The sequence below is a fragment of the Bacillus massiliigorillae genome (assembly GCF_000380245.2).
Taxonomy (GTDB): domain Bacteria; phylum Bacillota; class Bacilli; order Bacillales; family DSM-1321; genus Bacillus_AD; species Bacillus_AD massiliigorillae.
The window spans coordinates 2,946,787-3,144,041 of sequence record NZ_HG428741.1 but is presented as its reverse complement, the minus strand read 5'-3'; the positions used below and the strand labels follow the sequence as shown (position 1 = coordinate 3,144,041).

General features: G+C 35.1%; 176 protein-coding genes, 1 tRNA gene, 3 pseudogenes and 3 riboswitches. Of the genes and pseudogenes, 129 read left to right on the top strand and 51 right to left on the bottom strand.

Annotated features, from left to right (window positions below; all coding sequences use genetic code 11):
- The first annotated feature begins 78 nt into the window (after positions 1-78).
- Positions 79-720 (top strand): DUF3139 domain-containing protein, encoded by a 642-nt coding sequence (locus TX86_RS14555; protein ID WP_042349498.1) that lies wholly within the window; start codon positions 79-81, stop codon positions 718-720.
- A 58-nt stretch (positions 721-778) separates the two neighbouring features.
- Here TX86_RS14555 and trpS read toward each other — a convergent pair whose 3' ends face one another.
- Both trpS and TX86_RS14545 read right to left on the bottom strand, forming a co-directional pair.
- A complete protein-coding gene (gene trpS / locus TX86_RS14550) occupies positions 779-1,765 on the bottom strand; it encodes a tryptophan--tRNA ligase (RefSeq protein ID WP_042349497.1) in 987 nt (328 codons plus the stop codon).
- A gap of 71 nt (positions 1,766-1,836) precedes the next feature.
- Positions 1,837-2,208 carry a DUF3899 domain-containing protein gene (locus tag TX86_RS14545; RefSeq protein WP_042349495.1) on the bottom strand — a complete coding sequence of 124 codons (372 nt, stop codon included), beginning with the start codon at positions 2,206-2,208 and terminating at the stop codon, positions 1,837-1,839.
- A 392-nt stretch (positions 2,209-2,600) separates the two neighbouring features.
- On the opposite strand from TX86_RS14545, the gene TX86_RS14540 reads away from it, so the two are divergent.
- From TX86_RS14540 to TX86_RS14520, 5 genes are all read left to right on the top strand, one after another.
- Positions 2,601-4,295, top strand: coding sequence for a peptide ABC transporter substrate-binding protein (locus TX86_RS14540; RefSeq protein WP_042350519.1), 1,695 nt, complete (start codon positions 2,601-2,603; stop codon positions 4,293-4,295).
- A gap of 120 nt (positions 4,296-4,415) precedes the next feature.
- A complete protein-coding gene (gene opp3b / locus TX86_RS14535) occupies positions 4,416-5,345 on the top strand; it encodes an oligopeptide ABC transporter permease (protein ID WP_042349494.1) in 930 nt (309 codons plus the stop codon).
- Positions 5,345-6,379, top strand: a complete 1,035-nt coding sequence (opp3C, locus tag TX86_RS14530) for an oligopeptide ABC transporter permease (protein WP_042349492.1) — start codon at positions 5,345-5,347, stop codon at positions 6,377-6,379. The genes opp3b and opp3C overlap by 1 nt, the downstream gene beginning before the upstream one ends.
- A 15-nt stretch (positions 6,380-6,394) precedes the next feature.
- The gene (locus tag TX86_RS14525) at positions 6,395-7,438 is read left to right on the top strand and encodes an ABC transporter ATP-binding protein (protein ID WP_042349491.1); all 1,044 of its coding nucleotides are present in this window, start codon (positions 6,395-6,397) and stop codon (positions 7,436-7,438) included.
- A gap of 1 nt (position 7,439) precedes the next feature.
- Positions 7,440-8,381 (top strand): ABC transporter ATP-binding protein, encoded by a 942-nt coding sequence (locus TX86_RS14520; RefSeq protein ID WP_042349489.1) that lies wholly within the window; start codon positions 7,440-7,442, stop codon positions 8,379-8,381.
- A 247-nt stretch (positions 8,382-8,628) separates the two neighbouring features.
- Here the strand turns inward: TX86_RS14520 and TX86_RS14515 are convergent, their stop codons facing one another.
- Complete coding sequence (locus TX86_RS14515; RefSeq protein WP_042349488.1) at positions 8,629-8,808, bottom strand: hypothetical protein; 180 nt, start codon at positions 8,806-8,808, stop codon at positions 8,629-8,631.
- A gap of 567 nt (positions 8,809-9,375) precedes the next feature.
- On the opposite strand from TX86_RS14515, the gene spxA reads away from it, so the two are divergent.
- From spxA to pepF, 5 genes are all read left to right on the top strand, one after another.
- Complete coding sequence (spxA, locus tag TX86_RS14510) at positions 9,376-9,771, top strand: transcriptional regulator SpxA (protein ID WP_042349486.1); 396 nt, start codon at positions 9,376-9,378, stop codon at positions 9,769-9,771.
- 564 nt (positions 9,772-10,335) lie between these two features.
- Positions 10,336-11,013, top strand: a complete 678-nt coding sequence (mecA, locus tag TX86_RS14505) for an adaptor protein MecA (protein ID WP_042349485.1) — start codon at positions 10,336-10,338, stop codon at positions 11,011-11,013.
- A 604-nt stretch (positions 11,014-11,617) separates the two neighbouring features.
- Positions 11,618-13,129, top strand: a complete 1,512-nt coding sequence (gene cls, locus TX86_RS14500; RefSeq protein ID WP_042349483.1) for a cardiolipin synthase — start codon at positions 11,618-11,620, stop codon at positions 13,127-13,129.
- A 175-nt stretch (positions 13,130-13,304) separates the two neighbouring features.
- A complete protein-coding gene (locus tag TX86_RS14495; RefSeq protein WP_042349481.1) occupies positions 13,305-14,501 on the top strand; it encodes a competence protein CoiA in 1,197 nt (398 codons plus the stop codon).
- 100 nt (positions 14,502-14,601) lie between these two features.
- On the top strand, positions 14,602-16,413 hold the full coding sequence (pepF, locus tag TX86_RS14490; protein ID WP_042349480.1) for an oligoendopeptidase F: 1,812 nt from the start codon (positions 14,602-14,604) through the stop codon (positions 16,411-16,413).
- A 724-nt stretch (positions 16,414-17,137) separates the two neighbouring features.
- On the opposite strand, the gene TX86_RS14485 is transcribed toward pepF, so the two are convergent.
- The 4 genes from TX86_RS14485 to TX86_RS14470 all read right to left on the bottom strand — a co-directional run bounded on the left by TX86_RS14485 (position 17,138) and on the right by TX86_RS14470 (position 19,932).
- A complete protein-coding gene (locus TX86_RS14485; RefSeq protein ID WP_081707666.1) occupies positions 17,138-18,031 on the bottom strand; it encodes a ClpXP adapter SpxH family protein in 894 nt (297 codons plus the stop codon).
- A gap of 79 nt (positions 18,032-18,110) precedes the next feature.
- Positions 18,111-18,494 (bottom strand): globin domain-containing protein, encoded by a 384-nt coding sequence (locus TX86_RS14480; RefSeq protein WP_042349479.1) that lies wholly within the window; start codon positions 18,492-18,494, stop codon positions 18,111-18,113.
- Positions 18,495-18,647: 153 nt separating this feature from the next.
- Positions 18,648-19,331 carry a lytic transglycosylase domain-containing protein gene (locus TX86_RS14475; protein WP_042349478.1) on the bottom strand — a complete coding sequence of 228 codons (684 nt, stop codon included), beginning with the start codon at positions 19,329-19,331 and terminating at the stop codon, positions 18,648-18,650.
- Between the two features lie 19 nt (positions 19,332-19,350).
- Complete coding sequence (locus tag TX86_RS14470; RefSeq protein ID WP_042349476.1) at positions 19,351-19,932, bottom strand: CYTH domain-containing protein; 582 nt, start codon at positions 19,930-19,932, stop codon at positions 19,351-19,353.
- A 110-nt stretch (positions 19,933-20,042) separates the two neighbouring features.
- Here TX86_RS14470 and TX86_RS14465 point away from each other — a divergent pair, with 110 nt between their 5' ends.
- The 4 genes from TX86_RS14465 to TX86_RS14450 are packed head-to-tail and all read left to right on the top strand — an operon-like array spanning position 20,043 to position 22,825.
- Positions 20,043-20,408, top strand: coding sequence for a UPF0738 family protein (locus TX86_RS14465; protein WP_042349475.1), 366 nt, complete (start codon positions 20,043-20,045; stop codon positions 20,406-20,408).
- Between the two features lie 28 nt (positions 20,409-20,436).
- Positions 20,437-21,069 (top strand): GTP diphosphokinase, encoded by a 633-nt coding sequence (gene yjbM / locus TX86_RS14460; protein WP_042349474.1) that lies wholly within the window; start codon positions 20,437-20,439, stop codon positions 21,067-21,069.
- Positions 21,070-21,119: 50 nt separating this feature from the next.
- Positions 21,120-21,914, top strand: coding sequence for an NAD kinase (locus tag TX86_RS14455; RefSeq protein ID WP_042349473.1), 795 nt, complete (start codon positions 21,120-21,122; stop codon positions 21,912-21,914).
- Positions 21,915-21,940: 26 nt separating this feature from the next.
- Positions 21,941-22,825, top strand: a complete 885-nt coding sequence (locus tag TX86_RS14450; protein ID WP_154663116.1) for an RluA family pseudouridine synthase — start codon at positions 21,941-21,943, stop codon at positions 22,823-22,825.
- 117 nt (positions 22,826-22,942) lie between these two features.
- On the opposite strand, the gene prpE is transcribed toward TX86_RS14450, so the two are convergent.
- Positions 22,943-23,683, bottom strand: a complete 741-nt coding sequence (prpE, locus tag TX86_RS14445; RefSeq protein ID WP_042349471.1) for a bis(5'-nucleosyl)-tetraphosphatase PrpE — start codon at positions 23,681-23,683, stop codon at positions 22,943-22,945.
- Between the two features lie 247 nt (positions 23,684-23,930).
- Here prpE and mgtE point away from each other — a divergent pair, with 247 nt between their 5' ends.
- The 4 genes from mgtE to TX86_RS25825 all read left to right on the top strand — a co-directional run bounded on the left by mgtE (position 23,931) and on the right by TX86_RS25825 (position 30,056).
- Positions 23,931-25,304, top strand: a complete 1,374-nt coding sequence (gene mgtE, locus TX86_RS14440) for a magnesium transporter (protein WP_042349470.1) — start codon at positions 23,931-23,933, stop codon at positions 25,302-25,304.
- Positions 25,305-25,472: 168 nt separating this feature from the next.
- Positions 25,473-26,246, top strand: coding sequence for an enoyl-ACP reductase FabI (gene fabI / locus TX86_RS14435; protein WP_042349469.1), 774 nt, complete (start codon positions 25,473-25,475; stop codon positions 26,244-26,246).
- A 232-nt stretch (positions 26,247-26,478) separates the two neighbouring features.
- Complete coding sequence (locus TX86_RS27030; protein ID WP_052343684.1) at positions 26,479-27,003, top strand: cell envelope integrity TolA family protein; 525 nt, start codon at positions 26,479-26,481, stop codon at positions 27,001-27,003.
- The gene (locus TX86_RS25825; RefSeq protein WP_052343683.1) at positions 27,000-30,056 is read left to right on the top strand and encodes a CotO family spore coat protein; all 3,057 of its coding nucleotides are present in this window, start codon (positions 27,000-27,002) and stop codon (positions 30,054-30,056) included. Before TX86_RS27030 ends, TX86_RS25825 begins: the two co-directional genes overlap by 4 nt.
- A 57-nt stretch (positions 30,057-30,113) precedes the next feature.
- Here TX86_RS25825 and TX86_RS14425 read toward each other — a convergent pair whose 3' ends face one another.
- Positions 30,114-30,659 (bottom strand): CotY/CotZ family spore coat protein, encoded by a 546-nt coding sequence (locus tag TX86_RS14425; protein WP_042349468.1) that lies wholly within the window; start codon positions 30,657-30,659, stop codon positions 30,114-30,116.
- A gap of 128 nt (positions 30,660-30,787) precedes the next feature.
- Between TX86_RS14425 and TX86_RS14420 the strand changes: the two genes are divergently transcribed.
- From TX86_RS14420 to TX86_RS14395, 6 genes are all read left to right on the top strand, one after another.
- A complete protein-coding gene (locus tag TX86_RS14420) occupies positions 30,788-31,144 on the top strand; it encodes a DUF1360 domain-containing protein (RefSeq protein ID WP_042349467.1) in 357 nt (118 codons plus the stop codon).
- 341 nt (positions 31,145-31,485) lie between these two features.
- Positions 31,486-31,968: a YhcN/YlaJ family sporulation lipoprotein gene (locus TX86_RS14415; RefSeq protein ID WP_042349466.1), complete on the top strand. Its 483-nt coding sequence runs from the start codon at positions 31,486-31,488 to the stop codon at positions 31,966-31,968.
- Between the two features lie 13 nt (positions 31,969-31,981).
- Positions 31,982-32,449, top strand: coding sequence for a stage V sporulation protein AC (gene spoVAC, locus TX86_RS14410; RefSeq protein ID WP_042349465.1), 468 nt, complete (start codon positions 31,982-31,984; stop codon positions 32,447-32,449).
- A gap of 3 nt (positions 32,450-32,452) precedes the next feature.
- On the top strand, positions 32,453-33,478 hold the full coding sequence (gene spoVAD / locus TX86_RS14405) for a stage V sporulation protein AD (protein ID WP_042349464.1): 1,026 nt from the start codon (positions 32,453-32,455) through the stop codon (positions 33,476-33,478).
- A 26-nt stretch (positions 33,479-33,504) separates the two neighbouring features.
- Complete coding sequence (gene spoVAE, locus TX86_RS14400; protein WP_042349462.1) at positions 33,505-33,861, top strand: stage V sporulation protein AE; 357 nt, start codon at positions 33,505-33,507, stop codon at positions 33,859-33,861.
- A 275-nt stretch (positions 33,862-34,136) separates the two neighbouring features.
- Complete coding sequence (locus TX86_RS14395; RefSeq protein ID WP_042349461.1) at positions 34,137-34,295, top strand: YjcZ family sporulation protein; 159 nt, start codon at positions 34,137-34,139, stop codon at positions 34,293-34,295.
- A gap of 157 nt (positions 34,296-34,452) precedes the next feature.
- On the opposite strand, the gene TX86_RS14390 is transcribed toward TX86_RS14395, so the two are convergent.
- Positions 34,453-34,722 (bottom strand): hypothetical protein, encoded by a 270-nt coding sequence (locus TX86_RS14390; RefSeq protein ID WP_154663115.1) that lies wholly within the window; start codon positions 34,720-34,722, stop codon positions 34,453-34,455.
- A 7-nt stretch (positions 34,723-34,729) separates the two neighbouring features.
- On the opposite strand from TX86_RS14390, the gene TX86_RS26750 reads away from it, so the two are divergent.
- A complete protein-coding gene (locus tag TX86_RS26750) occupies positions 34,730-34,897 on the top strand; it encodes a hypothetical protein (RefSeq protein ID WP_154663114.1) in 168 nt (55 codons plus the stop codon).
- Between the two features lie 282 nt (positions 34,898-35,179).
- Entirely contained in the window at positions 35,180-35,434 is a 255-nt protein-coding gene (gene spoVIF, locus TX86_RS14380) for a sporulation-specific transcription regulator SpoVIF (RefSeq protein WP_042349458.1), read from the top strand.
- A gap of 91 nt (positions 35,435-35,525) precedes the next feature.
- Here the strand turns inward: spoVIF and TX86_RS14375 are convergent, their stop codons facing one another.
- A complete protein-coding gene (locus TX86_RS14375; RefSeq protein WP_042349457.1) occupies positions 35,526-37,799 on the bottom strand; it encodes a UvrD-helicase domain-containing protein in 2,274 nt (757 codons plus the stop codon).
- 205 nt (positions 37,800-38,004) lie between these two features.
- Between TX86_RS14375 and TX86_RS14370 the strand changes: the two genes are divergently transcribed.
- The 4 genes from TX86_RS14370 (at position 38,005) to TX86_RS14355 (ending at position 40,792) form a co-directional block, all read left to right on the top strand.
- Positions 38,005-38,271, top strand: a complete 267-nt coding sequence (locus TX86_RS14370) for a hypothetical protein (protein WP_042349456.1) — start codon at positions 38,005-38,007, stop codon at positions 38,269-38,271.
- A gap of 108 nt (positions 38,272-38,379) precedes the next feature.
- Positions 38,380-38,976: a YdcF family protein gene (locus TX86_RS14365; protein WP_042349455.1), complete on the top strand. Its 597-nt coding sequence runs from the start codon at positions 38,380-38,382 to the stop codon at positions 38,974-38,976.
- Between the two features lie 245 nt (positions 38,977-39,221).
- Positions 39,222-40,205: a DUF4003 family protein gene (locus tag TX86_RS14360; protein WP_042349454.1), complete on the top strand. Its 984-nt coding sequence runs from the start codon at positions 39,222-39,224 to the stop codon at positions 40,203-40,205.
- A gap of 50 nt (positions 40,206-40,255) precedes the next feature.
- Positions 40,256-40,792 carry an HD domain-containing protein gene (locus TX86_RS14355; RefSeq protein ID WP_042349453.1) on the top strand — a complete coding sequence of 179 codons (537 nt, stop codon included), beginning with the start codon at positions 40,256-40,258 and terminating at the stop codon, positions 40,790-40,792.
- A gap of 48 nt (positions 40,793-40,840) precedes the next feature.
- Here the strand turns inward: TX86_RS14355 and TX86_RS14350 are convergent, their stop codons facing one another.
- The 3 genes from TX86_RS14350 to TX86_RS14340 form a co-directional block, all read right to left on the bottom strand.
- Positions 40,841-41,263, bottom strand: coding sequence for a GNAT family N-acetyltransferase (locus TX86_RS14350; protein ID WP_042349452.1), 423 nt, complete (start codon positions 41,261-41,263; stop codon positions 40,841-40,843).
- A 6-nt stretch (positions 41,264-41,269) separates the two neighbouring features.
- Entirely contained in the window at positions 41,270-41,779 is a 510-nt protein-coding gene (locus TX86_RS14345) for a YjcG family protein (RefSeq protein ID WP_042349451.1), read from the bottom strand.
- Between the two features lie 223 nt (positions 41,780-42,002).
- Positions 42,003-42,740: an alpha/beta hydrolase gene (locus TX86_RS14340; protein WP_042349450.1), complete on the bottom strand. Its 738-nt coding sequence runs from the start codon at positions 42,738-42,740 to the stop codon at positions 42,003-42,005.
- Positions 42,741-42,970: 230 nt separating this feature from the next.
- On the opposite strand from TX86_RS14340, the gene TX86_RS14335 reads away from it, so the two are divergent.
- The 3 genes from TX86_RS14335 to TX86_RS14325 all read left to right on the top strand — a co-directional run bounded on the left by TX86_RS14335 (position 42,971) and on the right by TX86_RS14325 (position 46,540).
- The gene (locus TX86_RS14335) at positions 42,971-43,969 is read left to right on the top strand and encodes a TAXI family TRAP transporter solute-binding subunit (protein ID WP_042350515.1); all 999 of its coding nucleotides are present in this window, start codon (positions 42,971-42,973) and stop codon (positions 43,967-43,969) included.
- Between the two features lie 101 nt (positions 43,970-44,070).
- The gene (locus tag TX86_RS14330; RefSeq protein ID WP_042349449.1) at positions 44,071-44,574 is read left to right on the top strand and encodes a DUF1850 domain-containing protein; all 504 of its coding nucleotides are present in this window, start codon (positions 44,071-44,073) and stop codon (positions 44,572-44,574) included.
- A complete protein-coding gene (locus TX86_RS14325) occupies positions 44,567-46,540 on the top strand; it encodes a TRAP transporter permease (protein ID WP_042349448.1) in 1,974 nt (657 codons plus the stop codon). The genes TX86_RS14330 and TX86_RS14325 overlap by 8 nt, the downstream gene beginning before the upstream one ends.
- 195 nt (positions 46,541-46,735) lie before the next feature.
- Here TX86_RS14325 and TX86_RS14320 read toward each other — a convergent pair whose 3' ends face one another.
- Entirely contained in the window at positions 46,736-47,722 is a 987-nt protein-coding gene (locus TX86_RS14320) for a DMT family transporter (RefSeq protein ID WP_042350514.1), read from the bottom strand.
- A 110-nt stretch (positions 47,723-47,832) separates the two neighbouring features.
- On the opposite strand from TX86_RS14320, the gene TX86_RS14315 reads away from it, so the two are divergent.
- The 4 genes from TX86_RS14315 (at position 47,833) to TX86_RS14300 (ending at position 50,836) form a co-directional block, all read left to right on the top strand.
- On the top strand, positions 47,833-48,657 hold the full coding sequence (locus tag TX86_RS14315; protein ID WP_052343682.1) for an ATP-binding cassette domain-containing protein: 825 nt from the start codon (positions 47,833-47,835) through the stop codon (positions 48,655-48,657).
- Position 48,658: 1 nt separating this feature from the next.
- Positions 48,659-49,366, top strand: a complete 708-nt coding sequence (locus TX86_RS25820; protein WP_052343681.1) for a hypothetical protein — start codon at positions 48,659-48,661, stop codon at positions 49,364-49,366.
- A gap of 125 nt (positions 49,367-49,491) precedes the next feature.
- Entirely contained in the window at positions 49,492-50,676 is a 1,185-nt protein-coding gene (locus TX86_RS14305) for a CynX/NimT family MFS transporter (RefSeq protein ID WP_042349447.1), read from the top strand.
- Between the two features lie 88 nt (positions 50,677-50,764).
- Positions 50,765-50,836 (top strand) — tRNA-Val (locus tag TX86_RS14300).
- 183 nt (positions 50,837-51,019) lie between these two features.
- Here the strand turns inward: TX86_RS14300 and TX86_RS14290 are convergent.
- Positions 51,020-53,026, bottom strand: coding sequence for a molybdopterin-dependent oxidoreductase (locus TX86_RS14290; protein ID WP_042349445.1), 2,007 nt, complete (start codon positions 53,024-53,026; stop codon positions 51,020-51,022).
- 222 nt (positions 53,027-53,248) lie between these two features.
- Between TX86_RS14290 and TX86_RS14285 the strand changes: the two genes are divergently transcribed.
- The 15 genes from TX86_RS14285 (at position 53,249) to TX86_RS14220 (ending at position 70,462) form a co-directional block, all read left to right on the top strand.
- On the top strand, positions 53,249-53,806 hold the full coding sequence (locus TX86_RS14285; RefSeq protein ID WP_042349444.1) for a 4Fe-4S dicluster domain-containing protein: 558 nt from the start codon (positions 53,249-53,251) through the stop codon (positions 53,804-53,806).
- An 8-nt stretch (positions 53,807-53,814) separates the two neighbouring features.
- Positions 53,815-55,392, top strand: a complete 1,578-nt coding sequence (locus TX86_RS14280; protein ID WP_042349443.1) for a PucR family transcriptional regulator — start codon at positions 53,815-53,817, stop codon at positions 55,390-55,392.
- 337 nt (positions 55,393-55,729) lie between these two features.
- The gene (locus TX86_RS14275; protein WP_042349442.1) at positions 55,730-58,378 is read left to right on the top strand and encodes a molybdopterin-dependent oxidoreductase; all 2,649 of its coding nucleotides are present in this window, start codon (positions 55,730-55,732) and stop codon (positions 58,376-58,378) included.
- Between the two features lie 25 nt (positions 58,379-58,403).
- A complete protein-coding gene (locus TX86_RS14270; protein ID WP_042349441.1) occupies positions 58,404-58,979 on the top strand; it encodes a 4Fe-4S dicluster domain-containing protein in 576 nt (191 codons plus the stop codon).
- Positions 58,980-58,983: 4 nt separating this feature from the next.
- Entirely contained in the window at positions 58,984-59,811 is an 828-nt protein-coding gene (locus tag TX86_RS14265) for a dimethyl sulfoxide reductase anchor subunit family protein (RefSeq protein WP_042349440.1), read from the top strand.
- Complete coding sequence (locus tag TX86_RS14260) at positions 59,811-60,509, top strand: TorD/DmsD family molecular chaperone (RefSeq protein WP_042349439.1); 699 nt, start codon at positions 59,811-59,813, stop codon at positions 60,507-60,509. The genes TX86_RS14265 and TX86_RS14260 overlap by 1 nt, the downstream gene beginning before the upstream one ends.
- A 430-nt stretch (positions 60,510-60,939) precedes the next feature.
- Entirely contained in the window at positions 60,940-61,197 is a 258-nt protein-coding gene (locus tag TX86_RS14255; RefSeq protein WP_042349438.1) for a twin-arginine translocase TatA/TatE family subunit, read from the top strand.
- Positions 61,198-61,416: 219 nt separating this feature from the next.
- Complete coding sequence (locus TX86_RS14250) at positions 61,417-62,322, top strand: 4Fe-4S dicluster domain-containing protein (RefSeq protein ID WP_230203621.1); 906 nt, start codon at positions 61,417-61,419, stop codon at positions 62,320-62,322.
- Positions 62,323-62,331: 9 nt separating this feature from the next.
- Positions 62,332-62,493: a 4Fe-4S binding protein gene (locus tag TX86_RS27620; protein WP_081707664.1), complete on the top strand. Its 162-nt coding sequence runs from the start codon at positions 62,332-62,334 to the stop codon at positions 62,491-62,493.
- A gap of 210 nt (positions 62,494-62,703) precedes the next feature.
- Positions 62,704-62,904, top strand: coding sequence for a twin-arginine translocase TatA/TatE family subunit (locus tag TX86_RS14245; RefSeq protein WP_042349437.1), 201 nt, complete (start codon positions 62,704-62,706; stop codon positions 62,902-62,904).
- A gap of 333 nt (positions 62,905-63,237) precedes the next feature.
- The gene (locus TX86_RS14240) at positions 63,238-64,497 is read left to right on the top strand and encodes a molybdopterin molybdotransferase MoeA (RefSeq protein WP_042349436.1); all 1,260 of its coding nucleotides are present in this window, start codon (positions 63,238-63,240) and stop codon (positions 64,495-64,497) included.
- Positions 64,498-64,622: 125 nt separating this feature from the next.
- Positions 64,623-65,639 (top strand): GTP 3',8-cyclase MoaA, encoded by a 1,017-nt coding sequence (gene moaA, locus TX86_RS14235; protein WP_042349435.1) that lies wholly within the window; start codon positions 64,623-64,625, stop codon positions 65,637-65,639.
- Between the two features lie 60 nt (positions 65,640-65,699).
- The gene (tatC, locus tag TX86_RS14230; RefSeq protein ID WP_042349434.1) at positions 65,700-66,437 is read left to right on the top strand and encodes a twin-arginine translocase subunit TatC; all 738 of its coding nucleotides are present in this window, start codon (positions 65,700-65,702) and stop codon (positions 66,435-66,437) included.
- Positions 66,438-67,268: 831 nt separating this feature from the next.
- The gene (locus tag TX86_RS25815; protein ID WP_052343680.1) at positions 67,269-69,824 is read left to right on the top strand and encodes an S-layer homology domain-containing protein; all 2,556 of its coding nucleotides are present in this window, start codon (positions 67,269-67,271) and stop codon (positions 69,822-69,824) included.
- Positions 69,825-70,147: 323 nt separating this feature from the next.
- A complete protein-coding gene (locus TX86_RS14220; protein ID WP_042349433.1) occupies positions 70,148-70,462 on the top strand; it encodes a hypothetical protein in 315 nt (104 codons plus the stop codon).
- 65 nt (positions 70,463-70,527) lie between these two features.
- Here TX86_RS14220 and dltD read toward each other — a convergent pair whose 3' ends face one another.
- The 5 genes from dltD to TX86_RS26310 form a co-directional block, all read right to left on the bottom strand.
- A complete protein-coding gene (gene dltD / locus TX86_RS14215; protein ID WP_042349432.1) occupies positions 70,528-71,781 on the bottom strand; it encodes a D-alanyl-lipoteichoic acid biosynthesis protein DltD in 1,254 nt (417 codons plus the stop codon).
- Entirely contained in the window at positions 71,778-72,014 is a 237-nt protein-coding gene (dltC, locus tag TX86_RS14210; protein ID WP_042349431.1) for a D-alanine--poly(phosphoribitol) ligase subunit DltC, read from the bottom strand. Before dltC ends, dltD begins: the two co-directional genes overlap by 4 nt.
- 69 nt (positions 72,015-72,083) lie before the next feature.
- Positions 72,084-73,262 carry a D-alanyl-lipoteichoic acid biosynthesis protein DltB gene (gene dltB, locus TX86_RS14205; protein ID WP_042349430.1) on the bottom strand — a complete coding sequence of 393 codons (1,179 nt, stop codon included), beginning with the start codon at positions 73,260-73,262 and terminating at the stop codon, positions 72,084-72,086.
- A complete protein-coding gene (gene dltA, locus TX86_RS14200; protein WP_042349429.1) occupies positions 73,259-74,806 on the bottom strand; it encodes a D-alanine--poly(phosphoribitol) ligase subunit DltA in 1,548 nt (515 codons plus the stop codon). The genes dltB and dltA overlap by 4 nt, the downstream gene beginning before the upstream one ends.
- A 21-nt stretch (positions 74,807-74,827) precedes the next feature.
- Complete coding sequence (locus TX86_RS26310) at positions 74,828-74,974, bottom strand: teichoic acid D-Ala incorporation-associated protein DltX (protein ID WP_081707663.1); 147 nt, start codon at positions 74,972-74,974, stop codon at positions 74,828-74,830.
- Positions 74,975-75,247: 273 nt separating this feature from the next.
- On the opposite strand from TX86_RS26310, the gene TX86_RS14195 reads away from it, so the two are divergent.
- Positions 75,248-75,559: a CotD family spore coat protein gene (locus TX86_RS14195; protein WP_052343679.1), complete on the top strand. Its 312-nt coding sequence runs from the start codon at positions 75,248-75,250 to the stop codon at positions 75,557-75,559.
- A 267-nt stretch (positions 75,560-75,826) separates the two neighbouring features.
- Here TX86_RS14195 and TX86_RS14190 read toward each other — a convergent pair whose 3' ends face one another.
- Positions 75,827-76,744: a LysR family transcriptional regulator gene (locus TX86_RS14190; protein WP_042349428.1), complete on the bottom strand. Its 918-nt coding sequence runs from the start codon at positions 76,742-76,744 to the stop codon at positions 75,827-75,829.
- A gap of 141 nt (positions 76,745-76,885) precedes the next feature.
- Between TX86_RS14190 and TX86_RS14185 the strand changes: the two genes are divergently transcribed.
- The 9 genes and pseudogenes from TX86_RS14185 (at position 76,886) to TX86_RS14145 (ending at position 93,187) form a co-directional block, all read left to right on the top strand.
- Positions 76,886-78,196: an ArgE/DapE family deacylase gene (locus TX86_RS14185; RefSeq protein WP_042349427.1), complete on the top strand. Its 1,311-nt coding sequence runs from the start codon at positions 76,886-76,888 to the stop codon at positions 78,194-78,196.
- 41 nt (positions 78,197-78,237) lie between these two features.
- Entirely contained in the window at positions 78,238-79,581 is a 1,344-nt protein-coding gene (locus TX86_RS14180; protein ID WP_042349426.1) for a flavin monoamine oxidase family protein, read from the top strand.
- A gap of 226 nt (positions 79,582-79,807) precedes the next feature.
- Positions 79,808-80,476, top strand: a complete 669-nt coding sequence (locus TX86_RS14175) for a GNAT family N-acetyltransferase (RefSeq protein ID WP_052343678.1) — start codon at positions 79,808-79,810, stop codon at positions 80,474-80,476.
- A gap of 2 nt (positions 80,477-80,478) precedes the next feature.
- Positions 80,479-81,838: pseudogene (locus tag TX86_RS14170) on the top strand (APC family permease).
- Between the two features lie 360 nt (positions 81,839-82,198).
- Positions 82,199-85,567: an S-layer homology domain-containing protein gene (locus TX86_RS25810; RefSeq protein ID WP_052343677.1), complete on the top strand. Its 3,369-nt coding sequence runs from the start codon at positions 82,199-82,201 to the stop codon at positions 85,565-85,567.
- Between the two features lie 300 nt (positions 85,568-85,867).
- On the top strand, positions 85,868-87,064 hold the full coding sequence (locus TX86_RS14160; protein WP_042349425.1) for an AI-2E family transporter: 1,197 nt from the start codon (positions 85,868-85,870) through the stop codon (positions 87,062-87,064).
- Between the two features lie 270 nt (positions 87,065-87,334).
- A complete protein-coding gene (locus tag TX86_RS14155) occupies positions 87,335-88,120 on the top strand; it encodes an enoyl-CoA hydratase-related protein (RefSeq protein ID WP_042349424.1) in 786 nt (261 codons plus the stop codon).
- A 342-nt stretch (positions 88,121-88,462) separates the two neighbouring features.
- Positions 88,463-90,721 carry a bifunctional diguanylate cyclase/phosphodiesterase gene (locus TX86_RS14150; RefSeq protein ID WP_042349423.1) on the top strand — a complete coding sequence of 753 codons (2,259 nt, stop codon included), beginning with the start codon at positions 88,463-88,465 and terminating at the stop codon, positions 90,719-90,721.
- A 117-nt stretch (positions 90,722-90,838) separates the two neighbouring features.
- Entirely contained in the window at positions 90,839-93,187 is a 2,349-nt protein-coding gene (locus TX86_RS14145) for a sensor domain-containing diguanylate cyclase (protein ID WP_042349422.1), read from the top strand.
- Positions 93,188-93,273: 86 nt separating this feature from the next.
- Here the strand turns inward: TX86_RS14145 and TX86_RS14140 are convergent, their stop codons facing one another.
- On the bottom strand, positions 93,274-95,637 hold the full coding sequence (locus tag TX86_RS14140; protein WP_042349421.1) for a heavy metal translocating P-type ATPase: 2,364 nt from the start codon (positions 95,635-95,637) through the stop codon (positions 93,274-93,276).
- Positions 95,638-96,121: 484 nt separating this feature from the next.
- Here TX86_RS14140 and TX86_RS26305 point away from each other — a divergent pair, with 484 nt between their 5' ends.
- The gene (locus tag TX86_RS26305; protein ID WP_336469858.1) at positions 96,122-96,301 is read left to right on the top strand and encodes a GyrI-like domain-containing protein; all 180 of its coding nucleotides are present in this window, start codon (positions 96,122-96,124) and stop codon (positions 96,299-96,301) included.
- A 229-nt stretch (positions 96,302-96,530) separates the two neighbouring features.
- Here TX86_RS26305 and TX86_RS14130 read toward each other — a convergent pair whose 3' ends face one another.
- The 3 genes from TX86_RS14130 to TX86_RS25805 all read right to left on the bottom strand — a co-directional run bounded on the left by TX86_RS14130 (position 96,531) and on the right by TX86_RS25805 (position 99,684).
- Positions 96,531-97,892: a PFL family protein gene (locus TX86_RS14130; RefSeq protein WP_042349420.1), complete on the bottom strand. Its 1,362-nt coding sequence runs from the start codon at positions 97,890-97,892 to the stop codon at positions 96,531-96,533.
- Positions 97,893-97,909: 17 nt separating this feature from the next.
- Positions 97,910-98,185 carry an ACT domain-containing protein gene (locus TX86_RS14125; protein WP_042349419.1) on the bottom strand — a complete coding sequence of 92 codons (276 nt, stop codon included), beginning with the start codon at positions 98,183-98,185 and terminating at the stop codon, positions 97,910-97,912.
- Positions 98,186-98,284: 99 nt separating this feature from the next.
- Positions 98,285-98,363: riboswitch (glycine riboswitch) on the bottom strand.
- A 175-nt stretch (positions 98,364-98,538) separates the two neighbouring features.
- The gene (locus TX86_RS25805) at positions 98,539-99,684 is read right to left on the bottom strand and encodes a GGDEF domain-containing protein (protein WP_052343676.1); all 1,146 of its coding nucleotides are present in this window, start codon (positions 99,682-99,684) and stop codon (positions 98,539-98,541) included.
- Between the two features lie 160 nt (positions 99,685-99,844).
- Here TX86_RS25805 and TX86_RS14115 point away from each other — a divergent pair, with 160 nt between their 5' ends.
- Positions 99,845-101,014: a DHH family phosphoesterase gene (locus TX86_RS14115; RefSeq protein WP_042349418.1), complete on the top strand. Its 1,170-nt coding sequence runs from the start codon at positions 99,845-99,847 to the stop codon at positions 101,012-101,014.
- 225 nt (positions 101,015-101,239) lie between these two features.
- Here TX86_RS14115 and pdxT read toward each other — a convergent pair whose 3' ends face one another.
- Together pdxT and pdxS are read right to left on the bottom strand one after the other, a co-directional pair.
- On the bottom strand, positions 101,240-101,821 hold the full coding sequence (gene pdxT, locus TX86_RS14110) for a pyridoxal 5'-phosphate synthase glutaminase subunit PdxT (protein WP_042349417.1): 582 nt from the start codon (positions 101,819-101,821) through the stop codon (positions 101,240-101,242).
- A gap of 1 nt (position 101,822) precedes the next feature.
- A complete protein-coding gene (gene pdxS / locus TX86_RS14105; RefSeq protein WP_042349416.1) occupies positions 101,823-102,710 on the bottom strand; it encodes a pyridoxal 5'-phosphate synthase lyase subunit PdxS in 888 nt (295 codons plus the stop codon).
- Positions 102,711-102,833: 123 nt separating this feature from the next.
- Between pdxS and pdxR the strand changes: the two genes are divergently transcribed.
- A complete protein-coding gene (pdxR, locus tag TX86_RS14100; protein ID WP_042349415.1) occupies positions 102,834-104,231 on the top strand; it encodes a MocR-like pyridoxine biosynthesis transcription factor PdxR in 1,398 nt (465 codons plus the stop codon).
- 187 nt (positions 104,232-104,418) lie between these two features.
- Here pdxR and TX86_RS14095 read toward each other — a convergent pair whose 3' ends face one another.
- The 3 genes from TX86_RS14095 to dctP form a co-directional block, all read right to left on the bottom strand.
- A complete protein-coding gene (locus TX86_RS14095) occupies positions 104,419-105,684 on the bottom strand; it encodes a TRAP transporter large permease (protein WP_042349414.1) in 1,266 nt (421 codons plus the stop codon).
- Between the two features lie 13 nt (positions 105,685-105,697).
- Complete coding sequence (locus TX86_RS14090; RefSeq protein WP_042349413.1) at positions 105,698-106,174, bottom strand: TRAP transporter small permease; 477 nt, start codon at positions 106,172-106,174, stop codon at positions 105,698-105,700.
- Between the two features lie 90 nt (positions 106,175-106,264).
- Positions 106,265-107,299 carry a TRAP transporter substrate-binding protein DctP gene (gene dctP, locus TX86_RS14085; RefSeq protein WP_042349412.1) on the bottom strand — a complete coding sequence of 345 codons (1,035 nt, stop codon included), beginning with the start codon at positions 107,297-107,299 and terminating at the stop codon, positions 106,265-106,267.
- 263 nt (positions 107,300-107,562) lie between these two features.
- On the opposite strand from dctP, the gene TX86_RS14080 reads away from it, so the two are divergent.
- The 5 genes from TX86_RS14080 (at position 107,563) to gshAB (ending at position 113,567) form a co-directional block, all read left to right on the top strand.
- Complete coding sequence (locus tag TX86_RS14080; protein ID WP_042349411.1) at positions 107,563-108,600, top strand: PTS sugar transporter subunit IIC; 1,038 nt, start codon at positions 107,563-107,565, stop codon at positions 108,598-108,600.
- A gap of 205 nt (positions 108,601-108,805) precedes the next feature.
- On the top strand, positions 108,806-109,330 hold the full coding sequence (locus TX86_RS14075) for a DUF2179 domain-containing protein (RefSeq protein ID WP_042349410.1): 525 nt from the start codon (positions 108,806-108,808) through the stop codon (positions 109,328-109,330).
- 148 nt (positions 109,331-109,478) lie between these two features.
- Positions 109,479-109,778, top strand: coding sequence for a DUF5983 family protein (locus TX86_RS14070; protein ID WP_052343675.1), 300 nt, complete (start codon positions 109,479-109,481; stop codon positions 109,776-109,778).
- 182 nt (positions 109,779-109,960) lie between these two features.
- The gene (locus TX86_RS14065) at positions 109,961-111,283 is read left to right on the top strand and encodes an MATE family efflux transporter (protein WP_042349409.1); all 1,323 of its coding nucleotides are present in this window, start codon (positions 109,961-109,963) and stop codon (positions 111,281-111,283) included.
- On the top strand, positions 111,273-113,567 hold the full coding sequence (gshAB, locus tag TX86_RS14060) for a bifunctional glutamate--cysteine ligase GshA/glutathione synthetase GshB (protein ID WP_042349408.1): 2,295 nt from the start codon (positions 111,273-111,275) through the stop codon (positions 113,565-113,567). Before TX86_RS14065 ends, gshAB begins: the two co-directional genes overlap by 11 nt.
- Before the next feature lie 145 nt (positions 113,568-113,712).
- On the opposite strand, the gene TX86_RS14055 is transcribed toward gshAB, so the two are convergent.
- Positions 113,713-114,231 carry an acyl-CoA thioesterase gene (locus TX86_RS14055; protein WP_042349407.1) on the bottom strand — a complete coding sequence of 173 codons (519 nt, stop codon included), beginning with the start codon at positions 114,229-114,231 and terminating at the stop codon, positions 113,713-113,715.
- Positions 114,232-114,572: 341 nt separating this feature from the next.
- Between TX86_RS14055 and TX86_RS14050 the strand changes: the two genes are divergently transcribed.
- From TX86_RS14050 to TX86_RS14010, 8 genes are all read left to right on the top strand, one after another.
- Positions 114,573-115,856, top strand: a complete 1,284-nt coding sequence (locus TX86_RS14050; protein WP_230203620.1) for an aspartate aminotransferase family protein — start codon at positions 114,573-114,575, stop codon at positions 115,854-115,856.
- Between the two features lie 33 nt (positions 115,857-115,889).
- On the top strand, positions 115,890-117,320 hold the full coding sequence (locus TX86_RS14045; protein WP_081707660.1) for an NAD-dependent succinate-semialdehyde dehydrogenase: 1,431 nt from the start codon (positions 115,890-115,892) through the stop codon (positions 117,318-117,320).
- 155 nt (positions 117,321-117,475) lie between these two features.
- Positions 117,476-118,855, top strand: coding sequence for an amino acid permease (locus tag TX86_RS14040; protein WP_042349405.1), 1,380 nt, complete (start codon positions 117,476-117,478; stop codon positions 118,853-118,855).
- 155 nt (positions 118,856-119,010) lie between these two features.
- Entirely contained in the window at positions 119,011-119,721 is a 711-nt protein-coding gene (locus TX86_RS14035; RefSeq protein ID WP_042349404.1) for a FadR/GntR family transcriptional regulator, read from the top strand.
- A 434-nt stretch (positions 119,722-120,155) separates the two neighbouring features.
- Positions 120,156-120,719 carry an alkyl hydroperoxide reductase subunit C gene (ahpC, locus tag TX86_RS14030; RefSeq protein WP_042349403.1) on the top strand — a complete coding sequence of 188 codons (564 nt, stop codon included), beginning with the start codon at positions 120,156-120,158 and terminating at the stop codon, positions 120,717-120,719.
- 290 nt (positions 120,720-121,009) lie between these two features.
- Entirely contained in the window at positions 121,010-122,665 is a 1,656-nt protein-coding gene (locus TX86_RS14025; protein ID WP_042349402.1) for an FAD-dependent oxidoreductase, read from the top strand.
- A gap of 325 nt (positions 122,666-122,990) precedes the next feature.
- Positions 122,991-123,809: a methyl-accepting chemotaxis protein gene (locus TX86_RS14015; protein WP_042349400.1), complete on the top strand. Its 819-nt coding sequence runs from the start codon at positions 122,991-122,993 to the stop codon at positions 123,807-123,809.
- A 256-nt stretch (positions 123,810-124,065) separates the two neighbouring features.
- On the top strand, positions 124,066-124,956 hold the full coding sequence (locus TX86_RS14010) for a glycoside hydrolase family 73 protein (protein WP_042349399.1): 891 nt from the start codon (positions 124,066-124,068) through the stop codon (positions 124,954-124,956).
- Between the two features lie 99 nt (positions 124,957-125,055).
- On the opposite strand, the gene bioB is transcribed toward TX86_RS14010, so the two are convergent.
- Positions 125,056-126,057: a biotin synthase BioB gene (bioB, locus tag TX86_RS14005; RefSeq protein ID WP_042349398.1), complete on the bottom strand. Its 1,002-nt coding sequence runs from the start codon at positions 126,055-126,057 to the stop codon at positions 125,056-125,058.
- Between the two features lie 589 nt (positions 126,058-126,646).
- On the opposite strand from bioB, the gene TX86_RS14000 reads away from it, so the two are divergent.
- The 7 genes from TX86_RS14000 to aroD all read left to right on the top strand — a co-directional run bounded on the left by TX86_RS14000 (position 126,647) and on the right by aroD (position 133,470).
- The gene (locus tag TX86_RS14000) at positions 126,647-128,314 is read left to right on the top strand and encodes a PTS transporter subunit EIIC (RefSeq protein ID WP_042349397.1); all 1,668 of its coding nucleotides are present in this window, start codon (positions 126,647-126,649) and stop codon (positions 128,312-128,314) included.
- A 125-nt stretch (positions 128,315-128,439) separates the two neighbouring features.
- Positions 128,440-129,666, top strand: a complete 1,227-nt coding sequence (locus TX86_RS13995) for a LacI family DNA-binding transcriptional regulator (RefSeq protein WP_042349396.1) — start codon at positions 128,440-128,442, stop codon at positions 129,664-129,666.
- 98 nt (positions 129,667-129,764) lie between these two features.
- Positions 129,765-130,367: an FHA domain-containing protein gene (locus TX86_RS13990; protein WP_042349395.1), complete on the top strand. Its 603-nt coding sequence runs from the start codon at positions 129,765-129,767 to the stop codon at positions 130,365-130,367.
- 224 nt (positions 130,368-130,591) lie between these two features.
- A complete protein-coding gene (locus TX86_RS13985) occupies positions 130,592-130,954 on the top strand; it encodes a PadR family transcriptional regulator (RefSeq protein WP_042349394.1) in 363 nt (120 codons plus the stop codon).
- Positions 130,941-131,939 carry an HAAS signaling domain-containing protein gene (locus TX86_RS13980; protein ID WP_042349393.1) on the top strand — a complete coding sequence of 333 codons (999 nt, stop codon included), beginning with the start codon at positions 130,941-130,943 and terminating at the stop codon, positions 131,937-131,939. Before TX86_RS13985 ends, TX86_RS13980 begins: the two co-directional genes overlap by 14 nt.
- 135 nt (positions 131,940-132,074) lie before the next feature.
- Positions 132,075-132,623: a shikimate kinase gene (locus tag TX86_RS13975; protein WP_042349392.1), complete on the top strand. Its 549-nt coding sequence runs from the start codon at positions 132,075-132,077 to the stop codon at positions 132,621-132,623.
- Between the two features lie 85 nt (positions 132,624-132,708).
- Positions 132,709-133,470, top strand: coding sequence for a type I 3-dehydroquinate dehydratase (aroD, locus tag TX86_RS13970; RefSeq protein ID WP_042349391.1), 762 nt, complete (start codon positions 132,709-132,711; stop codon positions 133,468-133,470).
- 142 nt (positions 133,471-133,612) lie between these two features.
- Here aroD and TX86_RS13965 read toward each other — a convergent pair whose 3' ends face one another.
- Positions 133,613-134,404, bottom strand: a complete 792-nt coding sequence (locus TX86_RS13965) for a hypothetical protein (protein ID WP_042349390.1) — start codon at positions 134,402-134,404, stop codon at positions 133,613-133,615.
- A 276-nt stretch (positions 134,405-134,680) separates the two neighbouring features.
- On the opposite strand from TX86_RS13965, the pseudogene TX86_RS13960 reads away from it, so the two are divergent.
- The 3 genes and pseudogenes from TX86_RS13960 to TX86_RS13950 form a co-directional block, all read left to right on the top strand.
- Positions 134,681-135,412: pseudogene (locus TX86_RS13960) on the top strand (ABC transporter ATP-binding protein); the annotation flags it as partial.
- A 44-nt stretch (positions 135,413-135,456) separates the two neighbouring features.
- Positions 135,457-136,968 carry an osmoprotectant update ABC transporter permease/substrate-binding subunit OpuFB gene (gene opuFB / locus TX86_RS13955; RefSeq protein WP_042349389.1) on the top strand — a complete coding sequence of 504 codons (1,512 nt, stop codon included), beginning with the start codon at positions 135,457-135,459 and terminating at the stop codon, positions 136,966-136,968.
- A 71-nt stretch (positions 136,969-137,039) separates the two neighbouring features.
- Positions 137,040-138,035 carry an NADPH:quinone oxidoreductase family protein gene (locus tag TX86_RS13950; RefSeq protein ID WP_042349388.1) on the top strand — a complete coding sequence of 332 codons (996 nt, stop codon included), beginning with the start codon at positions 137,040-137,042 and terminating at the stop codon, positions 138,033-138,035.
- Positions 138,036-138,284: 249 nt separating this feature from the next.
- Here TX86_RS13950 and TX86_RS13945 read toward each other — a convergent pair whose 3' ends face one another.
- Complete coding sequence (locus TX86_RS13945) at positions 138,285-140,585, bottom strand: DUF8508 domain-containing protein (protein WP_052343674.1); 2,301 nt, start codon at positions 140,583-140,585, stop codon at positions 138,285-138,287.
- Between the two features lie 593 nt (positions 140,586-141,178).
- Here TX86_RS13945 and TX86_RS13940 point away from each other — a divergent pair.
- Positions 141,179-141,790 (top strand): S-layer homology domain-containing protein, encoded by a 612-nt coding sequence (locus tag TX86_RS13940; protein WP_052343673.1) that lies wholly within the window; start codon positions 141,179-141,181, stop codon positions 141,788-141,790.
- 835 nt (positions 141,791-142,625) lie between these two features.
- On the opposite strand, the gene TX86_RS13935 is transcribed toward TX86_RS13940, so the two are convergent.
- Both TX86_RS13935 and TX86_RS13930 read right to left on the bottom strand, forming a co-directional pair.
- On the bottom strand, positions 142,626-142,823 hold the full coding sequence (locus tag TX86_RS13935; RefSeq protein ID WP_042349387.1) for a YwbE family protein: 198 nt from the start codon (positions 142,821-142,823) through the stop codon (positions 142,626-142,628).
- An 85-nt stretch (positions 142,824-142,908) separates the two neighbouring features.
- A complete protein-coding gene (locus TX86_RS13930) occupies positions 142,909-143,454 on the bottom strand; it encodes a YdcF family protein (protein ID WP_042350492.1) in 546 nt (181 codons plus the stop codon).
- Between the two features lie 361 nt (positions 143,455-143,815).
- On the opposite strand from TX86_RS13930, the gene TX86_RS13925 reads away from it, so the two are divergent.
- From TX86_RS13925 to TX86_RS13865, 13 genes are all read left to right on the top strand, one after another.
- Positions 143,816-144,313: an ECF transporter S component gene (locus TX86_RS13925; RefSeq protein WP_042349386.1), complete on the top strand. Its 498-nt coding sequence runs from the start codon at positions 143,816-143,818 to the stop codon at positions 144,311-144,313.
- Positions 144,304-144,475: riboswitch (cobalamin riboswitch) on the top strand. (Overlaps the previous gene by 10 nt.)
- 162 nt (positions 144,476-144,637) lie before the next feature.
- Positions 144,638-145,168, top strand: coding sequence for a cob(I)yrinic acid a,c-diamide adenosyltransferase (locus tag TX86_RS13920; protein WP_042349385.1), 531 nt, complete (start codon positions 144,638-144,640; stop codon positions 145,166-145,168).
- Between the two features lie 20 nt (positions 145,169-145,188).
- Positions 145,189-146,700, top strand: coding sequence for a cobyric acid synthase (locus TX86_RS13915; protein WP_042349384.1), 1,512 nt, complete (start codon positions 145,189-145,191; stop codon positions 146,698-146,700).
- 6 nt (positions 146,701-146,706) lie between these two features.
- Complete coding sequence (gene cobT / locus TX86_RS13910) at positions 146,707-147,771, top strand: nicotinate-nucleotide--dimethylbenzimidazole phosphoribosyltransferase (protein WP_042349383.1); 1,065 nt, start codon at positions 146,707-146,709, stop codon at positions 147,769-147,771.
- A gap of 60 nt (positions 147,772-147,831) precedes the next feature.
- Entirely contained in the window at positions 147,832-148,929 is a 1,098-nt protein-coding gene (locus TX86_RS13905; RefSeq protein WP_042349382.1) for a pyridoxal phosphate-dependent aminotransferase, read from the top strand.
- On the top strand, positions 148,923-149,453 hold the full coding sequence (locus TX86_RS13900; RefSeq protein WP_042349381.1) for a bifunctional adenosylcobinamide kinase/adenosylcobinamide-phosphate guanylyltransferase: 531 nt from the start codon (positions 148,923-148,925) through the stop codon (positions 149,451-149,453). The genes TX86_RS13905 and TX86_RS13900 overlap by 7 nt, the downstream gene beginning before the upstream one ends.
- Complete coding sequence (gene cobS / locus TX86_RS13895; protein WP_042349380.1) at positions 149,453-150,220, top strand: adenosylcobinamide-GDP ribazoletransferase; 768 nt, start codon at positions 149,453-149,455, stop codon at positions 150,218-150,220. The genes TX86_RS13900 and cobS overlap by 1 nt, the downstream gene beginning before the upstream one ends.
- Positions 150,172-150,786 (top strand): histidine phosphatase family protein, encoded by a 615-nt coding sequence (locus TX86_RS13890; RefSeq protein WP_042349379.1) that lies wholly within the window; start codon positions 150,172-150,174, stop codon positions 150,784-150,786. The genes cobS and TX86_RS13890 overlap by 49 nt, the downstream gene beginning before the upstream one ends.
- Complete coding sequence (locus tag TX86_RS13885; RefSeq protein ID WP_042349377.1) at positions 150,738-151,130, top strand: bifunctional adenosylcobinamide kinase/adenosylcobinamide-phosphate guanylyltransferase; 393 nt, start codon at positions 150,738-150,740, stop codon at positions 151,128-151,130. The genes TX86_RS13890 and TX86_RS13885 overlap by 49 nt, the downstream gene beginning before the upstream one ends.
- A gap of 28 nt (positions 151,131-151,158) precedes the next feature.
- Positions 151,159-151,893, top strand: a complete 735-nt coding sequence (locus tag TX86_RS13880; protein WP_042349376.1) for an AIR synthase related protein — start codon at positions 151,159-151,161, stop codon at positions 151,891-151,893.
- Positions 151,894-152,055: 162 nt separating this feature from the next.
- The gene (locus TX86_RS13875; RefSeq protein ID WP_042350491.1) at positions 152,056-152,652 is read left to right on the top strand and encodes a class I SAM-dependent methyltransferase; all 597 of its coding nucleotides are present in this window, start codon (positions 152,056-152,058) and stop codon (positions 152,650-152,652) included.
- Between the two features lie 83 nt (positions 152,653-152,735).
- A complete protein-coding gene (locus TX86_RS13870) occupies positions 152,736-153,641 on the top strand; it encodes a MerR family transcriptional regulator (protein WP_042349375.1) in 906 nt (301 codons plus the stop codon).
- Positions 153,642-153,660: 19 nt separating this feature from the next.
- Positions 153,661-154,209, top strand: coding sequence for a pyridoxamine 5'-phosphate oxidase family protein (locus TX86_RS13865; RefSeq protein WP_042349374.1), 549 nt, complete (start codon positions 153,661-153,663; stop codon positions 154,207-154,209).
- 76 nt (positions 154,210-154,285) lie between these two features.
- Here the strand turns inward: TX86_RS13865 and TX86_RS13860 are convergent, their stop codons facing one another.
- Positions 154,286-155,053 carry a class I SAM-dependent methyltransferase gene (locus tag TX86_RS13860; protein ID WP_042349373.1) on the bottom strand — a complete coding sequence of 256 codons (768 nt, stop codon included), beginning with the start codon at positions 155,051-155,053 and terminating at the stop codon, positions 154,286-154,288.
- 299 nt (positions 155,054-155,352) lie between these two features.
- Complete coding sequence (locus TX86_RS13855; protein ID WP_042349372.1) at positions 155,353-156,051, bottom strand: hypothetical protein; 699 nt, start codon at positions 156,049-156,051, stop codon at positions 155,353-155,355.
- 169 nt (positions 156,052-156,220) lie between these two features.
- On the opposite strand from TX86_RS13855, the gene TX86_RS13850 reads away from it, so the two are divergent.
- The 21 genes and pseudogenes from TX86_RS13850 to TX86_RS13750 all read left to right on the top strand — a co-directional run bounded on the left by TX86_RS13850 (position 156,221) and on the right by TX86_RS13750 (position 173,469).
- Positions 156,221-157,111 (top strand): GHMP family kinase ATP-binding protein, encoded by an 891-nt coding sequence (locus TX86_RS13850; RefSeq protein ID WP_042350490.1) that lies wholly within the window; start codon positions 156,221-156,223, stop codon positions 157,109-157,111.
- A 152-nt stretch (positions 157,112-157,263) separates the two neighbouring features.
- Positions 157,264-157,469: riboswitch (cobalamin riboswitch) on the top strand.
- A 163-nt stretch (positions 157,470-157,632) separates the two neighbouring features.
- Entirely contained in the window at positions 157,633-158,997 is a 1,365-nt protein-coding gene (locus TX86_RS13845) for a cobyrinic acid a,c-diamide synthase CobB (RefSeq protein WP_042349371.1), read from the top strand.
- Positions 158,988-159,944, top strand: a complete 957-nt coding sequence (gene cbiB / locus TX86_RS13840; RefSeq protein WP_042349370.1) for an adenosylcobinamide-phosphate synthase CbiB — start codon at positions 158,988-158,990, stop codon at positions 159,942-159,944. The genes TX86_RS13845 and cbiB overlap by 10 nt, the downstream gene beginning before the upstream one ends.
- Positions 159,945-159,965: 21 nt before the next feature.
- Positions 159,966-160,598 (top strand): cobalt-precorrin-8 methylmutase, encoded by a 633-nt coding sequence (locus TX86_RS13835; RefSeq protein ID WP_042349368.1) that lies wholly within the window; start codon positions 159,966-159,968, stop codon positions 160,596-160,598.
- A 13-nt stretch (positions 160,599-160,611) separates the two neighbouring features.
- Positions 160,612-161,733, top strand: coding sequence for a cobalt-precorrin-5B (C(1))-methyltransferase CbiD (cbiD, locus tag TX86_RS13830; RefSeq protein WP_042349367.1), 1,122 nt, complete (start codon positions 160,612-160,614; stop codon positions 161,731-161,733).
- The gene (locus tag TX86_RS13825) at positions 161,730-162,335 is read left to right on the top strand and encodes a cobalt-precorrin-7 (C(5))-methyltransferase (protein ID WP_042349366.1); all 606 of its coding nucleotides are present in this window, start codon (positions 161,730-161,732) and stop codon (positions 162,333-162,335) included. The genes cbiD and TX86_RS13825 overlap by 4 nt, the downstream gene beginning before the upstream one ends.
- Positions 162,325-162,891, top strand: coding sequence for a decarboxylating cobalt-precorrin-6B (C(15))-methyltransferase (locus tag TX86_RS13820; protein ID WP_042349365.1), 567 nt, complete (start codon positions 162,325-162,327; stop codon positions 162,889-162,891). Before TX86_RS13825 ends, TX86_RS13820 begins: the two co-directional genes overlap by 11 nt.
- The gene (locus tag TX86_RS13815; protein WP_042349364.1) at positions 162,891-163,640 is read left to right on the top strand and encodes a cobalt-precorrin-4 methyltransferase; all 750 of its coding nucleotides are present in this window, start codon (positions 162,891-162,893) and stop codon (positions 163,638-163,640) included. The genes TX86_RS13820 and TX86_RS13815 overlap by 1 nt, the downstream gene beginning before the upstream one ends.
- Positions 163,627-164,676 carry a cobalt-precorrin 5A hydrolase gene (cbiG, locus tag TX86_RS13810; RefSeq protein ID WP_042349363.1) on the top strand — a complete coding sequence of 350 codons (1,050 nt, stop codon included), beginning with the start codon at positions 163,627-163,629 and terminating at the stop codon, positions 164,674-164,676. Before TX86_RS13815 ends, cbiG begins: the two co-directional genes overlap by 14 nt.
- A gap of 58 nt (positions 164,677-164,734) precedes the next feature.
- Complete coding sequence (gene cobJ / locus TX86_RS13805) at positions 164,735-165,460, top strand: precorrin-3B C(17)-methyltransferase (RefSeq protein WP_042349362.1); 726 nt, start codon at positions 164,735-164,737, stop codon at positions 165,458-165,460.
- A complete protein-coding gene (gene cobK / locus TX86_RS13800; protein WP_042349361.1) occupies positions 165,457-166,212 on the top strand; it encodes a precorrin-6A reductase in 756 nt (251 codons plus the stop codon). Before cobJ ends, cobK begins: the two co-directional genes overlap by 4 nt.
- A 20-nt stretch (positions 166,213-166,232) precedes the next feature.
- Positions 166,233-167,729: a uroporphyrinogen-III C-methyltransferase gene (gene cobA / locus TX86_RS13795; protein WP_042349360.1), complete on the top strand. Its 1,497-nt coding sequence runs from the start codon at positions 166,233-166,235 to the stop codon at positions 167,727-167,729.
- On the top strand, positions 167,726-168,514 hold the full coding sequence (locus tag TX86_RS13790) for a sirohydrochlorin cobaltochelatase (RefSeq protein WP_042349359.1): 789 nt from the start codon (positions 167,726-167,728) through the stop codon (positions 168,512-168,514). Before cobA ends, TX86_RS13790 begins: the two co-directional genes overlap by 4 nt.
- Entirely contained in the window at positions 168,507-169,211 is a 705-nt protein-coding gene (locus tag TX86_RS13785; RefSeq protein WP_042349358.1) for a cobalt-factor II C(20)-methyltransferase, read from the top strand. Before TX86_RS13790 ends, TX86_RS13785 begins: the two co-directional genes overlap by 8 nt.
- Positions 169,204-169,430, top strand: a pseudogene (locus TX86_RS13780) (ATP-binding cassette domain-containing protein); the annotation flags it as partial. The gene TX86_RS13785 and the pseudogene TX86_RS13780, both read left to right, overlap by 8 nt.
- 13 nt (positions 169,431-169,443) lie before the next feature.
- Entirely contained in the window at positions 169,444-169,878 is a 435-nt protein-coding gene (locus tag TX86_RS13775) for a precorrin-2 dehydrogenase/sirohydrochlorin ferrochelatase family protein (RefSeq protein WP_230203619.1), read from the top strand.
- A gap of 249 nt (positions 169,879-170,127) precedes the next feature.
- A complete protein-coding gene (locus tag TX86_RS13770) occupies positions 170,128-170,463 on the top strand; it encodes a nitrous oxide-stimulated promoter family protein (RefSeq protein WP_042349355.1) in 336 nt (111 codons plus the stop codon).
- Between the two features lie 222 nt (positions 170,464-170,685).
- Positions 170,686-171,150: a hypothetical protein gene (locus TX86_RS13765; RefSeq protein WP_042349354.1), complete on the top strand. Its 465-nt coding sequence runs from the start codon at positions 170,686-170,688 to the stop codon at positions 171,148-171,150.
- Positions 171,151-171,241: 91 nt separating this feature from the next.
- A complete protein-coding gene (locus TX86_RS13760) occupies positions 171,242-171,964 on the top strand; it encodes a 3-ketoacyl-ACP reductase (RefSeq protein ID WP_042349353.1) in 723 nt (240 codons plus the stop codon).
- A 390-nt stretch (positions 171,965-172,354) separates the two neighbouring features.
- Positions 172,355-173,029: a C39 family peptidase gene (locus TX86_RS13755; RefSeq protein WP_042349352.1), complete on the top strand. Its 675-nt coding sequence runs from the start codon at positions 172,355-172,357 to the stop codon at positions 173,027-173,029.
- A 113-nt stretch (positions 173,030-173,142) separates the two neighbouring features.
- Positions 173,143-173,469, top strand: a complete 327-nt coding sequence (locus tag TX86_RS13750; RefSeq protein WP_042349351.1) for a DUF2680 domain-containing protein — start codon at positions 173,143-173,145, stop codon at positions 173,467-173,469.
- Positions 173,470-173,585: 116 nt separating this feature from the next.
- Here TX86_RS13750 and yeiL read toward each other — a convergent pair whose 3' ends face one another.
- Positions 173,586-174,257, bottom strand: a complete 672-nt coding sequence (yeiL, locus tag TX86_RS13745) for a transcriptional regulator YeiL (RefSeq protein ID WP_042349350.1) — start codon at positions 174,255-174,257, stop codon at positions 173,586-173,588.
- Between the two features lie 89 nt (positions 174,258-174,346).
- Here yeiL and TX86_RS13740 point away from each other — a divergent pair, with 89 nt between their 5' ends.
- The gene (locus TX86_RS13740) at positions 174,347-175,489 is read left to right on the top strand and encodes an MFS transporter (protein ID WP_042349349.1); all 1,143 of its coding nucleotides are present in this window, start codon (positions 174,347-174,349) and stop codon (positions 175,487-175,489) included.
- A 464-nt stretch (positions 175,490-175,953) separates the two neighbouring features.
- The gene (locus TX86_RS13735; protein WP_042349348.1) at positions 175,954-177,576 is read left to right on the top strand and encodes an ABC1 kinase family protein; all 1,623 of its coding nucleotides are present in this window, start codon (positions 175,954-175,956) and stop codon (positions 177,574-177,576) included.
- Positions 177,577-177,694: 118 nt separating this feature from the next.
- On the opposite strand, the gene TX86_RS13730 is transcribed toward TX86_RS13735, so the two are convergent.
- The 8 genes from TX86_RS13730 to TX86_RS13695 all read right to left on the bottom strand — a co-directional run bounded on the left by TX86_RS13730 (position 177,695) and on the right by TX86_RS13695 (position 189,681).
- Positions 177,695-178,513, bottom strand: coding sequence for an MBL fold metallo-hydrolase (locus tag TX86_RS13730; RefSeq protein ID WP_042349347.1), 819 nt, complete (start codon positions 178,511-178,513; stop codon positions 177,695-177,697).
- A gap of 154 nt (positions 178,514-178,667) precedes the next feature.
- On the bottom strand, positions 178,668-180,845 hold the full coding sequence (gene ppk1, locus TX86_RS13725; RefSeq protein ID WP_042349346.1) for a polyphosphate kinase 1: 2,178 nt from the start codon (positions 180,843-180,845) through the stop codon (positions 178,668-178,670).
- Entirely contained in the window at positions 180,820-181,749 is a 930-nt protein-coding gene (locus TX86_RS13720) for a Ppx/GppA phosphatase family protein (RefSeq protein WP_052343671.1), read from the bottom strand. The genes ppk1 (TX86_RS13725) and TX86_RS13720 overlap by 26 nt, the downstream gene beginning before the upstream one ends.
- Before the next feature lie 188 nt (positions 181,750-181,937).
- Entirely contained in the window at positions 181,938-184,181 is a 2,244-nt protein-coding gene (gene ppk1 / locus TX86_RS13715) for a polyphosphate kinase 1 (protein ID WP_042349345.1), read from the bottom strand.
- On the bottom strand, positions 184,156-185,085 hold the full coding sequence (locus tag TX86_RS13710) for a Ppx/GppA phosphatase family protein (RefSeq protein WP_052343670.1): 930 nt from the start codon (positions 185,083-185,085) through the stop codon (positions 184,156-184,158). The genes ppk1 (TX86_RS13715) and TX86_RS13710 overlap by 26 nt, the downstream gene beginning before the upstream one ends.
- A 257-nt stretch (positions 185,086-185,342) precedes the next feature.
- Positions 185,343-186,050 (bottom strand): 23S rRNA pseudouridine(2604) synthase RluF, encoded by a 708-nt coding sequence (gene rluF, locus TX86_RS13705; protein WP_042350485.1) that lies wholly within the window; start codon positions 186,048-186,050, stop codon positions 185,343-185,345.
- 169 nt (positions 186,051-186,219) lie between these two features.
- Positions 186,220-187,980 (bottom strand): SulP family inorganic anion transporter, encoded by a 1,761-nt coding sequence (locus TX86_RS13700; RefSeq protein ID WP_042349344.1) that lies wholly within the window; start codon positions 187,978-187,980, stop codon positions 186,220-186,222.
- Positions 187,981-188,085: 105 nt separating this feature from the next.
- Positions 188,086-189,681: an amidohydrolase gene (locus tag TX86_RS13695; RefSeq protein ID WP_042349343.1), complete on the bottom strand. Its 1,596-nt coding sequence runs from the start codon at positions 189,679-189,681 to the stop codon at positions 188,086-188,088.
- A gap of 40 nt (positions 189,682-189,721) precedes the next feature.
- Here TX86_RS13695 and TX86_RS25800 point away from each other — a divergent pair, with 40 nt between their 5' ends.
- Both TX86_RS25800 and TX86_RS13685 read left to right on the top strand, forming a co-directional pair.
- Positions 189,722-189,973, top strand: a complete 252-nt coding sequence (locus TX86_RS25800; RefSeq protein WP_154663113.1) for a hypothetical protein — start codon at positions 189,722-189,724, stop codon at positions 189,971-189,973.
- A gap of 297 nt (positions 189,974-190,270) precedes the next feature.
- Positions 190,271-191,272, top strand: a complete 1,002-nt coding sequence (locus tag TX86_RS13685; protein ID WP_042349342.1) for a DUF1835 domain-containing protein — start codon at positions 190,271-190,273, stop codon at positions 191,270-191,272.
- Between the two features lie 323 nt (positions 191,273-191,595).
- Here TX86_RS13685 and TX86_RS13680 read toward each other — a convergent pair whose 3' ends face one another.
- From TX86_RS13680 to TX86_RS13670, 3 genes are all read right to left on the bottom strand, one after another.
- Positions 191,596-193,053: an N-acetylmuramoyl-L-alanine amidase gene (locus TX86_RS13680; protein ID WP_042349341.1), complete on the bottom strand. Its 1,458-nt coding sequence runs from the start codon at positions 193,051-193,053 to the stop codon at positions 191,596-191,598.
- Positions 193,054-193,224: 171 nt separating this feature from the next.
- The gene (locus TX86_RS13675) at positions 193,225-194,397 is read right to left on the bottom strand and encodes an MFS transporter (RefSeq protein ID WP_042349340.1); all 1,173 of its coding nucleotides are present in this window, start codon (positions 194,395-194,397) and stop codon (positions 193,225-193,227) included.
- A 149-nt stretch (positions 194,398-194,546) separates the two neighbouring features.
- Complete coding sequence (locus tag TX86_RS13670) at positions 194,547-195,305, bottom strand: TrmB family transcriptional regulator (RefSeq protein WP_042349339.1); 759 nt, start codon at positions 195,303-195,305, stop codon at positions 194,547-194,549.
- A 752-nt stretch (positions 195,306-196,057) separates the two neighbouring features.
- Here TX86_RS13670 and TX86_RS13665 point away from each other — a divergent pair.
- Positions 196,058-197,251, top strand: coding sequence for an MFS transporter (locus tag TX86_RS13665; protein ID WP_042349338.1), 1,194 nt, complete (start codon positions 196,058-196,060; stop codon positions 197,249-197,251).
- The last annotated feature ends 4 nt before the right edge of the window (positions 197,252-197,255 follow it).

Sequence of the window (197,255 nt, the reverse complement as noted above, 5' to 3'; positions counted from 1 at the left end):
GGTTTGTTCTAATTATACTTTTAATAAAGGTTTTTTATGGAAAGTGTAGAAAGCTTTAAAATGGGGGAGGAGATTGAAATGAAAGAGAAAGTACCAGTTCATCCGCTTGTGAAAGTTTTAGCTGTGTTTTTCAGTTTATTAGTTGTCATCATCCTTATTTTATCCGCAGGCTTTTGGATTAACTCATATCAACAAAAACAAGAGAAAAAAGAGATTGTGAGTCGAACGAGGGATTATTTACTGTTAACGTACAAGAAGGAAGATATAACGAGTGTTACATCTGTTTCGACTCCGGGAGGAAAGTTTTCGGAGGGACCACCTTACTTTGCAGATGTTATATTCCAAGATGAACCGAAAAGAACTTATAGATACCGAATGGTAAATGGTTTTATTAATCAAGTCAATTTAAAACAATATTTTGAGGGAGATATTCAGCCGTACAAGCATCTAGAATTTAATGGGTCAGATTTACAGTATATAATCAAGCAATTAGAAATGAAGACGCGAGAGCATTTGATGAAGAAATATAAGGATAATGAAATAATATCCTTACAGGTTCCTCTAGAAAAAGGAAATAGTGGCTATGCTTATAAATGTGCAGTTATCTTTGCAGATGAACCACATATTACGTATAACTATATTTACTTAGACGGAGAAATTCTGCAAGTAAGTACCACACCTAAAGTGATAGAACAAAAAAGTCTTAAACATATAGAGTAATGGATAAAAGAGGCGTCCTCAAAGTGATTGAAAATCTCTTTGAGGAACAGCCTCTTTTTTATCTTTTGCGGCCTAAGCCCATCGCATTATTCATTTTTCGAAGCATTTTATTAGCTGCTTTGTTAGCTTTCTCTGCTCCTGCATCAAGAATATCATCAAGCTCTTTCGAGTTAATTAATTCATTGTATTTATCTTGGATCGGTTTTAAAGCATTCACAACAACTTGAGCTAAATCACCTTTGAAGTCGCCGTAGCCTTTGCCTTCGTATTTTTGTTCGATTTCTTCAACAGAAATATTTCCAAGAATCGAATAAATAGACATTAAGTTTGAAATACCTGGCTTATTTTCTACATCATATTTCACAATGCCATCTGAATCTGTTACAGCACTTTTGATTTTTTTCTCAATCACTTTTGGCTCATCTAATAACGCGATAAAGCCTTTTGGATTTGGATCAGATTTACTCATCTTCTTCAATGGGTCTTGTAGACTCATGATACGAGCACCGATTTTTGGCGTACGAATTTCAGGAATCTTAAAGACTTCGCTATATTTCTTATTAAAACGCTCTGCTAAATCACGTGTTAATTCCATATGTTGCTTTTGATCATCGCCAACTGGAACGATATCTGTATCATATAGAAGAATATCTGCAGCCATCAATGGTGGATATGTAAGTAGTCCAGCTGATACTGCTTCTTTACCTGAAGATTTATCCTTGAATTGTGTCATTCTTTCTAATTCACCAATATATGATGTACATGTCATCATCCAACCAGCTTGTACATGTGCTGGTACTTCAGATTGAATGAAGATGGTTGCTTTGTTAGGGTCAATACCGGCAGCAATATATAAAGCAGCTAAGCTTTTAATATTTTTTCTTAATTGTAAGCGTTCTTGGGGAACAGTGATGGCATGTTGATCAACGATACAAAAGTAGCAATTGTATTCATGTTGAAGTTCGACAAACTGGCTCATTGCTCCAATGTAATTACCGAGCGTCATTAAACCAGATGGCTGAATGCCGGAGAAAATTGTTTTCATAAAGTGTCACTCCTTGTAATATAAAACCTCATTCTAACAATTATTTCACATAAAAGCATATTAATTCAAGATTATTGGTAATAAAAAAATAAACAAATAAGATTTATGATTAATAAAATAAGTCCACTGTATAGAAGAGGCGAGTGAGGGATCGGCATTAATTGTGACAAAGGTATAATTTCAGTGTTGTCATCAAAGCCGCGTTCACGACTATTTCTTCTAAACAATACTCGAAATCCATGAGTGAATCCATCGAAGAAACCATTTGAAACAATCATGAATAATAAGCCAAGAGTAATACATGCACTAGAGAAATAGAAGCTAATATTAATAAAGTGAAGTAATGCTACTTGTTCGTATATGAGCAAAGAAATTAATGCTGTTAATAACAATGTAGTAGATACAATCATAATAATTGGATGTTTTCTTAGTTGTGCAATCATAAAATTTCCTCTTTTTTAAGTTTTTTAAAAAATAGTATAGCAAAAATGTGTGCTAAAAGAGAAGCTTCTTTTAGTATAAAACAAATATTTTATTATTTTAATAAAATTCATAAAATTTTCAATTTATATATTTATATAATTTTTCACCCCTAATATACATATGTGTGTCTAATATGTGCAAAAAGTAGTTATTTGTATATAATTACTAATTTTACTAGGAGTGTTCGAAAAAACAAGGAGAAATATAGGTTTTATAAGCTTTTTTCGATTGCGAAAAAAACGACTTTATATTATTTTTAAAAAATTTGATAAAAATACAATTTACAAACAAACGAAAAATTGTATAATTAATTTTGTGAACATGTAAACAAACAGAGAAGGAGTGTATGAATTTGAAAAAGTCTAAATTTTCTCTGCTTTTAGTTTTAACTTTAGTACTAAGTATGTTTCTAGCGGCTTGTTCTGGAGATAAAGACAAAGCAGACGGTGACAAAGACAAGAAGAGTGGCGATAAATTAGCTGCTAAACAAGAGCTAAGAGTATTAGAAACTCAAGAAATGCCAACGATGAACAGTATTAAGGCAACAGACACTGTTTCTTTTACAACATTAAACAATACACAAGAAGGATTATATCGCCAAAATGAAAAGCGTGAAATCGTTAATGCTATAGCTGATGGAGAACCAACAGTAAATGCTGAAGGTACTGAATTCACTGTTAAATTAAAAAGTGATCTTAAGTGGGCAAATGGCGATGCTTTAACTGCTAAAGATTTCGTTTTTGCTTGGCAACAAGCGATTGAGCCAAAGAACTCTTCAACATATGGTCCATATATGATGGATGGCAAAATTGTAGGAGCTAAAGAAATTACTCAAGCTGGTGCAAGTAAGAAAGCATATGATTTAAATACTTTAGGTGTTAAAGCACCTGATGATACAACATTAGTTGTTCAACTGGAAAAGCCGATGACTGTTGAATTCTTCAAAGGTTTAATGGCATTCCCAACTTTCTATCCTATTAATCAAAAATTCTATGAAGCACAAGGTACTAAATATGGTACATCTGCAGAAACACACCTTTCTAACGGTCCATTCAAATTAGCAAAATGGAACGGTCCTACTGCAACTGAGTGGGTTTATGAAAAGAACGAAAATTATCGTGATGCAAAAAATGTAACTTTAACAAAAGCTACATTTAACGTTGCTAAAGATACTCAAGCTCCAGTTAACGCGTTTGAAGCTGGAGAAACAGATATTACACCTAAATTATCATCAGATATCGTTCCTCAGTATGAAGGAGACGAGCGTATGGTAACTTGGTTAGAGCCAAGTATTTTCTGGTTAAAATTAAACGAAAAAGATAATCCAGTATTATCAAACGTGAATATTCGTAAAGCAATTGGGCTTGCAATCAACAAAGAAGATCTAGCAAGTGATGTATTAAACAACGGTTCTATTGCTGCTTATTATGCAGTGCCGAAAGATTTTGTTAAAGATGAGAATGGTAAGGATTTCCGTGATGCTAACGGAGATATGATGAAACACGATAAGAAGAAAGCTAAAGAGTATTGGGAAAAAGGTCTGAAAGAGCTTAAAACTGATAAAGTTGAACTTCGTTACCTAGGAGATGACTCCGAGGGTGCGAAGAAGATTGGTCAGTATGTGAAGGATCAACTAGAGAAAAATCTTGAAGGTTTAACTATTAAGATTGAAGCTGTTCCTTTCGCAGTACGTTTAGATCGTGATACAAAGCAAAACTATGATATTCAAGCAGCTGGATGGAGCCCAGATTACATAGATCCGATTTCTTTCTCAGATCTTTGGGTAACAAATGGTCAAAATAACAAAATGAGTTTTTCTAATGCAGAATACGATAAATATATCGAAGATGCTAACAATACAGCTGATCAAGCTAAACGATGGGAACTTTTACAAAAGGCTGAAAAATTGGTCTTAGAAGATCAAGCAGCAGTGGCACCACTTTACCAACGTGCTTCTAATCTATTAGTTAACCCTAAAGTAAAAGGCTTTACTTATCATACAGTTGGACCAGAGTATAGCTATCAATATATTAAAATTTATGAATAATCTTTTACTGGTACATGCATTCTAATGTAATGTCAATAAAAGAGAGTATATTTCGATATACTCTCTTTTTACCTGTACCGTAAATATCTAATAATTCTAAAAATTTAGGAGGTGCAGGAAATGGTTAAGTATATAGCACAACGTATTTTTTATATGATATTAACGCTATTTATAATAGCTTCTTTTACATTTTTCCTCATGAAAATAATTCCTGGTGCACCTTATAAGAATGTTAATAAATTATCACCAGAACAAATAGAGATCATGGATGAAAAATACGGTTTAAATGATCCTATTCCGGTGCAATATGCTAAGTACATAGGTAACATTCTAAAAGGTGATTTAGGGACTTCTTTCCAATATAACGATACTCCGGTTACGGATATTATCGGTAATTTAATTGGACCTTCAGCACAGTTAGGCTTCCAAGCAATGCTCGTCGGAACGATTTTTGGTATTGCACTCGGATTGATAGGGGCGCTTAAACAGAATACTTGGATTGATTATAGTGCGACCTTTATAGCGGTATTAGGAAAGTCGATTCCAAGTTTCGTATTTGCAGGTTTGCTTCAGTATTTTATAGGAGTTAAGCTAGGGTGGTTTCCGGTTGCGTTCTGGAGAGGCTTTGAATATACCATCTTACCGACCATTGCATTAGCCATATTCCCAATTTCTATTGCTGCTCGTTTTATGAGAACAGAAATGATAGAAGTATTAGGTTCTGATTATATTACACTGGCAAAAGCAAAGGGCGCTAGTGGATTTGAAGTGGCTGTTAAGCACGCGTTAAGAAATGCTCTTATACCAGTTGTTACAGTTTTAGGACCTTTAACTGTTTCGTTAATGACAGGTTCTTTAGTTGTAGAGAAAATCTTCTCAGTTCCTGGTATTGGTGAGCAATTCGTTAAAGCGATACAAGTTAATGATTATCAAGTTATTATGGGAACAACATTATTATTCGCTGCATTATTTGTAGTCGTTATTTTAATTGTAGATATTCTTTATGGATTAATTGATCCACGAATTCGATTAGCAGGAGGACGGAAATAATGGCGAATATTGACCAAACGATTTCAAAAGATAAATTTCAGCCTGCCATTATGGATCACTCAAAGCATGAAGTAATTGTGAAGCCGAGCTTGAATTTCTGGCAGGATGCTTGGTTGCGAGTACGAAAAAATAAAGGTGCCATAGTCAGTTTGGTACTTATTGCATTGCTTATTATTATGGCTTTTGTAGGCCCGTTAATTAGCGGTAAAGATGCAGATGCTCAAAATGTAAAACATGCGAACTTACCTGCTAAGATACCAGTGTTAGAGAATGTTAGTTGGTTACCTTTTGATGGGACAATGAAGAATAAAGCTGGAACTGAAGTAGATATGTATAAAGTGAAAAAGGTAGATGAAGATACGTACTACTGGTTTGGTACAGATTCGTTAGGTCGAGATTTATTTACTCGTCTTTGGGAAGGTACACAAATCTCTTTATATATTGCTTTCTTAGCAGCTTTTATTGATATGGTCATCGGTGTTGCATATGGTGCCATTTCTGGATATTTTGGTGGTCGTGTTGATAATATCATGCAGCGTATAACAGAAATATTAATGGGTATACCGAACTTAGTTGTAGTTGTACTAATGATACTAGTGCTGGAGCCAGGTATTTTATCCATTACGATTGCTTTATCTGTTACAGGCTGGGTGAGTATGGCGAGGGTTGTACGTGCACAAACTATGAAACTGAAAGAACAAGAATTTGTTCTTGCTTCTAGAACATTAGGGAACTCAAATGCAAAAATTATTTTTAAACATCTTGTACCAAACTTGGCGGGTGTCATCATCATTAATACGATGTTTACCATACCAAGTGCCATTTTCTTTGAGGCATTTTTAAGCTTTATTGGACTTGGTTTACAAGCACCAGCTGCTTCTTTAGGTACATTAATAGATGACGGATATAAAGCATTATTAACATATCCACATATGTTAATTTTCCCAGCTATTGCTATTAGTTTAATTATGATCTGTTTCAATTTAATGGCAGATGGTTTAAGAGATGCGCTAGATCCGAAAATGCGTGATTAAGGTAGGTGAGATTGAATGGAAAAGATATTACAAGTAAAAGATTTAAATATTTCATTTCATACATTTAATGGAGAAGTACAAGCTATTCGTGGTGTTAACTTCGATTTATATAAAGGTGAAACATTAGCAATTGTAGGAGAATCAGGTTCAGGTAAGTCTGTTACAACTAAATCGATTATGCGACTTTTACCACCAGGTAACTCTGAAGTTAAGCAAGGAGAAATTCTATTTAACGACAAAGATATTACTAAATTAAGTGAGCGTGAAATGCAGAAGATTCGTGGAAAAGATATTTCGATGATTTTCCAAGATCCGATGACTTCGCTTAACCCAACAATGAAGGTCGGTAAACAAATTATGGAGCCGATAATAAAGCACCATAAAACGAGTAAAGCGGAAGCGAAAAAGAGGACGATAGAGTTACTAAAGCTAGTTGGTATACCGAAACCAGAAGAGCGCTTTGAACAATATCCACACCAATTTTCAGGTGGTATGAGACAGCGTGTTGTTATCGCTATTGCTCTTGCTTGTACGCCAAAAGTATTAATCGCAGACGAACCTACTACGGCACTTGATGTAACGATTCAAGCACAAATACTAGAATTAATGAAAAAAATTCAAGAGAAAGTAGATACATCAATTATTTTTATTACGCATGATTTAGGTGTTGTAGCGAATGTGGCAGATCGTGTTGCTGTTATGTATGCTGGGAAAATTGTTGAAATTGGAACGGTTGATGACATTTTCTATAATCCCCAGCATCCATATACTTGGGGATTGATTAGCTCAATGCCTGATTTAGATACAAGGGATCAAGAGCTATTCGCTATTCCAGGAACACCACCTGATTTATTGCATCCTCCTAAGGGAGATGCATTCGCATCGCGAAATCATTACGCTATGCAAATTGATTTAGAAGAAGAACCTCCGATGTTTAAAATATCTGATACACATTATGCTGCAACATGGTTACTACATCCAGATGCACCAAAAGTAGAACCACCTGAAGCAGTGTTAAAAAGAAAAGAGTATTTCCTTTCTCTTAACGGAGGTAAATAAAATGGAACAAAGAGAGATTTTATTAGAAGTAAACCATTTAAAGCAGTATTTTAACGCAGGGAAACATAATATAGTTAAAGCTGTTGACGATATTTCTTTCTTCATTTACAAAGGTGAAACACTTGGGCTTGTTGGAGAATCTGGCTGTGGTAAATCAACTACAGGAAGAACGATTATTCGTCTATATGAAGCGACAGATGGAGAAGTATTATTCCGTGGAAAGAATGTACATGGTAAGAAGTCTAAAGAAGAAATGAAGACTCTAAACCGTAAAATGCAAATGATTTTCCAAGATCCATACGCTTCTTTAAATCCGCGTATGAAAGTTAGTGATATCATTGCGGAAGGTATTGATATTCACGGGCTTGCTTCATCAAAAGAAGAGCGAATGAATCAAGTGTATGAGCTATTGGAAACGGTTGGTCTAAATCGTGAGCATGCGAATCGTTATCCACATGAGTTCTCAGGCGGCCAACGTCAACGTATCGGTATCGCGCGAGCTCTAGCGGTGCAACCGGATTTCATTATTGCAGATGAGCCGATTTCAGCTTTAGATGTTTCGATTCAAGCGCAAGTTGTTAACTTATTGAAACAGTTGCAGAAAGAAAAAGGGTTAACGTATTTATTTATCGCGCACGATTTATCAATGGTCAAATATATTAGCGATCGTATTGGTGTTATGTATTTTGGTAAATTAGTTGAGATTACTACAAGTGAAGAACTTTATAATAATCCTCTTCATCCTTATACTAAATCATTGCTATCAGCTATCCCGCAACCAGACCCAATTAGTGAGCGTAAAAGAAAGCGTACCCCTTACGACCCAGCAGTGCATCAATATAGTGAGGGTGAAGAAGTAAAAATGCGTGAAGTCAAGCCAGGACACTTCGTTTTATGTTCGGAGAAAGAGCTCAAGCAATATCAAGAGCAACTAAAGAAATAAAAGAAAAAGCTCCCGTGAATTGGGAGCTTTTCTAAAGGTAATAAAAGGACCGGTGCCGGTTTTTATTAAAAGATAAGAAAAGATATAAATTTGTGCGGTGTCTAGCTCCATCACCCAGCGACTAGTAGATTTCGCCCACCTCCCTACGATAAGTCAATACGAAAAAGGCTACTGCCTCTTCGTGTAGACTTTATCTCAGTCGAAGTGCTCCAATCTATACGTCGCAAAACGGGTGCTTGCGCTTTTTTTATTTACCACCAACTTGTTTCCAACCTGTTTGTGTTTGTACTGAAGCATCTACATGAATGTTTTTCTTTTTACCACCAAATAGTTTTTCTCCAATGGAGTTTCCGATTACGCCGTTTAATGCGGTGAAACCGATCACAAGAACGGCAACAATCAGTAAGTCAATGAAATATCCGACCATCAATTTGCCTCCTTTTGAAAAGCATTCTTTTCTTCTATTGTAAAAGAATATATGTATGAAAGGAAGAATATTTTGGAAATTTAAACGCTGTTAAGTTATAATGTTATAGGTGTTCGACAGCTATAGTCAAAATCTTTGAAATGAGAGGTATTTTTTTATTGTCGGTAAATTTAATATCTTTAAAAAATTAAATTTTTTATAAGTTTGCGAATGATAACAGAGGGTATATTAGTAATAGAAGGTTCCATTTATATTATATTAAAATATGAATAAACTGTGATAAATGAGAATTTAGTCTCTTTATTTTCAGTGGAGTTTAGGCTTGTTAATAAGGATGTTAATTGCTCTTCTTGGCGCAAACGGTTGAATAAACCTTGAAGTAACAGCTTTTTTTAATATTTTTTTATTTTTTAAAAAAGGTGTTCATTTTATGAAAATATCATGTATAATTGACTTTAGACATTCTTTATTTAAAGTTATTTCAATTTAGTGTGTCGTTCATGAACGGAAAAAGTTTTCCCAATCATAGATCAAAAGGGTTCTATAAAAAGGGGAGTGTGAATAGTTATGGTAACTTTATATACATCACCAAGCTGTACATCTTGTCGAAAAGCGAAAGCTTGGCTAGAAGAACATAACATACCTTATGTAGAAAGAAATATCTTTTCAGAATCTCTTTCTATTGAAGAAATTAAAGAAATTCTGCGTATGACAGAAGACGGAACTGATGAAATCATTTCCACAAGATCTAAGACTTTTCAGAAACTGAATGTGAACTTAGAAACATTGCCATTGCAAAGATTGTATCGTCTTATAAAAGAGAACCCTGGTCTATTAAGAAGACCTATTATTCTTGATGAGAAAAGATTGCAAGTTGGCTACAATGAGGACGAGATTCGTCGATTCCTTCCAAGAAAAGTACGTACGTTTCAGCTTCGTGAAGCTCAACGTATGGTTAACTAATTTCTATATCTCCCTTGACTATCCAAGTCGAGGGCTTTTTTTATTTTCTGACTAATATTACATATGTAACTAGGATAGAGGAGTTTTGCATTATATGTCGAATAAGTCAGCTTTAACATAAAAAATAACTTTCGATATTAAATGTAAATATTTGATTGTTCACATATAATATCATGATATTGAAAAAATTCAAACAATTATGCAACATATGTTGTTTTATAGACACTTTTCTAATTATGGTTGTTTGATTCATTTTTTGAAATGGGTATAGTGTGAATATAGGAAAAGGATGTTTCTAATGTGCGTTAACGAAACTTATAGAGGAGGATAATAGATAGCAAACCTTGATAAAAGCTAAAATATTATGTAAAATTAGAGCAATCTTTAGGCGAAAGTTTGTTTTTATAAATATACTGCATTTTGTTTTCCTTCTTAACATTTTTATCATAAAATAGCAGTATGATTATGATTTAAGAACTAGGGTAAAATGATTGTACGACTCGACTCACTTTTTGGGGGTAATTCCCTTCACACTATAATTATGATAGAAGGGAGAGGGGTTTTATGGAAATAGAACGAATTAATGAATATACAGTCAAATTTTATATTTCATATGTAGATATTGAGGAAAGAGGATTCGATCGTGATGAGATTTGGTATAATCGAGATCGGAGCGAAGAATTGTTCTGGGAAATGATGGATGAAATTCATCATGAAGAAGAATTTGCAATCGAAGGGCCGCTTTGGATTCAAGTGCAAGCATTGGATAAAGGTTTAGAAATAATGGTTACGAAAGCGCAATTTACAAAAGATGGCAATAACTTGGAAATTCCGATTTCTGATGATAAAGTCAAAGAGTTACCTGTGGATGAAAGAATTGAATCGCTCCTAGACCAGCATTTCCATGTGAAGCAAGAAAATGATACGGATGATGCTGTAGAATATGATCTTGATGTATTAGAATGTATGATTCGATTCGAAGATTTTGAAGATGTTATCTCTTTAAGCAAAAGAGATGGGTTAGAAGGATTTAAATCTTCCTTATACTCATTTGAAAATAAATACTACTTATACGTTGAATTTGAGGATGAAGAAACGGATGAAGGCTTTATTGATGACACGTTAAGTGTTCTGTTAGAGTACGGCATTGAATCATCTTTAACTATTCATCGTATACAAGAGTATGGTAAAGAAATTATCGCTGATGATGTATTTAACACCCTTCGAAAATATTTTTCTTAATTAAAATGTAGCTTTTAAGATGTGATATAGGCAATATTCTATTTAAAAGCGCCAAATTTAGAAATTTAACATAACAGACAAAGTTCACGTAACTGACTACGAATGTCTATAAAGCTTACAAAGGGCGTGCGAAAAGTGATGGAAATTACTTTTTGCATCGCCCCTTTTTTTGTACTTTAAGAAAGTTCAACTTCATTAAAGGAATAAAGTGTAAGTATGTATATAAATTTGTGTGGTGTCTAGTTCCAGCGCCCAGCGACGTATAGATTTCGCCCATCTCCCTACGATAAGTCAATACGAAAAAGGCTACCGCCTCTTCATGTTGTCTAGTTCTGAACGCATCGGCTCGAGGTCATAAGTCAATCAGTCCAGAAGGTCAAAAGCGACCTTCTAGCTAGCTTGCCTTATGCTTGTCACCGATAAACGGGCGTTCTCCACATTTCGGTTTTTCCTTTATCGAAAGAAGAGTGCTCCAATCTATACGTCGCAAAACGGGCGCTTGCGCTTTTCTTATAAAATAATGAACCATTTAGTTGTTTCGTACGTAGAAATAATAGTATAAAGAAATTAAATTCAACAGTGTAATAGATTGAAGGGAGATTTTATGAGAAATACAGTCAGGCTAGGGATTTTTATCTGTATGCTTGCTGGCCTATGGTTTATATTTAAAGATCGATTACATGACAATTTTTTTAGTTTTATAAGTATTATTTTAACCATTTCAGCCTTTGTAATAGGTGTAGTTATATTTATGGAGAATCGTCATCCAACGCAAACGTTAACGTGGCTAGTAGTCATTGCGGCTTTTCCTTTATTCGGTTTTATCTTTTACTTTTTGTTTGGACGGAATTATCGAAAAGAAAGAATTTATCGAAAGAAATATTTTTTGGACAAGCAAGCTTTTCTGAGAATCGAAGGCGAGTCAGATGTTAGTGAAGAGCGTCTGAAAGACATGGGGAATCATCAAAAAAAGGTTATATCACTTGCTCAAAAGATTGGTAATAGCCCAATTTCATTTGCTACAAGAACAAAAGTGTTAACGAATGGAGATGAAACATTTACTCATATTTTAAATGAGTTAAAGAAGGCAAGACACCATATTCACTTAGAGTATTATATTGTACGTGATGATTGTATAAGCAATGAAATTAAGTCTGTACTAATTGAGCGTGCTCAGCATGGAGTAAAAGTTCGTTTTTTATATGATGCGGTAGGGTCATGGACATTACCGAATGCATATATTAAAGAACTGCGCGATGGTGGTGTTGAAGTAGCGGCATTTGGTCCTGTGCGACTTCCGTTCTTAACGAATACAGCTAACTTTCGAAACCATAGAAAAATAATCGTAATTGATGGTCATGTTGGCTTCGTAGGTGGTTTAAATATCGGAGATGAATATTTAGGGAGAAATAAAAACTTTGGGTTTTGGCGTGATACACATCTTTTAGCAGAGGGAGAAGCGGTTCGGACACTGCAACTGATTTTTTTGCAAGACTGGTATTATAGTACAAATAAAAGTTTCTTAACAGACGAATATTTATCTACTAGGTTACCTATTAGCCATGAACATGGTGGTGTACAAATGATTGCTGGTGGTCCAGATAATGAATATAGCGTGATAAAGAATATTTTCTTCAGCATGATTACTTCAGCGAAAGAATCTGTTTGGCTTGCATCACCTTATTTCATTCCAGATGAGGATATCTTTCAAGCGATTAAAGTAGCTGCATTAAGTGGGGTTGATGTTCGTATCCTAGTGCCTAAAAATCCGGATAAAAGAATTGTATGGCATGCTTCTCGTTCTTATTTTTTGGACTTGCTTGAAGCAGGTGTGAAAATTTATGAATATAAACAAGGTTTCATGCATAGCAAAATTGTTATAGTAGATCGTGAATTAGCATCAATTGGGACAGCGAATATGGATATGAGGAGTTTTCATTTGAATTTCGAAGTAAATGCGTTCTTATATAGAACGGATAGTACGCATAAATTAGTAAATGATTTTCTTGGAGATATTGAAGAATCTCAGAGTTTGCATGGAGATACTTTTAAGAAGCGTCATATTGGGCATCGTATTATGGAATCAACTTGTCGATTACTATCGCCATTATTGTAAATATTAGTTGGGAAAGAAGGGTTGTTCGAAAGTGCTTTTAATCACTTTTCGAACAACCCTTTTACGCTTTTATAGCTATCTGAAGAAGCTTACATGTTTTATCATTTATTTTTTCGATAAAACAGGATTACATAGAAATTTGTCGAATGTTTTGGAATAGAAAGGAGGATAAAAAATGTTAGTAGCAAAGTCTCAAGATGGAACGATTCTATCATTATTGTCTTTAACAAGAAATGAAATACAACAATATCGAATGAATACGTATTATTGCCCATGTTGCAACAAGCGAGTAAATATGAAGGCAGGGAGGGTGAAAATTCCGCATTTTGCACATATGGCGAATGAAACATGTCATTATGCTTCAGAAGGTGAATCACTAGAGCATTTACAAGGAAAAAAACATCTGTATGAATGGCTAAATAATCAAGGGTATGCGGTAGAATTAGAGAAATATTTTTCGACCTTTCAGCAGAGGGCAGATTTGTATGTGATTTATGGAAATCAGGGATATGCAATCGAATTTCAATGTTCTTCTATTTCGTTAGACGAGATGATTAAACGAACGCAGACCTACTTACAGCATCGTATTATACCATTGTGGATTCTGTGTAGCACTTTTTTAAAGAGACGGAGGTATAATACTTATTTGATTTCATCCTTTCAGTGGTACGCTATCTCAGGAAGTTTATTGGCGCCACGTTTGTTCTTCTATTCTCCCTCATTACATCAAATGACTGTTTTATCGCAGCTTACTTCTTTTTCATCTCGTCTAACTATTTCGAAACCACAATTTATGCAATTGAAACAACTATCTTTTCCTCAATTATTGCAGACTCCCGTAAACGCTCCTATATATTATTCAGATTGGATAATAGCCAAACAAAAATGGCGTCTTAATGCTTCTCAATATGCCACCTTTTCTCCGGGTTTTTATCGTGCTCTTTATTTAGCTAGAATGTTTCCTGCAACGTTTCCTCATGAAATCGGTATTCCTGTTCCATATGGTCATTTTTATAAGACACATACAATCGAGTGGCAATTTTGGTTGCTTGAACGTGTTTTGAAAAATAAAATGCTAGGTGATTCAATCACTTCACAGGATTGGAAAAGAGCTCTTATATATTGTTTAAAAGAGAAAACGATTGTTCTCCGTCATTTTCCGTTTCTTTCACCTATTAAGCCATTACTTCCAGTGAAATATTATGTTTACATGCTCGAAAATTTAGGTGTGTTAAAACGAATCGAGAAGGGTAAGTATATATTAAATCGTTTAGTAGAAAACTTTAACCCAGAAGAACCTCAGCAAGAAAAGGTTTTTTACCAAAAGGTATCATTTATTTATAATGAACTCATGAGAAAGGCACTAAGTTAAAAGATAAGCAGGAATTTAATTTAGGATACAGAATTAATAGTATAATTATTCTGTATCCTAATGAAATGGATGTCACATTATTTGAAACGGAGGATTAGCTATGTCACAAAATAATAAACCAAAAGCTCTACCTGCTCGTTCAGAAATTAAGGTTGAAGATACATGGAGATTGGAAGATATATTTGCAACTGATGCTGATTGGGAGCAAGAATTTAAAGGTGTTAAAGAAGAGCTTAGTAAGGCGAGTTCATTTCAAGGTACTCTTGGAGAAAGTGCGGAACAATTATACAAAGCACTACAATTTCAAGATGAGGTATTTGAACGTCTAGGAAAATTATATACATACTCACATATGAGATACGATCAAGATACTACGAACTCACATTATCAAGGAATGGATGATCGTGCGAAGACATTGTACTCACAAAGTGCAAGTGCATTTTCTTTTATTCTACCAGAAATCTTAAGTATTGATGAATCGAAGTTAAATGCTTTCTTACAAGAAAGCGAAGATTTAAAGCTATATAAACATTCTATCGAAGAAATTAATTTACAAAGACCACATGTTTTATCAGCAAGTGAGGAAGAGCTTCTTGCTAAAGCTTCAGAAGTGTTAAATGCTTCTAGCAATACATTTGGTATGTTAAATAATGCAGACATTGAATTTCCATCTATTAAGGATGAGAACGGTGAGGAAGTACAAGTAACACATGGTCGCTATATTACGTTCTTAGAAAGCGCAGATCGTCGTGTTCGAAAAGATGCATTTGAGGCAGTTTACGAAACATATGGTAAATATTTAAATACATTTGCTAGTACATTAGCTGGTAATGTAAAGAAGCAACAGTTTAACGCTGAAGTGCGTCATTATGACTCTGCTCGTCAAGCAGCCCTTAGTGCTAATAATATACCAGAAACAGTGTATGATAATTTAGTTAAAACAGTTAATGATAATTTGCATTTATTGCACCGTTACATTGACTTACGTAAGAAAGTTTTAGGTGTTGATGAACTTCATATGTATGATTTATACACGCCATTGGTGAAAGAAGTAAAGATGGATGTATCATATGAGGAAGCGAAGAACTATGTTTTAGAAGGTTTAGCACCTCTTGGGGAAGATTATAATCGTGTCCTTAAAGAAGGTTTTGAGAATCGTTGGGTAGATGTACATGAGAATAAAGGAAAGCGAAGCGGTGCATACTCTTCAGGAGCATATGGTACAAATCCATATATTTTGATGAACTGGCAGGATAACGTGAATAACTTATTTACTTTAGTTCATGAATTCGGTCATTCTGTGCATAGTTATTATACGAGAAATACACAGCCGAATACGTATGGTGATTATTCAATATTCGTTGCAGAAGTAGCTTCTACATGTAATGAGAACCTGTTAAATGATTATTTGTTAAATACAATTAAGGATGAGAAACAGCGTTTATTCTTATTGAATCATTACTTAGAAGGTTTCCGTGGCACTGTTTTTCGTCAAACAATGTTTGCGGAATTTGAACAAAGCATTCACCAGAAAGTTCAAAATGGTGAGGCGTTAACGGCAGAATCTTTAACAGAAGAATATTATAATCTTAACAAAAAATATTTTGGTGATAATATTCATATTGATAAGGAAATTGGTAGAGAGTGGGCAAGAATACCACATTTCTATTACAACTTCTATGTTTATCAGTATGCAACAGGCTTTAGTGCTGCAACAGCGTTGAGTAAGGGTATTTTAGAGGAAGGTCAACCTGCTGTAGAGCGTTATATTAACTTCTTAAAGGCTGGGAGCTCAGATTATCCAATTGAAGTACTTAAGAAAGCTGGCGTAGATATGACGAAAGCTGATCCAATTCAAGAGGCTTTAAATGTTTTTGAAGAAAAATTAAATGAAATGGAAAGCTTGTTGTAAAATATAGTGAAACTTTAATCGGTGAGGAGTTTATACCTCGCCGATTATTAGCTTTATTTTTTGTATAGAGGGTATTATGAATAAAATCAATAGTCACTTTATCTGTTTTTGTGTTATTTACATTACTTTTAAAATAATATTATTTTAAAATAATATTATTGGTTAAAAGCCTTTAAACCGGTTTTGATCATTAAATGAGAGTAAAAATATAAAAACGGTAAAAAATAAAATAGGAATCGATAGAAGTAATGGAAAAGTTTCAATTAACGCAAGAATATGAAGGACTATAGAGACTAGTAGTAAGCATAAAAATAAAATGAACTTTTTTTTATTCATAGTAAACTCCTTTTAAAAATGACATTTATATAATGTATGTTAAATATGAAATATTATACTAAAAATTTGACGAAAATGTGAAAGATCTAACAAACACTTGAAATGATACTAGATTATCTGTTATATTATGAGTGTGAAGTTGATCACAAGCAAACATATACCCCTTTGTTTGACCGTGAAAAATTTCTCCCATCCCCTTTGTTCGTATGAATAGAAAAAGACCTTGCTTATCCCGGCAAGGTCTTTTTCATATATATTGGATAAAGGATAAAGTTTTATGAAAAAAGTAATTGTAGATATTATTCCAGAAATAGATTTCATGTAACTTGGTTGAAAATAGAAAAAGGCATCCTAAAAATGATCTGTAATCGCTTTTAGGATGCCTTTTTTATTTTATATATTTCCAAAACATGCCATGCTTTGCAGGAATTCGCTCTACCACTCTTTGTAGCTGAAGTTTTTTCATTATGTTTTCTACTGCTTGATCGGTCATGTCGTATGTAACGGAAATTTCTTTGGTCGCAACAACGTTATAAAAGCGAACAAAAGATTCTATATCTGGTAATGGATTAGGTTCTGGCATAGATGGCATCATTTCAGACAAAATGGACAAATACACATCATATGAATAACTGCCTGATACTTTTATACCTTCTTCTTCTATATTGCTGTTAAAGAACACGAGAGAAGGTATTTCTTGTACATCCATTTCGTTTGTGATTTTGACATCGCATTGAAAGGCCTTTGCTGCAGCTTTCGAATGAATATCATTTAGAAATTCATCTAAATCAAGTTTGACAGCTTTTGCGCACTCAATTAAGACTGACATTTCAGAGATATTTTTTTTCTTCAGGAAAAAGAACTCCTGGAATTTCCTTAAGAACTTAATTCCTTGTTTTTTTCCTTGAAGCTCGGCTGCTTTAATGGCAATAGAGGCATTATAGGGCATAGATAGTGGGAGAGAATTGTTTAACCATAGCTCTCCTTCACATGACATTCCAGTTCTACTCGCTGTTCTTTCCCAATGAGTAGCAATATTTTCAGACGAGTGAGTGCCGTATGAAGTATTTAAGGTAGCTAGTTTTCCGCTAAGAACGTGCTTAACACTGATAATATTTCCGTATTCCATTTGTAGCTTTTTTAAAATGGGTTCCATTCCCCAGCATTGTGGGCAAAGGGGATCTATAAATACATAAATTTCAATTGGTTTTTTCCCGGCAATAGCACAATGGTATTTATGAAGCCACTCAACAAAATTCAAGGTGTTTTTTTGAGTACTCAACTTTTTCTCCTTTCTTGACTATGAAGTCATCGTATAGGCATGTTTTTTGTAAAAATAGTTTCAGCTTATACAAGTATTTTTAGTCTTGAGAAGGGGTGTTAACCATATGTTGTGCAGTTAAAGTTAATCGGCTAAGGATAAATTCTCGCAATTCACTTTGAAGCTGAACTTCATCCATAGCTGCACTCATACAGTCTAACCAGGCTGCCGCTCTCTCAGGTGTAATCTCAAATTCAAGATGACGAGCACGTAACATAGGGTGTCCGTGTTCATCTGTGTACAGAGAAGGACCTCCCAAAAATTGCGTTAGGAATTGCTTTTGCTTTCGAATAGTTTCAGTTAAATCATCTGGAAAAATTGGCATTAATAATGGATGTTTATGCACCTTTATGTAAAAAGTTTCAATTAACTTGTGTAATTGTTGTTCTCCTATTGCATCATAGGGGGTCTGTGAATTTGACATAGTATTCTCCTCTTACAACTTATGTAAGGATATTGTAGCAACCGCGGTAGAATATCTCAAACATCTAGCTTGAAAAGGTTAAAATTTACAGCAAAAAAAGAGGTGCAAATTTAACAAATTTGTACCTCTTTTTTGTCTGGAAATCAGTTATATTTAAGCGTTAAATGTTCCTAAAACATTTCTTACATATTTTTGTGTCTCTTTAAAGGGTGGAATACCATTGTATTTGTCTACATTTCCTGGTCCTGCATTATAAGCTGCTAGCGCTAATGTTGTATTTTCGTTGTATTTGTCCAGCATTTGACGTAAATATTTTGCTCCACCCATTATGTTTTCCCTTGGGTTATAGACATCTTTTACTCCTAAATATTTTGCCGTTGTTGGCATCAGTTGCATTAAACCGGCAGCTCCTGCTTGACTTGTAACTGAGTTATCAAAGTCAGATTCGTGCTTAATAACAGAAGAAATAAGCTTCGCTGGAATGTTATAGCGCTGAGCCGCTTCTTCTATATATTGCTCGTATTGCTTGGAGGTGCCTGATAAGGGTGTAGAAGAATTGCTGTTAAAGCTAATGGCATTATATGAAGGTAGTGCTGCTGATAGACTTAAAGGTACGTCGTTATTTAACATTTCGCCCGTATAATCAGTGTCATTTGAAATGCTAGCAATGCTACCAAGTGTATTTGTGATTGAAGAGCTATCACTTTGGTTCATCAAAAAGCTCATTAACAATTCTTGAAACATCGTGGAATTCGATGCATTATTTATGGAAAAATTGTTAGTTAACCCTTGGATTCCTTGTATTTCAATTAAAGTTTTTAAATCTTGAACATTCATGTTTTCCACCTCGATTATTCTACTTCTTGAACTTTGCGTTATAAAATCTTTTAATCTTATTATCGGTTTGGCGGGTTGGAATGTTCAGCTCTTTCAGTAGGTTCATGAAATTTTCTTGTCCTATAGAATAATCGGTCACTTCATACTCTAATTCGTAGTCCTCCTTATTCAAATAGTTACTGTGGTCTAAAACAAGAGTTCCCTCCATATAATTTGTTTCAGCGCGACTCGTTGCTAATGTGCCAAAATGCTTTAAATCTTCGGCTGAAATGCCGAACTGTGTTAAAAGAATGTGCGAAATAGCACCTTTTTTTATTTGGTTTGTCTTGAGAATGTCTTGTGCTTCCTCGGAAGATAATGATTCATGCGTTTCAAGTAAGCCTTGTTCGGCTGGTTGTTTCAGTGTTAAAACATATTTTCCGTTTTTATGACGAATGCGTAAAGCAGCTCCATTTGCTTTCAAGGAGAAGTCTGCTGTATCAAAATAATGATTCTCTTGAGTGATGAATTCTGTATCTTTTATGGAGAAAAGGTTAGTCAATTTTATAAATTCTTCTTTTGTTAATAAGTTTTTAAATTCGATTTCGATTTCTTGATTCATATTAATCGTCCTCTCGATTAGATTATATATTGAATCTTACTTCAACCTTAGGCATACGTTAAGGGTTATGGTAAAATAAAATTGTAAGTTGCAGGAGGGAAAGCTATAAAATGAGAAAAGAGATTCAAGTAAAATCTACAATAAATGAATTAAACAAATTAATAATTAAATGTGATAGGCCAAGTTTAGCCGATATTAAGCCAAAGGGCCAGATGTTAGTAGATTCTGACCAATTTGCTTTTGTATACATAGTAGAATGTGAAAATGAATATATGTACCTTTCATTGCCTGAAAATACATGGCCTGAACTAAATGAAGTGTGTAAACACCAAAGCCCTGTTGTTTTAAGTAATGATGTTGAAGAGATTGAACTTCCTCAATTTGTGGAAGAGTTATTATATCTAATAGATAATATTAAAGATAATGCTAACTATGGTGAAGAGATGGGTTTGAAAGTAGAAAAAGTATTTTTGTAAGAAGTTCTGAGGCAGGTGCTGTTTGAAGATGAATTGGGATGATTTTTTAGCTCCTTATAAGCAAGCGGTAGAGGAGTTAAAAGTAAAATTAAAAGGAATGCGAACACAGTTTGAGCGTGAAGGTATTCACTCACCAATTGAATTTGTGACAGGTAGAGTGAAGCCAGTTGCAAGTATTCTTGATAAAGCAGAAAGCAAGGGAATTCCTATTGAGAAGTTAGGTGAAGAATTACAAGATATAGCCGGGCTTCGAATGATGTGTCAGTTTGTTGGGGATATCAAGACAGTTGTACAACTATTAAGGAACCGTAATGATCTTGAAATAGTAGAGGAAAGAGATTACATCTCTCATAATAAAGCAAGCGGTTATCGGTCGTATCATGTTGTTTTGAAGTATCCAGTTCAAACAATCCGTGGGGAGAAAAAAATACTAGTAGAAATTCAAATTCGTACACTAGCGATGAATTTTTGGGCAACGATTGAGCATTCACTAAATTATAAATACCGTGGTCAATTTCCGGATGATATTCGTGTAAGGTTGAAACGAGCAGCAGAAGCAGCCTATTTACTTGATGAAGAAATGTCAGAAATTGCTATAGAAATACAAGAAGCACAAAGAGTTTTTTCTAAAAAAAATGATGAAGCTCAAAAACTAACATAAAAGCCAGTATATGGTAGGAGAAAGTAGAGCTAGTCACGCGGGAGGATATTATGAAATTCGCCATAACCTCAAAGGGAGACGATAAATCAAATAAGTTAATGCAAAGAATGAAGATGTATCTTCAAGACTTTGAGTTAACATTAGATGAAGAACGTCCGGATATTGTTATTTCAGTAGGAGGAGATGGAACGCTGCTTTATGCGTTTCATCGGTTTAAATATCGACTAGATCAAACAGCTTTTGTTGGAGTACACACAGGTCATCTTGGTTTTTACGCAGATTGGACACCAGACGAAATAGAGAAGCTGGTGATAGCTATCGCTAAGACTCCCTATCAGGTAGTGGAATATCCTCTTTTAGAGGTTATTGTTCGTTATAAGCATGGTGGTGTACCATCAAAGTTCTTAGCTTTAAACGAATCAACGGTAAAAGGGGTAGAAGGAACACTTGTAATGGATATTGAGATTAAAGGACAACAGTTCGAAACATTTCGAGGTGATGGTTTGTGTGTGTCAACTCCATCAGGAAGTACAGCATATAATAAGGCACTGGGTGGAGCTATCATCCATCCATCCATTAATGCTATTCAAATTGCGGAAATGGCGTCTATTAATAATCGCGTATTTCGAACTGTGGGTTCGCCATTAATATTACCTGATCATCATACTTGCATGATGAAGCCTGTTAATCAAAATGATTTTATTATTACAATTGATCATTTACAGGTATTACAACGAGATGTGAAATCCATTCAATATCGTGTTTCAGATGAGAAAATTCGCTTTGCGCGTTTCCGCCCATTTCCATTTTGGAAACGCGTCCGCGACTCATTTATTGCTGATTAATAACTGTATAGAAATAGGGAAAGTGTGTGAATATGTTTCAATTAACTTGGCAAATAACAGAGCAGCAAGCAGGTACGGTGCTGCGAGAATTTCTTAAAGCACAACATATATCGAAAGCGGCTTTGGCGGATATTAAATTTAAGGGTGGCCGTATTCAAGTAAATGACCGTGAGGAAACTGTTCGTTATTTGCTACGAGTCAACGATTTGGTAAACGTTCAATTTCCGATTGAACATACCAGTGAAGGCTTGTTACCTGAAGATTTGCCATTACAGATTGTTTATGAAGATGATTACGTCTTAATTATCAATAAACCACCATTTACGAATACCATTCCATCTAGGGAACATCCTACAGGCAGTATTGCGAATCGTATCGCTGGTTATTATAAAAGAAAAAATATCGCATCAACGGTCCATGTAGTAACTAGATTGGATCGAGATACTTCTGGACTTATGCTGATTGCGAAGCATCGCCATGTTCATCATTTATTAAGTGAACAGCAGAAAAAAGGTAATGTAAGTCGTACTTATGAAGCTTTTGTGCATGGTCATTTACAGGATGAGGGAAAGGTAGAGGTTCCGATAGGACGAAAGGGAACGAGCATTATTGAAAGAGAAGTGCGAGAAGATGGACAATATGCTTGTACAATGTATCAATCATTAGCATTATTCGATGCTTTTTCACATATTCAATTACAATTACTTACTGGTCGTACCCATCAGATTCGAGTACATATGTCTTACTTAGGGCATCCGCTACTCGGTGATGATTTATATGGGGGTTCACTCAATCTCATAAGCAGACAAGCTTTACATTGTAAGCAAATTACTTTTTATCATCCTTTTAAAGAAGAAACTTTAACGTTTCAAGCTGAATTAATAGAGGATATGAAGAAGTTGATTCCATAATAAAGGGCGTCTGAAAAGTGATGAAAACTCACTTTTCGGACGCCCTTTTACGCTTTTATAATTAAATCTCATTTCTGATTAGTAGTCTAAAAAGACACTGATTTTTGTGGAGAAACATTATTGTTCTAATTCCCTAAATTTCTCAGCAACATAAGGCATAGAAGAAGGAACGCTTACGAATTCGAGCTCTGGATAGCGAAGCGCAGTTAATTTACCTCCAAAAATACAGCCTGTGTCAATATTGTAAGTACGATTTTGGATAATTGGATCTTTTACGGGTGTATGACCGTATACAATAATGGATTTACCTTTATGATGTTTTGCCCAATTTCTTCGAATAGGGTAGCCATCTTCATGGGTTTTTCCTGTTATATCGCCATAAAGGACGAATGTTTGTACTTTCTTATCATATCTACCTATAAAGTCCTCACGTATTCCAGCATGGGCAATAATTAATTTATCGCCATCTAACGTTTGATAAATTGGATTGTTTTCATATAATGAAATAAATTTCTTGCTGATTTTTTTTTGTTCGGAAAGTGGAAGTGCTTTATATTCTGCAACAGTCGTTTCTAAGCCATGCGTTATACTAACATTTCTACCTAGGAAAAATCGATATAGTTTATTGCAATGATTCCCAGGAACATAAATGCCTTTTTTGGTTTGAACAAGATTATATACGATTTCAATTATTCTTAAGGAATGTGGTCCACGATCGGTTAAATCGCCAACGAAAGCGAGAATGCGATTGGATGGATGGAGGGGGATTCCCGAATCCCAATTGTATCCAAGCTTTTCAGTTAAGCTTTTGAATTCGTCATAACAACCGTGAATATCACCAATTATATCTACGTTCATTAATATCATCTCCTTCCTTTATTTTATCCTATTTAGAAGTAAAATTATCGGCAGAAAGATTACTATGTAATATTAAGGTTTCATTTTTTTGAAATCGAGAATAATAAGGTTATATGGTTTGTTAAGAAATTGTGATGGACTGTAAATTTCTAACGACAACTTCCTATAGTATTTGCTAGTATAGTGAAGTAGGTTTTATGTATGTCTTATAGAAAGTAAGACATATTCCCCGAGAGGAGGTAATACTATGATTGAGCAAAATGATAAAGAAGTTGCGAATGTCGATGAAGCCCTTTTGTTAACAGCGTTAAAAGATGAAGAGTTAGATCAATTTAGGCAAGAGTTTATGGAGTTACACCCATATGATCAAGCTACATTTTTTGCAAAACTTGACACGGAAGAAAGAGCGAAGATTTATCATTTTCTTTCTCCAGAAGAAATGGCAGAGATGTTTGAAAACTTAGAGTCAGATGAAGAAGAATATAAGGAATTTCTTGCTGAGATGAATCCTTCCTATGCAGCTGATATGCTTGCTCATATGTATGCCGATGATGCGGTTGACGTATTAAATGAATTAGATAAAGAGCAGGTTGTTACATATTTAACAATAATGGATAATGATGCAGCTCAAGAAATTAGAGAGTTGTTACATTATGAAGAATATACAGCCGGAAGTATCATGACTACAGAGTTTATTTCAATTTCAGCAAATCAAACCGTTCGCTCTGCCATGTATATTTTGAAGAAAGAAGCTCCGCAGGCTGAGACGATATACTATGTGTTTGTTGTTGATGAAGATAAAAAACTAGTTGGTGTTATCTCTTTACGTGATTTAATTGTAAGTGATGATGATACGATGATTTCAGAAGTAATGAATGATCGTGTAGTAAGCGTGTCGGTTAGTGAAGACCAAGAAGAAGTTGCTAGAACAATGAAGGATTATAACTTTTTGGCTGTACCAGTTGTCGATTTTCAAAATCACCTATTAGGTATCATTACAGTCGATGATATTATGGATGTAATGGATGAAGAAGCATCAGATGACTATTCTAAGTTAGCTGGTATTTCTGATTTAGATAAAGTTGATCGAAATCCTTTTGGAGCAGCAAAAAAACGTCTGCCTTGGTTAGTTATTCTTTTATTTCTCGGGATGTTTACAGCGAGCTTGATTGGACGTTTTGAGGATACATTAAATCAAAAAGCAATATTAGCTGTTTTTATTCCTTTAATTGCGGGTATGGCAGGAAATTCTGGAACGCAGGCGCTTGCGGTTGCGGTTCGTGGTATTGCCACAGGTGATTTAGAGGAAGAAAGTAAATGGAAGCTTATTATTAGAGAAGCAGGAACAGGACTTATAACAGGTGCAACATGTGGAGTCTTAATTACGATTGTTATTTATTTGTGGCAAGGTGATTTAGTATTAGGTTTCTTAGTTGGTTTATCTATTTTAACAACACTAATTGTCGCAACATTAGCAGGCTCACTTGTACCGCTGCTTATGCATAAAATGAAAATTGATCCCGCAGTCGCATCAGGCCCTTTTATAACAACGATTAATGATATTATTAGTATTTTAATTTATTTTGGTATGGCGACAATGTTTATGAGTTATTTGAACTAAGCAAAAAGGTTGTTCGAAAAGTGAATGAAAGTCACTTTTTGAACAACCTTTTTACATTTTTTAGATAAAAATTAAACAAGTTACTTTCTTTTATAACGAGTATTCGTTATAATTGATATTAGTACTAGGTTCTAATATCTTGTTATATAAAAAATAGGAGGCACAAAAATGGCTCTTTCTTTAAATGGTAAAACAATTGTAGTAATGGGAGTTGCGAATAAACGCAGTATCGCATGGGGAATTGCGCGTTCATTACATGATGCAGGCGCTAACTTAATTTTTACATACGCAGGTGAAAGATTAGAGAAAAGTGTTAAGGATTTAGCACATTCTTTGAATGAATCGTATGCTGTATTGCCATGCGATGTTACAAATGATGAAGATGTAAAAAAATGCTTTACAACTATTAAAGAGCAAGTTGGAGTTATTCATGGAGTAGCCCACTGTATTGCATTCGCTAATAAGGAAGAATTAGTTGGCGACTATATGAATACAACTCGTGATGGTTTCTTACTAGCACATAATATTAGCTCATATTCTTTAACAGCTGTTGCAAAAGAAGCGCAAGAAGTAATGTCAGAAGGCGGTTCACTTGTTACGTTAACGTATCTAGGTGGAGAAAGAGTCGTTACGAATTATAATGTAATGGGTGTGGCGAAAGCATCACTTGATGCAAGCGTGAAGTACTTAGCTGCAGATTTAGGTAAGAAAAACATTCGAGTAAACTCAATTTCTGCAGGTCCAATCCGTACGTTATCTGCAAAAGGAATTAGTGATTTTAATACAATTCTAAAAGAAATTGAAGAAAGCTCTCCGCTTCGTCGTACAACAACTCCAGAAGAAGTTGGCGATACAGCATTATTCTTATTTAGTAATCTATCTAGAGGTATTACAGGTGAAAATATTCATGTAGACTCTGGATTCCATATCATTGCGAGATAATAAAAAGATTGTTACTTTTTTTATAATTAAGGAAAGCACATTACTTGTTAAGTAAATATAGACTTTTAAAAAAGCTATTCATCCTATTGGTGAATAGCTTTTTTGTCATACTTTTTTAGATTTAATAATGAAAAAAATTCCTATGTCCTTGCATAAAACAACGTGTGAAGAATATGTATCGTAAAGAATATTTATTTTACGTAGTCCAGTTTAATGGTTAGGGGGGATTATGATGACTAAGGATCAAAATAATAAATCTAAGCATCCCTTTATGTATATAGTACAGCCGGATATTTCAATACCACCATCTGATATGCAGGATCAATTACGTGTAGCTATTGATTCTGATGAGTCTAAACTTGAAGAGGTTAAGGTCAGTGAGGTTTCTGACGAAATTCGGATAATAAGTACAGAGAATATAAAAGGCGAAAAAAAAATTCTTGAAAAGGGAATAGATTCAAATGAAATAAAAGTGAAATCATTCAGCGTTAAGACTGAGGAAGAAGAGGCACGACTGAAGGCAGAGGAAGAAGCTCGATTGAAGGCAGAGGAAGAAGCTCGATTGAAGGCGGAGGAAGAAGCCCGATTGAAGGCAGAGGAAGAAGCCCGATTGAAGGCAGAGGAAGAAGCCCGATTGAAGGCGGAGGAAGAAGCTCGATTGAAGGCGGAGGAAGAAGCTCGATTGAAGGCGGAGGAAGAAGCTCGATTGAAGGCAGAGGAAGAAGCTCGATTGAAGGCGAGGAAGAAGCACAGTTGAAAGCAAAAGAAGAAATGTTAAAGGCAAAAGAAGAAATGTTAAAAGCTGTAGAAGAAGAGGTACGCTTGAAAGCGGAAGAAGAGGCCCGATTGAAGGCAGTGGAAAAAGCCCGATTAGAAGCAGAAAAAGTGCGTTTGGCAGAAGAAGAAGCAAGGTTAAAAGCAAAAGAAGTGCAGTTGAAAGTAGCAGAAGAAGAAAGGTTCAAGGTAGAGAAAGAAGCCCGGCTGAAAGCAGAGAAAGAAGCGAGATTAAAAGTGGAAGAAGAAGCCCGACTGAAAGCGAAGAAAGAAGCCCGATTGAAAGCAGAAGAAGAAGCCCGGTTAAAGGCGGAAGAAGCACGACTAAAAGCAAAAGAAGCCCAGTTGAAAGCAGAAGAAGAGGCACGTATGAAAGCAGAGAAAGAAGCTCGCATGAAAGCGAAGAAAGAAGCCCGATTGAAGGCAGAAGAAGAAGCCCGGCTAAAAGCGGAAGAAGAGCGACTGAAAGCAAAAGAAAAGCAGCTGAAAGAAAAAGAAGAGGCCCGTATGAAAGCAGAAGAAGAGGCCCGTATGAAAGCAGAAGAAGAGGCCTGTATGAAAGCGAAAAAAGAAGCCCGGCTAAAAGCGGAAGAAGAGCGACTGAAAGCAAAAGAAAAGCAGTTGAAAGTAGAAGAAGAGGCCCGTATGAAAGCAGAAGAAGAGACACGTGTGAAAGCAGAAGAAGAATCACGACTGAAAGCGAAGAAAGAAGCCCGACTAAAAGCGGAAGAAGAGCGACTGAAAGCAAAAGAAAAGCAGTTGAAAGTAGAAGAAGAGGCCCGTATGAAAGCAAAAGAAGAAGCTCGCATGAAAGCGAAGAAAGAAGCCCAATTGAAGGCAGAAGAAGAAGCCCGGCTAAAAGCGGAGGAAGCACGACTGAAAGCGAAAGAAGAGCAGCTGAAAGCAGAAGAAGAGTCTCGCATAAAAGCAGAGAAAGAAGCAAGGCTGAAAGCGAAGAAAGAAGCTCGCATGAAAGCAGAGGAAGAAGCTCGGTTAAAAGCGGAAGAAGCCCGACTGAAAGCAAAAGAAGAGCAGTTGAAAGCAGAAGAAGAGATTCGTATGAAAGCAGAGAAAGAAGCTCGTATGAAAGCAGAAGAAGCAAAACGGTTGAAAGCGAAGGAAGAAGCCCAATTGGAAGCAGAGAAAGCGAGGTTAAAAGATAGAGAGACGCAGTTGAAAGCAGAAAAAGAAGAAGTCAGATTAAAAATGAAAGAAGAAGTCCGCTTGCATGCGGAAAAAGAGGCTTGGTTGAAAGCAGAGGAAGCCTGGTTGAAAGCAGAAGAAGCGCGGTTAATAAAGAAACAGGCACAGCTGAAAGCAGAGGAAGAAGTTCGGTTTAGGGCAGAAGAAGCAAAACAGTTGAAAGCAGAAAAAGTTCGAATGGCAGAAGAAGAAGCTCTCCTAAAGGCAAGAGAAGAGCAGCTGAAAACAGAGGAAGAAGCCCGTATGAAAACAGAAGAAGAAGGGCGGTTAAGAGAAGAAGAAGCAAAACGGTTGAAGGCAGAAAAAGTTCGAATGGCAGAAGAAGAAGCTCGCTTAAAGGCACGAGAGGAGAAGTTGAAAACAGAGGAAGAAGCCAGGTTTAGAGCAGAGGCAGAGGAGGCCCGGTTGAAAGCGGAGAAAGAAGCAAGCTTGAAGGAAAAAGAAAAGCATTTAAAAGCAGAAGAGGAGCATCTTAAAGTAAAAGAAGAACGGTTAAAAGCAAAAGAAAAGGAGCTAAAAGCAGAGGAAAAAGTCAGGTTGCAAGCAGAAGAAGAAGCGAGGCTAAAAGCAGAAGAATTAGCCAAACTGCAAGCAGAAGAAGAGGCGAGGTTGAAAGCAAAAGAAAAGCAGCTGGAAGCAGAGGAAAAAGTCAGGTTGCAAGCAGAAGAAGAAGCGAGGCTAAAAGCAGAAGAATTAGCCAAACTGCAAGCAGAAGAAGAGGCGAGGTTGAAAGTAAAAGAAGAACAATTAAATGCAAAAGAAGAGCAGTTGGAAGCGGAGGAAAAAGCCAGGTTGAAAGCAGAAGAAGAAGTGAGGCTAAAAGCAGAGGATTTAGCTAAATTGCAAGCAGAAGAAGAGGTTAGGCTTAAAGTAAAAGAAGAACAGTTAAAAGCAAAAGAAGAGCAGATGAAAGCAGAGGAAAAAGCCAGGTTGATTGCAGAAGAAGAGGCTAGGCTTAAAGCAGAGGAATTAGCCAAATTGCAAGCAGAAGAAGAGGCTAGGCTTAAAGCAAAAGAAGAGCAGTTAAATGCAAAAGAAGCACAGCTGGAAGCAGAGGGAAAAGCCAGGTTGAAAGTAGAGGAGAAAACGCGGTTGTACGTAGAAGAATTGCAGATAAAACCAAGGGAAGATGTAAACATTGTAAAAAAGGCTAGGACATTAAGAAATAAGACCAATTTAATAAATGTTGTGAGTGAAGAAGAACTACGTATGGAAAGGAAAGAAACAAAGCAAGTGGCCGCTAGTCTGGATGAAATAGACACTATAGAAAATATGAAGTCAGAAGAAGTTCGTAAGGAAATAGAATTAGCTCAAGAAGAAGTGGTAGAGCAAATGGAAGCTGAAACTGTTCAAGAGGAAAATACAAAAATTATAGAAGTTGAAAAGGAATTTAAAAATGAAACTTCTATTCATAAACATAACTTAGGAAGGATGGAAGAAGAAGTAGTAGTTGCAATGGATACAAGTGTTAGTTTTGATGAAGTGATCAGCCAGAATAAAGAAGAAATAGATGCTGAGTCTTCGATGGTTGAAAGTATCACGGAGGCTAATCAAGTGAAGATGAAAATGGATCCGATAATGATCAGGAAAAATAGTAAGAAGAAGAAATTTTCGTCAATGACGAAAGAAGAACTTGTTAAATTCTTAGCAAGAATGCCTCAAGCAGTTCCTAAGCCTACATGTAAGATGAGCATTAATGGTAAAGAAATGCAGGGGCAAGTTCAAAGAAAAAAAGGTGATATATATTACATCAAAGTTATATCAGGAAAGAGAAATGAGTTGCTTAGAGTAAGGTTGGAAGAAATCGATTTTATTCAGGTTGAATATTTATAATGTTCTTATAAAAAGTAAAAATAAGGCTACTGAAATCAGTAGCCTTCACCCGAGTAATTAGAAAGTTTGGTTTGTGTGTATTGGTGGTAAGCAAGTAGCCGCTGTCATAGCTTTTAAATCTACTGTAACACAAATACCTGTACGAACAATTTTTTTAGCGCAATTAAGCGCTTCTAAAAACTCGTCGTAAGCAGTTTCGCAGCAATCTGAATTATCATGATGGCTACTGCTGTCATTATGACTCATTTCATGGCTTTCGTCATGATGACGGTGGAACTTTACTGGCTTTAACAATTCAAGTGTAGCACAGCAAGTATCTTCATCCACAAAATTTACACGGAATAAGAAACTTCTAACTACATTGAACATTTTTTCACCACAGTGGCTCCTTACAGCTCCTGCAGCTGAAAATGGGTTACAATTGCACGACAATAGAACAGGAATTGTATCAAAGTTTCTCATTTTTAAACGACCTTTTAGCTCGTCAATTGATTGCATACAACCGGTTCTGCAGTCTTCTTCAATTCTTTCTTGAGCTTCAGCTACCGATATTAAAGTAGAACATACACAGTCGTTTGAGAATTCATTATGTCCACAACTCATCCGTATTCCTCCTAGAAAATTATTTGACTCCTATCACTTACAGAGTATGAAGGACCGTCTTAAAATGAATGAGTTACCCGCCTATTTTTATCTTAAATGCCTGTTAGCAAAAAAATTGGAGGAAGATAATGATCGATTCGATGTTGGATTTTATATTATTATCACTAGCTAGCTTTCGATTAACACGATTAATCGTCTATGATAAAATCACAGCTTTTTTAAGAAAACCCTTTTTTGAAGAAGAGGATGAGAAGAACGAAAAAGGTGAAATTGAAACATATATTGTTCCGAAGAAGAAGGGTATTAAGGGATTTATAGGACAGCTTTTAAGTTGTTATTGGTGTACAGGCGTTTGGATTGCAATTTTTATAGTTTGTTTGTCTTATTTTTTTTCATATTGGTCAGGTTTTTTAATTGTGATATTGGCTGTAGCAGGGCTTGCCTCCATATTAGAAACCTTGGTACAACACTATATTGACGATTAATTTTGTGAATTTTAGGCATTTGAATGAAACATGCTTGTTCGTTATTCATATGTTACTGTATACCATTACAATCGAAATGTTTTTTGGGAGGTGTGCATCATGAAGCAAAATAAGCTATCAAATGAGCAAGCACAAAATGCCCAGCAACAAAAAAAGGATTCGAGTTATAAAAAAAAGAAAGATGATTGTGGCTGTGGTAAAAAGAAGAAAACATACTAATTAGATAATATATGTATGCGCTAGAGAATGCTTAGAGGCATTCTTTTTTTTGTCCTTTTTCTTATATTTTTTGGTTGTTTGTAAATCATAAAAAAGTAGGAAGAGTTGTAAGGAGTGAAATAATGAAAGATTTATTACGGTATTTATTAATTGTATCAGCAATTTGTGCTGTGTTTTTCACGATGGGATGTGAGGGAGCGAAAAAGAAAGGAGAAGCTAAAATGGCATTATTTAAGACAACTAATCCACATCCGGCCGTGCTATACGAAACACCAGAGGAATTTAAATTTGCAGAGGAGCTACAAAAATATGTTCTTTCTTTTCCTGATATATATGATGTTGCCATTATTACAGGGAAAAAACGTGTGTTAGTGGCTTATAAAGTAAAGCATATGAAGCGGTTCAAAATGAAAAAAATTGAAAAAGAGTTAAACAAAAAGCTAGAAGATAAATATAAGGATCATAATTTCACTGTATCAAGTGATTATAAGATTTTTTTAGAAGCAGTTGAATTAAATGAGGATTTAAAGGATGAAAAATATTCACGCGATAAAGCAAGGAAAGAGTTTAAGAAAATCATTAAGCTACAAGAAGAAATGACGTGAGGAGGTAGGGTAGATGAGTAAACAAGATTTAACACCACAGCAAGAGAAATATAAAGAACTACAGAAAAAAGATGAAATTAAGCGACCATTAATGAAAAATTGTATAAAAGCTTTTCTTGTTGGAGGCACTATTTGTTTCATTGGACAAGGTATTACATACTTTTATATTTATTTTTTTAATTTTACTGAGCAAACAGCAGGTAATCCAACGGTAGCAACAATGGTATTTATCTCAATGTTATTAACGGGATTTGGAATATATAAGAAAATTGGGCAGCTTGGTGGGGCCGGAAGCGCTGTACCAGTAACTGGTTTTGGTAATGCTGTTATTTCTGCTGCTATTGAACATCGGGCAGAAGGATTAGTACTTGGTGTAGGAGGAAATATTTTCAAGTTGGCAGGTTCAGTTATTGTTTTTGGCGTTGTCTCCGCTTTCTTTGTGGCACTCATTAAGACACTAGTGACAGGGATAGGGGGCTAAATTATGTTAGCAGGTAAACAATCATGGATTTTTAAACATGCGCCTGCAATATTAGCAACTGGTGTAACAGGTGGAAAGCTGGAAGGACAAGGACGATTAGCGAATGATTTTGACCTTCTTTACGATGACAATTATTTAAATGAAACGACATTAGAAAAAGCACATCGAAAATTGCTTGAAGATGCGATAGCTATTGCCTTACAAAAAGGAAATATGTCAAAGGAAGAAGTGGAATTTTTTTTTGCAGGCGATTTAATTAATCAAATTACACCAACGAGTTTTGCAGCTCGTACAAATGGTATTCCATATGTTGGGTTGTTTGGAGCTTGTGCGACGTCTATGGAAGGGCTGGCTTTATCTTCCTTTATCGTAAATTATGGAGGAGCTAATCATATTATTACTGGAGCATCGAGTCATAAAGCGGCTGTAGAGAAACAATTTCGCTATCCGAATGATTATGGAGGGCAGAAACCTCCAAGCGCACAATCGACTGTTACGGGTGCTGGTGTAGCTTTAGTAGGAAGCAGTATGCATATTAAACAGCCTACTCATAAAGTGATAGCGGCGACATTAGGTAAGGTTGTAGATATGGGATTAACGGATCCATTTAATATGGGTGGAGCGATGGCTCCTTCGGCAGTAGATACGATTATGGCTCACCATAAAGATTTAGGATTAGGTCCAAATTATTACGATGCTGTTATTACTGGTGACCTTGGATGTATTGGGCATAATGTGGCGTTTGATCTTATGCAAGAAAAAGGATTTGCCATTGATAGAGATCGTTTTTTAGATTGTGGCATGCTCATTTATAGTGATGATCAGAAACAAGAAGTATTTGCTGGAGGAAGTGGTGCTGCTTGCTCGGCTACGGTTTTGTATGGTCATTTATTGAATGAAATGAAAAAGGGTACTTACAAGCGTATTTTATTGGTGAGTACAGGTGCATTACTATCACCGTTATCTTTTCAGCAAGGTGAAACAATCCCTTGTATTGCTCACGCAGCTGCAATTGAATGGCAAGCATGAATGAAGTAGAAAGGTAGTGAAACTAGATGTTACCAATGTTTTTTTGGGCATTTGTTGTAGGTGGATTAATATGTGTAGTAGGTCAATTATTATTTGATGTAGCGAAATTGACGCCAGCACATACCTTGAGCTCACTTGTTGTAGCTGGTGCTATATTAGATGGATTTGGTTGGTATGAGCCATTAGCGGATTTTGCTGGTGCTGGAGCAACAATTCCTATTACGAATTTTGGAAATACTCTTGTGCATGGTGCTATGCAGGAGGCGGAAGCTCATGGACTTATTGGTGTCATAACAGGTATGTTTGAAATAGCTAGCTCGGGTATTTCCTCTGCAATTATTTTTGGGTTTATTGCTGCATTAATCTTTAAGCCAAAGAGTTAAAAAGACCGTTGCTGGATTTTTTCTGTCTAACCTTACACCTGACATGCTCGGTCATAAGCCGTTCTGTTTTGAAAATCAAAAGCAGGTTTTCAAGAACAGCTCGTCTTATGCCTGCCGCATGTCTCCTTTTGGATTAGAAGCTAAATCAAGAAGTAAATTCTAAATCCAAAAGGACCGGTGCCGGTTTTTCTTTTAGCCTCTGGGGAAAAGCCCAAACATATTCCCTTCTTTTGACATATGTTAGAAAAGAACTAAGCGAAAGCGAGGTGAAGGGAATGTACGGTGGCTACGGTGGATACGGCGGATACGGCGGTGCTTGTGGTGGATATGGTTATGGCGGCGGTACTGGTTGTGGCGGATTTGGCTCAACATTTGTATTAATCGTTGTATTGTTTATTTTGTTAATTATTGTAGGAGCATCTTTCTGCTTCTAAACTTTAAAACGGAACAGGAAGCTGTTCCGTTTTACTTTAGAATAAATATGAAAAAGATTTTCTATTTTACGCTCTTACATACAGGTAATTTATTAAGCATTTAGAGTTATGATCTACGTGCTTTTTATTATGCGTATCAACTTATATAAATTATTTTTCACTCATCATAATGCGTAGAATGGTGTACAAGAAAAAATCCCAAAAGAATTTCTTTTGGGATTTTATTTTTTTGTGATGAATTAGTATTTAATTGTAAAGACTCTAACTTCAATGCAACTGCAGCTATCGCACCAACAATTTTCAAGCCAGTGACCATTGTTGTTATTGTGATGTTTACGATTACCTTTTCCAGAATGGTGGTTAGAGCTTTCGCGATGATTAGATTCGTTGTCGCGACAGTTGCTGCTGTCCCAATGACTGGATTCATCTTGGTAATGACAGCTACTTTCATCATTGTTATTCATTTGTCTACAGCGCCAGCAATTGTTATTCCCCCACAACCAGTGATTGTTATTTCGACGTCTATTATTACATCTATTATTTCGGCGATTATTTTTATGGCGACAGTCATGATCGTTATTGTGATTGTTTTGGCTGGATGATTCGTGCTTATTATTTTTGTGATTGTTTTGGCTGGATGATTCGTGCTTATTATTTTTGCGATTGTTTTGGCTGGACGATTCGTGTTTATCATTCCTTGGCATAGATTTAACCTCCTTGTAAATGTCTCACCCTATCATATGTATTTGTGGTGAATTTGTTATGGACGAGAAAGTGTCATTTGCCAAATGTTAAATGAAAAATGAAATGTTTTTTGGCTGTTTAACAGGAACACTTTAGAAAGAAGTTCATACAATAACCATACAGAAAAGGAGGGCTCAAATATGGATTCTCATTTTTTTAAAAACATGGAAAAGAAAACGGGCGTTAATATGAAGGATGTTATGGATTTAGCGAATTCTTTGCAAGGTGCAAATTTTAAAGATGAAAATACGGTGCGCGGTGTGATTCAACGAGTATCTCAAATGGCTGGTAAGCCTGTTAATCAAGAGCTAGAAGATAAAATTGTACAATCAATTGTTAATGATGGAAAACAGCTTGATTTTGGTACAATATCTAAGATGATTAATAAGAAATAATGCATTAAGTACTTAATAAAAAAAAGAGGCAGTCCTAAAAGTAATGAAAAATCACTTTTGAGACGCCTCTTACGTTTTTTTAAGCTCTTTGTTAAATATATAAAAATCTTGATGGATAAGCCGTTTTTCCACCTCTGTTTTGAAGTACAGAGAAGTAAAGCTGATTTTGAGCTCTTGTTGCGGCTACATACATTAGGCGACGTTCTTCCTCAAGAGCATGTTTATTCCCTTTACGGAAGTCATCCATCGCATAATCATGTGGCAGACCTCCATCCACCGCACTTAGTATATACACGTTGCTATATTCTAAACCCTTCGAACGGTGAATGGTTGTTAGTGTCACTGCTTTAGGGAAATGCTTAGATAGTTTCTTCACTTCCTTGTTCATCGCACTCATATGATTGGCATGTTGAATGAATGAATCACAATCTGTAAAACGTTTGGCTGCGACTTTTAAATTCCGAACATCGTCAGAGCCACGCTCCATTTTATTTCCCTCATTACCACGTTTTTTTACATAATCAGAGAAGCCTAAATCTTTCTCGATACGCTCTAAAGCTGCAAGTGGTGAAAGGGATTGTAAGCTACGAATTTGTCCAGGTAGCTTGGCTAGTTTTCGTTCTTGAAATGTATGACCTGTTTTGATTTTCGAAAGAGCAGTTAAAGCATTACAATCTTGTAAAATCATCTGTGCTTTTATTTCTTGAATTAAGCCATGCTTCAAGAATAAGGCTGGTAAAAGGTCAGCACATGCATCAATATCATCTTCATTTAAGCTCAAGCGAATAAAAGCTAGCATATTCTTTACTGTTCGTCGTTGATAAAAGGCTTCTGCATCTTGATCAATGACAAAAGGTAAATTGGATTCTGCTAACCGTTCAAAAATAGCCCGAGACATTGTATGTGTACGATAAAGAATTGCGAAGTCGTTAGGGTCTGCACCTTGTTCGATTTTTTCAGCAATATCTGTCACAATCATAGTTGCTTCTTGTTCTTCATCGTGAGGATAAAAGAGTACAGGAGCTGTTCCTTCATCATGTTGAGCCAGCATTGTTTTTGCTTTTCTTTTCTCATTTTTAGCAATGATGCGATTGGCAGTTGCTACGATTTCATGAGATGAGCGATAGTTTTGTGCTAGTTTAATGACTTTAGTTTTCGGAAAATCACGCTCAAAATGTAAGATAAATGATGGATCACTTCCACGGAATGAATAGATGGATTGATCATCATCACCAACCACACAAATATTATTAGATATCTTTGCTAACATTTTCATGAGTTCATATTGTACTTTGTTTATATCTTGAAACTCATCAATTAGTATATAGTGAAAACGATGTTGATATTTTTCTAGAATATCAGGATTATTAATTAATAGTTTATAGCAACCAATTAGCATATCGTCAAAATCAAATTTGCCAGCAGAATTTTTAAGGCTTTCGTATTTTTTATATAAGTATAAGCAGTCTTCTTCCCATTTATCTTGTGGACGAATGTCATTAGGAAAGAGTAGGGAGTTTTTCCATAAACCAATTTGTTGAAGTGCACCATCATAGGCAAACTCTTTATCGTCCAATCCTCTTTCGCGTCCAGCAACTTTTAGCATATTTTCTTTTTCCCAATCGTACTTAATGAGTGCTGTGCTCTGCCAGCGCTCGCGTTCATGAAACAATAGGATTTTGTAAAAAATACTATGGAAAGTTCCAGATACTAAAGCATTTACATCTGCTGGAGTGATGTTTGGATAACCAAGCATACGCTCTTTCATTTCCTTCGCCGCTTTCGCAGTAAATGTAACGAGTAGGATGTTGGAAGCCGCTACATTGGCTGCCTGTAATAAAAAGGCTGTTCGAGCAGTAAGTACACGTGTTTTTCCACTACCTGCTCCTGAAAGAACAAGTAAAGGTCCATCAATTGTTGTCACAGCTTCTAGTTGATCATCATCTAAAACGACTCCTTGATTTTGCAAAGCGATGATAAAAGGATGTACCTGCTCACTTTTTTTAGGAATTGTTGGTAAAAAAGCAGGATTTCCACCAATGTTTTTTGAATGTTTATAAGCAAATGGCTCGATTTCCTTTGTAATACTACGTGAAGTAGGTAATCGAAAACCGTTTTTTTCGATATATGCATCTTGCTTTAATTGTTGACTGGCGCTTACAGGCGTACAATCACAAGGAGGTTTTGATTTATCAATGTGATAGAAATGTGGTTCCTTACTTATTCCAAGGTAAAGACGCACTGTATCTCCGCAAACGGGACAAGTTAATAATCCTTTTTTACCTCGTTCAATGGTATGTTGAAGGAGCTCAGCTGATAAATTCGCTAGCTCAATCATTTCTTGATGAAATTTTGCAGTTTTCATGAATTTACCCTCAAATCTTCTTCTAAATAGTAAAAAGCAGTCAATCTTTATCATAACAAATCATAGAATGAACCAAAAGACTATATTCATAGTGTTTATTATTTTTTATTGAAGGGTATTATACTAAATGAATACATTGTGTTTGGAAACTGTAGAATGCTACCTTCATTGTACACTAGAAAATCTTATAAAAGAGGTGATTCATATGGGTTACATTTTACCAATTACTCCAGATCAATTCATTCAATATGCTAAACGAGCCCAGAAGAAAGAAAGATTTTATCCGGTGCAAGAAACAAATCCTACATTTCGCGTCATTTTACGAAAAAAATACAACGAAGAATTTCCTCAACCGAAAGATCACATGCCGAAAGGTTCATATTATAAAAATAATATCCCGCAGCCATTAGAATTATTTGTAAAAGCCCCAGAAATAACAGGAAAGGGGTTATTGGTAGATAAACAAATTTAAATAATAAAAACTTTAGATTAATGAGTTCAAATGTAGATTTTTATTAGACAAACAATGTATGATAGAAGAGGTGATTTTTTACAAAAATTTTAAAAGGTGAATGGTATTATGATTAAGTTGGTGAAGTGGCTAAAAGGGTTATTTATTGCAGTAGTAGGATTATTCGTTTATACAGGTTTAAGTGTATATACATTTAGCTTGCAGAATAATGAGGAGAAAAGCGATGCTGCTATTGTATTAGGCGCTGCAGCTTGGAATGGAAAACCTTCACCAGTATTGAAAGAAAGACTTAATCATGCAATTGATTTATATAAAGATGGCAAAGTGGATTATTTGATTTTTACAGGTGGTAAAGCACCTGGAGAAGTAAAGTCTGAAGCGAAGGCTTCTATGGATTACGCCATTGATCATGGTGTAGATATGGATCACATTATTATTGAAGAGAGATCTATGTTTACGAGAGAAAATCTAAAGTACGCTTTAGAAGAAGTAAATCGTGGGGAATATGATTTCGAAAAGTATATTTTAGTAAGTGATCCATTACATATGAAACGGTCTGTTTTATTAGCAAAAGAAATGAATTTATCGGTTGTTTCCTCGCCAACACAAACATCTGCTTTTCAAACAATGGAAACAAAGTTACCTTTTTTCTTTAAGGAATGGATGTATTATACAGGCTATATTGTTACAATACCTTTTCGTTAAATCGTGATATAAATATACAAATTGAAGGGCGTCTAAAAAGTGAGTATAGATTACTTTTTAGACGCCCATTTTGTTTTTTACAAGTTAAGTGAGGTATATCTATATAAAGAGAGTTCATTTTTGATGCAAAAAAATAAATTTAGCAAATTTGGCCTTTTGAGCAATCATTATCTGTTATATTCAAAGTAATAATATATAAATTTTGGAATATTGTAAGACGAATCTTGAAAGACGGAGGAGTAATTATGGTAGCTGAAACGATAAAATTATTTATTGATAATGATCGACAAATGAAACAGAGCTTTAAATGGGAAAACCATTTAATTAGAAAATTTGGTGCGTTTCAATTAGCACTTAATAATCAGACTGTCGATGTGAAGCAAGTGAAAGAAATGAAGGAATATATGAAGATGCAAACTTCTTCTTTTTCTTATTTTCGCAGTACGAATTTATTTCCGATTGCGACGGCACTGACAAGTAATGAAAAACCACAACAGTACTTTGATCAAACGGTTTATTATTATGAGGAACTTAAGAAAGAGGGATTTAAACGTTCTGTATATCTTCCGTATGCAGCTTATTTTTTAGCTACTCAATTACAACCGTCAGAAGTGCCAAAAACAATTGAAAAGGCACAGCAATGTTACCAAATGATGAAGGAGAATCATTATTGGTTAACGTCAGATGATGATTATATGCTAGCTATAATTTTGGCGTACAGTCATGATGATATAGCTGCAGCCGTTGAAGAGATGGAAGCTTGCTATAGTTATTTAAATGAGCGTGGAATCAGTAAAGGTAATGCTTTGCAAACGATGAGTCATTTACTTACTTTAAGCAGTGAACGTATCAGCCAGAAGTGTGATCGCTTGTTACACTATGCTAGTGAATTAAAGAAAAACAAAATAAAGCTCGATTCTTATTCACAGCCGATATTAGCTCTTCTAGCAATGATTGATAGTAACAGTGAGGAAGTAATTCGTGTAATTGTTGAAACAGATCAAGAGCTTGCTTCTCAAGATGGGTTCGGTAATTGGTCATTAGGAAGAGCAAGTCGTAATATGTTTAGTGTTGCACTTGTATCATATTGTAGTATTCAAAACAGTTCCCAATCAGCTATTAAGGCAGCTGTTCAGAACAGTATTCAAAGTGTTCTACTCGCACAACAAGTTGTGATGGTTTCTGCAATAGCAGCATCAACAGCTGCTTCTAACTCAAGTTCATCTTAAAATGATACAATAATAGAAGGTAGAGATTTTTTACGAAAAAGGTGATTAAGATGAACATAATAGAAGCAGCACAGGATTTCGCAACGCTGAAACATGGAGCACAAACAAGAAAAAATTCTAAAGAACCTTATGTAGAACATCCAAAAAGAGTAGCGCAAACATTGAAAGAAGCAGGATTTCGAGACGAAGTAATAGCAGCAGGATTGTTGCATGATGTTGTGGAAGATACGCCCGTTACAATTGAAGATATAAAAGAGAAATTTGGAGAAGATGTTGCTGAAATTGTTGCTTCTCATACAGAGGATAAATCTCTTTCATGGGAAGAGAGAAAGAAGCACACTATTTCAGTAGTCAAGACAGCTCCTCTAGAAGTGAAAGCATTGATAGTGGCTGATAAGTTAGATAATTTGCAATCATTAAAACAGCAATATGAAGAAATGGGTGAAGAGGTGTGGAAAGCCTTTAAGCGTGGAAAAGAGCAGCAAGCTTGGTATAATCGCTCTGTTGCTGAAGCAATCCATGACGAGTCAGATGTACCTGCTTTCTTTCACCAATATGAACAGCTTGTAGCCGATTTTTTTAAATAAATAAATATAGAAAAAACTAGCTTTGGATCAACCAAAGCTAGTTTTTTATTACAGACTTTTAACCATCGTTCGATGAGGAATACCCGCATCAAGAAATTCTTCTGAAACAATCTCATATCCTAAGATTTCATAAAAGCCAATCGCATGAGTTTGGGCATTTAGTTTGACTTTCGAAACCTGCTGACTTTGAGCGTATTTCTCAATTTCGTTCATAATCATTTTGCCGGCACCAGCTTTACGAACATTTGCTAATACACAAATTCGCTCTACTTTACCAGCTCCGTCTACGATTCGGAATCGTCCAGCACCAATGGGCTTGCTATCATCATAAAGCACAAAGTGGGTAGCGATTTGATCATGTTCGTCAATTTCTTCTTCAACATCGACTTGTTGTTCTTCAATGAAGACTTTTTGTCGAATAGCGTATGCATCTTCTAATTGTTGTTTGTCTTTTACAATTTTTACTATCACAAATGTTTATTCCCTTCCAAGCTGAAATGTTTCATAGACTGTCCATGAGCCGTTTTCTAGTTGATATAGTAAGTGAAAGCGATCAATATTTTCGGAATGACTAAAGTCAATCATACTTAATTGACCGAATACATCAGAATGTTCATCATTTGATAAGCCTTGAGCTAATGTTAAATGCGGAACGAATGCAAATTCATCTTCACTTTTTATTACATTATGCATTTGTTTATGTAGAGTTTCAAGCTCGTTGTTTACATCGACTTTTAAATAAATAACATTACTTACAGGTTGAAATGTACTCGCCTTTACAACATTTAGCTGGATAGGGGCAGTCTTAGCTGCAGTTTCCCATAGTTGCTTTGTAATGTCTTTCATTTCTTCTTCAGATGCTTCGAATGAATATTTTAATGTTATATGTGGAGGAATCAAAGAGTATTGTGGATCATATCGTTTTCGATAAGAATTTACTAGGTCTTGGAGTTTTTTTGATGGAAAAATTGCAATGCCATATTTCATAATTTCATGCCTCCCAAATGTAGTTTTGATTACATGTTAAAATGTAAGTCTATACCATTATAACAATTTTTTGAATATTGTGTAAAATATTATATCTTTTGTTTAAAATAGTAGTTTGAGAGAAGAAATTTAAATGGAGAGTGTGAAAATGACACGCGATATTGAAAAAATAAAAAAGCTACTAGGCTTCTCTTAAAGATATGTCTAGTAGCTTTTTGGGTAGTTATAAATCATCTGATTTTAGCATCATTTCTACAGCGCGTGGCAAGTCTTTTTGCCAATACTTCCATGTGTGCTCACCATCAAATTCTTCATAGAATAAAGGGAAATCTTTTTCCGTTAATAGAGAATGTAACTCTCTATTTGGTTTAATAAAATTACTTCGTTTTCCATCTGTTGTAGGCACATCCACTTCATTTTTTCCAATTACATGATAGATTTGTAGTAGGTGAGGCGTAGTAAAATCTTGTATAGCTTGCTTCACATGTTGATCTACATAAGGAGATTGCATCGCTACTTTTCCGAACATATTTGGATAACGTAATGCGGTCATAAGTGAAACAGTTCCAGCAAGTGAGTCTCCTATTAACATGCGTCCATTACCTACCCCATGTGTAGGAAATTCTTGATCTAAGAAAGGAACAAGCTCATGAGCTAAAAAGCGAATATATGATTCATTTTTCTCGCCTTCAGGATGATATTTCGAGCGACGATCATGCACATCATTATAAGGAATGCCGATAATAATGACATCTTCAATTTTATTAGTATGTAGTAAAGAATCAGCTACTCGTCCAATTCGTCCCATTTGAAAATAATCTTTACCGTCATTTGTAATGCATAAAGTATATTTATAAAACGGTGAATAATTAGGTGGTAAGTAGACTAACAGCTTTATATTTTCTTGTAATGCCTCACTATAAAACTCTAAATCTTGAATTCTTCCCATTGGAATACTCATCTTTTTCCCTCCAAGCACTTTCTATTTGAAAGTGTAGCACACTATATTACCTTTTTTCCGTTACGATGCTTTCAAGAGTAATCTGGTTGAATAGGATAGTTAAGATATGTGAGAAGAGGTTGTCTATGAAAAGAGACAATCTCTTCTTTTTTATATAGAAAATCATATTTTTCTAAGACAAACCATATGAATAGAGTGATGGAATATTGATGAGGGGGTCAAAAATGAAAATGAGGCGGAAAAATACGTATATTATGACGGCGTTGTTCTTAATTATGTCCTTATTATTAGCGGCTTGTAGCGGAGACAAGGACAAGTCATCGGATGAAAAAGGAACGAAAGAAGTAAAAGAAGAGAAAAAGCAGTTTCTTAACTTAGTAACGGGAGGAACTGGTGGAACATATTATCCATTAGGTGGATCATTTGCTGAAATCATTTCGTCTAATACGAAGGCTGAAACCACTGCACAATCTTCTGGAGCGTCTGCGGAAAATATGGAGGCTATCAAATCAGGAGATGCAGATTTGGCTTTTACACAAACTGATATTGCATCCTACGCAACGGAAGGTAAGTTAATGTTCAGTAAGCCGATTACTAACGTTAAAGCAATTGCATCGCTTTATCCAGAAACCATACAAATTGTTACAACGGCAAAATCAGGTATAAAATCCATTGCTGATTTAAAAGGTAAATCTGTTTCAGTAGGGGCTCCGGGTTCTGGCACATATGCGAATGCGGAACAAATCCTTGAAGTACACGGATTAACTATGAAAGATATTAAAGCACAGAATCTATCATTTGATGAATCAACAGGTGGTATTCAAGATGGAACAATTGATGCAGCTTTTATTACAGCTGGAACACCAACAGGTGCGGTAGAAAGCTTAGCAGCAACATCGGAAGTAGTGATCCTTCCTATCGCGGAGGATAAGATTAAAGCGTTGATTGAGAAATACCCTTATTATGCAGAAGAAGTTGTTCCTGCTAATACGTACAAGATTAAACAAGATGTCAATACAGTTGCTGTTCAAGCGATGCTCGTTGTTCGGGCTGATTTAGATGAGCAACTCGTTTATGACATTACAAAAGCAATCTATGAACATTTAGATAAAGTAACACATGCGAAAGGAAAATTAATTAAAGTAGAAAACGCTCTAAATGGTGTCGGTATTGATGTTCACCCTGGTGCACAAAAATATTTTGATGAAAAAGGCGTAAAAGCCAAGTAAGCCGCATATACTAGATTAGCTGACTCTAAAGAAAGGCATGAACCCAACTGGGATATGACCAAACTTTAAGTCAGCTTTCTTTGTAGAAAAGGAAGAATATTATGGTGAAAAAAATCCTCATTATTGTTACTCTCCTTATCATTATTCTTTGTTTTATACCATTTTCGCCAGCAGTTGTAGTCTATAAGGTGCACACGAATGACATGCTTGCATACGCAACTCTTTCATCCAATCAACAATTTCAAATTGAATATATACATTCTATTCATTTATCTCCTGTTGTTGAAACATATGAAAGAACAGCCAACAATGAAATTAAACAAATTGAATTAACATATGAGGATTTTGCTATTGGAATGCCATCACAGGCTGAAGGACAAGAGAAGTTCGTTGAAAAGGACGGGAAATATTTCATTAAAAATATGAATCGAATCTTTCCGACTATTACGTTACGAGTTGGACGAGTAGTTGCAAATCACACATTTATTATAGGAGACAAAAGCATTGCTATGTCTTCTTTTACAGAACCAGGAAGTGTCATACGTATTGAAGTGAAGAAGTTATCTCTTTGGCAGAGTTGGAAAGGGGTGAAGATGTTTGACTGAAACAACTTTAACGCATGAACAACAACAAGAATTAATTGAGAAATATGATCCCGAGCAAGCGATGAGAAAGTTGAAAGGTATGATGGGTTGGGTCACCTTCTTTGGTTTACTTGCTTTCTCTCTATTTCAATTATATACAGCTATTGATAAGCCACTTATGGCACAGTTACAGCGTTCCATTCATCTTGGATTTGCATTAGCGCTTGTGTTTCTTTTATTCCCCGCTCGAAAAAAGAATTTATCTACCGGTAAAATTGCTTGGTATGATTATATTTTCTCCTTGCTAGGTATAGTTGTAGGAACATATTGGCCACTTATGATGGAAGAATTAGTTATGCGTCCTGGAACCGTTACACAACTTGATTACTATGTTGGTATTTTAGCAATTTTGCTAGTGTTAGAGGCAACTCGTCGAACGGTTGGATTACCTATCACTATTATTGCCATATTGTTTATCGTATACGCCATTTATGGTCCGTATATGCCTGACTTTATTGCTCATCGTGGGTTATCTCTAGAAAGATTTGTTCAAACGATGTTCTTTACGACTGAAGGAATATTAGGGACCCCGCTTGGTGTATCGTCCACTTTTATATTTTTATTCCTTTTATTTGGTGCTTTTCTTGTAAAAACAGGAGTGGGAGATTATTTCAATGATTTAGCCGCTGTTATTGCTGGGAAAAGAATCGGAGGTCCAGCAAAGGTGGCAATCTTCTCTAGTGCATTGCAAGGAACAATCAGTGGTAGCTCAGTAGCCAATGTTGTGACTTCTGGTGCTTTTACAATACCAATGATGAAACGACTAGGATATGATCGGAATTTTGCCGGAGCGGTTGAGGCGGCATCTTCAACTGGCGGCCAGTTAATGCCTCCTATCATGGGAGCTGCAGCTTTCTTAATGGTAGAGTTTATTGGTAATGGCATCTCTTATTGGGATATCGCAAAAGCCGCTGCAATTCCTGCAGTATTGTATTTCACAGGCATCTGGATTATGACACATTTTGAAGCGAAACGATTGGGATTACAGGGGTTAAAGGCAGAAGATATTCCGACGAAAAAAGAAGTTTTATCGAAAATCTATTTATTATTCCCAATCGTTGCAATTATTGTATTGCTGATGAGTAATATGTCTGTAATGCGTGCCGCATTAATATCAATTGTTATTACCGTCTTGGTAAGTGCGGTTCGAAAGGAAACAAGGATGGGAATCCGAGGCATTATTGATGCACTAGTGGATGGTGCTCGTACAGCCTTAGCAGTAGCTGTAGCTACTGCCGCTGCTGGAATTATTGTAGGTGTTGTTACGAAAACAGGCCTAGGATTAAAAATGGCAAATAGCCTCGTTTCGATTGCAGATGCGCTTGTATCAAACGGAGATGCTAAACTATTGCTTACATTATTCTTTACCATGATTGCTAGTTTAATTTTAGGTATGGGATCGCCAACAACAGCTAACTATGTTATTACATCCACAATTGCAGCACCAGCTTTAATATTAATGAATGTACCTGATTTATCCGCACATTTATTCGTTTTCTATTTTGGTATTATCGCAGATATTACCCCGCCTGTAGCGCTGGCAGCTTTTGCTGCCGCAGGAGTATCGGGGGGAGAGCCAATCCGAACGGGGATTATATCATCCAAGCTTGCTATTGCAGCCTTCATCATTCCGTACGTATTCGTGCTCTCCCCAGAAATGCTTATGATTGACACAACCATTCCAGCAACACTTTGGGTTGTGTTTACAGCTTTTTGTGGCATGATAGCCATTGGTGCAGGTATGGTTGGCTTCTGGTATAGAAAAGTACTTTGGTATGAAAGAATTCTCGCTGTTATCTCAGGGTTACTATTAATTTATCCAGAAGGCTTTTCAGATACAGTTGGATTAATTATATTTGGTGTTTTATTAGTATTGCAGATTGTGAGAAAAGGTAATCGAGTAACAGGTGCCTTGGTGAAGGGATAATAATTGGAGTCGTCTGAGAGAATTTTCTCGGGCGGCTCTATTTTTATTGAAGAATATATAAGGGGGCGTGGATGAAAAATATGAGCGGTGAATGGAATTTATGAGTAGTGAATAGAATATCTGATTCGCAGAAAAATATACTAGTCTGAAATCTAGGTGCAAGCAAAGAAAAAAGACGTGAAACGAAATCACGCCTTAATCATTGAGTTGAGCTGATTGTTTAGCGGAGTAAGTTGATTTTGTAGTGCGATGACTCATATAACTGTGTAATGCCATTCCAACCATAACAAGTGCCATACCAATCCAAGAAACTAATGAAGGAATTGGGCTTGCGAGGAATAGTATTTCACCGGCAACAGCAAAGAGAACTTCTAAAGATTGTGTTGCTTCTACAGCCCCTAGCTTTTCCATATCGTTCTTGACTAAATTTGTTGCGGCAAAGAATAATACGGTAGCAGCTACTCCTGAAAAAAGGGCAACTAATCCAGATTGAACAACTTGACTCGAACTAGGTGCTCCAACTGTAAACATACCGATTATGGATAAAATAATCCATAACGGAAGACTGGCGATGGTCATACCTAATGTACGCTGATATGCATCTAGTCGATCGCCACATACATTCATCATTTTTCGGTTGCCAAGTGGATAAGCAAAGGATGCAATAATCATAGAAACACTACATAAAATAATGGCTTTAAGTGACATGACGGAAGCATGTTCGAATTGCATAACGATAACACCTAATAGAATTAGTGTGGAAAATCCTAATCCCCTCCAAGGAATGGAGCCTCTTTTCATAACGGTTTCTCCAGACTTAAGTTGAACTTTCTCCATAAATAGAGGAGCTAGTAATGAACCGGAAATAATGGTAATTTGCCATGTTCCTGCAATTAGCCATCCGGGAGCAAATGAAGAGGCATAGGTTAATGGTGCGTAGAATAGACCAAAGCCGACTGTACTCCATATTATCCAAGAAGTAGGCGCTTTTTTCATTTCATGAAATAAAATATGTAGGTTTTTTCTAGCTCCTACAATAATGAGAAGGAAGATTACCATGAAGAAATAGCGCAATGAAGCACTCCAAAGCCAACTTCCACCATTTAATTCCATTGCTCGATTAATGATAAATGTAAAAGCAAAGAAGAATGCTGAGCAAGCTCCAAGTATAATTGGGCGCAGAACCATCACCTCCAAGAAGATATAATAATATGAAGCTCTAATTATATCTTTCAGAATAAATAGGATATTGATAAAATAGTTTGTATATATTAAAAAGTTGAGGTTTTATCATGAAAGAGTATGCTGTACAAGCTAGTTATATTACGAAAAAGTTTGATAATGTTCCCATTTTACATGATTTAAGTTTTGAAATCCATCAAAATACAAAGTTGGCTATTCTTGGTCATAATGGATCAGGGAAAAGTAGTCTCTTAAAGCTAATTGCTAATATATATGTTCCTACATCAGGAGAAATCAATACACATGGAAAGAAAATTGGCTATGTCCCGGAGCATTTCCCGGACAATATTCGCTTTAAATTACGTGAGTATTTATTGCATATGGGAACAATGGAAGGTAAAGAAAAACATACTGTTCAGAAAAAAATCGATTATTACATAGACTTATTTCAATTAGAACCTTTTAAAAATACACTACTTAAGCATTGTTCAAAAGGAACAAAGCAAAAGGCTGGTTTAATTCAAGCAATCCTGACAGATTGTGATATTCTCTTGTTGGACGAGCCTTTAACTGGTCTTGATGATGAATCGAAAAAGATCTTTCTCGATATGATCCAAAACATCGACCGGGATTTTGCATTAATATTTACGGCGCATGAACAAGAAACCGTTGATTTGTTAGCAGAAGAAATATTGGTTTTAGAAAATGGGAAAATTATAAGACATGAAGCGATAACTGAAAGAACAAAAATGAAAAGTATTACAGTACGAATCTCGAAGCAATTAGACCGAGAAGAACTAAAAATGTATGGTGAAATTATTAGTAAAACAGAGAACACTGTAGAATTAGTCGTTACTTCTAGAGAAAGTGATGATTGTTTACTGTACTTACTAGAAAATGATTGTTCAATAATAGAAGTGAAAGAGAAGTTATAAGATGAAATCATTCGTTATATATCAATTGAAAAATTATATTCGCTCCCTTATTTTTATCCCACCTGTTGTTCTATATATTTGTTGGGTAGGCATTTTGTATGCGTATAGTACGTTGGACGTTTTAAATAGCTACGCAAACTCTGCCGTTGTATTATATGTTATATTGACTTGGATTTCGATGAATATTTTCCGCTTAGAAGAGGAAACGGAAAAACACATACTACTTGTACATTTACGGCAAAAGGAATACTTCCTTTATGGAAAATGGATTACTTGTATAGTAATGATGATTCCATTGGTACTGACTGCGCATTTTTATCCAATTCTAACTAATAGTTTTCAAGCTGAACTTATTTCGAGCGATCATATTTTATCTATCTATAGCCACGTTGGATTAGGAGTACTCGGTGTTATTACAGGTAGTTTCTTTGGTGGTACAAATATCACAAGAACAAGGTATGTTTGGTTATTGAGTGCATTGACTGTAACAGCATCATTTGCTCATTCGCAAATAGTGGAGTTACTTCCAAACGGCTTCTCATGGTTATTATGGGTTTTACCACCATTGCGTTTCTTTTATGAACCTTTACAAACTAGTGGCGGTGGATTACCATCGGGGTTTCTCGCAGCATTTAGCATGGCGATGTTTTACATTTTAATTGCTAGTGTTATTGTATTAAAAATGTTTATGAGGAAAGAAAAAGTGTAGGTTGTTAGATTTGTATTTTGTTGGTTATTCTCGTATACTATGTATAAATTAATAGAAATTTATGGATAGCAGTCAGTGCTTTGAAGGGTACTGGCTGCTTTTTGTTTTTTTAAGGAGTGATAATAATGAAGAAAAGTACATTATTTTTTCTTGGAATGGTGCTTGTAGCCTTTAATTTACGTCCTGCTTTAACTGGAGTGGGACCAATTACAAGCTTTATTCAAGGTGATCTTGGCATTTCTGCTAGTCTTATTGGATTTTTAACAATGCTACCTTTAATTGCTTTTGGCTTTATGTCATTAGGAGCTCCGGCATTAGGAGCAAAAGTGGGAAACAGTAAAGCGATTCTGATAGCACTAATTGTCTTAATCATTGGTATTAGTTTGCGTTCCATTGGTGGTATTGAATTATTATTTCTAGGAACGATATTAATTGGTATTGGAATTGCAACTGGAAATGTATTAGTTCCTAGCTTTGTTAAAGAAAGCTTCCCAAAGAAAGCATCGTTATTTGTTGGAGTTTATTCAGCCGTTCTTTCATTTGGTGCGGCAATTGGCTCTGGCATTACTGCACCAATTGCAACATCATCAAATTGGCGTATCGCTTTAGCGTGTAGTGGAATTCTAGTTATCCTAGCACTAATTGTTTGGATTCCGGTTACAATCAAAAATCGTCATAATCAATCTCATTCTCGTGGTAAGCGTCCAGCGTTTCCTTTAAGTCAATCACTTGCTTGGTTTGTAACGCTATTTATGGGTATTCAATCATTGTTATTCTATAGTTTAGTAAACTGGATGCCTACTATGTTAGAAGATCGTGGTGTATCCATTTCGATGGCAGGTACCATTGTAATGGTCATGCAATTAGCAAGTTTGCCAGCAATCTTAGTCATTCCATACTTAGCGGAGAAATACGATAATCAGAAAGTGCTTGCAACATCAATTGGGATTGTATACTTTATTGGTTTAGTGGGGGTATTCTATTTACCAGCTTCTCTATCATGGTTATTCATAAGTTCTATCATTACCGGCTTAGCGCAAGGAGCAAGTGTTTGCTTAGCTTTACTTTTTGTTAACTTACGTGCCAAAACACCAAGTCAAGTTATGGTACTATCTGGGATGGCTCAATCCTTTGGATATTTCATAGCTGCAATTGGACCCATCTCATTTGGCGTATTACATGACGTAGCACATTCATGGACGCCCGTTATCATTTGTTTATTAGTATTTACGCTCATCTTGTCGTTAGCAGGTTGGAGAGCGGGACGTAGAGGCTATATTGTGGAAAAGGATGAAGTGAATATTAATTAGTTAGAATATTGACAATAATTTACTGGTAATTTATAGTTAGTAATATATCGCTAGCTTTTCATTGTATGTTTGAAAAGCTAGCGAATAAGATCCGATAGTTCAGTGGGAGAATACTTGCTTGACAGGCAAGGGGTCGGGGGTTCGAACCCCTCTCGGGTCATCGCTTTTTAGTAGCCAGAAACCTTTATATATCAAGGGTTTCTGGCTTTTTGTTTGGAGCGGGCTTTCTTGGTCGAATTTCATTATGAGTGAAATGCTCACATTCTGCTCACATCCACCTCTTTTTTCTGCATCAAGGCATTGTGGAAGATATCAGCGACTTCATCTTGATCAATTTTATATATTATATTTTTGAAACATTTACAAAGGTATCATATAATTCAAAGCTGTTAGAACCAGATAATTTATTTACATTCACTTTTGAATTTTTATACCACCTTTGATAGATTAATAGTATATCTTTGGGAATTTTAGAAATATATTTCGCTTTAATTTCAAGATAATCATGATTATTGAAAACTTTTATTATTTCTCCGTCAAAAATTCCCAGCAAATTTGCAACTTTGGAGTTAATACCGACATATCCTTCTTCCTCATCAGTTAGATTTAAAAAATGAAATTGGGAATTTAGTGCATACGGATGATGAGGTGTGATTAACCAAAAGGGATAATCAATTGTTGGCGATTTTCCATCTATAAACAAAGGCATCGGGAGAACACCTTTTTTTTCTGCTTCCAGTGAGTAAAATTGGTACTTTCCTGTTTCGGTATAAAATTTTTTGTCCTCCCATGCAATTTTTGGAAGATTAGCGGTCATTGACTTTTTTCTTAAATCTGAGACCGATTTAATATAATAGCGCTTAAACACTGGATCATTAAATTGTGCATTAAGATATTCCTCTTCAGAAGAATGAATAGGAAATGAACATACCACCGAAGAAAACTTATTCAGCCTTATGGCTAACTCATTCATGATATTCCACTCACTTCTACTCTCGTAATAAGGAGGTATAGCTTTTTCATTTAAGGCAACCTCATTATGCCAACAACTCATAACTATATCCATTTCCTCAAAATGAGTTGTTGTTGGTAAAACCAGATTTGACATTTGCGCTGTTGGGGTCAAGAATTGATCAACAGTTACGACAAAAGGAATATCTCTTAAAAATTGAAAAAAACTGTTTGAGTTTGACTCTTGGGTTATAGGATTTGCACAAGAAATCCACAACATTTCAATAGGGAGTTTGACATTTGGAGCAAAACTATCCATATTTTGATCTAAATGAAATATCCGATTTCCGTTATTGCATTGCCTAAAATCTTGATTATTAAAAATTGATGAATTGTTTTTCCTTAGAAAAATACCGCCACCAACTTTTCCAATATCTCCATGGACAATTGCTAAAGCCCCAATTGAACGAATATTCTGTCTGGTATTCGAATGTTTTTGTAAGCCCGAGCCTATTATATGTGAAACGGTTCTTTTATCCTTTAACCATTCAACTAACATATTGAAAGCTTCATTAGTAACGTCGCATTTCTCTAAATATTCCGATGTATCTATCTTTCTAATTATCTCATGAAATTTATCAAATCCAAAAGTGTATTCTTTTAAAAATTCATTATCAAATGAGTTATTCTCTAATAGACTTTTGGTCAGAATGTTAGCTAATGCTCCATCTGTACCTGGACTTAGTTGTATATATAAATCGGCTAGCTCGGCTGTTTGTGTATAAAGTGGGTCAATTACAACGATTTTTGCACCTTTTATTTTTGCTTCTATTAAGATAGGAATAAGATGAATATTCGTGGCTGCGGGATTAGAACCCCAAATAATCACCAAAGATGCTTCTTTAATCGTTGAAGGATCAGACATTTCGAAATCACCTAAATCATATTGGAGGACTTCAAAATCAATTGATGGAAATGGGTAATTGACCAATCTCGTTGTTGGACCAAGGCTTGAAAAAAATTCTTCCGTAACAAAATGATGGACACCTATATTTCCAGAACCTTTATATAAAGCCAAAGGGAGAAAACTTTCATTCCTTTGATAAATGTTCATCATTTCACGAATGATAAGATCAAAAGCTTTTTCCCAAGTGATTTGTTTGAACTTTCCTGATCCTTTTACTTCTTGATAGTAAGGATACTTCAAGCGCTCCTGATGATAATTCTTTTCTAAATAAGAAAACCCCTTTGCACATAATTTACCTTTTGTGTATGGGTGAGCTAGATTTCCAGATATGTGAATCAATTGATTGTTTTCTATATGTGAAATCATCGTACATGAGCTAGGACAGTTTCTCGGACATACATGCTGAAATTTTTGCATTTCAAATTGATTCATTTCTCTTGTTCTCCATTCTAATAACGTGAAACTCAATCAGTGGGTGGCTTACTGCCCGTTAATACGGGCTAAATTAATTGTTTTATTTTCATCCGAAATTCACAAGATTGACATTCAAAGTGCTAAGTATTTCTTCAACTATATTACAAGTTATATTAAAATAACATAAAAATAAAGCAATATTAATTATTAAAATTTTGATTTAAAGGGAGGCATAATTATATGCCCTATCAGCTAACGTTTTCTGTTGATCTTAATCGTTGTATCAATTGTAAAACATGTGAAATGTCTTGTAATGAATATTATGGTTTAGAAAATAAGCATAGGAGACATGTAGTCACATTTGAAAATGAATCTGATACACCCGTTCACCTTTCGATGTCTTGTAATCATTGTTCTAATCCTGTTTGTGTGTCTGTTTGTCCAGAAAATAATTTTCAAAAGCGTAGAGATGGAATTGTAATTCATCAGGCAAATAATTGTCAAGCTTGTATGCGTTGTATAAGTGCGTGCCCTTTTCACGCTCCAAAATTAAATCCTAAAACAAATAGAGCCGATAAATGTAATCTTTGTGTAGAACGAATAGACCAAGGTTTAATGCCAGTTTGCGTAGAAAACTGTATTACAAGTGCTTTGAGCTTGATGGTCGTAAATACTAGTGAAACTAGTGAAATAAAACCATTTAATAATGAGTCTGACATCCTAATTGCAGGTTATACAAATCCTTCTATTTTTATTATAAAAAAAGAAAAAGGTCGGACTTTTCTAAGGGAAGGATGAAGAACTATATGAAAAAATGTTTACAAGAGTTATTATTACATGTTCCATTGCATCAACTAATATTTTTAACTACTTTGCCAAGAAAACCTGTCTATTATGAAAAGATAAACGAAAGTATACCTCATGGATGGCTGGAGAAGCCAACATTACTTTTGTTACAAAATGCTGAGGAATATATGAAACTAAATGATAGTAATATTGCTAGTCAATTAGTTCAAGATCCTAACCTTATCGGTATAGTCTTAAGTAATCAAACGTATTTATCTATTCATGAAGAAATTCTTCTTCTTTTTCAGCAATGCTCATTACCAGTTATTCAAGTAGAAGAGAGTTCATCATTACATATATTTCTACCGACAAACGTATCTCTTTATTCTTTTAGTCAAGTAAGTATGGAATTAGCTGGCTTTATGGAAAAAGGATTTACCGAATTGGCTTCAAGACTGGCAAAAACGTTAGAAACGCCTTTGTTGTATTTAGATGAAAATAATCAGATTCTATGGCAAGTAGGAAAAGAAGAAGAATTAAGAGAAGCAAGGCGATGGCTCAATACACAGCAGAAAGAACTGAACAATAGGCAGAATACTAATGTAACATTTAATAATATGTCTCTAGCTGATATGGAGTCAAAAAAATTGTTTGAATTTTATCCAATTAATATAGCTGGCTTAATCCGGCAAAACTTAATTGCTATATCAAATTTGTCAGAATGGCAAAAAAAGATGATTGATAAATTAGCTGGCTTGACTGCCCTATTATTACAAACAGATAAAATGTTTCAGGAGCAACAAGAAGAGATGAAAGAACATTTTATTTACGATCTTCTTTATCATAAATTTGAGTCTATCACGATTATGATTAGTCATGGGAAAAAATGGGGTTGGAACTTAGAAAAACCTCATCATTTACTCATCATTAATGTGGAATTACCTGATGGTTTAATGATGGATTTAGATTTGAAAGAAATCACTCTACATATAGAAATGGAAAAAGAGGACATTGATGAAACAATGATTGTATTTCCGTTTCAAGACCAAATAATCATTTTGCTAGAGGATGAAGAAAATAGAACATATAAAAGAAAAAATTTAGTTCTTAAAGTGGCTAATTTATTAGAGAAGAATTTGTCTAGCAAATTTCCGCAATATCAATACCAAATTGGAATAGGCAAATGGTGTCAAGATTTGACTAACTTAAATAAAAGCTATCAAGAAGCAAAACAAGCATTACAATTTGGATCAATATGGTTTGAAAACAAGAGGATATTTCATATTAATGATCTAGGAGTTCTTCGTCTTCTTATTTATATTCATCGAGAAATATTGTTTGATTTTAGTCAAGAATATTTGTCTTTGCTGATAGAAAGCGACTGTAATTATGGAACTGAATACATCGATACTTTAAAAATGTATATTCAGTATCAAGGAATCACGAATGAAGTATCTGAAGCCTTACATATACACCCAAATACATTGCGTAATCGATTGAAAAAAATTGAAGAAATCACAGGTGTTAATCTACAAAATACAGAAGAATTTATAAACATCATGATTGCTGTTAAGATCCAATCTTTTATAAAAATGTGACTTACTATAAAACATCTAGCTATAAAAAGAGCTAGATGTTTTTAAATGAGAGGAAATTTTTAGTGAGTGGTTGTAAATAGCCATTTAAGTAATAATATTTCTCAAAGTTCATGAGTTAGCCACTAATAAGGGGATTAATGGAAAAGGTTTGTTGTTTGAACACAACAATAGTTACAAAAGTATAGACAACTCCACACTCCTATGCACATATAGCTTCATTTAAAATAGATATCGAAGAACCTATCAAAAAAGAAATCAACTAATTTTCTTTTGTTAGTTTAAATGACACTGATTAAGTGGTAGGAAACTTTAATTTTTTACAAGGAGGTAACATTGAATGACTGGTATTTTTAGTAAAATTGAGAATTCACAATTTAACCGTAGAAGTTTTCTAAAAGGAAGTGCAGCAACTGTATCAGCTCTAGGATTAACAGCCTATGGATCATCTGAAAATAAGCTTGCAACTGTTGCAGAAGCTGCAAAAAAGGGGAGTAAAGAGGGAAAATGGGTTCCTGCAGCTTGTTGGTTCAACTGTGGTGGTAAATGTTACAACGCAGCATACGTAGTAGATAATGTTGTCGTTCGCCAAAAAACGGATGATACGCATCCTGACAGTCCGGATTTTCCACAACAGAGAGGCTGTCTACGTGGTCGTTCACAGCAACAGCAGATATTCGGTGCAGACCGACTAAAATATCCAATGAAACGAAAACATTGGAAACCACTTACAGGAGGAGATAAATCTCTTCGAGGTAAAGATGAGTGGGAACGCATTTCGTGGGATGAAGCTTTTGATTATATTGCCGCTGAATTGAAACAGGCGAAAGAAAAATATGGGAACAAATCAATTTTATTCCCCAATTGGCACCAGGAACGTTTTGGCGACGTAATTAATGCCTATGGGGGGCATACCAATATGGAGGACTCAGCATCTCTTGGTACTTATCATTACATTCATGATATTCTAGGAAATCCGCCATTTGGTGGTATAGATCATCCGGGATATATCAACGATCGTTTTGACTTATGTAAGAGTGAAACCATTGTGCTATATGGCTGCAATCCAGCCTGGGCTTCCCTTGGTTCTCCTAGTTACTATTATTTGAGAGCGAAGAAAGCTGGGGCAAAGTTTGTATTTGTTGGTCCAGACTATAATGAATCGGCTAATTTATTGGACGCAAAATGGATACGTGTCCGACCTGGTACGGATACCGTCTTCTTACTTGCGGTAGCTTATACCATGATTAAAGAAGATGATCCGGTTACTAATCCTATTATTGATTGGGATTTCTTAAACCGTTGTACAGTGGGATTTGACTCTGAACATATGCCTGCTGATGCTAAGCTTAATGAAAACTTTAAAGATTATGTGCTCGGAAAATATGATGGGCAACCGAAAACACCTGAATGGGCGACGGAAATATGCGGTACGCCTGTTGAAGATATTATTTGGTATGCCAGAGAGATGCGCAAAGACAAAAAAGTAGCTCTTTTGCATAGCTTTGCCCCAGCTCGTGGTAATAATGCCGAAGATTTCCCACAAATTTTTATGACCATAGGAGTAATGGGCGGTCATATGGGTAAATCAGGACATGCCTGTGGAGCTTCTTACGGTGTAGGCACAGCTAATTGTGGTCATCAATTAGTTAAACATGGTCCTCATGGTGCATTGACTATTCCAAACCCTCTTCAAGAAGAGTCAATTAGTGCTCCAGAGATGTGGGACGCCATTCTTACAGGGAAATATACTCGTACAGCTCTTGTGAATCAGGGAGACATGACTTCTGTTGAGGAAAGAGATATTGATATTCGTGTAATTATTCATACTGATAGAAATACTCTGCAAACGGTAGTAGGGGTTAAAAAAGGAATAGAAGCTCATCGAAAAGTAGACTTTGTATTATCTCTTGCTTATTCTCCAAATTTAAGTGCACAACATGCAGATATTGTATTGCCAGTTACCACTGAGTGGGAGCAGCTTTCAGCTCATATGTTTATGACACACACTAACAGAGAAATGGCACTATTCTACTCAAAAGTGGTAGATCCCCTTTATGATACAAAGAGTGGTCAAGAGATAGGAGAAGAGCTTGCTAAGCGCTTAGGATTAGATGTGAAAAAGATTTATCCAAAAACTACAGAACAATATTATTTCGATTGTGTTGTTGGCTCTGAGGTCATTAATAAGGAAGGAACCGGTTATGAACCGCTAGTAACTGTCACGGAAGCCGATCTCGCTGAATGGGGAGCTAAATATGGCGTTAAAGGGAAAACCCAACAAGGTAGAATTGGGATTAAAGAACTGTTAGAAAAAGGCGTTTACCAGGTGGAACGCTTTGAAGGGGATAATTACGGCTATATAGCTTATGAGGATTTTGTCAAGGATCCTGAAAAATTTCCGCGCCCTTCCAAAAGCGGTAAATTCGAGATTTACTGTCAAACCAAAGCAGATCGAGTCAATGCTATGGGACGTAGTACACTAAAGCCATATCCTTCTTATATAAAAGTATTAAATGGTTATGAAGATAGCTTTAAGGACTGGGATAAGAAAGAAAAAGGAAAATATCCTTACCAAATGTATACTCCTCACTATGCAAGAAGATCTCATACTGTTAATGATAACTTACCTTGGTTGAGAGAAGCATTTACTAATCCAGTCTTTATTAGTGCTAAAGATGCAGAAGAAAAAGGTATTAAAGATGGAGATACTGTACTTATTACTAGTCCAAATGGAAAAGCTTTACGTCATGCAAGTGTGACTGAACGTATGATGCCAGGCTGTATCGCTTTACCACATGGAACATGGTTAGATCTTGATGAAGAAACTGGCATTGACAGATCTGGTTCAGATAATTATCTGAGTGCCCCTATTGCAACTGGAGCTGGTACATCTGGATACAATACCAATTTAGTAAACATTGAAAAATATAAGGGTAAACCACTTGAGGCAGACTATTTGAAACCACAGAAAGTGATCAAGTTTTAATTTTCTAGGATAGGAGTGAATTCATATGGGTAAAAAAGGTTTTTACTTTGATATGACGGCTTGTATTGGTTGCCGAACTTGTCAGGTAGCCTGTAAAGATAAAAATGACTTAAAACCTGGTATTAATTTTCGTCAAGTGAGAACGTTTGAAACAGGCGTTTATCCTGATGCGAAAATTTTCCATTATTCAAGTACATGTAATCATTGCAAAGATCCAAAGTGTGTAAAAGGCTGTCCAACGGGAGCTATGCATATAGCTGCAGATGGTACAGTTCAGCATGATGCTGATAAGTGTATCGGTTGTCAATACTGTGTTTGGAACTGTCCTTATGGTGTCCCTCAGTATATGGAAGAAGAGGGTAAGGTTTCTAAATGTAATATGTGTAAAGATTTAACGGATAAAGGACAAAATCCTGCTTGTGTGGATGCATGTATCATGCGGGCACTTGAATGGGGAGATTTGGATGAGTTGAAGAAAAAACATCCAGATGCTGTTAGTGATCTACCAATTCTTGCATCATCAAAAATTACACATCCATCAGTATTGGTTGAGCCAAAGGCTTGTGCCTTAAACAAAGGCGCTGTACAGAAGGAGGTTTAAACAAATGGCAGAACTACCTTTATTTATATTCACGCTTTGTCTACAAACTGCCATTGGGATCATCATTTTTAGTATGATAGCAAAGCAGTTTCAAAAAGAACTAGAGTTCAAATTAGGAGCCATAATAGCAGCTTGTTTAAGTATAGTGGGGCTTCTGGCATCATTAATCCACTTAGGAACGCCTCTTCGTGCTTTAAATTCTTTGTTAAATCTAGGAAGCTCCTGGCTATCACGTGAAATCTTGTTTTCTGGTGGATTTGCTGGACTTGCAATCGTCTATGCATTCTTAGTGTATAAAATGCCAGAACAAAAGAAATTAGTTAATGCGGTCGGTTGGATTGCGAGTGTAGTAGGTTTAGTCGATGTTTTCATGATGGCAAAAATATACATGGCATCCAGTGTACACGTTTGGCAAAGTGGAAATACTATGTTTGAATTCTATGGAACGATGATTATTTTAGGGATTTCCGTTTTGTTTTTAACGAATTTCAAAAACATCGATGAAAAGTTAGTAAGATATTTCTCATTATGTGTATTTATCGTTGTAGCTGTTCTAGTGGCTTCCGTGATCCCTCATTATTTACATTTAGGTTTAATGGAAGGTGCTGGTGCTGCGAGCGCAGAAATTCTTAATGGAAAAATTGTTTTAATCATAGCACAATGGCTTTTATTAATTCTTGGTTCTACATTTCTTCTATTTTTTGGAAAAACAGAAGGGGGAAGTAAATTTTCTATAATGTATGTACCTATTGCAGCGATTATTATCGCGCTGATTATCGGTAGATATCTATTCTATGCGGCATTTGTAGCATCGAGAGTAGGTTTAACGTAATGAAAGCATATGAGACTATTCAAATCATACTTGCTGGAAATACTTATGCCTATAATCTATTTCAAAATATTTTTGGTAACGATCCTAGTATGGAACAATTTGAAATATTGACAAATGAAATGACAAAAGAAGCTTTGGACATTTTTAACATGCAGGACAAACAAGAATATAGTATTCGTATTAATGAACTTGAAGAGTTTGCAAGACGTTTTCATAAAGATAAACATGCCGTATTAGAACAGGTGAGAACTGAGTATACTAGATTGTTCATTGGTCCTGGAAAATTACCAGCACCTCCTTGGGAATCTGTATACAGAACTGATGCTAGGCTTTTATTTCAAGAAAGTACATTAGAAATACGCAGACGCTATTTGAAGTATCAGTTTTTACCGGCTGAATATCCACGTGTGGCTGATGATCATCTTGCTTTAGAATTAGATTTTATGGCTAACCTTAGTAGCATGGCAGAAAAAGCATGTGAAGATAACGATTTCAAAAAATTAAACCGATTACTCGAAGAGCAAAAAGATTTCATAACAAATCATTTGTTTAAGTGGATCCCGGAATTTTCAAAGAAAATGCAGGAATCAAGCACAAGTTATTTGTATCCGAGTATGGCTAATCTATTAAATGAATTTTTAGTAATACAAATGGAAGTATTAGATGAAATAAATGATAAAGTGTTAATAGCTATATAATTGTTCAATTCTTCACATATATATTGACAAAGTACTAATAAATGGTTATGTAAGTATCCTGTTACAAAGAGAAAGTATTCCCATTATGGGATTAATACTTTCTCTTTGTAAACATAGAAACGTTATTGATGAGCCAGAGTGAATATGATGGGGGTAATTAGCGAATGAACGGAAAGCTTGGGTTATGAGTATGTGATATTGTCTTCTTGTACTCGTAATATATGATAAAAAAGTGATTTTGTTCTTGGGTGGAAAGACAATTTTCGTTGAAGAATAGATTTTCAAAAAGATGGTACCATGCTTCTTATTTAAAGAAGGAATTGTAGTGTCTGTCATAAGTCTTTTAGCATGTTGAGAGCTCAAAATGAAAAATTTGTCCCGGGTAAAATGTGTGAATTTTTCGACTACAAACAGAAGAGGAGAATGAATAATGCTGTCAAATATTGGTGTGCCAGGATTAATACTTATTTTAGTTCTTGCACTAATCATTTTTGGACCTAAGAAACTACCTGAAATGGGACGTGCTTTAGGCCAAACATTAAAGGAATTTAAGAAATCCACTAGAGGCATAATTGATGAAGAGAAAGATAATGCTGGAGAATTGTCTAACTATAAAGATAATACATCTTTAGATGGACTGGAAATAACTCAAACTAAGGAAGAAAAAAATAAAATGCATGATATGTGAAAAGTGATTTTATAATATGGTGTGTTACCAATAAATCAGCAGCTTTTGTTTATGCAAATGGTTCTGTCCTTCTTGAAGTAGATAGTAGATTATAAAATGAAATATTTAAAAAATATATTTTTGATAACGCTTTGGCCATCGAAGGATATTAGTATCTAAGAAATCTCCATAAATATTATCAGATTTTTTATTTCTAATTAATATTAAAGAGGGGTGGTTATGATGGGTTTATTGAGCGGGTGGATAGAGAGTTTAGATTATGAATATGAAGTGTTATCCTTTTGCACCAGGCAAGTAAGTCCTCATTCAAAGTGTTTAAAGTGTGTTGAATCCTGTGATAAGAAAGCGATTTCCATTATTAATGATAGGCCTGTTATTAATCACGAAAAATGTATTGAATGCGCAAGATGTATTTCAGCTTGTCCTGTACAAGCCATTGCAGGAATATATCCAAAGAGAATGATTTTTCAAGATCAATTAGTAATCACAGATAAGAGTGTGCCTACAGCGAAGGAGCTTTTAATTTTTCATAATAAAGGTATCAGGAAAATTGTTGGTGAAACACAAGCATCCATTGAATTGTGGAAAGAAGTGATTGAAGAAGCTAATGTAATTCTTGAACAGTTGAATGAGCTTCCTTTTTTAATTGAAATAAAGTTAATCGAGAAGAATGAGACTCTTACAAGAAGAGAGTTATTTTCTTTCTGGAAAAATGAAGGGAAGAATTTTGTAAAGCAAGCAGTACCAGCAAAGTGGCGCTTCAACCAAGCTGATTTGGATATGCAAAAATATTATAAAGACTATCAGTTCTCTAGCATAACAATCGATATTGAAAAGTGTACATTATGTAGTGCCTGTCAACAACTATGTAAGAAAAGATGTTTTGAAATTTTGGATAGATCCTTTTCTATATCCGCTCAAGGTTGCTCGGATTGCCAACTGTGTGTAGATGCTTGTCCTGAAAATGCTATTAAAATTGAGAGCCAAATCTCTCAAAAACAAAATATCATTTTTCCTATCCACACCAAAATATGTAATAAGTGTTGCAAAGAATTCAATACTTTACGTGAGTACGATGATTTATGTATATCTTGTTTGATGCAGAATAGGTTTGGATCTATCTAATTTAAATTTATGTCTATTGTCATGTATCGACTTTGGTGCCGCGTGTTCTGTCCAGTATGTACAGTATTAGATCTAGTTGCACAAGGAAAACGAAAAACAAAGAAGCCTTTGAAAAATAAGCAAAAGGAACAAGTAGCATTTGTACAGGGTGAAAATACTGGGTGTACCTAGTGCTCTAAATGTGAAGCAGCTTGTGGAGTGAAAAGAAAGAAAACAAGCCAGAATCATTAAGTACTTTTAATAAAGTACTAGTTTTTATCATTTTACTAATAGATATATTAATCGCTGGTGTTCTTTTACAGAATATCGGATTGATTTAATAAGTGTTTAGTAAACGGCTTCGAATAAATGACTTCATTATATAAAAGAGGAGAGAGGACAATGTTATCAAATATAGGAATACCTGGGCTACTGTTGATTTTATTTTTAGCTTTATTAGTTTTCGGACCGAAGAAATTACCAGAAATAGGTAAGTCCTTTGGCAATACTCTTCGTGAATTTAAAAAATCTACAAAGGAATTGACGGATGATGTAGTAGAAGAAATGAAAGAAGTTACTGGGGTAGTAAACGATAATAATTGATTTTCTTTCAAGTAGTACTGATATGGGTACTTTTTAATTTATCATATTACGCTTAGCACAATGGAAGCTTATTAGACTAAATATCTAAGTTTAGTTTTACATAATTTCCGCTTTTTTCACCTGATTTGCTCATTAGTAATGTTTGACTATTTGATTATAAATATATTCATTTAAGATTAATGATGACGCGAAAGGCAATTCTTTCAGTAGTGTTTTTTCAGAAGTATCAACAATTTTAGTCGATCTTGTTTAACGAATAATAAACATTTTGGGATATTTTGTTAATTTTATATATACTAAGATAATTAGGAAGATATGGGGAGAATCTAAGAAATGATAGAAAGAAGAAAACCAATTCCTGTAACTAAAGCTATTGAGAAATTAATGAATCATCTGCCTGCTGTAAAGGTAGAAAGTGTACGATTACAACAGGCATACGGGCGTATTTTAGGAGAGAATATTGTTGCAAATTATGATATTCCACATTTTAATCGTTCAGCATATGACGGTTTTGCTATCTGCTCTAATGATACCAAAGGTGCTTCTGGTGAAAGCCGAATCCAATTCAAAGTGGTGGATCATATCGGAGCCGGTGACGTATCTAAAGTTATTGTAGGAAAGCGTGAAGCTGTTCGAATTATGACTGGTGCCGCAATGCCAGCAGGAACAGATACAGTAGTCATGTTTGAACAAGCAAGAGCAGAAGGAGAGGATACTTTTTCGATTAGGAAGCCTTTCATTTTAGGTGAAAATATTTCTTTCCAAGGTGAAGATGCTCGCAAAGGTGAATTGTTATTGGAGTCTGGTGCTGTTATTCATCCAGGTATCATTGCATTGCTTGCTACATTGGGCTATGGAGAGGTAAAAGTTGCAAAGAAACCCATTGTAGGTATCATTGCTACTGGAACGGAATTATTAGATGTAGATGAAGCATTACAGCCTGGGAAGATTCGCAACAGTAATGGCTATATGATTGAAGCACAATTACAGAGAATGGGAATTGAATACCGTTCGTATGGTATGCAATCGGATGATTTAGATCAATGCTATGACACCGTAGTTAAAGCATTAAGTGAAACGGATTGTTTAATTACAACTGGTGGTGTATCCGTGGGTGATTTTGATTTTGCTCCAGGTGTATACAAACGTTTAGGTGCAGAAGTGTTATTCAATAAAGTTTTGATGAGACCAGGAAGTGTAACTACAGCAGCGGTTTTTAACGACCAATATCTATTTGGTTTATCTGGAAATCCATCTGCTTGTTTTTCTGGTTTTGAATTGTTCGTTCGGCCTGTTTTGTTAAAAATGATGGGATGTAACAAGCCATATTTACAGCAAGTAAAAGCTATATTAATGGAGGACTTCCTAAAGCCAAATCCATTTACTCGTTTTATCAGAGCTACATATGAGTTTACTGCTGGTATCCCTATGGTGAAGCCAGCAGGTTTTAATAAGTCAAATGCAGTCACTAGTATAGCTAGAGGTAATGCGATTATTGTGCTACCTAATGGAACGAGAGGATATCGTGCAGGTACAGAGGTGGACGTCTTGCTATTAGGCACTGAAGAAGGTGTAGCAGAGTGGAATCTGTGAGAACCTTAGATATTGTCGATTTTAAAATAGTAATAAATCGTCATAATCCACAACAGTTAGATGAATGGATTCGTTCCTACTTTTCTAAAGTTTTGATGAAATAAGTTATTGGGGGAGAAGAATTCATGACCATACAAACAAGTGTAGATCAATGGCAACGACCTTTACATGATTTACGAATATCAGTAACAGATCGATGTAATTTTCGCTGCTCGTATTGTATGCCGAAAGAAATATACGGTAGTTCCTTTAGGTTTATGACGAGAGAAGAATTGTTATCTTTTGAAGAAATATATCGCTTGTCGTGTCTTTTCGTCTCTTTAGGTGTTAAGAAAGTAAGGATAACGGGTGGTGAACCATTATTAAGACCGAATGTCGAAGAACTAATTATGCGACTAAAGGCAATCGATGGTATTAAGGATATGGGATTAACGACAAATGGTGTTCTTCTAAAGAACAAAGCAAAAGAACTCTATGATGCAGGACTGAGACGATTAAATATTAGCTTAGACGCATTGGACTCAGAACTATTTGGTAGGTTGAATGGGCGAGGCTTTGATTCAAAAATCATTGTTGAAAATATTAATTATGCTCAGGATATGGGCTTTAAGATTAAAGTTAACATGGTTGTGCAAAAAGGCCAGAATGATGAAGAAGTAGGGCCTATGGCTGACTATTTCAAGCGTCAGGGGATAGAACTGCGTTATATTGAGTTTATGGATGTCGGGAATGATAATGAATGGAGCTATGATAAAGTTATATCTCAGGAAGAAATTTTGAAGCAACTTCAAATGAAGAATGAGCTTATTCCTTCTACTCAAGAATATTATGGTGAAGTAGCAAAAAGATACAAGTACAAAGATAGTGAAGCTGAGGTGGGATTTATTTCATCTGTTTCAAAGCCGTTTTGCTCATCGTGTACAAGAGGTAGATTATCATCTAATGGTAAATTTTATAACTGTTTATTTGCTTCTGAAGGAGTGGACTTACAAAGATTATTACGAAATGGTTCAACTGATGAAGAAATAATTCATGTAATTCGCTCAGCGTGGGAACAACGAAATGATCGATATTCTGCTGAACGCACAGAACAATCAGTTAATAAGCGTAAGAAAATTAGTATGTGCTATATCGGTGGATAAAACACATGTATGTTTTAGTTAATCTATTAATTTCAACAAGTAGATAGGATTGAGTGATGTATGGCAAATAAACAAGAAGACATAATTAGTCACCTTAATGAACTACGAAATAGATTGATTGTTACAGCTATTGTGTTTGTTGCTTTTTTTATAGTTGGTTTTATTGATGTAGATAAAATTTATAAATGGATTGCTCATGATTTAGATTATAGGCTGATAGTTCTTGGACCAAGTGATATCATCTGGGTATACTTTATGATTGCAGGTGTTATTGCAATAGCTGCGACTATTCCAATATTAGCTCTTCAAATTTGGCTATATGTAAAACCTGCATTAAAACCCTTTGAAATTAAGAAATCTCTAACCTATATTCCATGGTTATTTATTCTATTTATAGTTGGTTTATGTTTTGGGTATTTTATTGTATTCCCAGCTATTTTGAATTTTATTTCAACATTAGGTGGAGATTTATTTGAAACGAGTTTTACAGTAGAGAAATATTTCAAATTTCTTTTTAATATAATAATACCTTTAGGTATTGTATTTGAATTACCTGTAGTAGTGATGTTTTTAACTACAATTGGAATTGTAAGCCCTAATGTATTAATAAAAATTAGAAAATATGCGTACTTCGTCTTAGTTATCTTGGTTATTATTGGAATTTTGATTACTCCACCAGATTTTTTATCTGAAATCTTAGTTTCAATTCCTTTCCTTCTTTTATATGAAATTAGTTTAATTCTATCAAAATCTGTATACAAGAGACGCTTAAAGAGCTTAGAATTTGATTATGATTGAAGCTTTTATTCGATAAATGGTAGTTCTGTGTGAAATTTTACATAGTATTATTTTTGTGTTTTCTATAGTCTTCATTTTCAATTTGTATGAATAACTTACACTTGTTCCCACAGTAAAAACACCTGCACAATGATTACTAGATATTCAATATGCAGGTGTCTTTATTTAGATTTAATCTATCGGTAGCCAATCATTTTTTTATATGAGTCTGCGATTTCTAGATGATACCCTACCTTCACCTCTATTAGTCTTCACATTTAATACTGCACAAAAATTGCACAGAATTTCTAGAAATAATGGAATTAAGAGAATCTATTTGCATAAATACTCATAATAACCCTGAATTATCAGACATAATGGAATCGATTTATGCAAAAGTACTGAATAAAAGACAATTTATAAAATTGACAGGGATGGGGGCGGGGGTTCGAATCCCTCTCGGGTCATTAAAATAAACATAGCTCAAACCCAGTAAATATCAAGGGTTTGGGCCTTTTTGTGTTCTATTACGTAAAGGAAAGGCTATGGAGGGGTTCAAACATAATGAGTAGTGGGGACTTTGAAGAATAATTAGAATTTTTATTTGTTTTAATACATATATAAACTTTAAAATTATATTGATATAATTTTAAGCGTTAGTATAGTGAGAAAGTGGATAAGTGTGAAATGAGGTGAGGAATAATGTATTTTAGTTGAAATATGAAGTGTATTTCATTTTGATGAAATCATTTAGTGAAGGAATAATAGTCCAATAGTTTTTAGTTAAACTATGGAATGAGAATCTTTAGCGCATATTTCAAGAAAACTACTTAATAGAGGAGTATATAACTAATGAGAAAATACTTTATTGTACTTTTAATTATTGCTTTATTATTACCGAATACTAGCGGGATAATAGCATATGCAGTCGAAGACAAAGAATCGGTTGCTGAACAACAAAATGATCATAAAAAGAATGTAGATGTAACACCCCCAGAACTCAAACTAGATACGTTGAAAGTGAGTAAGAACGAAGCAAAGGTAGGAGACTTAATAGAAATCAGTCTAGAGGCGACAGATGATATTTCAGGTATAAAAGAGATTTCGGTTGCGTATGAAATGCCTTTATCAGGAAAATATCACTTAGTTTATTTGGCATATAACGAAAAAACGAATCGATACGTAGGTACTATACAGATTGATTCGAATACAGAGCCTGGAAAGTGGGAAGTTCTTCGAATTGCATTAACAGATAACGATAATAATAGAAAAGAAATGTGGTATACGGATTATGAATTCAAATCTTTATCCTTCAATGTACAAAATAGTAACACAGTAGATATAACACCCCCAGAACTCAAACTAGATTCAATGAAAGTGAGCAAGAATGAAGCAGCCGTAGGAGACTTAATAGAAATCAGCCTAGAGGCAACAGATGATATTTCGGGTATAAAAGAGATTTCAGTTGCGTACGAAACGCCTTTATCGGGAAAATATCATTTTGTTTTCTTGACATATAACGAAAAAATGAACCGATATGTAGGTACTATACAAACGGATTTAAATACAGAATTAGGAAAGTGGGAAGTTCTTCGAGTTGCATTAACAGATAACAAGAATAATAGAAAAGAAATGTGGAATAGAGATTACGACTTTAGTCCATTATCTTTTACAGTTCTTAAAGGAGAAGATTTTGTTCCACTTGAAGATGTAACCGCTATCACAAGCAATACATCTTGGTCTAATAAAACAATAAATGGCGATGTATATATTGGACCTAATGCTGTACTTACAATAAACGGGAATGTTCAAGTCAATGGGAACATTTATGTTCTTGGTGCATTAAAATCATATGGAGGATTAAAGGTAAATGAATCATTATACGGAAAAAGCATGAGCTTTGGAGGAAATCTAACTTTATATAATGGTACCGTGGTATTAAGTGGTTCTAATTCAATTTCTTCTACGAATATGAGCAATCATCCTGTCCAAGATATACCCGTACGGATTGACAATAAGTTAGAGGCTATTAATGGGAAGTTAGATATTAAAGGTACAACTATTGATGTAGCGGATATGTATATTGAAAATCAAAAGGTTGAATTAGATTATCTCGGCAGATTCAAAGTATTGAATTTAAATATCGGTAGCAAAAAAAGTATTGAAATCCAATTCAAAACAGTATTTGGAAATACAATTACTAAAAGCTTTCAGGTGAAGAATAGCTTGAATTCCGAACCAGTAATTAGTGCAAGTGACTTAGTAATTAATATGGGTACATCATTTAACCCACTTGTTGGTGTAAGTGCAATAGATGAAGAGGATGGCGAGATTACTTCAAAGATCGAAGTTGTAGAAAATACAGTAGATACAAAAAACGCAGGGCAATATAAAGTAACTTATCAAGTAACAGACAGTCAAAAAGCGACTGTTACAAAAACTATTAAAGTGGTCGTAAAAGATGTAACTGCTCCAGTAGTAACAGGAGTAACAAATAAAGGAATATACAAATCGTCAGTAACGATTCGTTTCAATGAAGGTAAAGCAACATTGAATGGTAAAGCTTTCACAAGTGGAACAGAAGTGAAGGCAGAAGGAACGTATGAATTAGTTGTAACAGATGAAGCAGGAAATGTCACAAAGTTAAGCTTTACAATTGATATGACTACTCCGGTTGTAACAGGAGTAACGAATGAAGGAAAATACAATGCGTCAGTAACGATTCGCTTCAATGAAGGTAAAGCAACATTGAATGGTAAATCCTTTACAAGTGGAACAGAAGTAAAAGATGAAGGAACGTATAAGTTAATTGTTACGGATTTAGCAGGCAATCAAACGATAGTGAATTTTGTAATTGAGAAGAAGGAAACACCTTCTATTGTATTTAAAGATGTATCAACGCAATATACTTTCTATGAAGAAATTAACTACTTAGTTAATAGATCTATTATATCAGGATATCCTGATGGAACATTTAAACCAGGAAAAAGTGTAACCCGCGCTGAAGCGGCTATTATGATTGGGAGAGCGTTAGGGTTTGATGGGAAGCAGACCGTAACAAGTTTTCCAGATGTAAGTTCGTCAAGTGTAGCTTCTGGTTATATCCAGGCGGCTGTAAATGCAGGGATCATACAAGGGTTTCCAGATGGGACTTATCGACCGAGTGAGCCTGTTACAAGAGGTCAATTGGCAATCTTTTTATCAAGAGGTTTTGAGTTGACTGAGACAACAACAGTAACATTTAAAGATGTTTCTAAAACTTCAGCAGCGTATGAATATATTGGGCGACTTGTAGCAGCTAATATTACGTTAGGATATGAAGACAACACATTTAGACCGAATGAAGCTGTAACAAGGGGACAATTTTCAGCATTTTTAACTCGTACGTTGAAGTATGTTGATCGTTAAGTGCAATCTCTAAAAATTAATCTAAGTAGCTTGAACTTTTAAACGTCAATCATTTAAGATGGTTGAGTTGGATAAGTGGGAGTGTTTAAGAAAGTTAGTTTAAAAGACTTTCTGAACACTCCCTTTTTATATTGGAATGACAACACTTAGGGAGATTATGATTTTACAGAGCTAGTAGATTGAGAATGAACGAAAATAGTAAGAGAGTTATTTGGTATTATTGCTTCATAAGGACGATGGCTATGTATTGAAAAAGCTAATTATTTTGAAATATTATATAATTACTGGGTCTTTTTACATATTTATAGAAGGGAGGATAAATGATGAAAATAACTTTAAAAAACAATGCAGGAGTAACGAAAGAGGTTAAGTTAGGCTTTAGTTGGACAACTTTCTTTTTTGGATTTTTTCCTGCTCTTTTTAGAGGCGATTTGAAGTGGGCGGCGATTATGTTTATTATTGCAGCATGTGTATCTTTTTTCACTTTTGGTATTGGTGCATGGATTCCAGGAATTATTTTTTCTTTTGTGTATAATAAAATCTATATTAAAGACCTATTAGAAAAAGGATATAGCCCAATAAACGATGAGGCAAGTAAGCATCTTCAAGCTAAAGGAATTATATCTTCTGTTGCGTAAATGTGATTATGAGAATCATAAAAAAACAAACGTTTGAAATGTGATGGCATTTCAAACGTTTGTCTTTATTTTGCGTGTTTTATTTTTTGATAGAAATCTTGAGGAGTAGGCTTATGGTTTGTAGTTGTAGGTTGATTCATAAAATCAAAAACAACTTCATTAATAGCAACCCATCCTCTCCAACCCAGATGAATACTATCTTTTAAATAATAAGGTGTTTGATTATATTGTGACATATCGTAGTAAGCAAAACCTTGACTTTGAATCATTTCACTACTTTTCTTGTAATAATCATCAAGCCCTTTTTGAGGGAAATTGATGTATTTATACCAACTTCCGTTAATAGGAGGGTTAATAAATAATACGTCGGCATTCACTCTTTTAAAGGCATCCATAACAAGTTGTAAATCTGCGAATTCAGGAGAATCTCCATAGCTCATATTAGGACGACTATTACGTAGTGCTTCTTCTTTAGGCTTGATTTTCTTATTAAAATACTTATTATTTATAAAATATGGATTATTGTTCGTTTTCTTTATAGCTTCTTGTTCTGCTAATTGATCCATTTCATTAAAATCTAGTTTGTCCGGTAATTTTTTTAGACTTTTATCTATTCTTTCTTGTTTGGAAGTTAAAATAACCTTCGAATCTACTTCATCTTTTCTTTCTAAAATATGTAGATTGACACTGCCAGCAATTCGTGCGGCGACATTATTTACTGTTGATTTTGTCTTAGGGTGTGCAATTTCCTCTAATATATTTGTTAATATTGAATCATTCTGAACTACACGATAACTTAATAGTCGACGTGCAGCATAAATGCGTTCAGGTGTAATTTGTTGGTTATCAAGTGCAAATTTATATGCTTGCAGTGGAGAAAAATTCCCACCAAAGTGTCCGTCATTTACACCGAATGGTTGGAACCATTGTGGTGAAAGAATAAATACAACCTTTTTATTTTTTAGATGGTCGCCAAGTGATACGATATCCAAATAATGAGATAGTGATTGTGTACCAGGTCTACCAATTAAAAAAGGTGTGTAGTCTAAATTATATTTTTTTGAAAATACACTTGGGTGGAAAGCATCTACGCGAGATAGCTCAGATGAACCAAAAAATGGTACATATTTTCCCGTTTTGAGGGCATTCTCCTGTATTACATTTCCTTGAATGACATTTTCACTCATAGAAGTAGCACCTTTAGTAATAATCTCGTCGGACACGTTGTCAAAAAGCTTAAATGGATCAACAAGAATGAAACCAAAAATAATGAATGCCACCAGCACAGGTCCAAATGTCATCCAAAGTTTCTTTTTCATTTTAATTCCTCAAGTTTTTGAATAATTTGATCGGGTGTTCCCCATTCTTCACGGTCAAATTCAGTTACAGGCACCATGATATTCAGACGTTCTTCAATTTCTACTAATAGTTGGACAGTTGCTAATGAATCTAATAATCCCTCTTCGAAAAGCTTAATCGATGTATTTTCAACTACTTCTTCAGTTTCTGTAATTTCCTCTAATATTGCTAAAACTTCTTCACGAAATGTCATGATAATTACCACCTTAGTAAATTTTTTAGTTTAGTTCTTTTAAGTTAAGCATTAATACGGTACGTACAATTAAAAATGTATTTTGTCTAGTATTCCTGAGAAAATCAGAAAGCCGAAGCAGACAAAGTGAAATGTTAGAACTACACCTATCACATAAGTTACCTTGTTTACGGGGTAGAATTTGCGTTTTTTATTCCATCGTTCAAACATGTCAAATGTAATGAAAAGGAATGCTTGGTATACACCATATAAGATATAGTACCAATGTAGGCCATGCCAAATTCCCATAATAAAAAAGTTAACAAAATATCCAATATAAGAAACAAGATATTTATTTTTAAACCATTTCTTTTTAGTAAGCCAGAATACTAGACGCATAAATATGTAGTCACGGAACCAAAATGAAAGACTCATATGCCAACGATTCCAGAATTCTTTAATATTACGACTCGCAAAAGGTTTATTAAAATTCATCGGAGTTTGAATTCCCATTAGGTAACTTACGCCAACAGCAAAAGCACTATAACCTGCAAAGTCGAAGAATAAGTACATACTATAGGTATACATATAGCCTACTAGACTCCAACCGAAGTAAATATGTTTTTCTAAATTAAACTCCATAATATTTAATAAATGATTTTGTATGACGTATGCGATGATAAACTTGTATAAGAATCCAAGGAAAATTAAGAAAATTCCTCTATTTATCATATCTACATATTTTTCACGATTAATAGGTGACTCGCTTTCTTTTTTGAAACGACGAAATCGGTCGATGGGTCCAGATGATAAAGTAGGAAAGAACAGTAAAAAATTCACAAAGTCCCACGAGTTATATTGTTTAATTAATCCATCTCTGATTTCCATAATCATTTGAGCAGCTTTAAATGTTAAATAAGATATTCCAAGAAATCCGAAAAGCGAAGTATGATTATCGATTAATGGTTGAATTTTAACAAGTAAGAGTGGAAATATGGATAGCAATATTGCTAAGACAAAAATTCCACCATGATTCTTCTTTTGTCTGTAATTAAAATATATTCTAATTAAAGATAATTGCCAAAAAACGAAAAAGATAAAGGCGATTCCTTGAACTGTATCTCCTGAAAACATAAAGAATAGAAAGACAAGCGTAATAAATGCATTATAGACTGGTATCCTTTTTCCCATTAAATTAGCAATAATTATAGGGGTAAGAAAAGCGATCAATACTACGAAATACAGTATTGATCCATAGGGTGTACTCATTTATTTACCTCACTATTTAGTTTCTTACGGTCAATCTTACTGTTTATAGTGAGCGGGAATTCTGTTTTATAAATCCACTTCCTTGGAATCATATAAGAAGGCATAGATTTTGCTAGTTCCTTTTTAATAGCTGCACTAAGTTGGTATTCTTTCTCAAAAGAATGCTCGTTTGGAATGACCATAGCAACAAGACTATCCACTTTTCCTTCGCGGATTTTTGGTATAACGACACCTGAATGAATATAACTTACTTCTTTTAAGTTATTCTCAATATCTTCTAATTCAATTCGATATCCATGAAGCTTTATCTGAAAGTCTAATCTTCCTTGGAAAAATAACATTTGATCCTGAATTAAACCACAATCCCCTGTTCTGTATGCTTGTGTATGGTTATATTTGAAAAACACCTCTTTTGTCTTCGTTGGGTTTTTTAAATATCCTTTTGATACAGAGGGACCAACGAGAATGGCTTCACCTTTTTCGCCTTCTGGAAGGAGGTTTCCTGTTTCATCTGTTATTAATAACAATGTGTCTTCCTTAATTCTCCCAAGTGGTAGGCTTGGATAGGTATTTATAATGTCTTCTGTTATGCGAACAGACGACACAGCAACTGTTGCTTCAGTTGGACCATATGTGTTGAAGATTTTTGCATTTGGAAAACGTTTCATTAATTCTTTAGCTGTATGTTTCGTTAATGTTTCTCCACAAAATAAAAAGTGTGTAATTTCTTTAGATTGAACCTCAGTAAAATTAGGATCCATTAAACATAAGTCAACAAAAGATGGGGTAGATACCCAAATATTAATGTTAAGCTCTGAAAGAGTTTTATAAAGATCCTTCATATTTTCACTAGTTGATTTATCTAAGGGAAGCAATGTCCCTCCAGATACAAGAGCAGGATAAAGGTCCATAACAGATAAGTCAAATGAAAAAGGTGCTTGATTTAAAAAACATTTTCCTTCAGTAATGTCAAAGTCTTGTAGAATCCAGTTTGTAAAGCTTACAAGATTGTTGTGACTAATTTGAACACCTTTAGGAGTACCAGTACTGCCAGAAGTGAAGATGATATAGTAGTTTTCTTCATCTTGTACATATGTGTTATTGGTTAAATTTTTTCCTAGATTTTCTTGAATAATAGTCAGTAATTCTTTATTTTGAATAATAGGCATATCATTGCTTATTATTTCACTAGGAAGTGCCTCCGTACAAATTACAAAAGCAGGTTCAGATGCATCGATAATATGTTTGATACGTTCCGTTGGCATAGAGATATCTACTGGAACATACGCATGACCGGCTTTTGAGCATGCCAAAAAAGAAACTAGCATATACGGAGACATATGCCCATAAACCACAATTGGCTGATTTTTAACCCTAGTTGTCACATTTGTTAATAGATAGTTTGCTAAAGCATCAGATTCTTTCTTTAATGTTGAATAGGTTAAGCTGTCATTTTTGTGAATATAACAAGGATGTTCGGGGGTTTTCAAAGCCCATTCATCGATTCTCTCAAGTATTGAGGTATTAAGAGTGAGTGTACTCATTCGATTAGTATCCTTTCTTTATTAAAATTCTTCATATATAAAGCCCGAATCGTTCGGCGTCTTGAAACCATAGAACCAGAGTAAACTAAGCAAAATAAAAAGATAAAAAGCGGTTTTATATGTAAAGATAGCCATTGGGTGATAAATGATTTGCTTTATACGAGACATTACCAATCTAACCTCCCTTTTCCTATTTTTGTTAACAATAAGGTATAGTATTTAAGTATAGTTTAAAAAACATTGTATGTTACTAATTTTATTGAAATTTAATAAATTGTTCAGTAAATTTTAAGAATTAAACACAATTTCATTTTTTTACAGGCCTCATCTATAAACAGAGCAAGCAGATATTTTAAATATTAATAAATACGTCTAGTACAAACCTATACTGTTTCACATAACTTGTATTGAAAGCTAAAAAATAAAAAGGTGGTTTTTAATATGGGTAAGGATTGTCATGGACATGGAGAGGAGTCAAGAAGAGAAGAAATTGTTACTTGTCCGACAGAGACTGAAGTAAGAACAAGAACTAAAGAAGTTATTGTTAAGCATATTCATCCTAAAGAAATAATCAATGTGCATCGTACTGTTATTAAAAATGAACATTGTTTTCCAGTTCATGAAAGGGATGTGCATGAGACAGTAGTTGAAGGAGAATCAGGATGTCACAGAAAGCATGAATGTGGTGAGAGTCGTGAATGTCACCATAGAAATAGATGCTGTAGATGTAGAAGGAACCTTTGGTTTTGGTAATTATAAAAAAGCATCCGTAATGGGTGCTTTTTTATATGCCAAAAATGATAAGAAAAACAATAAGAAATAAACTTATATATTTTCTTTTTGCATTAATTATAGGATTGATATTTTCTGCAAAAATCAAACTTAATAGACAATCATCTATCAAGTTTATAAAAAGAATATATTTCACTTTTTTATGAAAACAATTTAAGATAAAAAATATACAATTTTTACAAAAAGAAGCGGCACTATGATTTTTTAAGTAAGATGAGTATTTCAAAATCAATTTGTAAGGATGCTATCATTAAATTCTTTGGAAAATTGAATTACTTGTTGAATGAAATGCTCAGTGGCTGTACTTTTTATTCTATCCTTTAATGTAATGAGTTCTAGGCTTGATTGCAAATTAGGAGATTGTATTTCTTTAAAAGCTGGCATTCCTTCGATAAATGGGAGCAGCATATAGGATTTTGGCAAAAACGTTACGCCGACACCTTTGCTAGCTAGTATCATCATAGGAAGGCCTTGTGTTCCCCAATATTTTACTTTAGGCGTAAATCCTGATTGTTTACACATTTTGAGGATGTAATCTGATAGACCAGAACCTGTAGTTGTTGTATTCAGGAGGAAATCTTCTTCAGCAAAGTCTTTAAGCTGTAAATATTTCTTTTTTACGAAAGGATGATCACGGTGCAAACATGCTACTATTGGTTCGGTCACAATAGAGTATGTTTCAAAAATATCATCTGAAAAGCTGGTCCGAACAATAGCTGCATCAAGCTGATTAGAAAGTAATTGCTCTGCAATAAATTTAGTATTCCCCTCAATGACACGGACAGTAATATGTGGAGCGTTTTTATGAAGTGTCTCAACGATTCTTGGAATAACAGTTAAATTTGCTGCTGTTGAACAACCTACTTTTATTTCACCACGAATACCTTTTGAAGCTTCGTCTAATTCAACTAGCATATTATCAACTGCTGCAATGATATGTTTGGATCTTTTGTATAATAAATCCCCTGCATTAGTTAGTATTAGCCGTTTCTTTTCTCTTTTAAAAAGCAAGACACCTAACTCATCTTCAAGTTTTTTAATCATGATGCTTAAGGATGGTTGAGAAATATTTAACTTTTGCGCACCGGCGGAAACTCCTTGTTCTTCTACAACCGTTGCAAAATATCGAAGACGATTAATATCCATAGTTAGAATGGCTCCTTTCAAACATACTGACATTTTATAAGAGAGCATTTCTCTTTTTAATTTACTGATTTTTCGGAAATTAAATTAGGGTAATTATAACATTTTATCAAAGTATTTTTTAGAAAAATAGGTGGTGATGGTATGAATACTTATCAACAACAAATAGACGAGTATATTGAAGCAAATAAAGATCAATTAGTTCGACACATACAGGAAGTTGTGAAAATAGAGAGTGTAATTGGCAATGAGAAAAAAATGCAAGAATACATGGAGAGAATATATGAAGAAATTGGATTGGAAGTAAAGGAAGTGATACCTGATTATCGCAAACTGACAGCGCATGAAGCGTTTGTTGATTCAGGAATATCATTTGAGAATCGTAAAAATATTATCGGATTGTATAAAGGGAAAGGTGACGGCAAATCTTTGACTTTGCATGGTCATGTCGATGTTGTTTCACCAAATCCTCTAGAAAAGTGGACCAAATCGCCTTGGGATGGAGAGATAGAAGGGACTAAACTTTATGGTCGTGGCTCAGCGGATATGAAAGCAGGATTGATTTCAAACTGGTTTGCTTTAAAAACTTTAGTAGATTTAGGTATTCAATTGCAAGGAACTGTCCAACTTCATAGTGTTATTGAAGAGGAAGCAGGTGGTGGTGGCGGTGCACTAGCATGTTTAGAGGACGGCTATGTAACAGATGGTTTTATTTCAACAGAGCCACACAACTTAAATGTAACAGTAGCCCATGCTGGGATTATGTATTTCAGAGTAAAGGTAGTTGGGAAGACAGCCCATGCGGGATTGGCACATGAGGGTGTAAATGCTATAGGCAAAATGTATAAGATTTATCATGCACTTGAAGAATTAGGAAGAAAAAGAGCAAAAGAAATACAATTCGATTTATTTAATAAAGGATCAGGTCAATCGGTTCATTTAAATCCAGGGACACTTCACGCTGGAGATTGGGTGTCAAATGTTGCAGGACATGCAGTCTTGGAGTGCCGTATCGGGTTTATTCCAGGGGAGGATAGAAACAGTATTAAAAAGCTAATCTATGAAACAATTGCTAGAGTAGCGAATGAGGATGAGTGGTTGAAAGAGAATGTGCCAAAAATTGAATGGTTTGGTTGGTCGACAGAGCCTTGGTACCAAGATCCGAAGCACGAATTTGTAGCATCATTTCTTCAGACTGCTTCTACCATTTTGGGGGAAAAAGTAGAGATTATAGGTCGGGCTTCTGGAAATGATGCCCGCTTTACCCAATATTACAACAAGCCTGGAATATGCTTCGGTCCTACAGGTGGGAACATACATGGTCCTGATGAATTTGTTGAATTGGATAGTGTAGTTAAAGTGACAAAAGTATTGGCTAACTACATTATTGAATGGACTAGTCTTCATAACACTGTAAATAGAAAGCAGGAGCAATATGAAAGTACGAGTTCTTAAGTAGAAATTTAATTATTGCGAAAAAAACGGGGGTATAGAGGATGATTAACCATAATGATTCAAAAAACTATGATGCCATTATTGTCGGAGCGGGATTTGCGGGATTAGTTGCAGCACGTGAACTTGAGATGTTAGGACATCGTGTACTTGTACTAGAAGGTCGAGATCGTTTAGGTGGACGTACGTGGACTGACCGTAGATTAGGACTAGATCTTGAAATGGGTGGAACTTATGTACATTGGTACCAGCCGCATATATGGACTGAGATTACACGTTACGGTCTTGATATATATCGGATTCCTTCAGCAAAGAAGGCATATTGGATTACCGGTGGAAAATTGCGATCTGGAGCTCCACAAGAGCTAAACGCAATTGTAAAAGGGAGCTTCGAGCGTTTAATGGAGGAAGCGAAAAATCATCTTCCTTTTCCTTACCGTCCTTTACAATCTTCTTCGTTACAAGAATTAGATGGAACAACCGCTATTGAGTATTTAGAAAAATTTGATCTGACAAATGAAGAATATGATTTTTTAAGTAGTTTGCTAGCAACAGATTTCAATGGGCCGCCAGAAGAGGGAGCTATAACACAAATGTTTCGATGGTGGATATTCTCTAACGGCAATCGTTATGTTTTTGCTGATACAGTTGCATCTTTCAAACTTAAGACAGGAACCAGTTCACTTATTAATAGCATTGCTTCCGATATTGATTCAGAAATCCGATTATCTACAACTGTCACATCTATTGAACAGAAAGCTGGAATTGTTACGGTGCATACGAATAATGGTCAAGCTCTTCAAGCGAAATCAGTAATCGTCACCGTTCCTTTAAGTACATTAGATAAAATCGATTTTAAACCAACGTTGTCAAAAGATAAACAAGCTTTTGTGAAGGAAAAACAAGTATCAAAAGGTGTAAAAGTTTGGGCTCGAGTAAAAGGAGAGATAGAGCCTTTTGTAGGTTATGCACCAGCTGAGTATTCTCTTAGTTCAGCTCATTTGGAAACTACAGTTGAGGGAGATAGTATTGTGGTTGGTTTTGGTCCCGATGCCGAACGTTTAGATCCTAATGATCGATACGCAGTAGAAAAGGCATTGCGATTGTGGCTTTCTGATATAGAAGTTGTAGAAAGTACTGGTCATAATTGGACCGCGGATGAGTTTTCGTTAGAATCGTGGACTATGCTGAAGCCGAATCAATTAAGCTCTTATTCTGAGGAAATGAAACGCCCTGAAAACGGTGTGTTCTTAGCGGGTACAGCGTATGCAAATGGTTGGGGAGGTTTTATTGACGGAGCTATTGAAAGCGGTATCACTACTAGTAGAAAAGTACATAAATATCTTGGTGTCAATAAAAGAAATCAGTCCTACCATTTGCAGAGTTAGTAAACTGAATATTTGTCACTTAATTTATCCTATTCAAACTAGCACTAAATCTCACACTTTATAATGCAGAAGTAACAAAGTGGTTTAAGTGAGAGGTTTAGTGAAAGCTAAGAACTCGATTGGTTTAACTAACAGTAAGTGGGATATAAATGAAGCCCTTCCGTTGATTAAAGTTTCACTTTATATGTTATTAGAACACAATTCATTAGATAGGGGATGAAACCTTATGGTAAAAGATCAGTGTAAATTAGAAGAGGAGATTACCATTCATGCTATTAGGCATGAAGATATAGATAAGGTCGTTGAGTTGTCTCAAATCGTATATGATCCAAGAATAGCATATAGACGGGAGCATTTAGAGAGTCAATTGGACATTTTTCCTGAAGGGCAAGCTTGTATCAAGTATAAAGATGAAATTATGGGATCTTGCTCAAGTTTAATTGTGAATTTTGATAACTATAGAGAAGGACACTCATTTTATGAAATATCAGATGGAGGATTTATCCGAAATCACAATCCAAATGGGGTACATTTATATGGAATTGACGTTACTGTCCATCCTGATTATCGAAAGATGAAACTTGGTCGAAGATTGTATGAAATACGCAAAAATATTTGCCGGAAATTTAATTTAAAAAGCATTATGATAGGTGGAAGAGTTCCTTATTATCATAAATATGCTGACGAAATGCTTATAAATGAATACATTGAACAGGTTACTCTTAAAAATATTTTTGATCCTGTCATCACATTCCAATTGAGTAATGGTTTTGTTGTAAAAAAAATAATGAACAACTATATCCCTGAAGACGAAGAATCCTTAAAATATGGAATTTTGATGGAGTGGGAGAATGACCTCTACATTCCAAAAGATAACCAGAGAGCGAGGGGTTAAAAATGGGAGCAGGAGAGATAACATTAAAACGAGAATTAAAGTTACGACATATTTTATTTCTTGGGCTTGCGTATATGTCACCATTTGCTATTTTTGATACATTTGGGATTATTTCTGAATTAACGAATGGTCATGTTCCCGCCTCATATATACTTGTTATGATTGCTGTGTTATTTACAGTATATAGCTATATTAAAATGGCGAAGATTTTTCCATCATCCGGTTCGGCCTATACCTACACGAGAAAAACGATGAATTCAAGCCTCGGTTTCTTAGTAGGATGGGCAGTTTTACTTGATTATCTGTTCCTCCCAATGATTAACGCACTGTTTGTGAATATTTACCTCTCTGCTGTATTCCCTACTGTACCTCCATGGGTCTGGATACTTGGAATGATTACTTTAATTACAATATTAAATATCGCTGGTGTAAAGGTTGCCGTTTCCGCTAATATCTTAATGGTTGTTTTTCAGACATTGGTTGCGGTTATTTTCGTCATTTTGACTGCCCACGCTATTCTTACAGGAGATACTAGGGGCTTTTCTTTTCATCCTTTTTATTCTGAAACGATGAACTTCTCTTCCGTATTTGCTGGAGCATCCATTTTGGTGTTATCCTTTCTTGGATTTGATGCTGTTACAACATTGTCAGAAGAAGCAGTCAATCCGAAAAAAGATATTCCAAGAGCTATCTTCTTAGTTGCTTTTCTTGGAGGTATTTTCTTTTTTAACCGTTTCGTATTTTATGCAGAGCTTGTTTCCTAGCCTGGCTTCACTTAAAGAAGTTTCCCAGGATATAACTAGTGCTTCACCTAATATCGCTCTTTATATAGGTGGAAATTTATTTCAGGCAATATTTCTTTCGGGGGCACTCACAGCCTGTATTGCATCTGGATTGGCTGCACAAACAAGTGCATCTCGCTTATTATATGCGATGGGGAGAGACGGGATTTTATTTAAGAAGGCATTTTCCTATATACATCCGCGAATGAAAACACCGGTTTTTAATCTTATTCTAACTGCGATTCTTGCAGCTTCTGGTTTATTTATTAGCTTATATACAGCAACATCTCTCATTAATTTTGGGGCATTTACTTCTTTTGCATTTGTAAATCTTTCCGTCATCTTTTACTATTTCAGGAAAGAGAAAAGTCATACAATAACCTCAATAATAGGCTATGTAGTAATTCCTATTATTGGATTTATATTCAATGGCTACTTATGGTTTAAACTAGATCACTCAGCTATGATGATTGGATTAGTTTGGATGGCAATTGGATTAACTTTTCTATTATATGTAACTAAATTTTTTACAAAAGCTCCACCTGAATTTCACTTTGATGAATCAGTGGCTGGTCATTGATATGAATTAACTATACAAGATATATGAAGTTGTAACACCAATTGATATTGGTTTAATAAGTTAATAAGGAAAAAGAAATGAAGGACGCCCTAAAAGTGATAAAACTCACTTTTAGGGCGTCTTTTATTTTTTATTGTAAGGAATTGAAAGTGTTTAAATACTATTTGGAACCTTTCAATTAATGGCAATTGTTACAGTAATACATCTATAAAGAACTTCAAAAATTTGGTGATATACTTTTGAAGGCGGTTTCATAAGAAATCCTTAATTCGGAGGAGGGATTTTAATAGAGAAGTTCTCATCAAGTTGGAATTAGGTAATTAGACTAATAGAGTGAATTATTAATAGAAGAGGTATGATATGAGGAAAACTTTTATAGCAATATTAATTGCAATCCTAATATTACCCAATACAAGTGGATTAATAGCTTATGCACTTGAGAGCGGAGAGAACGATGTCAATAATTCCAATCATAGGGTCAATATAACTGTTCAAAACATTCCGGAAAATATAAAAAATCTTAAATTATTAGTAGAAGGTACAAGTGGAAATCGTTATTTGTTGAGGAAAGAAACAAAGGGTTTAAATACAACTAGTGTAGAAGCATATTTACCACCAGATCTATATCGTATAAGAGTGATTGGATATAACGGAGGAGTAACACTTCCAAATGTCAAAATGGGTGGAGAAATAAAAAGTCTAGTTGTATCTGAAGAAGGTACAACAAATGGAGAAGTATCATTAGAAGAAATCAACATCGAATTAAATGCTTCTACACCAAAGGAAGTAGAAGTCGGGTCAAAGCTAACTATCAAAATGGATATATATGACCCAGCGAATTTCTTAGATCGTGCATCTCAAGGAAGACTATGGTGGAATGAGGGCAAAGGAAATAAACAAATTTGGGGTAAAATTAGCAAAGTAGAAGATAAAAAATATCAATTTGCTATTGATGTAGAAGCACCAGTTCAAGCAGGAAAGGTAACATATTATTTTTCAGAGCATAATTCCCTGTTTAAAAACCCCGAAGGAAATGAAACACCTTACCTAACTAGTCCCGATTTTGAATTAGCTGTAAAAGAAAAGCAACCTAATACGAAAATAACAGTTGAAAATATCCCTACAACTATTAAAAACCTCAAGCTTTTAGTAGAAGGAAGTAAAGGGAAGAGCTATTTGTTGAGAGAAGAGACAAATGGTTTAAAAACAACTAATGTAGAAGTGAATTTACCATCTGATGAATACCGCATAAGAGTGATTGGATATAACGGAGGAGTAACATTTCCAAATGTCAAAATGGGTGGAGAAATAAAAAGTCTAGTTGTATCTGAAGAAGGTATAACAAATGGAGAAGTATCATTAGAACCAATGGAAGTAGAATTAAATGCGTCTACACCAGCAAAAGTAAAAGTTGGTTCGAAGCTAACTATTAAAATGGATATATATGACCCAGCGAATTTCTTGGATCGTGTATCGCAAGGTAGACTTTGGTGGAATGAAGGAAATGGTACGAAACAAACCTTAGGGAAGGTTTCCAAGTTAGAGGATCATAAGTATGAATTTACAATAGATGTTACTGCTCCGGTTCAACCAAATACAGCAACATACTATTTTTCAGAACACAATTCTTTATTCAAAAATCCTGAAGGAAATGAGGCTCCTTTCTTAACGAGCGAAACTTATGAAGTTGAAATTGGAGATGTTAATTCTTTTCTGAAGGTAAATGATATAAGTCAGATTGATACGAAGGTGACTGGGGAATCTCAAGTTTCATCGACGGTTTATGTGAAAATAAATGATGATTTATATCAATCAGCTGTAGTGAATGATGGCAGTTTTAGTGTTGAGATTCCAAGTCAAAGCCCAGGTACCTTAATAGAAGTATGGGCTAAAGATGAGCATGGTCAAAAAAGTGACGTGAAGATACTGACTGTTAAGGATGTTATACCTCCTCATGCACCTGTTGTAAATGAAGTAAGTGATCAAGATACAGTTATCACAGGTATGGCTGAAGAAGGAGCATCCGTGTCTGTCAAGGTAGCTACTGAAGAGATAGGTTTAGGGAAAGTTAATGAAAATGATCAATTCAGTATAAAAATTCCTGTACAAAAAGCTGGTACGGAGATAATCATTACCGCAACTGATGAGGCCGGAAATGAAAGTGAGCCTAGTGCGGTAATCGTTATAGATGTAACAGCTCCAATTGTCACAGGAATAGCCAATCAAAGTATCTACAATACATCAGTAACAATCGAATTTAATGAAGGCGTAGCGACATTGAATGGTAAAAAGTTTGAATCAGGAACAAAAGTAGTAGAAGAAGGTAGTTATGAATTAAACGTTGTTGATCAAGCAGGGAATACAACAATAGTTCATTTTGAAATTGACAAAACATCCCCAGAAATAACAGGTGTTGCGAATCAGGGTGTTTATAATACTTCAGTAACTATTCAATTTAATGAAGGCAAAGCAACATTGAATAGAGGAAGTATTGAAACAGGAACTGAAGTTGAAACGGAAGGTAAATATGAGCTAATCGTAACGGATAAAGCCGGAAACGTAACAACAGTGAACTTTGAAATTGACAAAACATCCCCAGAAATAACAGGTGTTGCGAATCAAGGTGTTTATAATACTTCAGTAACCATTCAATTTAATGAAGGCAAAGCAACATTGAATGGAGAAAGTATTGAAACAGGAACTGAAGTTGAAGCAGAAGGTAAATACGAGTTAATCGTAACAGATAAAGCCGGAAACGTGACAACAGTGTATTTTGATATGGATAAAACAGCGCCAAAGGTAACAGGAGTAACAGACAAAGGCATTTATAATAAATCTGTTACTATTGCATTCAATGAAGGCGAAGCAACATTGAATGGCAAAGAAATTGCAAATGGGTCAACCGTTGAAAAAGAAGGTACTTATCAATTAATCGTTACAGATGCTGCAGGAAATAAAACAACAATGAGCTTTGAAATAGACAAAACAGCACCAGAAGTAACTGGTGTTACAAATCAAGGTGTTTATGAGACAACTGTAACAATTGGCTTCAACGAAGGCGAAGCAACATTGAATGGTGAACTAATTCAAAACGGAACAGAATTGAAACAAGAAGGGCAGTACCAATTAATTGTTACAGATTTTGCAGGTAATCAAACTGTAGTGAACTTTACCATTAAGAAAAAAGAATCTATTGTTATTTCTTTTCCAGATGTATCAGAACAGTATACTTTTTATAAGGAGATTAACTTTTTGGTAAGTAGATCCGTTATTTCAGGTTATGCGGATGGTACATTTAAACCTGGGAAAAGTGTAACACGTGCAGAGGCAGCAATTATGATTGGTAGAGCGTTAGGTTTGGACGGAACAAAACGTAATACTAGTTTTTCAGACGTGGGTGCAGCAAGTGTTGCTTCTGGTTATATTCAGTCTGCAGTAGAAGCTGGTATTATTAATGGATTTCCAGATGGAACATATAGGCCAAATGAGTCTGTTACGAGAGGACAATTAGCAATCTTTTTGTCTCGTGCATTCAATCTAACAGATACAGCACCTGTTAACTTTAGTGACGTTTCAAAAAATTCAGTTGCATATGAATATATTGGCCGATTAGTAGCGGCTAATATTACTATGGGTTATGGTGATAATACTTTTAGACCAAATGATGCTGTAACAAGAGGTCAATTCTCTGCATTTTTAACTCGTGCTATACAATATGTAGAGCGCTAATAATAGTAAAAAAAAGTCACATGGGGACAATTTCTATGTGACTTTTCAATATATATAAGTCTGAAAAGTGTAAGAGTACTAATTGTAATAATCGGAATACTTCTAATTATGTTTGGTGGAATTAGTGATTGGGAAAATGTATAGATACATGAAACACAAATTTTAATTACTGCTACGTTTAGAGTTATAATGTTTTAAGAGAATCATCAAGAGGCATTATATATGTAAATAATCCTCATAGTAAAATTTCTACAACATTAGATTTTCTTATAAGTTCGTACATATAGAAAGGGATATATCATGGAATTAAATAAACATAATATAAAAAGAATTTTATTGATTATTGCACTATCTATTCTTATGTTTCTTGGATTACAAAATTTTGGTTATATACTTACATATATGAGTGTTATTTTAAACTTAATAGCTCCTTTAATTATTGGGCTTTGTCTTGCTTTTATATTGAATGTTCTTTTGAAAATTATTGAGGAGCGGCTTTTCAAGAAATTAAATGAAAAAAATTATAAGCTATGGAACAAGATCAAAAGACCTGTTTGTATTTTATTATCTGTTGGCATCATTGCAGGTGTTATCTTCGTATTAATGTTCCAAATTATTCCGGAGCTTAAGAAAACATTTGCTAGTTTAGCGGATCAAATTCCCATCTATTTAGATCAGGTCCAAATTTGGGCTGATAAATTGGCAGCATTTTTAAATATCCCTAGTATTTCATTCAAAGATATCGATATTGATTGGGACTCATTAGGTAAAAAAGTAACGACATTTTTACAAAATGATAATATTAATTTTTTAAGTAGAACTAAGAATATTACCACATCTATTGTTAGTGGTGTCATTCATTTTTTAGTAGGGATTGTATTTTCAATCTATATTCTTTCACAAAAAGAAAAGCTTTGTAGCCAGGCAAAAAGGATTTTATACGCATTTCTTCCAAATAAAAACGCTGAGTATATAATTTCAGTAACAGAGCTTTCTAATAGAATATTTTCTCGTTTTGTTACAGGACAATTTTTAGAGGCTATCATTATTGGTGTGCTCTGCTTTATTGGTATGACTATTTTATCTATGCCATATAGCGTCATGATTTCCTTTTTAGTTGGAATGACGGCTTTAATTCCAATTTTCGGGGCGTTTATTGGGACAGCTATCGGAGCATTTCTCATATTGATGGTTGAGCCGATGCAAGCTCTCTGGTTTATTATATTTATTATCGTACTACAACGTATTGATGGATATTTTATTTATCCTAAAGTAGTTGGAAATTCAGTTGGTTTACCAAGTATGTGGGTTTTATTTGCTGTTCTAGTAGGTGGAAGTGCTTTTGGTATTATAGGTATGTTAATAGGTGTACCTGTATTCTCAGTTATTTATTGTTTATTGCAGCAAGGAGTAGCGAATCGTTTGAAAAAGAAAGGTCTTACTGCAGCTGAAATAGAAAAGAAATCATTGGAAACAAATGCTGATAGTAGCCAATAATATATGAAGTAAAGATATATTCCTTGCAAAGTCACATAGAGAGCCTTCTCTATGTGACTTTTTCTATATGATGAAAAAAACCGATAATGACTTTCTACAACACTTAAAAAAGTGCAAGAAGAGAGAGGATACTTTCCTAAATGTAGTTGAATAAATATCATTATTTTACAAATTAAGTTAAAATAATGATAAGGGTTAATTTCAGAAAGTTCTAAAAATAATTCGCTTCAGTAAATAACTCATAGTATCAACTTTACGAGGAGTGATAGTGTGGAATTTTTATCAGTTAGAAAAAATGAAGAAATAGCATACATTACATTGGAGAATCCGAAAGAATTTAACTCATTATCGTTACAGCTGTTGCAAGAATTAAATAGTGCCTTGCGAGAGATTGGTGATAAAAGAGAATGCAAGGTTGTTGTAATTGAAGGATCAACGAAGGCTTTTTGTGCGGGGCATAGTCTGAAAGAAATTGAAACAAACTCTGAATTAGGTGTTGCAGAAGTATTTCAAACATGTCAGGTCGTTATGCGAACGATTCGAGAAATCCCACAGATTGTCATTTCGAAAGTTCAAGGTGTAGCTGTAGCAGCAGGGTGTCAGCTAGTAGCAGCTTGTGATTTAGCCGTTGCAAGTGAAAATGCAAAATTCGGTGTGCCTGGTATTAATAGTGGGTTATTCTGTAGTACTCCAGCGGTTTTCTTAAGTAGAAATATCGGAAGAAAGAAAGCGGCGGAATTATTATTCACTGGGAATTTAATGCCTGCGCAAGAAGCATTAGAAAACGGTCTAGTTAATAAAGTTGTTCCAGTAGAAATATTAGATGAAGAAACGGAAAAATTAGCGAAGGATGTAACAAAACAAAGCTTAAATATTATCGAAATTGGTAAGAGACAATTTTATCAACAGTTACATATGGAAGATTTCCAGGCGCTAAATTATGCTACGGAAGTTATTGTTCGTAATTCTAAACATCCTGATGCTGTTGAAGGTATTCGTTCATTTTTTGAAAAAAGAAAACCTGTTTGGGATGATAAGCCAAAAGCGGAAGTATAATAATAAAGTAATTGCTTATATAATACAGACTGAAACCCACTCCTATAGAGTGGGTTTCAGTCTGTATTACTATTTTTACTCCGGTTCAAGTTTTTCTCGATTATAACTCTTGTATGAGTTCTTGGTTCTACATTTTTTTTGTAGAAATTCCATCTTCCTCATACATTGTTTCAATTATTAAAATGACGTTTGAAAATAATTTGAATAAGGGTATATAAACTATTATTTTGTTTTTTTGTTCATAAAAATATGATTTTTTTTAAATGATAAATCCTTTAAGTTCGTGTTTCTAAAATGTTATATATCTACGACTAATTATAAGAGTAGAAGAGAGGACTCATAATGTTTATGAAAATCAACAGACGTAATCTTGTAATTATCTTCGCAGTGCTTTCCATTCTTCTTGTTGTTTGTATAACGTATTATTTATTCACTAAAGACCTTAAAGAAAAATTTTCTGAAGAGACTAGTACTTATTTGGGAGAAATAGCAAATCAAAGTGTGGTTGCACTTCAAAATCAAATTAATGGCGAGATTCGAACGATGAAGGATATTTCCTCTTTTATAGGAAAAAATGAAACAATTAATCGAGCTGAAATCATGCCTATATTAACAAAAATCAGTGAAAATAATCATTTTAAGCGGATGGGAATTATCTTACCTAATGGAAAAGCCTATACCACCGATCAGCATGAGATAAATTTAGCGGACAGAGCCTATTTTAAAAATGCTTTAAATGGCCAAGCCTCTATATCTGACACAATAGTAGATAAAATAGATGGAAAAAAGGTTCATGTATACTCTGCGCCGATATATCACGAAGATAAAATTATTGGTGTCGTATTTGCCGCACACAAAGTGGATATATACCAAAAAATATTATCCATCTCAACTTTTAATAATGAAGGTCATTCATTTATTGCAAAAAGCAATGGTGACCTCTTAATTAAATCAACGCATCCAAATAGGAATATACATTTAAACAATCTAGCTGAGTTAACGGATATTGAAGGTTTAGATACGGTTAACAAGGAAGCATCAGCACAAGATAGCATTCACAACATGGGCCTTATGAAAAAAGGTACGGTAAAGATCATTTCAGATAAAAATAATTCCGAGTATGTGAATTATACACCTTTAAATATAAATGATTGGTATTTAATTTCTTTTGTACCAGTCAAGACGATTTCTGAAAAAACAACTTATATTACACAAAATCTTCTGTTCATCTATTCAATTATTATTGGTGTTTATTCATCGTTGTTAATATACGTGATTTTTACACAAAAAAAGAATAAAAAAGAGCTATCTACACTTGCGTATGTTGATACTTTAACTGGCGCACGTAATATTAATAAATTTTATATGGATGCTCAAAAATTGTTATGTGAAAATAAACACTTAAATTATTCGATTATGCAATTTGATATTGATAAGTTTAAATTTATTAATGATATGTACGGCTTCGAAAAAGGAAATACTATTTTGAAATATATTGCTAGTACACTAGAAGAAAATCTTACTAGTAAAGAAATTTATGCTAGAATTCAGCCTGACCATTTCGTTGTTTTATTAACTTATGAAGATGAGGACCACTTGCTTGATAAAATAAAAGAGATATATGGTAAGATATGTCGGATTGATGAGGGTAATCAAAATCCGTTCAATTTAATTTTTTCTTGTGGTATTTATGTGGTGGATGATCGATCACTTGAAATATCTGCAATGATAGACAGAGCTAATATTGCTCGAAAAACAATTAAGGGACATCATCAAAGTTCGTATGCGTTTTATGATAATAAAATAAGAGAAAAATATGTAGAAGAAAAAGAAATTGAGAATATAATGTATGCGGCATTACATAACAAAGAATTTGTTATATATTTACAGCCGAAGTATGAATTAAAGGAGAATACAATTATAGGTGCAGAAGCTCTTGTACGTTGGCAACATCCTGAAAAAGGATTAATTCCTCCTATTAAATTCATTCCACTTTTTGAGAGAAATGGTTTTATTGTCGATCTAGATTATTATGTTTTTGAGGAGACTTGTAGAACGATTAGGAGATGGTTGGATGAAGGAATTACACCTGTTCCTGTATCAGTCAATATGTCACGTTTACATTTATTAGAGTCTAACTTTGTAAAAGTATTACATGATATTACGCGTAAATATCAGGTTCCAGCTAGTTTAATTGAAATTGAATTAACAGAAAATATCTTTTTTGATAATCCGGATACGATTTTAACTATAATGCAAGAACTGCAAAAGTTTGGTTTTTTAATTTCATTAGATGACTTTGGTACGGGCTATTCATCGCTAAACTTATTGAAAGATGTACCTGTAGATGTATTGAAACTAGATCGTGTATTTTTCACGCAATCTAATGAAATTGAACGTGGAGAAAAAGTAGTTTCGGGAGTAGTAACTATGGCAAAAGATCTTGCTATAAAGATTGTATCTGAAGGTGTAGAAACAGAGGAGCAAGTATCATTTTTGAAACAAATTGGTTGTGATATGGCTCAAGGATTTTACTTTGCTAAACCAATGCCAATTAAAGAATTTGAAGAACTGACATATAAAAATGGATTAAAAAAATAAAGATATTTGCTGAAAGAAATAAAAAATAAATGACCAGTTGGCACAGACAGTATACTGCAACAACTGGTTGCTTGATTTTCGCATAATCATTTACTTCCTAGAAAGTTGGACCATCTAATGAAAAATAATACATTATTGCGTACAAATATCATTGTTTGTTTTATCATAACGATTGGTTTTATCATTACTTCTATTATAAGTTATCGATCAAATTTCGGTCTTTATGAAAGAGACATAGAGCATGTTACTACACTTGCTACAGATGGTATCTATAGTCAAATAGATTCGGTTTTTTCACAGCCTGTACATGTATCATTAACAATGGCTAATGACAGTTTATTAAAAAGTTTTTTAGCCGATGAAGAGCGTCGCTTGAATAGTGAAGCGTATGTGGATAAGTTAAGAGATTATTTAAATGCTTATAAAGAAAAATATACATACGACTCTGTTTTTTTAGTTTCTACTAAAACAAATAGATATTATCATTTTAATGGGATAGATCGTGCACTTACAAAGGGAAATCCAGAAAATGTTTGGTACTATGATTTTTTGAATAATGATGAGGAATATTCGTTAAATATTGATAATGATGAGGCTAGTAATGATATCATAACCGTTTTTGTGAATTGTAAAATCAAGGATAATGATGGCTCCATAATAGGTATTGTAGGGGTTGGAGTAAAGGTTAATTATCTTCAAGATATATTAAATGATTATGATAAAAAATTTAACATAGGAGCTTCCTTAGTTAATGAAAATGGTGTTGTTGAAGTAACTACAAAAGGGGAAGACTTTGAAAAAAACAATATATTTAAGGCAAAACAATACTCGGGTTTAAAAGACAAAATGTTTCAAACGAATACGGATAAACAAATGTATTGGTATTCATCTGGACAAAATGAAGACTTTATTGTGACGCAATATATACCGAATTTAAAGTGGCATCTCGTTGTTGAAAATGATACTTCTGATCTCGAAAAACAGTTTCAAGAGCAACTATTACGAGGTGTATTAATCATTATTGTCATTATTGTTTTCGTACTAGTCATCATAACGAGATTAATTAAAAAATATAATGCTCAAATTGTGAAGCTTACACTTTCAGAGGAAGTGGAGTATCAGAAGCTTCTTCATCAAGCCACTGAAGGCTTGTATGATACTATTTATGAATTTGATATAACTCGTAATAAAGCAGGAGGAGAAAGTACTGAACTATATTTTAACCGCCTTGGTATAAAGAAAGGTGCATCTATTGATGAAGCATTGATAGAGATTGCACATAAGCAAATTAAAGAAGAATATATTCAAGGCTACTTAGATACATTTTTAACAGCAAATGTGTTAAAAGCATATAATAATGGGATTAATAATCTTACATATGATTTATTATTTGGGAGTAGAGAAGACGGCTATCAATGGATGAGAGTAAAAGCTAGAATATTCTACTGGAATTCTGATAAATCTGTACGGATGATTTCGTTCAGAAAAAATATTGACGCGGAGAAAAAGCGTGAAATGCAATTGATTGAGGAATCTTATAAAGATTCACTTACTGGATTGTATAATAAGCGTACAACAGAAGATTTAATTAATAAGCTTTTGGAGAATCAAGAAGAAAAGAAAGGTTACTATGCCTTCTTACTATTAGATATTGATAACTTTAAGAATATAAATGATAGTTTTGGTCATGCTTATGGTGATCAGGTGATTCAAGAATTTGCTGATGAACTAAGAATAAAATTTCAAGAAAAAGATATTGTTGGTCGCATTGGTGGAGACGAATTTGCTGTGATGATGTGTGAATATAGTAGTCGGGATAACATTATAAGCAAGATAGAGCGACTTTGTACTAAATTGAGCGAAAAACAGTACGGCAATAAGCAGAATTTTTCTGTTACAGCTAGTATTGGTGTTGCTTTGTTTCCTCAACATGGTTGCAGCTACTCGGAATTATATGAGAAATCGGATCAGGCATTATATTTTTCGAAAAGTCATGGGAAAAATGCCTATACAATTTTTAAGGAAAATAGTATGGAATCTGATTGTATAGCTTCTCATGTAAGCCAAAGAGACTTGCAAATGTTGTTTGATACTTCAACCGATGGTATTTCAAAAGTAGCTTGTGTGGATGATACATTTAAAATATTATATTTTAACCATAAACGAGCAGAGTTAACAGGAACGCCAGCAAGTGAACTGGCATCTGCAACTTATAGTGAATTGACCCAATTTCATCCTGAAGATCTTGCTCAGGCCTTGGAGATATTTTACTATTCTCTAAAAAATAAAACGCCTTTTAAAATTTCTATTCGTATGAAGCATGAAAAAGGATACTATTTTCCAATTATTTTAAGAGGTGCATTTGTAAGTGAACTTTATGAAAATAAGTATCCTATTTTCTATATGATTTATACGAAGACGAATTTTGATGAAACGAATACAGAAGCAACAGAGGATAGGGAATAAGTGAATGAAGAGATAGTAATTCTAAAGTTTAGTTTTATATGTTAAAGAGGCTGCTCCATCGGAGTAGCCTCTTTATTTCAATGTATTTATTTTAAGCGTAATACTCGCATAGCATTAAGCACCGCTAACAATGTTACCCCAACATCTGAGAATACAGCTTCCCACATAGTTGCGATACCAAAAGCACCAAGTAGTAGGAAAATGGCTTTCACGCCAAGTGCGAATATGATATTTTGCCATACAATACGACGAGTACGTTTTGCGACTCCGATAGCGGCTGGTATTTTGGATGGTTCATCTGTCATGATGACAATGTCAGCCGCTTCGATAGCTGCATCTGATCCTAAGCCACCCATTGCAATTCCAACATCAGCACGAGCTAATACAGGAGTATCATTGATGCCATCGCCAACAAAGATGATTTTTTCTTTTGCATTTTTACGAGTATCGATTTTTTCAATTTCTTCTACTTTATGTTGTGGCAGTAATTCAGAATGAACTTCATCTAATCCTAATTGTTGACCTACTGCATCGCCAACTGCTTTCGCATCACCTGTTAACATGACTGTCTTTTTAATGCCAAGTGCTTTTAGTGCGGCAATAGCTTCAGCAGAGTCTTCTTTTACTTCATCTGATATAACAATATAACCAGCATATTGATTATTCACCGCTACATGGACAAGTGTTCCAACTTCATTTGGTTGTTTGAATGGAATGTTTTCTTTTTTCATTAATTTTGCATTACCAGCAAGGATTTCTTTACCATCAACTTCTACTTGAATACCATGACCGGAAATTTCATTATAGGAAGTAATTGATTCTTCGTTAATTTCTTTACCATATGCTTTTCTAATCGATTGAGCGATTGGATGATTCGAATGAATTTCAGCATATGCTGTGTACTCTAATAATTCATCCTTAGAAATAGGATCTGCTGGCTGAATAGATGTTACTTCAAACACACCTTTTGTTAACGTACCAGTCTTGTCAAAAACAACATATTTTACATCGTTTAATGCCTCTAAATAATTACTTCCTTTTATAAGAATACCTTTTTTCGATGCTGCACCAATTCCACCGAAAAATCCAAGTGGAATAGAGACAACAAGTGCACAAGGGCAAGAAATAACTAGGAATACTAGAGCACGATAAATCCAATCTGAAAATGTTGCGCTGCTAATAATTAATGGTGGAATAAACGCTAGTGCTAAAGCAACGATGACAACAACTGGTGTATAGTAACGAGCAAATTTTGTAATGAAATTTTCTGTTGGAGCTTTTCGACTGCTTGCATTTTGAACAAGGTCTAAAATTTTTGAAACAGTTGATTCCCCAAATTCTTTGGTTACTTGAACTGTTAGTACACCATTTTTATTAATCATACCGCTTAATACATCACTGCCAGCTTCTACTTCTCTTGGTACGGATTCACCAGTTAGTGCTGATGTATCCATCATAGAAATACCTTCAACAACTTTACCATCTAATGGAACTTTTTCGCCGGGTTTAACAACAATCATGTCGCCGATTTGTACGTCTTCAGGTGACACTCTCTTTGTATCATTTCCAACCTTGATGTTTGCATAGTCTGGACGAATATCCATTAAAGCTCCGATGGATTTACGTGAACGATTAACTGCTAAGCTTTGGAATAATTCGCCTACTTGATAGAACAACATAACAGCTACAGCTTCAGGGTATTCTTTAATAGCGAAGGCGCCTATTGTTGCTAATGCCATTAAGAAGTTTTCATCAAAGACTTGGCCTCTAACAATATTCCGAGCAGCCTTCCAAACGACATCGCCACCGACGATTATATAAGCTATGAAGAATAGGATGAACTTTGCTGTTTCAGAAATGGAAGCAAACATGCCAATTCCCATTAGAACGATACCAATTCCTATTCGTGATAACATCTTTTTAGTGCTTCCATTATCGTGATCATGTGAATGACCATGACTATCTTCTTTAGAATCAGGAACAACATCAATATCGGGTTCAAGGGCTTTTACTTGGTTGATGACTGCTGTTTCTATTTGATTTATAGAAGAGTTCGTTTCAATAACTAATTTTTTAGAAACAAAATCTACAGTAGAAGAAGAAATACCATCAAGTTGTGAGATACCTTTTTCAATTTTCATAGCGCAATTCGCGCAATCTAATCCTTTTAAATAAAAGGTTTGCTTTGCAATTCCTTTTCGATGTTTTTCTTTTTCCTGTACAGATATATGTGGTTCTAAGTGGTTTACTTTTTTCTTTGTATTTTCGATGACATTTGCTTCTTGTTCTGTATCTGTTTCTAATGTTAGTGTTTTTGTCGCAAAGTTAACAGAACAAGAGTAAACTCCTTGAATGCCACTAACACCTTTTTCAATTTTCATAGCACAATTCGCACAATCTAATCCATCTAAGACTAGCTTGCGTTCGATTTTTTGTTTTTGGTTTTCCATCTGTTTCTCATCTCTCTTCTATGTTTACATTTGTAAGGGTCAAACTATAGATTTGAATACGAACAAAGAATACTTAGGCTTATTTTTTCATTAATATAATTTTTAACAAGTGAAGCATGTTTCAATACGATTTTTTAATAAATATATAATGTAGAAATACTTTTTGATTATTTATTACTCTTTACCCTTAATTGTATGCAAATATGCGCATGTGGTCATATATTTTCGCTTATTTAATTTATTTTTATTTTTGAATAGAAATCAGACATGTATTTAAATGATTCATTTATATCTATATATGCGCATTTACTCATATATGCTGTTACTTACATTATATTTTTTTCTGTTGGAGTATGTCAATACAATTTGAAATATGTACATTTATTGCTCTTGAAATAATGTGGGAAATTTAGGGTGGATTCATATTGTGGCTGTTTATTATTTTAGTAAATAAGAATGTTAATTTAGTTTTAAAAAGACTGAAGTGATTTTTTGTATGTATCGAGGACCATACAGTGAGTCAGAGCCTGTATATGAGGAAATGGCAGAATGGATTAAAGAAAAAGGACTTGAGCCAGTAGGCATCTGTTACGAATATTATTATAATGATTTACAATTTCCTGAGAGTGAGTTGCTGACTAAGGTTGTAATGCCGATTAAATAGAGTCATTGTTTGCTTAAAGAGTTAGCTGAAAGCAATCTAAATCCAAGTTTAAAAAGGATTTAGATTGCTTTTTTAGTAGTCTAGAAGTAAAAGATAATAGAATTAGTTAGGGGTTCGATATTGGAGGGAAATGTATACTTTTTTTGAAAAATCATTTTAAACTATTAAATGAAACGAAAAAAGCGTCCAAAAAGTGATTGGAAATCACCTTTTGGACAGCCGTGTTTAATTAGTTAATCATTGACTGCAACGGTGCAGGAATACGACCACCACGACGAATCATTTTCTCAGAATGGAATGGATTCACGCCCATAACTGGAGCACGACCTAATAGGCCACCGAATTCAACCATTTCTCCTTCTTTCATCCCTGGAACAGGGATGATACGAACAGCGGTTGTTTTTTTATTAATCATACCTATTGCTGCTTCATCTGCAATGATGGCTGAAAGAGTAGCTGGAGTTGCATCACCAGTTACAGCAATCATATCAAGACCAACAGAGCAAACACATGTCATTGCTTCAAGCTTAGGAAGTGTAAGAGAGTTATCAAGAATACCTCGAATCATACCATTGTCTTCACTTACTGGAATAAAGGCACCACTTAAACCTCCAACATATGAGCTTGCCATTGCTCCACCTTTTTTCACTGCATCATTCATTAATGCTAATGCCGCGATAGTTCCGTGTGTACCAATGCTTTCTAAACCGATTTCTTCTAATATTTCAGCAACACTGTCGTTTTGTGCGTTCGTTGGAGCAAGAGATAAGTCCATAATTCCAAATGGTACACCAAGACGATCGGCTACTACACGTCCGATTAATTCACCTGCACGAGTAATTTTGAAAGTTGTTTTCTTAATGACATCAGCTACTTCACCAAGATCAGCATCAGGGTAACGTTTTAAGGCGCTTAATACTACCCCAGGACCACTTACACCGACATTGATTACTACTTCACCTTCACCAGCTCCATGAAAAGCACCAGCCATGAAAGGATTATCTTCCACCGGATTACAGAAGACAACAAGTTTAGCCGCACCTAAGCCATTTTTATCACTTGTAAGTTCAGCAGCTTTCTTCATAACTTCTCCCATTGTACGAACGGCATCCATATTGATACCTGCTCTTGTACTACCAATTGAAACAGATGAACATACTCGTTCTGTTACACTTAATGCTTCAGGAATGGCGTCAAGTAAAGTTTGATCGCTTTTTGAAATACCTTTGTGAACAAGAGCTGAATATCCACCAATAAAATCAACGCCAAGTTGTACAGCGGCTTTATCTAATGTTTTAGCTAATTCTACGGCTTGGTCTTTTGTAGCGTGACCTAAGATTTCAGCAATTGGTGTTATAGAAATACGTTTGTTGATAATCGGAATGCCCATTTCTTTTTCCACTGCTTCAGCAACTTTTTTTAAATCTTTCGCATATGTAGTAATCTTTTCGAATACTCTTTTGTTCATTTTTTCAAAATCAGAATCCGCACAATCTTTCAAGTTAATACCCATTGTGACAGTGCGAATATCTAGGTTTTCAAGCTGAACCATGCGAATAGTTTCCATCATTTCATTTAATGCGATGTTCATATTTGTCAGTCCTTTCTTCACACACGATGCATAGCTTTAAAGATTTCAGCAAGCTGGATATTGATCGTTAAGCCTAGTGATTCACCTAGATTCGCTAATTCATGTTGCAGGCAATCTAAGTTTTCAAATTCTGTAACATCCACTAACATCATCATAGTGAAGAAGTCATTCAAAATGGTTTGATTGATATCTAAAATATTTACATTTTTCTCGGCAAGTATATTCGTTACTCTAGCAATAATACCTACTTGATCTTGTCCAATAACACTTACAATAGCTCTTCTTTGACTCATTTGTAATCACCTCATGTTGTTGTTTAAATGGGTATTCCTAATAAAAAAAGATTGGAATGAATCCAATCTCTTAAGGCGGTAGAATAACAAAGTGATATTCGTTACTCTTCTGTCCTTTTGCCTGAGATTGTGAATCCTTCGGCGCTGTAAAAAATACAGTCTCTCCAGAAGCTGCTCCTGCTATAGTGTGATCCATAGCATTCATCGCTTACTATGTAATTTTTAATCATTAATTCTTGAAAAAATATTTTCTTAGAATAATTTAGAATTTTATCATTGATTCTAATGTTGGTCAATTCGTAATTATGGAAAAAGAGAGAATGATAGGAAAGTGAAGTTTTATTCTATCATTACTATCGTAAATGGGTATTCTTTAATTTGAATTTAGGTTTGTACATAACAATTTGATTTCGACCATTAGCTTTTGCTTCGTATAGAGCATCATCAGCATTATTGAGGATAGTCATATACGACTCTGTTTCTGGTTTTTCTTCTACAGCGACTCCTATGCTAATGGTAATATAACCTGTTTCACTTTTCGTTGTTTTTATTGCACAGTTTTTTACACATTTTTGAAACCCTTTTGCGTATTCTGTTGCATGTTCAACTTGTTTTCCATGTAATACAGCAATGAATTCTTCACCACCGTATCGAGCAGTAAAGAGACCTTTCTTATCAGAATATGACTTAAAGGCTGATCCAATCAATGAGAGACATTCGTCACCGTTTGTATGTCCGTATGTATCATTGAAGTATTTGAAGTTATCGATATCGATAATAATAATGGCCATCGACTGTTTGGTCTGAACACAGTTGGCATATGCTTTCTCTATGTATAAGTTAAATGAGCGTCGATTCGGTAAAGTTGTTAAAGCGTCCGTCATGCTGATTTTATTTAAGTATATATTAGCTTCACCTTCTCGTAAGCGTAGGTTTAAAACAAGCGAAGTAAGAGCGAGACCTAAAATCCAAGCTGTTACAGCTGCAAATATATCATATACAAAAGCCTCGATTGCTTTAAAGTTGAAAACACAAGTGATAAATAATACATTTAAGCTAGTCATTAGTAGATTAATTTCCCAAAGTGTAAACATAAAGATTAATGACATAGCTAAATATAATAAAGGGAAGAATATCCCTGGTCTATCTGGGTATGGAACAATACTAACTAGTATTGTAAAGACCATAATCGACACCACGAAAAGAGCACAAACACTTTGTATGAGTGAAAATGAAAAAGCTTGTTTCTTCGAGTATTGGTGAGAGAAGACAACAAAAATAAGGTGAATTATAATAAAAACTTGATAAATTAGAGATAGTTGTTCATTTTGGAACATGAAAATGGTAGCTATATAATAGAAGAATAAAATCATTAATGCCGTCGTGCTAACTTTGCGAAGTATTTTTAAATTATTTTTTGCAATCTCTGTTTGAGCGTTTAAAAAGAATTGAGATCTTCTACTAGTTAATAGATGAATTAATGATTTTAATGTTTTCATTATTTTCTGAACACCTCCTTCGAATTATTATTTTAACATATTATATTTTTATTAAAAAGATGAATGGTTATTGGTTTATTGGCGGTTTTTATTTTTTGAGATAGTGAAAAACTCAATAATTTTCTGGTTGAAAAACCATACTACAATAGAGGTGAAGAGTATGTACAAATTGTTATCACACAATGATTTAGATGGTGTTGGATGTGGGATTTTAGCGAAACTGGCTTTTGGTGACCAGGTTAAGGTTAAATATAACTCAATATCAGCTCTTAATAGAGAGATTGAATATTTTTTTGAACATGATAATCAAGAATTGTTTTTGTTTATTACAGATTTGTCTCCTAATGAAGAGAATGAAAAGAAACTAAATGATTATCATCAATCACAAGGAAAGCTTCAAATGATTGATCACCATAAAACAGCTTTACACTTTAATGAATATGAATGGGGACACGTTTTAGTAGAGGATGATGAAGGAAAGTTAACATCTGCTACTTCCTTATTGTATACGTATCTAGTGAATCATGAACTATTAAAAGAGACGGCTGCTATTTCTGAATTTGTTGAATTAGTAAGACAGTATGATACATGGGAATGGGAGAAAAACAATAATCAAAAAGCAAAGCGGCTGAATGCCCTCTTTTTTTTAGTTTCAATTGATGAGTTTGAAGAGAAAATGATTCATCGACTTCAAACAAGTGATACTTTCGATTTTGATGACTTTGAGAAAAAACTATTACATATGGAAGAAGAAAAAACGGAGCGTTACATCCGAAGAAAGAAAAAGGAAATTGTCCAAGCGGAAATAGGTGAATACTTAGCAGGTGTTGTATACGCAGAGTTGTATCACTCAGAATTAGGAAATGAACTAGGGAAAGAATATTCACATCTTGATTATATTGTTATCGTGAATATGGGTGGAAAGAAATTAAGCTTCCGCACCATTCATGATCATGTTGATGTTTCAGAGATTGCTGGTCAATTCGGTGGTGGGGGGCATCAAAAAGCTTCCGGTTGCTCTTTATCAGATGAAGCTTACAAGCAGTTTATAGAAGAAACATTTCATTTAGAACCACTTCGAGAAGATGCTAAACGAAATCGCTTTAATGTAAAGAAATCTTCATTTGGTACACTGTATAGAAATCGAAAAGATGAGGTATTTCTTGTCTATTCAATCAATGACGAGTGGGTTATTGAAAAAAATAAAAATAAATTAGAGCAAACCTTCACTACTTTTGAAGAAGGGGAATCTTTCTTAAAAAGAAATTACTTAGCGTGGTTAGTGAATGATGATCAGTTTGTAAACTATTTAATGAAGCAGATAAAGTGAAACTTTAAAAGCGTTGAATGGAGTGCCATTCAACGCTTTTTCTTAAAAGATAAGAATGTATATATATTTTTTGCGGTGTGTCTAGCTCCAGCGCCCAGCGACTAGTAGATTTCGCCCATCTCCCTACGATAAGTCAACATCGAATCAGCTACCGCCTCTTCGTGTTTCCTTTATCTCAGTCGAAGTGCTCCAATCTATACGTCGCTTAACGGGCGCTTGCGCTTTTTATACTCCAACATGAACAAGAGTAATCATCTCAGCAAATAGCTTCATAAATCGTAAATCGTCGGTAAGTTCAGGATGAAAAGCTGTTACAAGAATATGGCCTTGTTTCGCTGCAACGATATTGCCGTTAATGGATGCAAGTATTTCGACATTTGGGCATGCTGCTTCAACAAAAGGAGCGCGAATGAATACAGCAGGATATGATTCATCCATTCCTTCTATTTGTAAGTCTGCTTCAAAGCTATCAATTTGACGACCAAAGGCATTTCTCTTCACTTTAATATCAATTAATTGCAGATGGCTTTCTTCGTCTCCGACTAAGTCTTTTGCAAGGAGCACCATTCCTGCACAAGTACCAAAGATTGGTTTAGAGTTACCGAATTGTTTAAGTGGTTCAAGAAAACCGTATAAATCAATAAAGCGTCGCATTGTCGTGCTTTCTCCACCTGGTAGGATTAAGCCATCTATTTCAGCTAGTTGCTCAGGTCGTTTCACGACAATTCCTTGGCAACCAACTGCTTCGATTTGGTTAAGATGCTCTTGAACAGCACCTTGCAGTGCAAGTACACCTATCTTTTGCATATTACCATCCACGCTCCTGCATTCTTTCTGTTGGATTCAAAGTAGAGATTTCGATACCCTTCATTGGAGTTCCGAGTTCTTTGGATAATTTACCGATTAAATCGTAATCTGTGTAATAAGTTGTTGCTTGAACGATTGCAGCGGCGAATTTAGCTGGATTTTCTGATTTGAAAATACCAGAACCAACGAATACGCCATCAGCTCCAAGCTCCATCATTAGTGCTGCATCTGCAGGAGTTGCAATACCGCCAGCAGCGAAGTTTACAACCGGAAGACCGCCTTCTGCTTTAATTTGTTTTAGGATTTCATAAGAAGCACCTAGTAATTTTGCTTCTGTCATTAACTCGTCGTCACTCATATTAACCACTTTACGAACTTGAGCATTAACTTTACGCATATGACGAACAGCTTCAACGATGTTACCAGTTCCCGGTTCACCTTTTGTACGAAGCATCGATGCACCTTCACCAATACGACGTGCAGCTTCGCCTAAGTCGCGGCAACCACACACAAAAGGTACTTTGTATGTACTTTTTAGTAGGTGGAATTCTTCATCTGCTGGTGTTAATACTTCACTTTCATCAATGTAATCAACACCCATTGCCTCAAGAACACGCGCCTCAACAATATGACCAATACGTGCTTTTGCCATTACAGGAATTGAGACTGCATTCATTACTTCTTCTACAATACGAGGGTCAGCCATACGAGCTACACCACCTGCAGCACGGATATCTGATGGTACTCGCTCAAGTGCCATAACAGCTACCGCTCCAGCAGCTTCTGCGATTTTTGCTTGCTCAGCGTTTACCACATCCATGATAACGCCACCTTTTTGCATTTGTGCCATACCTCTTTTAACTGTTTCACTTGCTAATGTTTTTGTCATTTTATTCAAACCTTTCTGTGTTTTCGTTTGCTTGTGTTACAGTATAAGAAGAGTCAGACTGTATTAAAAGAGTCAGTTTTTGATAAAATGAGGGTGTCAGATGGAAAGGGAGATGTTAATTTTATGGAAATGTTATCCTGTGATTTAGATAGAAATAGCCATATTCCTTTATATGAACAATTATATGAATATATTAAAAATGAGATTATCGAAGGAAGGCTAACCTATCAAACTAAATTACCTTCAAAGCGTAAACTAGCAGATTTTTTACAAATTAGTCAAAATACAATCGATACGGCTTATATTCAGCTTACGGCGGAAGGATATTTAGAAGTTATTCCAAGAAAAGGTTATTTTGTTATGGCATATGAGGATTTGGAGTATCTACCCAAGGTGGATCTTCCAAAGCAACAAGCAGAAAAAAAAATAGATATTCGCTTTCATTTTCATCCAGGTCAAATTGATACGATTAATTTTCCGATGGATATGTGGAGGAAAGTATCAAGGCAATTTCTGTCTGAGGAACATCATGAATTATTATTATTAGGAGATTCGCAGGGGGAGTATGACTTACGTAAAGAAATTGCGAATTATTTATATCATGCACGTGGAGTGATTTGTACACCTGAGCAAATTATTATTGGAGCAGGTGTGGAAATATTACTGCAACAACTATTAATCTTATTGGAAGATGATACAGTTTATGGTGTTGAAGACCCTGGTTTTCATTTAATCCATCGTATTTTGAAAACATATCCGAAAGAAGTGTATCCACTTGCTGTTGATGAAGATGGTTTAATTATCGAAGGTTTAGAGGAATCGAATATAGATGTTGCTTATGTTACACCGTCGCATCATTTTCCGTATGGAACGATTTTGCCTGTAAATCGAAGAACAAAGTTACTGAATTGGGCTGCAGCATCTGAAAGACGTTATATTATTGAAGATGATTATGATAGTGAATTTCGTTATAGTGGGAAGGCGATTCCGTCTTTACAGAGTATGGACCAGGTTGGAAAAGTAATATATTTAGGTTCTTTTTCAAAATCGCTAATGCCTTCTATTCGTATTAGTTATATGGTTCTTCCAAAGCAACTGTTGCATCGCCATCAAGAAGAGCTATCTTTTTATCATTCTACCGTTTCACGCATGGATCAGCATATCTTGGCTGAATTTATTAAGCAAGGTATGTTTGAAAAGCATTTGAATAGAATGCGAAAGGTGTATCGCCATAAGCTTGATATTGTGACAGGTATGTTAAAACTATATACAGACAAAATATCAATCATCGGAGGAAATTCAGGTCTACAAGTAGTACTGGTAGTGAATAATGGTATGAGTGAAGAAGAACTAGTTCAACGCGCAGAGGCTGCCAAAATACGTGTGCATCCGTTATCTTCCTATATGCTTGTAAAAAAAGAAAATATGAAGCCGACAATTGTCCTTGGTTTTGCAGGTATACCGACAGAAGAAATAGAAGAAGCAATTCGGTTACTTTTAACAAGTTGGCAGATTATTTGATAGGAGTAGTGCAGATGGTTACAGAGAAAGGAAAAAATGGTGAAGTAAAAGCAGTATCATTCTGCCACATCTTTCGATTTAATAAATTCAAGGATGGAATTGTTGAGATAATATCGTACATAGTGTGATACTTCCCTAATAGATGTAAAAGCCTATCATTTAAAAAAGTAGATAGGCTTTCATTGTTTTAGAGACTTAATAAAGAGATTTGTGGAATAAAAGAGATTAATAGAATATCTATAATCATCATAATTATAAAAGGGAAGGCTGCTTTAACTAACGGCTCAAGCTTTGTGTTACCAATTTGAGAGCCCACAAATAGTGATACTCCTACAGGAGGTGTTACTAAACCAATTGCCAAATTCGCTGTCATGATAATCCCGAAATGGATTGGATCAAGACCAATTTGGGTTGCGACAGGTAATAATATTGGCGTTAAAATGATAATAGCAGCTATTGTTTCCATAAATGTTCCTACAACAAGTAATAATAAATTGATTAAAAGTAATATGACTAATGGAGGTAAGTTTGCTTCCATTAATGATGTAGCGACAGATTGAGGTACTTTCTCCCTTGTTAATAACATTCCGAAAATAGATGCAGAAGAAATAATAAATAAAATGACGGAAGTTGTAACTACAGATGATACGAGCATTCCTTTAAATGCTTTAAAATCAATTTTTTTATATACAAATACACCTATAATAAAGCCGTACACAACAGCTACAACAGAAGCTTCAGTTGGTGTGAAAAGCCCTCCGTATATTCCACCTAAAATAATAATAGGCATCAATAATGCTAGTATTGCTTCTTTAAAAGATGTCCATATATTTTTCACTTTGAATTTTTCAACATCTGAACCATAACCTTTTTTACGAGAAATGAAATAGGCAATCACCATTAAAGAAAATCCGATTAATAGCCCTGGTACAATACCGGCTATGAACAAACTACTGATGGATACGCCAGCGGATACACCATAAAGAACTAAAGGTACACTAGGAGGTATAATAATTCCAGTTGTTCCTCCAACAGCTTGGATGGCAGTAGCAAAATTTCTATCGTATCCTGCTTTTATCATAGCGGGAATCATAATCCCACCAATAGCAGCTGTTGTTGCTGATGCAGAACCAGAAATAGCGGCAAAAAACATACATGCTACAAGTGAAACATGAGCTAATCCTCCCTTGAATTGACCTACAAGACTTTGTGCAAACTGAATCAATCGTTCTGATATGCCCCCAACTTCCATTAACTTTCCGGCCAAAATAAAGAATGGTGCTGCTAGTAAAGGAAAAGAATCTAGGGCAGCGAACATTTTTTGTGGGAGTATAACAAGAGGTATTTCACCTATTAGTGCAAAAATAATAATGGAAGCAAGTGCAAGTGAAATAGCTATTGGTACATTAATGACAATAAAAACAGCAAGTAAAATAAATAATAATAAAGCCACTAACTATTCCTCCTTATACAAATGCTTTTTTTACATTTTTAATTGTAATATCAATCATATTTAGTGCCATTAAGACGCCGCTAATAGGGATAATGAGATAGACAAAGCTCATTGGTAGACGTAAAGCAGGCGAGTGTTGTAAGGAAGAATGGTCCACTAATTCAAGCCCTTTAACGATCATGACATAAAATAAAATCATACAAAGTATAGCGACGAATACTTGTAGGATTGCTGAGACTTTAGCTGGTAATTTCGATGTTAATAGTTCAACTCCTACATGTGCACCATGTTGAAAAGAAAATGCTGCACCTATGAAAGTTAACCAAATCATTAAATATCTTGATACTTCTTCTGTCCAAGAAAACGAACTTTGAAATATAATTCGAGATACAATTTGAATAAATACGAGGATAACCATTAAGACTAGAAATGTACTTGTCAGAAAGGCAGAAACTTTATTAATTCCATTGATGGCTTTGTTCCATATCATACATAACACCCTCTTCTATTGTTAACGAGACAGAATAGGAAGCAGTTGCTAGTTAAGTTTGGTAACTAACAACTGCTATTTAATAGACTATTATTTTTCTAACTCTTGAATTCTTTCAATCATATCGCCAAAACGTCCTCCAACCTTTTTATAGACAGGTTGAACAGCCTCGCGAAAAGCTTTCATTTCTTCTGTAGAAGGTTTCAAAATCTCTACACCATTTTCAGCAATGAATTTCTTTTGTTCTGCTTCCATGTCTTGATTAATTTTACGTTGTACATCTGTTATTTCTTTACCAGCATTAACAAAAACATCTTGAACATCTTTAGGTAAAGAGTTAAATTTATCAATATTCATAATAACCGGTGCTGTTGAATAATAGAGCATATTTTCTGTTAGGTGATTTTGAACTTCGTATAGCTTAGTAGTAGTAAATACGCCATATGAAACATCCATTCCGTCAATGACGCCTTGTTGTAGGGAGGTGTATACTTCTGGGAAAGCAATTGGAGTTGCATCTGCGCCTAATGCTTTGTAGGTTTCTATGTAGATATCATTTTCTAATGTTCGTAGCTTCATACCTTTTAGGTCTTTTGGTGAATGTACGACCTTTTTGTCATTTGTGATGTGGCGTAAACCATTCTCCCATAATCCTAATGTTTTGAATCCAGCTTGATCAATTTTTTCTGTTAATTCTTTTCCTATATCACCATCAAGAGTTTTATAGACGTGATCAAGACTTTTAAATAAAAACGGCATTTCAAGAACGGATAGCTCTGGCACAAAATTACCAAGAGGGCCAGCGGTTACAATCATTAAATCTAATGTTCCTAGTTGTACTTGTTCAGCCATTTCACGCTCTCCACCAAGTTGTCCATTTCCAAACACTTCAAACTTTACTTTACCATTCGTATCTTTCTCTACTTTTTTAATAAAGGCATCAATTCCTTTGGCGTAAGAATGATCCTCAGGTCCAATATAACCAACTCCAATTACAATTGGTTTGTCTGATTGTTCTTTGTTATTTTTTTCCTTTGAAGTGGAAGATGAACAGCCTGCTAAAATCAAACTAAGTATAAGTACAATCAATGAGGCTCCTTTTAATAGTGGGTTTTTTATTCTCATTTTTTTCCTCCTTTTGAAATCGCTTACAGAAATAATAATTTAATAACTTTTAATAGTCAAATGATTATTTGAAGAATAGTAAGATGAACCTATTAATCATGCAAGATACCCAAGCTATGTTTAGAAATCGTTGAATGCATTATTTTTGTAGCAAAATATACTTCTTCACGTATACGCGGTAAAGTAATAAAACAAATTCTTTGATTATTTTCAGAATAGTATTTATAATCAAATTTATCATCATAGAGATAGGAGCTCATACAATGAAAGATTTTTTCAGTAAGTTATTAAACGGAATGAGTATTGGTATTGTAGTTTCGTTAATTCCGAACGCACTACTAGGAGAAATATTAAAGCTAATCATTCCTTACGCTCCTGCCTTACAGTCTGTATTAGATATTACAGTTTTTGTAATGAGTCTATTACCTGTTCTGATTGGAGTAATGGTTGGTATAGGCTTTAAATTATCTTCCATTCAAACGGCAAGTGTCGGGATTGCGGCTATGGTAGGTAGTGGAGTTGTACAGAAGACAGCGGACGGTTTGTTTACACTAAATGGTATTGGAGTTGTTATTAATACAGGTATTACTGCAGCTTTAGCAGTATTATTCGTTCAATTTTTAGGAAATCGCTTGAAAGAATATTCAATTTTATTAATGCCTACATTAAGTATTTTAATTCCAGGTATGATTGGTTATTTCACATTACCGATAGTAAAAGAAGTAACGGGATGGTTAGGTGTTGCAGTTGATAATGTAACATCACTTCAACCAGTATTAATGGGTGCGATTATTGCTATTATTTTCTGTGTTATTATTTTGTCACCTATTTCAACTGTAGGGGTAGCAACAGTTATTATGTTATCTGGCATTGGATCTGGAGCAGCAAATTTAGGTATCGTTGCAGCAGGTGTAGGCTTAGCAATTGCAAGTTATAAAGCGAACTCACTTGGAACAGCATTAGCACACGTGCTTGGTTCTCCGAAGATTCAAATGAGAAACTTCTTTATGAAACCAAAAATTGCGTTACCAATGCTTATCACAGCTGGAATACTTGGAGCTTTAGCTGGAATTCTAAATATTCAAGGAACACCATTTAGTGCAGGCTTTGGATTATCAGGCTTAGTTGGTCCGTTAAATTATATGAAATTAGCTGAAGGTGGATGGTCAGCGGGGAATATCTCAATTATGTTAAGTATTTTCTTTATCCTGCCGATTATATTAAACCTTGGTCTAATATATGTGTTCTCTAAAAAATTAAAAATGATAAAATCTGAGGATTATAAATTGAATTTTGATTAATAAATATAAATTAATCGAGTAAAAATACCTTGAGTCTTTATAATGGCTCAAGGTATTTTTTGTTTTGAAAAGGAAAATAGAGATAGACGAAAATATTTTGTACCGTGAATTACAATTGTTTTCACTAGAGTGAAAGAGGGTATATCTCAAAGGATTAGTACATATAGAAAAGTCATTTATTTTGGAAATGTGGGAGGTACGAATCATGAAAGATATCATCCTAATTCTAATCTTGCAATTGGTATATGTTCCTTGTTTTACTCTACGTACAATCTTTTTAGTAAAGAATTTAATTGTTCCAGCTTCTATTCTTGGATTCGTAGAAGCTTTAATCTATGTATTTGGCTTATCCATTGTTTTCAATGGTAATCAAAGCGTTTGGGGAATGATTGTCTATGCAGTTGGATTTGGGATTGGGATTTTGATTGGTACGAAGATTGAACAAAAATTAGCGATTGGTTTTACCACATTTAATGTGAATCTCCCAACGAAAAATGAAGCTTTGATTGAGCATCTTCGTCAAAATGGGTATGGTGTTACTGTTTTTAAAGGTGAAGGAATGACAAGTATCCGATATAAACTAGAAATCCTAACAAAAAGAAATTTAGAAGATGATCTTATTTATACTATTAAGCAGTATGAGCCAAATGCTTTTGTAGTTTCGTATGAACCTCGTCGGTTTATTGGTGGATATATATTAAAGAATATGAAGAAACGGAAAGTAAAATAATAAAGTTATTTTGAAATATAGATGTTAGTGTAGCTGTTTGATAGGGTATAGTCGATTAGAACCTCAAAGAACCTCAAAGAACCTTATTAGCAGTGAGTCTTTTGAGAGTATTTGGGATCAGATTCTTTTATAAGTGGAGGGATACATCATGATTGAAAACATGCTTACTTTATCGAGAGTACATATTTCGAAGGAAACTGAGCAATGGTTGAACAAACAAGTGTCACTTTCAAATGAAGGAAAAATGGATGTAAGTGTTTTTGGTAAAGGTGAAGGTGGCTGGTTTATTCCAGTAAATGCACGAGTATTTACCGAGGAAGTTAAAGCGAGTAAATCGATTCCTGTTGAATTTTTTGATGTGTACAACTATGCGATTACTCATAAATGTACATGGATAATGATTGATCATGAAGCAGCTGTAACGGAAGAGCTTCCAACTTATAGTTAATTGTTACCTTAATGTTGATTGAAAAAGCCCTATTTAACAAGTCTTTTTGGTAAATCATTATTTGATTTCTGAAAAGACTTTTTTTGTTATGAATAATTGCTTCGTTCTATATAATGCTATATTATGAAAACAATCTGATGTCTATTATTAGGTGATAATTTCATGGTATAAGGGAAAATAATATGAAGAAAATCGATTTGACGACAGGCAAGGAGTTGTCTGTTATTTCATTATTAGCGCTTCCTTTAATAGGGAGTTCGCTATTGCAGTTTATGTATAACTTTATTGATATGTTATTTGTTGGTGGATTAGGATCGGATGCTATTGCTGCAGTCGGTTCAGCCAGTTTTTTTATAAATGTAGGATATGCGATTCAGGCGATGATTGTTGTTGGTGGAGGCATAAAGATTGCACATGCAATGGGGCAGAATAATGAGCGGAAGTTAGCTTCTTATATTGGTAGTAGTCTTTTGTTGAATGTCATCATTGGCTTTATAACAATCTTTGTTTTACTTATATTCGGAAATAGTATATTGAATTTTTTAGATTTAAATAATGAAGTTGTACAAGCAGATGCGTATCAATATTTAGCTGTTTCGGCGATTATGTTGTTTTTCTCCTATTTTAATGCGTTTTTTATAAGAATGTTCAGCAGCTTTGGGAATAATAAGCAAAGCTTTTACATAAGTGCGTTTGGCATTATTTTAAATGTTATTTTAGATCCTATTTTTATTTATTGGTTGAAATGGGGCGTAATTGGAGCGGCAATTGCTACTCTTATTGCCCAAATATTAATGTTTTTATTGTTTATATATGTGGCTCGAAACGTGTTATGGAAACGGGATGTAATAAAGGTATGCTTACATTCAGGATGGGAAATTATCCGATTAGGATTGCCGATGACTACACAAAGGGTTTTATTTACAATCATCAATATTATTCTCGCTAAAATAATTGCTACATATGGGACTGAAGCTGTAGCTGCACAAAAAATCGGCCTGCAAATTGAATCAGTTACCTTTATAGTATTAGGGGGACTAAATGGTGCGGTAAGTAGCTTTATTGGGCAAAATTATGGAGCTCGGAAATTCACGAGAATTACTACTGGATATCGAATGAGTATGATACTTGGAATATCCTATGCAGTACTTACAAGCATTATATTTATTTTCTTTGCTGAGCAGTTGGCGGAGTTGTTTACACATGACCATGAAACCGTAGGGATGGCAATTACTTATTTAGAAATTATCGGGTTATCGCAAATTTTTATGGCGATGGAAATGATCAGTAATGGTGTATTTACAGGTATTGGTTTACCTAAAATACCTTCTATTATTTCTATTATATTTACGGCTTTACGCATTCCCATGGCAATTGTATTCACTCATTTTATTGGTATTAATGGTGTGTGGTGGAGTATTGCAATTTCCTCTTTATTGAAGGGAGTCGTAGCGGTTATTGTTTTTCAAATTATATATAGAAGGAGAGAGCAAAATGAGATTTGAAATCTTGTCGAAGCTTTCCAAGGAGCAATTATTAGATGCTCAGTTTGGAATTGAAAGGGAAGGGCTTCGAGTAAATGGGGATGGACTGCTATCAGCAAAGCCTCATCCAAATATCTTTGGAGATAAGAAAGAAAATCCTTATATAACAACTGATTTCTCAGAAAGTCAACTAGAGTTAATTACTCCTATATTTAATAAAGTGGAAGATGCTGTTGCTTTTTTAGATTCCCTTTATAATATTACAGCTCTAGAGTTAGATGATGAGTATATTTGGCCTCAATCTATGCCTGCGATAACACCTGACGAGAAAGATATTCCTCTAGCATCCTTTTCTCAAACAACTGATCAACGTTATAGAGAATATTTACTGGGTAAATACGGAGGAAAGAAGCAATTAATATCAGGTATACATATTAATTTTTCGATTGGAGAGCAGCTATTAATGGCTTTGTATAATCAGACGGAGAAGAACCAATCGCTTCAGGATTATACAAATGATTTATATTTAAAGCTAACGAGAAATTACTTACGCTATAACTGGTTGTTAGTGTATTTACTTGGAGCAACGAATACGATTCATAAGACATACGAAGAGAATTGTATTGCGACATTAGAGGAAATTTCTGAAGAAACGTATTCAAATCAAGATGCTGTTTCTTTTCGAAATAGTTTTTGTGGCTATCAAAATAAACAATTGATTGTACCGAACTATGACAACCTGGCATCATATGTGCAATCAATAAATACTTATATCGATAGTGGTGTTTTAAAAAGTATCCGAGAATTGTATGCTCATGTTAGATTAAAAAGCTTCGGAGACTATACAGAGCACAATTTACTGAATAAAGGTATTAAATACATAGAGATAAGAACAATTGATTGTAATCCATTCGAAAAGAGTGGACTTTCTACAAATGATTTGCATTTTATTCATTTATTTCTATTATATTGCTTAATGAAAGAAGAAAATGAGTATGAAGGATATGTTATAGAAAGTGAAACGAACAGTAAGCGAGTGGCTGTTGAAGGGCAAAATCCGAACACTGTATTACGAAGAGCGGGTGAAGAAATAACTTTACAGTCTTGGGGAATGGAGCTTCTTGATGAAATTCTTGATATAAATAATCATTCACAGTTACCATTTGAACAAATTATTCGAGAAAAAATACAAGTGATGAAAAACCATGAATTAACCTATTCATATCGAATCTCTAAGCTATGTCATGAACAAGGCTTTATACCAGTGCATATGAAGCTTGCCAAACAATACAAGGATGCTGCATATGCGGAGCGCTTCCAGTTAAAGCCGTATACAGATTTAGAACTTTCCACTCAAATACTACTAGCTGAAAGTATTAAAAGAGGTATTCGATTTGAGCTGTTAGATCGACAAGAAAACTTTATTGCTTTATCGAAAAACAATCATACTGAATATGTACAGCAAGCAACGAAAACGAGTCGTGATAAATATATTACGGTATTGATGATGGAGAATAAGAGTGTTACGAAGCAAATGCTACATAAGCAAGGTATTAATGTGCCCCTTGGAGAAGAATATAGTGATGCATCTGTAGCGAAAGAAGCAATGCGAAGATGGATTTATAAACCAGTAGTAATTAAGCCGAAATCAACAAATTTTGGCCTCGGTATTTCGATTTTTCCAGAAGGGGCTAGTGTTGAGGATTTGATAAAAGCTCTAGATATTGCTTTTAAAGAAGATGTTACGGTTTTGATTGAACCTTTTATTAGAGGAAAAGAATATCGATTCTTAGTTATTGGAAATGAAACCGTCGCAGTTTTGCATCGTGTGCCAGCTAACGTCATTGGTGATGGGAAGTCTACCATTGCAGAGTTAATTAAGGAGAAAAATGAAGATTCCTTGCGAGGAAAAGGCTATAAAACACCCTTGGAAAAAATCGAAATAGATGACAATATGGTGTTATTCCTTCAGCAATATAATTTAACCATCGACTCAGTTCTTTCGGAAGGGCAATTGCAATATTTACGAGAGAATTCGAATATCTCAACTGGCGGAGATAGTATTGATGTTACAGATGAAGTTCCTCAAGTATTTAAAAATCTTGCTGTGAAGTCTGCTCAATCTGTAGAAGCAAAGATTTGCGGAGTTGATATGATGGTTGAGGATTTACAAGATGAAAACTCTGCATATGCCATTATTGAATTGAACTTTAATCCAGCAATTCATATTCATTCGTTTCCGTACAAAGGAACAGAACGTAATATAGCTGCACATATATTGAAATTATTGGATTTGTGTGAATAGGGTATGATGCACTTAAGAGATTATCTGATAAGCTTTAATGATATATAAGGATGGAATTTAGAAGAGTTAAAAAACGAGAGGCGTATCAGAGTGATTAAAAAATCACTTTGACACGCCTCTCATTTTTAATCCTATAAATAGAGAATTAATATAAATCCCATGAGCGTTTAGTAGTTAGTACAGCTGCTAATTCTTCACTTTTTTGTTTTCTTTCTTTTCTCATTCGTGCTCTTTCTTCTGCTGTTTCATGAAGTTTCTTCTCTTCCTCTGTTTCTGGAATAACAGCTGGAACAGGTGTTGGACGTTTGTTGTCATCTAGTGCAACAAATGTTAAGAAAGCTGTTGCCGCAATAATACGTTTTCCTGATTTTAAATTTTCTGCGACGATTTTAACAAACACTTCCATTGATGAGTGACCAGTCCATGTTACATATGATTCGAAACAAACTGAGTCAGTTGTTCTTATTGGATGTAAAAAATCCACTGAATCGGTTGATGCTGTTACGCATTCCTGGCGACTATGTCGTGCTGCGGAAATTGAAGCTACTTGATCTAGATTACTCATTAAGTTACCACCAAATAGCGTATTATGATTATTTACATCGTTTGGAAAAACACGACTTGTTCTGTTGACTCTGGATTCTTTACAATACTTCGGTTGCATATATACATCTCCTATTAATCATACAAAATTCTATTTATTTCGAAATAGTTATAAGAAAAAAATTATAAAAACTAACTTATGAAAGAGAAATAAATAGATACTATATTGTTATTAAACACTGAAAGAAAAAAATATACTAATATTTTGATTTCATATACTTAAATACATATTATTACATTCTTTAATGGATTGAATTTAAATAAAAGATATAAAAAAATCAAAATAACATTTGAAAATTCTGATTATTAGGATTATACTAGTGGAACAAAACTGGTACTACCAGTAGAACATGTAGCTCCAGTTTAAGTTCGAAAAAATGAAAAGTAAAGGTGAGGTTGAAATTGGCATTAATCAAACAAATGAGTTTATATGAACGTTCTTTAGCTGTTTTACCACCTGTGGCAAAGCGAGCAACAACATTAGGTATTACAAAAGCAAAAGGCTCTTATGTGACAAGTGAGGATGGAAAAGAGTATTTAGATTTTGCGTGTGGCATTGGTGTAACGAATGTAGGGCATAATCATCCAGTTGTCATTGAACGAGCGAAGAAACAGATGGACGATATAATTCATGTTGGTCATGGAGTTGTCTACTACCCTTCATACATAGAATTAGCTGAAAACTTAAATCGGCTAAATGGAGGAAATCGAAAAGTTTATTTTTCAAATAGTGGAGCAGAGGCTGTAGAGGGGGCTATAAAATTAGCAAAAAAAGTGACAAAGCGATCTGGTATTATCTCATTTAAACGTAGTTTTCACGGCCGTACAGTAGGAGCAATGACAGTGACGGCTTCTAATGCAGGGTATAGACAAGATTATGAAGGTTTAATGCCAAGTGTATATTATGCCGAGTATCCATATGCAGCTAGAACAGGTTTGTCAGATGAAGCAGAAACTAAACGTTGTTTAGATAGTTTACAAGAAATATTCCAAATGCTGATTGCGCCTAATCAAGTGGCCGCAATCATTATGGAACCTGTTCAAGGGGAAGGAGGATATATTGTTCCTCCAAAGAGCTTTGTAGAATCAATAAGAAAGATTTGTGATGAGTATGGTATAGTACTAATTTTTGATGAAATTCAAGCAGGCTTTGGTCGCACAGGAAAAATGTTTGCATGGCAGCATTTTGACGTCCAACCAGACATACTAACATTGGCAAAAGGAATCGCTAATGGATTTCCGTTAAGTGCAATTGTTGCACACGCAGATTTGATGGATCAATGGACTGTTGGCTCACATGGGGGAACATATGGAGGAAATCCTGTTTCGTGTGCGGCTGCACTTGCGGTTATTGAGTTATTAGAGGGTGGACTAATTGAAAATGCTGCTAAGATGGGCGATTATTTCAAGTCTCAACTAGTTAAATTGCAACATAATTATCCACAAATTGCTGATGTTCGTGGACTCGGATTAATGATTGGTATGGAAATTCTCAATGTTGATGGGAAGCCAGATGCAAATGCAGTTAATTTAATTCAAGAAAAAGCGCTTGAGAAAGGATTACTTATTTTAACGTGCGGTACAGATAAAAATGTGGTTCGTTTTATTCCACCGACAAGCGTTTCGAAGGAAGAAATTGATCAAGCTTTAGCGGTTATTCGAGAAGTGATTGCAGAGGTTTTATAAAAACTATTCATTGGTGAAAGGAGATAAATGACGATGTTATATATCAATGGGGAATGGTGTGAATCTAATTCTGGTGAAAATATTGAAGTGTACAATCCAGCAACAGGTGAACTTGTAGGATTAGCTGCTAAAGGTGGAGAGCTTGAAGCGGAAAGAGCTATTCAGGCGGCATCAGAAGCATATTTATCTTGGAAGAAAACGACGGCAAAAGAGCATTATATGTATATAAAGCGGGCAGCGGATTTATTAAGAGAAAGAACAGATGAAATCGCTAGCATTATTACGAAAGAGATGGGCAAGCCGTTATCAGAAGCAAAAGGTGAAATGAATTTAGCAATAGATTATTTGGATTGGTATGCGGAAGAAGGAAAGCGTATTTATGGAGACACTATCCCAGCGTCGGCACCAAATAAACGAATAGTTATACTTAGACAGCCAATAGGTGTGGTTGGAGCAATAACACCATGGAATTTTCCGATTGCTATGCTTACTCGTAAGATAGCTCCTGCTTTAGCAGCAGGATGTACAGTTGTTTTGAAAGCGGCCTCTGCGACTCCTTTAACTGCTATTGAAGTGTTTAAAGCGTTTCATGATGCTGGTTTACCAAAAGGAGTTATCAATCTAGTAAATGGTTCTGCTCAAGAAATCGTTGGTACTATGATGGCTAGCCCTAAGGTTAGAAAAATAACGTTCACTGGATCAACAGAGGTAGGTAAAGAATTAATCAGACAATCAGCAAACACAATGAAGAAAGTTTCTATGGAATTAGGTGGTCATGCTCCATTTATTATTTTTGAAGATGCTGATTTAGAAAAAGCGGTTGAGGGAGCGATTTTAAGTAAATTCCGAAATGCAGGACAGACATGTGTTTGTACAAACAGAATTTATGTTCAAAAGTCAATTGAAAAGCAGTTTGCCTCATTAATGGCTGAGAAGGTGAAAGATTTAGTCGTTGGAAATGGTATGCAATCAGGTGTTTCTGTAGGTCCAATGATTGATAAGAAAGCAATGGAGAAAGCACAAGAACATATTGATGATGCATTCCAAAAAGGAGCGACTGTTTTATGCGGTGGCACTCAGCTTAATGAAGAAGAGTATGTGAATGGGAACTTTTTTGCACCAACTATTTTATGCAACGTCACACATAAGATGAAAATCTCGTATGAGGAAACATTCGGCCCTGTTGCTCCTATCTTTACATTTGAAACGGAAGAAGAAGCAATTCAACTTGCTAATAATACAGAATACGGGCTAGCTTCATATATGTATACAAAAGATGGTTCACGTATGTTTAGAGTAGGAGAAGCATTAGAATATGGCATCGTAGGCATTAACGATTCATTACCAACGGTAGCACAGGCTCCATTTGGAGGTATAAAAGAATCTGGCGTAGGGCGTGAAGGCGGTAAATATGGGATTGAAGATTATTTGGAATATAAGTTTTTATCATTTGATTTAGAGTAACAAACAATTTCTATTAAGCGCCCTAGTTTTGTATAAAAAGACTGAAAATTATGTTTTTTAGGGCGCCGAATAGAAAGAAGAGGGTGAATTCGAACATTATGCTTTATAAAAGTAGGTCTTAGAAAAATTACATAAAATGGATGGTGAGTATTGGGATGGCTCAAGAAACGGAGTTAAAAAAGGATTTAAAAACAAGGCATATAACGATGATTTCGATAGGGGGAGTAATCGGAGCAGGGCTTTTCGTAGGTAGTGGGAATATTATCTTGCAAACTGGACCTGCGGCACTTCTTTCTTATGTTATTGCGGGGTTAATTATTGTTCTTATTATGCGAATGCTTGGTGAAATGGCAGTGGTTAACCCAGATAGCGGGTCTTTTTCTACATATGCAAATAACGCCATTGGTCATTGGGCTGGATTTATGATTGGTTGGTTATATTGGTTTAACTGGGTTATTATCGTAGCGATTGAAGCATCATTATTAGGTCAAATGACGAATATGTGGTTCCCTTTTATTCCTGTCTGGGTAGCTAGTGCAGCATTTCCTATTTTAATGATGTTAACGAATATTTTCTCCGTTAAATCATACGGTGAGTTTGAATACTGGCTCGCAACTATTAAAGTCATAGCTATTATTGCTTTTCTTTTAGTTGGTGGTGCGATGGTGTTTGGGTTCTTTCCTGGATATGAATCGCAGGGGCTTGCTATAATTAATGAGAATGGCGGATTTTTTTCAAAAGGATTTTTCCCCGTTTTATTGAGTGTTGTCTTTATTACGTACTCTCTTTCTGGTAGTGAAGTAGCTGCAATTGCTGTAGGTGAATCTGAAAATCCTGAGAAAAATATTATAAGAGCAATTAATGCAGTAGTATGGCGACTTCTTCTATTTTTTGTAGGTTCTGTCGCTCTTTTAATCTTAATTATCCCTCAAGATAATGAGAAACTTCTTGCCACTCCTTATGCAAGTGTATTTGATATAGCAGGTTTACCAGCTGCAGGTACGATTATGAATATAATAGTATTTATCTCCTTAATGTCAGTTATGAATTCTGGATTGTATACTGCTTCACGTATGGTTTATTCACTTTCATTAAAAGGTCATGCTCCAAAAATTATTACAAAGGTAAGCAAGAAAGGCTCGCCCTATACAGCATTAATCTTGTGTGTAGTGATGGCATATATCTTTATGATGTTTAAAGTAATTTCGCCGAATGGAATATTTAATTTCCTTGCAAATGCATCGGGTGGCGTTTCTTTACTAATGTATATTATGGTAGCGGTTTCACATATTATTCTTCGAAAGAGAATAGAGAAAACAAATCCTGAAGCACTTAAAGTGAAAATGTGGTTATTTCCTTTTTTATCATATGTAACAATCATCATGATTACAGTTATTTATGTTGCACAAGTTTTTATTGAATCAATGCGTTTACAGTTCTTTTTAACATCTGGATTAGCTATATTTTCTGTTATAGCCTACTTCTTGTTTGTTTATAAGAAAGAACAAATACAACATAAAAGTAAGTCAGCATAATATGAACTGAAAATAAAAAAGAAGGCATGCTAACACTTGCCTTCTTTTTTATATCTAACATGATAGAAGTATTCCAATTATATTTTCTCTTCTATATGTGATGTATACTGAATTATAAGAAATAACAGCATATCGTTTATCGAATGGAGGTCGGAATGAAATTGGGACATGATTTATTATATATAGATATTGCGGTAGAAATTGAAAATAAAATTTATGAAGGTGTTTATAAAAAAGGGGATAAATTACCCTCTGAGCGAGAGCTTACAAATACATATGAAGTAAGTAGAAATGTAATTAGGCAAGCAATAACAAGTCTTAGAGAAAAAGGTTTAGTAACTGTAAAACCTGGTAAAGGAGCTTATGTAACGGAGTTAGAAGACTCCATTGTAGGTGAGTCGCTGCTTAAAGTAATGCAAAAATATGATTATTCAGTAGAGGATATTTTGGAAGTTCGAGAAGAGTTAGAGAGATTGATAGTTACAAAAGCTATTGAAAGAGCAACTTCTACAGATATTGAGAAATTAAAACAAGTATATAATAGAATGGAAAAAAATAAGAATTCGTTAAATGAATTTTTGGAAGAGGATATGAATTTTCATATGGCTATTGCTGAATCTACTCATAATCCTATTTTTTTTATATTGATTCAATCATTCTTTGAAATGACGGATCATTTTTCATTTGCTGTTTCGAAATTTACAAAAGACTTAATGGATATTCATACAGTTGTTTTAGAACAACATAATCATCTAATAGAAGCTATTGAAAAGAAAGATAAACAATTAGCACAATCGATTATGCAAGAGCATTTAAATGTAACGAAGGAAGAAGTTGCGTTTTTAAAAAGTAAAGAATTAATATAAATTTTATGAGAAGAGGCGTTCTATATGTTTGGATATAGTATGCCTCTTTCTTTAATGCGTGGTGTAAATAATGGTTTATCTTTAATCAAAGCTGGATAAAGATAAAGTGTTTGGAAATATTAATGAGGGTGATTTGGTTAGGAATAGATTATTCTCATTTGTTTTGCTTATATGAGAATATAAATGAGAAAAGGAGAGCGATTTATGGAGATTTAAAGGGTTAATATAAGTAAAAGATTTAACATTTCTTTTGCTTATAAAGTGATGTGTATAACATTTTAAGTCTTTATGAAGGTTGTATGGTTAAAAAATCCAATAATGTGTCGTATTTGTGAAAATGATAATTATTATAATCTAGCTGTTGACTAATTACTTAATAATAATTATTATAAAGAAAGGATAAATACAAATTAACTTCTAGGAGGAAATATATTATGTCATTAATTAATAAACAAGTTGAAGATTTCAAAGTACAAGCATACCACGCAGGTGAATTTAAAGAAATTTCATTAGAAGATGTAAAAGGTAAATGGGCTGTATTCTTCTTCTACCCAGCTGACTTCTCATTCGTTTGCCCAACAGAATTAGCGGATATCCAAGATAACTACGAAACATTCAAAGATATGAACTGTGAAGTATACTCAGTTTCTACTGATACTCATTTCGTACACAAAGGTTGGGCTGATGCTACTGATACAATCGGTAAAATCGAATACCCAATGCTTGCTGACCCAGCTCAAACTCTTTCAAAACAATTTGGTGTTTTAGTTGAAGAAGATGGCGTAGCACTACGTGGAACTTTCATTGTTAACCCAGAAGGTCAAATCAAAGCATACGAAATCAACGATCTTGGTATCGGACGTAACGCTGAAGAGTTAGTACGTAAAGTGCAAGCTGCTCAATTCGTTGCAGAACACGGAGATAAAGTTTGCCCAGCTAAATGGACTCCAGGTGAAGAAACTCTTGAGCCAAGCTTAGACTTAGTAGGTAAAATCTAATTTAAGTATATTTTAACTTTATTTGCAGGAGATGGATTTACATCTCCTGCAGATTATATATTAAAAATCAGGTTCTAACTGGCGCTTAATTCCCACCAGACACCTTTGGATGATCTTCCGTATAGCGTGGGAATTTTAGCGCGAGCTAGAACAATATAAAAAGCCTATGAAATGTCTCAATACATTCATAGGCTCTAAATAGAAAAAAAGAGACACTTACTACAATAAGTGCCTCACGTACATTCTAATAAATTTTCGATAAAATATATTATACAACAAGGAGACCTAATATGACAAACATTTATGACTTAATTATTATCGGCGGTGGCCCTGCAGGTCTTTCAGCAGGTGTATATGCAGGCCGTGCTAAATTAAAAACAATCATTATTGAAAAAGGTAATGCAGGTGGACAAGCTGCAACTACTTCTGAAATTGTAAACTATCCAGGTATCCGAAAAACATCTGGTCCGGAACTTATTCAAGAAATGAAGCTTCAAAACGAAGATTTTGGTGTAGAGTTCGTTAAAACTGACGTAACTGGCGTTGATTTTTCTGGTGAAGTAAAAATTGTTAAAACGATTAATGGTGAGTTCAAAACACGTGCAGTAATTATTGCTACTGGTGCATCTCCAAGAAAACTTGGATTCCCAGGTGAAGCAGAATTTACAGGCCGTGGAGTAGCTTACTGTTCAACATGTGATGGAGAATTCTTCGAGGGCTTAGAAGTATTTGTTATTGGTGCAGGTTTTGCTGCAGCAGAAGAAGCTATTTTCTTAACTCGTTTTGCTACAAAAGTAACAATTATCGCTCGTGAGCCTGAATTCACATGCCCACCAACGATCGCTGATAAAGTATTTGCTAATGAGAAGATTGAAGTGAAATTCAACACTGAAATGCTTGGCGTATACGGCGACGGCATGATTCAACGTGCGCGTTTCATTAATAATGTGACAAAAGAAGAATGGGAATATACAGCTAAAGAAGAAGATGGCACATTTGGTGTATTTGTATTCGTAGGTTATCAACCGCAAACAGGTGTCTTCAAAGGACATGTAGAAATGGATCGCTTCGGTTACATCTTAACAGATGATAATATGAAAACAAATATCGATGGGGTTTATGCTGCTGGTGATTTACGTCCAAAATCATTACGTCAAATTGTTACAGCTGTTGCAGATGGCGCAATTGCAGGAACAGATGCTCAAAAATATGTAGCTGAAGAAAAAGAACGCCTTGGTATTGTTGATGAGCCAGAAGAAGAAAAGCCTGCTAAGAAAGAGGAAAAGGCAGCAGCTTCTACAGCTGGTGGCAAAAGCTCTTTATTAACTGACGCTTTAAGAGGGCAATTAAAAGGCATCTTCGGTAAAATGGAAAGCGATGTTACGTTAGTATCAATCGTTGATGAAAATCTACCTAAATCAGTAGAATTACGTGATTTCTTACTTGATGTTGCTGAATTAGGTGATAAATTACACCTTGAACTATACAACAAAGGTGAAAATCCAGAAATGGAAGCGAAGATCCATGCGGATAAATATCCAGTTGTATCTTTATTAAATGCGAATGGTGAATATAGTGGAGTGAAATATCACGGTGTACCTGGTGGACATGAGCTTAACTCATTCATTCTAGCAATCTATAACCTTGCAGGCCCTGGTCAAGCATTAGATGCGAGTATTATGGATACAATTAAAACAATTAATAAGAAAGCAAATATCAAAGTTATGGTTTCTCTTGCCTGTCACTATTGCCCAGATGTAGTTGTTGGTGCACAACGAATCGCGATTGAAAACCCTAATATTGAGGCAGAAATGGTTGATATTAGCCAATTCCAAGATATTAAAAAGCAATATAAAGTAATGAGCGTACCAGCAATGATTATTAACGACGAGCAAGTAGTGTTCGGTGCTAAGAAAATTGACGAGATCGCTGCATTGTTAGTATAAGTAACGAAGGTAAGGTAACTCTATAATATTAAAAAGTACATCACTTGTATAGTGGTGTACTTTTTTGTTCTCTGTTTCCTTACTTTTTTAGAGGTTCATTGTATTATTCTCTTAATTTTTACACACATAATGTGTGGCATGATATAAGAATACTCTATTGGAAATAGTTTTAGCCCATCTCTTGACTTTAATAAAAATAAAGCACTTTGTCTTTTTTTGTCAATAGATGACACATTTTCTTCTTGAATTATTAAAAAATTCAAAAAATTTCCGATATGTATAGCAAATGATCTTTTATATGCTATAGAAAATGAGGGAACGATATATGAAAATGTTAGAAGCATTAAGTTTAGCAACGCCTTACATACATGCAGCCTTTAAACATGAACCAATTGTTGCAGTTATTGAAAAAGAAACGCAAATCCAATTAACGTATTTACCTGGTAGGAAATTAGATGCTGGATCAAAACCGGGCGAAAAGGTAAATCCGGGTGATCAAAATATTCAAACAGCACTAAGAGGAGAGAACTCAATTATATATATTCCATCTGATGTTTATGGGCTTTCGATGAATGCCGTTGCATTTCCTATTCGAGAAGATGGTGAAGTAGTTGGAGCTTTGGCGTTTGGTTTTCCACTTGAGGATCAAGAGAAGTTAGATGGATATATGGAATCAATAAATGTGATAATAAATGATCTTCAAGATAAGGTTCATGTGATTGCCTCCCATTCAGAGGAGCTAGCAGCAACTAGTGAGGAAATCAACATGCAGTCACAACATGCATTGGAAGATTCGGAGCGAACAAATGGAATCACAGGGTTAATTAAATCAATTTCAACACAAACGAATTTATTAGGTTTAAATGCATCTATTGAAGCGGCTAGAGCAGGACAACACGGTGCGGGATTTAATATAGTTGCTCAAGAAGTAAGGAAGTTATCTATGGAAACTTCAAAAGCAACAGAACAAATTGAATCTTCATTACAAAGCATTACTGGGAATTTAAAAACACTAAAGGAAAGTATGTCGCAAATTAAAGGTGCATCTAACGAGCAGGCAACGTTGGTACAAGATTTTAGTACCATTATTGATAAATTAAATTCACTAAGTAATGAAATGAAACAATTTCTGAAGAAGGCGTAAGGTATATACAGTTTGCGACGGATAGAAAAGGGTATACAAAGGATTGATATTAATCTTTTGTATACCCTTATACGGTTTGCCAAACTAAAGTTACGTATAAAAATACATAAAGAACAGAACTTACCTTTTATGTTTGTGGTGATTTATGTAATGATAGGCATAATGAGTGCGTTATTTTTGTTGTAACATTGTTGTGACACATTATTTATAGAATAAAATCATAGATTGCTAGAATATAAAGGGAGAGAAGTTTTCTATGAAAGTAATAAAAGCTGCTTTGATACTATTCCTTGCTTGCTTTGTCATATTAGTATGGAATTTGTGGAGTAGCCACAGTATTTCGATTACGAAAGATCAAATGAAGACATTTATATCAGTTGTAGATGAAGTAAGCGTAGGGAAGATACAGGTAAACTGGAAAGATGTTGCCGCTGTTTCAGCTGTGCGAAATGATGGTGATTTTGAATCAATATCTGATGATAAGATTAAAGAAACTGCAAATGTTTTTATTGGAAAGCAAGGAAATCAATTTACTTTACGGACGATAGATGAAGTAATAAATCAGTTGGATTTTGATGCAGAACAAATGAAAAGCGTGAAGCAGTACAGTGAATATTTAAATGATGAGGTAGTGTATTCACATAAATTAAATGAGAATCTAAACAAAAATTTCATTGCTAGTATTAAAGATGCTGCTATTGATAATTTTTTGAATTACGGTGTATTACCTTCCATTACGATTTCGCAGGCAATATTAGAATCAGACTGGGGGCGTTCTCAATTAGCGGTAGATTATAATAATTTGTTTGGTATAAAGGATCATAGAAAGTGGCAGGGAGAGACGGCGAGTTTAAAAACAACAGAGTTTTATGACAAGCAAATTCAAGCGAATTTTCGAGCTTATGATTCTATTTCACAATCTGTCAAAGATCATGGTTTATTTTTAAGTGAAAATCCACGTTATACGAAAAATGGCTTGTTTTCCTCTAAGACGTATATAGAGCAAGCCAAAGCATTAGAAAATGCAGGTTATAGTACAGCTGAAGATGAGCAAGGTAATAAAATGTACAGTCGATTATTGATTCAACTCATTCAACAATATGAGTTACAATTGATAGATAGTGCAGTATATCAACAACAAGCATAAAATGGCGGGCGTCCCAAAAGTACTTTTAGGACAGCCGCGTATAGTAATCTTCCTCATTAAAATGGGGTGCATTAAAAATGAGGAAGAGTTAACTATTCATTAATGACAAGAAAATACTTCTTCTTGTTTCGGCATAAGCTCTATTTCGAAGCCGAGGTCTTCTAACATTTTGTGATCTTGATTTTCTTCTTGACCTTCTGTTGTTAGATAGTTACCTAAGAAAATACTGTTTGCAATATATAAACCAAGCGGTTGTAGGCTACCTAGGTTCACTTCTCGTCCACCTGAAATACGAATTTCTTTTGTTGGATTTATATAACGGAATAAAGCTAATACTTTCAGGCAGTAACGTGGATTTAAGTCGTGAACTCCCTCTAATTTAGTACCTTCAATTGCATGTAAAAAGTTAACTGGAATTGAATCGGCATCTAATTGATGAAGTGCACGAGCGATTTCAATTACATCTTCCTTCGTTTCTTTCATACCGATAATGGCACCAGAACATGGTGAAATACCGTGTTTTTTAACGATTTCAACCGTATTAACTCGATCTTCATATGTGTGAGAAGTTGTAATATAAGAATGATGCTTCTCGGATGTATTTAAATTATGGTTATATCGATCAACACCTGCTTCTTTTAACTGAGCTGCTTGCTCTTCTTTCAGCAAACCTAAGCAAGCACATACTTTTAGACCGTATTTTTCTTTAATTTCTTCAACTGCTTCACTCACTACGCCAACATCTTTTCGAGTTGGACCCCTACCGCTAGCAACAATACAATATGTTCCTACTTTATTTTCAAAAGCGCGCTTCGCACCTTCTAATATTTCTTCCTTTGAAAGGAATGGATACTTTTCAATTTCTGCAGTAGATTTAGAAGATTGTGAACAATAACCACAGTCCTCTGGGCAATAACCACTTTTTGCATTAATAATCATGTTCAATTTCACTTTTTTCCCGTAATAATGTTTGCGAATGTGGTAGGCGCCATTTATTAAAGGTAGTAAATCATCATCATCACAATTTAAAATGCTTCGCGCGTCTTCGTTTGTAATAACTTTTCCGTCAATTACTTCCTGTGCTAGCTGTAACCAGTTCATACTATCTTCTCCTTTTGTTTGTAAGCTTTATTAAGGCTGAAAATAACAGTGATTGTGCTTGCTTCGTTCTACTTTGAATCCCATTTGAATAGTTTTATTAAGATAGAAAGATTTCGCCTTTTGTTTGAGTTTCAACAGCAGTATCTGCTCTACTATCCAAAGTGACTATAAGAAAATGTTTTTAAATGTGTTAACTTATATAAATGGAGGTTAACATATTTGGCTTACATTGTAAACATTTAGCATTTTTATTTTAGGGGGAAATAGGAACTTAAATTCGTCGCAGCACTTTATATAGATTAACCTGCATAAAGAAAATCTATAAAGGAAAACATATATTAAGATAGGGAATATCTATAGCAAGTTGCGAAGAATAGTGATATTGAAATGGAGTGTTAAAGGAATAATATACGAATATTTATTTATAATAACGGATAAAAGTTGATTAACATTTAGACACAAAATGTTCACATTAAAATTGTAACCGTTTACTAAGTTATTGTGGTATATTAATATCCGTTAGGTTAACCGTTTAACTAAAATGTTAGTTAACAGTTAACTAAATTGGTTTGAAAGGATGAACTTATATATGTTTAAGTATCTACAACGTATTGGTAAAGCGATTATGTTACCTATCGCTGCTTTACCGATTGCCGGTATCTTACTAGGTATTGGTGGTGCTTTACTAGGGATTGCTAGTTTAGAAAACGCACCGTCCATTTATAATCCCTTAATCTCTTTTGTAAATATTGAATTTGTTAACGGTATTTTAAATATTATGAAGGGTGTCGGGGATATAGTTTTCGGAAACCTTCCTATCCTATTTGCTATAGGTGTAGCGGTAGGTTTGGCTAAGGAAGACAAAGGGACAGCGGCACTTGCTTCTGTATTTGGATTCCTAATTATGCACCAAGTAATTTCAACAATGTTAACACTTGGTTATACAAGACTTGGTGTAGTAACACCTGATAATGTTGGAGAGTACGGTACATACGTAACAACGACACTAGGTATCTTTACTCTGAACATGTCGGTATTTGGCGGTATAATTACTGGTATGGTAACGAGTGTGCTTCACAATCGTTATTATAATATTACCTTCAATCCAATGTTCTCGTTCTTTGCGGGATCTCGTTTCGTTCCAATCGTAACGGCGTTAGTAATGGCTTTCGTTGGGGCAATTCTTGGTTTCTTATGGCCGTTTGTTCAAGATGGTATTGCTGCATTAGCAAATGTGGTTAATGCTTCAGGTGCTGCAGGAACATTCTTATACGGATTAATTGAACGTTCATTAATTCCGTTTGGTTTACATCACGTATTCTACACACCTTTCTGGTTCTCTTCTTTAGTACAAGCAGAGGTAATTATCAATGGTGTGCCAACAGTTATCGATGGTGCAAACACTGCGTACTTTGCTCAATTAGGTTCAATGAAAGATTTAGTTGGTGCATCTCCAGAGACAATGGATGCTATCGTTAATGGAACTACTCGTTTCATGGCTGGTAAATTCCCATTCATGATGTTTGGTTTAGCAGGTGCGGCGCTTGCGTTATACAAAACAGCTAAGCCAAGTAAAAAAGTTGTTGTTGGATCACTTCTAGCTTCAGCAGCAGGTACAGCAGCATTAACAGGTATTACAGAGCCACTTGAATTTACATTCTTATTCGTAGCTCCATGGTTATATGTTATTCACGCTATTTTAGCTGGTTTATCATTTATGCTGATGGATATCTTCAATGTATTTATCGGTATGACATTCTCAGGTGGTATTATTGACTTCACATTATTCGGTTTACTTCCTGCAGGAGCTGGCGTACCTACGCATTGGTTATATGTAATTGGTGTAGGTATTGTTTACTTCGCACTTTACTTCTTCATTTTCAAATTCGTTATTACGAAATTCAACCTGAAAACACCAGGTCGTGAAGATGAAGATGAAGAAACAAAACTTTACACAAAAGCTGATTACCAAGGTAAAGACGGTGAAGCTGCTCCAAGTGCTAAAGCTGGTGGAAATGATGAGCTTCGCGAAATCGCTCCTAAAGTATTAGCAGCATTAGGTGGAAGCGAAAACATCGAAAATATTGATGCATGTATCACTCGACTTCGTGTAGAAGTAAAAGATGCAAAGATTGTTGATAAAGCTGAACTAAAACGTTTGGGAGCTTCGGGTGTATTAGAAATCTCTGGCGGAGTTCAAGCAATTTTCGGCGGTAAGTCAGATACGCTGAAAAACTATATTAAAGAAATTATGTAATTGTTTTGTAATGGGGCTGTTCGAAATGTGGTTTTTTAACCACTTTTTGAACAGTCTCATTTTCTATTTACAAAAAGCAGATATTACATGACAATGAAAGTAGTATTGACTTTGGAGGAGTACAATTGAAAGATCGAAAAGTCACCATCAAGGATGTTGCTCAAAAAGCAAATGTGTCAAAAGCTACCGTTTCATATGTGTTGAATGGTGTAGATAAAGTATCAGAAGCCACGAAACAGCGTGTATTAGACGTTATTAAGGAATTGGGATATACTCCAAATTCTACGGCCAGAGATTTAGCGAAACAAATGAATCATCAAGAACAGGAAGAAGTCTATAATTCGTTTTTGGAAGGGCAGCCTTTCTATAAAGAGTTTATGGATTCGTTTATTCAAGCGAAAGTAGGGAAAGTGCCGAAGGAAACAAAGAATAAACTATTAAGTGCTGTAGTGGAACGAGGCTATTTACCGAGTGGTTTTCTAGAGCAATTGATGAAAAAAAACAAAACAACTATAGCTGTTTATATGGCCATGGAACGTGATTTTAAACATACATTGCTAGAAATGAATCCTTTTTATCAACAATTTATCAGTAGTGTAGAGCATACAGCTAAAGAGAATCATTTATCTGTACAAATTATTAATTCTAATGAAGTTCATTCTTATGATATTTCATCATTTGAATCAACCTATTTAGGAATTATCGTCCTTGGGAAGTTACCTACTGATTTATCTTCTGTTTTGAAACAAGTGCATATTCCGATTGTAATTGTTGATGAATATGAGTTTCACCCTAATTTCGTTACTCTTACATCCGAAGATCAGAAAGGCGCTTTTGAAAGCATTGAATATTTAATTTTAAAAGGACATAAAGAGATAGCTTTTGTTGGCTGTAAAAATGATAGAGGTAATTTCATTGAACATCGGATAGCTGGTTATAAGGAAGCTTTACAATCTTATGGATTAACCTATAAGACTGATGATGTATATTTATCAGAAGTAGATTATAGCTATGAAGAAGGTATTCGAATCGCTCAAAAAATCGCAACAGGTCATCGTAAATATGATGCGGTGTTTTGTACATCAGATATTATGGCAATTGGGTTAATGAAGGGATTTATGAAGACGGGATACAAAGTGCCTGATGATATTTCTATTATGGGCTTTGATAATATTCAATTTAGTAAATATAGTAATCCTGAATTGACAACAGTTGACCAAAATATTTTTCTGAAAGCTGAAACAGCCGTTACAATTATTATTCGAAAAGCGAAAGGTGAACCGGTTAAAAATCAATATATGTTACCTGTTTCCATTGTGGAAAGGGAATCGGTTAGCAAGCGTAATAAATAAAGGAAGCAACGTAGATTATGTGGCTTCTTTTTGATTTTTTTAACAAAATGCCTAGTTCCTTCATTTAATATAGAGAATTGATTGAAGGAGGAGAAACTATGCCTTTTACAAATTGTTATTGCGATTGTGAAGAGTGCATTTGCTTATCGAAACTTAAAAAAGAGCGATATGAATCCAGTGGGGAAAGTGAAATAAAAGATGAAAGTTATTGTGAGGGAGGAGTATCAGGAGCAATGTTTAATCTTGCTTCACCATCTGCTGCGACACCTATTGTAGCTGGGACGTTCCCGACAAACTTTCCTGTACAGAAAGTAGACTTTACAACATGTGGGAAGTATTGTGATACAGTTCCAGATGTATCTGGTAACTCAATTAAAATTTTACGTTCGGGTATATATACGATTTCCTATGCGGTAGGTATTGCACAAATATTTACTACACCGGTAGCAACAAGTAGCATTATTATAGGCGTGTACGTGAATGGAGTATTTGATTATAGTACAGGTATAACATATGGAATTGGAGGAACAAATGTTACGATTCCGACCTCACTAAATGGAACATATCAGCGACCATTGCAGGCAGGAGATATGGTTCAAATCGGGTTTTATGAGGCGACTTTTTCAGATCCAACTGCTACGGCACAATATGGAAATGCCTCTTTAATTGTAAAGCAAGATTTTAATACCGACTGTGATTGAAAAGAATTAGGTTAAGTTTCTATTTCAAGAATTGTTAAAAGAAAATAAAATGCTGCCTGTTTCCTTATATAAAGGAAATGAATGGGAAGCAGAAATGGAGGAAGGAAGAAGAACATCTTCCTTTTTTATTTGTTTGAACAATATATAATATTTTGCTATTTATATTGATGTGCTATTTACAATAGTGTGTGTCGTACACTATACTGTAAGTAGGAGTTGATTTTATGAATGCTGTAAAAGAACACATTGATAAATTGATGCAAGAATTACGAAGAGGAACCATTACAATAGGTGTGCTAAGTCAGCTATCGGAACCTCAGTACGGTTATTCCCTCGTTACAATGTTAGGGGATAAAGGAATTCAAGTAGAACCAGGAACGCTATACCCTTTGCTCAGAAGATTAGAAAAGCAAGGTTTGTTACAGAGTGAGTGGGATACGAACGAGGCAAGACCAAGAAAATATTATTTATTAAGTCAATTAGGTAGAGAAGTATATGAACAATTATGTATAGAGTGGGAAGGCATGGTTAATAGCATGAACCTTTTGATTTATGATAAGGGAGGTAAGAAGAATGGAGATGGTTAATCGGTATATTTATGCCGTTACAAAAAGACTTCCGAAATCACAACAAGAAGAAATTACAAAAGAACTGCAAGGTTTAATCGCGGATATGTTGGAGGAAAGTGCACAAGGTGGCAAAATTACGGATAAAGAAGTGGAAGGGGTACTATTAGAACTAGGTAGCCCGAAACAATTAGCGGAACGTTATCGTGATACAAAAACATTCTTAATTGGTCCGGAATTATATCACTCTTATGTGACAGTTCTAAAGATTGTTGTGATGGCACTAGCTATATCCATGACTGTAAGTGTAGTGATAGAAATGATTATGGAACAAAAGTCGATTATTTATCATATTGGCAGTTATTTAGGTTCATTAATTACAATTACAGCACAAGGAATAGGATGGGTGACGATTGTATTTGCTTGTATGCAATATTTCAATGTAGGAAAGTCAAAAGACTTTCTACATGATGATGCTTGGAAGATTACAGATCTTGAGCCTGTTCCAACACCGAAAAACCAAATTAAACGAAGTGAACCGATTGTTAGCATTGTGTTCAGTGTATTCTTTGTTGTGCTGTTTGTTTTTTTAAGTCAATATATAGGGGTTTATCTTGTTCATGATAATGCAACTAAAATCATTTCAATTTTCAACGAAGAAACGATATCGGCTTATTTACCGCTTATCATTTTTCTACTAGGCATTTCTATTCTGAAGAGTTGCTTAAAGCTTATAACTGGAAGATGGACTTATAAGTTAGTTGGTTTTTCTTTTATTTGTGATGTGGTAACTTTGACAGTGCTATACATTTTATTGTCTAACCTATCTTTATTGAATCCTGATTTGTTAGCGGATCTAGTAGCTGCTGATGTAATTTCGAAAGGTAGCGAAGGATATGATATTGTTAATCAGTTATGGAGTAATTCGACTTTTGGGATTATGTTAGTGGCCATTATTAGTACAATTAGTGATGCGCTTGTTGGCTTATATAAGCTTAGAAAATAGCTTGTCAATAAACTAATAATTCCAATAAATCAGTTTTACAAGCTAATTCAATTAGTATATAATTTTACTTATGTTTACAAGATAACGTTATTTAAAAACAAAATATAATCATAGATAGCAAGGGGACCATGAGGTATGAGTAGCCAAGAAATGTCTCTTAAAGAACGAAACATCGTGTTTATAGGATTCATGGGAGTAGGTAAAACGACAATTGGAGAACTGGTAGCAAAGAAACTTTATCGTGATTTTATAGATATTGATGCGGAAATTGAAAAAGAATATGGCATGCCAGTTACAGAAATCTTCAAGTCGATTGGTGAAAAGGCTTTTCGTGAGAAAGAAAAGAATGTTATTACAGACATGTGTAATAAGAAGCTTAAAATTATTTCTTTAGGTGGCGGGGCATTTCTGCAGGAGGAAATACGAAAAGTTTGTTTGGAAAAATGTATGGTTCTTTTTCTTGATCTTTCTTGGGAGTCTTGGAAAGAACGAATTAGTTTAATTATTGATAGTCGTCCTGTTTTGCAAGGTCGAACAATTGAGCAAATAGAAGAATTGTTTAATGAAAGACAAGAAATTTATTCTCACCATCATTCAAAGATTACAACGGATCATCAAGATATTGAAGAGGTTGCAGATTATATTGTAAGTTCGTTAAAGCTAGCTTGGAATTTGTATGAATAATTACGAGGAAGTAGATGCTTGTACTTTTAAAGGTACGACTATTTACTTCCTTTTTTTATAGTAATAACGGAAAGGGAGATGGGTTATGAGTGCATTATCTATAAAAAATGTCATCATTGGAGAAGGAAGCCCTAAAGTAATTGTTCCACTAGTTGGTAAAACAGAAGAAGCTCTTCTACCAGAAGCGGAAACGGTAAAATCGCTAGCTCCTGATGTGGTAGAGTGGCGTGTAGACTGCTATGAAGAAGTTGAGAATTTAGTATCAGTTGTTGATATGCTTTCTAAATTAAGAAGTGTATTTACTGATCAATTATTACTATTTACTTTCAGAAGTCATAAAGAAGGTGGCAATAAAGAAGTTAGTGATGTGTATTATTTGGAATTGAATAAGACAGCGATTCTTTCTGAGGCAATTGATTTAGTAGATGTCGAGTTATATATGGGTGAGTCAATTATTAACTCTCTTGTTACAACAGCGAAGGAACAAGGTGTGTATGTCATTATGTCAAATCATGATTTCGAGAAAACACCTCCTAAAGAAGAAATCCTTAATCGTTTATGTAGAATGCAAGAATATGGAGCGGATCTTCCGAAAATTGCTGTTATGCCAACTTCGGTATCGGATGTCATTACGTTGTTAGATGCTACTAATACGATGAAGACACAGTACGCTAATACGCCAATTATTACAATGTCTATGGGAGGAATGGGAGTTCTTAGTCGTTTAGCTGGTGAAGTGTTTGGTTCAGCAATGACCTTTGGTGCTGGTAAAGAAATATCCGCACCAGGGCAAATTCCGGTAGATGAATTGCGAACTGTTTTGGGGATTTTGAATAAGAGTATGTAAAAGCCAAAGGGCTGTCCCAAAAATGATTGAAAATCATTCTTGGGACAGCCTCATTACGTTTTTAAGATGCTTTATTCTTGTTTACATCTAATTGATAATATCGGTTAGGTTACTTGAAATGGTTAATTTATGGCGCTTTTCTTTATTTCGAAAAGTCTAACTTAAATGTTTTTGCTTTTTCGATTAATTCATGTGTATCACCATCAAGTAAATCATCTGTTGTGAAAGAAAAGGAGGTTATTTGTTTGATTACATCTCCTGAATCATTTATTAATCCAATAATTCCTTCACGCTTTTCATTTGGTTTATAATCAATCCTGCTGACGCTTTTTGTTCCCATAAAAGTATCATCTGAAAAGATGAAGTTATTATCTGGAACGGAATAAGTAAGATCGTCATTAAAGGTACAATCTTGTAAACTAAAAAATTGCACTTCTTTGGAAGAAGTATTTTGAACCGAATAGGTAATTTCGAAATAGGTTATTTTCTTATCAATTTCTATTTTTGAGAATTCTGCTATTTCACCGATTTCCTCCATGCTTAAGTTTTCCTTATAATGACGTTTAGCGGCTTCTTCAAAAGTTAATCCTGTATAGGCGCTAAGTGACTCCTTAGTATCATCGTCCATATCGGATAGTTCTATTATTCGTATGTCCTTAATAGTAATAATCATTGATGACATTTTATAATTTTTGTTGACAGGAATGTTCTTAACAAGTTTCAATGTACTAAAATTTTTCTGGTGTACTTTTTGCCCGACAGTTTGAAGATGTTCTCCTCCGTAATCATTCACTTCGAGAATTTTTTTATCTGCTTTTTTATGACTTTCATCTTTGATAACTTCTGGTTGATTATTTAGAAAGTAAATAAGAATACCGACTAATATCAGTAGTAATCCTCCTAAAATCCAAGCTGAATATAATTTTTTAAACATAAATTGTTTTTCTCCTTGTTAAATGAAACGTTATGTAGAAGTAGTTTTTTCTTTATTACTATAAACCTTTTTTTGATGAAATGATAATAGGACAGTTCGGTCATTTTTCATAGTTTTCCATGAAACAAGTTTTAGCATAGGTTATTTGGGAATTTAATAGAGATGAATGGAAGTTGTGATTGTTTCGAAGTCTATTAAGTGACAAATAGCAGGAAGTCTTTCATTATATATGTAAGTTTGGTAATTGCCTATCAAAAGAATAAAGGAGTGAAAGCTGTGATTAAATTTACTAATGTCTCTAAATGTTATCAAGATGATACATTTGCAGTTCGAAATCTTGATGTGGAAATAGAGCAAGGAGAATTCTTTGTCATTATTGGGCCGAGCGGTTGTGGAAAAACAACGATGTTAAAAATGATCAATCGCTTAATTGAAATATCTGCTGGAGAGGTCTCAATAAATGGAAAGTCGATTAGTGAATATAATATCCATGAATTAAGATGGAATATTGGTTATGTATTACAACAAATTGCATTGTTTCCACATATGTCGATTGCTGAGAATGTTGCGGTTGTGCCGGAGTTAAAGAAGTGGGACCGTAAGCGAGTGGAACGGAGAGTGGATGAATTATTAGAGATGGTTGGGCTTAATCCCGAAATGTATCGTAATCGAAAACCGAATGAACTTTCAGGGGGACAGCAACAAAGAATTGGAGTAATAAGAGCGTTAGCGGCTGACCCGGAAATTATCTTAATGGATGAACCATTTAGTGCGCTTGATCCAATTAGTAGAATGAAATTACAAGACGATATGCTTGAATTGCAACGAAAAATACGTAAAACACTCGTGTTTGTTACACATGATATGCAAGAGGCTTTAAAGCTAGGTGATCGTATTCTTGTTATGAAGGATGGAGAAATAGAACAATTGGGTACGCCGGAAGAGATAGTATACAATCCAGCTAATGAATTTGTAGAAACATTTGTAGGTCAAAACCAACAAATAGTTCTTCGTGATACACAAGGTGTGTTAAGTGAAAGTGGGGCAAGAAGATGAGTTCATTCATGACTGTTTTTTCGGAGAGAAAAGGAGAACTGTTATCAGCGTTATTAGAACATATTCAAATCTCTTTCATTGCTCTGCTTTTTGCTGTTGTCATTTCTATTCCGTTAGGTATTTATTTATCAAGAAAACAAAAGATTGCTGAAAGTATAATTGGTGTTAGTGCTGTTTTACAGACGATTCCTTCTTTGGCGTTATTGGGTCTATTAATTCCGTTATTCGGTATTGGTAAAGTTCCAGCTATTATTGCTCTTGTTGTATATGCCTTACTTCCAATCTTGCGAAATACATATACAGGAATTAATGAAGTAGATGCTTCTTTGAAAGAAGCGGCGATGGCAATGGGGATGAATACGAAACAGCGCTTATTGAGGGTTGAACTACCTTTAGCTATGCCTGTTATCATGGCGGGTATTCGAACTGCTATGGTATTAATTGTAGGAACTGCGACTCTTGCTGCTCTTATTGGAGCAGGAGGTTTAGGGGATATTATATTATTAGGAATTGATCGTAATAATACTTCACTTATTGTTTTAGGTGCAATTCCAGCTGCTTTATTAGCGCTTTTCTTTGATTTTTTATTGAAACGATTTGAGAAACTATCCTTCAAAAAATCGGTTATGACGCTTAGTGTAATCGTTGTTATCTCATTGTTGATGATTGTCATCCCGTTTTTGAGTAGCACGAATAATAAAGAGGTAGTGATTGCTGGAAAGCTAGGTTCAGAGCCAGAAATATTAATTAATATGTATAAGATTCTCATTGAAGAAGAAACGGATTTACAGGTTGAATTAAAACCTGGTTTTGGAAAAACATCATTTGTTTTTAACGCATTAAAATCAGGCGATATTGATATTTATCCAGAATTTACGGGAACGGCGATCTCTGAATTTTTGAAAGAAAAGGCAGTTAGTAATAATCGTGCGGAAGTATATGAGCAAGCTAGCAAGGGAATGTTAGAGCAATTTGATATGACATTGTTAAAGCCGATGAGCTATAACAATACGTATGCCCTTGCAGTATCTAAGCAAATTGCTGAACAATATCAGTTGAAAAATATTTCTGACCTACGAGCGGTACAAAAAAATATTAAAGCAGGTTTTACATTAGAGTTTAATGATCGCGAAGATGGCTATCGAGGTATACAAAAATTATATAATATCAAACTAGCTAATGTTGTAACAATGGAACCAAAATTGCGCTACAATGCAATCAAAACAGGAGATATCCAAGTGCTAGATGCTTATTCTACGGATAGTGAAATTCGACAATATCAATTACAAGTGTTAGAGGATGATAAAGAGTTGTTTCCGCCTTATCAAGGAGCTCCACTATTGCGAAATGAAACGGTAAAACAATATCCTGAAATCGTTAAAGCATTAAATAAACTTGCTGGAAAAATAAGTGACGATGATATGAGAGAGATGAATTATCAAGTAAATGTAGAAGGAAAAAGTGCAGCGGAAGTAGCCAAAGAGTACTTACGAAAATCGAAGATATAATATATGATTAATACTAATAGCTCCATAGATTCATAATACATAGTAGATTAATTTCGGAAGGAGTATGATGTATGACATTTAAAGCGCTTTTTGTTGAAAAGCAAGGGGAAGAAACGTCGCTACATTTGAAAGAGATTACGAAAGAAGATTTGCCACAAGGTGATGTAGTTATTCGTGTTGCCTATTCAAGTGTAAATTACAAAGATGGATTAGCGACTATTCCTAATGGAAATATCGTTAGAGAATACCCGTTTATTCCAGGTATTGATGCAGCGGGTGTGGTTGCAGAATCAACGGATGCTCGTTTTGCTGAAGGTGATGCTGTTCTCGTAACAGGATATGACTTAGGTGTATCACATTTTGGCGGTTATAGTGAGTATATTCGTGTACCTGCTGATTGGGTAGTAGCGATACCAAAAGGATTAACATTGAAAGAAGCGATGATGATTGGAACAGCAGGTTTTACAGCTGCTTTATCTGTACAGGCGTTGGAACAAAAGGGAGTAAAACCAGAACATGGAGAGGTACTAGTAACAGGTGCTACTGGTGGAGTAGGAAGCATGGCTGTCTCAATGCTGAACAATAAAGGTTATACAGTAGTAGCGAGCTCTGGAAAGCAAGAAGCGCATGAATTTTTACAAGAAATTGGAGCGAGTAAGGTTATATCAAGAGAAGAAGTAGTACCTGAGAAAATCCGCCCACTTGGAAGAATGCAATGGGCTGGAGTTGTTGATCCTGTAGGAGGTCAAACATTAGCAGCGGTTTTACCAAATGTGAAGTACGGTGGAGCGGTCGCTGTAAGTGGGATGACAGGTGGAGTTAATGTACCAACAACTGTTTTTCCATTTATTTTAAGAGGTGTACAGTTAATTGGAATTGATTCTGTACAATGTCCAATGGATACTCGCCAACCTTTATGGGATCGAATTGCAACAGATTTGAAACCAGAGCCGGTATTAAATGTAGGTATTCAGGAGGTTTCATTGGAAGAGTTAGTAGATGTTTTTCCGAAAATATTGGCAGGTAAAATGACAGGACGTACAATTGTAAAGGTAGCAGAATTATAAACCAGATTAAGAAAATAGGCTGTCTTCAATAAGTCTTATTTGTTAAATTGATTTGTATGTATGAGAATGAAATTCGTTGATTTATTAGAGAGTCATTTGAGTTTCATCTTGACTAAAAGCGCCAAAAATCAGCTTTTTTAGTCTACTAAGCAAAAATAAGATTTAAATGAACACGATTTCGAATGGTAAAAAAAAAGCGTAAGGGCGTCCGAAAAGTGGTTGAAAATCACTTTTCGAACAGCCCTTTTTTTAATTTGCTTTAGCTAATTTTGTTTGAATTAACACTGGATCATGGTCACTAGCACGTCCGTGTTTTTCCATGAATGAAGAGTTAATGTGAACAATATCAACTGTTGTTGCAGCAGTCATATTATTTGAAACAAGGATATGATCTAGTACTTGAGAATTTCCTTGATAAGAGTAAGTATAACGCTTTTCGAAAGGAACTTTTTCAATCATGTTTGTTAGTTCAGTACCCTTTGTGATTTTCAATGGGTTAGAGAATTCGAAGTCATTGAAATCTCCTAATAAAACTACGTTCGCATCCTTATTTTTAGCTTTAATGTCTTTTACAAAACCATTAACAATAGTTGCGATTTGATTACGCTGTACTTCACTTTTTAAGATAGCAGGTTGGTTGATTCCGAATAATGGTTGGTCTCCGCCTTTAGAATTATAGTGGTTTGCTACTAAAATCACTTTTTCACCATTGAATTCGAATTGAGCAGCTAATGGCTTACGGCTTGAATTGAAAGCTTCATTAGTTGGATCGATTCGACCAGGATTTAGAGATAGGTTTTCTCCATCATAGCTAACGGCTTCAGTTGCAGTACCTTTTTCTATTCCATCAGTTAATGTTACGCCACGCTCAGCATTGTATAGGAAACCTACACGGATGTTTCCGCCTGGTGCGCCTCCATCTTTATTGTTTTCAGGTGCGATATCAGTGAATGAATATGTTGGACCACCAAGTTCAGCAATCTTTTTGATTAGTACTTTATATGTTTCATCAGCACTTGAGTTACCAGAATCAGCTGGACCGTCCCCATCTTGAACTTCTGTTAATTGGATAATGTCAGGTGTTTTTAAGTTATCAATGATTGATTGGGCAATCTTTGTTATTTTTTCATCATCTGTTGCAGCTGAGAAGTTCTCAACATTGTATGTTGCAATCGTTAATTTATCTTCAGTTGGTTGAATAGAAGTAATTTCACGAGCTGTTGTGCCTTCAATTAACTTTGGTAATTTTGTTTTGTCAGTTAATACTTTGTAGTTGCTGAAGCTGTAGCTCATTACACCTGTGATTGAACCGTCGAAAGAATCGCCAGCTTTTACTACGAAATTCTTATCGTTTAAGCCGATTGTAATTCTTTCTGGATTGTAATCCGTTTCTGTGATTTTTAATCCACCTGCAGTTGTATTTGTAACACCGTCTTTAGGTAGAACAACAACATCACCGTAGCTTTGTGGAGCTACAACTTTAGGATTTTCCACTTCTACAAGCATACCTTCTAAGCTCTCGAAGAAGTCAATTCCGTCTTCTTCTGGATCAAACTTCGCAAAGCTATCATTATCAATTATTTCAGTTGGTGCTTTACGGTCTTTACCAAGTACAACTGACTCCGGTAAATCTTGTCCAGTAGCTGTTTTCTCAATAGACTGAGCTGCAATACTAGTTGCAGTTAAATCCGTTTCTGTCTTTTCAGCGTATCCATCTAAATGAATTTCTTGTACTTCACCAGTTACTTCAATTACATCACCAGTTTTTAAGTTATGACCTGTTTTGTTAACAAGAATTGCTTCAGATGTGTTGTCGTCGTTATCTGGTTGCTGGTCTTGCATGTAGAAGCTGTTTTTATCCACAACGTGTGTAACGATTCCTTCTACATCGTTTACGTTTAAGTCATTTAGAGGTGATGTGTGAGAAGCACCTTGAATATCATGAATGCGAATATCTTCTGTTTGAATTGTATATGTGAATGTAGCCATTGGGCTTGATGTTAAGCCTTCTTTCACAGCAATAGCTTTCACTGTCATAGCTTCTGAAACAGTGATTGGTTTTGTATAAGCAGTGCTCGATGTAGTAGGCTCTGATCCATCAGTAGTGTAATAAATGGTTGCACCAGCTGTGTTAGAAGTTAAAGTCACTTCTTGACCTTCTTTCACAAATCCTGAACCGGGATTAGCTTCAACTGGTTGAACCTTAGTAGCATCTTCAATTACATCTGTTACATCTCTTGGAATAAGCTGATAAACATCATTGAATGAGCTAAGTACACCTGTGATTACATCATATGTTTTGCCAACTTCTAGAATTGATGCATTTTGTGGACGAATCATAAAGCTCTTTCCGTTTTCATCAATTGCGGTAAAATTACCGCTGCTTACTGATTCAATTTTTACATTTTTGAATGTTAGAAGTGTAGCTTCTTTGCTTTCTTCTAAATTGGCAGCAGTTACTGTTTCAGGAGTAGGTACTCCTTCTTGACCTAGAACAGTTACATCTTCTTTAGTTACTCGAATTTGTAGTAGAGAGCGGTAGTCATCCATAGTTCCTGATGCTTGAACTTTATCGCCTACTTGAAGCCCTAAGTTACTACCGTATAGTACAATTCCAGCACTATCGTCTTGAATATAAGTAGTGCTTCCTAAAACAGCTGTTACAGTTCCTGTAGCTGTAGCAGGAGAGCCTACGGCAATCTTTCTTACTTCGCTAATTTTTTGCGTTTCTTCGCTATTCCTAGCTTAACACTAGGCCTACACCGTACGGGCGCCTTTCAGCGCATACGGCGTGCTATCAGTAAAAACTCAATGTAAACTATTTTCCCCAAAATTAGTTTATTTTACGACATAGTAACCTAATATTAACACCATGTAAATAATTATTTATAGATAATTTTAAACAGACGCATAACATTGAATAATCTTGACAAATATGTGAAAAAACTATGTTTTTATTAAAATAAAATTATGTTAGAAAAATGAAATTGGTTGATTTTTTCAGTTTTTGAAGGTTATGCTTAAATTGTCTACCAACGGAACAAAGTGTAAGTTGGTATGGTTAAAAAATACTAGAATAATACTTTGTGAACTTGGTAGAAAGCTATCATCATAATTTTTTCACTATTAGGAGGATTTATTGCATGACTCAAGGAACAAAGTCTTATCGTAAGTTCGTTGCTACTGCAGCAACCGCAACTTTAGTAGCTTCAGCAATCGCACCACTAGCATCTGCTGCAAGTTTTACTGATGTTGCTCCGAAGTACAAAGAAGCTGTTGATTTCTTAGTATCTAAAGGTGTTGACGGTTTACCAGGTAACAAATTTGGTGTAAATGACAACATTAAGCGTGTGGATGCAGCTGTTATGATCGCTAAGGTATTAGAGCTTGATATTAAATCAGCTCCTGCTTCAGGATTTACAGATGTACCAGCCCGTGCTGTTGAACATGTAAATGCACTTAAAGCAGCAGGTATTACAAATGGTAAAACAACTACGAAATTTGATAGCCATGCTTTGATTACTCGTGGTGAATTAGCAAAATGGATTCAAAGAGGTTTCGAGTTAAAAGGTTCTTCTGACCTTGCTTTTACAGATGTTGCACCTTCATATAAAGAGGCTGTTACAGCATTAGTAAGCAACCAAATTACAAATGGTATTTCTGAAAAGCAATTCGGTACGAACAATCCTGCAAAACGTGGTGATTATGCAATTTTCTTACACAAAGCTAGTCAAGTTACTCCTGAACAAAAATAAACGAAACGTTACTTTATAAGCTAGATAAGAGCGAAATAAGTGGAGGAGTTATTAGTTTACAGTTTATAGTTGATAGTTATTCAAGCTATGACTTAGATGACTGTGGCGATAATTTATTCTCTAACTGTTGTTTGGAATTGTTAGGTGAGATTCCTAACCTTGTTGAATAGTCGAAGAACAAGTGCCTAATCCTCCTGCATCCAGTGATGTTCTAACAAACAAAAGGGATGAAGTCAGGTGAAGACGTAGGGACAACTAATAATGTCTCGCGGGGCTCCTTAAAAGGTTACTATGGTCAGGCGACGAATCCATGTGTTACGCAAGGTGAGGTAGTAAATACTATTAAATGCTAGGAGTTTAGTATTTATCCGTACATCTTATATGGTGTAGTGGAGATCAGCAAAATTGACTATTAAACTGATCTTTCTCATTGTTGAATAGTGGAGACCTAAGGTAATTAAAAGAAGGGATATAAACAACGGAACGTTTGAAGTCTTACTAGAAGAGGTGTGTTAGCTACCTATGAAGCTAGTTAAGATGGCGGCGAGTTCGTAGTAGTGATGACCATCTGCCGTTTGGATTTCTATGGAAACATAGAAAGAGGATAAAACAGGTGAGAGCGAAGGAACTTAGTCAGTAGAAAAACTCATATATAATCTATTTTTCCCCCAAAAATAGGCATGTTATCGTTATCCTTTAGTCATTACATATTTTCCATATATGTCTTTTATGTAAAAAAAATTCATATAAAAGGCTTCTTTAGTATTTCATTCAAAGCAAAGTAAATAAGCTTGCAGAGAATAAATGATTTTCTCACTACAAGCTTCTACAGGCATTAATTTTGTATAATATGTTTTACTCTTCCAACTTGTCCATCGGTTAGTTCTACTTTAATTCCATGATGATGAACTGCTGATTTAGTCAGTAATCGTTTAATGGTCCCTCTTGTTAATGTTCCAGTTCGTTGATCTTTCTTCAGTACTATATCCACTAGCATTCCTGGGGATAAATTACTTCTTTTTGTGTGTGGCATTCACTCAACTCCAATATTAATTCTTCCATATATACTTTATCATAAGCAATTGAAAAAGGAAAAAATCGTTAGTTTATTTCTTCTATTAGTTAATCTGATTAGTCATCGAAAGTAGATAATATTTAATTAAAGCTAAATACTCTCGAGCATAAGATTTTAATAAAGCTTGTTTCGGGGTTTTGGCTGGTAAAGCTTCTAAATCTAATCCGTATTGATTACCAATTAGAATGGAACGGTATAGATGATAATCATTTGTTACAACTATAATTCGCTTAGCACTATCTTTTATTAGTTTTTTTGAAAATTTAATATTTTCATAAGTTGACGTAGATTGATCTTCTTTAATAATTCTTTGTCTATCTACCCCTAAAGCTATTAATCCATCTTTCATTACTTGAGCTTCGGAAATATCTTCATTAACTCCTTGTCCACCTGAAACAATTGCAATTGTATTTGGGCTTTTTAGTAAATAGTCTGCAGCAGTATTAATCCGGTATTGTAATGATAATGATGGTTCCGTTCCATGTACTCTTGCGCCAAGTACAATCATATAGTCTGCGCCAGAGGTGGGATTATTGTTTTTGTGTTTTTGCATTTGATAATGAGTGAATCCAATGTACAGTAAGGACATGCTAGCAATACATAGAATGATAATTTTTAGTAGTTTATACAATTATATGAACCTCCGAATATGTGTTAGCTTAATTTAACCTTTTTTTGTAAATATTCTCAACTGATATGAGTGTAGCTACAATTTAGGGATAGTATATGTATGTACTATATTGATGTTTCTTTTTTTCTGTATAGTGGTTGAATAATTAATGTTTAATACTAGTACTGTGTTTTGTAAAAGAATAAATGGTAAAGTAGAATAGACGATTTATCGACGATGTCATTATATTGCTATTTATGTACAGAGTGGCTTGTTTCGATAGATTGACGATTTTATAATATAATTATATAACATGACATACATAAGTAAGGAGCTTGCGGTGAAGATACAAAAAATAACTTTATGTTCTTTGTTTGTGGCAATGTGTTTTATTGGAGGGAATATTAAATTCATGGGTTCAATTGCCTTGGATGCTGCTCCTGCCTTAATAGGCACATTACTTCTTGGACCATACTATGGTATGGCTTTAGGTTTCTTTGGGCATATTATTTCATCACTACTTTCGGGTTTTCCGTTATCTCTGCCTGTTCATCTAATTATTGCACTTATGATGGCATTAACGATGTATTTTTATAGTGTATCGAGAAGATGGCTTGAGCAAAGAGTGAATCATGTAGTTGCCATTATAGGATCGGGAGTAGTTATGTTTCTGTTCAACTGTCCAATTTCACTTTTAGCACTGTATCCACTTATTAAGGACATGGCATTTGTTTTATTTCCAGCTTTAGCACTCGCTGCGCTTTGCAATTTAGTAATAGCAGAAATTGTTTATGTGGCATTACCACTAAGTTGGAAAAAGAAGTTCATGAAAATGTAACTGTTTAAAGGTAAGGGAAAGAGGTGAGAATCCTCTACAGACCCTAACTACTGTAAGGTGGACGTAATCCCGTGTAAGAACCACTGAATCGAAGATGATTTGGGAAGGTGGGATAATCGGATGAAGCTAAGTCAGGATACCTCCTTTAGATAGAGTATTGCAACAATTGCTCAAGGGAGCATGTTGTCTATATGTAGACTTTGTGATTTCTCTTCTAGTGTTTAACATACGAGAGAAATACATAATTTTCGAAGTATAAGGCGCCTAGCTACCTGTAGCTTTGGCGTCTTATTTATTTTTCGTATAAAAATAGGGGTTGGGAAAATGTCAGGGAAAATCTTAGTATATACAGGTGATGGAAAAGGAAAAACAACTGCAGCTGTGGGACTTGCAGCACGCGCATTAGGTAGAGATATGAAGGTAATTATGCTGCAATTTATTAAATCACCTGATCGTGATTATGGAGATCAAATTGCATTAGAAAGATTAGGCTGTGAAGTGTATCAATTAGGAGCAGGTTGTACATGGACACAATCTGCTGAAGTGAATCGAGCAGCTTTGAAAAGCGCTTGGCAGAAAGCGAAAGAAGTTTTACAAAACGAAGAGTACGATGTCGTTATTCTTGATGAATTAAATATTGCTTTACGTATTGAAGAATTTCCTATTGATGATGTAATTCCTTTATCAGAAGTGCTTCAAGCGTTAGAAACAAAACCAAAGTCAACACATATCATCATTACAGGTCGTGATGCAAAGCAGGAAATTAAAAATCTTGCGGATTTAGTTTCGATTGTTGAAGAAGACAAGCATTATTATCAAGACGGTGTCCAAGCAATATATGGTGTGGATTATTAATTAGAGGATGTGGGACGAGGATGACGGTAATTAGAGGAAAAGCAGTTCCGTTAATGGTTCAAGGTACTCATTCCGATTCTGGGAAAAGTATTTTCGTAACGGCATTATGCCGGATTTTTGCGAATGAGGGGATGGCTGTTGCTCCTTTCAAATCGCAAAATATGGCTTTGAATTCATATATCACGAATGATGGACTGGAAATAGGAAGAGCACAAGGTATACAAGCGGAAGCAGCTGGTGTAGAGGCATCTGTACATATGAATCCGATTTTAATTAAACCGTCTGGTGATATGAAATCGCAAATTGTGCTTCATGGTAAGCCATATCGTAATATGAAAGCGATGGCTTATCGCCAAGAGTTTTATGAAAAAGGGTTACAGGCTATTAGTGAATCCTTTTCGATTCTAGCTAATGAATATGATTGCATCGTTATTGAAGGTGCGGGTTCTCCAGCTGAAATTAATTTGAATGATCGAGAACTTGTCAATATGCGTCTCGCTCGATTGGTTGATGCACCAGTTATTCTTGTAGGTGATATTGACCGAGGTGGGGTTTTTGCAAGTCTAGTAGGAACGCTTCAGCTTCTACCTGAAGAAGATCGCCATCGTGTGAAAGGTGTGGTCATTAATAAATTTAGGGGCGATGTAGCTTTATTGCAGCCGGGACTTGATTGGTTTGAAGAATATACAGGTGTACCTGTTCTTGGAGTGATTCCGTATCTTTCTAATTTGGAAATCGATGGTGAAGATAGCCTAATTCTTGATCAATATAGTAATGGTGGAACAAATGATGAAGGGGATATTGATATTGCGGTTATTGCTCATCCAACTTTTTCGAATTTTACAGATATTGACCCCTTGCGCTTAGAAATCGATTGTAATATTCGTTTCGTGAAAAAAGCATCACAGCTTGGAAACCCTGATATGATTATTTTACCAGGTACAAAAAACACAGCATATGCCATGCAATATATCGAAGACACTGGATTAGCAGAACGAATTGTGAAACTAGCTGAAAAAGGCACATATGTTTTTGGTATTTGTGGCGGTTTTCAAATGCTTGGTGAAGAAATTCATGACCCTGAAGAAGTGGAATCAGAAGTGACGAAGATGGAAGGATTGAAACTACTTCCAGTTGTAACGGAGATGAAAGCAGAGAAGAAAACGGTTGTTTCAAAAGGATATAGTGATTGCTTAGACAATGGCTCTAGCCCATTAAAAGGCTATGAAGTACACATGGGACATGCTGATGTGTTACAACCAATTAAGCACTTTGCTATTTTAAATGGTGAAAAAGAAGGATGTTGCACAGATGGTGGTAAAGTGATTGGAACCTATTTACATAATGTGTTCCATAATGATGATTTTAGAAGAAATTATTTAAATGGAATAAGAGCAGCTAAAGGACTCCCTGCAATCGAAAGGACACTTCATATTGAAGAGCTAAAAGCGAAGGAATATGAACGACTTGCAGAGCATGTGAAACAACATATCAACATGAAGAAAGTATACGAATTAATCAAAAGGGGATAGAAAAGCATGAGTGAAAGAATTAAGACAGTTGTAGAGAATATACAAGCGGTTAACAAAGAGATGGGACAAGCGGCACAACAACATCTTAATAATTTAACAAAACCAATCGGAAGCCTAGGAGAACTGGAGAATGTAGCAGTTCAATTAGCAGAAATTACAGGTAGTAAGCTTCCTGAGGTCTTTCCGCCAGGTGTGATTGTGTTTGCAGCGGACCACGGTATTGCAGAAGAAGGCGTTTCGGCATATCCACAAGAAGTTACAGCACAAATGGTTATGAATTTTTTAAATGAAGGTGCAGCTATTAATGCATTCACGAAAAGTGTAAATGGTTTTATTGAAATTGTAGATGTAGGTGTGAAATCGAATATTGATGCAGATGGATTGGTAGTAGATAAGGTAGGATTTGGGACAAAGAACTTTGCGAAAGGTCCTGCTATGACTAAAGAAGAAGCGATTCATTCTGTCGAAGTAGGTATGAAACGTGCAGAAGCAATGATAAATAAAGGTGCAAAATTAATCATTGTTGGAGAGATGGGAATTGCTAATACGACGGCAAGTTCAGCTATTGTTGCTTCAATTACCGGTGTGAATGTGCGTTCTCTAGTAGGACAAGGTACAGGTTTGGCGGCTTCAGCACTTGATTACAAAGCAGGAGTTATTGATGATGCATTAAAAGTATTACAGCCAGATTGCAATGATCCGCTAGACTTATTACAAAAAATAGGTGGTTTTGAAATTGGTGCGATGGCAGGTGCAATGCTTTATGCAGCATCACAACATATTCCTATTCTATTAGATGGATTTATTTGTACAGCGAGTGCATTAGTTGCTACTAAATTCTGCCCAGAAGTACAAGATTATATGATTGCTGGTCATCATTCAGTAGAGCCTGGTCATGCAGCTGCATTAGATGCTCTTGGTAAGAAATCATTGTTAACTTTAAACTTACGCTTAGGTGAAGGTAGTGGAGCGGTTTTAGCGTATCCATTAGTAGAAGCAGCGACAAGAATGGCCAGAGAAATGGCTACATTTGATGATGCTGAAGTATCGAGAGAAACGGTAAAAAATTGATTGAATAATGAAGAGGCGGTTTTTTGACCGTCTCTGTTATTTGTGAGGTGAATATGAATAATGAAAACAGTTTGGCCAGAGCACGGTGGTAAAACGAGTGTCATCTCTTCAGTACTTGAAGAAAAAGGGGTACAGTCAAAAGGCGTGAAAGATTTTAGCGCGAATATTAATCCGTTCGGTATGCCTAAAATCATGGAAGAAGCCATGCAACGAGCAATTATGAATCAGAGCACATATTATCCAGATTTAACGTATCGTGAGCATACTGATAAGGTAGCTATGTATGAACATGTAAAGCCTAATCAAATACGATTAACGAATGGTGGAGCTGAAGCGATTCACTTAAGCGCAGCTTTATTTAAAGGAAAGAAAGTAGCTTTGTTTCACCCTTCTTTTAGTGAATATGAATTAGCATGCAGAGCGCACAATGTAGAGTATACATGCTTTTTATATGAGGAAGTATGGGATGCATGTCTCTTACCAGCGAATATAGAAGAGATTGTCGCAGAACATGACGCAGTATATGTATGTCGGCCAAATAATCCTTCGGGAACGATTGTTTCTTTTGAAGAGATGAAACGATTAATTGAACTGGCTAGAATTCATGAAACATATGTAGTTGTGGATGAAGCGTTCATTCATTTTTCGGGTGGTGAAAGTAGTGTTGTATCGCTATGTGAAAGCAACCCACATGTTATCGTTCTTCGTTCGTTAACGAAAATCTATGCAGTACCGGGAATTAGGCTGGGTTATATGATTGCAAGTCCAGAAACAATTGAACTTGTATCAAAGCTACAAATCCCATGGAGCGTAAATGCTGTAGCGCTAAGCTTAATAGATTGCTTACCGCAATGTAAAGATTTTGTAGAAGATACAGCGAGATATATTAGAAACGAAAAACAATGGCTTTCCGAACAGTTAACAGCATTGGGATTTCAGTTGTCTAATACAAGTACTAACTTCTATTTGTTGCGTGATTTATCTCTTGAAGAGCATGAGCCCTTGCTAATCTTTCTTGCGGAAAAAGGCATTCTGGCGAGGCATACATATAACTTTAAAGGTCTTGAAGGGAAAGCGTTACGATTTGCAATTCGAACACGAGAAGAAAATGAAATCATCATTCGTTATTTAAAAGAATGGAGAGACCGAATTTGTTAATTTTTATTTCTGGTGGTGTTCGTTCAGGGAAGAGTTCTCAGGCTGAGCGAATGGCTGTCGATTATTATAATCAACAACAGGCACAAGCTTTATATTATGTAGCGACTACAAAAAGGAATAATGATGAAGAAATGACAGAGCGTATTCATCTTCATCAAGAGAGTCGTTCAGAGCTTTGGACAACGATTGAAGAACCGTATCGCTTAGATGAAAGAATGCGTGAAATGTTGCCTTCTTCTGTCATCCTTATTGATTGCTTAACTGTTTGGAGCAGTAATGTAATGTTTTCGGAGAATAAAACATATGACTCGATGATTGAACGGCTCTCAAAAGTGTTTCAAATAGCTAAGAATAAAAATATGACAGTTATTATGGTTTCGAATGATTTGAATGAAGAATTGCCAATTCCAGATGATGGTGTGCAAAGTTACGTGTATAGTTTAGAAGCGGTACATAAATATGTAGTAAAACATTGTGACGAAGCCATTCAAACAGTGGCTGGTTGTCAAATTAGGTGGAAATAATGAAAAACTTTATACATGGTATGGTGTTATCTTTACAATTTCTCACGCGTTTTCCTTTACCAATTGCGTGCGATATTAATACGAATAGTATGAAATGGGCATTGCGCTTTTTCCCGTTTGCAGGGTTATTAATCGGCTGTTTTATTAGTGTGGTCTTTTTTATAACTGATTTATTTCTGCCCACTACCCTTGTTACATTAGCTATTCTTTCGGCTTGGGTGTATGCAACTGGTGGCTTACATTTAGATGGCTGGATGGATGTAGCTGATGCAGTAGGGTCAAACGGCTCATTAGACAAAAAATATGAAATTATGAAAGATTCAAGAATTGGTAGCTTCGCGGTTTTAGCTGTTATTTTTCTTTTTATTTGGAAAGCGGGCTTTCTGTATGAATTGGTTTCGAATTATGAACAGCATAATTTAATCATCGCATTCTTATTTATTCCTGCATTAGCGCGTTTTCAAGCATTGCTAATGTTAAAGTGCTTTCCACCTATACAAAATAAAGGTCTTGCTCACATGTGGCGCCAATATTTATCGTGGAGTGATATAGTAATTGCACTATGTTGGCTAGCAGTAATAATAGTACTGTATTATCCACTTGCTATTTTACTTGTGCTACAAGTGTTGTTTACCTTTGTTTATGGAAAATGGGCTGTGAAGAATTTTAATGGAATAAATGGAGATCTTGTTGGAACTTCAATTGAAGGAGCAGAACTATGGAACGTAATGATTCTATTCGTCTTATTCTCATTCGTCATGGGATGACCGAATTTAATAAGCAGAAGAAGTACATGGGGTATACCGATGAACCCGTTATTCAAGAGCGATTGAATGATTATGAGTCGCTTCGGTTAGCGTTGGTTGATGAATCAGTGGAGAAGATTTATAGCAGCGATTTAATTCGTTGTCAGCAGACGGCACGTTATCTTTTCGATGATGAATTTTTCTTAGACAAGCGTTTACGTGAAATTCATTTCGGTGATTGGGAAGGAAAAACGTATGAGCAGCTGAAAGAGAATCCTGCTTATTGTCATTGGTTAGACCATTGGGAAACGGATTGTATTCCGAATGGTGAATGTGGTCCTGCTTTTAGAGAGCGAGTTCTTGCATTTATACAGGAGCGAGTGCTTTTAAACAGTAATCGCAGTAAGACGATTGCTGTTGTATCTCATGGTGGTGTCATTCGTCATATAGTATCTGCACTTTGTAAGGAAATGAAGTATTGGGATGTTCATGTGAACTTTGGACAAGCCATTGTATTGGAAGTTGGAGGTGATTGGGTATGCACATCATCATCGGTGGTGCCTATAGTGGAAAGCGCCAGTTTGTAAGAGAAAAATATGGATCGTTTCAGCTGATTTCAGCTTATGAAGGACAATCAATGAAAGAAGAGAAACAAAGTGATACAGTTGTTTACGAAGGATTCGAAATATGGATTAGCGAGCTGATTAAAGCTGGGCAATCGAATCAAGAAATTGTGGAGATATTTCGAGAGTGGGTCTGTTCACAACAAGAGGCAGTGCTCATCATGCTTGAAATCGGCAGAGGCATAGTTCCTATTGAAGAACATGATCGTCGTTTGCGTGATGTAGTTGGCTGGGTTCAACAAGAAGCTGTGAAGAAAGCGGATGAAGTGACGAGTATATGGCATGGTTTGGCGAAACGGCTGAAATAGTATGTAGTTTAGAATGAGAGGGAAGTAAATGGTACAAACAAGAGATTTAACTGTCGTTTCACTTCCGAATGAACAATGTTTAGTAACGGCGGTTGATATTAGTGCAAGCATTGGTGAGAAGGAACATGATGTGTTAAGTGTTCCGCCCGAGTTAACAGGGAAGCTTACTACTCGTGTGGCTCTCTTAGAAGTATTAGCAAGCGGAGCCGAAGTTGTCGCAATTAGTAATGTCGTTGGTGTAGAAATGAATCCAACGGGTAAAAGAATTATTCGTGGAATTCAAGAAGAGTTACATAGCGCTGGATTAGCTCATTTAGAGTTAAATGGAAGTACAGAAGAAAATATGACAACGAGTCAAACGAGTGTCGGTGTATTCGTAACAGGTTATTCACCGAGACAACAATTAAAACTCAATAATATCAAAAATGGTGCAACTCTTCTAGGAATTGGCGAACCGAGAATGGGACAAGCGCTTTTAGAGAAACCAAATCTAGAAGTGTCTTACCAACTTGTGAGAGAATTAGTCAAAAGCCAAGATATACTAGAGCTAGTACCAGTTGGATCAAAGGGAATTCGTTATGAAGCATCTAATCTAGCTGATTTAAATGGTTATCACTTTAACGAATTTGCTAAGTGTAATCCAGAATGGCTTGATCAATCAGCTGGACCTGCGACAGCTCTCATCATCGCAGTTCAAAATGAGAGCGTCACTGCTTTCGTGAAGAAATATCCTGAAGCTTATTTGCTTGGTATAATTGAATAACTAATTTTTTCACTTGCTTGTTATCTTTGATAGACGCAAATGTAGTATGAGAAAAACACGCTCGATCTTCAATGAAGAACGAGCGTGTTTTTTAGTGTTATTATATAGTTAAAAACATAAATGTTATATAATGGAAATGAAGTAAGGGAGCGAGCTGTGGAAATAAGTTGGATGAATAAATTGATAGAGCAAGCAAAAAAGCCAAATGGAACAATAGGTTCAATTATGATTCGAATTATGAATTTTGCTCATGCTGGAATGAATAAATGGGCGATGAAAAAGATGAAAATCAATAGAGAGTCTGTACTTCTCGACATAGGTTGTGGCGGGGGAAAGGCAATTCAATTATTATCACAAACCAATACATATGAAAAAATATACGGAATCGATTATTCGGAACAAGCAGTGGTAGATTCTATACGGCTAAATATTCAAGAAGTTCAAAAGGGAAAAGTAGAAATATTGCAAGCAAGCGTGACAAATCTACCTTTTATAGACCAAACCTTTGATCTTATATCAGCTTTTCAAACTCATTATTTCTGGTCTGATTTAGAAAATGCAGTAAAGGAAATTTCAAGAGTACTGAAGCAGGATGGGGAATTCTTTCTCGTAGCTGAGAAATATAAAATTAATTATCATATGAAAGTTTATAAGACGAAAGCAGAGATGGAACAATTGTTGAAGAATGTTGGCTTTAGAACAGTTGAGTTTTTTGAAAACAATAATGCTAAATGGCTTTGTGTAAAAGGCAGTAAATAGTTGTAACCTCTATTAATGTTGACTAATCCCTAAGGGGCTAGTTTAAGCTAGGATTAGGGAGTATTAATAATGAGGTGAAGAGGATGCAAATCGGTGAAATTTCGAAACTCTGCAAATTAACAAAGAAAGCTATTAGCTATTATGAGCAAGTTGGTCTGATTGATAAAAAATATGATAGTAATGGTTATAGAATGTATGATGAGACAGATGTCACCATATTAAAGGAGATATATATCCTTAGAAAGCTAGGAATGAGTGTTTCTGATATTAAGAGTGTTTTCGAAAGCGATGATAAACAACTCGCCTTACGTAATTATCAAGATAAACAAGTATTTCAAATTGAACAAGCAAAAGCGCAGCAGCATTACTTATTACGTTACTTAAATCAAAATCTTTCTGTTGAGGATGCGTTTCAAGAAATCGAACATAAGTTAGATCATCACATGATAATTAAGGATAAATTGCTTCAAGCATTTCCAGGGGTTTACGGGAAATATTTATATGTGCACTTTGGTAGATTTTTAAATGGCACTTTAGATAGCGTCGAGAAAATAAAGGCTTTCAATAATATTGTTGAATATCTTGATAATCTAAATAGCTTAGATTTTGAAAAGGATATTCAAAGATATTTAGAAGAGCAAATGGATATGTTAAACATGGCAGATTTCAACAAAATGGATGAAGGGTTTCATGAAGTATTAAAAAACTATGATGAATTTATAGGAAAGAACAAGGAAAGTTTAGAGTGGTATTTGGAATATCGAAATTCTGAGGAATTTAAATCGAGCCCTGCCTATAAAATGCAGCTAATGTTGAAAGAATTTCATAAGAACAACGGATATTATGATGTTTTTATTGAAAATGTAAAAATTTTAAGTGAGTCTTATAAAACATACAATGAACAATTACAAAAAATAAATGACCGTTTATTAGAAGATTTTCCACAAGCAAAGAAACTAGATAATGAAATGGAAACAAATAATGAATAATTTACGGGAGTGAATTTTGATGACAAACTCAATTAGATTTGCGAGTAATACTTGTACAGATCAAGCTAGAATTGATGCTTTTTTAACAAATGCGCAAACGGGTTTTCTAGGATTAGCTGATGGGGAAATTCCTTATGTAATACCTTTAAATTTTATTTATTATAAGGAATGTTTCTTTTTTCACGGTGCGGAGGAAGGGAGAAAAATCGATATAATTAAAACCAATCCACGAGCATGCTTTACAGTAAGTGAGAGCTATGGAACATTGGTTGATCCAGTTCCAGCAAATACTGATACAGCTTATATGAGTGTAATTGCAAATGGAATTGTCGAGCGTGTTACCGATTTAGACGAAGCAACGTCTGCCATGCAGGAGATGTTACATAAATATGTACCAAACTATTACTTATCACCATTATCTAAAAAGCATGTAGCAACATATCAATCTAGTTATGGTAGTAAGACCGCTGTGTTTAAAATGAAGCCAAATAGATTAACTGCGAAAGAAAATGAAATAGATGAACAAAAGAAATTTTATTCTGGACGAACTATTCGGGATGATATTTGATTTATGTACAGAAGGCTGTATCAAATTTGAAACAGCCTTCTATTTATTTAGTGTATTAGATGGATTCATTCCCTTTTCAACAATTCTTAACTCCGATTACACGTATTCTCTTATAATCAGCAATCCATACTCCATCTTTATATAAAACACTTTTCAAGCTTGATTCAACTTTTGTTAGGATATCATCTTTTTTATTCTCATCAATGTTTTCGAAAAAGGTACTACCGAACATCTTAATCCAGTTCTTTAATCCGTTATCATCGTTTAACGGTGTCGGGCGATCATAGTGTTGTGCAAATGTTACTCTAAAGCCCTCTTCTTCCATGAGTGATGCATACTCGCCGATACTAGGATAATACCAAGGGAACTGCTCTGCTTTATAATCTATCCCTGATTCTATTAATTGTTTAATAATGGCATCGGTTATAGCTTGAACATTTCCTTTACCACCGAATTCAGCAATAAATCTTCCTCCTTGTTTTAAACTTTTATATATACAATGAAGAGCTTGTTGTGGCGGCTTCACCCAGTGTAGGGTGGCGTTTGAAAAAACGGCATCAAATTCATTATCATAATTCAATTCCGTTGCATCCTGGACCGAGAATTCAATATTTGGGTACTTACTTCTCGCTTGGTTTATCATATTTACAGATTGATCGATACCAACTACAGATGCTTTGTAGTCAGCAATCTTCTTAGCTAAATCACCTGTTCCACAGCCTAAATCAAGAATTTTTTCTTCTGCTTGTGGTTCTAATAAATCGAGTAGTGAATCTCCATACTGTGAAACAAATGAATGTTTTCCATCATATAATTGAGCATTCCAAGTATCCTTCGTTACCATCATGAATCTCCCCTTCGTTATTAAACTCTGTTCGATATAAGAATTATACGTATAATCTGAAATAATAGATATTAACAAAATAATTAAAAATCGATAACATAGTGTTATTAATAGAGCGAATAAGGAGTTGTTATATAGCTCATTCTTTTTTGATGTATGAGTTTTAATTTTCTGTGTAGTTTTATGAAAAGTGCAAATTCAATTTTGAAAATCAAATTATAAATAGTAGATGATTCACTATAAGATACTAAAAACGCCAATTTCCTTCTATATAGGAATTGGCGTTTACTTACACATAATTAATGTAGATTTAAAGAATACTTTTTATAAATATAATCATACTCTTCATAAGTAATCTCGTATTTATCTAATACAGCTTGTAATATTAATTCCGAATCAGTTTTTGGTTGATAGTTTTTTCCTCGGTTTGTCATAGTGTTGAAAAGTCTTGTTGCATATAAATATATTTCTTTTTGGCTATATCCATTTGTTGTATCATCATCCCATTGCTTCTCTAAGTCCTTAAATTCACTTTTATAACGTGCAGTATTATATATTTCTTTACCATTCTGTTTTAACGAACTATCGAGTTTGAAAAATTCATAGCTATTAGGGATGGTACTTACTAATTCAAAAGTAGATTGAAGGGAAGATATTTGCCCTTTTAAATGTATTTTTGAATCATGCAACGGGTTTTCATATGCGCTGTTTCGTAAAAAATAACGGATCTGTTTACTATATAATTCTAGTAACATAAATTTTTCACTTGTAGGTAAAGTATTAAATTCTTTATCTAAATCAAATGTAATACATATCATATCCTTATTTTTGAACTCAGTATGAAGGTTACTGATATGATCTTTGAAATATGAATCTTCTAAAAGAGATATTGCTACTTCTTGGACATGGTGATACTTATAGCGTCCTTTCTCTAATGTAATGATAACGACTATAATTAAACATAATGCAATAAAAAAAATAAAGACATTCTTTTTCATATATAACTCACTTTCAAACATAATCTAAATTAGCTTATCAATAATTAGTTAAGAAATCATTATGAATATACAGGTAATTTAGTGTGAAGTTTTTCGCGATTGGGCAAAGAAGGAAATGTACGATATGATTAGAAGAACGATGTTAGATTAATAGTGGAGTTGATTAGTGGTGAAAGTAACGGCGAAGTGTCCTGCATCATGTGGTGAATTAATTCAAGGGTGGATTGAGGGAAGTGTAAAACTAATTTCGTATCCAATCAATTGGTATAGTGAGGTTACTTTAGAAGAACAACTTGAACATAAGTATCTAGTTAATAATCTTCGTCATTCAAAGGCTTGGAGAGCGTTTTATGCAACGTGTAAGCATTATGATGTTTCTATAGAGAGCCTGCCGCCTATTACTTTAACGATTGCTTCAACGATTCCCATAGCAAAAGGAATGGCAAGTAGTACAGCTGATGTTGCAGCAACAGTTGTAGCGACGGCTCGGTTACTTGGTTGTACTATGACACCACAGAAGCTTGCGACAATTTGTCTTTCAATGGAACCGACGGATAGTACAATTTTTCCGAATCTGACACTTTTTGATCATATACATGGTAAAGTTATGGTGGAATCCTCATGGTCTCCACGTTTTGGTGTGCTCGTGCTGGAGCCGTTAGATATATTAATAACAGAAGAGTTCCATAGCAGGAATGTTCAGGAGATGTATAAAAATCAGGCGCTTGAGTTAGAAGAAGCATATTCTTTATATAAACAAGCCATCAATGAGGAATCTCTCTTGAAGTTAGGAGAAGCTGCTACTATTAGTGCAACGGTCAATCAAGCGATATTACCAAAGCCGAAATTTAATGAATTATTAGAGGTTGTGGATACGACAGATTTGTTAGGAATCAATGTTGCACACAGCGGGACCGTCATTGGATTAATGTATGATGAAGCGAAGATGAATCGTCAAGATTTATTGTATCGTTTAGAAGAAAAGCGAATATTTGATGCCTATCCACGCTATCATTTTCATCATTCTGTATATGGAGGAGTGACCCTTCAATTATCATAGGATAAAATTTTATGAAAATAGTATATTATTGGTGTACTTCAAAATAAATGGGGTATAGTAATACCATGTTTACCGCATCTTTTTTAGTAGAGAAAGTATATAGGAGGGTATTGCTATATTGATATAGTCTATCTTAGACTCCTTGTATGTACGGTCTTGTCCTTTTATAATGAATATATACGATAATTACATAATAAAAGCTATATAAAGGTAGGGAAAGAGGTGGAAATCCTCTACAGGCCCTAACTACTGTGAAGTGGACGAAAACCTAATAAACCACTGAATCAAATGGGATTTGGGAAGGTAGGTTGGTAGGATGATACGAAGTCAGGAGACCTTCTTTATAATAGTATGCTATTACAACTACTAAGGGAGATAGTTGTCTAATATAGCAACGTTGTGTGTGTTTCTGTTTAATGAAATTCACAATTATGTTCCTAATTATGACATCAGACTTACTTTAGCGTCTGGTGTTTTTTATATGGAGCTAAAATATAATAGCTTTTACATGGGGGAAACATATGAAGCGAATAATGATTGGTGCGGCATCTAGTGGATCAGGGAAAACAACAGTGACACTTGGTTTATTACGTGCGTTGATGAAGCGGAATTTACGTGTACAACCATTTAAAGTAGGTCCAGATTATATTGATACCAATTATCACGAAGCAATTACAGGAGTTGCTTCTCGAAATTTAGATAGCTATCTAATAAATGATAGTGTTGTATTACGTTCATTATTTATTGAAAATAGTGAAGGAGCAGATATTTCTTTTATTGAAGGTGTTATGGGTTTATATGATGGTTTAGGAACAGATAAAGATTGTTGCAGTAGTGCATCTATTGCGAAGCAACTTCAATGTCCCGTTTTACTAGTGATTGATGGAAAAGCCATTTCTACTTCGGCAGCTGCCATTGTAAAGGGGTTTTGTGAATTAGATCATGAAGTGATGATAGCAGGTGTTATTGTAAATCGTGTTGCATCAGAAACTCACTATCAATTGATTAAAAAATCGATTGAACGTTATACAGATGTACCTGTGTTAGGCTATTTACCTAATACGCCTGATATTAGCCTGCCATCACGCCATTTAGGTCTTGTACCAGATGTGGAAATGCAAGATTTAGAGAGTAAATGGGATTTGCTAGCTGGCTTAATTGACAAGCATATTGATTTAGATAAATTGTTAGCAATAAGTGAACAACCTTCACTTCAAGGAGAATCGAAAAGCTATTATCCTGATTTTTCTGATGTGCGTGTAGCTTATGCACATGATAAGGCGTTTCATTTTTATTATCAAGATAATTTAGATTTAATGAAGAAATGTGGCGTGACATTAATTCCATTCAGTCCACTTGAAGATGAAAGTTTACCTGAATGCGATGTACTGTATATTGGTGGAGGATTTCCTGAAATGTTTGCGAAGCAATTAGCAGATAATAAATCAATGAAACTAGCAATTAAGCAGTATCATCAACAACAAAAGCCAATATATGCTGAGTGTGGTGGCTTAATGTATATAGGAAATACACTTCACGTTGAAGAAGAACAGTATTCGATGGTTGGTATTTTTCAAGGGGAAAGTAAGATGACAAAAAGATTACGAAGTTTTGGCTATTGTACAGCGACGATGGTCGAAGATACAGTATTAGGAAAACAAGGAATGACAATACGTGGCCATGAGTTTCATCATTCTGTTTTCGAAAGTAATCATCCGACTTGTTTTCAAATGGAAAAAAAGCGAGACGGAGAGATAGTAAGTACCTGGTCAGGTGGTTATTGTGAAGGAAATACATTAGCAAGTTACTTGCATATTCATTTCTATCAAAATCCATCATTATTATATCGTTTGTTAGAAATCGGGAGGAGTAAGAAATGCAAGTAATGATTTATGGTATCGCTTATTTACTAGATTTAATAATAGGTGATCCATCTAATTGGCCTCATCCAGTTCGTTTTATTGGAAACGGCATTAATATTTGTGTAAAAGCGATTCGAAAAGTATGTAAAACGGAAAGACAATTAAAGATAGGTGGGCTGTTCCTATGGATTATCATTGTAGGGCTTACTTATTTCATTACATGGGGCATCCTCAAATTAGCGCAGTTTAACATCATTGTGTATTGGGTTGTTTCCATATACTTAGCGTATACCACTTTAGCAACAAGATGTTTAGGTGATGAAGCGCGAAAAATATGGTATACGTTACAACGAAGTTCTATTGAAAAAGCACGAAAACAATTATCTATGATTGTAGGTCGTGATACAACGGAATTGTCGAGAGATGAAATATCAAAAGCAACAGTTGAAACAGTCGCGGAAAATGCGAGTGATGGTGTAGTAGCCCCGTTATTTTACTTATTAATTGGTGGACCCGCACTTGCGATGGCATATAAAGCGGTAAATACATTAGATTCGATGGTTGGTTATCAAAATGAAAAATATCGTTCCATCGGTTATTTCTCAGCCAAAATAGATGACATAGTAAACTATATTCCAGCTCGATTAACGTGGATATTTATTTCTATTGCTAGCTTTTTCTTACGTTTGAATTGGCGTGATGCGTTCCATATTGGGTGGCGTGACCGTAAGCAACACAAAAGCCCAAACTGTGCTTTTCCAGAAGGTGCGGTTGCGGGAGCATTAGGTTTGCAGTTAGGCGGTGCTCATTATTATTTCGGCGAATTAGTAGAAAAGCCGCATATTGGAGATGATTCTCGAAGCATCACAATCTCGGATATATTACTCACGAATAAATTATTGTATACATCTTCTTTCATTGCATTACTTTGCTTTTCTGCAATCCGTTTGCTTGTGGAGCGATTCTTATAGGCAATTAATAAGGAGGACATCATGAATTACATAAAAAATCCGAAAGCCATTGAAGAAAAGAGCTTTGAAATGATTCAAGAAATTATTACAGAAACAGAGCCTGATTATCGTTTCCGTAATAGAGATGAAGAGTTAATCATAAAACGTGTTATTCATACATCTGCTGATTTTGAATATTTACATACACTTGTTTTTAAAGATGATGTAATTGATAGAATTCGTAAAACTATTCGTGAGGGCGGACATATTTTTACTGATACGAATATGGCGCTGAGTGGAATTAATAAGCGAGCATTACAGCAATATGGCTGTACTTATAATTGTTTTGTTAATGATGACAGAGCAGCTGCAATAGCTAAAGAAACAGGAATAACTCGTTCAATGGCCGCTATTCAATTGGCTGCTCAACAAGAAGGACCTAAGCTATTTGTTTTAGGGAACGCGCCAACTGCTGCTTATAAAATCATGGAAATGGTTGAAGCAGGCGAACTGGAGGTTGAAGCTGTCATTGGTGTTCCAGTCGGGTTCGTTGGCGCTGCTGAATCAAAGGAAGATTTACTACAAAGTGGTATACCAGCCATTGTTGCCCGAGGTCGTAAAGGTGGAAGTAATGTAGCTGCGGCAATTGTCAATGCTATTCTTTACTCCATGTAGTAGGTGAAACATTATGGAAGATTTCGTCTACTACAATGGAAAGAAATTACGAAAAGGCTATACAACTGGATCATGCGCAACAGCCGCAGCAAAAGCGGCTGCTACCATGATTATCGAGCAAGAACGAGTTGCTGGAGTTACGATAATTACTCCAAATGGTATAGAGTTGAAAATTCCGGTGGAAGATCAACAATTTGATGTAGGGAAGGCTACATGCGCTGTACAAAAAGATGGTGGAGATGATATCGATGCCACACATGGCATGATGATACATGCAACTGTCACGTTAAATAACAGTGGTAATATCACGATTGATGGGGGCATTGGCATTGGGCGCGTTTCTCAAAGAGGTATTGCTGTTCCAGTTGGAGAAGCAGCGATTAATCCTGTTCCAAGACAAATGATAACGAAGGAAGTACGAGATGTTATTGGTGAAGAACGAGGTGCAGACATACTAATCTTTGCTCCAGAAGGCGAAGAACGAGCAACACGAACGATGAATAGTCGCCTTGGTATAATAGGTGGCATTTCTATTTTAGGTACAACAGGAATTGTGACACCAATGTCTGATGAAGGATGGAAGAAGTCGTTATCTATTGAATTAGAAATGAAGAAGGCTCAAGGCTTTAAGAAAATCATTCTTGTTCCTGGTAATTACGGAGAAGCTTTCGTTACAGATACATTGAAGATTAATCAAGATTATGTTGTATCGATGAGTAACTTCGTGGGTTATATGCTCAAAGAAGTACAAAGATTGAAATTTGAAAAGCTGTTAATGGTAGGACATTTTGGTAAGTTGGTTAAAGTATCGGCTGGTATTTTCACTACATATAGTAAGGATGCTGATGCACGAGCGGAAATTCTAGTTGCAAATTTAGCATTATTAGGAGCTCCATTATCATTATTACAACAAGTAGCGAGTTGCCTTACAACAGAAGCAGCGGGTGAGCTCATTGCTCAACATGGCTATGAATATGTTTATCAGGTGATTACTGAGAAAATTCAGCAACGTTCACAACAGTTTTTGAAGTACAGTCCACACAAAGTAGATATTGATGTTGTGACTTTTTCAACAGAAACAGGATTACTTGCGGCAACGAAAGATGTAACAGAATTGATGGAGGAATGGCGATGATTACAGTTGTAGGTTTAGGACCTGGAAATCCAGGCTATTTAACGGTTAAAGGTTATTCATTGCTTGAAAGTGCGGACATCATCATTGGGAGTTCTCGTCAGTTACAAGAAGTGCCTGCTACAACTAGTGCCAAACAGATGGTTTTACCAAAGAAGCTTGATGAATTAGAGCAATTTTTAAGGCAGCATATAATGAAGGATCTTGTCTTGCTTGCTTCAGGTGATCCGCTTTTATATGGTATTGGCAAATGGGTGTTAGAGCGCTTTCGACCTGAAGAAGTGACCATTATTTCAGGTATAAGCTCGATTCAATATATATGTGCGAAAGCGGGTATTTCAATGAATGATTTATACATAAGTAGCAGCCATGGAAAAGTACCTGATTTTGATTTTTTGTTAGCGCATTCGAAAGTAGCGATGGTCACTGATAAAAAAATTGGACCTTATGAAATTGCAGTTGAAATTACAAAGCGCAATCTTCGAAAGAGGATGATAATCGGAGAAAATGTAAGTTATCCTAATGAAAAAATTTATCGTCTATCTCCAATTGAGGTTGAAAAGAATTACAACATGAATGTGGTGGTGATTGAAGATGAAAGATGATGTGTTCATCCGTGGAAAAACACCGATGACGAAAGAGGAAGTACGAGCAGTAGCCCTTGATAAATTACAGTTAAAGGGTGCGAAGCGCTTCTTAGATGTCGGAGCTGGTACGGGGAGTGTTTCAATTCAAGCTGCTGCACGCTATCCTAATCTTGCTGTAACGGCATTAGAGCGTAACGAAGAGGCATTAGAACTTATTCAATTGAATAAAAGTAAGTTTGCATTAGGTAATATAGAAATTATTTCGGCATATGCTCCCATTATGCTTAGCCATTCCTATGATGCAATTTTTATTGGTGGGAGTGGTGGGAAACTTGCAGAGATTATCGAGTGGAGCCACAATCTATTACTTCCAGATGGAAGGCTTGTTTTAAACTTTATTTTACTAGAAAACTTACAAGAAGCATTGAATCTATTAGACGATCAAAAATGGAGTGAAATAGAAACAGTTATGTTACAAGCTTCCAAGTTAATGAAGTTAGGTAATGGCTCATTCTTTAAACCTCAAAACCCTACTTATATTATATCTTGTTGTAAAAAAAGGGAGGAATACTAATGGGCATCGTTCATTTTATAGGAGCAGGACCAGGAGATAAAGAATTAATTACACTGAAGGGTTATCGTTTATTGCAACAAGCAGATGTGGTGATATATGCAGGTTCACTTGTAAATCCAGAATTATTGGAGTATTGCAAGAAAGATTGTGAAATACATAACAGTGCCCATATGGATTTAGATGAAATTATCGATGTGATGGAAGTTAGTGTGAAAGCAGGGAAAGAAGTTGTTCGCTTACAAACAGGTGATTTTTCAATCTATGGTTCCATTCGTGAGCAAGTAGAAGAGATGAAAAAGCGAAATATCAGTTTTGATTGTGTGCCAGGTGTAAGTTCTTTCTTAGGGGCAGCATCTCAACTAGGTGTGGAATATACGGTTCCAGAAGTTTCGCAAAGTGTCATTATTACTCGCATGGAAGGTAGAACACCAGTGCCAGCTCGTGAATCTTTACGTTCTTATGCTCAACATCGCACATCCATGGTTATTTTTTTATCGGTACTTGGCATTGAGAAGGTTGTTGAGGAATTAATTGCAGGTGGTTATCCAGAAGATACTCCTGTGGCTGTCGTCTATAAAGCGACATGGGCGGATGAGAAGAAATTAATTGGAACACTTCGTGATATTGCAGGGCAAGTGAAAGTAAGTAATATTACGAAAACAGCATTAATAATGGTGGGCGATTTTTTAGGTGAGGAATTCTATTATTCTAAACTATATGATCGAGGGTTTTCCCATGAATACCGTTAAACGTATTGCCGTTGTCGCATTAACAGAAAATGGTGTACTACTTGCAAAGGAAGTAAATCAACATATGCATTGCGATATATATGTTGGTGACAAAATAGCCCAACAGGGAACTGAAAACTTAAAGCCTACTTTTCAAGAAGGTATGAAACAGCTTTTTCAAACGTATGATGCTTTAGTTTGTATTATGGCAACAGGTATTGTTGTTCGCACGCTTGCACCATATATTACGGATAAATTATCAGATCCAGCGGTAGTCGTTATGGATGAAAAAGCGAAGCATGTTATTAGCTTATTGTCTGGACATATTGGTGGCGCAAATGAATTAACTAGTAAGCTAGCGAAGTTATTGCATAGTGATCCTGTCATTACAACCGCTACGGATGTTCAGGAAGTTGCTGCTCTTGATAATATTGCACAAAAAATTGATGCAAGAATTCCGAACTTTAGAGAAAATGTGAAATTAGTGAATGGTTTGTTAGCTTCGAATAAACGAGTAGGGTTATATAACGACACGGAGTATGACGTAGATAGCAGAGGTTTTATCATAATCGATGAGCTAGATGAAGTTCCTAAAGATATAGAAGCTTTAGTATATATTGGGGATCGCCTATCTCTTCAAGAGTTTAATATTCCGAAAATTATCAAGGTTGTACCGAAAACACGTATTCTCGGTATAGGTTGTAAAAAGAATACGGATTTCAACAAGATGAGGATTGCTTTCTCGATGTTTTGTGAGAAGTGGGATATTGACCCACATGCTTTTCATACGATTGTCAGCATTGATGTGAAGCAAGATGAACCGGCTATTAAAAAATTAGCTGAAATTATGGATTGTGAATTTCATACGTATACAGCATCACAATTAGAAACAGTTTCGTATCACTATCCTGTGTCAGATTTCGTTCAAAAAACAGTAGGTGTTGGCAATGTAGCGTTATCTTCTGTTCATTTAGCTTGCGATGGTAATGTGTTAACCGACCGTTATATATGGGAAGGTATGACAATGGCAATGGGCTATGCAAAATACAACCAGTAATACTGGATTTTCTAAGCTCTAGTTTCACAATCAAAACTTAAAGAAATAAGGTGAGTGAATGTTATATGTAGTTGGAATAGGTCCAGGAAATCGGGATATGATGACCGGAGAGGCAATTAAAGCCATCGAAAAAGCAGATGTTATTGTAGGATACATTACATATATTCGACTGATAGAAGAAATGCTTGTGGAAAAAGAAGTAGTTAAGAATGGTATGCGTAAAGAAATTGATCGCTGTAAGCAAGCAGTGGAAATCGCTAAAACGGGTAAAAATGTCACAGTAATCTCAAGCGGTGATGCGGGTATTTATGGTATGGCTGGACTTATATTGGAACTAGTCGAAAAGGAAGAACAAGAGATTGAAGTAGAAGTAATCGCTGGTGTAACAGCAAGTATTGGAGCTGCTGCGAGACTTGGAGCACCCATTATGCATGATTTCTGTCATATTAGCCTGAGTGACTTAATGACGCCTTGGGAAGTTATTGAAAAACGAATTGCATTGGCGGCACAAGCAGATTTTGTTGTTTGTTTTTATAATCCTCGTAGTAAAGGTAGAGCGAATCATTTACAAACAGCGTTCGAGATTATGATGCAATATAAATCTCCCGATACACCTGTTGGAATTGTTAAAGATGTGGCGCGTAAAGATGAGCGAATCATTATGACGACATTATCTGCCATTTCGTATGAAGAAGTTGATATGACAACGCTTGTAATTGTCGGAAATAAAGAGACATATGTTTCCGGTAATAAAATGATCACTCCTCGTGGGTATTCACTATGATTCTCGTTTTTGGAGGAACATCTGATAGTTTAGAAATTTGTCATTACTTAGAGGAGCATTCGTTTCAATATGTCGTTTCTGTTGCAACAGAATATGGTGGTAAGGTGACAAAGCAGCATACTACAAAAGTTATTCAAAACCGAATGAGCCTAGATAAAATGCTACATTTCATGAAATCAAACGAAGTCACCTTAGTGATTGATGCAACACATCCTTTTGCAACAGAAGTATCGATAAATGCGATGGCTGTATGTGAAGAATTGGACATACCGTATATTCGATTTGAACGACCGCAGGAGGAAAGAGAAGATGAACTTCTTCATGTTGTGGAGGATTTAGATGCTGCATGCAAAGTAGCGAATCATTTAGGAGAGCGAATTTTTTTAACAACAGGTAGTAAAAATCTAGCTGACTATTTAGAGAGATTACCAGATAAACATGTAATTGCGAGAGTATTACCTATAACAGAAGTGATTCATCATTGCGAGCAACTAGGGTTGATTGCGGATCAAATTGTGGCAATGAAAGGGCCGTTTTCAAAAGAGTTAAATAAAGCAATTTTTCAGGCTACAAAAGCTGATGTGGTTATTACGAAGGAAGCAGGACGAAATGGTGGTTTTCAGGAAAAGGTGGAGGCTTGTTTAGAGCTTCATATACCTTGCGTTATTATTCAAAGGCCGAAGCTCGATTATCCTAAAGTGGTGTCTTCCATGAATGAACTCGTAACGTATTTATATCATCATACAAGTTAACGACAAGGGAGGACGACAAGTTGACTGGCAAGGTAGTTTTGATGGGAGCAGGTCCAGGAGATATAGGTTTATTGACAGTAAAGGCAATGGAAACTTTGCGACGTGCTGACTCAATTGTATATGACAGATTAGTTGATTCATCGCTGTTAGCTGCGCGAAAGCCACAATGTAAATTGATTTATGTAGGAAAAGAGCCATCGCATCATCCAATACCACAAGAGGAAATTGAGCAAATCTTGGTTAATGAAGCGCGCAATGGTGGGTTAGTTGTACGATTAAAAGCGGGTGATCCATACGTATTTGGGCGCGGTGGTGAAGAAGGTGAAGTATTGTACGATGCAGGCATTCCCTTTGAAGTGATTCCTGGTATTACTTCAGCGATTGGTGGGCTAGTCTATGCAGGCATACCTGTTACACACCGTGATTATGCATCAAGTTTTCATGTCATAACAGGCCATTTAAAGAAAGGGCATGATCCGTTAGATTGGCAAAGCCTTGCTCGTTTAGAAGGCACTCTTGTTTTCTTAATGGGGATGACCAACTTGCAAGCTATTTGTGAAAAGCTAATCAGAAATGGTCGCTCACCAGAAACAAGTGTAGCGGTTGTTGAATGGGCATCACGTTCTCATCAACGCTCAGTAGTAGGAGACTTAACATCTATTCATGAAATTGTACAGAAAAAAGGTATTCATAATCCGGCACTAATTGTTGTGGGAGATGTAGTGAAGCTACGACCAAAATTGAATTTCTTTGAGTCGTTACCTTTATTTCAACAAAAAATCCTTGTACCTAGAGCGAGAGCAGGCGAGAGTAAGTTAGCAAGAAAGATTGAAGAATTAGGTGGCAAAGCAGTAGAGTATCCACAAATTGCTGTGCAAGAGCAACCACTACCTAAATCAGATGTTACTTTTTCCAATTTACGTTCATATGACACGCTTATATTTATGAGTAGTGAAAGTGTACAGTATTTTTTTGAGAACTTGTTAGCAAAAGATAAGGATAGTCGTGATTTGCAACATTTGCATATTGTGGCTGTTGGAATTGATGTACTGAAATGCTTACAGGGAAAAGGTATACAAGCTGATTCATTCTGCCCACGCCGTTCAGTGCAACTACTTTTAGATTTGCAGGGAGAAGCGTGGCAAAGAGGAATGCATATTTTGTTAGTTGGGAGTGAAGAGTTGGTTCATACATTTGCAGAACAATTAACAAGGCATGCATATGTTACACCACTTCCGCTTTATAAGGAAGTACGAACAACTTGCAAGTCATTCAATCTTGCAGAATATAACGCCATTTGTTTTGGTAGTTCTACTACTGTGCAAAATTTATTAACTGTGTTAACGAAGGAAGAACAACAAGTATTAGCTCAGAAAAAGCTTTTTTCTATTGGACAAATGACGAGTCAAAGCATTAGAGACAATGGATTTACCGTGCATCAAGAAGCAAAGAAACCGAGTATTGATGAAGTCATTCAACTATTAATAGATGATGTTAAAGGAGCTGTATTAGCATGAAAAAGGCGATATTAGTTGTAAGTTTTGGAACGAACTACGCTGAAACAAGAGAAAGAACGATTGGTGCTTGTGAAAATAAAATTCGTGAAGCATTCCCAGATTATGATGTGTATCGTGCTTTCACATCTAATATGGTCATTAACAAATTAGCAAAGCGTGATGGTATTCATGTTGATACAGTAGAAGTAGCGTTGTTAAAGCTAGAGTCACTAGGTTATGAAGAGGTTATTATTCAATCTCTTCACATCATTCATGGTGAGGAATATGAGAAAATCATTACTCAAGCTCAAAGCTTCCAAAATAAATTTAGTCGTCTAATTATTGGAGAGCCTTTATTACAGAATTACGATGATTATGTAATGACAATTGCAGCGTTAGTCTCTCAAATGCCAGTTCTTCAAAGTGATGAAGCAGTAGTGCTTATGGGGCATGGCACTGAGCATTATTCTTTCAGTGCTTATGCTTGTCTGGATCATATGCTTCGAGATACACCGATTTATTTAGGTTGTGTTGAGAGCTATCCATCTTTAGATATCATAATGGCTGAATTAGAAGAAGACCATAAAAAGAAGGTGCATCTTATGCCATTCATGCTTGTTTCTGGTGACCATGCAATTAATGACATGGCTTCAGATAACAAGGATTCTTGGAAAACACAATTGATGGGAGAAGGCTTTGAAACAGTATGCTATTTACAAGGCTTAGGTGAGAATCCAGCTATTCAAGCTCAATTTGTGAACCGTATTGCAAGAGCGCTTGAGAAGGAGGCTGTTCTTCATGGCTAAGTTTTACGGTATCGGAACAGGCCCAGGTGATTCTGGGCTCGTTACTGTAAAAGCCGTTCAAACACTAAAAAACTGCGATATTTTATATACACCAGAGCCAAAGAAAAACAGTAAAAGCCTTGCGTACTCCATTGTAGAATCATACTTGCCATCTGATTTAATCGTAAAACAACGTCATTTTCCAATGAGTTATAATCAAGCAGAAAAAATGAAAGCGTGGCAAAATATTGCCGAGGAAATAGAACAAGATGTGAAAGCAGGCAATAATGTTGGCTTTATCACACTTGGCGACCCGATGATTTATAGCACGTATAGCTATTTGTTGGAATTATTAGCAGGTCATATTGAAACGGAAACAATACCTGGTATATCGTCATTTTCGAATATTGCTTCAAGTGTTGGAATGCCATTGGTGATGGATGAGGAAACACTTGCTGTGATTCCTTGTACGGTTGGATCTGAAGCAATCGAGCAAGCACTCACTCATTTCTCAGCCGTTATTTTGATGAAAGTAACGAGTGATTTTTCCTTGGTGTTACAGCTATTGAGGAAGTATGGCTTATTAGAGCAAGCTACCTTAGTTAGTGATTCATCTATGAAATCTGAACAAATTATATCAGACTTGAGTCAATTTACAGGAGAAGAGAAAATTTCATATTTCTCTACAATTATTGTGAAGAGAAGTGCTGTTTCATGATAAAGCTGTACAATATGTAAGTTATGGCCAAAAGAAGCGCGTCGCGATTGCAGGAGCTCTAGTCTTAGACTCGGAATGGCTATTACTTGATGAATCAACAGCAGGGCTTGATCCAGATGGTCGTGAAAAGATGATTGAAATCATTCAAAACTTAGCGGCTCATGAAAAAAAGTGTTACTATCAAATCATGATATTGATTTAATTTATCATATTTGCGAGATAAAGGGGAGTTATGATGTATCCAATTATGCTTGATGTAACTGACAAACTTGTGGTGATTGTTGGTGGGGGACGAATTGCACTTAGGAAAGCAAAGGGGCTAGTGAAGGAAAGGGCAAAAGTTACAGTTGTTAGCCCGGAATTGGCAGAGGGTTTTTCGGAAATTTCTATAACATGGAAACAAAAAAACTATGAAGCTAGTGATCTTGAAGGTGCATTTCTTATTTTTGCTTGTACAGATAATGTGGAAGTAAATAGACAAGTGCGAAACGATACGGCTTCGCATCAGCTTGTAAATATAACGAGTGAACAGGAGCTGTCAAGCTTTCATAATATGGCTGTCGTTGAAAGTGAAGACGCTGTTTTTGCTGTATCAACAAGAGGAAGTAGCCCTAGTCGAGCAAAGCAATTACGAATGAAGTTGGAAGACTGGTTGAATGAACAATAAAATACATTATTAAGAACAGACTGGGAATGTGTTTATTTTACATACTTGGTGGCCTTTTCTTTTTCTATGAGAGCTCGTTTCAGCCACCATCTTTAAACGTTCTTGTTTACAATTGCATTTTAAATTGGGAGTATGAACACCAGATAGAGCAGAGTAATTTTTGGTAAAATTGTTAATGAAATTTTATGCAAGCACCTCCAAAAAATTCTACAATTAAAGTAGATAGATTCATCTAGGGGGGGACAATCATTGAATCGAATTGAACGTGAAGAGAAGACGATTAGTATTATGATCGACATGTATTGTAAAAACGAGCATAAGCAAGAGAATTTATGTGAAGAATGTCAGAAATTAAAAGAATATGCATATTTTCGTCTGTCGAAGTGTCCATTTCAAGAAAAGAAACCAGCATGTCAAAATTGTAAAATACATTGCTATAAACCGGATATGAAAGAATTCGTTAAAGAGGTTATGAAGAAGAGCGGACCGAAGATGATTTTGAAACATCCATATTTCGCAGTGATGCATGTTGTAGACACAATGAAGAAAGCACCAGAGTTACCAAAGAGGAATAAAGTCAAATAGAAAAAAGGCAATGATAGCATTGTCTTTTTTTAGTACATTAACCTTTTTGTTGCGTTTAAATAGTAGGAAGTGAACAGATCGTAATTGGATATATTTACTCTTCAATGAATTGTGAAAGTGTTTGAAAAAAAAGAAATCTTTTTTATATAATTAAAGAGTACTACATTATTATTTTATGATTATGCTCATTTTTTCACATAAACCTTGGAAGGAGCCTGTTCTATGATTAAAAAATGTATGATTCTATTAGGCTTGAGCATGTTACTAGTTGCTTGCTCATCAAATAGCCAAGCAGAAGAGAAGTCTTCATCAAAAGCTCAAGAAAGAGAATATGTTGAAAGCCTTTTGAACGATTTAAATGTTGCAACAGATGCATTAAATGACTCATATTATATGAAAACTGAAAATGTAAAAGGTACTCTTAAAGAATTTAAATCTCAGCTTTCTCCTATTAATCAAGCTGTAGTAAAGTTTAAAGAAGAAGACGAAGGACCTACTAAACAATTAGAAAAATTACGTGAGCTAGTTGGGAAGAGTATTTCAGAAATTGACGCATTTATAGATTATGCTCCGAAGGCTCTTTATGATAAAGATCCTAACTTTATAGAGAAATATAATGAAGTGGAGACAAAAATTAGCCCCTATTTAATAGAGATTAATAAAATGACAGAAGAGCTTGGGGTATAAGAAGTTTTAAAATTTGATGTATTTTAAATTCTGCCTATATAATGATAAAGCATTGTTTTGTGCGTTTTCACAAATTAGAGGAGGAATACATATGCAACAACTTCAACATAAAACAGCTGTAATTACCGGTGCTAATAAAGGGATTGGAAAAGCAACTGCAATTGCACTAGCTAAAGAAGGTGTAAACCTTGGTTTTATTGCAAGAAATGGAGCAGAGTTAGAAGCTTTATGTCAACAGCTAGAGAAGGAATATGGTATTAAAGCAGTGTTTGCAACTGCAGATGTTTCGGTAAGAGAGGAAGCAGAAGCGGCAGCGGAAGCAGTTATTGGGCAATTAGGTAAAGTAGATATTCTTATTAACAACGCTGGAATCGCAGCGTTTGGAACGCTTCTTGAAATGGATCCAGAAGAATGGGAAAGAATTATTCGTGTGAATTTAATGGGTACATATTATATAACTCGTAAAATACTGCCAACAATCCTTGAGCAAAAAGAAGGAAGTATTATTAATGTTTCTTCAACTGCAGGGGAAAAAGGCTTTGCAACAGGAAGTGCATATTGTTCATCTAAATTCGCTGTTCTAGGTTTAACTGAATCATTGATGCAAGAAGTTCGTAAATCGAATGTTCGCGTTACAGCTATTACACCAAGTACAGTTGCTACAGATTTAGCAGTAAATGCTGGACTGAAAATCGGTGATGAAGATCGCATGATGCAAGCGGAAGATGTAAGTGAATTAATCCTATCTGTGCTTCAAATGCCTCAACGTGTTTTTATTAAAACAGCAGGTATTTGGACAACGAATCCACAGTAATAAGAAAAGCGCAAGCGCCCGTTTGGCGACGTATAGATTGGAGCACTTCGACTGAGATAAAGGAAACACGAAGAGGCGATAGCCGATTCGATGTTGACTTATCGTAGGGAGATGGGCGAAATCTACTAGTCGCTGGGCGCTGGAGCTAGACACAGCACAAATTTATATACTTTTTCTTATCTTTTAAGAAAAACCGTCACCGGTCTTTTTTGATTGATGTTTTTACTTCTTCTAATGTCATGCTAGTTATTGAACCTTCGTTTTTTTATCGGTTGATAGATTGCAAATCAATTTGCAGTGAATTACCATATTCATAATCTGCAAGTTTTATCAAAATTTGTTACAATCATTTTATAAAGAAACTAGAGGGAGATTAATAGCAACTTAGTTATGAAAAAATTAATCGGTATAATCATTATTGTAGCTGTCCTTGGAGGATGTAGCATATTCTCAAGTGGGACAGTGAAAACAGAAGTGTCGCCATTAGATGTACCATTAGTGTTACAATATCCAGAGCTTCCAAGAGGATGCGAAGTAACTAGCTTAGCAATGTTGCTTCAATATAGTGGATATGATGTAGACAAAATGGATTTATCTGAAGAAATTGCTCATGAACCATTTGAAGAGAATGGTTTAAAAGGAGATATGCATAAAGGATTTGTTGGAGCGATAGATACGCTAGACCGTGACGGACTAGGTGTATATGTTGAACCAATTGTCGACCTAGCTAAATCGTATGCGCCAAAATGGAAAGTGAAAAATTTGACAGGAAAGTCAATGGATGCTTTATATGAAGCTATTGGAAAAGGCTATCCAGTTTGGGTTATTACAAATGCTAGATTTAAAGAATTATCAGATGATCATTTTAAAACGTGGGAAACAGAAGAAGGTACCATGCAAGTAACTTACCGTCAGCATAGTGTCGTAATGACTGGCTATGATGAGGAGTACGTTTATGTAAATGATCCAATGAAATCGAAGAAAAATGTTGCTTTAAATCGTGCAGATTTTGAAGCAGCATGGGTTCAAATGGGAAGCCAAGCGATGTATATTGCGAAGAAATAATGAAAAGCACATCCATATTTAGTAGAAATGGATGTGCTTTTTATTATATGTAAATGTATATTTTTACTAAAAAAGAAAAAAATAATTTCAATCAAATGAAAGGAGTTAAATAAATGAATAAAATAATTATGTCTTTTATGATTGCTACTTTACTTAGTTTAGGATTTACATCTCTATCCTCTGCGGAAGAACAACAGAATGTAGTGGATCAGAAGAAGGTACAACTGACAAGTGAACAACAGGCAGAAGTGAAAGCGATTCATCAAAATATTCTTGAACAAAAGAAAAAGCTAATTGGCAAATATGTGGAGTTTGGGCAAATGACAAAAGAGGATGGAGATAAGCTGATTAGCCGCTTTGATCAAAAGTTTAAAAAGATGGAAGAAATGGGCTTCCAAATGCCAAAACATCACCATTTTCATAAGAGTGGGAAACATTAATTAGGATATTAAGTCGGTTAAGAAGTCAGTGCTATTTACAGGTAGAACTGACTTCTTTTATTTGTGAAAACTATGGATTACTGCGTTCGTAATTCTCGAATACTCCTTGTTGATTTCTACACTAAGTGAATGGTGGTAGCTAATTGCCTTAACTGTTCTTCATTCGTGATCTTATAACCCCGACCACTTTTTTCAATATAACCCTCGTTAAGAAATTGTGCGAATACGTGGAGTAAATGGCGGTATGAAACCCCTAAGTACTCACAGACTTCTTTATGTTTTTCCTTGTAAAAATAATCATCAGCTGAAAGTAAAATAAATTCTGCTAGCCGATTTTCGAGCGGGTAAGCAAGGCTTTGTGAATATTTTGCTGTCATAGCGGTTGCTTTGTTACTGAGAAAGGTGCATAAGTATTTCAAAAACTTCGCATCATTCAATAGTTGATTTTTGCAAATATGAACGGGAATGGCAAAACAAATAGCCTTCGTTGCTGTTTGAATACCTTTGGAGTAATACGTTTCGTGTAATAATTCCATTTCACCTATGAACGTACCAGGTTGGATAAAATTAATGAGAGATACTTTTCCGTTTTGATGTGTGAGGTAGATCTTTGCTTTTCCTTCAACGAGATAATATAAATACCTTGGAAATGAACCTTCTTGAATAATAAATTCCCCTCGTTCAAATTGATGCACTTGGATATGTTGAATAATTGGAAATGAAAAAATCGATTGTATAGGGTATTTTACGATAAATGTGCTGCGTGTAGGTTCAGTTAGAATATACATTATTCCCTCCAATAAATGAAAAGTATGAGATATCTCATATTATTGTAGAAAAAACCGTGCTATGATGCAATGAGTACGGAGGGATTTACATGAATAATCAGCGATGGATGTCGCAAAACTTTTTTATATTTTTTATGACTTGGGGAGTATTTCTTCCTTATTGGACAGGCTGGCTAGTTGAAGGAAAAGGCTTGAGTGTTTCAGAAGCAAGCTTAATTATGAGTTTCGGATTAGTTGCTCGTGGGGCTTCAACATTATTTGCGTTTCCACTAGCTTCTAGACGTTGGAGCAACAAGACAGTGATTGTGTTGCTAACAGGTGGTGCACTTCTTGCAGCACTTCTTTACATTCCTGCAAACTCTTTCACAACACTGTTTGCCGTCACACTTATATTTAGTATGTTTTATCCAGCGCTTTTACCGGCACTTGATAGCACAGCAGGTATATTAGTACAGCATGGACGTCTTCATTACGGTAAAAGTCGTTCTTATGGATCGCTGGGCTTTATTATTTCAGTACTTATTCTTAGTGTTATTACAGGATATTTTGGTGATTCAGCTATTCTATGGGTAATGATTATTATGCTCATTGCAATGTTACTCATGCTTAATTTTACAGCAGCACCAGAAGTTCTACTAGTGAAGCCAGAGAAGACGAAATCAAACTTTTCTATTCGTAGCTTATGGAATATCAAAGGCTTTCCACTTGTCCTATTAATCGTAGTTTTATTACAAGGTGCTCATGCATCTTACTATAATTACGGTTATATTTATTTACAGGATTTAGGTGTGTCGAAATATTATATTGGGATGATTATTAATATAGGTGTAATATTTGAAATTCTATACTTCGCAAAAGCTGATAATGTTTTTGGAAAATGGAAACCAGCTTCATTACTAGTATTATCGGCAGCAGGTTCAACAGTACGTTGGTTACTTGTCGCTTTCTTCCCAAATGTCTGGGTATTCGTTATTTCTCAAAGCTTACACGCTTTATCATTTGGTGTTGCACATTATGCATTTATCCTTTATATCACGCAAAAATTGCCGAAAGATCAAATACCAAATGCACAAGGTGTATACTCAGCACTAGCACTTAGCTGGAGTACAGCAATTTTAACATTATTAGGTGGTTCATTATACGAAATCGAACCAGGATATGCATTTTTAGGAATGATTATATGTACGATTCCAGCACTTTTATTATCATTACGTTTTCGAGCACGCTCATAAAGAAAAAGACTGTCGATGACCCGACAGTCTTTTTGTTGTCTAACCTTACACCTGCTATGCTTGGAAATAAGCCAACCTGTTTTGAAAACCAAGTGCGGGTTTTCAAGAACAGCTCGTCTTACCAATGTTGTCTAGCTTCGGCGACCAGCCCCTCGAGTCATAAGCCATCTCGCTTTAGAAATGAAAAGCGTATTTCTTAAGCGAGCCGTCTTATGCTGGTCGGGGCTAAACTGGTCACTTCAGCATTTCAATATTGCCGCATAGCTCTTTTTTGATTGGGAGTAAATCAAGGAACATAAGCATCAATCAAAAAAGACCGGTGACGGTTTTTCTTATAATCTATCCATTTCCCTCTTTAATTCAGCCACTTTTCATTTGACTCCATAAAGCCATTCACAATGAACTATCTTTATGATACTGTAAAAATAAGGAATGAACTACTAGTGGAAATGAGATAAACGGCGATGAAAACCAAAAGTAAACTAGTTCGTATATATAAGGTACTTTCTATGTTTTTAGTAATCTTCCTTCAATTGTATTGGTATAAAATTCGAAGAAAGCCAAAGGCAGACTGGGAACAATTATGGGGAAGAATAGGAGAACGATTTAGGAAAACGTTATTTGAATTAGAGGGTTTGTTAATTAAAATTGGTCAGATTTTAAGTACACGTGCTGATTTGCTGCCACAAGCATTTATTCGTCAAATTGAAGATCTTACCGATCAAGTACCTCCTTCTAGCTGGAATGAGATTCAAGAAATTCTTGAAAAAGAATGGGGAACAGCTTTTCAGCGACATTTTCTTTCTATTGAAACAAGTGCCATTGCATCTGCATCAATAGGGGAAGTGTATAAAGGAGTACTACTAGATGGTACAGAAGTAGCCATTAAGGTTAAACGTCCTCATATTGATGAAGTAGTGCGGATAGATTTCCGAATATTACATATAGTTATTTGGTTCGCAAATCATTTTGCTCCTATTCCCAAAGGCTTCATTAATTTAAATGTCTTATTTAAAGAACTTAAGCATGTCATTCTTCAAGAGCTTGATTATGCAAAGGAACTTCAGACGATTCAAGTATTTCATGAAAGATTTAAAGAAATGGACATCGTGAGAGTTCCTGAGATATATGCAAATCTCAGCACATCAAATGTACTGGTGATGGAATGGATGGACGGTATAAGGTTGACCAATTTGGAAGGTTTGGATGAAGTAGGAATAAGTCGTCAGGAGTTGGCTCAAAGACTTATAAAAGTATTTCTTCCACAGTGGCTAGAACCTGGCGTCTTTCACGCAGATCCTCATCCAGGAAACCTTCTTCTTTCTAAAAAGGGAGAAATTATCATTTTGGATTTTGGAATGATAGGAGAAATATCAAAAAAAGATGCCACTTATTTTCAAGGTTTAATAGAAAGTTTTCTTTCAAAAAATTATACAAAAGCTGTAGACTGCTTGTCACATCTTGGATTCCTATTACCTGAAGCAGATACAAGAACGATGGAAAGATTGTTGGCTGAATTTCTTTCGATTCAACCTGCTCAACTGAAGGAAACGGATTTAATGGCTTTGAAATTAGAAATGAATGATTTAATTCAAGCTTTACCGATTCAAGTGCCTACGAGATTTGTTTTTTTAGGACGTTCATTCATTACTATAGAAGGAATCATTCTTCACTTGGCGTCTGATGAAGAACTTATTGAGTTAGCGAAGCCTGTATTTATGGAATGGCTACAGAAGCAAGGCAATAATAAATGGGCATTTGTATGGCAATGGCTTCAGTCACAGCCTGTTTTCAAAATCATTCATTCAATTACTGAATTTCTAGATTCCCCGAAGAAATTGGAGCAGTTAAAGGAAATAGAACAGCGAAGAAACTTTCAATTTACTCTATATGAAAATAATAAACAGCGATTCTTTCAGTTATTAATATTAGGATTAATAGGTATAGTAGTTGGAATTTATACGAGATATACGCTTATTTGGAATTTGTCCGTTGGTCTAAGTGCTATCACATCTATTGGTTATGTAATTTGTAGTTATAAACAAAGAAAATGGATGAAGTATATGCATGAAAAGCGGAGGGGATAGGTAGCATGAAAAGTTAGGTGAACAGAGTTTCGTCCAATAATAGGTCTGTTTTACTGTGAAAAGGGAGAAGTTCCATAACTTCTCTCTTTTCTCTTGGGGATGCTATGGAACTATTTAATTATCGTACAGGTAGTGTTTTTAATATGGAGGTTATGATATGTTTGGAATCCCATTGGCCTCTTGAAAAGCTTGTTATTGGATATTTTCGAGGGAATAGTTGTTGTTGAATAGCTGCTACATCCATACCTTGCTGATTAAATTTCTTCACCTCATAGGTTATTTGGTTCAAATAATCTAGTTTTTCCTTAAACATTTGTTTACCATCTTTAATGTAGCCAGCATGGTTACAAAACATTTCCTTAAAATCATAGGATAAAATTTGTTTAATAGAGTCTATTATTTGTGGGATTGATTCTGAATCCATAATGACCTTAGTACGTACTTGAACGAATAAATCACCTGAAAATAACTGTCCAGTGGAGGTATTTAAATAAGCTGTGTGATCAGCAGAATGTCCTGGTGTGAAAATACTTTTCCAATTGTAAGATCTTGATTGAAATGTCTCTGGTACAGGATTAGCGGTAAATGCACGTCGCTTTCCCCAAAAAATTTGTCTGTATAGAGGATAATCTCCTTTTTTTAGCGCATTGGGTAATGAAATGGATGGTAAAAAAATAGGGATGTTTCGCTGTTGTTGGAACCATGCCGCACAACCAGTATGGTCTTCATGTATATGGGTGCAATATAAGGCATCAATGGATTGTTCATCAAAAAATGTTTCAAATTGTTTTGCCAATGATTGCGCCCCTGCATCAATAGCAATCCCATCTATGACATAAGCATAGACATTTAGTTTAACCGATTGAAATTTTATTGAGCCATTAGCATATGCAACATCGCCAATCGTTCCTTTTTCTATCTTTTTTTGAAAAAACATTTTTTACCTCCAGTCTTTTTAAGTTATCATAACACAAAAGTGAGTGAATGTTCATTCAATTTTTGTGTGTTTTACCGAGATTTATAAAATCAAAAGGCTGTCTAACAAATGATTGCAACACTTGTTAGACAGCCTTCGTATGTGTTAAATAGGATTATTGTTTACTGAAAATCCCGCGAAGTTTATCCAATGCTCTTCGTAATGGACTTTCTTCTGTAATGGCTTTTTGTTCTTCTTCAAGCTCGACTTCAACTTCTTTTGCTTTAGTGGCTTTAAGAGCTTCTTCCATGAAATAGCTTTGTGAGTCGACTGCAGTATATTCTGAACCTGATCGTTTGACATATTGAGCGTCTGCTTGCAAAACACGAGCTTTAACATTATCGTGTAGCTGCACTTCTAAAATATCGATAATGCGCTTTTTAACATTATCATCGATAATTGGGCAGGCGATTTCAACACGCTTTTCAGTATTACGTGTCATAATGTCAGCTGAACTAATATATATTTGTGTATCGCTATTCTTACCAAAGCAATAAATACGAGAATGCTCTAGAAATCTTCCTACAATGCTTACAACAGTTATGTTTTCAGTTTTGTCTTTAATTTGTGGTACAAGACAACATATTCCACGAATGATGAGTTTAATTGTTACTCCAGCGCAAGATGCTTCAGATAGTTTTGTTATAATTTCACGGTCGGTGAGAGAGTTCATCTTCATAATGATTTGTCCTTCTTCACCACGTTTTGTTTTTGCGATTTCTTCATCTATTAGTGCGACGATACCTGGCTTTAAGCTTGTTGGTGCAACTAATAAACGATCATATTGACCATCTAAGTTAGAAATGGCCATATTTTTAAAGAAGTTTGCTGCATCGTTTCCAATCTCTTCATTGGCGGTTATTAAACTTACATCGGTATAAAGCTTGGCAGACTTTTCATTATAATTACCAGTCCCGATTTGGGTTACATACTGTACTTTATTATTATCCCAATGGGTAATTAAGCAAATTTTCGAGTGAACTTTAAAGCCTTCGAAACCGTAGATGACATTACAGCCAGCTTCTTCTAGACGTTCTGCCCAATCAATATTGTTTTGTTCATCAAATCGAGCACGTAGCTCCATTAATACAGTAACGTCTTTATTATTATCCGCTGCTTCAGTTAAATATTCTACAAGCTTAGAATTGTTAGCGAGACGATAGATAGTGATTTTGATAGAAATAACCGTTTCGTCATAGGCTGCTTCTTTAATCATTCGTAGAAAGGATTCCATTTGTTCATAAGGATAATGTAGAATCACATCATGTTTCCGAACCTGTGTAAGCATGCTTTCACGTTTATTGACTGCCGATGAAGGTTGTGCTTCAAAGGCAGGATAGGATAGTTTTCGTACCTTTTCAAGTGGAAACTTATCTGCTAATGAAAACACATAAGACATACAAAGTGGAGCTTTACTTTTGAAAATTTGCTCTTTTTCAATGTTCAGTCGATCACGTAAATATTCAAGCAATTCATGGCTTGCTTCGTTTTGTACCTCTAAACGAACAGGAGCGAGACGTCTTCGTTTTTTTAGAATTTTTTTCATATGATGTCGATAGTCATCATCGTCAGCAAATACTTCATCTTCAGGGCTTATATCTGCATTTCGGGTAACAGCGATAATAGTTTTGTCTGTTACTTCAAACATATCAAGAATTTTATTTGTATATTCAAAGATGATTTTCTCCATCAGAATATAACGAACATTTTCTCCAGGAAGGAAGAGAACCTTTGGTAAGCTTTGCGGAACTGGTATGATTCCGAATGATGTTGTATCTTCCTTTTTGATCGTAACGATGATATGTAAAGATTTATTAGACAAATGCGGAAACGGGTGATGAAAGTCAACAATTTGTGGTGACAGTACTGGCATAATATACGTATCAAAATATTGTTCAACAAATTTTCTTTCTGATCCGCTTAAATCTTTCATACCAAGATGATATATATCTTCTTTACGAAATTGCTCTGTAATTTCAGTGAAAACCTGATCTCTTTGTTTATATAACGGTGCCACTGCTTTAAATATCTTCTTTAACTGTTCAGCTGGTGTCAAACCACTTTTGTTATCTACACGATTGCCTTTTAAAAGTGTTAAATCTGTTAAGCTACCAACTCGTATCATGAAAAATTCGTCTAAATTGCTTTCGAAAATTGAAACGAATTTCAAACGTTCATAAAGTGGAACGGACACATCAAAAGCCTCATCAAGAACTCGTTGATTAAATTTCAGCCAAGAAAGTTCTCGGTTTTGGGTATAGCTTAAATCATGATGTACTTTCGTTTTGACCATGTTCTTCACCTTCTTTTAAGACTTTACTGTATAGGTAACCTTCTCTTACTCCATATCCGCTTACATGAATCGTTTCACTTCCGAAATATTCGGCGATCGTATGAAGAATAAGTAGACCAGGGGTAATGGTATGAATTCGATCAGGAACGATTTGTAAAAGTCGATGCAACGTTTGCTTTTCGGGTTTATGCAACAGTGGTAGTATTTCTGAAATATTATCAACTGCCATTGTAAGACTTTGCTTCATTTCAAAAAGCTCATTGTTTAACTTTTTGGCTGCACGAATGGTTCCGCCAACACCACAAATGGTCGGAATTGGTTGTAACTCATCGAGTCCAAGCTTTGTTAATTCAAACAGAATCTCTTCTTTCATAGCTTGTTTTTCTTTTTTCTTTGGGAATAGTTTGTTTACATGTTTCGAAAAAAGACTTAATGAGCCGATAGGTAAGGAAACTGCTAAAGTTACTTTTGCATTATTATAGAAAGCGAGTTCGGTAGAACCTCCACCAATGTCAACCATCATACCGTCGGTTACTTGTAAAGCATGAGTTGCTCCAATGAAGTCAAGTTTAGCTTCTTCTTCACCAGTTATGACATCAACTCGGTGACCAATTTGTTCATAAATAACCCGCACAACTTCATCTGTATTTACAATGTTACGAAATGATGCAGTGGCAAAGATGAATATGTTATTAATTTTGAAATTTTCTAATATATTTATATAGTTATTAATAATCTCACAAGCTGTATTGATTCCGTTTGTTAATAGGTAACCATCTTTTACATATCCAGCTAGACCAGCTATTGTTTTTTTATGTAGGATGGATTTTACGTTGTCATTTTCATAGCTATAAATATTGAGCCGGATGGTATTAGAGCCAACGTCAATTATGCCGTAAATCATATTTATACCTCTTTTCGTTCAAATGTTTAATAATTTGTTTTTTTTTCATAACTTTCATTATATCGTTTATAATACCCTCTATTTGTGAAGATAATGTTTGGTTTTTGTTAATGTGCGTAAAAATTTAATATGCAAAAAGAGAGAGTGAAATATAGTAAAATTTCATTCTCTCTTTAAATGTTTATACTCTATTTTTTCTTAGAAGCGTTAACAGCAAGTAATAATCGTGATTTTTTCGTTCTCTTTGGTTTAAGACGAGGTATGACATACTTCGTAGTGGATTTTGTTTCATCTTGTACTGAAGAAGCTTGAGCTTCGACAACAATGATCTCATTTTGTTCTTTTTCCAAATTCACAGGTTTTTTATTTTCTTTTAATGCTTCTTCCATGAAGTAAGATTGACTATCTATTTTTTGATTGTTTAAGTTCTTACGTTTTTCATATTGCTTGTTATCACATAACAAGCGAGCCTTCACGTTATCTTGTAGCTGAATGTCTAATATGTGATAGATTTGTTGCTTCACTTGGGAATCGAGAATTGGACAGGCAATTTCTACACGTTTCTCCATGTTTCTCGTCATAATATCCGCTGAACTAATATACATATGCATACCTGGACCTTCGCCGAAGCAGTAGATACGTGAATGTTCTAAGAACCTACCTAATATACTTACGACAGTGATATTTTCAGTTCGGTCTTTAATACCCGGAACAAGGCAGCAAATACCGCGAATAATCAAATTGATTTTTACACCAGCACAAGAAGCTTCTGATAATTTCGTAATCATTTCACGGTCCGTTAATGAATTCATTTTCATGACAATTCGACCGTTGTAACCGGATTGAGCTTTCATGATTTCTTCGTCAATTAGGTTCATTAAACCCGGCTTCAAGCTGTTTGGTGCTACTAGGAGATGCGCATATTGTCCATCAAGATTAGAAATGGCCATGTTTTTGAAAAAGTTTGCGGCATCATTTCCGATTGCTTCACTTGCAGTCATAAAAGATAAATCCGTGTACATTTTTGAAGATTTCTCATTATAGTTGCCTGTGCCGATTTGGGTAATATATTGAATTTTGTTATTTACTAGATGAGTAATGAGACAGATTTTTGAATGCACTTTAAAGCCTTCGAAGCCATAAATGACAGTACAACCTGCATCTTCTAAGCGCTCAGCCCAATCAATATTATTTTGCTCATCAAAGCGTGCGCGTAACTCCATTAATACCGTTACGTCTTTATTATTCTCAGCAGCTTCAATTAATGATTCTACTAGTTTTGAATTATTTGCTAGACGGTAGATTGTGATTTTAATAGAAATAACATTCTCGTCCTGGGCAGCTTCTTTAATTAATCGTAAAAATGGTTCCATCGTTTCATATGGGTAGTGTAATACGACATCTTTCTTCTGTACCTGGCTAATCATGCTTTCGCGTTTGTTTACAGCAGCTGGCTGTTGCGGTTCAAAAGCAGGGTACGAAATTTCACGCGTTGTTTCCATTGAAAAACGTTCGTGTAAAGAGAAAACATAGGACATACATAAAGGCGCCTTGCTTTTAAATACTTGTTCTTTCTTAATATTTAAACGCTCGCATAAATAATCTAGTAATAAAGGATCGGCATCATTTTGCACTTCAAGACGAACGGGAGCAAGACGCTTTCGCTTCTTTAAAATTTTCTTCATATGATGGCGATAATCATCATCATCAGCGAATACCTCATCCTCTGGGCTAATATCTGCATTTCGTGTAACAGCGATAATCGTCTTGTCGACGATTTCGAACATATCAAACACAATATGAGCGAATTCTAGAATGATTTTTTCCATCATGACATAACGAACAGTATTACCAGGTAAGTACAGCACACTTGGCAGTGACTGTGGTACTGGTATCATTCCGTATGTTGTTTTGTCTTCATTTGCCATCATTACAATAATGTTTAAAGACTTGTTTGGTAAATGTGGAAAAGGGTGAAGCGTGTCCACGATTTGTGGTGAAAGAACTGGGAAAATATAATTCTTGAAATATTGCTCGATAAACTTTCTGTCTTTACCATCCAAATCTTTTATACTCATATGATAAATATCATGTTCATGTAGCTGCTCTTTAATTTCATTAAAAATTTTATCTCGTTGCTTATAGAGCGGTGCCACTTCTTTAAAAATCTTCTTTAGCTGCTCGGTTGGTGTCATACCGCTTTTCTTGTCGATACGACTTCCTTTAAGTAGTGACAGGTCTAAAAGACTGCCGACACGAATCATGAAGAATTCATCTAAATTACTTTCGAAAATACTAACGAATTTCAATCGTTCGTACAGAGGTACAGTTGGATCACATGCTTCTTCTAATACTCGCTGATTGAATTTCAACCATGAAAGTTCTCGGTTTTGTGTATAACTGATATCATATTTTTTCTTCGTTTTTGCCATAATCAGTACCTTCTTTCAAAACTCTAGTATATAAATATCCTTCACGAACACCATAATTGCTTACATGAATGGTTTCGCATCCATAATAAGTAGCAATTGTTTGTAAGATAATCATTCCAGGAATAATTGTATGCACTCGATCAGGTACAACTTGTAATACTTTACGTAGTGTTTTTTTATCTACTTTTTGCAATAAATTTAGTAGTTGAGAAATAGTAGCGACTTCAAATTCATTCGTTTCATTATCAAAAATTAAATTGTTTTGCAATTTTTTGGTTGCACGAATAGAACCGCCGACGCCACAAAGTATTTTATACTCTTTAAGAGTGGTTTCGCCTAGTTTAGTTAATTCAAGTAGTACTGCTTGTTTCATAGCTTCTTTTTCGGAATCTTTTGGAAATAGTTTTGAAACGTATTTAGAATAAAGGCTTAATGAGCCAATAGGGAGACTAACGGCTTTGATAATTTTGGCATCCTCATAAGTAGTAATTTCGGTAGAGCCACCACCAATGTCTACTAAAATACCATCTTTCACAGTCAATGCATGAGAAGCCCCAATAAAGCCAAGTTTGGCTTCTTCTTCGCCAGCGATGACATCGACAGGAAAACCGGTACGCTCTTTAATATTCCACACAACCTCATCCGTATTAACAATATTCCGCAATGATGCCGTTGCAAAGACAAACACATTTTGAATTTGAAAGTTTTCTACAATGCTTTTGTAGTTGCTTATAATAGTACATGCTCGCTCAATTCCTTTTGGCGATAAATAACCGTCTACGACATATCCGGCAAGACCTGCCATTGTTTTTTTATGTAACAAAGAAGTTACTAGTTTATTTTTATAAGAATAAATATTTAGGCGAATAGTATTTGAACCGACATCAATAATACTGTAAATCATTAACATCCCCCTTTTACAAGGTTAGAAATAACTATTTTTACAATAGTATCTATATTAACTCTAATATACTATCGTTCTTTTGTGAAGGAAAAACATGTAAAATACTTATAATGTTCGGAATTATGAAAATATATGGAAGATACGAGTTTAAAATTGGTTGAAAATATGAGCGGGGAATAAAATATATGAGTGGAGAACAAAAAATATGAGCAAAAAAATAAGACAAATCCGTGATGATTATTCATCACGGATTTGTCTTATTTTTGATTTGGTTGGTAATTCAATTCTTTAAATAATTCATTTCGCTCTGAATCTGTTAAATTACGCCATTGGCCAAGTTTTAGTCCTTTCAGGTGAATGTTCATGATTCTTATACGTTCTAAGGCGCGAACTTCATAGCCAAGTGCTGAGCACATGCGGCGAATTTGACGATTTAAACCTTGTGTAAGTGTAATGTTAAAAACATTTTTAGAGAGTTGCTTTACTTTACATGGAAGTGTGACTGTATCTAGTATTTCAACACCGCTTGCCATTTTCTTTAAGAAAGCAGGAGTAATGGGCTTGTCTACTGTGACAATGTATTCTTTCTCATGTCTGTTCTCTGCACGAAGGATTTCATTGACGATGTCACCGTCATTTGTAAGTAAAATTAAGCCTGTTGAATCTTTATCTAAGCGGCCAATGTGGAAAATTCGTAATGGGTGATTAACAAAGTCCACAATATTTCCTTTTATATGTCGTTCAGTTGTACTCGTAATACCGGCTGGTTTATTTAGTGCAAGGTACACATATTCCTGCTTTTCTTTTATTGGTTTGCCATCGATGCGGACATCATCACCATCTTCAGCTTGGCTTCCTAATTCGGCTACAACACCATTGATGGTTACTCTTTTTTCTGCAATTAATTTATCGGCACCGCGTCTAGAAGTTGCTCCAGACTCAGCGATGTATTTATTTATTCTCAATTGAAGCACACCTTTAATTAATATTTTATCCGGTTCAACTATTGCTCGGTGGAGAATGAGAGAAACCACCATCAAGCAAAGTTTCACTTTATGTTATTTAAGATACAGTATTTACTACCTCTATTACAAGAGAAGGCTGTCGATTGATTCGACAGCCTAAACATTATTCTTAAATAGATGCTTTTTCTATTTCACGCTTTTTCGCTAAACGTGAAGTTCTGATTTCTACACAAGAAAGTTTCTCACATTCTTTGAAAGCAAAGTGACGACAAGATTGACAAGTTTCATTAGAAATTAAAGTAATTCCATGCATGATTGCTGATTGTGTATCAGGGAAGAAGGCTTGTTCACCTAATTCCTCATATAATCCTGTTCGTTTTACAATTTCAAGTGGCTGATCATGCATACCCGAAATTAAGACACGGCAGTTGTTTTTTTGTAACTGCTGAATAATTTGCTTTAAGTTATTCTCTCCAGTTGTATCTAGATAGCACAATTTATTCATTTTCAGTAAAACGACTCGTGGCTGATAATGAATGGCATCTAACACATAATAAACAAATGTTTCAGCAGCTCCAAAGAATAACGAGCCTTCAACATCAAACATGCTAATTTGCGGACAGAAATGAGAATTCGATACTGCTGAAGGAGTTAGCTTACCAGCATCTGAATTCATGTCGGGTAATACATGATTAACGCGGAATACTTCACTCATTCGTTTCACAAATAGAATAATAGCTAGCAATAGACCAACTTCTACAGCAACCGTTAAGTTTACAAATACGGTTAGAATGAATGTAAGCATTAAAACAATTGAGTCTCCCGTTTTTGTTTTCAATACGTGCATAAATTCTTTTCGTTCACTCATATTCCAAGCAACAACCATTAAGACAGGTGCCATACTTGCTAGCGGAATTAATGAAGCGTAAGGTGCCAACATCACTAGTGTAATAAGGACAACTACACCGTGTATGATACCAGCAACACGAGTTTGCGCACCTGTTTTAATATTCGTTGCTGTTCGTGCAATTGCACCAGTTGCGGGAATACCACCGAATAATGGTGTCACCATATTAGCAATACCTTGGCCAATCAGTTCACGGTTACTATTATGACGCGTATTAGTCATTCCATCAGCGACAACAGATGATAATAATGACTCAATAGCACCTAGCATCGCTATTGTAAATGCAGGGCGAATTAATTCAACCACTTCAGAAAAGCTCACGTCAAAAAATTGAAACTTAGGTAGGGAGCTTGGGATGCTACCATATGCTGAACCAATTGTGGCAACTTTATCAGGGAAGAATACAATGGCAACTACGGTAGACAGCACAATACCAACAATAGCACCTGGCATCTTCGGTAAGAATTTGGGCGTGTAGATAATGGTAAATAAACATATTAATGCGATGATGATGCTATAAAGATCAATAGTTGAAAAATGAGTAATGATTTCATGAACATTTTCATGGAAATATTCTTTGCTTGCAACACCATCTAAGCCAAGGAACTTAGAAACTTGCCCAATGAAAATCGTAACAGCAATACCTGTAGTAAAGCCGATTGTTACTGGACGTGGAATATATTTAATAAGCACACCTAATTTAAATACACCCATTAATACTAGAATAATCCCAGCCATAAATCCTGCAACTAATAAGCCATCATAGCCATATGTAGCAACAATTCCGAAGAGCAGGGGGATAAAGGCTCCGGTAGGCCCAGCTATTTGGAAGCTAGAGCCACCAAAGATGGAAACAAGAATTCCGGCAATTATTGTTGTATAAATTCCGTATTCGGGATTTACACCTGATGCAATAGCAAATGCCATTCCAAGGGGAATGGCAATAACGCCAACAATAATACCGGATAGCAAATCTTTCTTAAACTTTGTAGTAGAATAATTGCTAAACCAGTCGGCGAACAATCTTAAATCATCTCCTGAATGTTAGTAATTTCATAATTTGAACATACAAATGTTACTCCTGTTTGACTGGATTTTCAATGGAAAATTTGTGAACCATTGAGCTTGTTAGTCTCTTTTAAAAATGGTTTCTCCATTTTTTATGGTCTGTAAAACGGTAATATCTTTAATCATCATCGAATCAACTGTTAATGGGTTGTGATTTAATATAACGAAATCTGCATGTTTTCCTTCTTTAATTGAACCCTTTAAGTCTTCTTCAAAATATTGATACGCAGCATTAATTGTTACACCTTTTAATGCATCAAGTGGGCTGATTTTTTCAAATTCACCGATGAAAACGCCAGCCTTTGTAACTCGATTAACTGCACACCATATTGTATGAAGCATATCAGGAACAACAACGGGTGTATCTTGATGAAAGGTGTAACATAACCCATTTTCGATTGCTGTTTTCGCTGGGCTAATACGACTTGCTCTTTCCATACCTAAGTTTTTTATATGTACATCGCCCCAATAATACGTATGTTCAATAAAAAAGGATGGAATCATGTTAATTTGTTTCATGCTTACTAATTGATCATAACGAACAGTTTGAGCATGAATCATTACTGGTCGATTAGATTGATTATCTTTTCTTTCATGTAATACTGTCTCAAAGTTGTTAATCAACTGATCACAAGCGGCATCACCGTTACAATGAGTTAGTAATTGCATTTTTTCATCAAGCGCAGTTTGAATAAATTTTTGGACTTCTTCGTCTTTGTAAATTGGATAGCCACAATAACCGTCTTTTTCATTTCCATAAGGCTTTGTAAGCCAAGCTGTTTTTCCTTGCGGTGACCCATCAAGAAATATTTTGTAACCACCAATTTTAAAATGATTGAAATAAGAGCGGTAACGTTGATTCGAGTCTGCTAAATCCTTGCTGTTTTTTAAATCTACATAGCCAATCACGTCTATTTTCAAGCGGTTTTCATCTGACATTTGTTTTAATAAGTAAAATTCTTTACCATTTACAATTCCTTCTTGAGCTGTTGTAATACCATAACTACAATAAATGTTTTGTGCTTCATCAATTAGCTGACATACTTCTTCAATAGAAGGTTGTGGGATTTTTGCAGAGTTTTGAATGAAGGCATTCTCTTCTAAGTAGCCATTTGGTTCATTGCTAGAATCTATTCGACCAATAACTCCGCCTTCAGGATTTAGGGTGTCACTTGTAATCTGTATCTCTTGTAAAGCAGGTGAGTTCATGACGCCCATATGTCCAGATGCATGAGAAATTACGATAGGATGCTTTGTTGATACTTGGTCCAAAACTTCTTTCGTTGGATGTTTCTTCTCCATTAAGTCGTTATTATCATAACCGAAGCCGATAATCCATTCGCCTTCCTTTAGTGAATGACTTTCTTGAAAAATTTGTAATGCGCTAATAATGTCAGCAAAGCTTTTCGCATCATGGAGAGGTACTAATTTAAGTGTAGTAGCAAACGCTGTTAAATGACTATGCGGATCAATAAAGGATGGAAGCATGGTCTTGCCATTTAAATCAATCATTTCTGTTTTTTCTGTCTTGTGGGTAAATACTTCTTCCTTCGTCCCTACATGTTGAATCATCCCATATCGGGTGAAAACAGCTTCAGCGTATGTATCTTCTTCCATTGTTATGATTTGTCCGTTATAAAAAATTTGTTCTTTCATATGTATCTCCTTCACGATTTCTCTAATGTAAGTATTTATTTTGCACAGTGAAAATATGCATGTACTAGGTATTCATATACCGAATCATTTAACACGTATGCCAAATCGTGAGTTATTTGCTTCTGAGATGCTACAGTATGCAAAAAATCATATGAATGATCGATGTGTTATTATTGGTGACTATAACATGAGTATGCTTGCAGATAGTGAAGGTCCTGTATTAAGTTGTACAGAAAAATTAGTGGAATTACATGGATTAGGTTGGATTGATACTTGGCGATTTACGCATTAAAACTCGAATGAATATAGCTGGCGTAATTTACTAGGTGACGGCTTTCGTATTGACCATGCTTATATTTCACCTATGTTGGAGCAAAGTTTACATCAATGTTATTTTTCTCATCAAGAGCGTTTCGATGAAATATCTGATCACTCTGTATTGATTGTGGATTTAAAAGTATAAAGTTAATTTTAATTAAATTCTTAATAAATCTACTTGGCTAATGAGCAAATTTATCCATTTACTTTCAAAGTAGGTATATACTGAATGAACGGATGTAAGAGAATGTTAGACAAAGGGGTCGTTAGAATGATAGAAGGATTAAGAAAAGCAGTCGATCATTTAGCCGAGCAAGAATCAAAAAGTTTATTAATGACGATTTTGAGTGGAATAGACGTATATAATGAACAACAATTCTTTGATAAGATTAAACATGTTAGAGAAGAATTGTTGAATGAGTATAACAATCAAGCAGAACAGCAGGTAGGGAATTTCCATACGGTTCATTTCACATTTAGCCGTTCTACTTCTGGAAGCTTGAGACAAGCTCTTCAACAAATGAAGAAAAATAATGAAGAGAAAGTCATTTCATTTGCTGATTTGTTCTCTGTTGGTCCAATTGGACGATTGCAGAAGCAAAGTGGCTTTGTTCAGAGATATGATTGGTTGCAAAATCATTTTCATCATGCTAGTGATAAGCTTGAAGATTTCTTCAACTACTATACAATCACGCTTCTTGCAATCAATCGAATCTCTGAACATATTCGCATTGTTATTTGGAGTGGAGATAATGCTCAAGAACAAACTGGTCTAGCTTATTTATTGTATCTATTAAGAGAGAAAAAAAATAATATTATTATAATGAATGTGTCTGATAAGCCAGGCGATACACTTAACCTAAAGCATACAGCTCAAATACCTGTAGAAGCTTATCAGGGGATTTTTGAAGAAATTAAAACCATAAATCCTTTAACAGATGATGAACGATATGAATATGAACAAGTATGGGAACAGCTAACAGCTACAGAAGAAAAATTCCGTATTATGCAAGAGGGAAAGATTCTAAGCGTAACAGAAGATTATTACGATGCATTAATTATGGAAACGGCAAAAAAACTTCAAAGTGAGCTAAGTGATGGAGAGTTTATAAAAGCTGCAAGATTAGTAGGTGAAGTCATAGATAGTGTGGAGGAATATGTTGGTGAGGCGTATACCGAGTATAGACTTCGATATTTAATCAAAAAAGGCGCTTTTGAAAAAGAAGGTAACATGAAAATGATGAGCCTATATAGCGTTAAGTTAAAAGCATAAGAGAGAGGTTGTCCAGAGAGAAATGGACAACCTTTTTTTAAAAGATATGAATGTATATAATTTTGTGGGGTGTCTAACCTTACACCTGCTATGCTCTTTTTTGATTGGGAGTAAATCAAAAAAGAGCATAAACATCAAGCAAAAAAGACCGGTGCCGGTTTTTCTTATTGTCTAGCTTCAGCGCCCAGAGACTAGTAAACTTCACTCTCTTCCCTACGATAAGTCAACATCGAATCGCCTATCGGCTCTTCGTGTTTCCTTTATCCAAAGGATGAGAGCTCCAGTTTATACGTCTCTAAACGGGCGCTTGCACTTTTCTTAAATTATTTCACAATATTATAGTACTGTGCTACATCAAAGCCTTTGGCATTGTAATAATCAAGCAACCCTAGAAAAATAGCTTCAGCGGCTTTTTGACGATAAGCAGGAGAGTTTAATTTCTCGCTATCAGCCTTTGTATCCATGAAAGCTAATTCCACTAACACGGCAGGCATTTGATTTTCACGAATAACATGAAAGTCTCCATGCTTTATTCCACGATCTCTTGTTTCAAGTGCTACAATTAATCGCTTTTGAATAAATTCAGCTAACATTTTACTATCGGAAACATAAGGATTAGTGGCCGCTTTACTTGCTTTACCCCAGTAATAAGTTTCGCTACCTGTTCCACCGCCACCATTCGCATGAATGCTAACGAATGTATTACCTTTTACACTAAGTGCATATGGTACACGGTCTTTAATGAGATCTAATGTTACATCTGTTTCTCTCGTATACTTTACGTTTAATGGTGTTTGGATGAGTAGTTTTTTTAATAGTAGACTTGTATCTAATACAATATCTTTTTCTTTGAGCCCAAAGCCAACTTTACCAGGGTCAGTTCCACCGTGACCAGGATCGATGACTAATGTTTGCGAAGTAAGTGACTGAGGGTTTGCATTTCCGTTGTCTATACTATCATTGTTGCTATTGTCATCTGAATTGTCCACACTTGTTGCTAAGTAATAGTTGGATGCAAAACCAATTACATCATTACTTGTTTTCACAAGTGTCCAGTTTCCAACATTGTAACTGGTTGTTACTTTCTCTTCTTTGTTTAGTGTTCCAACTACGCCATATTCAGTCGATGGACCTTTTCTCACATTTAAAGAATTTACATTGACATATTTCTCACTACTGAATGAAGTTGTTGGTTTCGAACGAAGTTTAAAATCAATAGCTCTTGCAAGAAATATTGCTGTTTCTTCTCTCAATGCGCTACGCGTTGATCCGAATGTTCCATCTTCTACACCTTGATCAATGCCTCTTGAAATTATGGCTTGTGCAGCTCCAGAAGAGGAGTTTCCAAAGCTATAACCGAACGCTTTGCAAATCATAATAGCCATTTCGCCGCGAGTTACTAGTCCATTAGGTTTGAATGAACCATCTGAGTAACCAGAGATAATATTCTTATCAACAGCAGCTTGAATGTATCCAGAGGCAAAATTACTCACGCCAACATCTTTGAATTTTGTTTTTCTTTGTGTACCATCAAGGTCGAGAGCTCGTCCTAACAACGCAGCAAACTGAGCACGAGTAACATTACTTTTCGGCATAAAATTACCGTTTGCATCTCCACTAGTAATCTTTCCCTGTGCTAAATATGTAATTTCATTATAAGCGCGATGATTTGGACCAACATCCTTAAATATAGTTGCTGCTTTTGATAAGCCGCTGCCAATTGTAAGAATCGTTGACGCTACTAATATAAGACAAAAAAGTATTTTTACTGCAGATTTCATTCATTCCACCCCTCTTGAATTTCCATATGTTTCTATTTTATCACAAACTTCGACAAGGAAGTGGAAGGAATTGTATGAAATGTTAATGTGTTGATTTGTGGAAAAAAGTGAAGTAGATAGATTATCTTGAATATAAGAAGAGGAGGCTGTGTTTACACAGCCTCCTGGACATTAACTTGCTTGCTTCACTGAAGAAGCGGTTTTCACAACTGGTCTTGTGATGGAATAAATGGCGAATAAAAAGGCAATGACCACAATTCCACTACCGAACCAAGCTGTGTGCGAAACTGGATAATGTTGAATAACGACACCACCAACTGCTGAACCTAATGAAATCCCTAGTTGTAAAGCAGATTGGTTAAAGCTTTGCTGAATACCTGCAGATTCTGGCGCTGTTTGAATTAAATAGCTTTGTTGCGCAGGAGAAAGTGCCCAACTTAACATTCCCCATAGAATAAGCGCTATCGGAAATAGTAAAGTAATATTTGTTGAAAGTGGTAAGACGAATAGAACAACAGCGAATGTACCTACAAATAGTAAGATACTTTTCTTTGCACCAAATCGATCGGCAATTACACCACCTAAACCACCACCACAAACAGCAGAAACGCCAAATACAAAGTAAGCAACACTAATCATGAAAGCATTCACGTTCATTGTTGTTTGCAAGAATGGTGTGAAATAAGCATAAAGAACGTAGTGACCCGCTAATACCAAAATTGTAACAATATGGGCACTGATGATTTTCATGCTTTTTAATGAAGCTAATTGTTGACGTAAAGGTATCATTTGTTCAGGCGGAAGATCATCAATATAACGATGAATAATAGTGGCCGAAATAATACTTAATGCTGCAATAATAAGGAAGAGAATTCTCCATCCGAACATTTCTCCAATTAATACACCGACAGGCACACCTAATACTAGTGAGCCACTGATTCCCATGGAAATAACACCGATTGCTCGCGCTTGATATGCTGGTTTTACAATTTTGGCTGCTATCGTTAGTGATAGAACAATTAGTAATGAAGCACTAAGCGCTGTAAATATACGAGCCAGCATTAGTACTTCAAAATTAGGACTCATAAAAGCTAATATATTGCCGATGAAAAAGGCTACTAATGATATAAGATACAGCTTTTTACGTTCAATTTTCGCTGTAAGAGCTAATAAAATTGGACCAGAAATAGCTAGTACAAGTGCAAAGGCAGTAATTAGCTGACCAGCTGCACTTAGAGAAACATGTAAATCCTCAGAAATTAAAGGTAAAATACCACCAATCACAAGCTCAACCATTCCAACAACAAAGACGGAAATGGCTAATATATATACTTTAAAATTCATTTATAATTCCGCTCCTTTTACTTTTACCACTACCGTGGTAAAAAACTACGTATTACATCGTAACTGATATTGAAGCGATTGACAAGCTAATAATGAAGTAATGTTTGCAAAAAAAATAAGCCTATATAAACTGGGCTTATTTTTTAACGTTAATATCGTAGCTTTACGACGAAATCCATAATTTCTGGATCTTGCTTAATTGTATCTTTGTATTTGCCAAGAATTTTTGTAAGTACAATATCATGATAGAAGAACTCTTCGAAGAATTTTACAAACGGATGTGACATTGTTCGAATTGCTTGCCAAGAGTCATCCTCAGAGGTTGCGAAAATGAGTTCGGAATCATCCACTATTATTAAATAGAATGGTTCCAGATGAACATCTTTTTCAGTAGGAATGAAATAGTAGAGATTGGTTAAGTTTGCTTGAATTTCGCCTACCGCATGTACTTCAACATCAATACCTTGTTGTTCTTTTGCTTCTAGCATGGGTAAGTAATTAAGAAGACCATTACTCCAGCCAGAAATGCGAATAGAATGTTTCGCTTCTTCAATGAGCTTTTTCATTTCAGCTTGGATAGAAGCTTGTAATTTAAAGCTCCAGACACGATCATCTGAAAATGTTTTCTTTGCCGTTTTTTCTTTGAACTTCTCAATATTTTGCTGAAACTCAGCTGTTAGTCGTTCTACGGCTATTTCAAGAGAAAGGGCAGTGTACATTTTCTTCTTTTCTGAAATAGCTTCCATTATCATACCTTTATCGATCATTCGGGATAATACTTCATATATCTTCGCTTTCGGAACACTTGAATGCTTTGCAATCATATTTACATCCATCGGCTGATTGCTAGAAACAAGGGTTTCGTATACTTTGCTTTCATATTGGGAAAAACCAAATTCTTTTAACATAAGTCCTCCTAAGTACAGAACAAGTAACATTGTTAACTCTACTATAAATTTCTGAGAGAAGATATACAAGGTGTAAAGATGAAGAGGGGATTATAAACAACTCTCTTATAAAAGTAGTTTTAGATTTGTATGTGAAATTTTTAATCTTAGAGAAGAGTGAATATGTATAAGAAGATAACAAGATTATTCAATGTTAGTTTAGAGAATAAATACTCCGTCTTCTTATCCAGTTAGTTTTATGAAGTCATAATAACAGCGAATGCAAGTTGGCATCCGCTGTTATTATTTATTAGGTAATGAATTGTGGTGGTAGGCCGCATTTATTGTTGTAATACTTATAGGGAGATATTATATTTAACCTCTTTGCTTTTTGCAATTCTTAACATATTTATTTGTCACAATCAATAATCCTTTGACATTTCCTCTGATTTATACATAAAACAAAGCTATGAAAAAGGATATGCCTTTATAAAGCTTTTCTTAGAAACACGTGATTTTTGTACTATTCTGTTCTAATGAAAAATCATTCATGCTTAATTTTTCTAGTAACCATAGCAACCAACCACCATTTACTCTAATGAGAATTGTAATAATCTCATCACTTTTCTATACCCTTTAGACAAAGAAATAATCATTATTTTATAAAATTTGTAAATATGTATTAAATAACAGAGAAAAAGTCTATAATATTTACGGAAAGTTTAGAAAATTATGTTAATTGTCGTTTTCAGATTAGAGAGAGAAGGGAAAGTATGGCTCAAACGAAATATACATTATGGAGTTTATCTTTTGTTCAAGTCATTTTAATGACGTTTTTATTTTTTCTTTGTATGCATATGTTAAATGCTTCGTTTCCAGTGTATATCACTAATATTCATCATAATCCAGCCATTGGGGGTATGATGATGACCGCCTTTATGATTGCATCTATTGTTACTCGTCCATTTATAAGTATGGCATTACATAAAGTAAGTATGAAAAAAACAATTATATTGACGTTAATCGGGATATTTATTTGTATTGCTTTAAGCTATAATCGCTTTTCATTACCTTTTCTGTTAGTAATAAGAGTATTAGAAGGAATAGGATTTGGAATTATAACGACGATATTAGCGACAATGGCGACGACTATTGCTCCAAAGAATCGGTTAGGGGAAGGTGTGGGGTATTTTGGAATGGCAACTAGTTTAGGGGCTAGTTTGTCACCAGTGGTTGCCCTAGCTCTTTTACACTCAGCTTCATTTAATACCATATTGATTGTAACATTTCTAATTGCTGCTTGTATTTTAGTTTGTTGTTTATTACTGAGTGATGTTCAGCTAATGATAGAACCAACAGTTGAGAAACGGACATTCGTTAGTGCTATTTATGATAAAAATGCGTTGCTTCCGAGTTTACTTGTTTTCTTTCTATGTGTGACATTTGGTGGCGTATTTAATTTTATAGATGGTCTTGGTGGAGAAGTAGGCTTAGGTGCAAAGGTTTCTTGGTTCTTTCTTATTTTTATGATTATCATGCTTTTTATCCGGCCTATTTCGGGGAGGATTTTTGATAAGAAGAGTCACGAAGTATTGATTTATCCAGCTGGAATTTGTGGAATTGCTGGCTTAATGTTGCTCTCTATGACGAATCATTTATGGATATTAATAATCGCTGGGGTATGTTACGGGATTGCATACGGAACGATGCATCCTACGCTGCAGGCTTGGGCTGTGAGAAACGTGAATGTAAGTAAGAAAGGGACAGCCAATGCGATGATCTTAACATGTATGGATTTAGGGATGGCGATTGGTTCGCCAACATTGGGGATGATTGCTAATCATTCCGGCTATCGAGTGATGTACGGTTATTCATCCATATTTATTGTTGTGCTCTTATTGATTTATTTGGTAGCTAGTCGAAGAAATGCAGTAGTAGTAGGTACAAAAAAACAAAGGTCAGTTTAGGCCT

Coding starts and splice junctions, on each gene's coding strand:
- TX86_RS14555 (WP_042349498.1), top strand. CDS start 79: ATGAAAGAGAAAGTACCAGTTCATCCGCTTGTGAAAGTTTTAGCTGTG.
- trpS (WP_042349497.1), bottom strand. CDS start 1,765: ATGAAAACAATTTTCTCCGGCATTCAGCCATCTGGTTTAATGACGCTC.
- TX86_RS14545 (WP_042349495.1), bottom strand. CDS start 2,208: ATGATTGCACAACTAAGAAAACATCCAATTATTATGATTGTATCTACT.
- opp3b (WP_042349494.1), top strand. CDS start 4,416: ATGGTTAAGTATATAGCACAACGTATTTTTTATATGATATTAACGCTA.
- opp3C (WP_042349492.1), top strand. CDS start 5,345: ATGGCGAATATTGACCAAACGATTTCAAAAGATAAATTTCAGCCTGCC.
- TX86_RS14525 (WP_042349491.1), top strand. CDS start 6,395: ATGGAAAAGATATTACAAGTAAAAGATTTAAATATTTCATTTCATACA.
- TX86_RS14520 (WP_042349489.1), top strand. CDS start 7,440: ATGGAACAAAGAGAGATTTTATTAGAAGTAAACCATTTAAAGCAGTAT.
- TX86_RS14515 (WP_042349488.1), bottom strand. CDS start 8,808: ATGGTCGGATATTTCATTGACTTACTGATTGTTGCCGTTCTTGTGATC.
- spxA (WP_042349486.1), top strand. CDS start 9,376: ATGGTAACTTTATATACATCACCAAGCTGTACATCTTGTCGAAAAGCG.
- mecA (WP_042349485.1), top strand. CDS start 10,336: ATGGAAATAGAACGAATTAATGAATATACAGTCAAATTTTATATTTCA.
- cls (WP_042349483.1), top strand. CDS start 11,618: ATGAGAAATACAGTCAGGCTAGGGATTTTTATCTGTATGCTTGCTGGC.
- TX86_RS14495 (WP_042349481.1), top strand. CDS start 13,305: ATGTTAGTAGCAAAGTCTCAAGATGGAACGATTCTATCATTATTGTCT.
- pepF (WP_042349480.1), top strand. CDS start 14,602: ATGTCACAAAATAATAAACCAAAAGCTCTACCTGCTCGTTCAGAAATT.
- TX86_RS14480 (WP_042349479.1), bottom strand. CDS start 18,494: ATGTCAAATTCACAGACCCCCTATGATGCAATAGGAGAACAACAATTA.
- TX86_RS14475 (WP_042349478.1), bottom strand. CDS start 19,331: ATGAATGTTCAAGATTTAAAAACTTTAATTGAAATACAAGGAATCCAA.
- TX86_RS14470 (WP_042349476.1), bottom strand. CDS start 19,932: ATGAATCAAGAAATCGAAATCGAATTTAAAAACTTATTAACAAAAGAA.
- TX86_RS14465 (WP_042349475.1), top strand. CDS start 20,043: ATGAGAAAAGAGATTCAAGTAAAATCTACAATAAATGAATTAAACAAA.
- yjbM (WP_042349474.1), top strand. CDS start 20,437: ATGAATTGGGATGATTTTTTAGCTCCTTATAAGCAAGCGGTAGAGGAG.
- TX86_RS14455 (WP_042349473.1), top strand. CDS start 21,120: ATGAAATTCGCCATAACCTCAAAGGGAGACGATAAATCAAATAAGTTA.
- prpE (WP_042349471.1), bottom strand. CDS start 23,683: ATGAACGTAGATATAATTGGTGATATTCACGGTTGTTATGACGAATTC.
- mgtE (WP_042349470.1), top strand. CDS start 23,931: ATGATTGAGCAAAATGATAAAGAAGTTGCGAATGTCGATGAAGCCCTT.
- fabI (WP_042349469.1), top strand. CDS start 25,473: ATGGCTCTTTCTTTAAATGGTAAAACAATTGTAGTAATGGGAGTTGCG.
- TX86_RS27030 (WP_052343684.1), top strand. CDS start 26,479: ATGACTAAGGATCAAAATAATAAATCTAAGCATCCCTTTATGTATATA.
- TX86_RS14425 (WP_042349468.1), bottom strand. CDS start 30,659: ATGAGTTGTGGACATAATGAATTCTCAAACGACTGTGTATGTTCTACT.
- TX86_RS14420 (WP_042349467.1), top strand. CDS start 30,788: ATGATCGATTCGATGTTGGATTTTATATTATTATCACTAGCTAGCTTT.
- TX86_RS14415 (WP_042349466.1), top strand. CDS start 31,486: ATGAAAGATTTATTACGGTATTTATTAATTGTATCAGCAATTTGTGCT.
- spoVAC (WP_042349465.1), top strand. CDS start 31,982: ATGAGTAAACAAGATTTAACACCACAGCAAGAGAAATATAAAGAACTA.
- spoVAD (WP_042349464.1), top strand. CDS start 32,453: ATGTTAGCAGGTAAACAATCATGGATTTTTAAACATGCGCCTGCAATA.
- spoVAE (WP_042349462.1), top strand. CDS start 33,505: ATGTTACCAATGTTTTTTTGGGCATTTGTTGTAGGTGGATTAATATGT.
- TX86_RS14395 (WP_042349461.1), top strand. CDS start 34,137: ATGTACGGTGGCTACGGTGGATACGGCGGATACGGCGGTGCTTGTGGT.
- TX86_RS14390 (WP_154663115.1), bottom strand. CDS start 34,722: ATGAATCCAGTCATTGGGACAGCAGCAACTGTCGCGACAACGAATCTA.
- TX86_RS26750 (WP_154663114.1), top strand. CDS start 34,730: ATGACAGCTACTTTCATCATTGTTATTCATTTGTCTACAGCGCCAGCA.
- spoVIF (WP_042349458.1), top strand. CDS start 35,180: ATGGATTCTCATTTTTTTAAAAACATGGAAAAGAAAACGGGCGTTAAT.
- TX86_RS14375 (WP_042349457.1), bottom strand. CDS start 37,799: ATGAAAACTGCAAAATTTCATCAAGAAATGATTGAGCTAGCGAATTTA.
- TX86_RS14370 (WP_042349456.1), top strand. CDS start 38,005: ATGGGTTACATTTTACCAATTACTCCAGATCAATTCATTCAATATGCT.
- TX86_RS14365 (WP_042349455.1), top strand. CDS start 38,380: ATGATTAAGTTGGTGAAGTGGCTAAAAGGGTTATTTATTGCAGTAGTA.
- TX86_RS14360 (WP_042349454.1), top strand. CDS start 39,222: ATGGTAGCTGAAACGATAAAATTATTTATTGATAATGATCGACAAATG.
- TX86_RS14355 (WP_042349453.1), top strand. CDS start 40,256: ATGAACATAATAGAAGCAGCACAGGATTTCGCAACGCTGAAACATGGA.
- TX86_RS14345 (WP_042349451.1), bottom strand. CDS start 41,779: ATGAAATATGGCATTGCAATTTTTCCATCAAAAAAACTCCAAGACCTA.
- TX86_RS14340 (WP_042349450.1), bottom strand. CDS start 42,740: ATGAGTATTCCAATGGGAAGAATTCAAGATTTAGAGTTTTATAGTGAG.
- TX86_RS14335 (WP_042350515.1), top strand. CDS start 42,971: ATGAGGCGGAAAAATACGTATATTATGACGGCGTTGTTCTTAATTATG.
- TX86_RS14330 (WP_042349449.1), top strand. CDS start 44,071: ATGGTGAAAAAAATCCTCATTATTGTTACTCTCCTTATCATTATTCTT.
- TX86_RS14315 (WP_052343682.1), top strand. CDS start 47,833: ATGAAAGAGTATGCTGTACAAGCTAGTTATATTACGAAAAAGTTTGAT.
- TX86_RS25820 (WP_052343681.1), top strand. CDS start 48,659: ATGAAATCATTCGTTATATATCAATTGAAAAATTATATTCGCTCCCTT.
- TX86_RS14305 (WP_042349447.1), top strand. CDS start 49,492: ATGAAGAAAAGTACATTATTTTTTCTTGGAATGGTGCTTGTAGCCTTT.
- TX86_RS14290 (WP_042349445.1), bottom strand. CDS start 53,026: ATGAATCAATTTGAAATGCAAAAATTTCAGCATGTATGTCCGAGAAAC.
- TX86_RS14285 (WP_042349444.1), top strand. CDS start 53,249: ATGCCCTATCAGCTAACGTTTTCTGTTGATCTTAATCGTTGTATCAAT.
- TX86_RS14280 (WP_042349443.1), top strand. CDS start 53,815: ATGAAAAAATGTTTACAAGAGTTATTATTACATGTTCCATTGCATCAA.
- TX86_RS14275 (WP_042349442.1), top strand. CDS start 55,730: ATGACTGGTATTTTTAGTAAAATTGAGAATTCACAATTTAACCGTAGA.
- TX86_RS14270 (WP_042349441.1), top strand. CDS start 58,404: ATGGGTAAAAAAGGTTTTTACTTTGATATGACGGCTTGTATTGGTTGC.
- TX86_RS14265 (WP_042349440.1), top strand. CDS start 58,984: ATGGCAGAACTACCTTTATTTATATTCACGCTTTGTCTACAAACTGCC.
- TX86_RS14260 (WP_042349439.1), top strand. CDS start 59,811: ATGAAAGCATATGAGACTATTCAAATCATACTTGCTGGAAATACTTAT.
- TX86_RS14255 (WP_042349438.1), top strand. CDS start 60,940: ATGCTGTCAAATATTGGTGTGCCAGGATTAATACTTATTTTAGTTCTT.
- TX86_RS14250 (WP_230203621.1), top strand. CDS start 61,417: ATGATGGGTTTATTGAGCGGGTGGATAGAGAGTTTAGATTATGAATAT.
- TX86_RS27620 (WP_081707664.1), top strand. CDS start 62,332: ATGTCTATTGTCATGTATCGACTTTGGTGCCGCGTGTTCTGTCCAGTA.
- TX86_RS14245 (WP_042349437.1), top strand. CDS start 62,704: ATGTTATCAAATATAGGAATACCTGGGCTACTGTTGATTTTATTTTTA.
- TX86_RS14240 (WP_042349436.1), top strand. CDS start 63,238: ATGATAGAAAGAAGAAAACCAATTCCTGTAACTAAAGCTATTGAGAAA.
- moaA (WP_042349435.1), top strand. CDS start 64,623: ATGACCATACAAACAAGTGTAGATCAATGGCAACGACCTTTACATGAT.
- tatC (WP_042349434.1), top strand. CDS start 65,700: ATGGCAAATAAACAAGAAGACATAATTAGTCACCTTAATGAACTACGA.
- TX86_RS25815 (WP_052343680.1), top strand. CDS start 67,269: ATGAGAAAATACTTTATTGTACTTTTAATTATTGCTTTATTATTACCG.
- TX86_RS14220 (WP_042349433.1), top strand. CDS start 70,148: ATGAAAATAACTTTAAAAAACAATGCAGGAGTAACGAAAGAGGTTAAG.
- dltD (WP_042349432.1), bottom strand. CDS start 71,781: ATGAAAAAGAAACTTTGGATGACATTTGGACCTGTGCTGGTGGCATTC.
- dltC (WP_042349431.1), bottom strand. CDS start 72,014: ATGACATTTCGTGAAGAAGTTTTAGCAATATTAGAGGAAATTACAGAA.
- dltB (WP_042349430.1), bottom strand. CDS start 73,262: ATGAGTACACCCTATGGATCAATACTGTATTTCGTAGTATTGATCGCT.
- dltA (WP_042349429.1), bottom strand. CDS start 74,806: ATGAGTACACTCACTCTTAATACCTCAATACTTGAGAGAATCGATGAA.
- TX86_RS26310 (WP_081707663.1), bottom strand. CDS start 74,974: ATGTCTCGTATAAAGCAAATCATTTATCACCCAATGGCTATCTTTACA.
- TX86_RS14195 (WP_052343679.1), top strand. CDS start 75,248: ATGGGTAAGGATTGTCATGGACATGGAGAGGAGTCAAGAAGAGAAGAA.
- TX86_RS14190 (WP_042349428.1), bottom strand. CDS start 76,744: ATGGATATTAATCGTCTTCGATATTTTGCAACGGTTGTAGAAGAACAA.
- TX86_RS14185 (WP_042349427.1), top strand. CDS start 76,886: ATGAATACTTATCAACAACAAATAGACGAGTATATTGAAGCAAATAAA.
- TX86_RS14180 (WP_042349426.1), top strand. CDS start 78,238: ATGATTAACCATAATGATTCAAAAAACTATGATGCCATTATTGTCGGA.
- TX86_RS14175 (WP_052343678.1), top strand. CDS start 79,808: ATGGTAAAAGATCAGTGTAAATTAGAAGAGGAGATTACCATTCATGCT.
- TX86_RS25810 (WP_052343677.1), top strand. CDS start 82,199: ATGAGGAAAACTTTTATAGCAATATTAATTGCAATCCTAATATTACCC.
- TX86_RS14160 (WP_042349425.1), top strand. CDS start 85,868: ATGGAATTAAATAAACATAATATAAAAAGAATTTTATTGATTATTGCA.
- TX86_RS14150 (WP_042349423.1), top strand. CDS start 88,463: ATGTTTATGAAAATCAACAGACGTAATCTTGTAATTATCTTCGCAGTG.
- TX86_RS14145 (WP_042349422.1), top strand. CDS start 90,839: ATGAAAAATAATACATTATTGCGTACAAATATCATTGTTTGTTTTATC.
- TX86_RS14140 (WP_042349421.1), bottom strand. CDS start 95,637: ATGGAAAACCAAAAACAAAAAATCGAACGCAAGCTAGTCTTAGATGGA.
- TX86_RS14130 (WP_042349420.1), bottom strand. CDS start 97,892: ATGAACATCGCATTAAATGAAATGATGGAAACTATTCGCATGGTTCAG.
- TX86_RS14125 (WP_042349419.1), bottom strand. CDS start 98,185: ATGAGTCAAAGAAGAGCTATTGTAAGTGTTATTGGACAAGATCAAGTA.
- TX86_RS25805 (WP_052343676.1), bottom strand. CDS start 99,684: ATGAAAACATTAAAATCATTAATTCATCTATTAACTAGTAGAAGATCT.
- TX86_RS14115 (WP_042349418.1), top strand. CDS start 99,845: ATGTACAAATTGTTATCACACAATGATTTAGATGGTGTTGGATGTGGG.
- pdxT (WP_042349417.1), bottom strand. CDS start 101,821: ATGCAAAAGATAGGTGTACTTGCACTGCAAGGTGCTGTTCAAGAGCAT.
- pdxS (WP_042349416.1), bottom strand. CDS start 102,710: ATGACAAAAACATTAGCAAGTGAAACAGTTAAAAGAGGTATGGCACAA.
- pdxR (WP_042349415.1), top strand. CDS start 102,834: ATGGAAATGTTATCCTGTGATTTAGATAGAAATAGCCATATTCCTTTA.
- TX86_RS14090 (WP_042349413.1), bottom strand. CDS start 106,174: ATGATATGGAACAAAGCCATCAATGGAATTAATAAAGTTTCTGCCTTT.
- dctP (WP_042349412.1), bottom strand. CDS start 107,299: ATGAGAATAAAAAACCCACTATTAAAAGGAGCCTCATTGATTGTACTT.
- TX86_RS14080 (WP_042349411.1), top strand. CDS start 107,563: ATGAAAGATTTTTTCAGTAAGTTATTAAACGGAATGAGTATTGGTATT.
- TX86_RS14075 (WP_042349410.1), top strand. CDS start 108,806: ATGAAAGATATCATCCTAATTCTAATCTTGCAATTGGTATATGTTCCT.
- TX86_RS14070 (WP_052343675.1), top strand. CDS start 109,479: ATGATTGAAAACATGCTTACTTTATCGAGAGTACATATTTCGAAGGAA.
- TX86_RS14065 (WP_042349409.1), top strand. CDS start 109,961: ATGAAGAAAATCGATTTGACGACAGGCAAGGAGTTGTCTGTTATTTCA.
- gshAB (WP_042349408.1), top strand. CDS start 111,273: ATGAGATTTGAAATCTTGTCGAAGCTTTCCAAGGAGCAATTATTAGAT.
- TX86_RS14055 (WP_042349407.1), bottom strand. CDS start 114,231: ATGCAACCGAAGTATTGTAAAGAATCCAGAGTCAACAGAACAAGTCGT.
- TX86_RS14045 (WP_081707660.1), top strand. CDS start 115,890: ATGTTATATATCAATGGGGAATGGTGTGAATCTAATTCTGGTGAAAAT.
- TX86_RS14040 (WP_042349405.1), top strand. CDS start 117,476: ATGGCTCAAGAAACGGAGTTAAAAAAGGATTTAAAAACAAGGCATATA.
- TX86_RS14035 (WP_042349404.1), top strand. CDS start 119,011: ATGAAATTGGGACATGATTTATTATATATAGATATTGCGGTAGAAATT.
- ahpC (WP_042349403.1), top strand. CDS start 120,156: ATGTCATTAATTAATAAACAAGTTGAAGATTTCAAAGTACAAGCATAC.
- TX86_RS14025 (WP_042349402.1), top strand. CDS start 121,010: ATGACAAACATTTATGACTTAATTATTATCGGCGGTGGCCCTGCAGGT.
- TX86_RS14015 (WP_042349400.1), top strand. CDS start 122,991: ATGAAAATGTTAGAAGCATTAAGTTTAGCAACGCCTTACATACATGCA.
- TX86_RS14010 (WP_042349399.1), top strand. CDS start 124,066: ATGAAAGTAATAAAAGCTGCTTTGATACTATTCCTTGCTTGCTTTGTC.
- bioB (WP_042349398.1), bottom strand. CDS start 126,057: ATGAACTGGTTACAGCTAGCACAGGAAGTAATTGACGGAAAAGTTATT.
- TX86_RS14000 (WP_042349397.1), top strand. CDS start 126,647: ATGTTTAAGTATCTACAACGTATTGGTAAAGCGATTATGTTACCTATC.
- TX86_RS13990 (WP_042349395.1), top strand. CDS start 129,765: ATGCCTTTTACAAATTGTTATTGCGATTGTGAAGAGTGCATTTGCTTA.
- TX86_RS13985 (WP_042349394.1), top strand. CDS start 130,592: ATGAATGCTGTAAAAGAACACATTGATAAATTGATGCAAGAATTACGA.
- TX86_RS13980 (WP_042349393.1), top strand. CDS start 130,941: ATGGAGATGGTTAATCGGTATATTTATGCCGTTACAAAAAGACTTCCG.
- TX86_RS13975 (WP_042349392.1), top strand. CDS start 132,075: ATGAGTAGCCAAGAAATGTCTCTTAAAGAACGAAACATCGTGTTTATA.
- aroD (WP_042349391.1), top strand. CDS start 132,709: ATGAGTGCATTATCTATAAAAAATGTCATCATTGGAGAAGGAAGCCCT.
- TX86_RS13965 (WP_042349390.1), bottom strand. CDS start 134,404: ATGTTTAAAAAATTATATTCAGCTTGGATTTTAGGAGGATTACTACTG.
- opuFB (WP_042349389.1), top strand. CDS start 135,457: ATGAGTTCATTCATGACTGTTTTTTCGGAGAGAAAAGGAGAACTGTTA.
- TX86_RS13950 (WP_042349388.1), top strand. CDS start 137,040: ATGACATTTAAAGCGCTTTTTGTTGAAAAGCAAGGGGAAGAAACGTCG.
- TX86_RS13945 (WP_052343674.1), bottom strand. CDS start 140,585: ATGGATGACTACCGCTCTCTACTACAAATTCGAGTAACTAAAGAAGAT.
- TX86_RS13940 (WP_052343673.1), top strand. CDS start 141,179: ATGACTCAAGGAACAAAGTCTTATCGTAAGTTCGTTGCTACTGCAGCA.
- TX86_RS13935 (WP_042349387.1), bottom strand. CDS start 142,823: ATGCCACACACAAAAAGAAGTAATTTATCCCCAGGAATGCTAGTGGAT.
- TX86_RS13930 (WP_042350492.1), bottom strand. CDS start 143,454: ATGTCCTTACTGTACATTGGATTCACTCATTATCAAATGCAAAAACAC.
- TX86_RS13920 (WP_042349385.1), top strand. CDS start 144,638: ATGTCAGGGAAAATCTTAGTATATACAGGTGATGGAAAAGGAAAAACA.
- TX86_RS13915 (WP_042349384.1), top strand. CDS start 145,189: ATGACGGTAATTAGAGGAAAAGCAGTTCCGTTAATGGTTCAAGGTACT.
- cobT (WP_042349383.1), top strand. CDS start 146,707: ATGAGTGAAAGAATTAAGACAGTTGTAGAGAATATACAAGCGGTTAAC.
- TX86_RS13905 (WP_042349382.1), top strand. CDS start 147,832: ATGAAAACAGTTTGGCCAGAGCACGGTGGTAAAACGAGTGTCATCTCT.
- cobS (WP_042349380.1), top strand. CDS start 149,453: ATGAAAAACTTTATACATGGTATGGTGTTATCTTTACAATTTCTCACG.
- TX86_RS13890 (WP_042349379.1), top strand. CDS start 150,172: ATGGAACGTAATGATTCTATTCGTCTTATTCTCATTCGTCATGGGATG.
- TX86_RS13885 (WP_042349377.1), top strand. CDS start 150,738: ATGCACATCATCATCGGTGGTGCCTATAGTGGAAAGCGCCAGTTTGTA.
- TX86_RS13880 (WP_042349376.1), top strand. CDS start 151,159: ATGGTACAAACAAGAGATTTAACTGTCGTTTCACTTCCGAATGAACAA.
- TX86_RS13870 (WP_042349375.1), top strand. CDS start 152,736: ATGCAAATCGGTGAAATTTCGAAACTCTGCAAATTAACAAAGAAAGCT.
- TX86_RS13865 (WP_042349374.1), top strand. CDS start 153,661: ATGACAAACTCAATTAGATTTGCGAGTAATACTTGTACAGATCAAGCT.
- TX86_RS13860 (WP_042349373.1), bottom strand. CDS start 155,053: ATGGTAACGAAGGATACTTGGAATGCTCAATTATATGATGGAAAACAT.
- TX86_RS13855 (WP_042349372.1), bottom strand. CDS start 156,051: ATGAAAAAGAATGTCTTTATTTTTTTTATTGCATTATGTTTAATTATA.
- TX86_RS13845 (WP_042349371.1), top strand. CDS start 157,633: ATGAAGCGAATAATGATTGGTGCGGCATCTAGTGGATCAGGGAAAACA.
- cbiB (WP_042349370.1), top strand. CDS start 158,988: ATGCAAGTAATGATTTATGGTATCGCTTATTTACTAGATTTAATAATA.
- TX86_RS13835 (WP_042349368.1), top strand. CDS start 159,966: ATGAATTACATAAAAAATCCGAAAGCCATTGAAGAAAAGAGCTTTGAA.
- cbiD (WP_042349367.1), top strand. CDS start 160,612: ATGGAAGATTTCGTCTACTACAATGGAAAGAAATTACGAAAAGGCTAT.
- TX86_RS13825 (WP_042349366.1), top strand. CDS start 161,730: ATGATTACAGTTGTAGGTTTAGGACCTGGAAATCCAGGCTATTTAACG.
- TX86_RS13820 (WP_042349365.1), top strand. CDS start 162,325: ATGAAAGATGATGTGTTCATCCGTGGAAAAACACCGATGACGAAAGAG.
- TX86_RS13815 (WP_042349364.1), top strand. CDS start 162,891: ATGGGCATCGTTCATTTTATAGGAGCAGGACCAGGAGATAAAGAATTA.
- cbiG (WP_042349363.1), top strand. CDS start 163,627: ATGAATACCGTTAAACGTATTGCCGTTGTCGCATTAACAGAAAATGGT.
- cobJ (WP_042349362.1), top strand. CDS start 164,735: ATGTTATATGTAGTTGGAATAGGTCCAGGAAATCGGGATATGATGACC.
- cobK (WP_042349361.1), top strand. CDS start 165,457: ATGATTCTCGTTTTTGGAGGAACATCTGATAGTTTAGAAATTTGTCAT.
- TX86_RS13790 (WP_042349359.1), top strand. CDS start 167,726: ATGAAAAAGGCGATATTAGTTGTAAGTTTTGGAACGAACTACGCTGAA.
- TX86_RS13785 (WP_042349358.1), top strand. CDS start 168,507: ATGGCTAAGTTTTACGGTATCGGAACAGGCCCAGGTGATTCTGGGCTC.
- TX86_RS13775 (WP_230203619.1), top strand. CDS start 169,444: ATGATGTATCCAATTATGCTTGATGTAACTGACAAACTTGTGGTGATT.
- TX86_RS13765 (WP_042349354.1), top strand. CDS start 170,686: ATGATTAAAAAATGTATGATTCTATTAGGCTTGAGCATGTTACTAGTT.
- TX86_RS13760 (WP_042349353.1), top strand. CDS start 171,242: ATGCAACAACTTCAACATAAAACAGCTGTAATTACCGGTGCTAATAAA.
- TX86_RS13755 (WP_042349352.1), top strand. CDS start 172,355: ATGAAAAAATTAATCGGTATAATCATTATTGTAGCTGTCCTTGGAGGA.
- TX86_RS13750 (WP_042349351.1), top strand. CDS start 173,143: ATGAATAAAATAATTATGTCTTTTATGATTGCTACTTTACTTAGTTTA.
- yeiL (WP_042349350.1), bottom strand. CDS start 174,257: ATGTATATTCTAACTGAACCTACACGCAGCACATTTATCGTAAAATAC.
- TX86_RS13740 (WP_042349349.1), top strand. CDS start 174,347: ATGAATAATCAGCGATGGATGTCGCAAAACTTTTTTATATTTTTTATG.
- TX86_RS13735 (WP_042349348.1), top strand. CDS start 175,954: ATGAAAACCAAAAGTAAACTAGTTCGTATATATAAGGTACTTTCTATG.
- TX86_RS13730 (WP_042349347.1), bottom strand. CDS start 178,513: ATGTTTTTTCAAAAAAAGATAGAAAAAGGAACGATTGGCGATGTTGCA.
- ppk1 (WP_042349346.1), bottom strand. CDS start 180,845: ATGGTCAAAACGAAAGTACATCATGATTTAAGCTATACCCAAAACCGA.
- TX86_RS13720 (WP_052343671.1), bottom strand. CDS start 181,749: ATGATTTACGGCATAATTGACGTTGGCTCTAATACCATCCGGCTCAAT.
- ppk1 (WP_042349345.1), bottom strand. CDS start 184,181: ATGGCAAAAACGAAGAAAAAATATGATATCAGTTATACACAAAACCGA.
- TX86_RS13710 (WP_052343670.1), bottom strand. CDS start 185,085: ATGATTTACAGTATTATTGATGTCGGTTCAAATACTATTCGCCTAAAT.
- TX86_RS13695 (WP_042349343.1), bottom strand. CDS start 189,681: ATGAAAGAACAAATTTTTTATAACGGACAAATCATAACAATGGAAGAA.
- TX86_RS13685 (WP_042349342.1), top strand. CDS start 190,271: ATGATAGAAGGATTAAGAAAAGCAGTCGATCATTTAGCCGAGCAAGAA.
- TX86_RS13680 (WP_042349341.1), bottom strand. CDS start 193,053: ATGAAATCTGCAGTAAAAATACTTTTTTGTCTTATATTAGTAGCGTCA.
- TX86_RS13675 (WP_042349340.1), bottom strand. CDS start 194,397: ATGAATTTTAAAGTATATATATTAGCCATTTCCGTCTTTGTTGTTGGA.
- TX86_RS13670 (WP_042349339.1), bottom strand. CDS start 195,305: ATGTTAAAAGAATTTGGTTTTTCCCAATATGAAAGCAAAGTATACGAA.
- TX86_RS13665 (WP_042349338.1), top strand. CDS start 196,058: ATGGCTCAAACGAAATATACATTATGGAGTTTATCTTTTGTTCAAGTC.